The 230,686-nt window shown below is 64.4% G+C and carries 201 protein-coding genes, 1 other RNA gene and 1 pseudogene (1 of these 203 only partly in view); 89 read left to right on the top strand and 114 right to left on the bottom strand.

The window, feature by feature from the left end:
• Together EWM63_RS06045 and EWM63_RS06050 are read left to right on the top strand one after the other, a co-directional pair.
• Nucleotides 1-608: the 3' portion of a hypothetical protein gene (locus EWM63_RS06045; protein WP_130185720.1), read on the top strand. It extends 79 nt beyond the left edge of the window; only the last 608 of its 687 coding nucleotides appear in the window; the start codon falls outside the window, past its left edge; the stop codon is at nt 606-608.
• Between the two features lie 6 nt (nt 609-614).
• Complete coding sequence (locus EWM63_RS06050; RefSeq protein WP_130185721.1) at nt 615-1,187, top strand: nucleotidyltransferase family protein; 573 nt, start codon at nt 615-617, stop codon at nt 1,185-1,187.
• Nucleotides 1,188-1,192: 5 nt separating this feature from the next.
• Here the strand turns inward: EWM63_RS06050 and EWM63_RS06055 are convergent, their stop codons facing one another.
• Complete coding sequence (locus EWM63_RS06055; RefSeq protein ID WP_130185722.1) at nt 1,193-2,119, bottom strand: histone deacetylase family protein; 927 nt, start codon at nt 2,117-2,119, stop codon at nt 1,193-1,195.
• 106 nt (nt 2,120-2,225) lie between these two features.
• Between EWM63_RS06055 and EWM63_RS06060 the strand changes: the two genes are divergently transcribed.
• The 5 genes from EWM63_RS06060 (at nt 2,226) to EWM63_RS06080 (ending at nt 8,049) form a co-directional block, all read left to right on the top strand.
• Complete coding sequence (locus EWM63_RS06060; protein ID WP_130185723.1) at nt 2,226-3,146, top strand: AAA family ATPase; 921 nt, start codon at nt 2,226-2,228, stop codon at nt 3,144-3,146.
• Between the two features lie 2 nt (nt 3,147-3,148).
• Nucleotides 3,149-4,132, top strand: coding sequence for a DUF58 domain-containing protein (locus EWM63_RS06065; RefSeq protein WP_130185724.1), 984 nt, complete (start codon nt 3,149-3,151; stop codon nt 4,130-4,132).
• Entirely contained in the window at nt 4,129-6,105 is a 1,977-nt protein-coding gene (locus EWM63_RS06070) for a transglutaminase TgpA family protein (RefSeq protein WP_130185725.1), read from the top strand. Before EWM63_RS06065 ends, EWM63_RS06070 begins: the two co-directional genes overlap by 4 nt.
• Nucleotides 6,106-6,115: 10 nt before the next feature.
• Nucleotides 6,116-7,270: a lytic murein transglycosylase B gene (gene mltB / locus EWM63_RS06075; protein ID WP_130185726.1), complete on the top strand. Its 1,155-nt coding sequence runs from the start codon at nt 6,116-6,118 to the stop codon at nt 7,268-7,270.
• A gap of 422 nt (nt 7,271-7,692) precedes the next feature.
• Nucleotides 7,693-8,049, top strand: a complete 357-nt coding sequence (locus EWM63_RS06080; protein WP_130185727.1) for a hypothetical protein — start codon at nt 7,693-7,695, stop codon at nt 8,047-8,049.
• Between the two features lie 65 nt (nt 8,050-8,114).
• Here EWM63_RS06080 and cysM read toward each other — a convergent pair whose 3' ends face one another.
• The 11 genes from cysM to EWM63_RS06135 all read right to left on the bottom strand — a co-directional run bounded on the left by cysM (nt 8,115) and on the right by EWM63_RS06135 (nt 25,765).
• Nucleotides 8,115-9,017: a cysteine synthase CysM gene (gene cysM, locus EWM63_RS06085; protein WP_130185728.1), complete on the bottom strand. Its 903-nt coding sequence runs from the start codon at nt 9,015-9,017 to the stop codon at nt 8,115-8,117.
• A 111-nt stretch (nt 9,018-9,128) separates the two neighbouring features.
• Complete coding sequence (locus EWM63_RS06090) at nt 9,129-10,205, bottom strand: ABC transporter ATP-binding protein (RefSeq protein WP_130185729.1); 1,077 nt, start codon at nt 10,203-10,205, stop codon at nt 9,129-9,131.
• 3 nt (nt 10,206-10,208) lie between these two features.
• Complete coding sequence (locus EWM63_RS06095; protein WP_207221251.1) at nt 10,209-14,153, bottom strand: GH36-type glycosyl hydrolase domain-containing protein; 3,945 nt, start codon at nt 14,151-14,153, stop codon at nt 10,209-10,211.
• Between the two features lie 23 nt (nt 14,154-14,176).
• Nucleotides 14,177-14,362, bottom strand: coding sequence for a hypothetical protein (locus EWM63_RS06100; protein ID WP_130185730.1), 186 nt, complete (start codon nt 14,360-14,362; stop codon nt 14,177-14,179).
• Entirely contained in the window at nt 14,359-17,484 is a 3,126-nt protein-coding gene (locus EWM63_RS06105; protein WP_207221252.1) for a discoidin domain-containing protein, read from the bottom strand. The genes EWM63_RS06100 and EWM63_RS06105 overlap by 4 nt, the downstream gene beginning before the upstream one ends.
• Nucleotides 17,481-18,290, bottom strand: coding sequence for a carbohydrate ABC transporter permease (locus EWM63_RS06110; RefSeq protein WP_130185731.1), 810 nt, complete (start codon nt 18,288-18,290; stop codon nt 17,481-17,483). The genes EWM63_RS06105 and EWM63_RS06110 overlap by 4 nt, the downstream gene beginning before the upstream one ends.
• Nucleotides 18,287-19,183, bottom strand: coding sequence for a carbohydrate ABC transporter permease (locus tag EWM63_RS06115; RefSeq protein ID WP_130185732.1), 897 nt, complete (start codon nt 19,181-19,183; stop codon nt 18,287-18,289). Before EWM63_RS06115 ends, EWM63_RS06110 begins: the two co-directional genes overlap by 4 nt.
• Nucleotides 19,180-20,460 carry a sugar ABC transporter substrate-binding protein gene (locus EWM63_RS06120; RefSeq protein WP_130185733.1) on the bottom strand — a complete coding sequence of 427 codons (1,281 nt, stop codon included), beginning with the start codon at nt 20,458-20,460 and terminating at the stop codon, nt 19,180-19,182. Before EWM63_RS06120 ends, EWM63_RS06115 begins: the two co-directional genes overlap by 4 nt.
• On the bottom strand, nt 20,457-21,851 hold the full coding sequence (locus EWM63_RS06125; RefSeq protein WP_165390762.1) for a glucoamylase family protein: 1,395 nt from the start codon (nt 21,849-21,851) through the stop codon (nt 20,457-20,459). The genes EWM63_RS06120 and EWM63_RS06125 overlap by 4 nt, the downstream gene beginning before the upstream one ends.
• A 9-nt stretch (nt 21,852-21,860) precedes the next feature.
• A complete protein-coding gene (locus tag EWM63_RS06130; protein ID WP_130185735.1) occupies nt 21,861-24,719 on the bottom strand; it encodes a TonB-dependent receptor in 2,859 nt (952 codons plus the stop codon).
• Nucleotides 24,716-25,765, bottom strand: a complete 1,050-nt coding sequence (locus tag EWM63_RS06135) for a LacI family DNA-binding transcriptional regulator (RefSeq protein ID WP_130185736.1) — start codon at nt 25,763-25,765, stop codon at nt 24,716-24,718. Before EWM63_RS06135 ends, EWM63_RS06130 begins: the two co-directional genes overlap by 4 nt.
• A 358-nt stretch (nt 25,766-26,123) precedes the next feature.
• Between EWM63_RS06135 and EWM63_RS06140 the strand changes: the two are divergent.
• Nucleotides 26,124-27,787: pseudogene (locus EWM63_RS06140) on the top strand (FAD-dependent oxidoreductase).
• Between the two features lie 3 nt (nt 27,788-27,790).
• Here the strand turns inward: EWM63_RS06140 and EWM63_RS06145 are convergent.
• The 15 genes from EWM63_RS06145 to gyrA form a co-directional block, all read right to left on the bottom strand.
• Entirely contained in the window at nt 27,791-28,756 is a 966-nt protein-coding gene (locus EWM63_RS06145; protein WP_130185737.1) for a questin oxidase family protein, read from the bottom strand.
• Between the two features lie 131 nt (nt 28,757-28,887).
• Nucleotides 28,888-29,208 (bottom strand): ComEA family DNA-binding protein, encoded by a 321-nt coding sequence (locus EWM63_RS06150; protein WP_130185738.1) that lies wholly within the window; start codon nt 29,206-29,208, stop codon nt 28,888-28,890.
• Between the two features lie 159 nt (nt 29,209-29,367).
• The gene (gene rfaE1, locus EWM63_RS06155) at nt 29,368-30,306 is read right to left on the bottom strand and encodes a D-glycero-beta-D-manno-heptose-7-phosphate kinase (protein WP_130185739.1); all 939 of its coding nucleotides are present in this window, start codon (nt 30,304-30,306) and stop codon (nt 29,368-29,370) included.
• A gap of 12 nt (nt 30,307-30,318) precedes the next feature.
• Entirely contained in the window at nt 30,319-31,494 is a 1,176-nt protein-coding gene (lapB, locus tag EWM63_RS06160) for a lipopolysaccharide assembly protein LapB (RefSeq protein WP_130185740.1), read from the bottom strand.
• Nucleotides 31,495-31,513: 19 nt separating this feature from the next.
• Nucleotides 31,514-31,813, bottom strand: coding sequence for a LapA family protein (locus EWM63_RS06165; protein ID WP_130185741.1), 300 nt, complete (start codon nt 31,811-31,813; stop codon nt 31,514-31,516).
• Between the two features lie 120 nt (nt 31,814-31,933).
• Nucleotides 31,934-32,239, bottom strand: a complete 306-nt coding sequence (locus EWM63_RS06170; RefSeq protein ID WP_130185742.1) for an integration host factor subunit beta — start codon at nt 32,237-32,239, stop codon at nt 31,934-31,936.
• A gap of 38 nt (nt 32,240-32,277) precedes the next feature.
• Complete coding sequence (rpsA, locus tag EWM63_RS06175; RefSeq protein ID WP_130185743.1) at nt 32,278-33,954, bottom strand: 30S ribosomal protein S1; 1,677 nt, start codon at nt 33,952-33,954, stop codon at nt 32,278-32,280.
• Between the two features lie 161 nt (nt 33,955-34,115).
• A complete protein-coding gene (gene cmk / locus EWM63_RS06180; protein WP_130185744.1) occupies nt 34,116-34,784 on the bottom strand; it encodes a (d)CMP kinase in 669 nt (222 codons plus the stop codon).
• Between the two features lie 205 nt (nt 34,785-34,989).
• Entirely contained in the window at nt 34,990-36,342 is a 1,353-nt protein-coding gene (aroA, locus tag EWM63_RS06185) for a 3-phosphoshikimate 1-carboxyvinyltransferase (protein WP_130185745.1), read from the bottom strand.
• Nucleotides 36,343-36,355: 13 nt separating this feature from the next.
• Nucleotides 36,356-37,255: a prephenate dehydrogenase gene (locus EWM63_RS06190; protein ID WP_207221253.1), complete on the bottom strand. Its 900-nt coding sequence runs from the start codon at nt 37,253-37,255 to the stop codon at nt 36,356-36,358.
• A complete protein-coding gene (hisC, locus tag EWM63_RS06195) occupies nt 37,245-38,366 on the bottom strand; it encodes a histidinol-phosphate transaminase (RefSeq protein ID WP_130185746.1) in 1,122 nt (373 codons plus the stop codon). Before hisC ends, EWM63_RS06190 begins: the two co-directional genes overlap by 11 nt.
• Before the next feature lie 21 nt (nt 38,367-38,387).
• Nucleotides 38,388-39,461, bottom strand: a complete 1,074-nt coding sequence (pheA, locus tag EWM63_RS06200; RefSeq protein WP_130185747.1) for a prephenate dehydratase — start codon at nt 39,459-39,461, stop codon at nt 38,388-38,390.
• A gap of 213 nt (nt 39,462-39,674) precedes the next feature.
• A complete protein-coding gene (serC, locus tag EWM63_RS06205; RefSeq protein ID WP_130185748.1) occupies nt 39,675-40,760 on the bottom strand; it encodes a 3-phosphoserine/phosphohydroxythreonine transaminase in 1,086 nt (361 codons plus the stop codon).
• A gap of 5 nt (nt 40,761-40,765) precedes the next feature.
• On the bottom strand, nt 40,766-41,359 hold the full coding sequence (locus tag EWM63_RS06210) for a DUF2059 domain-containing protein (protein ID WP_130185749.1): 594 nt from the start codon (nt 41,357-41,359) through the stop codon (nt 40,766-40,768).
• A 73-nt stretch (nt 41,360-41,432) separates the two neighbouring features.
• On the bottom strand, nt 41,433-44,138 hold the full coding sequence (gyrA, locus tag EWM63_RS06215; protein ID WP_130185750.1) for a DNA gyrase subunit A: 2,706 nt from the start codon (nt 44,136-44,138) through the stop codon (nt 41,433-41,435).
• 450 nt (nt 44,139-44,588) lie between these two features.
• On the opposite strand from gyrA, the gene ompA reads away from it, so the two are divergent.
• The 6 genes from ompA (at nt 44,589) to EWM63_RS32280 (ending at nt 49,818) form a co-directional block, all read left to right on the top strand.
• Nucleotides 44,589-45,299 (top strand): outer membrane protein OmpA, encoded by a 711-nt coding sequence (ompA, locus tag EWM63_RS06220; RefSeq protein WP_130185751.1) that lies wholly within the window; start codon nt 44,589-44,591, stop codon nt 45,297-45,299.
• Between the two features lie 282 nt (nt 45,300-45,581).
• Nucleotides 45,582-46,283, top strand: a complete 702-nt coding sequence (gene ubiG, locus EWM63_RS06225) for a bifunctional 2-polyprenyl-6-hydroxyphenol methylase/3-demethylubiquinol 3-O-methyltransferase UbiG (RefSeq protein ID WP_130185752.1) — start codon at nt 45,582-45,584, stop codon at nt 46,281-46,283.
• Nucleotides 46,284-46,323: 40 nt separating this feature from the next.
• Entirely contained in the window at nt 46,324-47,013 is a 690-nt protein-coding gene (locus tag EWM63_RS06230; RefSeq protein ID WP_130185753.1) for an HAD family hydrolase, read from the top strand.
• A gap of 100 nt (nt 47,014-47,113) precedes the next feature.
• Nucleotides 47,114-48,085, top strand: coding sequence for a hypothetical protein (locus EWM63_RS06235; RefSeq protein ID WP_130185754.1), 972 nt, complete (start codon nt 47,114-47,116; stop codon nt 48,083-48,085).
• 91 nt (nt 48,086-48,176) lie between these two features.
• Nucleotides 48,177-48,537: a transfer-messenger RNA gene (gene ssrA / locus EWM63_RS06240) on the top strand.
• 525 nt (nt 48,538-49,062) lie between these two features.
• Nucleotides 49,063-49,818 carry a PEP-CTERM sorting domain-containing protein gene (locus tag EWM63_RS32280; protein ID WP_229487756.1) on the top strand — a complete coding sequence of 252 codons (756 nt, stop codon included), beginning with the start codon at nt 49,063-49,065 and terminating at the stop codon, nt 49,816-49,818.
• 249 nt (nt 49,819-50,067) lie between these two features.
• Here EWM63_RS32280 and EWM63_RS06250 read toward each other — a convergent pair whose 3' ends face one another.
• Nucleotides 50,068-50,790: a hypothetical protein gene (locus EWM63_RS06250; RefSeq protein ID WP_130185755.1), complete on the bottom strand. Its 723-nt coding sequence runs from the start codon at nt 50,788-50,790 to the stop codon at nt 50,068-50,070.
• A 276-nt stretch (nt 50,791-51,066) separates the two neighbouring features.
• On the opposite strand from EWM63_RS06250, the gene EWM63_RS06255 reads away from it, so the two are divergent.
• The 4 genes from EWM63_RS06255 to EWM63_RS06270 all read left to right on the top strand — a co-directional run bounded on the left by EWM63_RS06255 (nt 51,067) and on the right by EWM63_RS06270 (nt 53,693).
• Nucleotides 51,067-51,606 (top strand): PEP-CTERM sorting domain-containing protein, encoded by a 540-nt coding sequence (locus EWM63_RS06255; protein ID WP_130185756.1) that lies wholly within the window; start codon nt 51,067-51,069, stop codon nt 51,604-51,606.
• A gap of 394 nt (nt 51,607-52,000) precedes the next feature.
• Complete coding sequence (locus EWM63_RS06260; RefSeq protein WP_130185757.1) at nt 52,001-52,552, top strand: PEP-CTERM sorting domain-containing protein; 552 nt, start codon at nt 52,001-52,003, stop codon at nt 52,550-52,552.
• Nucleotides 52,553-52,592: 40 nt separating this feature from the next.
• Nucleotides 52,593-53,156: a PEP-CTERM sorting domain-containing protein gene (locus tag EWM63_RS32010; protein WP_207221254.1), complete on the top strand. Its 564-nt coding sequence runs from the start codon at nt 52,593-52,595 to the stop codon at nt 53,154-53,156.
• Between the two features lie 141 nt (nt 53,157-53,297).
• Entirely contained in the window at nt 53,298-53,693 is a 396-nt protein-coding gene (locus EWM63_RS06270) for a hypothetical protein (RefSeq protein WP_130185758.1), read from the top strand.
• 2 nt (nt 53,694-53,695) lie between these two features.
• On the opposite strand, the gene EWM63_RS06275 is transcribed toward EWM63_RS06270, so the two are convergent.
• A complete protein-coding gene (locus tag EWM63_RS06275) occupies nt 53,696-54,244 on the bottom strand; it encodes a GNAT family N-acetyltransferase (RefSeq protein ID WP_307720831.1) in 549 nt (182 codons plus the stop codon).
• A gap of 58 nt (nt 54,245-54,302) precedes the next feature.
• Here EWM63_RS06275 and EWM63_RS06280 point away from each other — a divergent pair, with 58 nt between their 5' ends.
• Nucleotides 54,303-54,602, top strand: a complete 300-nt coding sequence (locus EWM63_RS06280) for an antibiotic biosynthesis monooxygenase family protein (RefSeq protein WP_130185760.1) — start codon at nt 54,303-54,305, stop codon at nt 54,600-54,602.
• 90 nt (nt 54,603-54,692) lie between these two features.
• Complete coding sequence (locus EWM63_RS06285) at nt 54,693-54,992, top strand: hypothetical protein (RefSeq protein ID WP_130185761.1); 300 nt, start codon at nt 54,693-54,695, stop codon at nt 54,990-54,992.
• A 24-nt stretch (nt 54,993-55,016) separates the two neighbouring features.
• Here EWM63_RS06285 and pncB read toward each other — a convergent pair whose 3' ends face one another.
• From pncB to EWM63_RS06300, 3 genes are all read right to left on the bottom strand, one after another.
• Nucleotides 55,017-56,249 (bottom strand): nicotinate phosphoribosyltransferase, encoded by a 1,233-nt coding sequence (gene pncB / locus EWM63_RS06290; protein WP_229487758.1) that lies wholly within the window; start codon nt 56,247-56,249, stop codon nt 55,017-55,019.
• A 9-nt stretch (nt 56,250-56,258) separates the two neighbouring features.
• Nucleotides 56,259-57,125, bottom strand: a complete 867-nt coding sequence (locus EWM63_RS06295; protein WP_130185762.1) for a cysteine hydrolase family protein — start codon at nt 57,123-57,125, stop codon at nt 56,259-56,261.
• A 204-nt stretch (nt 57,126-57,329) separates the two neighbouring features.
• Nucleotides 57,330-57,944 (bottom strand): FMN-dependent NADH-azoreductase, encoded by a 615-nt coding sequence (locus tag EWM63_RS06300; protein WP_130185763.1) that lies wholly within the window; start codon nt 57,942-57,944, stop codon nt 57,330-57,332.
• Nucleotides 57,945-58,044: 100 nt separating this feature from the next.
• Here EWM63_RS06300 and EWM63_RS06305 point away from each other — a divergent pair, with 100 nt between their 5' ends.
• Both EWM63_RS06305 and EWM63_RS06310 read left to right on the top strand, forming a co-directional pair.
• Nucleotides 58,045-58,962 carry a LysR family transcriptional regulator gene (locus EWM63_RS06305; RefSeq protein ID WP_130185764.1) on the top strand — a complete coding sequence of 306 codons (918 nt, stop codon included), beginning with the start codon at nt 58,045-58,047 and terminating at the stop codon, nt 58,960-58,962.
• Nucleotides 58,963-59,140: 178 nt separating this feature from the next.
• Complete coding sequence (locus tag EWM63_RS06310) at nt 59,141-60,424, top strand: hypothetical protein (protein WP_130185765.1); 1,284 nt, start codon at nt 59,141-59,143, stop codon at nt 60,422-60,424.
• A 215-nt stretch (nt 60,425-60,639) separates the two neighbouring features.
• On the opposite strand, the gene EWM63_RS06315 is transcribed toward EWM63_RS06310, so the two are convergent.
• Both EWM63_RS06315 and EWM63_RS06320 read right to left on the bottom strand, forming a co-directional pair.
• The gene (locus EWM63_RS06315; RefSeq protein ID WP_130185766.1) at nt 60,640-60,951 is read right to left on the bottom strand and encodes a chaperone modulator CbpM; all 312 of its coding nucleotides are present in this window, start codon (nt 60,949-60,951) and stop codon (nt 60,640-60,642) included.
• A 12-nt stretch (nt 60,952-60,963) separates the two neighbouring features.
• Complete coding sequence (locus tag EWM63_RS06320) at nt 60,964-61,896, bottom strand: DnaJ C-terminal domain-containing protein (RefSeq protein ID WP_130190225.1); 933 nt, start codon at nt 61,894-61,896, stop codon at nt 60,964-60,966.
• A gap of 141 nt (nt 61,897-62,037) precedes the next feature.
• Between EWM63_RS06320 and EWM63_RS06325 the strand changes: the two genes are divergently transcribed.
• The 3 genes from EWM63_RS06325 to EWM63_RS06335 all read left to right on the top strand — a co-directional run bounded on the left by EWM63_RS06325 (nt 62,038) and on the right by EWM63_RS06335 (nt 67,203).
• Nucleotides 62,038-63,426 carry an MATE family efflux transporter gene (locus EWM63_RS06325; protein ID WP_130185767.1) on the top strand — a complete coding sequence of 463 codons (1,389 nt, stop codon included), beginning with the start codon at nt 62,038-62,040 and terminating at the stop codon, nt 63,424-63,426.
• 135 nt (nt 63,427-63,561) lie between these two features.
• Nucleotides 63,562-65,778 carry a S9 family peptidase gene (locus EWM63_RS06330; protein WP_130185768.1) on the top strand — a complete coding sequence of 739 codons (2,217 nt, stop codon included), beginning with the start codon at nt 63,562-63,564 and terminating at the stop codon, nt 65,776-65,778.
• A gap of 258 nt (nt 65,779-66,036) precedes the next feature.
• Complete coding sequence (locus tag EWM63_RS06335; protein ID WP_130185175.1) at nt 66,037-67,203, top strand: IS4 family transposase; 1,167 nt, start codon at nt 66,037-66,039, stop codon at nt 67,201-67,203.
• 340 nt (nt 67,204-67,543) lie between these two features.
• Here the strand turns inward: EWM63_RS06335 and EWM63_RS06340 are convergent, their stop codons facing one another.
• The gene (locus EWM63_RS06340; protein WP_130185769.1) at nt 67,544-67,762 is read right to left on the bottom strand and encodes a CsbD family protein; all 219 of its coding nucleotides are present in this window, start codon (nt 67,760-67,762) and stop codon (nt 67,544-67,546) included.
• A 189-nt stretch (nt 67,763-67,951) separates the two neighbouring features.
• A complete protein-coding gene (locus tag EWM63_RS06345; protein WP_229487759.1) occupies nt 67,952-69,955 on the bottom strand; it encodes a M13 family metallopeptidase in 2,004 nt (667 codons plus the stop codon).
• A 284-nt stretch (nt 69,956-70,239) separates the two neighbouring features.
• Between EWM63_RS06345 and EWM63_RS06350 the strand changes: the two genes are divergently transcribed.
• Nucleotides 70,240-71,055, top strand: coding sequence for an HDOD domain-containing protein (locus EWM63_RS06350; protein WP_130185771.1), 816 nt, complete (start codon nt 70,240-70,242; stop codon nt 71,053-71,055).
• A gap of 108 nt (nt 71,056-71,163) precedes the next feature.
• On the top strand, nt 71,164-71,430 hold the full coding sequence (locus EWM63_RS06355) for a flagellar protein FliT (protein ID WP_130185772.1): 267 nt from the start codon (nt 71,164-71,166) through the stop codon (nt 71,428-71,430).
• 75 nt (nt 71,431-71,505) lie between these two features.
• On the opposite strand, the gene EWM63_RS06360 is transcribed toward EWM63_RS06355, so the two are convergent.
• Nucleotides 71,506-73,167, bottom strand: coding sequence for a type IV pilus assembly protein FimV (locus EWM63_RS06360; protein WP_130185773.1), 1,662 nt, complete (start codon nt 73,165-73,167; stop codon nt 71,506-71,508).
• A gap of 130 nt (nt 73,168-73,297) precedes the next feature.
• Here EWM63_RS06360 and fumC point away from each other — a divergent pair, with 130 nt between their 5' ends.
• The 3 genes from fumC (at nt 73,298) to EWM63_RS06375 (ending at nt 75,493) form a co-directional block, all read left to right on the top strand.
• Nucleotides 73,298-74,695 (top strand): class II fumarate hydratase, encoded by a 1,398-nt coding sequence (fumC, locus tag EWM63_RS06365; RefSeq protein WP_130185774.1) that lies wholly within the window; start codon nt 73,298-73,300, stop codon nt 74,693-74,695.
• An 80-nt stretch (nt 74,696-74,775) separates the two neighbouring features.
• The gene (locus EWM63_RS06370) at nt 74,776-75,006 is read left to right on the top strand and encodes an RNA-binding S4 domain-containing protein (protein ID WP_130185775.1); all 231 of its coding nucleotides are present in this window, start codon (nt 74,776-74,778) and stop codon (nt 75,004-75,006) included.
• Nucleotides 75,007-75,121: 115 nt separating this feature from the next.
• Entirely contained in the window at nt 75,122-75,493 is a 372-nt protein-coding gene (locus EWM63_RS06375) for a DUF883 family protein (protein ID WP_229487760.1), read from the top strand.
• Here EWM63_RS06375 and bufB read toward each other — a convergent pair.
• The 9 genes from bufB to EWM63_RS06420 form a co-directional block, all read right to left on the bottom strand.
• Nucleotides 75,490-77,145: an MNIO family bufferin maturase gene (gene bufB, locus EWM63_RS06380; RefSeq protein WP_130185776.1), complete on the bottom strand. Its 1,656-nt coding sequence runs from the start codon at nt 77,143-77,145 to the stop codon at nt 75,490-75,492. The two genes, EWM63_RS06375 and bufB, sit on opposite strands and share 4 nt — an antisense overlap.
• Before the next feature lie 5 nt (nt 77,146-77,150).
• Nucleotides 77,151-77,426 (bottom strand): BufA1 family periplasmic bufferin-type metallophore, encoded by a 276-nt coding sequence (locus tag EWM63_RS06385; RefSeq protein ID WP_130185777.1) that lies wholly within the window; start codon nt 77,424-77,426, stop codon nt 77,151-77,153.
• A 262-nt stretch (nt 77,427-77,688) separates the two neighbouring features.
• Nucleotides 77,689-77,880 (bottom strand): YjfB family protein, encoded by a 192-nt coding sequence (locus EWM63_RS06390; RefSeq protein ID WP_307720832.1) that lies wholly within the window; start codon nt 77,878-77,880, stop codon nt 77,689-77,691.
• Nucleotides 77,881-77,943: 63 nt separating this feature from the next.
• Nucleotides 77,944-78,504 (bottom strand): molybdopterin-guanine dinucleotide biosynthesis protein B, encoded by a 561-nt coding sequence (mobB, locus tag EWM63_RS06395; protein ID WP_130185779.1) that lies wholly within the window; start codon nt 78,502-78,504, stop codon nt 77,944-77,946.
• 102 nt (nt 78,505-78,606) lie between these two features.
• Complete coding sequence (locus EWM63_RS06400) at nt 78,607-78,786, bottom strand: hypothetical protein (protein ID WP_130185780.1); 180 nt, start codon at nt 78,784-78,786, stop codon at nt 78,607-78,609.
• A gap of 106 nt (nt 78,787-78,892) precedes the next feature.
• Nucleotides 78,893-79,528 (bottom strand): general secretion pathway protein GspB, encoded by a 636-nt coding sequence (locus tag EWM63_RS06405; RefSeq protein ID WP_229487761.1) that lies wholly within the window; start codon nt 79,526-79,528, stop codon nt 78,893-78,895.
• Between the two features lie 111 nt (nt 79,529-79,639).
• On the bottom strand, nt 79,640-81,247 hold the full coding sequence (locus EWM63_RS06410) for an ExeA family protein (RefSeq protein ID WP_130185781.1): 1,608 nt from the start codon (nt 81,245-81,247) through the stop codon (nt 79,640-79,642).
• Between the two features lie 10 nt (nt 81,248-81,257).
• On the bottom strand, nt 81,258-81,761 hold the full coding sequence (locus tag EWM63_RS06415; RefSeq protein ID WP_130185782.1) for a hypothetical protein: 504 nt from the start codon (nt 81,759-81,761) through the stop codon (nt 81,258-81,260).
• A complete protein-coding gene (locus tag EWM63_RS06420) occupies nt 81,743-81,949 on the bottom strand; it encodes a hypothetical protein (protein ID WP_229487762.1) in 207 nt (68 codons plus the stop codon). Before EWM63_RS06420 ends, EWM63_RS06415 begins: the two co-directional genes overlap by 19 nt.
• A gap of 112 nt (nt 81,950-82,061) precedes the next feature.
• Between EWM63_RS06420 and EWM63_RS06425 the strand changes: the two genes are divergently transcribed.
• From EWM63_RS06425 to EWM63_RS06465, 9 genes are all read left to right on the top strand, one after another.
• The gene (locus EWM63_RS06425; RefSeq protein ID WP_130185783.1) at nt 82,062-82,448 is read left to right on the top strand and encodes a hypothetical protein; all 387 of its coding nucleotides are present in this window, start codon (nt 82,062-82,064) and stop codon (nt 82,446-82,448) included.
• A 173-nt stretch (nt 82,449-82,621) separates the two neighbouring features.
• Nucleotides 82,622-83,959, top strand: a complete 1,338-nt coding sequence (locus EWM63_RS06430) for a head GIN domain-containing protein (protein WP_130185784.1) — start codon at nt 82,622-82,624, stop codon at nt 83,957-83,959.
• 270 nt (nt 83,960-84,229) lie between these two features.
• A complete protein-coding gene (locus EWM63_RS06435) occupies nt 84,230-85,126 on the top strand; it encodes a glucosamine kinase nucleotide-binding domain-containing protein (protein ID WP_130185785.1) in 897 nt (298 codons plus the stop codon).
• Between the two features lie 2 nt (nt 85,127-85,128).
• A complete protein-coding gene (locus EWM63_RS06440; protein ID WP_130185786.1) occupies nt 85,129-85,863 on the top strand; it encodes a GntR family transcriptional regulator in 735 nt (244 codons plus the stop codon).
• Nucleotides 85,860-86,987 carry an N-acetylglucosamine-6-phosphate deacetylase gene (nagA, locus tag EWM63_RS06445; protein ID WP_130185787.1) on the top strand — a complete coding sequence of 376 codons (1,128 nt, stop codon included), beginning with the start codon at nt 85,860-85,862 and terminating at the stop codon, nt 86,985-86,987. The genes EWM63_RS06440 and nagA overlap by 4 nt, the downstream gene beginning before the upstream one ends.
• On the top strand, nt 86,977-87,990 hold the full coding sequence (locus EWM63_RS06450; RefSeq protein WP_130185788.1) for an SIS domain-containing protein: 1,014 nt from the start codon (nt 86,977-86,979) through the stop codon (nt 87,988-87,990). Before nagA ends, EWM63_RS06450 begins: the two co-directional genes overlap by 11 nt.
• A 119-nt stretch (nt 87,991-88,109) precedes the next feature.
• Nucleotides 88,110-89,615: a beta-N-acetylhexosaminidase gene (gene nagZ, locus EWM63_RS06455; protein WP_229487763.1), complete on the top strand. Its 1,506-nt coding sequence runs from the start codon at nt 88,110-88,112 to the stop codon at nt 89,613-89,615.
• Nucleotides 89,616-89,649: 34 nt separating this feature from the next.
• Entirely contained in the window at nt 89,650-91,002 is a 1,353-nt protein-coding gene (locus EWM63_RS06460) for an MFS transporter (protein ID WP_130185789.1), read from the top strand.
• 146 nt (nt 91,003-91,148) lie between these two features.
• Nucleotides 91,149-92,453: a tetratricopeptide repeat protein gene (locus EWM63_RS06465; RefSeq protein ID WP_130185790.1), complete on the top strand. Its 1,305-nt coding sequence runs from the start codon at nt 91,149-91,151 to the stop codon at nt 92,451-92,453.
• A 160-nt stretch (nt 92,454-92,613) separates the two neighbouring features.
• Here the strand turns inward: EWM63_RS06465 and EWM63_RS06470 are convergent, their stop codons facing one another.
• The 3 genes from EWM63_RS06470 to EWM63_RS06480 all read right to left on the bottom strand — a co-directional run bounded on the left by EWM63_RS06470 (nt 92,614) and on the right by EWM63_RS06480 (nt 97,335).
• Nucleotides 92,614-93,594, bottom strand: coding sequence for a glycoside hydrolase family 18 protein (locus EWM63_RS06470; RefSeq protein WP_130185791.1), 981 nt, complete (start codon nt 93,592-93,594; stop codon nt 92,614-92,616).
• Nucleotides 93,591-94,382: a cupin-like domain-containing protein gene (locus tag EWM63_RS06475; RefSeq protein ID WP_229487764.1), complete on the bottom strand. Its 792-nt coding sequence runs from the start codon at nt 94,380-94,382 to the stop codon at nt 93,591-93,593. Before EWM63_RS06475 ends, EWM63_RS06470 begins: the two co-directional genes overlap by 4 nt.
• Nucleotides 94,383-94,533: 151 nt before the next feature.
• Complete coding sequence (locus EWM63_RS06480; RefSeq protein WP_130185793.1) at nt 94,534-97,335, bottom strand: TonB-dependent receptor; 2,802 nt, start codon at nt 97,333-97,335, stop codon at nt 94,534-94,536.
• Between the two features lie 402 nt (nt 97,336-97,737).
• Between EWM63_RS06480 and EWM63_RS06485 the strand changes: the two genes are divergently transcribed.
• Nucleotides 97,738-98,475, top strand: a complete 738-nt coding sequence (locus EWM63_RS06485; RefSeq protein ID WP_130185794.1) for a GntR family transcriptional regulator — start codon at nt 97,738-97,740, stop codon at nt 98,473-98,475.
• 1 nt (nt 98,476) lies between these two features.
• Here EWM63_RS06485 and EWM63_RS06490 read toward each other — a convergent pair whose 3' ends face one another.
• The 9 genes from EWM63_RS06490 to rpsP all read right to left on the bottom strand — a co-directional run bounded on the left by EWM63_RS06490 (nt 98,477) and on the right by rpsP (nt 107,330).
• Complete coding sequence (locus EWM63_RS06490; protein ID WP_130185795.1) at nt 98,477-99,901, bottom strand: serine hydrolase domain-containing protein; 1,425 nt, start codon at nt 99,899-99,901, stop codon at nt 98,477-98,479.
• A 151-nt stretch (nt 99,902-100,052) separates the two neighbouring features.
• Nucleotides 100,053-102,788 carry a M16 family metallopeptidase gene (locus EWM63_RS06495; protein WP_130185796.1) on the bottom strand — a complete coding sequence of 912 codons (2,736 nt, stop codon included), beginning with the start codon at nt 102,786-102,788 and terminating at the stop codon, nt 100,053-100,055.
• A gap of 71 nt (nt 102,789-102,859) precedes the next feature.
• Nucleotides 102,860-103,171 carry a DUF3579 domain-containing protein gene (locus EWM63_RS06500; RefSeq protein ID WP_130185797.1) on the bottom strand — a complete coding sequence of 104 codons (312 nt, stop codon included), beginning with the start codon at nt 103,169-103,171 and terminating at the stop codon, nt 102,860-102,862.
• 247 nt (nt 103,172-103,418) lie between these two features.
• Nucleotides 103,419-104,378: a CobD/CbiB family protein gene (locus EWM63_RS06505; protein WP_130185798.1), complete on the bottom strand. Its 960-nt coding sequence runs from the start codon at nt 104,376-104,378 to the stop codon at nt 103,419-103,421.
• 36 nt (nt 104,379-104,414) lie between these two features.
• Nucleotides 104,415-105,086, bottom strand: coding sequence for a CoA pyrophosphatase (locus EWM63_RS06510; protein WP_130185799.1), 672 nt, complete (start codon nt 105,084-105,086; stop codon nt 104,415-104,417).
• Nucleotides 105,087-105,226: 140 nt separating this feature from the next.
• Nucleotides 105,227-105,619: a 50S ribosomal protein L19 gene (gene rplS, locus EWM63_RS06515; RefSeq protein WP_130185800.1), complete on the bottom strand. Its 393-nt coding sequence runs from the start codon at nt 105,617-105,619 to the stop codon at nt 105,227-105,229.
• A 106-nt stretch (nt 105,620-105,725) separates the two neighbouring features.
• Nucleotides 105,726-106,487, bottom strand: coding sequence for a tRNA (guanosine(37)-N1)-methyltransferase TrmD (trmD, locus tag EWM63_RS06520; protein ID WP_130185801.1), 762 nt, complete (start codon nt 106,485-106,487; stop codon nt 105,726-105,728).
• A gap of 39 nt (nt 106,488-106,526) precedes the next feature.
• The gene (gene rimM / locus EWM63_RS06525; RefSeq protein WP_229487765.1) at nt 106,527-107,045 is read right to left on the bottom strand and encodes a ribosome maturation factor RimM; all 519 of its coding nucleotides are present in this window, start codon (nt 107,043-107,045) and stop codon (nt 106,527-106,529) included.
• 36 nt (nt 107,046-107,081) lie between these two features.
• Complete coding sequence (gene rpsP, locus EWM63_RS06530) at nt 107,082-107,330, bottom strand: 30S ribosomal protein S16 (RefSeq protein ID WP_130185803.1); 249 nt, start codon at nt 107,328-107,330, stop codon at nt 107,082-107,084.
• 244 nt (nt 107,331-107,574) lie between these two features.
• Between rpsP and EWM63_RS06535 the strand changes: the two genes are divergently transcribed.
• Both EWM63_RS06535 and EWM63_RS06540 read left to right on the top strand, forming a co-directional pair.
• Nucleotides 107,575-107,985 carry an NINE protein gene (locus EWM63_RS06535; RefSeq protein ID WP_130185804.1) on the top strand — a complete coding sequence of 137 codons (411 nt, stop codon included), beginning with the start codon at nt 107,575-107,577 and terminating at the stop codon, nt 107,983-107,985.
• Nucleotides 107,986-108,086: 101 nt separating this feature from the next.
• The gene (locus EWM63_RS06540; RefSeq protein WP_229487766.1) at nt 108,087-108,515 is read left to right on the top strand and encodes a glycine zipper 2TM domain-containing protein; all 429 of its coding nucleotides are present in this window, start codon (nt 108,087-108,089) and stop codon (nt 108,513-108,515) included.
• 104 nt (nt 108,516-108,619) lie between these two features.
• Here EWM63_RS06540 and EWM63_RS06545 read toward each other — a convergent pair whose 3' ends face one another.
• The 8 genes from EWM63_RS06545 to EWM63_RS06580 form a co-directional block, all read right to left on the bottom strand.
• On the bottom strand, nt 108,620-110,410 hold the full coding sequence (locus EWM63_RS06545; RefSeq protein WP_130185806.1) for an acyl-CoA dehydrogenase: 1,791 nt from the start codon (nt 110,408-110,410) through the stop codon (nt 108,620-108,622).
• 85 nt (nt 110,411-110,495) lie between these two features.
• Nucleotides 110,496-111,428, bottom strand: a complete 933-nt coding sequence (locus EWM63_RS06550) for an electron transfer flavoprotein subunit alpha/FixB family protein (protein WP_130185807.1) — start codon at nt 111,426-111,428, stop codon at nt 110,496-110,498.
• 116 nt (nt 111,429-111,544) lie between these two features.
• Nucleotides 111,545-112,294 carry an electron transfer flavoprotein subunit beta/FixA family protein gene (locus EWM63_RS06555; RefSeq protein ID WP_130185808.1) on the bottom strand — a complete coding sequence of 250 codons (750 nt, stop codon included), beginning with the start codon at nt 112,292-112,294 and terminating at the stop codon, nt 111,545-111,547.
• A 251-nt stretch (nt 112,295-112,545) separates the two neighbouring features.
• Entirely contained in the window at nt 112,546-112,773 is a 228-nt protein-coding gene (locus tag EWM63_RS06560; protein ID WP_130190229.1) for a sulfurtransferase TusA family protein, read from the bottom strand.
• A gap of 453 nt (nt 112,774-113,226) precedes the next feature.
• Nucleotides 113,227-115,836 carry an alanine--tRNA ligase gene (gene alaS / locus EWM63_RS06565; protein ID WP_130185809.1) on the bottom strand — a complete coding sequence of 870 codons (2,610 nt, stop codon included), beginning with the start codon at nt 115,834-115,836 and terminating at the stop codon, nt 113,227-113,229.
• Nucleotides 115,837-115,923: 87 nt separating this feature from the next.
• Nucleotides 115,924-116,667 carry a glycerophosphodiester phosphodiesterase gene (gene ugpQ / locus EWM63_RS06570; protein ID WP_130185810.1) on the bottom strand — a complete coding sequence of 248 codons (744 nt, stop codon included), beginning with the start codon at nt 116,665-116,667 and terminating at the stop codon, nt 115,924-115,926.
• 185 nt (nt 116,668-116,852) lie between these two features.
• The gene (locus EWM63_RS06575; RefSeq protein ID WP_229487767.1) at nt 116,853-117,176 is read right to left on the bottom strand and encodes a hypothetical protein; all 324 of its coding nucleotides are present in this window, start codon (nt 117,174-117,176) and stop codon (nt 116,853-116,855) included.
• Between the two features lie 83 nt (nt 117,177-117,259).
• Nucleotides 117,260-118,486, bottom strand: a complete 1,227-nt coding sequence (locus EWM63_RS06580; protein ID WP_130185811.1) for an MFS transporter — start codon at nt 118,484-118,486, stop codon at nt 117,260-117,262.
• A 98-nt stretch (nt 118,487-118,584) separates the two neighbouring features.
• Here EWM63_RS06580 and EWM63_RS06585 point away from each other — a divergent pair, with 98 nt between their 5' ends.
• Nucleotides 118,585-119,478, top strand: a complete 894-nt coding sequence (locus EWM63_RS06585) for a LysR substrate-binding domain-containing protein (protein ID WP_130185812.1) — start codon at nt 118,585-118,587, stop codon at nt 119,476-119,478.
• A gap of 61 nt (nt 119,479-119,539) precedes the next feature.
• Here EWM63_RS06585 and EWM63_RS06590 read toward each other — a convergent pair whose 3' ends face one another.
• From EWM63_RS06590 to EWM63_RS06610, 5 genes are read right to left on the bottom strand one after another with little or no spacing between them, the layout of a single operon-like run.
• Complete coding sequence (locus EWM63_RS06590; RefSeq protein ID WP_130185813.1) at nt 119,540-120,085, bottom strand: hypothetical protein; 546 nt, start codon at nt 120,083-120,085, stop codon at nt 119,540-119,542.
• Nucleotides 120,086-120,093: 8 nt separating this feature from the next.
• Nucleotides 120,094-120,966, bottom strand: a complete 873-nt coding sequence (locus EWM63_RS06595) for a hypothetical protein (protein ID WP_130185814.1) — start codon at nt 120,964-120,966, stop codon at nt 120,094-120,096.
• Nucleotides 120,966-121,748: a hypothetical protein gene (locus tag EWM63_RS06600; RefSeq protein ID WP_130185815.1), complete on the bottom strand. Its 783-nt coding sequence runs from the start codon at nt 121,746-121,748 to the stop codon at nt 120,966-120,968. The genes EWM63_RS06595 and EWM63_RS06600 overlap by 1 nt, the downstream gene beginning before the upstream one ends.
• A complete protein-coding gene (locus EWM63_RS06605; protein ID WP_130185816.1) occupies nt 121,748-122,251 on the bottom strand; it encodes a hypothetical protein in 504 nt (167 codons plus the stop codon). Before EWM63_RS06605 ends, EWM63_RS06600 begins: the two co-directional genes overlap by 1 nt.
• 30 nt (nt 122,252-122,281) lie before the next feature.
• Nucleotides 122,282-122,575 (bottom strand): DnaJ domain-containing protein, encoded by a 294-nt coding sequence (locus EWM63_RS06610; RefSeq protein ID WP_130185817.1) that lies wholly within the window; start codon nt 122,573-122,575, stop codon nt 122,282-122,284.
• 142 nt (nt 122,576-122,717) lie between these two features.
• Between EWM63_RS06610 and EWM63_RS06615 the strand changes: the two genes are divergently transcribed.
• The 4 genes from EWM63_RS06615 (at nt 122,718) to EWM63_RS06630 (ending at nt 128,510) form a co-directional block, all read left to right on the top strand.
• A complete protein-coding gene (locus tag EWM63_RS06615) occupies nt 122,718-124,484 on the top strand; it encodes a glutamine--tRNA ligase/YqeY domain fusion protein (protein WP_130185818.1) in 1,767 nt (588 codons plus the stop codon).
• Nucleotides 124,485-124,736: 252 nt separating this feature from the next.
• Nucleotides 124,737-126,548 carry a CHASE domain-containing protein gene (locus tag EWM63_RS06620; RefSeq protein WP_229487768.1) on the top strand — a complete coding sequence of 604 codons (1,812 nt, stop codon included), beginning with the start codon at nt 124,737-124,739 and terminating at the stop codon, nt 126,546-126,548.
• 137 nt (nt 126,549-126,685) lie between these two features.
• The gene (locus EWM63_RS06625; RefSeq protein WP_229487769.1) at nt 126,686-127,546 is read left to right on the top strand and encodes a glycine-rich domain-containing protein; all 861 of its coding nucleotides are present in this window, start codon (nt 126,686-126,688) and stop codon (nt 127,544-127,546) included.
• Nucleotides 127,547-127,724: 178 nt separating this feature from the next.
• Complete coding sequence (locus tag EWM63_RS06630) at nt 127,725-128,510, top strand: glycine-rich domain-containing protein (protein WP_130185819.1); 786 nt, start codon at nt 127,725-127,727, stop codon at nt 128,508-128,510.
• Nucleotides 128,511-128,570: 60 nt separating this feature from the next.
• On the opposite strand, the gene EWM63_RS06635 is transcribed toward EWM63_RS06630, so the two are convergent.
• The 3 genes from EWM63_RS06635 to EWM63_RS06645 form a co-directional block, all read right to left on the bottom strand.
• The gene (locus tag EWM63_RS06635; protein WP_130185820.1) at nt 128,571-128,813 is read right to left on the bottom strand and encodes a hypothetical protein; all 243 of its coding nucleotides are present in this window, start codon (nt 128,811-128,813) and stop codon (nt 128,571-128,573) included.
• Nucleotides 128,814-129,010: 197 nt separating this feature from the next.
• Nucleotides 129,011-129,277: a hypothetical protein gene (locus EWM63_RS06640; protein ID WP_130185821.1), complete on the bottom strand. Its 267-nt coding sequence runs from the start codon at nt 129,275-129,277 to the stop codon at nt 129,011-129,013.
• A gap of 62 nt (nt 129,278-129,339) precedes the next feature.
• A complete protein-coding gene (locus tag EWM63_RS06645) occupies nt 129,340-130,170 on the bottom strand; it encodes a sugar nucleotide-binding protein (RefSeq protein ID WP_229487770.1) in 831 nt (276 codons plus the stop codon).
• A gap of 94 nt (nt 130,171-130,264) precedes the next feature.
• On the opposite strand from EWM63_RS06645, the gene EWM63_RS06650 reads away from it, so the two are divergent.
• The 3 genes from EWM63_RS06650 to EWM63_RS06660 all read left to right on the top strand — a co-directional run bounded on the left by EWM63_RS06650 (nt 130,265) and on the right by EWM63_RS06660 (nt 133,074).
• Nucleotides 130,265-131,290, top strand: coding sequence for a CDP-6-deoxy-delta-3,4-glucoseen reductase (locus EWM63_RS06650; protein ID WP_130185823.1), 1,026 nt, complete (start codon nt 130,265-130,267; stop codon nt 131,288-131,290).
• A gap of 74 nt (nt 131,291-131,364) precedes the next feature.
• Nucleotides 131,365-132,612, top strand: a complete 1,248-nt coding sequence (locus EWM63_RS06655) for an MFS transporter (RefSeq protein WP_130185824.1) — start codon at nt 131,365-131,367, stop codon at nt 132,610-132,612.
• A 90-nt stretch (nt 132,613-132,702) separates the two neighbouring features.
• Entirely contained in the window at nt 132,703-133,074 is a 372-nt protein-coding gene (locus EWM63_RS06660) for an HPF/RaiA family ribosome-associated protein (protein WP_130185825.1), read from the top strand.
• Between the two features lie 16 nt (nt 133,075-133,090).
• On the opposite strand, the gene EWM63_RS06665 is transcribed toward EWM63_RS06660, so the two are convergent.
• The gene (locus tag EWM63_RS06665; RefSeq protein ID WP_130185826.1) at nt 133,091-133,873 is read right to left on the bottom strand and encodes a helical backbone metal receptor; all 783 of its coding nucleotides are present in this window, start codon (nt 133,871-133,873) and stop codon (nt 133,091-133,093) included.
• Between the two features lie 98 nt (nt 133,874-133,971).
• Here EWM63_RS06665 and EWM63_RS06670 point away from each other — a divergent pair, with 98 nt between their 5' ends.
• Both EWM63_RS06670 and EWM63_RS06675 read left to right on the top strand, forming a co-directional pair.
• On the top strand, nt 133,972-134,955 hold the full coding sequence (locus EWM63_RS06670; protein WP_130185827.1) for a diguanylate cyclase: 984 nt from the start codon (nt 133,972-133,974) through the stop codon (nt 134,953-134,955).
• A 442-nt stretch (nt 134,956-135,397) separates the two neighbouring features.
• Nucleotides 135,398-136,519: a sensor histidine kinase gene (locus EWM63_RS06675; RefSeq protein WP_130185828.1), complete on the top strand. Its 1,122-nt coding sequence runs from the start codon at nt 135,398-135,400 to the stop codon at nt 136,517-136,519.
• Nucleotides 136,520-136,854: 335 nt separating this feature from the next.
• Here EWM63_RS06675 and EWM63_RS06680 read toward each other — a convergent pair whose 3' ends face one another.
• Entirely contained in the window at nt 136,855-137,403 is a 549-nt protein-coding gene (locus tag EWM63_RS06680; RefSeq protein ID WP_130185829.1) for a DUF5610 domain-containing protein, read from the bottom strand.
• A 34-nt stretch (nt 137,404-137,437) separates the two neighbouring features.
• Here EWM63_RS06680 and sbcB point away from each other — a divergent pair, with 34 nt between their 5' ends.
• Nucleotides 137,438-138,883, top strand: a complete 1,446-nt coding sequence (gene sbcB, locus EWM63_RS06685; protein WP_130185830.1) for an exodeoxyribonuclease I — start codon at nt 137,438-137,440, stop codon at nt 138,881-138,883.
• Nucleotides 138,884-138,967: 84 nt separating this feature from the next.
• On the opposite strand, the gene pyrF is transcribed toward sbcB, so the two are convergent.
• A complete protein-coding gene (gene pyrF / locus EWM63_RS06690; protein WP_130185831.1) occupies nt 138,968-139,786 on the bottom strand; it encodes an orotidine-5'-phosphate decarboxylase in 819 nt (272 codons plus the stop codon).
• 147 nt (nt 139,787-139,933) lie between these two features.
• On the opposite strand from pyrF, the gene EWM63_RS06695 reads away from it, so the two are divergent.
• The 4 genes from EWM63_RS06695 (at nt 139,934) to EWM63_RS06710 (ending at nt 143,114) form a co-directional block, all read left to right on the top strand.
• Complete coding sequence (locus EWM63_RS06695; RefSeq protein ID WP_130185832.1) at nt 139,934-140,536, top strand: LemA family protein; 603 nt, start codon at nt 139,934-139,936, stop codon at nt 140,534-140,536.
• Between the two features lie 242 nt (nt 140,537-140,778).
• Nucleotides 140,779-141,603, top strand: a complete 825-nt coding sequence (locus tag EWM63_RS06700; RefSeq protein ID WP_371861236.1) for a TPM domain-containing protein — start codon at nt 140,779-140,781, stop codon at nt 141,601-141,603.
• Nucleotides 141,603-142,112: a TPM domain-containing protein gene (locus EWM63_RS06705; protein ID WP_130185833.1), complete on the top strand. Its 510-nt coding sequence runs from the start codon at nt 141,603-141,605 to the stop codon at nt 142,110-142,112. The genes EWM63_RS06700 and EWM63_RS06705 overlap by 1 nt, the downstream gene beginning before the upstream one ends.
• Nucleotides 142,113-142,718: 606 nt before the next feature.
• The gene (locus EWM63_RS06710; RefSeq protein ID WP_229487771.1) at nt 142,719-143,114 is read left to right on the top strand and encodes a VanZ family protein; all 396 of its coding nucleotides are present in this window, start codon (nt 142,719-142,721) and stop codon (nt 143,112-143,114) included.
• A 46-nt stretch (nt 143,115-143,160) separates the two neighbouring features.
• Here the strand turns inward: EWM63_RS06710 and EWM63_RS06715 are convergent, their stop codons facing one another.
• From EWM63_RS06715 to EWM63_RS06725, 4 genes are all read right to left on the bottom strand, one after another.
• Nucleotides 143,161-143,538, bottom strand: a complete 378-nt coding sequence (locus EWM63_RS06715) for a hypothetical protein (protein ID WP_130185834.1) — start codon at nt 143,536-143,538, stop codon at nt 143,161-143,163.
• 223 nt (nt 143,539-143,761) lie between these two features.
• Entirely contained in the window at nt 143,762-144,637 is an 876-nt protein-coding gene (locus EWM63_RS06720; protein WP_130185835.1) for a TraB/GumN family protein, read from the bottom strand.
• A 134-nt stretch (nt 144,638-144,771) separates the two neighbouring features.
• Nucleotides 144,772-144,942, bottom strand: a complete 171-nt coding sequence (locus EWM63_RS31700) for a hypothetical protein (RefSeq protein ID WP_165390763.1) — start codon at nt 144,940-144,942, stop codon at nt 144,772-144,774.
• Between the two features lie 41 nt (nt 144,943-144,983).
• Nucleotides 144,984-146,495, bottom strand: a complete 1,512-nt coding sequence (locus EWM63_RS06725) for a dipeptidase (protein ID WP_130185836.1) — start codon at nt 146,493-146,495, stop codon at nt 144,984-144,986.
• 132 nt (nt 146,496-146,627) lie between these two features.
• Here EWM63_RS06725 and EWM63_RS06730 point away from each other — a divergent pair, with 132 nt between their 5' ends.
• The 3 genes from EWM63_RS06730 to EWM63_RS06740 all read left to right on the top strand — a co-directional run bounded on the left by EWM63_RS06730 (nt 146,628) and on the right by EWM63_RS06740 (nt 151,406).
• A complete protein-coding gene (locus tag EWM63_RS06730; protein ID WP_130185837.1) occupies nt 146,628-148,892 on the top strand; it encodes a hybrid sensor histidine kinase/response regulator in 2,265 nt (754 codons plus the stop codon).
• An 87-nt stretch (nt 148,893-148,979) separates the two neighbouring features.
• A complete protein-coding gene (locus EWM63_RS06735) occupies nt 148,980-149,963 on the top strand; it encodes an LLM class flavin-dependent oxidoreductase (protein ID WP_130185838.1) in 984 nt (327 codons plus the stop codon).
• Between the two features lie 264 nt (nt 149,964-150,227).
• A complete protein-coding gene (locus EWM63_RS06740) occupies nt 150,228-151,406 on the top strand; it encodes an MFS transporter (RefSeq protein ID WP_130190234.1) in 1,179 nt (392 codons plus the stop codon).
• On the opposite strand, the gene EWM63_RS06745 is transcribed toward EWM63_RS06740, so the two are convergent.
• Nucleotides 151,396-152,514, bottom strand: coding sequence for an acyltransferase family protein (locus EWM63_RS06745; RefSeq protein ID WP_130185839.1), 1,119 nt, complete (start codon nt 152,512-152,514; stop codon nt 151,396-151,398). The two genes, EWM63_RS06740 and EWM63_RS06745, sit on opposite strands and share 11 nt — an antisense overlap.
• A 128-nt stretch (nt 152,515-152,642) precedes the next feature.
• On the opposite strand from EWM63_RS06745, the gene gluQRS reads away from it, so the two are divergent.
• The 5 genes from gluQRS (at nt 152,643) to EWM63_RS06770 (ending at nt 156,793) form a co-directional block, all read left to right on the top strand.
• A complete protein-coding gene (gene gluQRS / locus EWM63_RS06750; protein ID WP_130185840.1) occupies nt 152,643-153,545 on the top strand; it encodes a tRNA glutamyl-Q(34) synthetase GluQRS in 903 nt (300 codons plus the stop codon).
• A 168-nt stretch (nt 153,546-153,713) separates the two neighbouring features.
• On the top strand, nt 153,714-154,130 hold the full coding sequence (locus tag EWM63_RS06755; RefSeq protein WP_130185841.1) for a DUF4124 domain-containing protein: 417 nt from the start codon (nt 153,714-153,716) through the stop codon (nt 154,128-154,130).
• A gap of 323 nt (nt 154,131-154,453) precedes the next feature.
• A complete protein-coding gene (locus EWM63_RS06760; protein WP_130185842.1) occupies nt 154,454-155,200 on the top strand; it encodes a PEPxxWA-CTERM sorting domain-containing protein in 747 nt (248 codons plus the stop codon).
• A 168-nt stretch (nt 155,201-155,368) separates the two neighbouring features.
• Nucleotides 155,369-156,142 carry an alpha/beta fold hydrolase gene (locus EWM63_RS06765; RefSeq protein WP_130185843.1) on the top strand — a complete coding sequence of 258 codons (774 nt, stop codon included), beginning with the start codon at nt 155,369-155,371 and terminating at the stop codon, nt 156,140-156,142.
• Nucleotides 156,143-156,220: 78 nt separating this feature from the next.
• Complete coding sequence (locus EWM63_RS06770; protein WP_130185844.1) at nt 156,221-156,793, top strand: Rhs element Vgr protein; 573 nt, start codon at nt 156,221-156,223, stop codon at nt 156,791-156,793.
• Here EWM63_RS06770 and EWM63_RS06775 read toward each other — a convergent pair.
• The 5 genes from EWM63_RS06775 to EWM63_RS06795 form a co-directional block, all read right to left on the bottom strand.
• Nucleotides 156,771-158,519 (bottom strand): putative bifunctional diguanylate cyclase/phosphodiesterase, encoded by a 1,749-nt coding sequence (locus EWM63_RS06775; RefSeq protein ID WP_229487772.1) that lies wholly within the window; start codon nt 158,517-158,519, stop codon nt 156,771-156,773. The genes EWM63_RS06770 and EWM63_RS06775 overlap by 23 nt on opposite strands.
• Nucleotides 158,516-159,838 carry a sensor domain-containing diguanylate cyclase gene (locus EWM63_RS06780; protein WP_229487773.1) on the bottom strand — a complete coding sequence of 441 codons (1,323 nt, stop codon included), beginning with the start codon at nt 159,836-159,838 and terminating at the stop codon, nt 158,516-158,518. The genes EWM63_RS06775 and EWM63_RS06780 overlap by 4 nt, the downstream gene beginning before the upstream one ends.
• Nucleotides 159,835-160,218 carry a phosphonate transporter gene (locus EWM63_RS06785; protein WP_130185845.1) on the bottom strand — a complete coding sequence of 128 codons (384 nt, stop codon included), beginning with the start codon at nt 160,216-160,218 and terminating at the stop codon, nt 159,835-159,837. The genes EWM63_RS06780 and EWM63_RS06785 overlap by 4 nt, the downstream gene beginning before the upstream one ends.
• Nucleotides 160,219-160,425: 207 nt before the next feature.
• Entirely contained in the window at nt 160,426-160,806 is a 381-nt protein-coding gene (locus EWM63_RS06790) for a hypothetical protein (RefSeq protein ID WP_130185846.1), read from the bottom strand.
• An 81-nt stretch (nt 160,807-160,887) separates the two neighbouring features.
• Nucleotides 160,888-161,361, bottom strand: coding sequence for a GNAT family N-acetyltransferase (locus EWM63_RS06795; RefSeq protein WP_165390764.1), 474 nt, complete (start codon nt 161,359-161,361; stop codon nt 160,888-160,890).
• A 173-nt stretch (nt 161,362-161,534) separates the two neighbouring features.
• Here EWM63_RS06795 and EWM63_RS06800 point away from each other — a divergent pair, with 173 nt between their 5' ends.
• Nucleotides 161,535-162,359, top strand: coding sequence for a CAP domain-containing protein (locus EWM63_RS06800; RefSeq protein ID WP_165390765.1), 825 nt, complete (start codon nt 161,535-161,537; stop codon nt 162,357-162,359).
• A gap of 14 nt (nt 162,360-162,373) precedes the next feature.
• On the opposite strand, the gene EWM63_RS06805 is transcribed toward EWM63_RS06800, so the two are convergent.
• The gene (locus EWM63_RS06805) at nt 162,374-162,802 is read right to left on the bottom strand and encodes a hypothetical protein (protein WP_130185849.1); all 429 of its coding nucleotides are present in this window, start codon (nt 162,800-162,802) and stop codon (nt 162,374-162,376) included.
• 164 nt (nt 162,803-162,966) lie between these two features.
• Here EWM63_RS06805 and EWM63_RS06810 point away from each other — a divergent pair, with 164 nt between their 5' ends.
• Both EWM63_RS06810 and EWM63_RS06815 read left to right on the top strand, forming a co-directional pair.
• Nucleotides 162,967-163,680 carry a S24 family peptidase gene (locus EWM63_RS06810; RefSeq protein WP_130185850.1) on the top strand — a complete coding sequence of 238 codons (714 nt, stop codon included), beginning with the start codon at nt 162,967-162,969 and terminating at the stop codon, nt 163,678-163,680.
• The gene (locus EWM63_RS06815) at nt 163,680-164,087 is read left to right on the top strand and encodes a hypothetical protein (protein WP_130185851.1); all 408 of its coding nucleotides are present in this window, start codon (nt 163,680-163,682) and stop codon (nt 164,085-164,087) included. Before EWM63_RS06810 ends, EWM63_RS06815 begins: the two co-directional genes overlap by 1 nt.
• Here the strand turns inward: EWM63_RS06815 and EWM63_RS06820 are convergent.
• Entirely contained in the window at nt 164,084-165,091 is a 1,008-nt protein-coding gene (locus tag EWM63_RS06820; protein ID WP_165390766.1) for an acyltransferase family protein, read from the bottom strand. The two genes, EWM63_RS06815 and EWM63_RS06820, sit on opposite strands and share 4 nt — an antisense overlap.
• Before the next feature lie 299 nt (nt 165,092-165,390).
• On the opposite strand from EWM63_RS06820, the gene EWM63_RS06825 reads away from it, so the two are divergent.
• From EWM63_RS06825 to EWM63_RS06860, 8 genes are all read left to right on the top strand, one after another.
• Complete coding sequence (locus EWM63_RS06825) at nt 165,391-168,756, top strand: DUF4450 domain-containing protein (RefSeq protein ID WP_130185853.1); 3,366 nt, start codon at nt 165,391-165,393, stop codon at nt 168,754-168,756.
• A 448-nt stretch (nt 168,757-169,204) separates the two neighbouring features.
• Nucleotides 169,205-169,702: a peptidase associated/transthyretin-like domain-containing protein gene (locus tag EWM63_RS06830; RefSeq protein WP_130185854.1), complete on the top strand. Its 498-nt coding sequence runs from the start codon at nt 169,205-169,207 to the stop codon at nt 169,700-169,702.
• 134 nt (nt 169,703-169,836) lie between these two features.
• Nucleotides 169,837-170,280, top strand: coding sequence for an aminoglycoside 6'-N-acetyltransferase (aac(6'), locus tag EWM63_RS06835; RefSeq protein ID WP_130185855.1), 444 nt, complete (start codon nt 169,837-169,839; stop codon nt 170,278-170,280).
• An 88-nt stretch (nt 170,281-170,368) separates the two neighbouring features.
• The gene (locus tag EWM63_RS06840; protein WP_130185856.1) at nt 170,369-171,121 is read left to right on the top strand and encodes a 4Fe-4S dicluster domain-containing protein; all 753 of its coding nucleotides are present in this window, start codon (nt 170,369-170,371) and stop codon (nt 171,119-171,121) included.
• A complete protein-coding gene (locus EWM63_RS06845) occupies nt 171,118-173,775 on the top strand; it encodes a molybdopterin-containing oxidoreductase family protein (protein ID WP_130185857.1) in 2,658 nt (885 codons plus the stop codon). Before EWM63_RS06840 ends, EWM63_RS06845 begins: the two co-directional genes overlap by 4 nt.
• Before the next feature lie 136 nt (nt 173,776-173,911).
• Complete coding sequence (locus EWM63_RS06850) at nt 173,912-174,472, top strand: sigma-70 family RNA polymerase sigma factor (protein ID WP_130185858.1); 561 nt, start codon at nt 173,912-173,914, stop codon at nt 174,470-174,472.
• Nucleotides 174,469-175,107, top strand: a complete 639-nt coding sequence (locus tag EWM63_RS06855; protein ID WP_229487774.1) for an NrsF family protein — start codon at nt 174,469-174,471, stop codon at nt 175,105-175,107. Before EWM63_RS06850 ends, EWM63_RS06855 begins: the two co-directional genes overlap by 4 nt.
• Nucleotides 175,108-175,280: 173 nt before the next feature.
• Nucleotides 175,281-176,132: a spondin domain-containing protein gene (locus EWM63_RS06860; RefSeq protein WP_165390767.1), complete on the top strand. Its 852-nt coding sequence runs from the start codon at nt 175,281-175,283 to the stop codon at nt 176,130-176,132.
• Nucleotides 176,133-176,339: 207 nt separating this feature from the next.
• On the opposite strand, the gene EWM63_RS06865 is transcribed toward EWM63_RS06860, so the two are convergent.
• Nucleotides 176,340-176,711, bottom strand: a complete 372-nt coding sequence (locus EWM63_RS06865; protein WP_130185860.1) for a DsrE family protein — start codon at nt 176,709-176,711, stop codon at nt 176,340-176,342.
• Between the two features lie 116 nt (nt 176,712-176,827).
• Nucleotides 176,828-177,727 (bottom strand): LysR family transcriptional regulator, encoded by a 900-nt coding sequence (locus tag EWM63_RS06870; protein ID WP_130185861.1) that lies wholly within the window; start codon nt 177,725-177,727, stop codon nt 176,828-176,830.
• A gap of 139 nt (nt 177,728-177,866) precedes the next feature.
• On the opposite strand from EWM63_RS06870, the gene EWM63_RS06875 reads away from it, so the two are divergent.
• Nucleotides 177,867-178,790, top strand: coding sequence for a pyridoxamine 5'-phosphate oxidase family protein (locus tag EWM63_RS06875; RefSeq protein ID WP_130185862.1), 924 nt, complete (start codon nt 177,867-177,869; stop codon nt 178,788-178,790).
• 58 nt (nt 178,791-178,848) lie between these two features.
• Nucleotides 178,849-179,328 (top strand): nuclear transport factor 2 family protein, encoded by a 480-nt coding sequence (locus tag EWM63_RS06880; protein ID WP_130185863.1) that lies wholly within the window; start codon nt 178,849-178,851, stop codon nt 179,326-179,328.
• 460 nt (nt 179,329-179,788) lie between these two features.
• Here EWM63_RS06880 and EWM63_RS06885 read toward each other — a convergent pair whose 3' ends face one another.
• Complete coding sequence (locus EWM63_RS06885; RefSeq protein WP_130190238.1) at nt 179,789-180,619, bottom strand: alpha/beta fold hydrolase; 831 nt, start codon at nt 180,617-180,619, stop codon at nt 179,789-179,791.
• A gap of 450 nt (nt 180,620-181,069) precedes the next feature.
• Between EWM63_RS06885 and EWM63_RS06890 the strand changes: the two genes are divergently transcribed.
• Together EWM63_RS06890 and EWM63_RS06895 are read left to right on the top strand one after the other, a co-directional pair.
• Nucleotides 181,070-182,998, top strand: a complete 1,929-nt coding sequence (locus EWM63_RS06890) for a DUF262 domain-containing protein (RefSeq protein WP_229487775.1) — start codon at nt 181,070-181,072, stop codon at nt 182,996-182,998.
• A 489-nt stretch (nt 182,999-183,487) separates the two neighbouring features.
• Entirely contained in the window at nt 183,488-185,839 is a 2,352-nt protein-coding gene (locus EWM63_RS06895; protein WP_130185864.1) for a TonB-dependent receptor, read from the top strand.
• Nucleotides 185,840-186,098: 259 nt separating this feature from the next.
• Here the strand turns inward: EWM63_RS06895 and EWM63_RS06900 are convergent, their stop codons facing one another.
• The 10 genes from EWM63_RS06900 to murQ all read right to left on the bottom strand — a co-directional run bounded on the left by EWM63_RS06900 (nt 186,099) and on the right by murQ (nt 199,492).
• Nucleotides 186,099-187,031, bottom strand: a complete 933-nt coding sequence (locus EWM63_RS06900) for a DUF6708 domain-containing protein (protein WP_130185865.1) — start codon at nt 187,029-187,031, stop codon at nt 186,099-186,101.
• 163 nt (nt 187,032-187,194) lie between these two features.
• Nucleotides 187,195-189,714, bottom strand: a complete 2,520-nt coding sequence (locus EWM63_RS06905) for a T6SS effector BTH_I2691 family protein (RefSeq protein WP_130185866.1) — start codon at nt 189,712-189,714, stop codon at nt 187,195-187,197.
• The gene (locus tag EWM63_RS06910) at nt 189,711-190,592 is read right to left on the bottom strand and encodes a DUF4123 domain-containing protein (RefSeq protein ID WP_130185867.1); all 882 of its coding nucleotides are present in this window, start codon (nt 190,590-190,592) and stop codon (nt 189,711-189,713) included. The genes EWM63_RS06905 and EWM63_RS06910 overlap by 4 nt, the downstream gene beginning before the upstream one ends.
• A 3-nt stretch (nt 190,593-190,595) precedes the next feature.
• Nucleotides 190,596-193,190, bottom strand: coding sequence for a type VI secretion system Vgr family protein (locus EWM63_RS06915; protein WP_130185868.1), 2,595 nt, complete (start codon nt 193,188-193,190; stop codon nt 190,596-190,598).
• Nucleotides 193,191-193,199: 9 nt separating this feature from the next.
• Nucleotides 193,200-194,981, bottom strand: a complete 1,782-nt coding sequence (gene tssF, locus EWM63_RS06920; RefSeq protein WP_130185869.1) for a type VI secretion system baseplate subunit TssF — start codon at nt 194,979-194,981, stop codon at nt 193,200-193,202.
• A gap of 247 nt (nt 194,982-195,228) precedes the next feature.
• A complete protein-coding gene (locus tag EWM63_RS06925) occupies nt 195,229-195,897 on the bottom strand; it encodes a hypothetical protein (RefSeq protein WP_130185870.1) in 669 nt (222 codons plus the stop codon).
• Nucleotides 195,894-196,961: a DUF2515 family protein gene (locus EWM63_RS06930; RefSeq protein WP_130185871.1), complete on the bottom strand. Its 1,068-nt coding sequence runs from the start codon at nt 196,959-196,961 to the stop codon at nt 195,894-195,896. The genes EWM63_RS06925 and EWM63_RS06930 overlap by 4 nt, the downstream gene beginning before the upstream one ends.
• 66 nt (nt 196,962-197,027) lie before the next feature.
• Nucleotides 197,028-197,576, bottom strand: a complete 549-nt coding sequence (locus EWM63_RS06935; protein WP_130185872.1) for a PAAR domain-containing protein — start codon at nt 197,574-197,576, stop codon at nt 197,028-197,030.
• A gap of 177 nt (nt 197,577-197,753) precedes the next feature.
• Complete coding sequence (locus EWM63_RS32920) at nt 197,754-198,527, bottom strand: GntR family transcriptional regulator (RefSeq protein ID WP_130185873.1); 774 nt, start codon at nt 198,525-198,527, stop codon at nt 197,754-197,756.
• Nucleotides 198,528-198,595: 68 nt separating this feature from the next.
• Nucleotides 198,596-199,492 (bottom strand): N-acetylmuramic acid 6-phosphate etherase, encoded by an 897-nt coding sequence (gene murQ / locus EWM63_RS06945; RefSeq protein WP_130185874.1) that lies wholly within the window; start codon nt 199,490-199,492, stop codon nt 198,596-198,598.
• A 249-nt stretch (nt 199,493-199,741) separates the two neighbouring features.
• Between murQ and EWM63_RS06950 the strand changes: the two genes are divergently transcribed.
• The 4 genes from EWM63_RS06950 (at nt 199,742) to EWM63_RS06965 (ending at nt 208,553) form a co-directional block, all read left to right on the top strand.
• On the top strand, nt 199,742-201,238 hold the full coding sequence (locus EWM63_RS06950) for a PTS transporter subunit EIIC (RefSeq protein WP_130185875.1): 1,497 nt from the start codon (nt 199,742-199,744) through the stop codon (nt 201,236-201,238).
• A complete protein-coding gene (locus EWM63_RS06955; protein WP_130185876.1) occupies nt 201,235-203,511 on the top strand; it encodes a TonB-dependent receptor in 2,277 nt (758 codons plus the stop codon). The genes EWM63_RS06950 and EWM63_RS06955 overlap by 4 nt, the downstream gene beginning before the upstream one ends.
• A gap of 46 nt (nt 203,512-203,557) precedes the next feature.
• Nucleotides 203,558-206,098 carry a phosphoenolpyruvate--protein phosphotransferase gene (ptsP, locus tag EWM63_RS06960; protein WP_130185877.1) on the top strand — a complete coding sequence of 847 codons (2,541 nt, stop codon included), beginning with the start codon at nt 203,558-203,560 and terminating at the stop codon, nt 206,096-206,098.
• 64 nt (nt 206,099-206,162) lie between these two features.
• Nucleotides 206,163-208,553: a polysaccharide lyase 8 family protein gene (locus EWM63_RS06965; protein WP_130185878.1), complete on the top strand. Its 2,391-nt coding sequence runs from the start codon at nt 206,163-206,165 to the stop codon at nt 208,551-208,553.
• Between the two features lie 277 nt (nt 208,554-208,830).
• On the opposite strand, the gene EWM63_RS31705 is transcribed toward EWM63_RS06965, so the two are convergent.
• Together EWM63_RS31705 and EWM63_RS06975 are read right to left on the bottom strand one after the other, a co-directional pair.
• Nucleotides 208,831-209,181 (bottom strand): response regulator, encoded by a 351-nt coding sequence (locus EWM63_RS31705; protein WP_165390768.1) that lies wholly within the window; start codon nt 209,179-209,181, stop codon nt 208,831-208,833.
• 366 nt (nt 209,182-209,547) lie between these two features.
• Nucleotides 209,548-210,678, bottom strand: coding sequence for a sensor histidine kinase (locus EWM63_RS06975; RefSeq protein ID WP_165390769.1), 1,131 nt, complete (start codon nt 210,676-210,678; stop codon nt 209,548-209,550).
• A 363-nt stretch (nt 210,679-211,041) separates the two neighbouring features.
• Here EWM63_RS06975 and EWM63_RS06980 point away from each other — a divergent pair, with 363 nt between their 5' ends.
• Complete coding sequence (locus EWM63_RS06980; protein ID WP_229487776.1) at nt 211,042-211,419, top strand: response regulator; 378 nt, start codon at nt 211,042-211,044, stop codon at nt 211,417-211,419.
• A gap of 13 nt (nt 211,420-211,432) precedes the next feature.
• Here EWM63_RS06980 and EWM63_RS06985 read toward each other — a convergent pair whose 3' ends face one another.
• The 3 genes from EWM63_RS06985 to EWM63_RS06995 form a co-directional block, all read right to left on the bottom strand.
• The gene (locus tag EWM63_RS06985) at nt 211,433-212,254 is read right to left on the bottom strand and encodes a transglutaminase domain-containing protein (RefSeq protein WP_229487777.1); all 822 of its coding nucleotides are present in this window, start codon (nt 212,252-212,254) and stop codon (nt 211,433-211,435) included.
• A 115-nt stretch (nt 212,255-212,369) separates the two neighbouring features.
• On the bottom strand, nt 212,370-213,329 hold the full coding sequence (locus EWM63_RS06990; RefSeq protein ID WP_130185882.1) for an alpha-E domain-containing protein: 960 nt from the start codon (nt 213,327-213,329) through the stop codon (nt 212,370-212,372).
• Nucleotide 213,330: 1 nt separating this feature from the next.
• Nucleotides 213,331-214,743 (bottom strand): circularly permuted type 2 ATP-grasp protein, encoded by a 1,413-nt coding sequence (locus EWM63_RS06995; protein WP_130185883.1) that lies wholly within the window; start codon nt 214,741-214,743, stop codon nt 213,331-213,333.
• Between the two features lie 378 nt (nt 214,744-215,121).
• Here EWM63_RS06995 and EWM63_RS07000 point away from each other — a divergent pair, with 378 nt between their 5' ends.
• Genes EWM63_RS07000 through EWM63_RS07010 form a run of 3 tightly spaced genes read left to right on the top strand, consistent with a single transcriptional unit; the run spans nt 215,122 to nt 222,028 of the window.
• A complete protein-coding gene (locus EWM63_RS07000) occupies nt 215,122-218,508 on the top strand; it encodes a transglutaminase family protein (protein ID WP_130185884.1) in 3,387 nt (1,128 codons plus the stop codon).
• Nucleotides 218,509-218,552: 44 nt separating this feature from the next.
• On the top strand, nt 218,553-221,141 hold the full coding sequence (locus EWM63_RS07005) for a circularly permuted type 2 ATP-grasp protein (RefSeq protein ID WP_130185885.1): 2,589 nt from the start codon (nt 218,553-218,555) through the stop codon (nt 221,139-221,141).
• Nucleotides 221,138-222,028 (top strand): transglutaminase family protein, encoded by an 891-nt coding sequence (locus EWM63_RS07010; RefSeq protein WP_229487778.1) that lies wholly within the window; start codon nt 221,138-221,140, stop codon nt 222,026-222,028. Before EWM63_RS07005 ends, EWM63_RS07010 begins: the two co-directional genes overlap by 4 nt.
• 178 nt (nt 222,029-222,206) lie before the next feature.
• On the opposite strand, the gene EWM63_RS07015 is transcribed toward EWM63_RS07010, so the two are convergent.
• The 6 genes from EWM63_RS07015 to EWM63_RS07040 all read right to left on the bottom strand — a co-directional run bounded on the left by EWM63_RS07015 (nt 222,207) and on the right by EWM63_RS07040 (nt 228,652).
• Nucleotides 222,207-223,970, bottom strand: a complete 1,764-nt coding sequence (locus EWM63_RS07015; RefSeq protein ID WP_130185886.1) for a sensor histidine kinase — start codon at nt 223,968-223,970, stop codon at nt 222,207-222,209.
• A 368-nt stretch (nt 223,971-224,338) separates the two neighbouring features.
• Nucleotides 224,339-224,755 (bottom strand): anti-sigma regulatory factor, encoded by a 417-nt coding sequence (locus EWM63_RS07020; protein WP_229487779.1) that lies wholly within the window; start codon nt 224,753-224,755, stop codon nt 224,339-224,341.
• 22 nt (nt 224,756-224,777) lie between these two features.
• Nucleotides 224,778-225,134 (bottom strand): STAS domain-containing protein, encoded by a 357-nt coding sequence (locus EWM63_RS07025; RefSeq protein ID WP_130185887.1) that lies wholly within the window; start codon nt 225,132-225,134, stop codon nt 224,778-224,780.
• A gap of 7 nt (nt 225,135-225,141) precedes the next feature.
• On the bottom strand, nt 225,142-226,008 hold the full coding sequence (locus tag EWM63_RS07030) for an STAS domain-containing protein (protein ID WP_130185888.1): 867 nt from the start codon (nt 226,006-226,008) through the stop codon (nt 225,142-225,144).
• Nucleotides 226,009-226,192: 184 nt separating this feature from the next.
• Nucleotides 226,193-227,473, bottom strand: coding sequence for a sensor histidine kinase (locus EWM63_RS07035; RefSeq protein ID WP_165390770.1), 1,281 nt, complete (start codon nt 227,471-227,473; stop codon nt 226,193-226,195).
• A 615-nt stretch (nt 227,474-228,088) separates the two neighbouring features.
• Complete coding sequence (locus EWM63_RS07040) at nt 228,089-228,652, bottom strand: PEP-CTERM sorting domain-containing protein (RefSeq protein WP_130185890.1); 564 nt, start codon at nt 228,650-228,652, stop codon at nt 228,089-228,091.
• Nucleotides 228,653-228,862: 210 nt separating this feature from the next.
• Between EWM63_RS07040 and EWM63_RS32290 the strand changes: the two genes are divergently transcribed.
• Nucleotides 228,863-229,546 carry a PEP-CTERM sorting domain-containing protein gene (locus tag EWM63_RS32290; RefSeq protein ID WP_229487780.1) on the top strand — a complete coding sequence of 228 codons (684 nt, stop codon included), beginning with the start codon at nt 228,863-228,865 and terminating at the stop codon, nt 229,544-229,546.
• A 183-nt stretch (nt 229,547-229,729) separates the two neighbouring features.
• On the opposite strand, the gene EWM63_RS32015 is transcribed toward EWM63_RS32290, so the two are convergent.
• On the bottom strand, nt 229,730-230,536 hold the full coding sequence (locus tag EWM63_RS32015) for a PEP-CTERM sorting domain-containing protein (protein ID WP_207221256.1): 807 nt from the start codon (nt 230,534-230,536) through the stop codon (nt 229,730-229,732).
• Between the last annotated feature and the right edge of the window lie 150 nt (nt 230,537-230,686).

Raw genomic sequence — 230,686 nt, forward strand, 5'->3', positions numbered from 1 at the left:
GCGACCCGGAACTGAAAGCCTATGCGACGATGGTCAAGGGCCTGGACGCGTTCGACGCCGCGCGCGCCCATGCGCCGCAGGCGGCGCTGCGTTTCCTGCTGCGCCCCGCCGGCCAGGAGGAGAGCCTGACCGGCGCGGAACTGAAGATCGTCGGCGAAGCGGTGAACGTGCCAGTGCGGCTCGAGGCCGACGGCGGCTTCACGTTGCCGCGCAACGACGCGGCACTGCGCGAAGGTGCGGCGCTCGTGCTGAACAAGAAGAAAAATACGGTGCGCTGGCGCCCCGACGTGCGCAGCCCCGGCGTGCCGGCCGATGCGCGGCGGCTGGGCGACCTGCGCGCGCAGTGCGCGGTGCAGTGGGCGATCGAACAGGAAGACCTGGCCCCGCCGGCGCGCGCCGCGCTGTCGGCCGGTGGCGGCCCCTGCCGCGCGATGACGATGCACATGGGCTTCGACGCGCCGGCACCGTTGCGGGCGGCATGGCTGCGCGATGGCGCCCGCCGCGAACAGATTCCCGTCAACCGCCATTACCGCCGTGTGTTCAACCCACCGCTGGCGGACCGCTCATGGAGCGACGACACGCTGGTCGAATTCGCGTACGCCCGCTGACGCCGCATGAGCGCTGCCGAGGCGCGGTGCCGCGCGATCATCCGCGCCTGCCCCTGGCTGATGGAAGCCCTGGCAACCGTGCGCTCGGCATTGCCGCTGCCTGCGTGCATCGGCGCCGGCGCGATCCGCTCGGCAGTGTGGGATGCGCTGCATGGCTTGCCGCCCGAAGCGCCCGCCACCGATATCGACGTCGTGTATTTTGACGCGGGCGATCCCGGCAGCGCTCGCGATGGCATTCTGCAAGCGACGCTGCGCCAGCGTGCACCGCAATTCAACTGGGAAGTGACGAACCAGGCCGGTGTGCACCTCTGGTACGAACAGGCATTTGGACGGGTAATTGCCGCCCATGACTCACTGGAGGCAGCCATCGCGACATGGCCGGAGACCGCCACCGCGATCGCCGCGCGCCTGGCATCGAACGGTGCGATCGAGTTCGTTGCGCCGCTGGGCTTCGACGATCTGATGGACATGGTCGTCCGCTGGAATCCGGCGCTGGCCACCCGCGAGCAATACCTGCAGAGAATCACGGCCAGGGACTTCCGGCGCCGCTGGCCCAAGGTCCGCGTACTGCGGCCCTGAACCGCTCAGATCTCGGCCAGCGCCTTCACGTGGGCGACGACGCTGCGGCCCAGCGCCGACAGGTTGTAGCCGCCCTCCAGGCAACTGACTATGCGGCCGTTGGCATGCAGCTTCGCCACCTCCATCATCTGCTGCGTCAGCCACGCGTAGTCGGCCTCGACCAGGCCCATGCCGGCAAGATCGTCCTCGCGGTGCGCGTCGAAGCCGGCCGAGATGAAGAGCATCTGCGGCTTGAACGCATGCAGCGCCGGCAGCCACTGGTCTAGCACCAGCTGGCGCACCACGTCGCCCCTGGTGCCGGCCGGTACCGGCACGTTGACCCGGTTCGGCGTGACCGGCAGCGGGTCCGTGTACGGATACAGCGGATGCTGGAAGAAGCTGGCCATCAGCACGCGCGGCTCGTTCCGGAATGCCTCTTCCGTGCCGTTGCCGTGGTGGACGTCGAAATCGATGATCGCCACCCGTTCCAGGCCGCGCGCATCGAGCGCGTGGCGTGCCGCGATGGCCACGTTGTTGAACAGGCAAAAACCCATCGGCACCGATGGACGCGCATGGTGGCCGGGCGGGCGCACCGCGCAGAACGCGTTGTCGATCTCGCCATCGATGACGGCATCGGTCGCTGCCACCGCCGCGCCGGCGGCACGCAGCGCGGCCTGGTAGCTGTGGCGGTTCATCGACGTGTCGCCGTCGATCGGGTAATAGTCGTCGCCTTCGTGCGGCTGGCTCTGCACGATGGCGATGGCGTTCGGCGTGTGGTTGCGCGCGATCGCTTCCAGCCCGGCAAGCGGCGCCTCGCGGTGGTCCAGCAGGTCGTCGATGTGGGCGCTGATCAGCTGGTCCGCGATGGCTTGCAGCCGCGCGGGGCATTCGGGATGCCATTCGCCCATTTCATGGCGCTGGCAATCGGGGTGGCTGTAGATGGCGGTGGTCACGGGTCTGGCAGCTTCCTATCCTGCAGGTTTCTTCACTGCATCATTCTTACGCATCGTAATTCATGCAGGGTAGAATGGCCTGCATCAAGGGCAACTATAACAGACCATGTATACGAATTTGCATGCCGTCGCGCGCCAGGTGGGCAGCGTCATCGTTGGCAAGGACCTGCAGATCCGGCAATCGCTGGCGTGCCTGCTGGCCGGCGGTCACCTGCTGCTGGAAGACGTGCCGGGCGTTGGGAAGACCACGCTGTCGCATGCGCTGGCACTGTCGCTCGGCCTGCAGTTCAACCGCGTGCAATTCACCAGCGACCTGTTGCCGGCCGACGTGGCCGGCATTTCCGTCTACGAGCGCGAAAAGAATGGTTTCGCCTTCCACCCGGGCCCCATCTTCACGCAGGTGCTGCTGGCCGACGAAATCAACCGCGCCACACCGAAGACGCAATCGGGCCTGCTGGAAGCGATGGAGGAGCGCCAGGTCACGGCCGACGGCGTCACGCGCGCGCTGCCCGAACCCTTCTTCGTGATCGCCACGCAGAACCCCACCCACCAGATCGGCACCTTCCCGCTGCCGGAATCGCAGCTGGACCGCTTTCTCATGTGCATCACGCTGGGCTATCCCGACCCGGCCGCCGAGCGCGCGCTGCTGATGGGCGAAGACCGCCGCAGCATGCTCAAGTCGCTCGGGGCGGCGATGACGCCGGCCGAACTGGCCGCAGCGCAGCGGGGCCTGCGCGCGATCCACACGTCGGCCGCGCTGATCGACTACGTGCATGCGCTGGTGCTCGCTTCGCGCAGCAATGGCTCGTTTGCCGAAGGCCTGAGCCCGCGGGCCGCCCTGGCGCTGGTGCAGGCCGCGCGCGCGTGGGCGGCGCTGGAAGGCCGCGACCACGTGGTGCCCGAAGACGTGCAGGCGGTGCTGGTGCCCGTGTGCGCGCACCGGCTGCGGCCCATGAAGTCGAGCCAGGGCGTGGCGCTGGCCAGCCGCGAACTGGTGCTCCAGTTGCAGAAGTCGGTACCGGTCTAGCGATGCTGGAAGCGTTCTGGCGCCGCGTGTTCCGCTTCGAGCGCCGCAAGGCGCGCGATGGCGACGTGGTGTTGACGCTGCGCCGCGTGTACATCCTGCCGGCCCGCGCCGGACTCGCGTTCACCGTGCTGCTCGTGCTGATGCTGATCGGCGCCACCAACTACACGCTGGGCCTGGGTTTCGCCCTGACCTTTCTCGCCGCCGCGTGCGCGGTGGCCGACATGGTGCTCACCGTGAAGAACCTGGCCGGCCTGCGCCTGGCCGGCGGCCGCGTCGCGCCGGTCTTCGCCGGCGATACCGCGCAGTTCGGCATCCATCTGCATAACGCCGGCAATACGGACCGCTACGCGATCCGCCTTCGCTTCGGCACCGTGGGCGAGGGCCCCCCGGAACACGCGGCTGACGTGCCGGCGCGCGGCAGCGCCACCGTGGTACTCGCCATTGCGGCGCCCGAGCGGGGCTGGCTGCGCGCACCGCGCGTCCACCTGGAAACGCGCTTTCCGCTCGGCCTGTTCCGTGCATGGAGCTGGTGGCAGCCGGACCTGCGCGTGCTGGTCTATCCGCACCCGGAAACGCCGGCCCAGCCACTGCCCATGCGTGGCGCGGCCAGAGAGGAAGGTCACGGCGAAGTCGGCCTGGACAATTTCGCCGGCATCCGCAGCTACCAGCCGGGGGACCCGCTGCGCCACCTGGCGTGGCGGCAGATCGCCCGCCTGGCGCCGGAAGATGGCGGCCAGCTCGTCACCAAGCATTTCGAGGGCGGCGCCGTGGCCGAACTGGCGCTCGATTTCGCCCAACTGCCGCCGCACATGGACGTGGAAGCAAGGCTGGCGCGCATGACACGCTGGGTGCTGGATGCGGAGCAGCGCGCGCTGCCCTACTCGTTCCGCCTTGGTCACCATCGCTACGCCGCCGGCCTGGGCGATGCGCACCGGGCCGCCTGCCTGCAGGCACTGGCTTTGTACGGCCGGGAGCCGCTGCCATGAAAGCGCTCGCGCCCCTCACGCGCGACAAGCAGGACACGCTGCTGCTCGTCGCCGCGGCGCTGCTGGTGCTCGCGCCGCACTTCATGCACCTGCCATGGTGGATCACCGGCACCGTGTGCGTCACGCTGTTGTGGCGCGTGCTGCTCACGCTGCGCGGCCGGCGCCTGCCGCCGGTCTGGCTGCTGTTGCCGGTCGCGCTGATTGCCATGGGCGGCGTGTTCCAGTCGTATGGCACGCTGCTGGGCCGCGATCCCGGCGTGGCGATGCTGACGCTGCTGCTGGTGTTCAAGCTGCTCGAGATGCATGCGAAGCGCGACCTGTACGTGGTGCTGTTCCTCAGCTTCTTCCTGATGCTGACGAGTTTCTTTTATTCGCAGGGCATCCTGACCGGGCTGGCGATGGCCGCCACCCTCGTTGCGCTGCTGACCGTGCAGATCACCTACCAGTACACGGGCAGCGTGCCCACGCTGGGGCGGCGCCTGCGGCTCGCCGCGAAGATGTTTGCACTGGCCGCGCCGCTGGCCGCCGCGCTGTTCGTGCTGTTCCCCCGTTTCGAAGGACCGCTGTGGGGCATGCCGGGTGACGCGCAGGGCCCGCGCAGCGGCATCTCCGACACGATGGCGCCCGGTACGATGACGAACCTGGCCCTGTCGGAAGAGTTGGCGTTCCGCGTGCGCTTCGATGGCGCGCCGCCGGCGCAGAACCGGCTGTACTGGCGCGGCGTGGTGCTCAGCCACTACGATGGCCGCACGTGGACCCGTATCGGCGGCCGCCTGTACCGCCGCGACGGCGATGCGATGACGCTGCGCGTGAACGGCACGCCGGCACCCTATGAAGTGACGCTGGAACCGAGCGAACGCCGCTGGCTGTTCACGCTGGAGCTGACGCCACCGGCGCTCGAGGTGCCGGGTGAGCGGGTCGGCGAATCCGACGAACTGGAAAGCTTCACCGTGCGCCCGATCCACCGGCGCGTGCGCTACCGGGCCGCCGCTTACGCCGACTACGCGGTGCAGCCGGAACTCGATCCGGCCCTCACCGGCAAGTGGTTGCAACTGCCGGCCGGCTTCAATCCCAAGACGCGCGAACTGGCCCGCACCCTGCGCGGCGATGGTGCCAGCGTCGACACCGCACGCGTGGTTGCGGAAACCCTGCTGCTGCTGCGTATGAAGGGCTTCGTCTACACGCTGCAGCCGCCGCTGCTGGGGCGCGATGCCATCGATGAATTCCTGTTCGTCACCCGGCAGGGCTTTTGCGAGCACTATGCCGGCGCATTCGTGTTCCTGATGCGGGCGGCCGGCATTCCCGCCCGGGTGGTGACGGGCTACCAGGGCGGCGAACTCAACCCGGTGGACGGCTACATGACCGTGCGGCAGTCCGATGCGCATGCATGGGCCGAAGTCTGGATCAAGGGCCATGGCTGGCTGCGCGTCGATCCGACGGCCGCCGTGGCGCCGGACCGGGTGCGCCTCGGCCTTGGCGGCGCGCTGCCGCGCGAGGCGCCGTACGGGATTACCGCTTTTCGGGGAGACAAGGATTCGTGGCTTGCGCGCCTCCGTTTCCACGTAAATGCGGGAAATAATGCCTGGAATCAATGGATACTGGATTACAATCCGGAACGACAGCGGAATTTCCTTGCGGAACTGTCGGCCCGGGCTGCCGACCGCCAGACCCTTGCCGCGCTGGCCATCTTGCTGGCGCTGGCCTGGCTGTGGCGCCTGCTTCGTGCGCGGCGCCGGCGCGATCCCGTGCAGACTGCGTGGGAACGGTTCGAGCTGTTGCTGGCCCGCCATGGCATCCGGCGGGCACCGGACGAAGGGCCGCACAGCCTGGCCCCCGGGTGGCGGCGCTGGCGCTGGCGGACGAAAAAAAGGCCGCGATGGCCGAATTCCTGCAACTGTACGCGGCGCTGCGTTACCGCGCGCTCGATGACGATGAACGACACCGGTCGGTCCGCCGTCTGGTCAAACTGCTGAGCTTGTCACGATGAAATTCAAGACCCTGGTCTCCCTGCTGCTGGCGGCAACCGTTGCCGCCACAAGTCTCCTGCCCGCACCATTGCTGGCCGCACCAAGCGACACCACGCAAGCCGCCAAGGCGAAAAAAGCCAAGGCCGCACGCAAGGCAAAGAAAAAACCCGTCAAGAAGGCTGTGCCGGCGCCGGCCAGCGACTACTACACGGGGGAATTCGTCAATTTCGGCCAGTGGAAGGAAGTACAGGCCTTCATGGACGAGATGGTCGCGAAGCATGGCTTCACGCGCCCGGAACTGGAAGCGCTGCTGGGCAACGTGCGCTACCTGGATTCGGTGGTACAGCTGGTGAAGCCCGCACCACCGGGCAAGCCGAAGAACTGGACCGTGTACAGCAGCCGGTTCATCGAACCGATCCGCATTGCCGCCGGCGTGCGCTTCTGGAACGAACATGCCGACACGCTGGCGCGCGCCGAGGCGCTGTATGGCGTGCCGGCCGAGATCCTGGCCGGCGTGATCGGCGTGGAAACCATCTACGGTCGCGACACGGGGCGCTTCCGTGTCGTCGACACACTGACGACGCTGGCCTTCGCCTACCCGCTGGCGCCGAACCGCGACGCCAGGATGGCGTTCTTCCGCGGCGAACTCGAAGCCACGCTGCTGTATGCGCGGCAGACCGGTATCGATCCGCTGTCGCTGCAGGGCTCGTTCGCGGGCGCTGTGGGCCTGCCCCAGTTCATGCCCAGCAACATCCTGAAATACGCGGTCGATTTCGACGGCGACGGCCATGTCGACCTGCGCAATTCCCCCGCCGATGCTATCGGCAGCGTGGCATCGTTCCTGGTCGGCCACGGCTGGAAGCGCGACCAGCCGGGGCCGATCGTGTTCCCGGCCACCGTGTCGCCGGCACGCGAGTGGGAGCGTTTTGCCGATGGCAGCCTGGAGGCGAAATTTTCGCCGGAAGACTTGACAGGGGCCGGTGTCGTCCCGACATCGACCTTACCGCCCGGCATGCTCTATGGCTTGGTGGATTTGCAAAACGGTTCAGAGCCAACACAATACTGGGTGGCGTCGAATAATTTCTACACGATCACGCAGTACAACCGCAGCTATTTCTATGCGATGTCCGTGGTGGAACTGGGCCGCGCCGTGAGCCTCGCCCGCCCTTGACGGGCCGTTGCATGGTGTAAAGATGGGTAATTCGGCTTGATGAGCTGGTTGCCCGAATGTAACGTATTACGAATATGCCTGCATTCACTGTTGCTTTGGTAGCAGCATTGATGATAAGTTTTATATTATGCTTAAAATTGTACGATTGACAAAGCCCCGCTCGCTGATTGGCTTTTAACTATCACACGAACTACGGTAGAATTCTCACCAATTGTTGCAATGCGACAACGGCGTCATCAAACAGTAATATTTTTTTATTGCTCTTGAGTATTAGATTGCCGGATGTTGTACAATTGTGTATATATTATGAAACTTGTTATCCCGGAATCGTGTGTCGATCGTTCCTCCGCGAAGAAGAACTTAGCATGAACTCCGAGTGATTCACTTTGCAGGACAAACTTTACAGAAGGAACAGACGCATCATGACAAACCAAGTCGGCATTGATATGAACAACGATTCGGACGGCGATGATCTGCTGCAGTACAACCCGAACCGTCTGCTGGACACGCTGATCGAAAACCTGCGCCTGAAAAACGACGCTGCGTTGTCCCGCGCACTCGAGGTCGCACCGCCGGTCATCAGCAAAATCCGTCACCACCGCCTGCCGGTCGGTGCTTCCCTGCTGATCCGCATGCACGAGGTGAGCGATCTGTCGATCCGCGACCTGCGTTACCTGATGGGCGACCGCCGCAACAAGTTCCGCATCAGCGACAAGCAGTTCAAGCCGAAAGAAGGCGAAACGCCGGCGGCAAACAACTCGAACAACGGCAATAGCTGATTGTAAAAAAGCCGGGGCAACCCGGCTTTTTTCATGGGCCGGCGCGATGCCGGCCATGTTGGCCGTCAGGCCGGGAAGACCCCGGTCGACAGGTAGCGGTCGCCCCGGTCGCAGACGATGAACACGATCGTTGCGTTCTCGACCGTTTGCGAGACGCGCAGCGCGATCTCGCAGGCGCCTGCCGCGGAAATGCCGCAGAAGATGCCCTCTTCCGCCGCCAGGCGGCGCGCCATGCGCTCGGCCGCGGCCTGCGACACGGATTCCACCTGGTCCACGCGGGCCTTGTCGAAGATCTTCGGCAGGTACGCTTCCGGCCATTTGCGGATGCCCGGGATCGACGAGCCGTCTTCCGGCTGGGCGCCGATGATGCGCACGCCCGGATTCTGTTCCTTCAGGTATTGCGACACGCCCATGATCGTGCCGGTCGTGCCCATGGCCGAGACGAAGTGCGTGACCCGGCCTTCGGTGTCGCGCCAGATTTCCGGCCCCGTCGATTCGTAATGCGCGCGGGGATTGTCGCCGTTGGCGAACTGGTCGAGGATGATGCCCTTGCCGTCGCGCTGCATCTGCTCGGCCAGGTCGCGGGCATATTCCATGCCGCCCGTCTTCGGCGTCAGCATGATCTGCGCGCCGTACGCGGCCATGCTCTGGCGGCGTTCCTCGGACAGGTTTTCCGGCATCAGCAGGATCATCTTGTAGCCGCGGATCGCCGCCGCCATCGCCAGTGCGATGCCGGTATTGCCGCTGGTGGCTTCGATCAGCGTATCGCCCGGCTTGATGTCGCCGCGCTCTTCGGCCCGGCGCAACATCGACATCGCCGCACGGTCTTTCACCGAACCGGCCGGGTTGTCGCCTTCCAGCTTGCCCAGGATGATGTTGTTGCGCGCCGCCGCTTCCGCGCCCGGCAGGCGCACCAGCTGGACCAGCGGCGTGTTGCCGATCGTGTCGGCAATAGTTTTGTATGCCATGCGTTAGCTTCTTATCTTCACCAAAACAGCCATTCTAGCCCGGTTGACGTCCGGCCGCTCGCCACCGCCCCCGGTTGGCGACGATGGCGGGTGGCGCAGGCGGTGGTGGGTTCAGCGGCGGGCCTTGCCGTCGCTGTCGAACAGGTGCCAGGACTGGGGGGCGGCGCCGATGGTGGCGCTCTGGCCGGGGTGCCACGTGCTGTTGCTGTCGGCGCGGGCGACGAGCGCTTCGCCGGAACTTTCCGTTTGCAGGTAGACGAAGCTGAAGTCGCCGAGCAGTTCCACGTTCTGCACCACGGCGACGAGGCTATCGCCGCCACCCTCGCCATCGCCCAGCACCACGTGTTCGGAACGCAGTCCCAGCGTGACGGGTGCCCCGGCGGCAAGGCCGGCGGCGGTCGGCAGCGCGATCGTGCCGCCGGCGGCCAACGTGACGGCGCCGTTGCCGTCGGCCGCGCCGCGCAGGAAGTTCATCGCCGGCGATCCCATGAAACCGGCGACGAACAGGTTGTCGGGCCGGTTGTACAGGTCGAGCGGCGCGCCCACCTGTTCGACCTTCCCGCCGCGCAGCACGACGATGCGGTCGGCCAGCGTCATCGCCTCGACCTGGTCGTGCGTCACGTAGACCATCGTGCTTTTCAGGGCACGGTGCAGGTTCTTCAGTTCGATGCGCATCTGCACGCGCAGCGACGCGTCCAGGTTCGACAGCGGTTCGTCGAACAGGAACACTTCAGGGTGACGCACGATGGCGCGGCCGATCGCCACGCGCTGCCGCTGGCCGCCGGACAATTCCTTCGGCTTGCGCTCGAGCAGCGCCTCGATGCGCAGGCTGGCGGCGGCGGCCAGCACCTTGTCGCGGATCGTGGCCGCCGGCGTGCCGGCCAGCTTCAGCGCAAACGCCATGTTGTCGTACACCGTCATGTGCGGATACAGCGCATAGCTCTGGAACACCATCGCGATGCCGCGCTGCGCCGGCGGCACGTTCGTCATGTCGCGGCCACCGATCGCGATCGTGCCTTCATCCGGCTCCTCCAGCCCGCAGATCGTGCGCAGCAGGGTCGACTTGCCGCAGCCGGACGGCCCGACGAAAACGATGAATTCACCATCGCCGATATCGAGGTCGATCCCGTGCAGGATCGTGGTTTCCGCGAAACGCTTGCGCACGCCGCGTATCTTCAGGTCCGCCATGTTCTACGCTCCTCCCAGCAGGATGTCGACGCCGTGCGGGCCGCCGTCTTTCACCAGCGGAATGCGAGCAACGCCGTCGACGATATTCAACGGTAATCCGTCCAGCGTAACATCGATCACCTTCGCCGCGGTCCCGTTTGGATTGCGCACCGCGATGTCGTACGAACCGCCGTCCGGCAGCGCGTAGTGCACGTGGAATTCCGGCCAGTCGTCGGGAATGCGCGGTGCGACCACCAGCGTGTCGCCGTTCTCGATCGTGCAGCCCAGCACGGATTCGAGGCCGACCCGGAACATCCACCCGGCCGATCCCGTGTACCAGGTCCAGCCGCCGCGGCCCACGTGCGGCGCGGCGCCGTAGACGTCCGCCGCCACCACGTAGGGCTCCACCTGGTAGACATCCGCCGCTGCCCTGTCGAGCGCATGACTGACGGGCGACAGCATGCGCAGCAGCCGCGCGGCGCGCCCGCGCCGCCCTGCCTCGGCCAGCGCCCGCACGGCCCAGCAGGCGGCGTGCGTGTACTGGCCGCCGTTCTCGCGGACACCCGCGACATAGCCCTTGATGTAGCCGGGATCGTGCGGCGTATCGACGAACGGCGGCGTGAGCAGCCGGATCAGCTTGTCGTCCTCGGCCACGAGCCGGGCCTCCATCGCATCGAGCGCCTGCCGCGCGCGGTCGGGCGGTGCCGCTTCCGAGATCACCGCCCAGGCCTGCGCCAGCGCATCGATGCGGCACTCGTCGCTCTCCTTCGAGCCCAGCGGCGTGCCGTCGTCATAGTAGGCGCGGCGATACCACTCGCCATCCCAGCCCGCTTCGTTGACGGCCCGCGCCAGGTGCGCCAGGTGGTCGGCATAGGCCCTCACCCGCGCGGTGTCGCGCCGCTGTTCGCAGAACGGGATGAAGTCACGCAGGATGCGCACCAGGAAAAAACCCATCCACACGCTTTCGCCTTTGCCCTCGCGGCCCACGCGGTTCATGCCGTCGTTCCAGTCGCCGGTTCCCATGAGCGGCAGGCCGTGCGCGCCCTGCGCCAGCGAGCGGTCCAGCGCGCGGCAGCAGTGTTCGTAGATGTCCGCTTCGGTGCCCGCGGGCGTTGGGGACAAGTAGGCTTCGTCCTCGCCGTCTTCCAGCTGGCGCGCGGTGAGGAACGGCGCCACCGCGTCCAGCACGTCCAGGTCGCCGGTCGTCTTCACGTAGAACGCGGTGATGTAGGGCAGCCAGCACAGGTCATCCGAGAAACGCGTGCGCAAGCCCTGCTCCATCGGCGCCGGATGCCACCAGTGCAGCACGTCGCCTTCCTCGAACTGGTGCGCAGCATGCAGGAGAATCTGCGCCTGCGCCAGGTCGGGCCGGGTGTAGACCAGCGCGGAGGCATCCTGCAACTGGTCGCGGAAGCCGAATGCCCCGCCGGACTGGTAGAACGCCGAGCGACCCCAGATCCGGCACGCCAGGTTCTGGTACATGAGCCAGCCGTTCATCATCACGTCCAGTTCCTTCACCGGCGTATCGATGCGTACCGCGCCCAGCGTGCGGCGCCAGAAATCGGCCACCTCCTCCAGCGCGGCCTGAACGGCCCCCGGCGCCCGGTAGCGCCGCACCAGTTCCAGGGCCATGTCGCGCGCCCCCATGTCGCGACCCTGTGTTTCACCCAGCAGGAAGACGCAGCTGACGGTCTCGCCAGGCGCCAGGTCGTGGACGGCCTGGAACGCGGCGCATGGATCGAGGCCGCTGCCGGTCGCATGGTCGAGTGCCGGCACGGCCAGCCCCGCGGGCCGGCTGGTCGTGCCATGCCGGCCAAGGAAAGCGGCGCGGTCGGCCGTGAAATGGGTCACCTGCGCGCCGGGCGCCACGATGGCCGCGAACGTGAGCCCGTCGGCAAATACGCCAGCCTGCGCATTCGTGGCCAGCAGGACCCCAGTAGCCGCATCGTGTTCGGTGACGACATGGCCGCTGCTGTCGGCCGGCGTGCCGCCCAGCACGAGGTGCTGGCACGAATACAGCGACACGCGCCGCGGCCGCGCATCGCCGTTGGTGACCGTCAGCCGCACGATCTTCACCGGGTCGTGGCGCGGTACGAAGACCAGCGTTTCCTGCCGCAGGCCATGGCTGGCATGGTCGAAGCGGCTGTAGCCGAAACCGTGCGCCGCCTCGTAGGGGGCGGCGGCCGGCACCGGGCCGGGCAGCGGCGACCAGAATTCGCCGGTATCCTCGTCGCGCACGTAGAGCGCTTCGCCGTGCGGATCGGCCACCGGATCGTTGTGCCACGGCGTCAGCCGGTGGACGCGGCTGTTGCGGCTCCATGTGTTACCGGCGCCGCCCTCGCTGACCAGGCAGCCGAAGCGTTCGTTCGAAAGCACGTTGGTCCATGCCAGCGGCGGGCGTTGCAATCCGTGAGCATGGCGGTCCCAGTCCATGCGGATCACATATTCGTCGCCGGCGGCGTTGAAGCCGCCGTAGCCATTGAAGAACTGCAGTGCCGGCCGTTGTTCGATCTCAGGCCGGACCGGCACATGCTCCGGGGCGGGTACCGACACGCGGTGCTGTGGCGGCACCGATGCGTGGCCATCGGGGTGCGATAGCGCGGGCAGCTTGCCACGCACGACGAGGTGGGCGGTGCGCTCGAACCGGGCCAGGTGATCCGCCTTGAAATCGGCCGTGCGCCGTACCAGCAAGCCCTGCTCGACGGCGGTACCGTTGCCGTATTCGTCCATCACGAGCATGTTCAGGTTCAGGCCCTTGGCCTGCCAGAGGCGCCGCGCGGAAAGCAGCGCCTGCAGCATCAGGTCGTCCGGGCCGGCGGTGTGCACGACGGCCAGCTGGCCCTCCGGCAGCCCGTACTGCGCCGTACTGGACGGTGCGGCATCGGCAGGTGCAGCCTCTCCCCTTTCGCCCGCTTCCCGCGCCCGCGCCGCCGACTGGCCATACAGCACGGCGGCGGCAAGCTGGTGGTAATACTCGGCCTGCGCGGCCGGCAAACCGACCTGCCCCAGCAACGCCGTTTCCCGCAGTTGCGCATCGCCGAGGATCGCCGGCACGTTCATGCCCGGCAGGGCCGCCGCGAGCGCCAGCGCCTCGGCGCGGGTGGGCGCGGTACCGAGCATGAACACGAGCCGGGCCTGTTCGCCGACGCCCAGCGCCAGCGTGCGGCGCTGGGCCATCGCCGGGTCCAGCACGTTACCGACGGTACCGGACAGCGCTTCCTGGTCGAGTCCCCGCGGATGCCACGGCCCCCGGCCACGGCCCAGGAAGCGCGCCCGGTCCGTCTCGAACTGTGGCTCGCTGCCGCCCAGCGCGGCATTCACCATCCACAGGCCCGGCTCGTTGGCGCCGCGCGGCCGCCGGTGCGCCAGCAAGGCGCCCGTTGCCGCATCGTGTTCGGTCTGCACGAACAGCTTGGAAAATGCCGGGTGCGCCGCTTCGTCGGCCTGCCGGGCCAGTACCACCTCCAGGTAGCCGGTCAGTTCGATCAGCCGCGAACGGCCGGACAGGTTCGTGACGACGATGGCGCGCAATTCCACGTCCCGGTCCGGGTGCACCACCACTTCCATGCGGGCGAGAATGCCGTGGGCCGATACTTCCAGCCACATGCTGGCCAGTCCGGCGCCGGCGGCGCGTTGCAGGTCGGGATCCTGCCCCGCGCATGGCTGGGCGCCGATCGACCACAGGTCGTGGGTTTCGGCGTCGCGCAGGTAGAAGTACCAGCCGTCGGCATCGGCCACGCGGTCGCCGTGCCAGCGCGTCAGCGCGATGTCGCCGGCGCGCGTGAAGCCGCTGCCCGATTCCGTTATCAGCGTGGTCAGGCGGCCGTTCGACAGCAGCCGAGAATTAGGCTGTAACTGCGTCGGCTGTAACTGCGCAGGCTGTAACTGCGTCGGCTGTAACCGCGTTGGCGGCTGCTCCGCATCCGCGCCGGTACCGGCGTTCATCGTGGTCGATGCAGGGGTTGTCATGATGTTCCCTCGCTTCCCTTGGTTCAGGCAGGCGCCCTCGTTGGCGTCGTCGTTGGTTCCACATTGACAGCGATGTTCGCGTGCCACCTTGCGCAGCCGGGTGACCGCTCGAACTTGTCCGGCTGCGACCTTACCATGTACCGATGCGTGCCGACGCGCCGCTCGGGCGTGGCGATGTGCATGACGGGCAGCCGGACGGCACCGCTCATCGTTTTTTCTCCCCGGCCGGCATGTCGATGGTCAGGGTGGCGGGCACGGCGCGGATCGTGACGGCGCCATCCTGGACCTGGACGGGCTTGCCGTCGAGCAGCGCCGCACCGGGCTGGCCCGTATACGGCCAGCGCAGCACGATGCCGCCCGGCGGTATCGCCAGCCCGGCGTCGACCCGCAGCGCCAGCCGGTCGCCGGTGCGGCGCAGGCTGTAGCCAAGCTCGCCGTAGGGGGTGCGCAGCCGGCGGATCGCGATGCCTTCGCCGTCCAGCCACGCGGGCGGAATGCCTTCGGCCAGCAGCAGCGCATGGTCCGGCTCGCGTTCATAGGCGAACGCATCGAGCGCGGCGCGCATGAAATCCGATGAAATCCAGCCATGCGGCATGTCGCCCAGGAAGCGCGGCGTGCGCGGCTCGCGGCCGACCACCTCGGCCCACTGATTCCAGGCGCGCGGGCGCTGGTCCGCATAGAACCAGTCGAGGAGTTCGTGTGCCTTGTCGCGCCACCCCAGCCGCACGAACGCGCTGACGTTGCGCAATTCGTAGGGCGTGTAATCGTCCCATGCTTTCTGGCCGTCGCGCCGGGCGGTGAAAAAGTCCCAGTACTTGCGATAGGTGTTCTCCAGCAGGCCGCGCGGCATATGCTGCTGCTCGCCGCCCGGCGTCAGCGCGATCGTCGTCGACGTGGGATCGAAGTCGCCCAGTTCGGCCGCGCCGGGCAGGTAATCGATGCCATGCCGCGCTGTCGCGGCGGCCAGCGACGCATACAGGTCATGGCGGAATTCATCGCGCTGGCGCGCCAGGCGGCGCGCATCGCCCCGACGCCCCAGCGCCGTGGCGATCGCCACCGCATCCTTGTAGCCACGCAGCGCCCAGAAGCCGTCCCAATAGGAATGCATCGGTTTTTCCGAATATCCTTCGTGACTGATCGAGGCGGGCATCAGCCCATACAGCGGCGTGCCCCGCTGCGCGGCGGTGCGTTCCGACTGGCGCAGCGTTTCCATGTAGCGGGCCGCCGCATCGATGCGCGGCCACAGGGCTTGCAGCGCGGCCTTGTCGCGCGTGTAGCGGTAAAGTTCCGCCGCCAGGAAAATGAACTCGCCATGGCTGTCGTTCTCCGGTACCGGGTCGGCGCCCCGGTGGTCGACGCAGCACGGCACCTTGCCATTGCCGAACTGGTAGGGCGCATACCATTGCAGGTAATCGGCGGCGATTTCCGGCATTCCCATGCGCAGCAGCGCCTCGGACATCATCGCGCCATCGCGGATCCACGAGCGCAGGTAGGAACGCGTGCCGGGCTGGATCGCGGCGCCGTCGCGCGTCATCAGGATGTGCGCCAGCGACGAGCGCAGCGTGTTCACCAGGTGCTGCCCCGCCGGCGGCACGTGCAGTGCCACGCCATTCAGGCGCGCCCGCCAGTCGTCCGCCACCTGCGCCAGCGCGCCGTCGAGCCCGGCGCTCTCCACGACGCCGGGAGAGCCCGTCAATGGGGCTACCACGCCGACGACGGCGCTGCCGCGTGCCGGCAGCGTGATTTTCCAGCGCAGCGTGCCGGATGCCATGCCGGTTTCGTCGCGCACGGCGCGGCCGGTGCCGCCGCCTTCGAACGGCAGCAGGCCGGCATCGAACGTCGACAGTGCCACGGTGTCCGGCGCGCGCAGCGGGATGAAGGTGCTGACGCCCACGGCGAGCGCACGGCCATCCCACGCGATGTCGCGGATTGGCGCGAAGCCGCCGGGCGTGTTCAGGAACTGGCGCGGCGCGTTGACCTGGAAGGGCCGCGCTGCCAGCACGAGCTCGAGTTCCTGCGGCGCATCGCGCAGGTTGCGCAGCTCATAGCGGGCCAGCAGTTGCGATGCCTCGCGCGTGCCGGCCGCCGCCGCGGTCGTCGTCAGCATCCAGCCGGGCGCACGCCAGTGCACCGACGGTATCGGCAGGTAGCCGTCTTCCAGCGACTGCGTGACGTCGACATCGGCCCAGCCGTGCAGGCGGCCGCCGGCCACCACGAACGGTTCCAGTGCCGGACCGCCGCGCGCCGGTTCGATGGCGCCATCCTCGGACAGCAGCGCGCCGTGGCGCGCTCCGCCATCGACGCCCACCAGCGTCCAGTAGGGCTGCTGGCCGGAAAACCCGCGCGGATACCGGCCTCTCGGCGCCGCGGCCGACAGCGCATCGATGAAGGCATTGGGCGTGGCACCGAACGCCAGGTCCTTCACCTCCACTTCCGCCAGCGCATAGCCCTGCGCCGGCCCCTCCTGCACCAGCAGGCGGATGTAGCGCGCCTCGGATTCCGTCAACAACAGCGCATCGCTGCTGCCGTTGCCATCGCGCACGGAGCGCACGACCTGCCATGCTTGCCCATCCATCGACAGCGCCACGTCATAGCCGCTGGCATGCCGCCCGGGCAGCCAGTGCAGCACGAGGCCGCCGAACTCGCGCAGGGTACCCAGGTCCACGGTCAACTGCCGCCGGCCCGCATCCGCGACCCAGGCCGTATCGTGCCGGCCATCGACCGCCAGCGAGGCCGGGGTAGCCGGCGTGTCCGATGCACCGGCCTGCGCCTGCAGGGCGGGCCACGTGGCGGGCGGCAGCGGCAAGGCACGCAGCACCAGTTCGTCCAGCCAGATGGAACCCTTGCCGCCGCTGCCGGCGCTGACGACGAACTCGATCCGGTCGGCCCGCCGCAAGGTGCGGTCCTTCGCCGGTCCCCATGCGAACGCCACCTGCCGCTTCTTGAACCGTACCTGGGTCCAGCCGCCCGGGAACACATAATCGGGCAGCCGGTACCACCAGACATTGTCGCCGGACGCATCCGTCAGCTTGAATTCAAAGTGGTTCGACGGTGCGTCGGCCTTCACCATGAACGAGATCTCGTAGTTGTCCGGCAGGTCGAGCGGCAGCGCGCGGCGCGCGAAGGCATAGCCGCCCTTGCCGCCGAAGTCGAAGTCGAGCCGCAGCGCCCGGCCCCGGAAGCCCGGCACGGAAGCTGCCTGCGCCGCGACGCCGTCGGAGGCCTGGGCCTGCCATGGCGCGAGGGTTTCAAAGCCGTCCAGGATAACCGGCCGGGATTGGGCGCCTGCCAGCGCGGGCGCCAGCAGCAGTGCGGCGAACGATGTCCTCATCCTTTCACGCTCCCCACCAGCAAACCCTGGATGTAATAGCGCTGCAGTCCTAGGAACAGCAGCAGCACGGGCGCGATGGTCAGCACGGCGCCGGCCATCATCAGTTCGTTGTCCTGCACGTGTTCGCGCGACAGCGAGGCCAGCGCCACGGGCAGCGTATACAGCTCGCTGTCGGTCAGCACGATCAGCGGCCACATGAAGTCGTTCCACGTGCCGAGGAAGGTGAAGATCGCCAGCGTCACGAGGATCGGTCCCAGCAGCGGCAGGACGATCGCCCGGAAGATGCGCCACTCCCCTGCCCCATCCATCCGCGCCGCTTCGAGCAGGGCATCGGGAATCGACAGCGCATACTGGCGCACGAGGAAGATGCCGAACACGGAGGCCAGCGCCGGCACCAGCACGGCGCCGTAGGTGTTGACGAGCCCGAGGTGCTTCAACAGCAGGAACAGGGGCAGCATCGCCACCTGCGCGGGCACCACGAGGGCGCCGAGCAGCGCGCGGAAGATGCGGTCGCGGCCACGGAAGCGCAGCTTGGCGAACGCATAACCGGCGGTCACGTTGAATGCCAGCGACAGCACGGTGGCGCCGGTGGACAGCAGCAGGCTGTTGAACAGGTAGCGCCCGATGCCGGCGTGGGCAAACAGTTCCCGGTAGTTGGCCAGCGTGGCCTCGGCCGGTACCAGCGGCGGCGGGAATGCGCTGGCCTCACCGGGCCGCATCAGCGACACGGCCACCATCCACACGAGCGGAAACACGGCCAGCAGGCCGGCCAGCGCCATCACGGCGTTGAGGAGGATCTTTTTCATGCGTCGATCCCTTTCGCCACTCGCAGCTGCAGCAGCGTGATGGCGAACATGATCGCGAACAGCACGAACGCCACGGCCGATGCCACGCCCAGGTTCCACCACTTGAAGCCCTGCTCGTACATGAAGTACAGCACGCTGACCGTGCTTTGCACGGGGCCGCCCTGCGTCATCACATACGGCTCCGCGAACAGCTGGAAGTAGCCCGACATCGACAGGATGCTGACCATCAGCAGCGTGGGCCCCAGCATCGGCCACGTCACCCAGCGAAACGCCGCCCAGGTGCCGGCGCCATCGAGGTCGGCCGCCTCGTACAGGTCGCGCGGAATGCTCTGCAGGCCGGCCAGCAGGATGATCATGTTGTAGCCGAAGTTCTTCCACACGGCGAACAGGATGATGGCGGGCATCGCCCAGTCCGGATCGCCCAGCCAGTCGATCGGCCCGATGCCGAACCACGACAGCGCGTAGTTCAGCATGCCGTAGCGCGTGTGCAGCACGTAGCGCCAGATGACGGCGACGGCGACGAGCGACGTGACGACCGGTGCGAAATACGCGGTGCGAAACAGCGCCTTCAAGCCGGTGACGCGCGCGTTCAGCAGCAACGCCGCGCCCAGCGACGCGGCGATCGACAGCGGCACGCCGACGATCACGAAATAGAACGTGTTGCCCAGCGCTTGCCAGAACAGCGGCGTTTGCAGCAGCTCGACGTAGTTGCGCAGGCCGACGAAGCGCAGGTTGCCGAGATCGGCCAGTGCATAGATGTCGAAATCCGTCAGGCTCATCGCCAGCGCGGCCAGCACGGGCAGGAAGAAGAACACGCCGATCGCCAGCAGCGCCGGTGCCACGAAGCACCATGCCGCGCCGTGCGGATTGATCTTCGTGCCGCCCGCCCTCATGGGCGGGCCTTCCGGTCGAGCATCCAGCGCCGCTTTTCCAGGATGCGGTCGGTCCTCGCATCCAGCTCGGCGGCGGCCGCATCCACGCCGATGCCGCCATGCGCCACCCGCTCGCCCATGGTGCGCAACTCGGCCAGGATGCTTTCCCATTCCGGCACGCGCGGCTCCGGGCGCACGTTTTCCAGCTGCAGTCGGAACGCCTGCACCGGCGGATCGCCCGCCAGGCGAGGATCGTTCCAGTTTGCGCGGCGCGGCGGCAGGTTGCCGGTCAGCGCATTGAACTTCGCCGCCGTGTCCACGCGCAACAGGAATTCGACGAGCTGCCACGCAGCTTCCTTGTGAGGCGAACTGCTGGCCACCGCCAGGCTGGAACCGCCGGCCAGCGATGCCGCCGGCCCCTGCGGCCCGGGCATCAGCGCCGTGGCCCATGTGTGCTGCCGCGCCGGCGCGACACGGCGCCGGAACTCGCCGATGTTCCATGGTCCGGAAATGTAGAACGACACATACTCCGTGCTGAACTCGTGGTAGATGTTCGACACCCGCTCCATCGGCGCCAGCCCTTCGCGGTACATGGCCGAATACATGGCGAGCGCGCGGCGGAACGACGCGCTGCGGAAGTTGCCATGGCGGCCGCCGTCGCGCAGCAGTTCTTCCGGCTGCTGCAGGGCCAGTACCAGCAGCGGCGCGAATTCCTCGTGCGGCAGCAGGATCGCGTATTTGTCCGGTCCCACGAGCTTCTTCACCGCCCGCATGGCCTGCATCCAGCCGTCCCACGTGGCGGGCATGGCCGGATAGCCGGCGCGTGCCAGCAGCTCGCGGTTGTAGAACATCACGCGCGTGTCGACATACCACGGCACGCCATACAGCCGGCCATCGATCACATTGGTGTTCCAGATGCCTCTGAAATAATCCTTCGGGTCCAGCACGGGCGATGCAGCCACGCGCGCGTCGAGCGGTTCGATCGCGCGCAGCGCGGCCATCTCCGCCACCCACGTGTTCCCGAGCTGGAACAGGTCCGGCATCGCATCGCCGGCGAACGCCGTCAGCAGCTTCTGGTGCGCGGCGGTCCACGGCAACTGCTGCACGGCCACCTTCACGCCCGGATGCAGCCGCTCGAATTCCGGGACCAGCGCCGTCACGACTTCGCCCTCGCGCCCCATGGCCCAGAATTTCAGGACGGTATCGCCATTGCCAGCATGGCGCGTGCAGGCCGGCAGGCTCGCCGCGATGCCGGCGGCGAGCACGCTGCGCAAGGTGGTGCGGCGCCCCTGCCTCACTTTTCGAGCCAGCCGCCGGTGAAGCCGGCACGGATCAGGCCCGTGCGAATGGCGGGGTTGGTGCGCATGATGCGCCACACGAAGTCGTTGCGGTGATTTTCCGTCATTGCCAGGATCGGTCCCTGGTCGATGCCCAGGTAGTCGCCCGCCACCCAGCCCTTGCCCGGCACGACCCTGCCGTGCTGGAGCTTCGTGTTAAACGCGAAGCTGGGATTGAACGCATCGAGGAAACCGTAGCGGCCGTAGAGGAAGTCGCCGTAGCGCTCCTTCATCGCCACCACGGCGGGAATCGTGATCTCCGGCGCGAACGGCAGCGCGCCCGCCGCGGCGGTGGGCGCCAGCGTGCAATCGTCGTAGTGCCGCAGGCCGCCCATGCCGCGCGCCGCATAGCTGCGGAACGGGATCTGCTGCCCTTGCCACTCGAAGGTCTTGTCGACCGGACCATCGCTGGCGGTCAGGCCCCACACATCTGCGCCATAGCCCTTGCATTTCAGGGGATTGGCGAGCGCGTAATCGCGCTGCGCATACGTGGCGCGGCGGCTGTTTTCAAAGTAATCGAAGCCCTTGCCCTGCATATAGCCGTCGCGGATGCCGCGGAAGTCGATCCACACATGGCTGTACTGATGCACGAACAGCGACGGGAACGCCAGGTGCGGCCTGTCGTATGGTGCGGCCCAGCTGCGTTCGTACGTGCTGGTCCACGCCTTCCACGCTTCGGGACCCAGCGCGTGCTCCAGCTTCGGCGAGCCCAGCGCCAGCACGTACAGCAGCATCGCTTCGTTGTAGCCCTTCCAGTCGTACTTGATGAAGCCTTCCTCCGGGCGCCAGCCCAGCGACACCGCGGGCGCATTGGCGGCGGCCCATTTCCAGTCGACCCGCGCATAGATCTCGGCAGCCAGGCGGCGGATTTCCACTTCGTCCGCCTCCTCCCGGTCGAAGTACGATTGCGCGAACAGGGCGCCAGCCAGGAACAGCGCCGTGTCGATCGTCGACAGTTCCACGTTGCCGTAGCGCTGCCCCGTCTTCATGTCGAGGAAGTGATAGAAGAAGCCCTTGTGGCCGGACATGCCCGTCCGTGCGTCGCCCTGCGGCGCGTTGCGGAAAAAGCGCAGCGTGGTGAGCGTGCGCTCCCTGGCCTGCGCCCGCGTGACGTAGCCGCGCTCGACACCGATCGGATAGGCCGTCAGGCCGAATCCGACCGCCGCCACGCTGGAGAACGACGGCGTGGGGTACCGGTCGGGCACCAGGCCGTTGGCCGGGTTCGCCGTCTCCCAGAAGTAGCGGAAGGTGCGCTCCTGCAGGTCGTCGAACATCGGCGGCAGGGTATTGGCCGCCATGGCGGGCGCGGACAGCGCACCCGCCAGCAGCAGGGCAAGGACGGTGCGGCGCATCGCCATCCCTCAGAACGCGTAGCGTGCCGACAGCTTGAGCGTACGCATCGGCCCGCCCATCGAGTTGGCCAGCGTGAGATTCGGATTGTCGCCACCGTAGCTGTTGGCCGAGCCCGGGCCGCCGATCCAGCCATCGTAGCCGCCGTAGTTGATGCTGTTGAACAGGTTCAGCACGTCGGCCCGCAACGTCAGCGCGCCGAAGCGGAACTGCACATCCTTCGCCAGGCCGATGTCGACCTGCTTGAAATTGTCGCCATCGCCCTTGACCGACATGCAGTTGTTGAAGCCCGTGTGGCAATCCGTCATCCGGTACGGCAGGCCGGAACCGATCGTGGCCTTGCCGGACAACATGATCCCCCATGGCAGCAGGTCGCCGGACGTGCCCGCGACCACGAGCCGGTGCTTTTCCACCACCGTCGACGGGAACCACTGGCCCGGGTAACGGCCATACGTCCAGTTGAAGATGTCGTTGGTCCACTCCTTGTTGGTCGTTTGCGCGTCGCTGTACGTGTACGTGGCGGAAAGGCTCCAGCGCGAAGCGCGCGAATACGGCTTGTCCACTTTCAGGTAGACGGTTTCGGTGCGCGCCTGACTGATGAAATCGCCCAGCACCAGTGTGCCGTACGGGTCGACCGAACCCCACAGCGGATCGATCGGGCTCTGGTTGCCCCAGCCGCCCCGCGGGTCGCGGTTGCCGCCGAACCAGTTGAACTGGTTGCGGCTGCGCGAGTTCGTGTAGCCGGCTTCGCCATTCCAGATGCCGAGCGCCTGGCGCAGGCCGAGGCTGAACTGGTCCGTGTACGGCGCCTTGTGATCGTTGCGGATCATCCAGACTTCGCCATTGACCTGGCGGTTCTTTTGCAGCTCGTCCAGGGCGTAGTTGGCGGCGGCGCGGTCGTAGGCGCGGCCCCAGCCGCCGAAAACCACGGTACTGCGGTCACCCGCCACGTCGAAGGAGAAGCCCACGCGCGGCTGCCACGCATCCTTGAATGCCTTGCGGCTACTGCCCGTGCTGATGTAGTCGCCGATCGTGATGCCGCCCTTGGACAGCGAGTCAGCATAGGTCTGGCCCGCCACGGCGCCGGCACGCGGATCCTGCCGGCCGAAGATCGCTACCCGGTCGGCCGGGGTGGCGTAGCTGTCGTTCAACATATTGTCTTCGTAGTCGTAGCGCAGACCCAGGTTCAGCTCCAGCTTCGGCGTGGCCTGCCAGTCGTCCTGCAGGTAGATGCCGTATTGCTTGTTGGTGAAGCGCACGCCGGCCGGGGCAATGGCCGGCTGGAAGCGGTTCACCGTGGTTTCGCCCGTCACGTTATGGATCAGCAGCTCATACATGTCCACGCTGTTGGCCGTACCGGACAGGTTGTATTCCATGCGCTTGACCTTGAGGCCGCCCTTGATCGTATGCCGGTCCAGGCCCGTGTAAGTCAGGTCGTCCTGGAACAGCAGGCCCTTTTGCTGACGGAACTGCGCGTTCGGCGATCCGCCGTCGATCAGCACATCCCTCACATTGTTGGCGGAATTGGTCGGCGAGATCAGGTACTTGAGGAAAGGTTCGGTGGCCGACGAATGAGGATTCCACGTGTACTTTTCATGGCCGATCCGGGCTTCGTTGACGAAGTTGTCCGTGGTCCACGTGTGCTTGATGTCGAAGCGGTCCTCGTCGTTGTCGCGCGCGACATCGTTGCCCGGCAGGCTAAGAAGCTTGTTCTCGGGCACCAGGTCCGTTTCACGCCGCACGCGCAGCGTGGCTTCCAGTTCGTGCTCGTCGGAGATGCGGGCATTGAGCTTGGCCAGGAACAGGTCTTCGTCGAACTTCGACATGGTGGCGCCTTGCCGCGCCAGCAGCGACGGCACGACACCCGCGTTCGGCAACAGGTTCGCGTTCTGCGCCAGCACCTGACGCGGATCGTCGATCTTCTTGCCTTCATAGGCAAGGAAGAAGTGCGCGACATCCTTCCTGATGGGGCCACCCAGCGTCATGCCGAACTGGTCCTGCTTGGAGTCCGGCCGGCCCACGCCCTGCGCCTCGGCCTTTTTCTGGAACGGGTCCATGGCCGTCACGTTCGTGCCGGTATGGTCCCAGAACACGTCGCCATGCAGTTCGTTGGTGCCCGACTTGGTGACGGCCGTGATGGCGGCGCTCGACACCTGGTCGAACTCGGCCTTGTAGTTCTGCGAGATGACCTTGTATTCGGCAATAGCCGATTGGGGGAACGGGTTGCCGCGGCTGGAGTCGAGGCCGGACACGCCGCCGCGCAGGATATTGTTCTTCTGGCTCACGCCATCGATGAAGACGTTGACGTTGTCCTGGTTCTGGGCGCCGCTGCGCAAGGTCACGTTGCCGGACTGGTCGACGTCGAAGCGCACGCCCGGCGCCAGGTCGGCGAACGACAGGAAATTGCGGGTCACCTGCGGCAGGCGCTCGATCTGCTCGCGCGAGACCGACGTGCCCACTTCGGACGTGGTCACGTCGCGCCGCTGCGCCGAGCCGGTGATGACGATGCGCTGCGGCTGGCTGCCGCTGGCCGCGACCGTGTTCAGGTCCAGGGTGCTGGTCTGGCCGACGGCCAGCGTGACCGTGTCGGTGGCCTGGCCGCCGACCTGCACCTGGTAGGCGCCGGGCGCCAGGCCGGTCAGCACGTAGCTGCCGTCGCCGCGCGTCGTGGTGCGGTACACATAGCCGTTGGCCTGGTTGGTGGCCGTCACGGGCGTGCCGGCGGGGCTGGCGGCACCGGCCGCGGTGACCTGCCCGCGCAGGGTGGCCGTGGACAACTGCGCCGATGCGGGCAGCGTCGCCAGCAGGGCCGACGCCAGCGCGCCGGCCATCACCGTGAGGCGCAGTGCGTGGTGTGACATGTTCTTCATTGCCGGTCTCCTGTTATGGGAATCCTGTTCGATGGGACTGGTGCCCGTTGGCCGCTGGAGGCGCGCACGACGAGGTGCGCGTCCAGCGTGTCGGCGGCCGCACCATGGCCGCCGTGCGCGCCGGCGGCGATCTGGGCGGCAAGCCGGCCCAGCGCCAGCGCGCCCATTTCCGCGATCGGCACGCGCACGGTGGTCAGCGCCGGCGTGACGTAGCGGGCCACGGGAATGTCGTCGAAGCCGGCCAGCGCGATATCGCCGGGTACGTCGACACCGGCAGCCTGCAGCGCGAGCTGGGCGCCGATCGCCATCATGTCGTTCGCGGCGAACACGGCGCCCGGTCGCCGTTTCCGGCGTGCCAGCGCGGTGCCGACGCGGGTGCCGGCTTCCTCCGTGAAATCGCCTTCGTACACTGCTTCACGGGCGCGCGGCAGGAAGGCGGCCAGCGCGGCGCGATAGCCGCGCAAGCGCTCCTGCGCTTCGAAATTGCCGGCCGGGCCGGTGATGAAGCCGATGCTGCGGTGGCCGCTGGCCGCCAGGTGGCCCACCATCGCATAGGCGGCGCTGAAATTGTCGATCGATACGGACGCATACGCGCCACCGCCGGCGCCGCTGTTCAGCAGCACGACCGGCAGCTGCCCGGGCAGGTTATCGGCCAGGAAGGCGGCATCCGCGTGGGGCGACATCACCAGCAGGCCGTCGACGCGGCCGCGCATCGTGCGCAGCGCGGTGGCCGCTTCGTCGGCGCCGCCATGCAGGCTGGCCACCAGCAGGTGCAGGCCACGGCGGCGCGCGGCACCGTCGATGCCGCGGATCATCTCGGAAAAATATTCGCCATACAGGTCGGGCAGCAGTACGCCCACCGTGTCGGTCAGGTTGGTGGACAGGCTGCGCGCGCCCACGTGCGGCACGTAGCGCAGCGCCTTCATCACGGCGAGGATGCGGGCACGGGTGTCGTCGGTGACCGTTGAATGGCCGTTGAGCACGCGCGACACGGATGCCACCGACACATTCGCCGCCTGCGCCACGTCCTTGATGGTGACTCCCATTGCCGTGCAGCCCTCGTTCTTTCCGGATGTAACCGATTACATTGCACCGTCAAAAAAACGGCCAGAAGGCCAGGATCGCTTGAAGAATGTAATCCGAATCTAACCGTTTACATTTGGTCATGCAAAGACTTTATTTGTCGTGTGGGGGTGGCGCGACATCTGCCGAACGGGATACCGGGCGCCCCGGCGGCCCTGCGGCGGAAGATGTTCGGCTACACTGGCGCAGCCTCCCCACATCACCGCGCAGGAACCCGCCATGGCGAACATGCAGCTGACCCCGAATCAATTCGTGCCCGAATCCAGCCGCGAGGAAGCGGTGACGCCGGTTTCGCAGAACCTCGAATCGCGGCGCTACCAGATGTTCCCCACGCTCTCCGAAGCGGAGATGAAGAAGCTGCAGCGCTTCGGCACCGTGCGCACCTACAACAATGGCGTGCGCATCCTGGAGGCGGGCCATACCACGTTTGGCCTGATCGTCACGCTGGCCGGCCACATCGCGATCAGCCGCTACGATGGCCTGGGCAATTCATGGCCGATCACGGAGCATGGCCGCGGCGAGTTCACCGGCGAGGTGTCGCAGCTGGCCGGCCGCCCCACCCTCGTCAATGCGATGGCCGTGGGCGACGTGGAAGCACTCGTGATTTCGCCGGAGAACCTGCGCGCGCTGGTGATCGCCGAGGCCGAACTGGGCGAGCGCATCGTGCGGGCACTGATCCTGCGCCGCGTGGGCCTGCTGGAAGCGAATACGGGCGGCCCGGTGCTGGTGGCCCGGCCGGCCATGGTCGCCTGCACCAGCTGCGCAGCTTCCTGGCCAGCAATGCCTATCCGCACACGGTGCTCGACCCGAAGGAAGACGAGCAGGCGCGCAGCCTGTGCGAGTACTACCAGCCGGGCCCGGACGACTGGCCGCTGGTCGTGTGCCCGGACGGCAGCGTGAAGAAGAACCCGACGAATGCCGACATGGGCCGCTGCCTCGGCCTGCTGCCCGACCTGGACGAGGAAAAGGTGTGGGACGTGATCGTCGTCGGCGCCGGCCCGGCCGGCCTGGCGACGGCCGTGTACGCCGGCTCGGAAGGCCTGTCCGTGCTGGCGCTCGAACAGCGTGCCTATGGCGGCCAGGCCGCGGCCAGCGCCCGCATCGAGAATTACCTTGGCTTCCCCACCGGGATCTCGGGCGGCGCGCTGGCTGGCCGCGCCTTTGTCCAGGCGCAAAAATTCGGCGTGGAAATGGCCATCCCCGCGCCCGCGGCACGGCTGGTCTGCGATACCTATCCGCTCGAGGTGCAGCTTGCCGAAGGCAAGCGCATCAAGGGGCGCACCGTGGTGCTGTCGTGCGGCGCGCGCTACCGCCGCCCGGCGCTGGACAACATCGCCCAGTTCGAAGGCCGCGGCATCTATTACTGGGCGTCGCGCATCGAGGCCAACCTGTGCCAGAACGAGGACGTGATCCTGGTGGGCGCCGGCAACTCGGCGGGCCAGGCGGCCGTGTTCCTGTCCAGCCACGCGAAGCGCGTCCACATGGTGATCCGCGGCGAAGGCCTGAAGGCGACGATGTCCACCTATCTGATCGAGCGTATCCACGCCACGCCCAACATCGAGCTGCATGCGCACACGGAGATCGTGAAGCTGGAAGGCGACGACGATGGATTGAAGGGCGTACGGCTGCGCAACAACCGCACGGGCGAGGAACACGATTCGACCGTGTGCCGCATCTTCCTGTTCATCGGCGCCGACCCGAACACGGACTGGCTGGGCGACTGCGGCGTGGACGTGGACCCGCAAGGCTTCATCCGCACCGGCCACGACGTGACGAAGGCGCAGTGCCGCGCCAACTTCGACCAGGGCATCTACCCGAAGGACTTGCCGCAGCGGGCGCCGCTGGAAACCAGCGTGCCGGGCGTGTTCGCGATCGGCGACGTGCGCGCCGGTTCCACGAAGCGGGTGGCGGCCGGCGTGGGCGAAGGCGCGCAGGTCGTGTCGCAGATCCACGCCTTCCTGGCCCACCTGCCGCTGGCGAAATAGCCGTCAGCGGGGCGTCACGGCGCGGGCGGCGATCTCCAGGTAGCGGGGGTCGCCGTACTGCTCGTCTTCCGCGCGCGCCGTGTGGCACAGCTTGATCACGTGGTCGTCCGTCGAGCGGGTGGCGCGTTCCTGTATTTCGCTCCAGCCAAGCCTGGTTGGCACCGCACGGCGCCCTTCGCGCTGCGCGGCCAGCCATGCGACCAGCACGGCCTGCCACAACTGGCGCAGCGTCGCTTCTTCATTGTCCAGGCAAGGAGCGACCGTCCGGAACGCGTGACACGCCGTCACGGTATGCAGCAGCATGAAATCCTCGCTGGCATGGAAGGCGGCCAGTGCGAACGTGGCCACGTCGCGCAATGCGATCGATGCGGGCTGCGCGCCGGCCAGCGCCGGGCTGCGTTCGACGGTGGCCATGCGCGCGCCGATGGTCTGCCCCGTCCCGCCACCTTCCCCTGTGGCGGCCGCGATGCGCGCCGCGATCCCGTCCAGCGTTTCATCCGTGCGGCCTGGCGGTACCGGCAACGGCTTGTAGGCCAGCACCCAGAACGCCAGCGCGGCGCACAATTCTCCGCGTTCTCCAGCTTCCAGTGCATAGGCGAGACGGATCATCGCGTGGAAGCCGGCCGCGGCCAGCCCCGGCCACAGCACCGGCAGCCAGCGGCGCAGCACGGCTTCCTCGCCATCGGCAGTTACGGCATCGTTGAAGAAGCGTTCCAGTCCCGCGTAGTGCACGCCTTGCCCCAGCAGCGGTAGTGGATCGGTAACGGGGTCGTCGGCGCCGGCCGGTTGCAGCCGCTGGCGATAGCTGTCGGCGAACCGTTCGAGCACGGCGGGTGGCGCGCGCATCCGGTCCAGCGCAATCAGCGCCATTGGCAGGTGGTTGGAAAAGCCGGGCCCGTACAGTGGACCGTGGCGGCGCGCGTCGGCCAGCAGGGCCGAGCACTCGGAAGAAATGGCAGCAGTAGGCATGGCAGTCTCCTTGGAAGGGATGACTGACTATACGCCCGTCACGCAGATAAATAAACTGATTTGTTTACTTAATCTAGTGTGCGCAAAAAAAAACCCGGGCAAGGCCCGGGCCGTCGGATGACCCGCTCGGGTCATTTCTTTGCGGTGTCCTTCGGTGCCGCCGCGACCTTGGCAGCCGCGCCGTCGCGCGACTTACCATTGATCTGCAATCCCGCTTCGGACAGCTTCATCGCGTTTTTCTCGCCGACGCCCTTGACCCGGCTCTCGAAATCGGACCAGTCCTTGAATTCGCCCTTTGCCCGCTCGTCCAGGATGGCTTTCGACTTGGCCGGGCCGATGCCCTTGACCGTGTCGAGCGCGGCCTGGTCGGCCTTGTTGACGTCGACCTGGGCAAACGCGATGCCCATCGTGGCGGCAATGGCGGCAATGGCGAGCAATAGTTTTTTCAGCATGGTGTCCTCCGTGAGGGTTGGTGTGACGCGGCTGCGTCCCGACACAGATTAGCGGACTGGAGTGGTTATCGCCGGCCTCTCGGGCATGCCGTTGCGGCCTGTCAGCGGGCTCGGCGATGAAGGGAACTTCGCGCGCGGCGAACATTCCCCGTCGGCGGATCAGCCGAACAGTTCCTCGCGCGTGACGGTGGCCGTGCCCAGCTTGCCGACGACGATACCGCCGGCGCGGTTCGCCGTCTGCACCGCATCCTGCCAGCTGGCCCCGGCGCCCAGCATCGCGGCCATCGTGGCGATCACCGTGTCGCCGGCGCCGGACACGTCGAACACTTCGCGCGCATCGGCCGGGATGTGGAAGCGCTGGTCCTTCGTGTACAGCGTCATGCCCTCTTCCGAGCGGGTCAGCAGCAGCGCCTCGAGCAGCAGCGACTCGCGCAGGTTCTGCGCCTTGTCGGTCAGCTGTTCCTCGCTGCTCCAGCTGCCGACGATGCGTTTCAGTTCGCCCTTGTTCGGCGTAAGCACCGTGGCGCCCGTATAGCGGGTGAAATCGTCGCCCTTCGGGTCGACCATCACGATCTTGTTCGCGGCACGCGCCGCCATGATCATGTCGGTCACGTTGACCAGGCTGCCCTTGGCATAGTCGGACAGCACGATGACGTCGTGATCCGGCAGCAGCGCGCGGTATTGCAGCAGCTTGTCGCGCAGGACCACGTCGCTGGGCGCTTCCTCGAAGTCGATGCGCAGCATCTGCTGCTGGCGGCCGATCACGCGCAGCTTGATGATCGTGGAAATCGCCTCGTCGCGCTTCAGGTAGCTGTGGATGCCACCGCCGGCCAGCAGCTGTTCGACTTCGGTGCCCGCCTCGTCGGCGCCGACGACGCCGAGCAGGCCGGCCCGCGCGCCCAGCGCGGCCGCGTTGCGGGCCACGTTGGCGGCGCCGCCCAGCCGGGCTTCACGCTTTTCCACGCGCACGATGGGAACCGGGGCTTCCGGCGAGATGCGGGCGACTTCGCCGAACCAGTAGCGGTCGAGCATGACGTCGCCGACAACCAGCAGGCGAACCTTGTCGAGGGAAGGGATTGGGGAGGGGTTAGTGGTCATCGATAGTTCAACTTAATTCATTACATTCAGTTCTTCGGTACGGCGCGGCGGGTAAGTCTCCCACCGGCTGCAGCCAGGGCAGTGCCAGTAGAACTGGCGCGCCTTGAAGCCGCAGTGGCTGCACTGGTAGCGCGCCAGCTTTTGCGTATAGCCGTGCACCAGGTTCTGCACCAGCGACAGCTCGGCCAGCACGGCCGGCGCGGCGTCGAGCATCCGCGCTTCGAGGAATTTGTCGAGGCCGAGCAGGGTCGGCGTGCGGCGCAATTCGTCGCCGACGAGGTTGCGCGCGGCTTCCACGCCTTCCAGGTCCAGCACGGCCTTGAACACCACTTCGAGCAGGTCGATCGACGATGCCTGCTGCAGGTAGGACTTGAGCAGGGACAGGCCCTCTGGCGCCCGGTCCACTTTCCGGTAGCCGTCCATGATGCGCTGGGCCACCAGCGCCACGTGCGGCACGCTCTGCTGCTCCACCCGGCGCCATACCGCCAGCGCGCCCTCCGCGTCGCCTTTCGCCAGGTGGACGTCGCCGCACAGGATGGTGGCGCGCACGCTGGTGCGGTCGGCATGGAGCGCCTTCTCGAGCAGCGGCATCGCGTCGTCGGGGTGCATGTGCACCAGCGCATCCTGCGCCAGCTCGCAGTAGAACTGCGCGATTTCCTTCTGGCGCGAGCCGGCGCCCGCTTCCTGCAGGGCGATCGCCGCCTCGATGGCGCGGTGCCATTCCTTTTCGCGCTGGTAGATTTCCAGCAGCGCGCGGCGGCCCTGCACGGCATACGACGTGTCCAGCAGGCGCGTATAGGTTTCCTCGGCGCGGTCCAGGAGGCCGGCCTTCAGGTAATCCTGGCCCAGTTCATATTCGGCATGCGCGCGCTCGTCGGCAGGCAGGTCGGGCCGTGCCAGCAGGTTCTGGTGGATGCGGATGGCCCGCTCGGTTTCGCCGCGGCGGCGGAACAGGTTGCCGAGCGCGAAGTGCAGCTCGGTCGATTCGGGATCCTGCTTGACGATGTCGATGAAGGAATCGACCGCCTTGTCCGGCTGGTCGTTCAGCAGGTAATTCAGGCCCTTGAAATAACCGCGCGGCAGCGTGCGCGATTCCGACACCAGTTGGCGGATGTCGACACGCGCGGCGATCCATCCCAGGCCGAAGAATGCCGGGATGCCCAGTAACCACCAGAGTTCAAATTCCATGTGTGCGTATTGTTTTTATTTACTGCTGCGCGTTGACGTTGTCCGGCGCCCGGTTCACTTGCAGCGCGGCGCTTTGCAGCGTGAGGATCATGGTCTGCTGGCGCATCGCTTCACGGCGCCGGCGGACGATGGAGGGAGTCAGGGCGAGCACGCCGAGGGCGGCGCCGGCCACGAAGAAGGCCAGCAGCAACAGCACCAGGGGGCCGCGCAATTGGTAATTCAGGAACAGGTGCAGGTCGACTTCCTGCGTGTTTTTCAGGGCGAAGCCGAAGAACAGGATAAACAGCACTATGCCAACAACCGTCGAAATGATCTTCATCGTTCAGCTATCCCTACATGCTCATGCCGGAAGCGACATGTTAGCAGCATCGAAAAAAAAGGAACAAAAAAAGGGCGGGCTTTTCGCCCGCCCCTTTCAGACTTTGACTTTCCCGCCGGATCAGTCCTCGATGATCGGTTGCCCGACCATCGCGTCCACGCGCTCGCGCAACTGCTTGCCCGGCTTGAAATGCGGTACCCGTTTTTCGGGCACCATCACCTTGTCGCCAGACTTCGGATTGCGGCCGATGCGCGGTGGCCGGCTGTTCAGGGCAAAGCTGCCGAAGCCCCGGATCTCGATGCGCTGGCCGGCCGACAGGGCACCGGTCATCGCGTCGAGAATGGTCTTCACGGCATACTCCGCATCCTTGGCCACCAGCTGCGAATAACGCTCAGCCAGGCGGTTGATCAGTTCGGACTTGGTCATCTGCGTTCCAGAAAAAGTCAGTGTTAATTACTTCTTGCTTAGTTCTTGTTATCGAACTTGGCCTTCAGCAGTGCGCCCAGGCTGGTGGTGCCCGATGCGGCGTTGCTGTCCGAAGCGATCTTCTGCATCTGCTCGGCGGTCTCGGCATTGTCCTTCGCCTTGATCGACAGCTGGATGCTGCGTGCCTTGCGGTCGATGTTGATGACCAGTGCTTCGACCTTGTCGCCAGCCTTCAGGTGCGTGCCGGCATCTTCCACGCGATCGCGGGAGATTTCGGAAGCGCGCAGGTAGCCTTCGACTTCTTCGTTCAGCTGGATCACGGCGCCTTTCGGCTCCACCGATTTCACGGTGCCGGTAACCAGCGAACCCTTGTCGTTCAGGGCTGCGAAGTTGTTGAACGGGTCGCCTTCCAGCTGCTTCACGCCCAGGGAGACACGCTCGCGCTCGACGTCGATCGCCAGGACCACGGCTTCCAGTTCGTCGCCCTTCTTGAACTTGCGCACGGCTTCTTCGCCGGACTCGGTCCAGGACAGGTCGGACAGGTGCACCAGGCCGTCGATGTTGCCAGCCAGGCCGATGAACACGCCGAAGTCGGTGATCGACTTGATGGCGCCGCGCACTTTGTCGCCCTTCTTGTGGGTGACGCCGAAGTCGTCCCAAGGATTGGCCTTGCACTGCTTCATGCCCAGCGAGATACGACGACGCTCTTCGTCGATCTCCAGAACCATGACTTCGACTTCGTCGCCCAGCTGCACGACCTTGTTCGGTGCCACGTTCTTGTTGGTCCAGTCCATTTCGGACACGTGGACCAGGCCTTCGATGCCCTGTTCCACTTCGACGAACGCGCCGTAGTCGGTCAGGTTCGTCACTTTACCGAACAGGCGGGTGCCTTGCGGGTAACGACGCGACAGACCGGTCCAAGGATCGTCGCCCAGCTGCTTCACGCCCAGCGAAACGCGGTTCTTTTCCTGATCGTACTTCAGCACTTTGGCGGTGATTTCCTGGCCAACCGTCAGCACTTCCGACGGGTGACGCACGCGACGCCATGCCAGGTCGGTGATGTGCAGCAGGCCGTCGATGCCGCCCAGGTCCACGAACGCGCCGTAGTCGGTGATGTTCTTCACGACGCCGGTCACGACCGTGCCTTCTTTCAGCGTTTCCATCAGCTTCTGGCGCTCTTCGCCCATCGATGCTTCGATGACGGCGCGGCGCGACAGGACGACGTTGTTACGCTTGCGGTCCAGCTTGATGACCTTGAATTCGAGGGTCTTGCCTTCGAACGGGGTGGTGTCCTTGACCGGACGGGTGTCGACCAGCGAACCCGGCAGGAAGGCGCGGATGCCGTTGGTCAGAACGGTCAGGCCGCCCTTGACTTTGCCATTCACGGTACCGGTGACGATCTCGCCCGATTCCATGGCTTTTTCCAGTGCCAGCCACGATGCCAGGCGCTTGGCCTTGTCGCGCGACAGGATGGTATCGCCGAAACCATTTTCCAGCGATTCAATGGCCACGGAAACGAAGTCACCTACTTTGACTTCCAGTTCGCCCTGGTCATTCTTGAATTCTTCAACGGGGATGAAAGCTTCCGATTTTAGGCCGGCGTTCACGATCACGAAGTTGTGATCCAGGCGCACGACTTCAGCGGAGATCACTTCGCCAGAGCGCATGTCTTGACGTGACAGGGACTCTTCGAAGAGGGCTGCGAAACTTTCCATTTAAATTTATTCCAGGTTATCCAGCAAGGCTCGCAAAATGCGACTTCAACTGGGTTAGGGGTTAAACACACTGCGCACGGACAGAGCACGCCGCAGCTCCTGCTCTACAACTCAGCTTTGGAGCGAAGCCTTACAGCGCCGCTTTATAGCTTTATTACTCCTTACTTCCCGATGGCCGCATACCATCCCAGCACCTGTTCTACGGCGGTTTCCACCGTCATGTTCGAGGTATCGAGAACATGCGCCCCCTCTGCGGGGACGAGAGGTGCGATGGCCCGGTGCATATCCCGGTCGTCGCGCGCTCGCAAATCCATCAGGAGGTCGTCCATATTAGCAGAAATTCCTTTGCCGATCAATTGCTTATACCGGCGCTCGGCGCGGGCTTCCGCACTTGCAGTCAGGAATACTTTTAATTGCGCATTTGGAAAGATTACCGTGCCCATGTCGCGGCCATCGGCCACCAGGCCCGGTGCCTTGCGAAAGCCCAGCTGCAGGCCATACAGCGCATGGCGCAGGGGCGGCAGCACGGCGATCTTCGATGCCGTATTGCCGACCTCTTCCGCACGGATCGCATCCGTCACGTTCTCGTTGGACAGGAAGATCGCGTCGCCGGAAAAGTGGATATGGAGGTGCTCGGCAAGTTTCGCAAGAGCATGTTCATCGTTCAACGGCGTACTGCGGCGCAGCGCCTGCAGTGCGGTCAGGCGGTATAGCGCACCCGAGTCGAGCAGGTGAAAGCCGAGCTTCTCGGCGACTTTGTGGGCAACGGTCCCCTTGCCGGAAGCGGTGGGGCCGTCGATCGTGATGACGGGAATGTGGGAGGTAGGCATGGGGCGGATTTTAACCCGGCCGCAGGTACAAGGAGCCCCGTTGGCGGCGAAGTGCCGGTGTCTGACACTTTTCCGGGTGCTTTGTCCGGAAAAGTGTCAGACACCGGTTTTCCAAGCCGGAGCTGGTGGCGCAAGCGAAAACCGGTGTCGCACACTTTTTCCCAAGAAACCGGGAAAAAATGTCCGACACCAGGCAAGCTCAAGCTTAGTACTTTGCGTCGTGGGCGATGCCGGCGAAGGCGGTGAAGTAGTCGGGGAAGGTCTTGGCCACGCACTTCGGGTCGTTGATGCGCACGTCGGCGCCGCGGCGGGCGGCGCCGTCCAGCGACGCCAGCGAGAAGCACATCGCCATGCGGTGATCGTCGTAGGTGTCGATCGTGGCGGCGGACAGCACCTTCGGCGGCGTGACCTTCAGGTAGTCTTCGCCCTCTTCCACTTCGGCGCCCAGCTTGCGCAGTTCGGTGGCCATCGCGGCGATGCGGTCGGTTTCCTTCACGCGCCAGCTGGCGATGTTGCGCAGCGTGCTCGTGCCCTCGGCATACAGGGCGGCGATGGCGATCGTCATCGCGGCATCCGGGATGTGGTTGAAGTCGGCGTCGATGGCCTTCAGGGGGCCGCTCGATTTTGCTTCGATCCAGTTGTCGCCCATCGTGATCTGCGCACCCATTTCCTGCAGCGCGTGCACGAAGCGCACGTCGCCCTGGATCGAGTCGCGGCCCACGCCTTCCACGCGCACCGGGCCGCCGGCGATCGCGCCGGCCGCCATGAAGTACGACGCGGACGATGCATCGCCTTCCACGTGGATGTTGCCCGGGCTCTGGTAGCGCTGGCCGGAGGCGATGGTGAACGACTGCCACTCATCCTGCTCCACGGTGATGCCGAAGCGGCGCATCAGGTTCAGCGTGATCTCGATGTACGGCTTCGAGATCAGCTCGCCCTCGACCTCGATCGTCACCGAGTGCGCATGCGCCATCAGCGGCGCGACCATCAGCAGTGCGGTCAGGAACTGGCTCGACACATTGCCGCGCACGGACAGCTTGTTCGTGTTGAACTGGCCATCGCGGATATGCAGCGGCGGGAAGCCGGCATTGCCTGTGTACTCGATGTTCGCGCCGACGGCGTTCAGCGCGTCCACGAGGTCGCCGATCGGGCGCTCGTGCATGCGCGGCACGCCGCTCACCTTGTAGTCGCCGCCGATCACGGCCAGTGCCGCCGTCAGCGGGCGGATCGCGGTGCCGGCATTGCCCATGAAGAGGTCGGCCTGGCGGTTCGGGAAGCTGCCGTTGGCGCCCTGCACGCGGTGGATCGTGCGGGCATTGCCGTTGACGGCTTCCCGCGGTTCCTCCTGCCACTCCACGCCCAGCGCGCGCAGCGCGGCCAGCATCACCTGGGTATCGTCGGAATCGAGCAGGTCGACGATCTTGGTTTCGCCTTCGGCCAGCGCGGCCAGCAGCAGGATGCGATTGGAAATGCTCTTGGAGCCCGGCAGGCGGACAACGCCTTCCACGTGCATCACCGGCTTCAGGTCGATGTACGGCGGGTGATTCAGTTCTGCCATGATGAAAATCCTTTTATTCTGCGTTGTCTTTCGGGGGCGGCGCTTCGGCCGCCTCGATCGCCTCGATCCAGCGCCGGCGCGCGCGCTGCGCGTTGCCGTACACGCCTTCGAGGGTGGCGCCGTCGCCCGCTGCCAGGCGTTCGCGCAGGTGTGCCAGTTGTGCCATGTAGGCGTCCAGTTCCGTCAGCAGCGCGGCCTGGTTGGCCAGGCTGATGTCGCGCCACATTTCCGGCGACGAGCCGGCGATGCGCGTGAAGTCGCGAAAGCCGCTGGCCGCATACTGGAACAGCAGGTCCGCGTGCGGCTTGCCGGCAATGTCGTCGACGAGCGCATAGGCCAGCAGGTGCGGCAAATGGCTGACGGAAGCGAACACCTTGTCGTGTTCCTCGGGCGCCAGGCAATGGATGATCGCGCCGCAGGCCTGCCACGCATCCGTCACCCGCGCGACGGCTTCCGGCGGGTTCTCCGCCAGCGCTGTCACGACGAATTTCTTGCCGATGTAAAGGTCGGGAATCGCCGCATCCGGGCCGTTGGTTTCGCGGCCGGCAATCGGGTGGCCCGGCACGAACTGGCCGATACGCTCGCCCAGCGCGGCGCGCGCCGCCGCGACGACATCGGCCTTCGTGCTGCCGCAATCGGTGACGACCGTGCGCGCATCGAGGTGCGGCAGCAGCGCCGCGAGGATGCGCCCTGTCTGCGCGACCGGCGTGGCCAGCACGACGAGATCGGCGCCCTGCACCACTTCCGGTCCCGCGCCGACCTCGTCGATGATGCCCAGCTCCAGTGCGCGCCGCATCGACGCCTCGGAGCGGTCGATGCCCACCACGTGGCGCACGCGGCCGGCGGCCTTCAGCGCCCGCGCGAACGAGCCGCCGATCAGGCCGACGCCAAAGATGACGACCTTATTCAGCAAGGCCTTCACCCAATGCCTTCTGCAACGCGGCGATCAACACGGCGTTCTCCTGCGGCAGGCCGATGGAGATGCGCAGCCATTCCGGCAAGCCGTAGTTGCCGACCGGCCGCACGATCACGCCTTGCTTGAGCAGCGCCAGGTTGATGCGCGCGCCGGCGCCCAGGTCGTTGCCCACCTTGACCAGCACGAAGTTGCCGTAGGAAGGCACGTACTGCAAGCCCATCTTTTCAAACGCCTCGACGAACTGCTGGTAGCCGGCCGCGTTGTTGCGCGCGCTGCGTTCCAGGAATTCGCTGTCGTTCAGCGCGGCGATCGCGGCGGCCTGCGCCAGCGAATTGACGTTGAACGGCTGGCGGATGCGGTTCATCAGGTCCGTCAGTTGCGGCTGGGCCAGCGCAAAGCCCACGCGCAGGCCGGCCAAGCCATAGGCCTTCGAGAAGGTGCGCGATACCAGCAGGTTCGGGTACTGGCGCACCCACGCGGCGGACTCGTACTGGTCTTCCTTGTCGAGGAATTCGTTGTAGGCCTCGTCCAGCACGACGACGACGTTCGCCGGCACTTTCTGCAGGAAGGCTTCGATCTCGCTGCCCGGGATGAACGTGCCGGTGGGGTTGTTCGGGTTGGCGATGAAGACGAGGCGCGTATCGTCCTCGATCGCGTCGAGCATGGCATCCAGGTCGTGGCCATGGTCCCTGGCCGGCACCACGATATGGCGTGCGCCGATGCCCTGGGTGGCCAGCGCATACACGGCGAATGAATACTGCGCATAGACGACGGACTGGCCTTTCTCGACGAAGGCGTGGGCGGCGATTTCCAGGATATCGTTGGAGCCGTTGCCGAGCGTGATCCATTCCATCGGCACGTCGTAACGCTGCGACAGCGCCTGCTTCAGTTCGAAGCCGTTGGCGTCGGGATAGCGGCCCAGGTCGGCGGCGGCACGCGCCATCGCCTGTTTCGCGGAGTCGGGCACGCCGAACGGGTTTTCATTGGACGCCAGCTTGACGATGTGTTCCTCGTCGAGGCCGAACTCGCGCGCCACTTCCGAAATGGGCTTGCCTGCCTGGTAGGGAGCGATGGCACGGACGTATTCAGGACCGAACTGCTTGGACATACAGGATCTCTCTTTCTTTTTTCAGTTCAGGCTGGTCGGGTAGGAGCCCAGCACTTTGAAGAAGGCGGCGTTGCTCTTGAGTTCGGCGAGCGCCTGCGTCACGGCCGGGTTCTGGACGTGGCCTTCGATATCGACATAAAAATAGTACTCCCACGTGCCCACGCGCGCGGGACGGGATTCGAAGCGCGTCATCGATACGCCGTGTTTCGCCAGCGGCGCGAGCAGCTGGTACACGGCGCCGGCCTTGTTCGGCACCGCCAGCACGAGCGAGGTGCGGTCGCTGCCGGACGGCCCCGGCTGCAGGTGGCCGACGATGACGAAACGGGTGCGATTGTGCGGATCGTCCTGGATGTGGCTGTTGACGACGCCCAGGTTGTACTGCGTGCCGGCGATCTCGCTGGCAATGGCAGCAACCGTGGGATCGAGGCTTGCCAGGCGCGCCGCCTCGGCATTGGAGGCGACGGCGCGCCGCTCCACATGCGGGAAGTGCTCGTTGAGCCAGACCTGGCACTGGGCCAGCGCCTGGGAATGCGCGCAGATCGCCGTCACCCCGTCCATCGTGCCGGTCTTGCTCATCAGGCTATGGTGGACGGCGATGGCCACTTCGCCGCTGATGATCAGCGGCGTCTGCAGCAGCAGGTCGAGCGTGCGGTTGATCGCGCCTTCCGACGAATTCTCGACGGGCACCACGCCGAATTCGGCGGTGCCGGCCTCGGTGGCGCGGAACACTTCATCGATGGAAGCGCATGGCATGCCTTCGACCGCGTGGCCGAACTGCTGGTACACGGCCTGTTCGCTGAACGTGCCGGCCGGGCCGAGATACGCAACGGTCACGCGCTTCTCCAATGCCCGGCAGGCCGACATGATCTCGCGGAAGATCGTCTGCGCTTCCGTGTCGCCCATCGGGCCCGGGTTGCGCTCGGCCACGCCGCGCAGCACCTGCGCCTCGCGCTCGGGGCGGAATACCGGCGCGTTGGTTTCGGCTTTCACGTGCCCCACTTCCTGCGCGACCTTGGCGCGCTGGTTCAGCAGGGACAGGATCTGCGCGTCGATCGCATCGATCTGGTCGCGCAGGGGTTTCAGTTTGTCTGTCATGGTGTGCTTGTGATGTGGTTTGCGTGGCGCAGCGGCGCATGTCTGGCCATCGGCGCTTGCCTGGTGTCTGACACCTTTTCCGGGGCTTCTTCCGGAAAAGGTGTCAGACACCGGTTTTCTTCAAGCGCTGCCGACTCCGGATGAGAAAACCGGTGTCAGACACTATTTTCTGGATGAAGCGCCCAGAAAATAGTGTCTGACACCTGGCCCAGCCTATCGCTTTGCAAACTCGTTCAAATAATCGACCAGCGCCTGTACGCCTTCGATCGGCATCGCATTGTAGATCGATGCGCGCAATCCACCGACGGACTTGTGGCCCTTCAGTTGCAGCAGCCCGCGCGCCTTGGCGCCGGCCAGGAATGCTTCATATTGCGATTCGTCGCGCAGATAGAACGGTACGTTCATCCGCGAACGGTAGGGGGGCGCGACACGGTTCTGATAGAAGTCGTCCGCGTCCAGTGCCGCGTACAGCAGCCTGGCTTTTTCGATATTGCGTTGTTCCATCGCCGCCACGCCGCCGTTCTTCTTCAGCCACTGGAACACGAGGCCGGCGATGTAGATGCCGTATGTGGGCGGCGTGTTGTACATGGATTCGTTGACGGCCACGTTCCTGAAATCGAACGCGGACGGGCACAGCGGCAGCGCATGGCCGATCAGGTCGTCGCGCACGATGACGACGGTCACCCCGGCCGGGCCGATGTTCTTTTGCGCGCCGCCGAAGATCAGGCCGTATTTCGATACGTCGACCTGGCGCGACAGGATATGCGACGACATGTCGGCCACGATCGGCACGCCGGCCGGCACGGTGGGCGCAAAGTCGATTTCCACGCCGTCGATCGTTTCGTTGGTGCACAGGTGCAGGTAGGCCGCGTCGGGCGTCAGCTGCCATTCGGCTTGCGGTGGCACCGTCGTGTAGCCGCTGGCCTCGGCGGATGCCGCCACGTTGACTTTGGCGTAGCGCGCCGCTTCCTTGATCGACTTGCCCGACCAGGAGCCCGTGTGGACGAAATCGATGACGGGATCGGCCTTCCGGCCCACCAGGTTCATGGGAATCACGGCGTTCTGCGACAGGCCGCCACCCTGCATGAACAGGATGCGGTAGTTGTCCGGCACGGCCAGCAGGTCGCGCAGGTCTTGCTCGGCGGCGCGGTAGATCGAGATGAACTCGGGGCCGCGGTGGCTCATTTCCATCACGGACATGCCGCTGCCGTGCCAGTCCAGCATTTCATCGGCGGCCTGCTGCAGCACTTCCTTCGGCAATACGGCCGGGCCGGCCGAGAAGTTGTAGATCGTGCTCACGTCGCTTATTTCCCCTGGCCCTGTTCCTGTTTCAGTTCCTGCATCAGCTTCTGCATGCGCGGCATGATGATCTGCTGGCCAACCTGCATGCCTTCGTTCATCAGTTGCGGCATCAGGCGCAGCGTCTTGGCGCCCACCGGCGTCTTGTAGAAAGCGGCCAGCTGGCGCATCTCGTCGGCCGTGTAGTGGCGCGCATAGATCGGCACCATCGCCTCGAGCATCTCGTCGACCAGCGTCGGGTCGCTGTACGTGCGGCTGATCGCGGCGGCGATCTTCGGCACGCTCTGCTCCACTTCCGCCATTTTCTTCGCGCGCTGCTCGTCGCTCAGGTTCGGATCGGCACGCACGGCGCCCTCGGCACCGGCCTTGATCGCGGACGGCAGCGAAGCCGTCATCTGCTTGAACGACTCGATCATCACGCTCTTGTAGTCCATCGCGGCCAGCAGTTCGCGCACGGCGGCGGCGGCGGCCGGGTCGACGGCGGCGGCGGCCGTGGTGGCGGCTGGCTGCGCAGCGGCGGTCTGGGCCAGCGCGGGTGCGCTGCTAACGGCAGTGACGGCGGCAAACGACATCAACAGGGCTGCGGCGATTTTCTTCATATGCTTATGCACTTTTCGTTGGCTTGAAAAACCGCGGGCCCGTTCGATCGCTCGGACGGGCCCGCGGGCTGGATTACTCGGCTGGAGAATCGTCTTCCGGCGCGTTGTCGGGTGCATTGTCGTCCGATTCCGGCGCAGGATCGGCCACGGCCACGGTACCGGCCGTGGTATCGGCCAACGGATCGACAAGATCGACCTCGTCCGCATCCGCCTCGACGATGCGCTGCAGGCCGGACAGGTGCGTGCCATCCTCGACGGCGATCAGCGTGACGCCCTGGGTGGCGCGGCCCATCTCGCGGATCTCCGATACGCGGGTGCGGATCAGCACACCGCCCGTGGTGATCAGCATGATCTCGTCGCTCGGCTCGACCAGCGTGGCGGCGACGACCTTGCCGTTACGCTCGGACGTCTGGATCGCGATCATGCCCTTCGTGCCGCGGCCATGGCGCGTGTACTCGGTGATCGGCGTGCGCTTGCCGAAGCCGTTCTCGGTGGCCGTCAGCACGGTCTGCTGTTCGTTCTCGGCCACCAGCAGCGCGATCACGTTCTGGCCTTCATCCAGGTTCATGCCACGCACACCGCGCGCCGTGCGGCCCATCGGGCGCACGTCGTTCTCGTCGAAGCGCACGGCCTTGCCGGCGTCCGAGAACAGCATCACGTCGTGCTTGCCGTCGGTGAGCGCGGCGCCGATCAGGAAGTCGCCCTCGTCCAGGTCGACGGCGATGATGCCGGCCTTGCGCGGGTTCGAGAAGTCGCGCAGCGGCGTCTTCTTCACGGTGCCCAGGCTGGTCGACATGAACACGTAGTGATCTTCCGGGAACGTGCGGTTCTCGCCCGACAGCGGCAGCACCACGGTGATCTTTTCATTGTCCTGCAGCGGGAACATGTTCACGATCGGCCGGCCGCGCGAATTGCGCGAACCCTGCGGCACTTCCCACACCTTCAGCCAGTACATGCGGCCGCGGTTGCTGAAGCACAGGATGTAGTCGTGCGTGTTGGCGATGAACAGCTGGTCGATCCAGTCCTCGTCCTTCGTGGCCATGGCCTGCTTGCCGCGGCCGCCGCGCTTCTGCGCACGGTACTCGGAGATCGGCTGGGCCTTCATGTAGCCCAGGTGCGACAGCGTGACCACCATGTCCTGCGGCGTGATCAGGTCTTCGGTGCCCAGGTCGGTGGCGTTGTGCTCGATCGTGGAACGGCGCACGTCCTTGGCGCCGTATTCGGTCACGGCGGCGGTCAGCTCGTTGCTGATGATCTCCGTCACGCGCGCCGGCTTGGCCAGGATGTCCAGCAGATCGGCGATCTGCGCCATCACGTCCTTGTATTCGTTGACGATCTTATCCTGTTCCAGGCCGGTCAGGCGCTGCAGGCGCATCTGCAGGATTTCCTGCGCCTGGTCGTCGGACAGCTTGTACATGCCATCGGCCTGGATACCGTAGTGCTTCGGCAGGTGCTCGGGGCGGAACGCGTTGATGTCCACCTCGCCGCCGTCGCCGGTGCGGGCCAGCATTTCGCGCACGAGGGACGAATCCCAGGCGCGCGCCATCAGTTCCGTCTTCGCCACCGGCGGCGTGGGCGCGGCCTTGATGATGGCGATGAAGTCGTCGATATTGGCCAGTGCCACGGCCAGGCCTTCCAGCACGTGGCCGCGCTCGCGCGCCTTGCGCAGCTCGAACACGGTGCGGCGCGTGACCACTTCGCGGCGGTGCGACAGGAACACCGACAGCAGGTCCTTCAGGTTCATCAGCTTGGGCTGGTTGTCCACCAGCGCCACCATGTTCATGCCGAACGTGTCCTGCAACTGGGTCTGCTTGTACAGGTTGTTCAGCACCACTTCCGGCACTTCGCCCCGCTTCAGCTCGATCACCACGCGCATGCCCGACTTGTCGGATTCGTCGCGGATGTCGGAAATGCCTTCGAGCTTCTTGTCGCGCACGTTCTCGGCGATACGCTCGAGCAGCGACTTCTTGTTCACCTGGTAGGGCAGCTCGTCGACGATGATCGCGATGCGGCCGCCGTCCTTGCCATATTCCTCGAAGTGGGTCTTGGCGCGCATGACCACGCGGCCACGGCCCGTGCGGTAGCCGTCGCGCACGCCCGACACGCCATAGATCGTGCCACCGGTCGGGAAGTCCGGCGCCGGGATCAGTTCGATCAGTTCATCGACCGTGCAATCCGGGTTGGCCAGCACGTGCAGTGCACCGCTGATCACTTCGCCCAGGTTGTGCGGCGGGATATTCGTGGCCATGCCGACCGCGATGCCCGAGGAACCGTTGATCAGCAGGTTCGGCACGCGCGTCGGCAGCACCGTCGGTTCCTTTTCCTTGCCGTCATAGTTCGGCTGGAAGTCGACGGTTTCCTTGTCGATGTCGGCCAGCAGTTCGCCGGCGATCTTGTCGAGGCGGCACTCCGTATAACGCATCGCCGCGGCGGCATCGCCATCGATCGAGCCGAAGTTGCCCTGGCCATCGACCAGTGTGTAGCGCAGCGAGAAATCCTGGGCCATGCGCACCAGCGTGTCGTAGATCGACGCGTCGCCGTGCGGATGGTATTTACCCATCGTGTCGCCCACCACGCGGGCGCACTTCACGTACGGCCGGTTGTAGTGGTAATTACTTTCGTGCATGGAGAACAACACACGGCGGTGCACCGGCTTCAGGCCATCGCGCGCATCCGGCAAGGCCCGGCCCACGATCACGCTCATGGCGTAATCGAGGTAGCTCTTGCGCATCTCTTCTTCGAGTGAAATGGGGATTGTTTCTTTTGCGAATTGATCCATTGGCGGGTCGATCTTCTCTGACGTTGGTTCAGGCTGCATGGGACCGCAGACAATCGTACGATTTTACCATGCGGGCCATTGCCCCGGCCGATCCGCTTCTTTCCTCCCGGCCACTGCGCGCCATGGTCGCGACGGACGGTGCAAAATCAACATGTAATCGTGCCGACATATTCACGCCTTATCATCGCCGCACGTCGGCATGGGCGTTGCAATAACACAACAATTTGGTTGAATGGGGCAATTGCCCATATCGGAGCGCGTTTCGTGCGACACAGGCGCATATGGCAAAATGACGGAAATACAAACTTGGCTGAATCGCAAATCGGCAGCAACCTGCCCCGCCCGGGGAACACAAGAGCCACACATGTTAGTATTCGCGCCGTTCGCACTTAGGCAACATATGTCGCGCGGCGCACGCTGCCGATATCACACCCGAAAGGAAACAAAAACATGAAAAAACTGATCTCCAGCATCTTCGCAGTGTCGGCCGTGTTCGCTGGCTCCGTGGCCGCGCAGGACAAGCCGACCGCGCCGCCTTTCGCGCCCGTGACCCAGGATATCCAGGCAGCAAAGCCTGTGAGCGCCTACGTTCAAGACCAGCGCGGCGTGATCGCCCGCAACCCGTTCGGCCTGTGCTGGCGCACCGGTTTCTGGACGCCGGCCGATGCCGTGCCGGGCTGCGACCTGCCGATCTGCGTGGAACCGGAGCGCCTGGAAAACGGCAAGTGCGTGGCCCCGCCGCCGCCAGTCGCTCCGGCACCGGCGCCTGCCCCGGCACCAGCACCCGCTGCAGCACCTGTGCCGACGTCTGAAAAAGTCAGCTACAACGCCGACGCGTTCTTCGACTTCGACAAGGCCGTGCTGAAGCCGGAAGGCAAGTCCGCGCTGGACGAGCTGGCGGGCAAGCTGGGCGGCATTAACACCGAAGTGGTGATCGCCGTGGGTCACACCGACTCCGTGGGCAGCGATGCCTACAACGAGAAGCTGGCCGTGCGCCGTGCCGAGTCCGTGAAGGCCTACCTGCTGTCGAAAGGTGTCGAATCGAACCGCGTGTACACCGAAGGCAAGGGCGAGAAGCAGCCAGTCGCCGACAACAAGACCGCCGAAGGCCGCGCGAAGAACCGCCGCGTGGAAATCGAAGTCGTGGGCACCCGCAAGTAATCCCGGCTCACGCCACAAGAATCCCGCTTCGGCGGGATTTTTTTTGCCTGCGTTTCCTGGAACCGGGGTCAGACCCCGAATTTTGGAAACATTGCAGTGGCGCATTTTCCTGGAAAGCGAGCAAGCCAGACCAATGCAGCCTGTGGCGACAAACTTGCATCGCGCAGCATCTCGAGAATCCATGGAAATTATTTCCCAAAAACGGGGTCTGACCCCGGTTTGAGGAAACACTGCAGTGAGCGTCGCTTTGGAACGCGACAAATACCGTTTATGATGCCGGTCATGAACGCAAACGCCGACCCACTTGAATTGCAAAAATTCAGCGAGCTGGCCCACCGCTGGTGGGACCCGACGTCTGAATTCCGTCCCCTGCACGACATCAATCCACTGCGCCTGGAATGGATCAACGCGCGCGCCCCGCTGGCGGGCATGAATGTGATCGACATCGGCTGCGGCGGCGGCATCCTGTCGGAATCGATGGCGAAAAAAGGCGCCACCGTGACCGGCATCGACCTGTCGAAGCGGGCCCTGAAAGTGGCCGACCTGCACAGCCTGGAATCGGGCGTGCCGGTGCGCTACAAGCTGATCGCCGCCGAAGAGATGGCAGCGGCCGAGCCGGGCCAGTATGACGTGGTGACCTGCATGGAAATGCTCGAGCACGTGCCGGACCCGGCTGCGATCGTGCGCGCCGCCGCCACCCTGGTGAAGCCGGGCGGCCACGTGTTCTTTTCCACGCTGAACCGCAACCCGAAGTCCTACCTGTTTGCCGTGATCGGCGCCGAGTACGTGTTGCGCATGCTGCCGAAGGGCACGCACACCTACGAGAAATTCATCACGCCGGCCGAGCTGTCGCAATACGTGCGCAGCGCCGGGCTGCAGGTGGAAAGCCTGAAGGGCCTGGGCTACAACCCGCTGACGAAGTTTTACTCCCTGAACAACGACACCAGTGTGAACTACATGATGTCGTGCACCCGCCCGGAATGACCCCAGGGCGGCCCGGCCGCCCTTTTTTGACGCCCCGACCATGAGCTTTTCGACCGCCCCGCGCGCCATCCTGTTCGACCTCGACGGCACGCTCGCCGATACCGCCCCCGACCTGGCCGCCGCCGTGAACCGGCAGCGCGCCGAGCGCGGCCTGGCGCCAACGCCTTATGAAATCCTGCGCCCGACGGCGTCGCACGGCGCCCGCGGCATGATCGGCGCCGCGTTCGGCCTGCAACCCGAAGATGACGGCTTCATCGCCCTGCGCGACGAATTCTTCATCTATTACGAAAACGCGATGATGGTGCACAGCTCGCTGTTCCCTGGCGTCGGCACGCTGCTCGACGGCCTGGCCGATGCGGGCGTGGCATGGGGCATCGTCACGAACAAGTCGGCCCGCTTCACCGATCCGCTGGTGCCGATGATCGGCCTCGATCACGCCGGCTGTGTGATCTCGGGCGATACGACGCCGCACGCGAAACCACACCCTGCCCCGCTGCTGGAAGCCGCGCGCCGCATCGGCGTGGCGCCGGAACAATGCTGGTACGTGGGTGACGACCTGCGCGACATCCAGGGCGGCCGCGCGGCCGGTATGACGACCGTTGCCTGCCAGTGGGGCTACAACGGTGCCACCGAGCCCGAAACATGGGGCGCGGACCATCTCGTCGCCACGCCGGAAGCGCTGCTGGCACTCGTGCTGGCCTCCGTCGACGGGATCACGCTGGCCGCCTGATCGTCCCTGCTGCATTCTCTTATTGCCGGAGATCAATAACTTGACGTACCATTGCGGTAATACACGTTAAATCCGAAGCAATTTCACCGGGGAGGCAGCGATGCCTGGCGAAGACGCGACCACGAAGCCCCTCATGCCGCGCAGCAGTGCGCCGCAAGTCTGGACAGCCACGGTAGCAGAAACAAAGTTCTACTGGTACGACTTGCTGGTCGAGGGCAGCCCGCTGCCGGACTTCCGTGACCCGGTCGGCCGTTACCTGCGCCGCATGCAATTCGCCATCGACGGCACGATGGAAAAACGCCTCCTGTACTTCCTCGTTGCCCGCCCGCGCGTGCGGTTTGACCTGCAGCGCAGCGTCAGCTGGGGCTTTTTCTCGCTGAAGCTGACCATTCCCGTGCTAATCGGCCCGGAAGAGCGCAAGAGTTCGATCACGATCGAGCTCGACGTGCCTTTTGAAGCCACGTACAAGAAGCCCGTCGTGCAAGTGCAGGACAAATTCCTGCTGCTGAACTGGGGCGCCCTGGTCGAAACCTTCAGCATCCACGACCTGATCCAGCGCTTCGACACCGGCCTGGCATTTCCAAGCACCGTGCTGTACGTAGGCCAGACGCACGACCCGGCCGGCAAGCTAGCCAAGGGCCAGCACTCCCCCGTCAACCGGGCACGCAACGCTGGCATGCTCGACAGCGACATGTTCCTGCTGATCCAGCGCTTTGACGTCGCCGTGGACACGACGGCGATCGACCTTTCCGAAGAAGCTTCGCTGCGTACCCACGTCGACATGCTCGAGGGCGCCCTGATCGGCTACTTCGAAGACCCCGCTTCCCGCCTGCGCAACGAGATCGAACGGGGCAACCGGCGCGACCACCTGGCCGAGCTGCACCATACGTACTTCCTGCAAAAGCTCACCGTGGACCTGGGCTTCCAGGGCGCCGACGCCTTCCACGAACTCGAATCCACCCAGGCCGGCCGTTCGCGACGCCACCTGTTCGACTGCACCTTCGACGCTGGCCGCCCGGTCATCCGCCGGCTCGGCGAGAACGACCGCTCCCTCCCCGCCCTTCGCGGCTGAACGTTGCTTAGACCGCCCTTAAGTTCGCCGTCGTGCACTGCATTCGCATGCACACTGCCCCGGTTTGGAGTACAATCTCCTTTCCTTCTGTGGGGACGACCTGGCTTCGACGTGGGTTGCAAAGCAGAGCAGGGCATACCGAGGGCTGGTCACCTCGTAAATACATCCAGAAACAAACTAACTGCAAACGATAACTCGTACGCACTGGCAGCTTAATCGCTGTTAGCTCCACAACACCTCGCCTCTGGGGTGGGCCGTTAAAAGCTGTGGAGTCATTTACAGAGGCTAGGAATCAACCGGGTTACTTGGTTGCTTCCGAAATTTAAGGTAACTCGCTTGAACAAAGGGTGCACGTCCCCGTTGTTCCGGTTAAATTAATTGATAGTGCTAAGTATGTAGAACTGTCTGTGGAGTGCTTGCGGACGCGGGTTCGATTCCCGCCGTCTCCACCACCGAACAAAAGAAAATGGCCCAAGCTTGCTTGGGCCATTTTCTTTTGTTCTTATGGTTCCGACTACAGGAATCCAATCCGCGTCCGTCTCCGACGGACGGCGGAACGGGGAATTCAGGCCGCATGCGGCCTGCCCGTGAAGCGACTCCCGCTTGCAAGCGGGAGGCTATGGGATTTGCGGGGTTTCGGCGAGCACTGCTCGCCGCCGGCAAAGCGACGTGCGCTTGCAAGCGCACGGCTCTCCGATTCGCCCATTCTCGACATCGCTTCGCGATGTCGCCACCGCCCGGCGGGCGTGCTGGTGCACCATTGAACTCCCCGCCGCATATGAGGGGCCCGTCAGTGTATGTGGCCCGCAGCATTCTGTTGCAATTCAGTAATAAAAAGCCTGTCGCGATCCACAAGCATATTTTTTCAATGTGATAATTTGTGAGATTATCTAAATATCATTAATGATATCTTCCCAGGCATGCACCCTCGCCGTCCTAAGCGGCTACTCGTGCCAACAATTTCATGGGAACAATGAATGACACAGCTATTTAAGAAAACTGCACTGGCCGGCGCCCTTGCTGCCTATATGGTGTCCAGTTCTGCTGCCATTTCGCTGGATACACCTTCGTTTTCGTTAGAACAGGTTTGGCTTGGCTCGTACGTTGACCTGGATCTGATTTCCAATCAGGACAATATCTACAAGATTTCCATACCCGACTTGAATGTGTCAGTATCGGAAAATCAGGCCAATGCCAGCGAAGCCTTGTTCCATACTGTGGTAAAAGCTGGCTACCGTATTACTTCTTTATCGACAACTGGGAATGTGACGGCTGGCGCTCGAATCGATGAAGTGCCGTCGGGACTGGGTGCCTGCAGTACCTGCCATATTGATTACGTTACCCCTGCCGCCGCATATTCCTCAGGGATGGCTCACATGGGCATCGATCTGGACAGCCACGAAACTATTTTGCAGTACACAAATAATAATACCAACCTGAATGAGAGCACCGTGGCATTCAAGCTCACATATGATTTGCCATTAACTGGCGATTTTGGTCTTTACCTTTGGAATTCAGCCACTGCGTTATCCCGTGATGGAGAAGTTGGTTATTCGGATGCCAGTGGATCAATGCTGCACCAGCTGCAAGAATATTCGTATTTCAACTTCACCGATTTTGCAGTAGAAGTGGAGGTAGCTCAAATTTCAGCTGTCCCCGAGCCAGCCGCCTATGGCATGCTGCTGGGCGGCTTGGGCATCATGGGATTCCTTGCTCGTCGCCGCAAGGCCTGATCCGGTGGGGCCATTAGCGTAGGCTAAGCACCCAGTAGGATCAACATTTTAATCTCATTGATGGCTGAGATTGCGGATTTAGCCGCCTCCACCTACAAACAAAAAAGGGTCAAGCTTGCTTGACCCTTTTTTGGTCTTGGTTTCAATCCAGGGAATTTGTTCCGCACCTGCATTTGGCTGGCATGACTGAATCAGCGATCCCGTAGTGGTGACGAGCGACGTATCGATTGGTACGAATGCCTGCTTACATCAAGCCTTTATCAGGTCACCGGGATGATTTATGACGCTTACTCTGAATTTGAGGGTCGTTCCTTTGACGTATGCCTTGTTATTTCTGTAGAACTCATTCATCAAGTCGCGCTGTGCATCTTGCTGCGAAACCAAGGCATGGCCAACCCACACACTACCTTCGTTCTCCAGGGTACTGGCAAAAGGATATTCGTCGCGACTATCGATTCGTGGAACGGCGCTCAGTGACTTTGCCCGGATCGACGCTTTCACTGACCTTGACCGATAAATGTAGGTTAGAACGCTTGGCCACCCTGCCGCCTGGGCATGCCAGATATTTTCCGCAATCTGCCTTATATTTTTATTCCGCCAATCATATTCCATTACCGGAAGCCCTTCGTCATCGTGCCTCATGCTGAAAGCCTCCTGAAAATGAAATGTCCGAACGAACGACAGATTGGGACTATGCATTAAAGATAGTCGAAGGCATCGGATCCCGCAAGCGGTTGAGTGACGATTTGGCAACGAAGTCTGCAAAGTCAGGAATTTAACAGTACTCTTCAATGCCGAGCCATTCAATGCGACCATCGATCGAGAATTGCTGTAAATAAATCTGTCCAGCATACCGCAGCGCGCCGGCACGATAAAACCAAGCACAGCGAAAGCCGACTGTTGCCAAACATTGCCTGCCACCCAACTGCGGCGGGCCGCATCGGCAGCCTGTTCCATCATAGCGACGACCACGGAGTTCCAGCAGTCGGTTTCTCCACGGCGGGAAATCGCGGCCGTGGCTTCCAGCCAACATCACCGGAAATGTGCACTAAAGGCATATTGCCGCGCTCTCCCCGCAGCATTCATACCACCTAGCAATCTGCAATTCCTCCAAGAATAACCTCCATAGCAATCTTGAAAAATTCTCAAGAAAACCTAGCAAATTGCAAGAGAGCAGCCGCATACTGACCTTCCTGTCGCCTTATTCACAGGTTCCTTCATCGAAATCCTTTTGAGAAAGCGAACACCATGAATATCCAGAAACTGTTCCGTGCCGTCCTCGCAACGAGCGCCCTCTTCCTCGGCCTGACCCAGGCGGCGCAAGCCGACATCGTCACGTTGACCGGTGACACCACCGGTGGCCCAACGTACAACCGAACGCTTGCCAACCTGGCGGCTTACTCGCCAAATGGCGAGGGCGTTTCGTATCGAACCCATACGCTCACAGTGGACACGAGTGGCGATTATTCATTCGTGGCAACAGGATTGGGATTCGATACTTTCGCTTTCCTGTATGAAAGCTCGTTCGACCCGGCATCCCCCCTCATCAACGGCCTCGTGGGGAATGACGATGCGATCAGCCTCAATACATCGGGTTTCGAAGCGACCCTGGACTCAGGCACAACCTATGTGTTCGTGATGACCGGATTCGATAGCGAACAGTTTGGTGCCTACAGCGTAACGATTGCGGGGCCTGGCATGATCTCGGCCATTCCCGAGCCAGCCACATGGGTAATGCTCGCACTGGGCATTGGGCTGCTTGGCTACACGCAACGCCGGAGGCGTTGAATCAAATACTCCCCTTCCGGGGGATGACATAATCATATAAAGCGGAGTCATTCTCCGCTTTTTTATTTGCCATTTACCTGCGACGCCAATTACCCGGGATGCGTTTTATCTGTGTCGTATAGATCCAACAGCACCTGAACACATATTATTCATCGACAATAAACCTTCTTCACTCTGGAAAAGGTAGACAACAGCCAACTTAAAATTCTATAAATAAATACTCATAAGTTAATTCTTAAATAAACCTTATGACACTGCGGCGCCGGGAAAAGTACATGCAATACTATTCTTGCCTGTTGAGGTATCTCTTCGGGTGCCGGTTGTTGCTCCTGGCTGGCACATTGATCAGCGGTGCCGGTTTTTACATCCATTATTCTCAAAAGGAAGCATAGCGATGAATCTCACCAAGTTTTTCCGTGCAGCGCTCGCCATCAGCGCGCTGTTCATCGGACTCACGAGCACTGCAAAAGCCGATTTCCACATCGAACGTGGCGATACCACGGGCGGAGCCACGCTGGACGTGGGCGCCATCTATATCGATGCCGGCAATGCCGTGCCTTACGATCAGCTGACATTCGAAGTGACGCAGGCCGGCACCTACCAGTTCCTGGAAATCGCCGAGTTTGATAGCGCTATCTTCCTGTATGCGACCGGTTTCGATCCGACAGCCCCCACGACAAACCTGATCGCCCACAACAACGACATCTTCACCCCGGACGATTCCGGCTTCGACACGTCCGGCTTTGTTGCCTTCCTGGTGCCGACCGTGCAGTACACCGTCGTACTGTCCGGTATCGCGGATGCCGAGTTCGGCAAATACAGCCTGACGATCGGCGGCCCGGGCAGTGTCGTTATTTCCTCCGTGCCGGAGCCGTCCACGTGGCTGATGCTGGGCCTCGGCCTCGCCGCTGTCGGCTACACGGCACGCCGTAAAGCTGACCGCTGATGCACCGCCAAGACCAACAACTAACTTCCAGGGAAACGCCATGAACATCACGAAACTGTTCCGTACCGCGCTGGCCGCCTGCGCGCTGTTCGCCGGAGTTGCCGGCACCGCCAATGCGGAATTCTTCAGCCACGTCGGCGACTCCACCGGCGCGCCCACGTGGGATGTCGACGCCGCCTTCGACGCGGTAGGCACCGCGGTGCCTTACCAGGCCTTTGATTTCCACGTCGACGAGGATGGCGTGTACAAGATCCTGCTTGCCGCCCGCTTCGACAGCATGGTCATCCTGTACGAAGGCGGCTTCGACGCGGCGGCACCGAACGAAAACCGCGTGCGGTTCAGCGACGACCTCCTGTCGCCCAATACGTCGGGCCTGCGTTGGGGCCTGACGGCCGGCACCCAATACACGTTCGTTGTGACCGGCTTCAACGATTCGGAATATGGTGCGTACTCGTTCACGATCGGCGGCCCGGGCAACATCATCCCTGGCCCAGTCTTCAACAACCCCGTCGCGGCCGTGCCGGAACCATCGACCTGGCTGATGCTGGGCCTGGGCCTGGCCGCCGTGGGCTTCACGGCGCGCCGCAAGGCAGCGCACGGCTGAGACTGCAGTGAAGAGCGGCGGAGCCACGGCTCCGCCGTTTGCACGCTGCCTTTCCTCCTACATCCAGTTCTCCCGCGCGCCTATTCCACGAAGCCGTGCTGGCCTCTACGATGGTCGCATTCAACCGACAAGGAGACCATCATGAAAGATCAGGACAAACCCGGCCGTACCTACGACCAGAAGACCCATGACGGCACCAGCAGCGCGGCAACGATGGGCACGGGCGGCACTGGCCGCACGGGCACGGACGAAGGCTACGACGAAGCGGCTAACACCCCGTGGACCGGCAACCAGCAGTCCGACACCCGTACGGACGACCTGTTGTCGGATGGCTCGGAAGCAGACCAGGATGGACAAGGTTTCGTCAGCGACGGCACCAGCGACCTGGGCACCCAGCGAGGCAGCGGCAACCGCCAGCAGGCGCGCGACGAAGACCACGAGCAAAGCCTGTCCGGCGGCGGCCGTCCCAGCGATCCGACCGGTCTGCAAGGCTCGGCCGGCAACCAGCAGTCGAGCGACGAGAACCGGCAGGGTTGATCCTAGCCCTCGGTGAACGCATCCCGCGGCAGGCGATACAGCACATGTCGCGACAAGGGATGGTCCGCCAGTAACGCAGGGTGCGCGAAATCCCCACCGGAATCGCGCACCATTCCCAGCCGTTCCATCACGCGGCGCGAGCGCACGTTCTCCGCCACGGTGAACGACACGATCTCTTCCAGGCCCAGCCGCTCGAAACCGAACCGCAGTGCGGCGCGTGCGCCTTCGCTGGCCAGGCCCTTCCCCCAATACCGCGACGCCAGCCGCCAGCCCACCTCGTGGCACGGCGCGAACGGCATCGCAAAATCCTGGTACTTCAATCCCACGAAGCCGGCCAACTCCCCACTCTCCTTCAACTCGGCGGCGAAGTAGCAGCAGCCATGTTGCGCGTACAGCGCATTCTGCGCCGCGAACAGTTGCGCGGCCTGCTCCGGCGTGACGGGCCCGGGCAGGTATTGCGTGACCGCCGGGTCGGCATTAAGCGCCACGAACGGCGCCACATCGTCGTCGCGCCACAGGCGCAGCACGAGCCTATCGGTAGTCAATACCACCCTGCTTTCCCGGCGATGTTGAGGCACAATGCCTGGATTACTCATCAGGAGACCTTTCATGATCTACGAAATCGCCGAACTCACGATCAAGCCTGGCACCCATGCCGCCTTTGAAGCCGCCGTGCGCGAAGCCGTGCCGCTGTTCCAGCGCGCCAAGGGTTGCGTGTCGATGCGCATCGAGCGCACGATCGAGCGCCCTGAAACCTACCGCCTCGTGGTCGGCTGGGAAACGCTCGAGCACCACACCGTGGATTTCCGCGGCAGCGAAGATTTCACGGCCTGGCGCGGCCTGGTGGGCGGCTATTTTGCCGAGCCGCCAAAGGTCGAGCACACGGAAACGGTCGTGGACGGGTTCTAACCCGCAGACGGCACGGCGGCGCCCATCGCGGCGCCGCCCTTGTTGTTTTTGCAGCACAATGGCGGCACGTCAACCCCTACAGGAACCGCCATGACAGACACGATTCACCGCAACTTCAAGACGGTCGAGGATGCCGAGGCCGCCCGCGCCGCGCTGCTCGACGCCGGCTTCCAGGGCTCGGCCGTGCAGTTGAACCTGCATGACACGCGCGCCGCCGACACCGCCACGCAAGCCGTCGACAACATCATGGAATCGCTGACGCCGGACGACGCGGACAATACCGATCATCCGGTGCAGCGCCCGGCCGCCCTGCTGTCGGTAGATGTTGACGCCGACCAGCGCGAGCAGGCCACCACCATCATGCTGCGCTACGGCGGCGCCGAGGCCTGAGCCCCGGCCCTCTTCGCTATCCCATCATGCGGCAGGGTGTTCGAACACCTGCCGCAGGTAGGCCAGGAAGGTCTCGTCCTTGCTCATGGTCTTGCCCGGCGAATCCGACAGCTTCGCCACCGACTGGCCATTGCAGCGCACCAGCTTCATCACGATGTTCAAGGGCTTTAGGCCCAGGTCGTTCGTGAGCCATGTGCCGATGCCGAAGCCGGTCATGATGCGGTCGGCGAAATGCCGATACAGGAAGATGGCCTTGTCGAGATCCAGGCCATCGGAAAACACCAGCCGCTTCGTGTTCGCGTCGATGCGCAGCCGCGCGTAGTGCGCGATCGCCTTCTCGCCCCACACGACCGGGTCGCCCGAATCGTGGCGCAGGCCGTCGAACAGCTTGGCGAAATACAGGTCGAAGTCGCGCAGGAAGGCATCCATGCCCACCACGTCCGTCAGCGCCGTGCCCAGGTCGCCGCGGAATTCCTGCACCCAGTCTTCCAGTGCCGCTTTCTGGAAATCGCGCAGGCGCACGCCGAAGGCCTGGAACGACTGCATGTATTCGTGGGCCATCGTGCCAAGCGGATGGATCTTGTAGCGCATCGCCAGGTACACGTTCGACGTGCCCTTGAAGTACTCCGGCACCTCGGCCGCCAGGCGGCCCACCACTTCGTCGTGCCAGGCGCTCGAGAAGCGGCGGCGCACGCCGAAATCAAAGAATTCAAAGGGATTGCGCCGCATCGGCTCCTGGCCGAACGCCTTCAGTGCGGCGATCTTCGCATCGAGGCGCCGGCGCCCTTCGGCCAGCGCCGCCTCCTGGTCGAAGCGGCGGAAGTACAGCTCGTTGACGATGTACAGCACGAAGATCTCGAAGCCCATCACGTGCACCTGCGGGCCGCGCGCGTGGATCAGCAGCTCGTCGCCGTTCGCCTCCACCGTGATGAACTTGCGCTGGAAGCGGAACACGGTCAGGAAGTCGACGAAGTCGCTCTTGATATAGCGGAGGGAGCGCAGGTATTCGAGCTCTTCTTCGCGGAACGTCATCGTGCACAGGTGATCGAGCTGGCGCTCGATCTCGTCCTTCAGTTCCGTGAGCGGAAAGGCGGGCTGGTTGCGGCACTTGAACTCGTATTCTGCCTGCGCACCCGGGTGCCAGTGCAGCAGTGCCTGCCACATCGAGAATTTGTACAGGTCGGTTTCCAGCAGGCTGCGGACGACGGGCCTGAAGTCGCCAATCACGTTGTCAGTCATATCGGTCTTGTTGGTCATGTCAGTCATTCAGCGGCCCGCGTTCACGAGCAGTTCCTGCACCACATCGGATGCCTGGGCAAAGCCGACGCCCGCCGCGCGCATGCGTTCGAAGAACGCCGCCTGCTGCGCCTCGAAGCCCTGCACGGGGCTCATGCAATCGGTGACCAGCACGAGCTTCGATGCATCGGCGCCGAAGCGCTCGGCGATATGCTCCACCGTGGATTTCACGCAGTGGCTGCCCGCTTCGCCGGCGATGTACACGCGGTCGGAATCCTTCAGGCTGTCGAGCAGCCGGCGGTTTTCCTGCGTATCCGGTTCGCCCGCATCGGGCACCTCGGCCATCACGGCCGAATAGTGCTCGGTCCAAGGGTTCGACCCCTTGGCGACCTTCGCCACCACGCCCAGCAACGCGTCTTCCCAGCGGTTGTAGGCGGTGCGCACGGCATCGTGCACGTTATGGCCCCAGGTGCCGATCTCGCAGTGGACCGGCCACACCATCAAGCGGTAGCGGCCTGCCGCTTCCAGCGCATCGAGGTAGGCCAGCGCGCGTTCCCTGGCGCGCGGGTCACGCGGCAGGAACCGGCTTGCGCGAACGTCGGCGGCGGTGATTTCGGTAAATGGCGTTACGGGGCCGCCGTCACCGGCCAGCCAGAACGTGGGATGCGCCACGTGGTAACGGTGATGCGAATCGAGTGTGATGGTGATCGCGGAGAGGCCATCGCGGCCCCGTTCGATCAGCTGCGCCAGGCGCAGCATGTCCTCGTGGGCGCCCGGCACCGGCAGCGCGGGCATGCGTGCCCGGCCGGTGGCCGTGTCGATCGGCAGGGATTCGGGAGGTAAATCGCAGAAGTCGTTCTGGGGGTCGATGACGAGCAGGTGCAGTCGGTCTTTCATTGATGGGCTCCTTGGACGGCAAACTCCATCATACCGGCTGGCACGGAAACCCACCAAACGCGCGCGGGAATCGCTGCCCGGCTGGCGTGCCTGCATGCAGGCGTGCAGCCCCCCTCCCCCCGGGCTGCACCGTGATGGCGGCGCGGCACATGCCTTCGCGCCGTCCCCCATCGCCACCGGACACAGCCCGGCCGCAAGACCGCCTTATGCGGCGGCCAGTTCGTCGATCGACTGGCGGCTTTTCGCCAGCGTGTCGGCCAGTGCCTGCTCGCCCAGGGCCACACCCTCGGCCTGGATGAAGCTGATGTCGGTAATGCCGAGGAAGCCCAGCACGGCGCGCAGATAGGTGGCCAGGAAGTCGTAGCCGGCAGCCGGCCCTTCGCTATAGACGCCACCGCTGGCCGTGAACACATACACCTTCTTGCCGCCAGCCAGCCCGACCGGGCCCGTTTCCGTGTACTTGAACGTGCGGCCGGCACGGGCGATGTGGTCGATGTAGGCCTTCAGGCCCGATGGCACCGAGAAGTTGTACATCGGCGCGCCGATCACGATCACGTCGGCGGCCAGCACTTCGTCGACCAGCTTGTCCGACAGCTTCACGGTGAATGCCTGTTCCGCGTTGCGTGCCTCGGGCGGCGTGAAGAACGCGCCCAGCATTTCCTCGGTCAGGTGCGGCACGGGGCTGGCCGCCAGGTCGCGTTCGACCACCGTGTCGGCGGGATGGTTCTGTTTCCACTTCGCGATGAACTCGGCGGACAACTGCCGCGACAGGGAACCGGAAGAACGCACGCTGCTGTTGATGTACAGGATGTTTGCCATGATGAACTCCTCGATGAATGATTGATTGCAGCCATCATAGGACAGGGTTAGCATCGACGAAATCCCCTTTATTTCAATCCGTTTGATCGATTTTATAGATATGAGAGACCCCGGCCTTCCCTCGCTCGACCAGTTGCGCGTGTTCATCGCCGTCATCGACCATGGCGGCTTTGCCCATGCCGCGCGGGCGCTGCACCGCACCCAATCCGTCATCAGCTACACGATCGCCAACCTCGAGGAACAGCTGAACATCGCCCTCATCGACCGCGGCCGGCGCAAGGTCACGTTGACGGAAGCGGGCAAGGCGCTGCTGGCGGACGCCCGCGCGGTGTCGGCCAGGGTGGACGGCATGCGCGCCCGCGCCAAGGCGCTCGGTTCCGGCCTGGAGGCCGAGGTATGCCTGGTCGTCGATGTGATGTTCCCGATGTGCCGCCTCGTCATGCTGCTGGAATCGTTCCAGCGCGAGTACCCGACCGTCGCGCTGAGACTTCACACGGAAGCCCTTGGCGGCGTGGCGCAGATGGTGCTGGATGGCCGCTGCCAGCTGGGCATCAGCGGCATGCCGGTGCACTTGCCGGACCATATCGAGCGCCAGCTGGCCGGCCATGTGACGATGATGCCCGTGTGCGCCCCAAGCCATCCGCTGGCGGTGATCGACGGCATCATTCCCGCGGCCACGCTGCGCGAGCATCTGCAACTGGTGGTAACGGACCGCAGCCCGTTGACGGCGGGCCAGGACTTCGGCGTGCGCGGCCTGCGCGACTGGCGCCTGGCCGACCTGCACTCCAAGCATGCGCTGCTGCGGGGCGGCCTCGGCTGGGGCAGCATGCCGGAAGCGATGATCGCCGAGGACCTGGCCAATGGCCGCCTCGTGCGCCTGCGCGTGCAGGATGGCGATGCGTTGCAGTATCCGCTGTTCGTCATTCATCGCGCGGACGACCAGCTGGGCCCCGCCGGCCGCTGGCTGAAGGACCAGTTCCTCGAGCTGGACTATTCGCTGCCGCACGGCGCCTACTGATGCGTAGATAAGTCCCCGTATCGAAGGCGTCGAGCAGTGCTTGGCGACGCCTAAATACTTCCTACATGGGCGCGGCGTGTGCGCTGACACCCTCCCCGCGCACACCGTCCTACGATAAACCTCTGCCGGGACCGTGCCACGAGCCGGTGCCGATCACGACTTCAAGAGGAGATCGCACATGACCAGGGAAAAGGACCAACTCACCAATACGCAGGACGCGGGCACCTTCACGCAGAGCGGCAACCACGCCGCGGGCGGGCCCGCGAACGACACCACGCAAGTCAACAGGGCACCTAATATCAACCCGGGGGCGAGCAGGCAAAGCGGCCCCGTCGGCAACTCGGGAGGAATGGACATGACACAGCAATCGATCGGCGGCAGTGGCGCACAGGACGGCATCAGCGGCACCCCATCGGGCACGCAGGGCGGCGACAGCGGCCAGGGCATCAACCAGGGCGGGCAGAGCCAGCAGAGCGCCCAAGGCCATTCCCAGGGCCAATCCGACTACCTGGGCGGCTCGCCCGGCGGCCAGGGCGGCCTGCGCAACGATCCGCGCACACAGCTCGACCCGCAGGAATCGAACCGCGACAGCTATGGCGCCCAGCAATCCGGCGCAACGTCGGGCGAAGTGGGCGATGGCCGCAGCCAGCAGCAGGTGGCCCATGGCGGCAGCCAGGCGTCGCAGCACAGCAAGGGGCGCGACGACGGCTCGGCACTCGGTGCCGGCACGGCCCAGCGCGGCACGGGCGGCAGCCAGCAACTCGGCAACCAGCAGTCGAGCAGCCCTGGCGGTTCGGGCGGCATGGCCGACAAGCTGCAGGGCGGCCCCGGCAACGAGCAATCCATGAACAGCAAGGGCGGCCCCGGGCAGAACGGCCTGGCGCAAATGAAGGAACAGCAGCAGCAAGGCGGCCCGGGTAGCGGTCAATCGCAGCAGATGGACCAGTCCAACCCGCGTGCCGGCGCCGGCGGCGGCCATAGCGGCCAGCACTCGGGCGGCATGGGGGGCGAACGGGGCGGCGACCTGCACAATGTGGGCGCGCAAAGCGGCCAGACAGGCCGCGGTGGCCTCGGCGGCAACAATGTGGAAATGCAGGGCTCCAGCCAGGGCAACCAGCAATCCGGCGACAACCTGATCGGCCAGACGACGCTGGGCAGCGGCGGCAGCCAGTCCGCCGACCGCGACAGCCTCGATACGCTGCCAGCCGATGCGATGGGCGGCGAGCGCGCTGGCATGGGCAGCCGTGGCAACAGCCAGCAGTCCGACAAGGCCGGCAACGCGCAATCGGGCACGTGGAAAAACCAAGCCGTGCCGAACAACCGCAGCGACAACGAACAGGCTGACCGCCAGCTCGGCATGCAGGGCTCGCCGGGCGAACCTGGGCACGATATCGATGACATCGGCAACAAGCAGTCCGGTGGCAGCGGCTCGCGCGGCGGCGGCTCGGAAGACCAGCGTTAAGCCCAGAGGCAGGGGCCGGGGTCAGACCCGCCGGGTCTGACCCCAGCTCTGGCTCTTGGGGTGTATGGATGCGGGTCGATTCGGAAAAGTGTCCGACACCGGTTTTCGGCTCAGAAAATCGGCAGCTCATGTGAAAACCGGTGTCCGACACCGAAAAGCCGGTGTCCGACACCAGACCGCCAACGCCGCTGGCAGCATCGAATAATCACCGGGACTTATCCCAGCCCGGCGGCGCGCAAGCGCCGGCGCAGCCGCCGCACCTCTTCCGTCAGATCCACCACCAGTGCCGCCACTTCCTCGTTCGCGTCGAAATCGCGTTCGATGCGCAGCAGGCTGCGCGCGCGCACCAGGTCGACGCTGGTGAAGCGCCATGCCTCGGGCGCCGCGTCGGTGCCGGCCAGCAGGATGCCGGTGCGCACGCGGTGCACCACCCAGCCCGGTTCCACGGCGCAGGCCTGCGCCAGTTCATCGAGCGTCAGTGCCGCCTCGTCGAGGGGCACGGCGCGGATCGGTTGTTCGCTTGCCATCGCTGTTCCTCCTTACAAGCCGCGGCGCGGGTCGAAGCCGAACTCCCGCGCCATCCGTTCATACAGCGCCTTTGCCTGCGGCGTATCGGCCGGCGGCAGCGCAATCTCCAGCAGCAGGTACAGGTCGCCGGCCGGGGCGGCGGCGGTGCCGGGAATGCCCCTGCCCTTCAGCCGCAGCTTGCGCCCGCCCTGCGAACCGGCCGGCACCGTGACCGACATGCGGCCCGACGGCGTGGCCACCTCGATGCCTGCGCCGAGCGCGGCTTCCCATGGCGCCACGGGCACGGTCTGAAACACGTCGCGCCCTTCGACGCGGTAGCGGCGCTCCTCGGCGAAGCGGATCTCCAGGTACAGGTCGCCCGCGGCGGCACCGCCGCTGCCCGGCTGGCCCTGCCCGGCCAGACGCAATTGCTGGCCTTCCGTCACGCCTTTCGGGATCGTCACATCGAGCGTGCGCTGGCGCGTGATCACGCGGCCATGTTCGTCCGCCTCGGGCACGCGCAGGTTGATGGTGCGGCTGGCGCCCTGGTAGGCATCGAGCAGCGCGATCTCGATGACGGCGTGACTGTCGTCGCCGCGCATCTGGAAACCGCGCCGGCGTGCGCCACCCACGTGGGCGAACAGGTCCTGGAAGAAATCGCTGTCGGCGCCGCCGTCGAACGACTCGAAGCCGGAACCCCAATCCGGCGGCGGGCGGAATCCGCCGCCCCCCTCCCCGTGTTGCCGGTATTGCGCGCTGCCCAGTTCATCATAGGCCGCGCGCTTTTCCGGGTCGCCGAGCACGCCGTAGGCTTCGTTCAGTTCCTTGGTCCTCGCGTCGGCATTGGCTTCCTTGCTGACGTCCGGGTGGTACTTGCGCACCAGCTTGCGATAGGCAGCCTTGATCTCGTCGGCGTTCGCCGTCTTCGGCACGCCCAGCGCCGCATAGTAATCCTTGTACTCCACGATATCGCTCTCCGTGTTCAAGTCATTGCCGGTTCAAAGGTTACAACAAAACCACGCCGGTTCCGCTCCCGCACCAGCACAGTGCACGCACCTCCCATCTGTGGGTAGAATCGCAAGTTCTCTCCATTTCAATCGCCATCGATGCCCTACACATTCACGCTGTCCAACATCCGCAAAGAAGCCTCGGCATTGTGGCAACTGGCCTGGCCGGTGCTGATCGGGCAACTGGCCACGGTGGGGATGGCCGTGGCAGACGTGGCGATGACGGGCCATACCAGCGCCGCCGAACTGGCCGCCGTGTCGCTCGGCGCTTCCGTGTGGTCGATCATCCTCGTCACCGTCAACGGCACGATGATGGCCGTGAACACGGTCGTCGCGCACCAGGTGGGCGCGGGCAGGTTCGACCAGATTCCCCATTCGGTGCGGCAGTCGCTGTGGAAGGCGGTGGGCGTGGGCATCGTGGCGGCGCTGGCCGCCAACCTTGCCACGCTGCTGTTCGACCACCTGCAGCTGGCGCCCGAAGTCAACGCGCGCGCCTCGATGTTCGTGCACATCGTCAGCATCGGGCTGCTGCCGTTCGCGGCCTACCGCGCGCTGTATGGCTACAGCGCCAGCATCAACCAGACCAAGCCCGTGATGGTCATCGCGATCATCGGCCTGCTCGTCAACATCGCCGTCAACTGGGTACTGGTGTTCGGCAATCTCGGCTTTCCTAAGATGGGCGCATTGGGCTGCGCGGTGGCCACCGGTACCGTGGTGTGGCTCGACCTGCTGGCGATCGTGCTGTGGATCCGCATCGCGCCCGCGTACAAGGCTTCGTACCCGTTCGACAAATGGGAATGGCCGCACTGGCCCGAAGTGTGGAACATGCTGCGCCTGGGCGTGCCGATCGGCGTCACCTACTTTGCCGAGGTCAGCGTGTTCGGCGCCGTCAGCCTGCTCGTGGCGCGCTTCGGCGTGGTCACAGTGTCGGCGCACCAGATCGCCCTGAACTTCGCCTCGCTCACGTTCATGGTGCCGCTGTCGTTCGGCATCGGCATGATCGCCCGCGTGGGCCAGGCGCTGGGCGAAGGCAACCCGCAGCGCGCCCGCTTCGCCTCGTTCGTGGGATTGTGGATGTCCACCGGCTTCGCCGTGCTGTCGGCGCTGTTCATCGCCATCTTCCGCCACCAGATCGCCGCCGCCTACACATCCGACGCCGCGGTGCAGGAGATGTGCGCGCACCTGCTGCTGTTCGCCGCGTTGTTCCAGCTGTCCGATGCCGCGCAGGTGGCGGCTTCGTGCGCGATCCGCGGCTACAAGGTCACGCGCGGGCCCATGGTGATCCAGCTGATCGCCTTCTGGGGACTGGCGCTGCCGGTCGGCTGCGTGCTCGGGCTGGCGCCGCAATGGCTGCCGTTCGCGCCGGCCGAGCCGATGTCGGCCACGGGCTTCTGGATCGGCCTCGTGCTGGGCCTGACGGTGGCGGCCGTGCTGCTGACGGCCTACCTGCAGCGGCTGTCGCGCCAGAGGGCACTTGCCATGGCTTAAGGGATGAGCGATGCGCCAAACGAAAATTGGCGCCAGGTCCTGTATTCCGAACTTTCGCGCCTCGCCAGTCGTAGCTGAGTCTGGTATCGTTTTGCGATTTCCATCCAATAACAAATCGTTCATTTCGGGACCCTCATGCGCACCGCTCTCAGTATCCTGGCCCTGCTGGCCGCCGGCACGGCATCCGCCGACCGCCTGACCCTCGACCGCCTGCACAGCGATCCCGCGCTGGCCGGCAATGGCGTGCGCGCGCTGAAAGTGTCGCCGGATGGCGCCCGCGTGACGTTCCTGCGCGGCCGCCCGGACAACCAGTTCCAGATGGACCTGTGGGAATTCAACCTGAAGGACAAGTCCACGCGCCGCCTCGTCGATTCGAAGGTGCTGGTGGCCGAGGAAAACCTGTCGGACGCCGAAAAGGCGCGCCGCGAGCGCGAGCGCACCGCCGCCCTGAAAGGCATCATCAACTACAGCTGGTCGCCGGACGGCAAGCGCCTGCTGGTGCCGATCGCCGGCAACCTGTACCTGATCGAGGTCGCCAAACCGGATGCGGCACGCCTGGTCGCCTCGGGCAACGTGACCGATCCGAAGATCTCGCCGAAGGGCAAGTACGTGTCGTTCGTGCGCGACCAGAACCTGTATGTGATCGACCTGGCCACCGGCAAGGAAAAGGCGCTGACGACGGATGGCAAGGGCACGCTGCACAATGGCGAGGCGGAGTTCGTGGCGCAGGAGGAAATGCACCAGTACACGGGCTACTACTGGGCGCCGGACGACTCGAGCATCGCCTACCGCCGCTATGACGAAGCGCAGGTGCCGGTGGCGCGCCGCTTCGAGATCTATGCCGACCGCACCGACGTGATCGAGCAGCGCTACCCGGCCGCCGGCGACAAGAACGCGATCGTGGAACTGCGCATCGTCGATCCGGTCACCGGCGCCACGAAGGAAGTGGACCTCGGCCCGGAAAAGGATATCTACCTGGTGCGCGCCGACTTCTCGGCCGACAGTAAAAAACTGCTGTTCCAGCGCCAGGCGCGCGACCAGAAGAAGCTTGAACTGATCGCCGTCGATACCGCCACGCTGACGCAGAAGGTGCTCGTCACCGAAACGGCGAAAACGTGGACCGACATCAATGACGACCTGCGCTTCCTGTCCGGCGGAAAAGGCTTCATCTGGTCGTCGCACCGCACCGGCCGCAATCACCTGTACCTGTTCGACATGGATGGCAACGTCAAGCACGCACTGACCAGGGGAGACTGGGGCATCGACAACCTGCTGGCCGTGGACGAAGGCGCGGGCAAGGTGTACTTCTCGTCCAACAAGGACGCGATCATCGACAAGCAGACCTATGCCGTGTCGCTCGATGGCCGCGATGCGGACAAGCCGAAGCGCGTGACGCAGGCCGACGGCTGGCACGACACCACGTTCGCGCGCAATGGCCAGCTGTTCGTCGACACGTGGTCCGATCCGGCGAACCCGCCACAGGTGTCCATCCGCAAGCCGGACGGCGCGATCCTCACGTGGCTGGAAAAGAATGAAATCAACGAGGCGCACCCGTACTACCGGTACAAGTCCGATCACCTGCCCGTGGAATACGGCACGATGCAGGCCAGCGACGGGCAGACGCTGTACTGGTCGATGATCAAGCCCTACCGCTTCGATCCGGCGAAGAAGTATCCGGTGTACCTGTCCACGTACGGCGGCCCGGGCCCGCAGTACGTGTCGCGCAAGTGGGGCGACCCGTTCGACATGTTCATGGCGCAGCAGGGCTACGTGGTGTTCCGCCTCGACAACCGCGGCTCCGGCCGCCGCGAGCGTGCCTTCACGGACGCGATCTACCGCAACCTGGGCAAGGTCGAAGTAGAAGACCAGCTGGCCGGCATCGACTTCCTCGGCAAGCAAAGCTTCGTAGACCCGAAGCGCATCGGCGTGTATGGCTGGAGCTACGGCGGCTTTATGACGCTGCGCCTGCTGTCCCAGGGGTCGGACAAGATCGCCGCCGGCGTTTCCGGCGCACCCGTCACCGACTGGGCGCTGTACGACACGCACTACACGGAACGTTTCATGGACAAGCCGTCCGACAACAAGGCCGGCTATGCCGACAGCACCGTGTTCGCGCACGTGGACGGGCTGAAGTCGAACCTGCTGCTGATCCACGGCATGGCCGACGATAACGTGCTGTTCACCAACACCACGAAGATGGTCGACGCCCTCGTCAATCGCGGCGTGCAGTTCGAACTGATGACCTACCCGGGCGCCAAGCACGGCGTATCGGATCGCAAGCAGAAGAAGCACGTGCAGACGATCATCGAGGCGTTCTTCCGCAAGCATTTGAAGCCGGACACGGTGCAGTAATCGCCGGGGCGAAAGCCGGTGACTGACGCAAAACCGTCTGGTTAGCGACAGTGGATGCGGTCAGCAGCCTTGGCGTATCGGTGTCGGACACCTTTTCCTTCAGGGAAAAGGTGTCCGACACCACTAGTGTCCGGACGTTGGTCCGGATGGCGTCTGTAAGCTACTGATTCCACGCGAGATTTCGACGGTTTGGTCTGGTCTCGATTTCAATTTTGAGCGCAGACTTGGGCCTTTTGCTGGCAACCGCGAAAGGCTCCCATGCATCAGGGCAAACTCGTCTTTGCGCAGATCATGACGCATCTGCCACTCACCACGTTTCGACGCTGCGTCGCAGCCCACCAAGGTCACTACAAGGTCAAGACGTTTTCATGTCTTGACCAGTTCTTGGCGATGGCATTCGCTCAGCTCACCTATCGCGAATCGCTGCGTGACATCGAGCTCAATCTCAGGGCTCAAGCAGCCCGGCTCTATCACATGGGCTTCCGCTGCAAGACGATCTCCCGTAGCACACTGGCCGATGCAAACGAGACGCGGCCATGGCAAATCTATGCCGATCTCGCAGCGCATCTTATCGGCATTGCCAGACCTTTGTACGTTGGTGAGGAACTGGACGTCGACCTCAAAAATACTGTGTATGCGTTCGACTCGACGACAATCGATCTATGCCTGTCGGTCTATCCGTGGGCACCATTCAAGTCGACCAAAGCAGCCATCAAACTTCATACACTGCTTGATCTACGGGGCTCTATACCAAGCTTCATCCATATCTCGGACGGCAAAATGAGTGACGTCCGAGGCTTCGACAGACTGACGATTGAACCAGGCGCTTTCTACTTGCTAGATCGCGGCTACCTCGATTTCGAACGTCTCTACAACCTCAATTTGATGGGCGCGTTCTTCGTCTCGAGGGCAAGAAGCAACACCAAGCTTAGGCGTCGTTACTCGCATTCAGTCGACTGCGCCAACACGAATGTGGAATGCGATCAGACCGTTGTGTTGGCGATCCCAGCGACCGCTTCGCGCTACCCAGACGCATTGCGACGCGTGGTCGTGAAGGACGAAACGGGCAAGCGCATCAGCTTTTTGACGAACAATTTTTCACTGAGCCCGGAGACGATCGCGGGCCTCTACAAGCAGCGGTGGCAGGTCGAACTGTTCTTCAAGTGGATCAAACAACATCTACGCATCAAGGCGTTTTATGGCACCAGCGAGAACGCCGTGAAGACCCAAATTTGGATCGCAATCGCGACCTACGTCCTGATCGCCATCGCAAAAAAACGCCTCCAACTACCCCAAAGTCTCTACGAAATTCTACAGATTCTCAATCTGGCAATGTTCGAAACTTCCCCATTAAATCAACTACTTAGCGGAGCAGACAACGATGATCTACAAAAAAGCGAGCAGATTCAGCTCGCTCTCCTATGAGAAACGTCCGGACACTAGTGGTCCGACACCGGTTTTCGCATGATGAAGCTGATTTCTGAGCGGAAAACCAGTGTCCGACACATTTTCCGGATGAAGCGCCCGGAAAATATGTCCGGAAGGAGAGAGGGCTTGCAGACCCTCTCCGTTACGCAGGCAAGGAGCGGTGCTCCTTGAAACCCCTGCTCCACCACCGGGCACGCTAGCGAAAACCGGTGACAGACACCAGTTCTTTTGGAATGTTTCCAAAAAATGGGTGTCTGTCACCGGTTTTGAAGTGACACCGTGAAGCAAAACAGCCGCCCTCGGGCGGCTGTTTCATTGTCGGCACTGGGCCGGGGAATTACAGACCCTGGCGGTTGCCACGGTTGATCGTGACGTCGTCGTCCAGCGCGTCTTCGACGGCTTCGCGGGCGTCGCCCACTTTTTTCTGGACCTTGCCTTCAGCCTGGTTTTTCAGGCCCTTGGCCTGTTGTTTCGAGCTGCCGACCAGTTCGCCGGCCTCTTCCTGGATCTTGCCGCCGACTTCTTTTGCCTTGCCTTTGATTTGATCGCTGTTCATGATCGAGCTCCTCTGCGTTACGGCTGGCGGTCCACAATGGGCCGCTGCCTTTGGTTCACACGCTGTAGTGCGTGTGGTTAGGGAAATCATACGATCAGGAACTGTTCCCCTCCGTACGTTCCCTAACATTGCAAAAATAATCAGCTACCTGGGGTTGGGTTTAAGTTTCGACTAAGCCTCGGTAAAACGCTACCAGACGCGCACGCGTGCTTCCGGCGGCAGGTACAGTTTCTGGCCCGGCTGCACGTCGAATGCCTTGTACCAGTTGTCCAGGTTGCGCACGGTATAGGTGCGCCACTGCGCCGGCGCATGCTCGTCCGTAGTGACCTGGTTGCGCAGCGAGGCCTCGCGTGGCTTCGTGCGCCACGCCTGCGCATAGCCGAGGAAGAACTGGCGATCCGTTTCCACGGTGGCCTTGCCGCCCTGCGCCGCATGGTAGGCATCGAGCGCCGCGGCCAGCCCGGCCAGGTCCGCGAGGTTTTCGGCCAGCGTGAGCTGGCCGTTGAGCTTCAGGTCCGGGAATGCTTCATAGCTCGAATATTGCGCCACCAGCGCCTGCGCCGCCCTGGCGAAATGCTCGCGGTCATCCTTCGTCCACCAGTCGCGCAGGCGGCCTTTCGAATCGAATTCGGCGCCGATATTGTCGAAGCTGTGGCTGATCTCGTGCCCTATCACGGAACCGATGGCGCCATAGTTCACGGCATCGCTGCCGTTCGGGTCGAAGAATGGCGGCTGCAGGATCGCGGCCGGGAAGTTCAGCGCATTCTGCATCGGCATGTTGACGGCATTGACGAGCTGCGGCGGCATCGACCATTCCTTCGGGTCGACCTTTGTACCCAGCTTGGCCAGCTGCTGCCGGTAGCGATACGCGCTGGCGCGCCAGGCGTTGCCGAACGCGTCGTCCGGCTTGACTTCCAGGGCGCCGTACGACGTCCATTTTTCCGGGTAGCCCACGCCCACGTACAGTGCCTTCAGCTTGGCCTGCGCTTCCCGTTTCGTGGCAGGCGCCATCCAGTCGAGCCGTTCGATGCGCTGGTGGAAGGCGTCGACGATGTTCGCCACCATCTTCTGCACCTTCACCTTCGCGGCCGGCGGGAAATGCTTGTCGACGTACATCTTGCCCACCGCTTCCGGCATGGCTTCGTTCAGCGAGGCCAGGCTGCGTTTCCAGCGCGCCGACAGTTGCGGCGTGCCGCTCAGCGTGCGGCCATAGAACTCGAAGCGCTGGTCCACGAAGGCCTTCGGCAGCGTGCTGCCGTACTGGTTGATGGCGTGGAACGCGAGCCAGTCCTGCCATGTCTGCACCGGCATCTCGGCCACGAGGGCGGCGGCGCCGGTGATCGCGGTCGGGTGATAGACGATGAATTTCTTTTGCTTGCCGAGACCGGCGCTGTGGAAGAACACCTTCCAGTCGAGGCCGGGAGCCTTGGCGGCGAAGTCCCTGTCGGTCCACACATTGTTGGCCTTCCTGACATCGGACGACTCTTCGCGCAAGCCATGCGACTGCGCCAGCCTGCGCTCCAGTTCGAACACGCGGGCGGCGCGCGCTTCCGGTTCCGTGAAGCCGGCCAGCTTCAGCATGGCGGCGATATGGGCCTGGTAGGCCGTGCGCAGCCGGCCCATCCGCTCGTTTTCTTCCAGGTAGAACGCCCGGTCCGGCATGCCGAGGCCGCCCTGCAGCAGATAAGGCATGTAATTGTCGGGGTCGGTAAAGCCCTGGGCGATCCACAGGCCAAACAGGTTCTCGGTACTGAAGTCGGTGGCGTTGAGCGGATCGACGTCGGCCCGCAGGCTGGCGCCGAGCGCTTGCACGAGGCCGGCCTTGTCGCGGATCGCGGCGATCTTGTCGAGCATCGGCTTGAGCGGGGCGATGCCGCGCGCTTCGATACCGGCTTCGTCCATGATGGCGCCGTAATACGTGGCCACCTTTCTGGCATCGGTCGATGCGCCCGGGCGGCTGGCGGCCTCGATCAATTGCAGGATGCGCCCGTTTGTTTCATCGACCACCGCGTTGGCGGCGCTCCAGCTGCCGCGGTCGGCGGGAATCTCCGTGGCGGCCAGCCACTGGCCGTTGGCGAACAGGTAAAAATCATCGCCCGGCGGCACGGCCGTGGCGGCTTGCTGCGGGGCAGCCAGGGGCGCGGTTTGCTGCGCGCCGGCGCTGGTCGAGGCCAGTACCGTACTCAGCGCCATGCTCAGCGCCAGGGCGAGGGTGCTCGTCCGCGGCGGACGGCGCAATACTCGGAATGCTTCCATAAAGTCCCTTGTTTTATCTGTGTGAACGGATTTTTCGGCGTGGTACGCCAGTCTCCACTGTAGTCCCGCAGCCGCGCCATGACGAGCGCCGTGCGACAGACTGCGCAAATCGCGGATAGCCTGCCGAAGTCGGGCCGGCATGCAAGGGTTCAGATAGTGCTTTTGCCAGGCCACCGACAGGGCTATAGTTCACTTACGGAAATTATTTCGGAGAAAGCACGATGACATTGGAAGATTTGTTCGACCAGCCCACCGCGCTGCCGACGGCACCGAAGGTGGTCCAGGAACTGGTGGCCAGCTTCGACAAGGCCTCCGTATCCACCGAAGAGATCGCCCGCAAGGTGTCGCTCGATCCGGTGTTGAGTGCCAAGCTGCTGCGCCTGGCAAACTCCGCCTACTACAACCTGTCGCGCAGTATCGCCACCGTCGAGGACGCGGTGCTGATGCTGGGTTTCGTGGCCGTGCGCACGCTCGTCATCAGCTCAGGGCTCGTCAACGGTTTCAAGTCGGTCACCGGGCTCGACCTGGGCGATTTCTGGCGCTACAGCATGCGCACGGCCGCATCCGCGAAGTGGCTGGCGAAGAAAACCCGCGACAACCAGGAGCTGGCCTTCACGATCGGCATGATGCATGCGATCGGCCAACTGGTGATCCATGCGGGCATGCCCGACAAGGCCGTGGCGCTGGACGCCATTGCGGCGCCGCTCGACGGGCGCCGCCTTGCCGTCGAGCGCGAAGCGCTGGGCTTTACCTATGCCGACGTGGGCGCCGAGCTGGCGCGGCGCTGGCAGTTTCCCGCCGTGTTCTCGGATGCCATCGCGGCGTTCCCCGCGCCACTGGAGCGCGGCGCCGTGGACCGGCTCGCGGCCGTCGTCCACGTGGCTGCCTGGCGCGCCCGCGCGCTGGAGGAAGCTCACCTGGCCGAAGACTTTCCGCAGGAGGTCGCCGCGATGCTGGGCCTCGACGCCGATACCGTCATCGACGAGATGCCATCGCCCGATGAACTGGCGGCAGGGCTCGACGAGATGATGAAGTGACAATGCCGAAAACTATTTTCAAATTTTTTTTCAAAAAGCCTAAAGTTCCCGCCGCGCCTGACGTAAATCATGACAAGCAGTAATCCGTTACGATTTACAAGGCGCGCCATGAACTCCACCGACGTTCTCTCGATGTATGAAAATATTGCCGGACTGACCAGCAAGATGGCCATGGCTGCCCAGGCCAGCGACTGGACGACGCTGGGCCGCCTGGAAACCCAGTGCGCCGTACAATCGGTGGCCGCCATCGGTGGCGTGCCGGCACTGGAAGGCAATGCCCGCCAGCGCAAGATCGACCTGCTCAAGCAGATCATGGCCAACGACCGCGCGATCCGCGACGTGACCGAACCATGGATGGGCCGCCTGAACGGCTGAGTTATCCGCCTGCCAATAAAAAAGCGCCCTTCGGGGCGCTTTTTTATTGGCGGTGGCCCACGGCGGGCCCCGCGATCAGGCCACCTTGCTCTCGGGCGGCGCCGCTGGTGCGATGGCCGGCTCGATGCGCACCGGCGCATCGTCCTCGTCGCGGCTCCAGGTTTGCCGCACGATCGGGCTGCGCCGCATCTTTTTCTTGCGGATGAAGTGCACGGCCACGCCAAACATCGCCACCAGCACGAGGAAGCCGGCGAACAGGAACATCAGCAGCTTAGGCCGGGAGATCTTGATGGGCTTCTTGGGTTCTGGCGGTGGCGGCGCGGCTTCCTTCTTTTCCTCGGGTTTCTTGACCTCGGGCTGGGCCTTTGCTTCCTCGACGGGGGGAACCGGCATGGTAGCGCCGGCTGCGGCATGTTCCGTCCCCGTCCCGGCTGGTGGCGGCTGTACCACATCGGCCTTTGCGGCGGGTGCCGGCTGCGCCGCGGCTGCGGCGGCAACGGTGGCGACGTCCGGTGTGCGTGTCGCCGGGACCGGGTTCGCGGGTTTCGGTGCCTCGGGCGCAAGGACAGGCTTGCCGTCCATCGGCTTGCCTTCGACCGGGGTGCCGGCAACCGGCGCCGTGACACGGGCGGCGCCCGCCTCGTTGGCGATTCCCAGCTGCGCTTGCAACGTTTTCAGCTTGCCTTCCAGTTCGGACAGCTTGTTCAACATCGCCATGTCGGGCTGCGCGGCGGCTGGCCGGACCGGGGCGGCCGCTTCCGGGGCTTTCGCGGTTTTTTGCGGAACGGCCGGCGCCGTGCCGCCCTCCACGCTGGCACGCGTGGCCCGGGCCGCCTCGGCCAGTTCAGCCTTCGACGACAGGAAGGACCGCTGCGGCGCCTTGTTTTCCGGCGCGGGCTCGGCTGCCTGTGCAGGCACGGGTTCCTGCGCCGGCGAAACCTTGCGCTCCGCCACCGCGGGCTTGGCCGGTTGCGTGGCCGGTTTGGCGCCACGCTTGAAATCGTCGGCGGTCGATGCGTATTTCAGCGCTTCCTTGCGTACATCCCTGGATTCGGCGCTGTGGTTTTCCTGCTTGCCGGACACGGCCTTGACCGGCTCGCGTTCCGCCACCTTGCCGCCATGCGCGCCGATTGCCCGGCCGATGGCGCCAAGCAGTTCCTGTTCCTTCGCGGTGGCTTCCCTGCCGGGCGAAACCGTGGCGACCAGCGCCCCGGGGCGTTCGCCGCCGGCGCGCCGGACCACGGGCTTGGCGGTGCGCTCGACAGCTGGCACCGGCGCGGCGGCCAGTGCGTCAGGGATGGCCGGGGTGGCTGGCGCCGGCATGGGCGCGGGAGTCGGGTCCGGCGACAGCCACAGCGACACACTGCGCACGCGTTCCTTGCCGCCCGAAACCAGCTGGAAATACAGGTGCAGCACGTCGCCCTGCACCGGGGCGCTCGTGGTCACGTGCAACACGCGGCGATCGTTGCGCCGCACGATCGAGACGCTGGCGCCGGCCAGTGCCGGACTCATCTTCACATTGGCCCCCCGGAACACATCCGGCCGGGCGAGGCGCACCTGCAAGTCAGCCAGTTCCTGCGCGGTCAGGTCGGTCAGTTCGATATCGGCCGACAGCGGCTGGCCGCTGAACGAGCGCACCGAGGCATCGCCGAATTCGGCGGCATGGGCACCGGTGGCGGCGGACGCGACGGCGAAAAACGCCAGCACGGCCAGGGGAGAACGAAGCAAGAGCGGCATGGTGATTGAAATGGTAAATGAAAATTTCCGTGACGTAAGTGTTTAACGGCGGAAATTCGCATTTTTTGAGTGCCCGGACCGAATTTCATGCGTGGGTTACACTTAATGCATCTTTTACACAGAGGACGCCATGGACAGCAGAACCGAACGCGACAGTTTTGGCCCGATCGATGTGCCGGCACACCAGCTATGGGGGGCGCAAACGCAGCGCTCGCTGCATCACTTCCACATTTCCACTGAAAAGATGGCGCCCGAGCTGATCGCTGCGCTGGCCAACGTGAAGCGGGCCGCGGCGCGCGTCAATGTCGACCTTGGCGTTCTCGATGCCACCAAGGCCGATGCGATCATGCGCGCCGCCGACGAAGTGCTGGAAGGCCGGCATGCCGGCGAGTTTCCCTTGTCGGTCTGGCAAACGGGTTCGGGCACGCAATCGAACATGAACATGAATGAAGTGCTGGCCAACCGCGGTTCCGAGCTGCTGGGCGGGGTGCGCGGCGAGGAGCGCACGCTGCACCCGAACGACGACGTCAACAAGGGCCAGTCGTCGAACGATATCTTCCCCACGGCGATGCATGTGGCGGCCGGTGTGGCGCTGGCAACCGACGTGCTGCCGGCGCTGCGCCAGCTGCGCGCCACGCTGGCCGGCAAGGCGCAGGCGTTTGCCGATATCGTCAAGATCGGCCGCACCCATCTGCAGGATGCCACCCCGCTGACGCTGGGCCAGGAATTCTCCGGCTACGTGGCCCAGCTCGACTACGTGGAGCGCGCGATCGAGCATACGCTGCCCGCCGTGCTGGAGCTGGCCGCGGGCGGCACCGCCGTCGGTACCGGGCTCAATTCCCACCCGGAATACGCGACGCGGATCGCCGCGGAACTGGCGCAGCGCCTGCAATTGCCGTTCCGCACCGCCGACAACAAGTTTGCCGCGCTGGCTGGCCACGAAGCACTCGTGGCGGCGCACGGGGCCCTGAAAACCCTGGCGGCGGCGCTGTTCAAGATCGCCAACGACGTGCGCTGGATGGCTTCCGGCCCGCGCTCCGGGCTGGGCGAAATTACCATTCCCGAGAACGAGCCGGGCAGCTCGATCATGCCGGGCAAGGTCAACCCGACCCAGTGCGAAGCCGTGACGATGCTGTGCGCCCAGGTGTTCGGCAACGACGTGGCCATTTCCTTCGGCGGCGCTTCCGGCAACTTCGAACTGAACGTCTACAAGCCGCTGATCGCCCACAACTTCCTGCAAAGCGCGCGCCTGCTGGCGGACGGCATGCGCAGCTTCGACGAGCACTGCGCGCGCGGCATCGAGCCGAACCGCGAACGGATCGGCGAGCTGATGGCGCGCTCGCTGATGCTGGTGACCGCGCTGGCGCCCCACATCGGGTATGATCGCGCCGCCCAGATTGCCAAGAAGGCGCAGCATGAAGGCACCACGCTGAAGGGAGCGGCGCTGGCCCTGGGCTTTGTCACGGCGGAGCAGTTCGATACCTGGATCGTGCCGCTGGACATGACACGACCGGGTGCGAAAGGCTGACCCGGCGGCACGGGCCGGATGCGAATAAAGTTAGTAACGGAACAATTAAATTTCTCCGGCCCCATCGAAACGAGGATAGAATGCAAAAAGTAGACTTTGAATTAACGTCGGAATTTATTGAACTGAACCAGTTGCTGAAGGTGGTCGGCCTGTGCGACAGCGGCGGCGCCGGCAAGCAGATCGTGGCCAGCGGCGATGTGCGCGTGGATGGCAAGCAGGAATTGCGCAAGACCGCCAAGATCCGCGCCGGCCAGCAGGTTGCCGTCGGCGACGTGCGCATCGCCGTCAAAGGCAACGTTCCGGGTCGATAAGGCAACGGCCCGGGTCAATAAGGTTCCGACGGGTCTTGATCTTCCGCAAATCCTGCGCCACCTCGGCGGCTATAGTGGACGGATTTGCGGAAGGAAATATCTATCCGGAGCACCCATGGACCACCTCGATCCCACCCGACACCCTGAACCGCCAAAAACCTCGTTGCAAAAGGCAGCACCAGCTGCAGCACCCGTTGCAGCACCCTCGCAGCCCCCTTCCCCGCATCCCATGCAGCAGCGCCTGATCGGCGATTTGCAGCAAGTGATCGACAATGCCGAAGATTTGCTCAACTGCACCAACAGCGCGCGTGACGGCGCCTACCGCGCCGCGCGCGAGCAGCTGGCGCAGGCACTGGCCTTCGCCAATGAGGAACTGCAACGGATCGAGGATGCACAGCTCGAGCGCATGATCGCCGCCACGCACGAAGCCAGCCTGCTCCATCGCGACAGCACCGGCGAAGCCCGGCTGTTGCGCGCTTTCCGCTAGTCTTCCTCCGCCATGCGCAGCGCCGCGAACGCGGCGTGCGCAATCCACTGCCCCAGCCGGGGCACCAGGTCGAATTCCGCATCCACCGCCAGTGCCGCGTCGAGCGCCTCGCCCACCGTCGCGCCCGCTGCCAGCGCTGCCAGTGCTTGCCACGCGGCGGCATCCTGCGCCAGCACCTCCGGCTGCCAGCCGCGCCGGACCACCAGGCCCCAGGAAGGCGCCGCGATGTCGTGCGGGAATGGTACCCCGCTGTCCGGCTGGTGGGCTTGCCACAGCGGTACCACGGCCCAGGCCGATGCAAACACGGCGGCCGCCGGATGCGGCACCAGCCGGCACTGCTCGAACGCCGCCGGCGCCACGTGCGCCAGCGCCCCCGGCGCCAGCGCTTCCCTGTCGGCGGCGGAATATGCACGGTGCAGCAGCCACTCGAGCCGCGCCATGTCCGGCAGGTAGGGCATGCCGGCCACGTGCGGGAACCCCTCGAGGAAGCCTGCAAAGCCGGTGCCGAACGCATTCAAGTCGGCGCTAGCGGGCGGATGGCACGTGCCATATTCGCGCGCCAGCGCGCCGAAGAACTCTTCGCCGACCAGTTGTGCAATGACGGGAAACGCAGCCGCCAGTGCCCGGGTCCAGCCGCCGGCAAGCGTGCCGCGGTAAACCGCCAGCCGCGATGCCAGGGGCGCCTCGCGCAGCAGGGCCGCCAATCCGCCCGCCTCGCCGCCCTCGCCGGCCGACAGCAATGCGTTGGCAAAACGGTGCTGCACGGCGCCCAGCGCGGTTGTGTCGGGCTCGGCCAGCAGCAGTGGCCGTGGCCGCGCGGGCGCTGCCGGCATCGGGCCCGCCTGCGACAGCAGTGCCGTGGCCTTGTCCGCTTCGGCCAGCAGCACGCCGAGCGGCGGCACCTCCGCGTCCCACTCGACCAGCGTGGGCACGGCGCCAAACTGCGCCAGCGCCGCCTCGTACAGGCGCCACACGGGTTCCGCGATCGCCGCGCCATGGTGGTCGATGACCACGTCCGGCGTGGCGAGATGGCCGCCGAGGTGGAGTTCCCCGACGAGCCCCGGCGCAATGGCCGCCAGCGCGGCCAACGCATCTTCGCCATGGTTGCAGGCGTTGACGTACAGATTGTTCAGGTCGAGCAGCAGGCCGCAGCCCGTGCGCCGCGCCAGCGCGGCAAGAAATTGCGCCTCGCTCATCGTATCGGCGGCAAACCGCACGTACGCGGACACGTTCTCGATGAGGATCTGCCGCTTCAGCACATCCTGCACCTGCGCCACGCGGGCGGCCACCAGGTCGAGCGTGGCCTCGTCCAGCACCAGCGGCAACAGGTCGTGCAGGTGCCGGCCCGGCACGGCACCCCAGCTCAGATGTTCGGAAACGAGGAAAGGTTCGATGCGTTCGGCCAGCGCGCGGATGCGTTGCAGGTGCTCCGGCACGATGCCGTGGGCGGAACCCAGGCCGAGGCCGACGCCGTGCAGGCTGACCGGGTAATCGCGCCGCAGCCGGTGCAGCACGTGCACGTCGCGGCCACCCTCGGCCAGGTAATTCTCGGTGTGCACCTCGAGCCAGCCGGCGCGCGGCCGGCTCTCGAGGAAATCGCGGTAGTGCGGCGCCCGCAGGCCGACGCCGGCAAGCGTGGCCGGGTCAGCCATCCCGCTCAGTTGCTGCCGGCGGGCTTGGCCGGGGGCGTGGTCTTGCCACCCAGTTTTTCGCAGCTGCCCTTGGCAACCCACTTCCACTCGGTGGGGGCGTTATCGGTTCGCGCCATCGACGCGCAGCCGTGCGCGCCATCCGACGATGCGCAATCGTTCTGGCCAGCCTTCGCCACGCCATAGCATTTTTCCTTGTCCGGCCCGCCACCCATCTGCGCATTCGCGGCACCCGCCGCACACGTGGCGGCCAGCGCCGCGGCAATCATTGCACTCTTGTTCATCGTTTCTCCAATGCCAGTCCAGTCGAACCAGCTGATTCTAACGGAAGTTGCCTGAAGAGGGTCCGGAAGAAGGAGTGACGGCATGCATGCCATCACCGCTTTGCAGGCGCAGAGCATACTCTGCGAAACCCCTGCAAAGCCCCTATTTTTCAGGCAATAAAAGAAAAGGGGACGTCCGGATCGCCGTACCGCCCTATTTTGCAGGCAATAAAAAAAGCCCGCTGTCCACGAAGAACAGCGGGCCAGCGCGCTCGGGGCGCGCTCAAGCGGTGGTGTTGATCCGGTTGCCCAGGTGCGACGGCAGGCTCGGCGCGGGCTGCCTAGCGGGCAGCGCGTCAAGCAGCGCGGCGGCGGAAGCAGCCTGCGAATCCATGGCCTTCTTCAGCACGGCCATGCTGACATCCTGCTTCGTACCGGTCTCGGCGATCGTTGTCGACAGGCGGGCGATGCTCATTACGTCCATACTTCCTCCACTGTGCCGCCCCGCATCGAGGCATATCCCTCATTTACGGAAGAGTCACGGCGAACTTGAGGTCGTTTCCCTGTTTTTCTTTGGCAACCATGTCTCGAGCAACCAGGCCAGCACGGTTTCCCGGTCGTCGAGGTCGAGCCAGGCGACATGGGGCGCCACGTCGGCCGGGCGCGGCAGTGTCGATGCGACGGCCACAATGTGCGGATCGTCCGGATAGAGCGGGCCCCTGTCACCAATGCCGCGATGGATTTCCAGCTTGTCGATCGGGAACGACTTGAACCCTTCCACCAGTGTCAGGTCGGCCGGTGCCAGCCGGGCCAGTTGCTCGTCCAGCCCGGGTTCCGGCGCGCCGCGCATTTCCCGGACGATGGCAAAACGGTATGGCGACGCGACCATGACTTCGGCCGCGCCGGCACGCCGCAGCCGGGCGCTGTCCTTGTGCGGCGGCTCCAGGTCCAGGTCGTGGTGGCTGTGCTTGATGACGTTGACCTTGCGGCCCTGCCCGGCCAACCGGCCGATCAGGTATTCCAGCAGCGTGGTCTTGCCGCTGCCTGACCGGCCGACGATGCCGATGACCGGCGCCGTGGCGGCGTGTATGTGCTCCATTCTTGCTCCTGTAGGAATGGAGGCATTATAAAGGCGCTGTTCGCGTTAAGTAGGCATTGCTCGGAGCCAGGGAAGCCGCGGTGCAAGGGTGATGGAAGCGGATTACTTGTCCGGACGGAACGGCCCATCGCCGCCCCCCTTGCTCATCAGGCACAGCAGGCCGACGCAGGCGAGCACGACGACCAGCACGCCCGGTTCGGACGCCGCGCCGTCGGGCAAGGCAGCGCGCACGGGGGCGGCGGCGGCCAGCAGGGGCAACGCATGCAAGATGGAGAGCTTCATGGTCAGTCCGTTGAGTTGTCGATAAAGCAAGTGTGACAATCGTTTGTGACGCCACGATGACGGTAGCAATCGTGCGCAACAGCCAATACCGTTGCGACACCTCCGGTCAGTACGGCATCCTGTAGCGATACCCACGGAACGTGAACACGGCTCCCTTTGACTCCAGCCGCTCCAGCACGAGCCCCGGCGCCACTTCATCGCCTTCGCGGCGCAGCACCTTGTCGATCAGCACGAGGCGATCGGACGGATTGGGCGAATACATGTAGCCGCTCATGGCCACGGGCGGGATCGCACGGCGGATCGGCTCGGGCAAGTCGCGCAGCGCCTGGACCGGTTCCTCGCGGGGAGGCACCTCGGCTTGCGGGGCCGATCCGGTGGCCGCGACGGGAGCCACCTCGGCGCGCGCGGTGGGTGCCGGCACCTTCGCCACCACGGCAGGTGGCGTTTCCCGCGCCGCCGGGGCCGGTGTCGGCGGGTCGACCGGGGCCGGTGCGACAGCTGGCGCCGGTGCTGGTGCAGGTGCCGCAGGCGCGGGCGTGTTCATGACGGGCGCCGGTGCGGGCGCCGCGACCATGGCCTGCGGCTGCGCCGGTTGCGCCGGTTGCGCGGGTTGTGCCGGCTGTGCCAGTCGTGCAGGTTGCGCAGCCGGTGCCTGCGAGCCGGCCTGCCGCCATACCACGACTGCAAGCCCGACGATGACGATGCCCATCGCAGCCATCACCGCCAGCAGCGGCTTGCGCAACGGCGCGGCGCCGGCGGCCGGCGCGTCCGGCAGCGGTGCATGGATGCTCGGCGCTTCCCCAGCTGGCGCTCGGCCTGGGCCTTCTTCAATGCTTCGAGAATATAGGACATATCATTTTTCTCCGGCAGTCAGTGCCAGCCGGGGCTCCGCGTGGGGCGTGCCGGCTTCGCCGAGAAGGCTCAGCCGGATGAACGTTTTCGGGCCGGCCACGCCGTCCGCCTTCAGTTGCTGGGCAGCCTGGAAATCGCGCAGCCGGCGCAGTGTTTCGCCGGCCAGCGGCGCATCGTCCTGCGGCCGCGCGGCGTTCGCCCACTGGGCCAGGCGCCGCGCCAGCCAGTCCACCTCCGGGCCGCGATCGCCGGCTGCCACCTGCTCGCGCCAGCCTGCTGGTGCGCGCCAGAACGTGGTGAAGGTGCCGTCATGGCGGTTGTCCAGCGCCGTGCGCGCCACCGTCTGCCGCCGGCCACCGATATCGAGCGTGCCTTCGCGTTCGCCCAGCGCCATCAGCAAGGCATGGGTCGGCGTGGCCGGATTGTCGTTCAGCGTCAGCATCGCCGGCCGGTCCAGCAGGCGCAGGTCGTCCAGCGTGCCGCGCAGGGACAGGCAGCGCAGGTTCCGTTGCGCCGCTTCGGCGCACACGTCTCCCGCGCCCTCCTTCAATGTCACACCCCACAGCGCGGCCAGGCGGCGCAACGTGGCGTCGCTGCCGGTCGCCATTGGCATGGCCGGCGGCGTGGCGGTCGATGCAGGCAACCTGGCGGTTGAAGACGGCGCGGCGGCCGAAGTCGGTGCGGCGGGCGGCACGGCCTGGCGCGGTGCCAGCTGCCATGCGGCGGCGGCCGTCAGCACGGCGCCGGCGAGCACGCCGCCGGCCACGAGAGGCCAGCGCGGGCGCGGGCGCGGCACGTCCGCGCCGAACACTTCCTGCGCGGCGCGGCGCGCGATCCGGCGCGTGACTTGCGCCTTGTTTTCCACATAGGCGCCCAGCAGCGCGCGGTCGCACAGCAGGTTGATCCGGCGCGGCACGCCCTTGGCCAGCGCGTGGATGGTGGCCGCTACGCTGGCCGGGAATGGCGAGGGCCCGGAGAGCCCCGCCACCGCGAGCCGGTGCGCGATGTAGTGCGCCGTTTCGGCGGCGCTCAGGGAACCGAGGTGATAGCGCGCGATGACGCGCTGCGCCAGTTGCTCGAGCTCGGGCCGCGCCAGTATCCCGCGCAGCTCGGGCTGGCCGATGAGGATGATCTGCAGCAGCTTGCGTTCGCTCGTTTCCAGGTTCGTCAGCAGGCGCAGCTGCTCCAGCACGGCGGCGGAGAGGTTCTGCGCCTCGTCGATGACGAGCACGCTGTTCTCGCCGCGCGCGTGGCTCTCCAGCAGGTGCCGGTTAATCGCATCCACATAGTGCTTGACGGTGCCCGCCCCCGCCGGCAGCGCGATGCGGAATTCGTCGCAGACGGCTTGCAGCAATTCCTCGACCGACAGCTTCGGGTTGAAGATATAGGCCAGCCTGCAGCCTTCGGGAACCTGTTCGATGAAGCAGCGGCACACGGTGGTCTTGCCGGCACCGATCTCGCCCGTCAGCAGCACGAAGCCACCCCCGCCGCCAATGCCATACAGCAGATGTGCCAGCGCTTCGCGATGGCGTTCGCTCATGAACAGGTAGCGCGGATCGGGCGCGATGGAAAACGGGCTGCGGGTCAGGTTGAAGAATCGCGTGTACATGGATTGTCGGTCAGCGCAGCGCGGGTGGCAGCGGCTTGAACTTGGCGCAGTAGATCTTGGAGCGGGTAGCCGCGTAGGCGATGCGCCCGCCGGTGGAGGTTTCGCGCACCGGTGTCGCGGAGCCCGTGATTGTCGCATAGCGCAGGCCGTCGCGCTGCGTGATCGCCGCCGCCAGCTTGTCGGGCGTGGTGTCGGCCACCGCGCCGATGAAACGATAGGGAAAGGTCTCGTCGCTGACGATCACTTCGCGCACGGCAAAGCCCCACAGCTTCGCCTCGGGCGTGCGGAACCAGTACGCGCCACCCTCGCGCTTGTAGGGCTGGCCGAACCAGCGCACCATGTAGTCGAAATAATAGCGGTTCGAAGTCTGGTCGCGGCACAGCAGGCCGTTCCCCATCACCACGCCGAAATGCGTGGGTACTTTTGCCTGCACCGGCGGGGAAATGACCGCGCCGAGGATGCAGCCCAGCAGCAGCGTCGCCTTTGCAACGCTGGCTACAGCTTTTGCAGCCATTTGCGGTTGGCGGCGATCCTGGCCTTGGCCGATTCCGGCAGCGCTTCGTAGCAACCCGGGTACTGTTTCAGCGCACTTTCCGGCACATGCTTTTCTTGCCCATTGATGAGGAAAACGTACAACGTCCCGCCCTGATCGGTTTTCCGGGTGCCTAAATACTTGATCATTTTGCGAAATTCCTCCGGCATGCATTATGACACCTCCTTGCAACGGCCGGCATGCGGGCGTCTGTTTTCCGCGAATCGTTATCATTTCGCTATGGACTATGTTTTAATAGACGGGCTCAAGTCGGACGGGACCATGATGAAAATCCTTCGCGCAGTTGCTTTTGCCACCGCAGCATCCGCCGCCACCGTCCACGCGGCGCCAGAACCCGCCGCCATTGCCACCTGGCACATGGCGGACGTGCACGACGTTACGCAAGCCTGGTACTTCACGGGTGAAGCACTGTCGGGCCCATCGCGCGACGGCGCGCCGTGGGCGGAGGGCCAGCCGTCGTTGCGCCCGGCCGCCAATACAACCTTGGCGCCGGCCCCGCCCGTGGTGCCAGCGGTGCCCTCACCGCCCGTGCCGGCCAGGGTCGAGGTGCCATCCACCCTTCCCGAACCGGACATGGCCTCCATGCTGCTGGTCGGGCTGGCACTGATCTTCCTGCGCATCAACCGCAAGGAAGACGTGTTTGGCTGACTCTGCCCCGATACCGTCCACCACCCTCACCCGTCCCTGCCCGCTCCCGCCTGTCGTGCAATTCTGCCGCCGGCACCGCATTTTCACCAGTCCATCCCGCGGCCCTCGCAGCGCGGCCGCCGCTGGCTTACCCTGTTGGCATTCCATCATGTTCCACCATCGAGGCCAACAATATGAACCGCCACGCGCTTCCCTTTGTCTTCACGCTTGCCCTGGCTACCGCCGCCCACGCCGCTCACGCTGCCCCGGCGGCGGACCGTGTCACCGAAACCCGCAACGTCGGCGCCTTCACCGCGATCGACCTTTCCGGTCCTTTCGACGTGCAAGTCGATGCGGAGGCGCCGCGATCGCTGCGGCTGGCCGGCCCCGCGAAGGAACTGGCCGGCATCGAGACCTTCATCGACCGCGACACGCTCGTGGTGCGCCGCAAGGGGCAGACCGGCTGGCACTTCAGCTTCGGCAAGCGCGACGAGCCCGTCACCGTGACGATCGGCGCGCCGCAACTGGCCAGCCTGCGCACCGCCGGCAGCGGCGACGTGCGGCTGGACCGCGCGCGCGGCGACAAGCTGCAACTGGCGGTGAACGGTCCTGGCGACCTGCAGGCCAACGGCAATGTGCGCGAGGTGTCCGTGCGTGGCAGCGGCAGCGGCGACATCGACCTGCGCGGCCTGCGCACGGCCACCCTGCGGGTAAAGATGAGCGGTCCTGGCGACGTGGAAGCCGCCGGTGTCAGCCAGGAACTGGCGGCCGACGTGACGGGTTCCGGCGACCTGGAAGTGGGTGACCTGCATGCCGACAAGGTCAGCACCGCGCTGACCGGCCCCGGCTCCGTGACGCTGCAGGGCCGCAGTCGCGAACTCCACGCCACGCTGGCCGGTTCCGGCGACCTCGATGCATGCGCCCTGGCGGTGGAAAGCGCCAGCGCGAACCTGTCCGGCCCGGGCAGCGCCTGCGTTGCCGGCACGATCCGCAAGATGGAGGCACGGGTGCGCGGCTCCGGCGACCTGGAGGTGCGCGGCCTGCAGACGCAAAGCCTGCGCGTGGAACTCGATGGTCCCGGCAGCATGAAGCTCGCCGGCACGACGGCGGTACTGGAAGCATCGGTGAACGGCTCGGGCGACTTCGATGGCGAAGCGCTTGCCGCCGGCCGCGCCGTACTGCGCGGCCATGGTCCCGGCAACATCCACCTGCAGCGCGTGACGGAATCACTGGATGCCGAACTGCGTGGCTCGGGCGACCTGACCGCGAGGGCCGAGGCGAAAAGCGTGCGGCTGACGCTGGGCGGCCCGGGCAGCGTCCACCTGCAGGGCCGCACGGCACGGCTGGCGGCCCAGTTGAGCGGCTCGGGCGGCATCGATGGCCGCGACCTCCTTGCCGACCAGGCCCAGATCGCCGTGCGCGGTTCCGGCAATGCCGTCGTCAATGTGCGCGGCAAGGTCGAAACCCATGGCAGGAACGGCCCCGACCGGCTTGTAACGATCGACCGCGACGGCACGCACGACGCACGCTGAGACTGCTCTACCCGCCAAGCCCGGCACACGGCCAGGGGACCCGGCCGTGTGCCGGGTTTTTCTTTTGGTATTAGCGGGACCGGTACTGGGCATACCAAACACCATACCATTTTACTGGATTAGATTTCCCTTAAAAAACAATAACTTACCCATCCAAGAGACGCACATCACCGTACGACACGACGCGCCCTGATAATACCAGTTAAATACCTGTTGACAAGCTGGTTGGCCCACCCTATAGTCACTTCGACTTCTTTACAGACCACTCCTATGATCGACTATCTGATCGGCGTCGACGGCGGCGGCACCGGTACTCGGGTGCGCCTCGCACGGCCAGACGGCACATTGCTGGCCGAAGGCAGCAGCGGCCCGTCCGCCCTGCTCCATGGCATCCCGAATGCATGGCAATCCGTCGAACAGGCCATGGCCAAGGCATTCGCCGAGGCCGGCATTCCCGTTCCACAACGCGAACGCATCGCGATCGGGCTGGGGCTGGCCGGTGTCCACAACAAGGGCTGGGCCGCGGACTTCATCGGCGCCAATCCCGGCTACGCGGCGGTGGCGCTGGAAACGGATGCCTATACCACGGTGCTTGGCGCGCACGAAGGCAAACCCGGCGCCATCATCGCGCTGGGCACCGGCAGCGTCGGCGAGGCGCTGTGCGAGGATGGCTCGCGGCGCGAAGTGGGCGGCTGGGGTTTCCCGTCCGGCGACGAAGCGGGAGGCGCCTGGATCGGCATGCACGCGGTGAATCACATCCAGCACGTGACCGACGGCCGCGCCGCCGCCAGCGCGTTTGCCGATGCCGTCATCGAGCACTGCGGCGGCAACCGCGACGCCATCCAGCAGTGGCTCGCCAGCGCCACGCAGACCGTGTATGCGCAAGTGGCGCGCATCGTGCTCGGCCATGCGGACAGCAACGACACGGCGCGCGAGATCATGATCGAAGCGGGCCGCCACGTGGCGCTGATCGCCGGCGCGCTGGACACGACGGCCAGGCTGCCGATCGCGCTGTGCGGCGGCCTGGCCGAACCGATGCGCGCCTTCCTGCCGGGCGACCTGCTGGCGCGCATCGTGCCGGCCAGCGGCGATTCCGCGGCCGGTGCGCTGCAACTGATCCGGCAAAGCCTGCCGGCGGATGCCGTGCATTCTTCCGTGAAGGAATAACCATGCCGGCCCGACTGCGCGATTTCCACCCCGATGCGGCAAGCGACACGCCGCTGTACATGCAACTGGCGAACCGCCTGTCCGACGGCATCGCCGGCGGCGACTGGCGCGCCAACGAGGCGCTGCCTTCCGAACGCGTGCTGTCGGACGCGCTGAACATCTCGCGCGTCACGGCGCGCAAGGCGATCGACCTGCTGTGCGACCGCGGCATGCTCACGCGCCGGCGCGGCTCCGGCACCTACATCACGCCGAAGCTGGAACAGCCGCTGTCACGCCTGACGAGTTTTTCCGAAGAGCTGCGCCAGCGCGGCTTTACGGCCGGCTCGCGCTGGCTGCAGCGCGAAATCGGCATCGCCGCGCCGCTGGAACTGCTGTCGCTGGGCCTGTCGCCGAACGTGCCGGTGGCACGCCTGAAACGGTTGCGCACCGCGGACGACGTGGTCATGGCGATCGAGACATCGACGATCCCGGCCGCCTACATTCCCGATCCGCAGCGGGTCACCGACTCGCTGTACGGCTACCTGGAAGCGCACGGCACGGTGCCGATGCGGGCGCTGCAGCACATCCGCGCGATCAACGCCACGGCCGAACAGGCCAGGCTGGCCGATATCGCGCCCGGCACGGCCATGCTGCACATCACGCGTGTGAGCTACCTGGAAAGCGGCGCCGCGGTGGAACTGACCCACTCGTGGTGCCGCAGTGATTATTACGAATTCGTAGCGGAGTCGCGTCGATGAACGATGCAAACAACCTCAATACCCTCAAGGGCAATATCCTGACCCCGAACGGCTGGATCACGGGCACCTTGACCTTCGGCGAACGCCTTGCCGGCATCGACGGCGATGCGGCCGACCCGGCAGGCAATACGGATGATTACATCCTGCCCGGCTTCGTCGACCTGCACGTGCATGGCGGCGCCGGGCGCGACGTGATGGAAGGCGGCGACGCCGTCCACGCGATCGCCGCGATCCACGCCCGCCATGGCACCACCAGCATCCTGGCCACGACGATGACGGCGCCGCCGGAAGACATCGACCTGGCATTGACGGCGATCGGCGCGGCGGTGCGCCAGCGTGGCAAGGGCGAAGCCCGCGTGCTGGGCGCGCACCTGGAAGGCCCGTACATCAATTCCGGCAAGCTGGGGGCGCAACCGAATTTCGCGCGCGCCGCCACGCTGGCCGAAGTCAAGCGGCTGGAAGCGCTGGCGCCATTGCGGGTGATCACGGTGGCGCCGGAAATCGCCGGGCACCTGCCGCTGGTGCGCGAGCTGGCCGACGAAGGCATGCGCGTGCAGATCGGCCACACCCTCGGTTCGTATGAGGACGGCGTGGCCGCCCTCGAACACGGCGCGGCCGGCTTCACGCACCTGTTCAACGCCATGAGCCCGTTGCACCACCGCGAACCCGGCATGGTGGGCGCGGCACTGGCGCATGCGCAGTTCGCCGAACTGATTCCCGACCTGCTGCACGTGCACCCCGGTGCCATCAAGACGGCGCTGCGCGCGATTCCGCGGCTGTACTGCGTGACCGATTCCACGTCCGCCACCGGCATGCCGGACGGCGAATACATGCTGGGGCGGCACACGGTGCAAAAATGCATGGGCGGCGTGCGCCTGCCGGACGGCACCCTGGCCGGCAGCACGCTGACGCTGGACCAGGCGCTGCGCAACCTCGTCGGGCTGGGGCTCGACCTGGCCGATGCGTCGGCCCGCGTCTCCACGCATGCCGCGGATTACCTTGGCCTGGAAGAGCGCGGCCGCCTGCAAACCGGCGCATGGGCCGACATCGTGGTGCTCGACCGCGACCTCAAACTGAAAGCCGTCTACATCGAAGGAGAACGCGTTGACCTCAATGATGCTTAAGGAAGCGCTGTCCGCGGCCGATTGCGTGGCCGGACAGCTGGCCCACGATATCGACCGCTATGCGGAACTGGGCCGCAAGCTCGCGGGCACGCCATTTTCCACGGCGCTCACCGTGGCGCGCGGCAGCTCCGACCATGCATCGAACTACATCGCCTACCTGATCATGGCGCGCCTCGGCCGCGTGGTCGCATCGCTGCCGATGTCGCTCGTCACGCTGCACAAGTCGCCGCTCGTCACGCGCGACACGCTGACGATCGCCGTGTCGCAATCGGGCCAGAGCCCGGACGTGGTCGAGCCGATCCGCTACTTCCGCGACGGCGGCGCAACGACCGTCGCGCTCGTCAACGACATCGACTCGCCGCTGGCCCAGGCCGCCGAGTGGGCGATGCCGCTGCGCGCCGGCAAGGAGCAAAGCGTGGCGGCCACGAAGAGCTTCATCACGTCGCTGGTGGCCGGCGCCCGGATGGTGGCCAACTGGCAGGACGACCAGGAACTGAAGGATGGCCTGGCGGCCCTCCCCGACGCGCTGCGCGCGGCCACGCAGGCCGACTGGCAGCAGGCGGTGGACGTGCTGGCGCCGGCCCGCAACATCATGGTGGTGGGCCGCGGCATCAGCTTCCCGGTGGCGCTGGAAGCGTCGCTGAAATTCAAGGAAACGTCGGCATTGCAGGCCGAGGCGTTTTCCGGCGCCGAGATCAAGCACGGCCCGATGGCGCTGATCGACGAAGGTTATCCGCTGCTGATCTTCGCCACACGCGGCCCCACCCAGGCCGGCCTGCTGGCGCTGGCGGACGAGATGCGCGGGCGCGGCGCCCGCGTGCTGCTGGCCGCCCCCGTCGACGTGGCGCAACGCGACCTCACGCTGCCGGTGGCCACCACGCCGGACCTCGATCCGATCGTGGCGATCCAGGCGTTCTACGTGATGGCGGCGAAGCTGTCGGCCGCGCGCGGGCTCGATCCGGACAAGCCGCGGCACCTGTCCAAGGTCACAAAGACCAACTGAGCCAATCGGGCCGACCGGGCCAGCCGGGCCGACCCGCGCAGCGCCGTGCCCCGGCAGCCGCGCGCATGCGCGGCGACGCCCTCCCTTCAACGTAACTGCACCGGTCACGTGAACGAACTATGAACGAACAACAGCGCGCACAACGTGCCGAACACCGAAAGCTGGCGGGCCAGCTGATCATGATCCGCTTTCCCGGCACCGAGCTCGACGCGGCCACGGCGGATTTCCTGAAGGCGAACGGCATCCGCGCCGTCTGCCTGTTCCGCGGCAACATGACGGATCACGCGCAACTGTCGAAGCTCACGGCCGACCTGCGCGCAGCGCTCGGCCCCGAGGCACTGATCGCGATCGACCAGGAAGGCGGCGCCGTGGTGCGCTCCACGTGGGTGCCGGCACCGCCGGCGGCAATGGGCCTCGGCGCGGCGGACGACACCGGCCTGGCGCGCCGCACCGGCGCCGCCGTGGCCCGCGCCGTGAAGGCGCTGGGTTTCAACTGGAACTTCGCGCCCGTTCTCGACCTGAACAACAACCCGCACAACCCCGTGATCGCCGAGCGCTCGTTCGGCGCCGAGCCGCATCGTGCGGCGGAACTGGCGATGGCGTGGATGGCCGGCAGCGAGGAAGAAGGCGTGGCCTGCTGCGTCAAGCACTTTCCCGGCCATGGCGACACGAGCGTGGATTCGCACCGCGACCTGCCCACCGTCGACAAGCCGCGCAGCGAACTGGAAGCATTCGAGTTCGCGCCGTTCCGCTTCGCCGCGCCCGTGGCGCCGGCCGTGATGACGGCGCACATCGTCTATCCCGCCATCGATGCCGACAATCCGGCCACGATGTCGCCGGCGATCCTGGACGGCATCCTGCGCCGCGAATGGCACTACGACGGCGTGATCATCACCGATGGCATGGACATGCATGCGATCGCCGGCCGCTATGGCGTGGGCAACGCGGCCGTGCGCGCGCTGGCCGCCGGCGCCGACATGGTGATGGCCCTCGGCACCCCGCAAACGCAGGATGAAACGCTGGAGGCCATCGCGCAAGCCATCGCCGACGGCACGATCACCCGTGCGCAGGTCGACGAGCGCCTTGCCCGCCTTGCCGCGCTGGCCGCGAAGTATCCGTGCGCGCCGCGCGACTATGCCGAAGACACCGCCGACCGCGCCATCATGGCCGAAGGCTGGCGCCGCGCGCTCACAAGCCGCGGCAATCCGCAACGCCCTGCGGCAGGCAGCAAGGTGCGGCTCGTGGTGCGCCAGGATGTCGTCAGCGATGGCGTGTCGGAAGCCGGCGTACCCGCGGCCGCCGTGGCCGCTTCGCTGGGCCGCTTGTACGACGTGGAGCTGCTCACGTTCGCCGATGCCGAAAGCTTCGACTGGTCGGCCCTGCCCGCCGATGGTCGCTACACGATCCTCGCTTCCACGTCGCGCCTGCGCTATGGCCCGCATGCCCGCGCCACATGGCGGCCGGATCTGCACATGGCGTTGTGGAACCCGTACCAGGCGCTCGACATCGATGCGCCGGCGCTGATGACCTACGGCTTTGCCGCGCCGGCGCTCGATGCGGTCAACGCCTGGCTGGCCGGCGACCTGGAGGCAGAGGGCAAGTGCCCGGTGCCGGGCTTCGCCTGAAGAACACATCACGACAATAATACGGAACGAGACGATGCCGAACGCCGCCCCTCCAGTCAAACCGGCATCCAGCCAGGGCCGCAACCCGCCGTTCTGGGTGCCCTCGCTGTATTTCGCCCAGGGCCTGCCCTACTTCGCCGTGGCGCTGATCGCGGGGCTGATGTTCAAGAGCCTGGGCGTGGCAAACGAGGATATCGCGCACTGGACGGCCTACATCGGCGCGGCCTGGGTCTTCAAGCCGCTGTGGAGCCCGTTCCTGGAACTGGCGCCCAGCAAGAAGGCGGTGGTCGTCACGTTCCAGCTGCTGGGCGGCGCCTGCCTCGGCCTCGTGGCGCTGGCGCTGCACCTGCCCATGTGGCTGGCGGCCAGCGTGGCCATGCTGGGCCTGGTGGCGATCAGTTCGGCCACGCACGACATCGCGTGCGACGGCCTGTACATCGCCAGCCTCACGAAAAAGCAGCAGGCGCAATACGCCGGCTGGACCGGCACGTTCTTCAACGCGGGCCGCTTCATTTCACTGGGCGGCCTCGTGATCCTGGCCGGGCAGCTGGAAAAGTCGCAAGGCGTGACGGCCGCATGGACGATCATCTTCCTCATCCTGGCCGGCACGATGATCTCGCTGGGGCTTTACCACGCCTGGTCGCTGCCGACGGCGCCCAACGCGGTGGCGACGGATGGCACGGGCGCCGACCGCACGGCGGCCGGCATCGCCCGCACGCTGCGCGAGGTGATCGTCGATTACCTGAACAAGCCCGGCATCTGGGTCTCGATCCTGTTCATCATCCTGTTCCGCGCGGGCGAGGCGCAGGTGCAGACGATCGGGCCGCTGTTCCTGCGCGATGCGATCGACAAGGGCGGCCTGGGGCTGTCCACCGCGGAAGTGGGCATCGTGTACGGTACCTCGGGCACGGTGGCCTTCATCATCGGTTCCATCGCCGGCGGCTATTTCACGTCCTGGCTCGGGCTGCGTCGCGCCATCCTGCCGCTGATCCTGGCCGTCAACCTGCCGAACCTGGTGTTCTGGTACCTGTCCACCTGGCATCCGCACGACCTGGTGATCGTGGGCGCCGCGCTGTCGGCCGAGATGTTCGGCTATGGCTTCGGCTTCGTCGGCATCATCCTGTACATGATGCAGGTGGTCGCTCCCGGTAAATATACGACCGCGCATTACGCGTTCTCGACCGGCATCATGCAGCTGGGCTTCGTGCTGTTCAAGTGGGTCAGCGGCGATATCCAGGCGGCGCTCGGCTACCAGCGCTTCTTCGTGTGGGTGCTGGTGGCGGCGATCCCCGTGGCCATCCTGTCGCAGTTCATTCCAATGGAATCGCGGGTGGCGGAAGACGCCGAACAGCCGGCCGGCGAAGCGCCGGCGACCGCGGCGCAGTGACGCGATTTGATTGCGGTACCAATGGCGCTGAGAAAGCTTCCGTAGTATCTTTACGCGTCGCGATCATTGCGTAAACTGAAACCCTATTCTTATTGAAATTTATGGGACAATAAGTGTTTGTCCCTTGATTGAAGGATTTTTTCATCATGCCCCAGTTCCGTCTCGCCCGCATCAGCCTGCTGCTGGCTGCCATCGGCCTGAACGCCGCTTTCGCGCTGCCCGCCGCGGCATTCGCCCAAGACAAGCCCGCAGCCCAGGCCGAGGCACCGAAGGACACCGTGCGCCCTGAGATCTTCAAGCTGGTCGATCCGGCCCAGATCAAGCCGCTGATGGATGCCAAGAATTATGCCGAAGTGAAGAGCCGCCTGGCGCAGGCCGATGCGCTGCCGAACCGGACCGTGTACGAGGATTTCGTGCTGAACCGCATGCGTATCTCGGTGGCCTCGGCCACCAACGACACGGCGACGCTGACCACCGCGCTGGAAGCCGTGATCAACTCCGGCAAGCTGCAACCGACCGAGCAGCGCGACTTCGTGCAGGCGCTGGCCACGCAGTACTACAACAACAAGGATTACCCGAAGGCGATCACCTGGTTCAACCGCTACCAGACCGAAACCGGCGACACCAAGGTACGCCCGTACATCATCCGCGCCCATTACTTCAACAACGACTTCGCCACCGCGAAGACCGAACTGCTGAAGGACCTGGACGTGCACCAGAAAGCCGGCACCGCGCCGAAGCTGGAAGAGCTGCAACTGCTGGCCAACTCCGGCGCGAAGACCAAGGACCAGGCGACCTATCTCGTCGCGCTGGAAAACCTGGTGCGCTACTACCCGAACGACGACTACTGGCTCGACCTGCTGAGCCGCACCCAGGGCAAGGCCAGCTACTCGAACCGCTTCGCGCTGGACGTGCTGCGGCTTGAAAAAGTGGCCGTGTCGAAGATGGCCGCCGAAGAGTACACGGCGCTGGCCGAACTGGCGCTGCTGGCGGGCCAGCCGATCGAGGCGAAGCAGGCGCTGGACGCCGGCTTCTCGAACGGCGTGCTGGGCACCGGCAACAAGGCGGGCGAGCACAAGAAGCTGCGCGCGCAGGCCGACAAGCAGGCCGCGGACGACCAGAAGAATATCGGCACCGGCGAAGCCTCGGCCCGCAAGTCCAAGAACGGCACCGGCCTGATCAACCTCGGCTACGCGTACGTGACCCTGGGCCAGCACGACAAGGGCATCGCCCTGATCCAGGAAGGCATCGCCAAGGGCGGCCTGCAGAACGCGGAAGACGCCAAGCTGCGCCTGGGTTACTCGTACGCGCTGGCCGGCCGCAAGGACGACGCGATCAAGACGCTGCAGACCGTGACCGGCACCGATGGTCGCGGCGACCTGGCACGCTACTGGATCATGTGGGTGAACCGCCCTGCCGGCGGCAACGCCCAGGCGCAGGCTGCCCAGTAATCAGCGCCACTTCGGCGCAAAAAAAAGCGGGAATGGCCGATGGCCTTCCCGCTTTTTTTATTGTTGGCTTCAATGCGCTGGTGTCTGACACCTTTTTCGGGCGCCTCATCCGAAAAAGGTGTCAGACACCGGTTCGTTTTGACACCGGTTTCGGTTTGCCCTAGCGCTTATCCCCCAACCCTTCGCGAAACGCCGCATCGAACGCGCCCGCGGCGCCCGTCATGCCGCTGCACCGGTCGCTGGCCCCCTGCACCGCCACCTTGCACGGCTGGTCCCGGTCCAGCGACCACCAGTGCAGCCCGGCCAGGCCCATCTGCTTCACCGCCGCGCCCAGCATGCGCGCGTCGTCCAGCGTGAAATCGTTCAGCGGCATGTCGTTCACGCCGATCATCGGCGTCACCTCGATCTGCGCGAGCGGGATGCCGTATTTTTCATGCACGTTGCGCACCGCCTGCACGGCCGACTTGCCCATGTCGCACGCGTCGCCGCGCAGCACGCAGGCGTCCGGCGCCGGCGGGCCGTAATCCATCACCATCAGGTTGAACGTCCAGTCGCGCAGGCCGCCGGCGCGCACGGCGGCGAGGATCGTTTCGCCCAGCGCGTTCAGGCTGCGCCTGCTGCCGTCGGACGCCGCATGCGTGGCCACGGTGAACGAGAAACGCAGGTCCGGGCGCTTCTTCTGCGCCGTGGCGGCGCGCTGCACGATCGAGGCGATCTGCTCTTTCGTCTGGCCCGCCTCGATGTCGAAGTCGATGCCGGCCAGGTGCCGGGAATCGTAGCGGGCGATGAAGCGCTCCATGCCCTCGTCGGTCGCGCAGGTGAACACGCCGCCCTGCCCGCCCGTGGAGACCACGTAGTCGACGCCGGCTTTCGCGAAGGCTGCCACGTTCGCCTTCGCGACCTGGGCGCCCGTCTGTTCGCGCCACGTCTCGCTGCCGCATTCGCCGGTGGCAAACGCCCACGTCAGCGCCGCCGGCTTGCCGGCCAGGTAGGGCGTGGCGTCGCGCGCACCGATCACATGATCCGGCGCACGGTTCAGCGGCAGGAATTTATATGCACTGACGACGACGCGCGGCGCTGCCAGTGCGGCCGATCCGCACAGCGCCAGCAGTGCGGCGACCAGGAGCTTGTTGGTTTTCATCGGGTTTCCAAGGACTGCGCCAGCACGTCGGCCTTCGTGAGGCCACCGGCCGCCGGCGCGGTCCACCAGTAGTTGACCATGGTGTTCAGCACGCCGATCGATTCGACGTGATGCCACCACAGCGAGGGAATGTACAGCGCGTCGCCCGGCTCGAGTTCGGCGACGATCGCGTGCCTTTCAGCTTCCCTGAACCGCGGGAAGCGCCGGTAGTCGGGCGAGCGAAAGTCCACGAGGCTGATCGGCGTGGGCGTCGGCGCAAAGTCCAGCGGCCCGAGGTACAGGTTCGCCACCTGGTCGGGCGGGAACAGCGTGAAGCGGCGCCTGCCACTGACGACGCAGGCGAGATTGTGCGACTCGTCGAAATGCGCCGGCGTGACCACCTCGTTGCCGAGCCACAGACGCGGCATCACGGCCGGATCTTTCAATGGATCGATCGGGGGGGTGCGGTTCTTGTCCGCGAAGCCAGGCAATACGTCGTCGAGCAATGCGCTCTGCATCGCCACCGCCGGCGCCACGGGGAACTGCGAATAGCGCGCGATCTGCTCGATCACGGCCGCCACCGTGCGCTTGCTGCGCACGAAGTTGAAGCCCTTCATGTCCGGCGCATAAAACAGCCGGCCCTTTGCCTCCGGCGGCATCAGCACGGCGTCGGCCGTCGCCGCCGCCGCACCGCGGTCGAAGCGCAGCAGATAGCGGCACAACGCTTCCGGCGACCGTCGCGCTTCCATCACGGCAGGCCACTGATTCACGTAGCCGCGCAACACCAGGGGCTGCTGTCGGGTCTGCATGGCCGTCCAACCACTGTCGGGCATGCCACTGATTTCACTGCAAAAAATCATGCTCTCAGCATCTCCACAGCAGTGTTGTAAAGATCCTGGGGACTGTCCCTCCGGGAGGGACAGTCCCCGACGTTTTTACAACAGGTTACCAGGGAGCTGGTCAGTACTTGAACCGCAGGCCGGCGTAGTACTGGGCGCCGTTGGCGTAGAAGCGGCCCGGCTGGTCCTTGTTGTACACGTAGTTCTTCAGGACCGGCTCGTTCAGGTTCTGGCCGCTGATGGTCAGGATCACGTTCTTCGTGATGTTCCAGTTCAGCGAGGCGGAGAGCTGCCCCACCGCGTCCTGGTACAGCGGCGTGCCGCGGTCCTGCGCGGCCAGGTAGGACGAGCGCCATGCGTAGCCGATGCGCGCGTTGAACTGTTCGTTCTCGAAGTAGGCGCCGACGTTGGCGGTGGTCTTCGAGGCGCCCAGCATGTCGCACGGGCTCGATGACGTCGTCGTCTGCGTGGCCGGGCAGCTGCCGAAGTCCTGCTTCGAGTCGGACAGCGTGACGTTGCCGTCCACGCCGAAGCCCGCGCCCAGCGGCATCTGCAGCGCCAGCTCGATGCCCTTCACGCTGGCATCCACGTTGATCGGCGAGGTGATCGTGTAGGTGGCGAACGTTGGCTGGCCCGATTGCTGCGACGCGCGGCTGTCGATGAACGTGCCCGTGCTGGTGCCGTAGCCCACGTAGTTGTGCAGGTCCATGTAGAACACGCCGATGGAGGCCAGGGCCCGCGGTGCGAAGTACCACTGCACGGTCGCATCGAGGTTGTTCGACAGCGTGGGCTTGAGCGCCGCGTTGCCGCCGTTGCCGGTATGGGTTTCATCCGTCAGCGACACGGTGCCGCCCAGCGCGCCGAAGTCCGGCCGCGTCATCGTGCGCGAGGCGCCGAAGCGGGCCACGACATCGCTGCGCACGTCGAAGCGCAGGTTCAGGCTTGGCAGGATTTCCGTGTGGTTGTTCTCGATGCGCGTCTGCTGCACGAAGCCGCCCCAAGGGAATGCCGGCAGGTTCCCGCCCGGCAGCTGGTTCGGCAGGATCTGGTAGCCGTTCGACTCGCCCTCGGTGCGCACCACGCGCACGCCCAGGTTGCCGCTCCAGCCATCGCCTTCCATTTCCGTGGACACGTAGGCAGCCTTGGTCTTCTCCGTCAGGTTGAACATGTCCGGATAGTAGATCCGCTCGGCGCTGCGGTTCGAGTGCAGGTTGCCCCACTCCTGCAGGATGGCCGGATCCAGTTCCCACACGTTCTTCGGGAAATCGCCGCCCAGGTCCTTGCCGAAATCGCCCGGATACGTGTTGCCGTTCCAGGCCGGGTTCGTGTTGGCGGTGCCCGGTTCCGTGTTCGCCCAGTTCGGGCCTTGCGAGATCGCGAAGTTGCTGCGCTTGTGGTCGGTGCCACGCAGGCCGAACTTGATTTCCTTGAACGTGTCGTTATCGAGGCGGAACGCGGCGTCGATCTGGCCGTAGGTCTCTTCATCGGACGTGGTGGCCGGGCTGTAGCCAAACACCCAGTCCAGCACCGTGCCGGTGAAGACGGACGTGTCGATGCTCGGGAACTTCACGGTGGCCGGCGAACCCAGGCCATTGAGCTGGTAGCTGACGCCCGAGTTGTTCACGTCGCCTTCGTACACGCCCTGCGATGGCGTGGCACCGGTACCCTTCGTCTTGCCGATCAGGGCCGACAGCGTGAGCTGGTCGTTGACGCGCCACTTGCTGTTCAGGTCGAGGAACTCGGACTTGGCGTACGCCCCTTCGCGCACGATGTCGTCGACGATGCCATAACGCAGCGGGTTGGCCGCGGTGCCCTTGTTGGCAAAGCTCACCGACGTGAGCGTGCCGTTGCGCACCGTGTACGAATCCGGGATCACGTTGCCGCCGATGGCACCGCTGCCGTTCATGTCCGTCATGTAGTTGCGGTTGTAGTTCGACGCTTCCAGCTTCGAGGTGAAGTACGTGGCTTCCAGCGAGATCTCGCGCGACGGCTTGAGCTGGGCGGCAACCAGGCCGCCCTTGCGGTGGCGCTCCTGCGTGAACAGCGAAGAGCCGATCAGGCGCGGATACCACACGTTGGCGAGCTCCGGCCGGGCTTGCGCCAGCGCGCTGCCGGGGGCGATCTGCGTGTATTGCAGCAGTTCCTGGCCATCGCGGCGCAGGCTGCGTTTTTCCGAGAACCCCTGCAGCATCACGCCGAAGGTATTGGTGGCGTTCTTCCAGTTCACCAGGCCGGAGAATTGCGGGTCCGTCTTCTCGGCCAGCGTGGAATACACGGCCTGCACGGAACCTTCCAGCGTCAGCGGCTGCTTGAAGTCCAGCGGGCGGCGGGTGATCACGTCGATCGAGCCGGCGGCGCCGCCTTCGACCATGTCGGCGGTCGGCGCCTTGCGCACGATGACCTGGCCGACGATCTCCGAGGGCAGCAGCGAGTACGACGTGGTGCGGCCCACCGCGCCGCCGACCTGGTCGAGCACGAACCAGTCGCCGGACGATACCGAGTGGCCGTTGATCGTGGTCTGCGTCAGCGAAGGCGCGGTACCGCGCAGGCTGACACGGTCGTTCTCGTCGAAGCCGCCGGAACCGGCGGCGGACGAGCTGATGTTCACGCCGGGCAGGCGCTGCAGCGAGTCGGCCACGTTCTTGTCCGGCATCTTGCCGACGTCTTCGGCGGTGATGACTTCGACGTTGGCGGCGGCATTGCGCTTGGCCGACAGCGACTGCTGCAGGGCCGCGCGGATGCCGGTGACGATCACCACTTCCGGTTCGGCCTGCGCGCCGGTGCTTTGCTGCGCCGCGGCCTGCTGCGCCATGGCCGGCGCGGAAATGCCCAGCACCAGGATCGCGGCGGCGGCGGCCGCCGGCGTCAGGCGGTTGATGGCCGGGCGGTGCGTGGATGGTTGTGCTGCCTGGATGCGCTTCATGTACTCCCCCTTGATGTGCGCCCGTCTGACCGGGCCGTCCGTTCACTGATCCGTGTGCCTTGCCGTGCCGCTGGTACGCCGCCGGTGGCGCGGCAAGGCTGTTGTTGTTGCTATTGCTCTTGCCATTCATTGCAAAACCAATTGAGCGCCAATATACCGCCAACCAATACCACAACACTACCAATTTCCTTCTTTTTTTCTAATGTTGTATTCGGAATACATACCACTTGGTGACAAAACCCCGTCAGATAGCGCTAACCTCCTCTAACGGGCCGCCAAGACCAGTGCGGACCGCTTTATGTATGGTCTTTTTTTGGTATTATCGACGCCGCCATTCCACGCCACCTTGCGGCCCGCGCCGGCAAGGCCACACGATGCAGACGGACCATTGGGGAGAACACATTGACTTCGCTGGCGGACATCATGCGCGGCATGGGGCAGACCAGTCTGCCCCTGTACCAGCAATTGCAGCGGGCGCTGCGGGAAGCAATCGACAAGCGGGTATTCGGCCCCGAAGAGGCCCTGCCGGCGGAACGGCAACTGGCGGTCGACCTGGCGATTTCCCGGATCACGGTGCGCAAGGCCATCGACGGCCTCGTCGAGGAAGGACTGCTCGTGCGCCGGCCCGGCTCGGGCAACTTCATCAATACCCGCATCGAAAAGAATTTCGCCAAGCTCACATCGTTCTCGGAAGACATCCGGGCCCGCGGCCGCACGCCCCGCAGCGTGTGGCTGAAGCGCTCGGAGGGCACGGTGACGCCGGAAGAAGCGTTACGCCTGCGGCTGTCGCCCGGCGCGCCGGTCTACCGGTTCAACCGCATCCGCTTTGCCGACGACGTGCCGATGTGCGTCGAGTACGCGACGATCGTCGCTACCGCCCTGCCCTCGCTCGACGCCGTGGACGTGTCGATGTACGAAGCGCTGGAAGAGACGGGACACCGGCCCGTGCGCGCACTGCAGCGCCTGTCCGCGCTGCTGCTCAATGCCGAGCAGGCGGAATTGCTGCACACGCGCGTGGGCGATGCGGGGCTGGCCGTGGAGCGCCTCGGCTTCCTGCGCGACGGGCGCGCGGTGGAGTTCTGCCGCTCGATCTTCCGCGGCGACATGTACGACTTCGTCGCGGAGCTGAGCACACCCTGAGTCAGGGTGCGGCCGTGCGCTGGTGGGTGCTCACGCCCCGCTCGCTGTCGATCGCCATGCCGGTGACGACGCCCCGGGCGTCGCGTGAAAAGTTCACCGTCGTCAGGCTGTCGCCGATCAGGAAGCCGTCGGGCCGGTAATTCACCAGGGGCGCGCGCGGCTTGCCCGCCGCCCCGATCGACAGGCCATCCCCCTCTTGCCGCACGGTGTGGCTGGCCTTGTCGTCGATCGGATAGACACCCACATAACTGCCCAGCGTGGCGGCGTCCAGTTTCACGGCGGATGGCACCGGCAACGGCTTGCCGGCGATGCGCATCGCCACCTGGCGGGTCAGCTTTTGCAGCGGCGCGGCGCCGGGGCCGCCTTCCCTGTTGCCCAGCACGGCCACGTAGATGCGCTCGTCGGGCAGCCATACCGCATCGGTGGCGAAACCGTTGATGTTCCCGCCGTGGAAAACAAGCGGCGTGCCGTGCAGCTTGCCGACGAACCAGCCGTGACCATACGGGCCCGCCTTGCCGTCGGCCAGCGTGTAAGGCGTGAACGCGCGGCGCAGCGTGTCCGGGCGCACCAGCTTGCCGTCGACCAGCGCAGCCTGCCAGCGCGCCAGGTCGTCCACCGTCGAGACCAGCGCGCCGGCCGCATAGGGCCAGGCCATGCTGAGCGGCCGGCTCAACGTGGCCTGGCCGTCTTGCACGCTATACCCCGGTACGGGTTTCAATGCGGCACCCGTGCCTTCGTATCCCGTATGCGCCATGCCGAGCGGCTTGAAGATGCGTTCGTCCATGAAACGGGCGTATGACAGCCCCGACACCTTTTCGATGATCGCACCGAGCAGGAAGTAACCGGAGTTGTTGTACTTGAACTTGCTGCCGGGGGCGAACTCCGGTGCTTCGTTCTTGAAGAAATCGATGGCCTGTTCGACGCTGACGTCCTTGCCCATCACGTCACCGAAATCCTTCTTGCTGGTGTAGCTGACGATGCCCGACGTATGGGTCAGCAGGTGTTCGATGGTAACGTGCCGCCCGCCTGCCGGGTAATCGGGCAGGAAGCGCGTGATGTCGTCGGTCAGCGCCAGCTTGCCCTCGTCGGCCAGCATGAGGATGCCGATCGCGGTGAACTGCTTGGTGATCGAACCGAGGCGCAGCACCGCCTCCGGTGCCAGCGCCTGCTTCGCGTCGACGTCGGACAGGCCATAGGCCTTGCGGAACACTGTTTTTCCATCCTTCGTGGCGATGACGGTAATGCCCGGCGCATCGGCCTTGAAATGGGGCGCGAGCAGTGCATCGATGCCGGAAACAAGCGGGTCTTGCGCAGCCTGTACCGGCACGGCCTTCGTGGCTGCCGGCTGGGCGGTGGCGAACGGCGCCTGCAGCAGCAGCGCGGAAAGGGCGACGACAGCGGTGGCGATGGCGGAACGCTGGAACATGGGTTTTCCTCGACGTTAAGAAAAACACATCGTAGCGCCTGCCGTTACGAGCGGGTGCGCCATGCGACGAACGGTCGCATGGGCAGGACGAATTGAAGAAACGAGGGTGCTGCCGCAGGCCGATGCGGCGACGGCAGCGCCCTGCCCGCGCTTACTTCGCCTTCGACGCGTCGCCCGCCACCACCACGGCCAGCTTGGCCGGATCCACGTGCTTGCGGAAGGCGGCATTGACCTGCTCCACCGTCAGGGCCTGCAGCTTCGCTTCATGCTGCTTGCTCCACATGAACGTGCGGTCCAGGTACAGGTAGTTGGTCCAGGCGCTCGCCACCACGCCATCCTTGGTGCGGTTCTGCACGCGCTGCTGCAGCAGGCCGGACTTCGCACCGGCCACTTCGGCGGCCGTGAAGCCGGTCTTCAGCGCCAGCGCCAGTTCCTCGCGCACCGCCGCTTCCAGCTTCTTCAGGTTCTGCGGCGCGGCGATCGCGTTGATCGTGAAGTAGGACGCGCGGTCCAGGTCGCCCACGAACAGGCCCGAACCGCCGCCATACGACAGCCCGTCCTTCTGGCGGATGCGGTCCATCAGGCGCGACTTCAGGCCGCCGTCGCCGAAGATGAAGTTGGCCAGCTCCAGCGCAGGATAATCCGGGTCGTCGCTGCGCAGGTCGAGGTTGACCCGTGCGGCATAGAAGCCGTTCTCCTTGTCCGGCGTGTCGATCGCCTTGCGCATGGCGGCGCGCTCCTCGTTGGCGTCGAGGATGCGCGCATAGGGCATCCTGCTTTCCCATCCGGCGAGCGTGGCCGCAACGGTCTTCGCCGCCGCTTCCTTGTCGAAGTCGCCCACGATCGCCAGCTCGCCGTGCGACGCGCCGTAGAAGTCGCGGTGATAGGCCTTCACGTCGTCCAGCTTCATTGCCTTCAGTTCCGCCAGCTGCTCCTCGACCGTCATCACGTCGCGCGGGTCGCCCTTCGGCCAGTGGTCGAAGTATTCCGCGATCGCCTGGCTGGCCAGGGCTTGCGGCTCGTTGCGGCCCGCCTCGATGCCGACGATCCACTGCTGGCGCAGCTGCTCGAATTCGGCCTCGGGGAACGCCGGCTCCTTCAGCACGTGCGTCATCAGGCGCAGCGCTTCATCGAGGTATTCGCGGGTGGTGTCGAAGTGGTACACACTGCCCCCGCTCATCTTCAGCTTCGACATCGCGTCGGCCAGCTGCGCGCGCGTGTACTTGCCCGTGCCGCGCGTGAGCATTTCGCCGGTGACGGCGGCCACCATCGATTTGGCGAACTGGTTCTTTTCGTCGCCCCAGTGCAGGCGCAGGTTCACGGACACGGTCTCGCCACGGTTCTTCTTCGGCAGCAGCGCCACTTCGAGGCCGCCGATCTTGCGGATCTCCGTGCGCGCCATGATGTTGTCCTGGCTCGGGTCGAAGTTCTCGGACGTGAGCACGCTTTCCCTGGCCTTGTAGTCCTTCATCACGTCCTGCGCGGACGGGGCGGTGCCGATGACAGCGCGCTGCGGCGCGTCTTCCGGCAGGAACAGGCCCACGACGCGGTTGTCGCGCCGGAAGTAGCGCCCCGAGGCTTCGGCCACCTGCTGCGCGGTGATCGACGGCAGGCTGTCGCGGCCCTGGAACAGCAGGCGCCAGTCGCCCAGCGCGATCTGCTCGGACAACGCCACGCCCACCTGCTGCGGGTCGTTCAGCGCCTTCTCGATGCCGTTGGCGAAGTTGCGGCGCGTGCGCTCCATCTCTTCCTCGCTCGGCGGCGTCCTGGCAAAGCTCTCCACGGCATCGACCAGCGCGTCGCGCACCGGCTCGACCGGCTGCCCGGCCTTGACGACGGCACCGAACAATTGCAGCCCCGGCGCATAGCCGGTCTGACCGAAACTGAACACCTGCGCCGCCTTGCCCGTTTCCACGAGCAGCTTGTGCAGGCGGCCGTTCGGCGTATCGCCCTGGATCTGGCTCATGAACTGCAGCGGATCGGCATCCGGGTGCAGGCCGGCCGGTACCTTGTAGCCCACCAGCACCAGTTGCACGTCGCCCTTGCGACGCACGGCGAACTGGCGCTCACCATCCTGCGTCGGCTCCACGGTCCAGAACGGCGGCAGCTTGCGCTTCGGCTTCGGAATCACGCCGAACGACTTGCTGATCCACGACAGGGTCTGCGCAGGATCGAACTTGCCGGCCACGAGCAGCACGGCGTTGTCCGGCTGGTAGTACGTGCGGTAGAAGCCCTGCAGGTTCTCGATCTTCACGTTCTCGATGTCGCTGCGGTTGCCGATCGTCGAGCGGCCATAGCTGTGCCAGTCGTAGGCCACGCTTTCCATCCGCTTCATCAGCACGCCGAACGGGCTGTTCTCGCCCGACTCGTACTCGTTGCGCACCACCGTCATCTCGGAGTCGAGGTCTTTCTTCGCAATGAACGACTTCGTCATGCGCTCCGCTTCCATCTCCAGCGCCCATTTCAGGTTGCCGGAACTGGCCGGGAACACTTCGTAGTAGTTGGTGCGGTCCTGCGATGTGGTGCCGTTGAAATCCATGCCGCGTTCGGCGAACTGCTGCGGGATGTTGCGGTTCTTCGGCGCGCCCTTGAACAGCAGGTGTTCGAGCAGGTGCGCCATGCCGGTTTCACCGTAGTTCTCGTGGCGCGAGCCGACCAGGTAGGTGACGTTGACGGTGACGGTGGGCTTCGACGCATCGGGGAACAGCAGCACTTTCAGGCCGTTCGGCAGGCGGTATTCGGTGATGCCTTCGACAGATGGCCCCTTGACCACGCCGGGCGGCAGGGCCTGGCCATGGACGGCGGGGGCGACAAAGGTCAACGTGAAGCAGGACAGCAGCGCTGCGGGAAGGGAGGCACGGCTGGGGAAGGCACGGCGTAGGGTCATGTGGCTTTGCTCGGGTCGTTGGCAAAACCGTATCCTACGCTGTCAATGCATGGCGCGGAAGGCGCAGCGACTTAAGCTTTGTCGCCGGGGCCCGGAACATAGCAGGCATCGACAACCTGCAGCTTGTTATCGAGGGCGAACTGCTTGACGAAGTGATAGGCCATCGGCTCGATCTCCTTCAGGCCCTCGTCGACGACAACGGCTTTCACACCATTGATCATGGTCGGCCGCACCAGCGGCGAGTACTGCAGGTGGGCATTGCGGCCACCGGTACCCGCGGGCCGGAAGCATGACATCACACCGCACAGGCGATCGGCCCAGTCGCTGGGTCGAAACTGCTTGCCGTCGGTGGTAAGCCCAAGAATGAAGAACTCGCTGGCCATAGGCTAAGAAACTGGGTATGTGGCAGAGATACGTGGCAGGGATATAACGCGCTGAGTATTATATCTTATAGAAGACTTGGACACGCAGTACCCGACTGCTGCGGGGTGGATTAGTGAATAATGATCGTTCATGCGCATGCTCGTCAATGCGCCCACCCGCGCGGCCGGCTTGCGAACCGCAAGCGCGCCCCGCATTGTAAGCCGGTTCGCGCGATCGCGGTTTTCCGCAGTGCCGAGCACCGGCGTATCAGCCCAGGGCCATGGCGCCCGACATCAGCAGCAGCAGCAGCATCCACAACAGCAGCGCGCGCCAGACCAGGCCGACCGTGCTCTGCAAGGCGCGCACGCTGGGCTCGTCGCCAGGCAGCGTTTCCACTTCGACGTCGCTGATGTCGACGGTGGCGGCATCGGCCGGCACCACCTTGGCGGCGTTTTCCTGCGGCGTGCCGAGGCGCACGCCCATCGCGCCGCCACCGGCGGCAAGGATGATGCCGATCGCTTCGTCGCGCCAGCGGTGGGCGAAGTTGCGCCATGCGTAGATCGCATCTTCGAAATTGCCGACCACGGCGAAGGCCACGGCCGTGAGTCGCGCCGGGATCCAGTCGATCCAGTAGAACGCCTTTGCGGCGAACTGGCCGAATGCTTCGTTCTTCATGTGATCCGGTTCGTTCCAGGCGCGCGCCAGGTATTCGGACACGCGGTACATCACCGCAGCGGCCGGGCCGAGCGGCAGCAGGAACCAGAAGAACACACCGAACACATTGCGGTGCGTGGTGATCAATGCCTTTTCGACGGCGATGCGGGCGATCTCGTTCGATTCCAGGCCGATGGTATCCTGCCTAGTCCATTCGGCCAGCAGGCCGCGCGCGGTGGCTTCGTCGCCGGCGTTCAGCGCTAGCTGGATCGAAGTGAAGTAATGGCTGTAGTGGCGAAAGCCCAGGGTGAGGTAGACGATCAGCACGTTCCACGCGAACGCGCCCAGGATCAGGTTATAGCGCAGCAGTACCCAGTAGATGAGCGCGGTGGGCACCATCAGGGCCGCCATCACCAGGAACCAGCCCATGCGGCCGTGGCTTGCCTGCCCCGCGTTGAACCAGGTTTCCATGCGCACCGCGAACATTTTGATGTTGGCGTAGATCGGGTTATCCGCGCGCAGCGGCTTCATTTGCTCGAGCAGCAGCGCGCAGAGAATCGAAAGAAAAGTCATCTAAATCCCTTGGGGTGCAATGTGCGCTACGATAGCTCAAGCGCGCAAGAAATGAAACAGATTGCGCAGCATGCCGGCCGTGGCGCCCCAGATGAAATGCCCCCCGTGGGGCATCGTGTAGAACGTGCGTTTTTCGCCGGGCGCGCCTTCCGGAACAGCGGCCGAACGCACCTCGTGATGGGCACCGTCCATCAGGAATCGCAGCGGCACTTCGAAGATCTCGGCCACCTCGAACGGGTCGGCCTTCAGGTCGAACGGCGGCCGGACAAGGCCCACCACCGGCGTCACCGCATACCCGGTGCCCGTGTAGTACAGCGGCAGCGTGCCCAGGATATCGATGTGGCGGCGGTGCAGGCCGATCTCCTCTTCCGTTTCGCGCAATGCGGTGTCGATGGCATCGACATCATCGTGTTCGGCGCGACCGCCGGGAAAGGCGACCTGGCCGGCGTGGTCGTGCAGGTGCGCGGTGCGTTGCGTCAGCAGTACCGTGAGACCGCCTTCGCGCTCGACCAGCGGCACCAGCACCGAAGCCGGCGTCGGGTGCGGTTTCGCGGCGCGCGATTCGTCGGCCGTTTCCGGAAACCAGTCGGGCGGAGCGGCAAAGCGCTCGCGCAGCCAGCCCGCCACCAGGCGCTCATGCGGCACCGGCGGCTCGCCGGCAATGGCATCGATGGGCAGTTGGGCGGGGTCGAATGAAGGCTTGGCCAAGGTGGTCTCCAGGTGGCGATGCGGGAAGTCATGACTGCGCAGCAATACCCGCAGGTATGGGCAGAAGGGCAATAAAAAAAGGGGCGCCGAGGCACCCCTTTTCGAATCGCCGCGAATGACTTCGCGGCGAAAACCGGCAATTACTCGCCCTGCTTCGCAGCGACGGTAGCGGCGCGGCGGTTCGGCAGTTTTTCCTTGATACGTGCGGATTTGCCCGAACGCTCGCGCAGGTAGTACAGCTTGGCGCGACGGACGTCACCACGACGCTTCACTTCGATCGAAGCGATCAGCGGGGAGTACAGCTGGAAGGTACGCTCGACGCCTTCGCCGGACGAGATCTTGCGAACGATGAAGTTCGAGTTCAGGCCACGGTTGCGACGGGCGATCACCACGCCTTCGTAAGCCTGGGCGCGCTTGCGCGTGCCTTCGACCACGTTCACGTTCACCACCACGGTATCGCCAGGGGCGAAATCGGGGATGTTCTTGCCCAGGCGGGCGATTTCTTCTTGCTCGAGTTGCTGGATCAGATCCATTTTATGACTCCTGTTGCCATCTTGCCGGCGCGATGTTTTCGATTGCCCGGTAGAGGATGGGGTTATACAAGCGAACCGGTATCGGTTCGCACGGTTACTGCTTTGCTTACTGCACAGGTTTTGCTAAACCTGCCAAAAACTTTTCATCCTGCTTGCCCAGCAGGCCCTCGGCACGGGCCTTCTCGAGCAGATCGGGACGCTTCTGCGCGGTCGCCTCGAGCATCCGCTCGCGGCGCCACCTGTTGATCTCGGCGTGGTTCCCGCCCATCAGCACCGGCGGCACGGCCACGCCTTCGTACACCTCGGGCCGCGTGTAATGCGGCGAATCCAGCAGGCCATTGACGAAGCTGTCTTCGACGGCCGATGCATCGGTGTTCAACACACCGGGCAACTGCCGCACCACGGCATCCATCAGCGCCATCGCCGGCAATTCGCCGCCGGACAGCACGAAGTCGCCGAGGCTGATTTCCTCGTCAACGCAGCGGTCCAGCAGGCGCTGGTCGACCGCTTCGTAGCGGCCGCACAGGATCACGAGACCGGGCTCGCTTTTCAGGTCCATGACCTTTGCATGCGTCAGCTGCCGGCCTTGCGGCGACATGTACACCACGCGCGGTGCCGGCAGGCCGGCCACGACCTGGCGCCGCTTCGCGGCGGCAATCGTGGCTTCCAGCGGCTTGGCCAGCATGACCATGCCGGGGCCGCCGCCATAAGGCCGGTCGTCCACGGTACGGTGGTTGTCGGTCGTGAAATCACGCGGATTCCACAGGTTCAATGCCCACCTGCCCTGCTCGTGGGCACGGCGCGTGACGCCGGACTGCGTGAGCGCGGCGAACATTTCAGGGAACAGCGTGACGACGTCGAACTGCATGATCGATCGAAAAATGGAATCGGAATCGGGATCGGGGGCTCAGTAATCGAGGCCCCAGTCCACGACGACCTTCTTCGCTTCCCGGTCGACCTTCTTCACGAACTGGTCCACGAACGGAATCAGGCGCTCTTCCGAATCTGGCTGGGCCGGGTCCTTGATGCGCAAGATCGATTGCGGTCCGTTGCTCATCATGTCGTGCACCGTGCCCAGGCGTTCGCCCTGCAGGTTCTCGACGTCCAGGCCGATCAGGTCGGCCCAATAAAATTCATCTTCATCGTCCAGCTGCGGAAACTGGCTGCGCGGGATGAAGACCGCGGCGCCCTTCAGCGCTTCCGCCATGTTCCGGTCGGTGATTTCGACAAGCGTCGCCACCACGTCGCCGGAATGCATCCTGGCCCGCTTGACTTCGACGTCGCGCAGGCCCGGCTTGTCCAGCCACCAGGTTGTCGCGTGCAGCAAGGCATCGGCATCCGTGGAGAATGGACGAATCCGCACTCCACCCACCAGACCATAGGCACCGGCGATGAAGCCTACCTGCACCAGATCGTCGGGAACCACGCCCTTGCCGCTCAAACCGCTCAAACCCGTGAAAACTTAAGCTGCTGCTTTTTGCGAGTTGACCAGACGCTCGACAGCTGGGGACAGCTGTGCGCCCACGCCTTGCCAGTACGACAGGCGGTCAGCGGCGATACGCAGAGGCTCTTCCTGGCCCGACGCCATCGGGTTGTAGAAACCGATACGCTCGACGAAGCGACCGTCACGACGATTGCGGGAATCGGTTGCAACGATGTTGTAGAAAGGGCGCTTCTTGGCACCACCACGAGCTAAACGAATAACGACCATAATATTTCCAAAAAGTGTGCTGAGACGGAAAAAGCCGCCGATTATAGCGTGCCTCTCAATTGCCCAGCAAGAATTATTGACAATAGTGAGAGTTGGGGCAATCCATGATTATCGCTTATATGGCCGTGATGGGCAATCTCAAATTGCTGTCGCCGCGGTATCGGCTGTCGCTCCGGCCGACACAGCTCGCGGATTTTGCCCGATACTGCACAGTTCCCGGACTTTCACCACTTGCCATTCAAGCATGTCGCACAAAAACAAAACGCTGGCCACGCTGCTCGCCTCCGTCACGGGCGGGCTGGGCATCCACCGCTTCTACCTGAAAGGCCTCTCTGACCGCTGGGGCTGGCTTCATGCGGCTGCCCTGCCCGCGTGCGGCATCGTGATGGGCGCCGCGCCGCAGGCCGACTGGTATTTCTGGTACTTGCCGCTGATCCTGTCGATGCTGGCCGGCTTCCTCGAAGCCCTCGTGCTGGGCCTGATGTCGGACGAGAAATGGGATGCCGCCTACAATGCCGACTCCGGGCGCCGCAGCGAGTCGCGCTGGCCGCTGGCGGTCATCATCGTGGCCACCGTGATGGTGGGCGCCGGCATGCTGATCGCCACGATCGCCCGCCTGTTCGACCTGCTGTACACGGGCGGCGCCTACGGCTGATGGGCAAGGCATGGCAGATTTACATCAGATTACAATTTGCCCGGTCATGCAGCGGCCGCATAAGCCTATACTGCGGGCATCTATCGTTATCTGGAGCAAACATGCAATCCCGCATCCTTCGCACTGCCCTCACCGCCCTCGCCCTGTCCTCGCTGATGGCCGGCGCCCACGCCGACCCGCATCACAAGAAACGTATCTGCAATGACTGCGGCAAGGTCACCGGCGTGCGGGTCGTGGAAAAGGATGGCAAGGGTGGCGCCGCGGGTGTCATCGTCGGCGGCGTAGCGGGCGGCCTGCTGGGCAACCAGATCGGCAGTGGCAGCGGCCGCGATATCGCCACCGTGGCCGGCGCCGTCGGCGGTGCCTACGCGGGCAAGCACATCGAGGGCAAGATGAAGAAGGTGAAGACGTGGTCCGTCAACGTGCGCTACCAGAACGGCCGCACCGCCTCGTACAGCTTCGCCAACGATCCGCACATGCGCAAGGGCGACCGCGTGCGCAAGTCAGGCGGCTCGATCGTGCGAAGCTGATCAGGCACGCCGCGCCGGGCATCTGACGGCAAGCCCTGCGGACATACGCCGCAGGGCTCTCGAAAAATGCGGCGGAGTGCCGCATTTTTGCTTTCAGCAACCGCTCAGAACATTGCTTCCGGCAGCGCCAGCACGCCGGCGGCACCGTCGACGATGGCAGTGCGCATGGCGGAAGACTGCGCCACGAAATGGTCGGCGAAGAAGCGGGCGGTGGCGATCTTGGCCTGGTAGAACGCGGTGTCGCCGTCGCCGGCGGACAGCTTCTGCTGCGCGATCAGCGCGGCGCGCGCCATCTGCCAGCCACCCAGCACGATGCCGGCCAGCTTCAGGTAGGGCACGCTGCCGGCGAACACGGCTTTCACGTCGGTCTTGGCGTTGGCCAGCACGAAGTCGACCACGGCTTCCAGGTCGGCGGCGCCCTGCTCCAGGCGCGCACGGATGACAGCGAGATCGCCGCTTTCCAGTTCGCCCAGTTGGGTTGCCGTGGCACGCGCCTGCGCCAGCAGGTGCTTCGCCACCTTGCCGCCGTCGCGCAGTGTCTTGCGGCCGACCAGGTCGTTGGCCTGGATCGCCGTGGTGCCTTCGTAAATGGTGAGGATCTTGGCATCGCGGTAGTGCTGCGCGGCGCCCGTCTCCTCGATGAAGCCCATGCCGCCATGCACCTGCACGCCGTCGCGTGCCACGTTCTCGCTCATCTCCGTCGACCAGCCCTTGATGACCGGGACCAGGTATTCGTACACGGCCTGGTGCGCGGCGCGCGTTTCCTCGTCTTCGTGGTGATGGGCGATGTCGTGGAAGCCCGCGCCCACGTAGGCCAGCGCACGCGCCGCCTCGGTCTGCGCGCGCATCGACATCAGCATGCGACGCACGTCCGGGTGGTGGATGATCGCCACCGGGCCGCTGGAGCCGGCCAGGTCGCGCGACTGCACGCGGTCACGGGCAAACGCCACGGCCTTCTGGTACGCGTTTTCGGCCAGGCCGATGCCCTGCATGCCCACGCCGAAGCGCGCGGCGTTCATCATGATGAACATGTATTCGAGGCCGCGATTCTCCTCGCCCACCAGCGTGCCGATCGCGCCGCCGTTGTCGCCGAACTGCAGCACCGCCGTGGGGCTGGCCTTGATGCCCAGCTTGTGCTCGATGGAGACGCAATGCGCGTCGTTGCGCGCGCCCAGCGAACCGTCGGCATTCACGAGGAACTTCGGCACGATGAACAGCGAAATGCCCTTCACGCCCGGTGGCGCGTCCGGCGTGCGCGCCAGCACCAGGTGCACGATGTTTTCCGTCATGTCGTGCTCGCCGTATGTGATGAAGATCTTCGTGCCGAAGATCTTGTACGTGCCGTCGCCCTGCGGCTCGGCGCGCGTGCGCACGGCGGCGAGATCCGAGCCGGCCTGCGGCTCCGTCAGGTTCATCGTGCCGGTCCACTTGCCCGTCACGAGCGGCTCCAGGTAGGTGGCCTTCTGTTCGTCGCTGCCGGCCGTCATCAGCGCCTCGATGGCGCCGTCGGACAGCAGCGCCACCAGTGCGAACGACAGGTTCGCCCCGTGCAGCATTTCCACGCATGGCGTGCCGACCAGCTTGGGCAGGCCCTGGCCGCCGAAATCCTGCGGGTGCTGCAAGCCTTGCCAGCCGGCGTCGGCGAACTGGCGGAACGCTTCCTTGAAGCCTTTCGTCGTCGTCACGTTACCGTCGTGCCAGTAGCTGGGCTCCTTGTCGCCGGCGTGGTTCAGCGGCTCGATCACGCCGCTGACGAACTTCGCGTTTTCCTCCAGCACGGCTTCGGCCGTGTCGCGCGTGGCATCTTCGCAGCCGGGCAGCGCGCTCACGGCATCCAGGTTGGCCAGTTCGCTCATCACGAACAGCATGTCTTTGATCGGGGCGGTATAGCTCATTGTCGTCTCCAAAAAAAAAGCCACGGTGGCCGGGCGGTGGTGCCTGGCCAGCGTGGCTCGTTGTGGGGTTATTCCCTCGTGAGGATCAGCCCAGTTCCTTGACCAGCGCCGGGACGATCTCGAACAGGTCGCCCACGATGCCGTAATCGGCCACCGAGAAGATCGGTGCTTCCGGATCCTTGTTGATCGCAACGATCGTCTTCGAATCCTTCATGCCGGCCAGGTGCTGGATCGCGCCGGAGATGCCGACGGCGATGTACAGCGACGGCGCGACGATCTTGCCGGTCTGGCCAACCTGCCAGTCGTTCGGCACGTAGCCCGCGTCGACGGCGGCACGCGACGCGCCCATGGCGGCGTTCAGCTTGTCGGCCAGCGGTTCCAGGACCTTGAAGTTGTCGGCCGAGCCGATGCCGCGGCCGCCGGACACGATGACCTTGGCGGCCGTCAGTTCCGGACGGTCCGACTTGGCCACTTCGCGGCCGACAAAGCTCGACTTGCCGGAATCGGCGATGGCCGACAGGTTTTCAACGGCGGCCGAACCGCCGGTGGACGCGGCGGAATCGAAACCGGTGGTACGCACGGTGATGACCTTGACCTTGTCCGACGATTGCACGGTGGCGATCGCGTTGCCGGCATAGATCGGGCGCTCGAACGTGTCGGGCGAATCGACTTTCGTGATCTCGGAGATCTGCGCCACGTCCAGCTTGGCGGCAACGCGCGGCAGGATGTTCTTGCCGTAAGCGGTGGCCGGGGCCAGGATGTGCGAATAGCTGTCCGCGACAGCCAGGATCTGCTCGGCCACGTTCTCGGCCAGGCCGTCGGCGAAGTGCGGCGCGTCGGCCAGCAGCACCTTCGTGACGCCGGCGATCTGCGCGGCCTGCTGCGCGGCGGCCGCGGCGTTCGAGCCGGCGACCAGGACGTGGACTTCACCGCCGGCTTGCGCCGCGGCGGTCACGGTGTGGTGGGTGCTGCCTTTGATGCTGGCGTTGTCGTGTTCTGCAATGACGAGTGCGACCATGATTTTTCCTTGTCTGTTTCAACCCCAGAGGCAACTGCCGGGGTCAGACCCCTTGCGGGGGTCTGACCCCAGGTTTTGCATCTGGGGTAAATGTATTCGTTACGGACTCGCCGCTTTTAGATGACTTTGGCTTCGGTGCGCAGCTTCGACACCAGCGTGGCAACGTCCGGCACCATGACGCCAGCCGAGCGCTTGGCCGGCTCGGTCACTTTCAGCGTCTTCAGGCGCGGCGTCACGTCCACGCCCAGGTCTTCCGGCTTGACGGTTTCCAGCGGCTTTTTCTTGGCCTTCATGATGTTCGGCAGCGTCACGTAGCGCGGCTCGTTCAGGCGCAGGTCGGTGGTGACGATCGCCGGCAGGGTCAATGCCAGGGTTTCCAGGCCGCCGTCCACTTCGCGGGTCACGGTGACCTTGCCATCCGCCAGTTCGACCTTCGAGGCGAACGTGGCTTGCGGCCAGCCCAGCAGCGCGGCCAGCATCTGGCCGGTCTGGTTCGAGTCGTCGTCGATCGCCTGCTTGCCCAGGATGATCAGTTGCGGCTGTTCCTTGTCGGCCAGCGCCTTGAGCAGCTTGGCCACGGCCAGCGGCTCCAGTTCCGCCGTGGTTTCGATCAGCACGCCGCGATCGGCACCGATCGCCATGCCCGTGCGCAGCGTTTCCTGGCACTGGGCGACACCAGCCGACACCGCCACGATTTCGGTAACCTTGCCAGCTTCCTTCAGGCGCGTGGCTTCTTCCAGGGCGATCTCGTCGAACGGGTTCATCGACATTTTGACGTTGGCGATATCGACGCCAGTGCCGTCGGACTTCACGCGCACCTTGACGTTGTAGTCGACCACGCGCTTGACAGGTACCAGGACTTTCATGGGATGCCTTTGGGAAAATTAGGGTGAAATGGGCTAGATTATAAAAGTTTTTCTAGGCCGGTACGGAATTAAAGCACGACCGTACGATTTTAGGTTAGAAGTGCGCCTCTAAAACGCAGATTGTTCGCGCAATCGCATCGACGGCACGCAAAAATTTTGTTGGCGAATAAAACAAGGGGACAGTCCTGCTGGCAGGAAACTGTCCCCTTGTTCGCCGATGAAGGCGGGATAGTGCGATGGGTTGTTTTGGACTACTTGCGCTGCATCAGGAACGTAAACTCGGCGCCCTGCTGCACATGCGACAGCAGCGGGTTGCCGGTCTGCTTGGCGAACGCCTGGAAGTCACGCACGGAACCGGGATCGGTTGCCACGATGCGCAACACCTGACCGCTCTCCAGTTCGGCCAGTGCCTTCTTCGCCTTCAGGATCGGCAGCGGGCAGTTCAAGCCGCGTGCATCGATTTCCTTATGAAATTCCATGATTTCGGTATCGAGTAAAGTATCGCTCATCAAGATTCTCGCCAAATATTGTGCAGAGTCATGACAGTCTACTCCAAAAAGTGCTGCTTGACGCGGTGCACCAAAAGAGTTCGCGTGGCGTTGCAAAACTGCAACGTATGATTCAACAAAGTAAAGATCCACTGGAGACAACGGGTGGCAATCCCAGTATAGACCTAAATCAGGCTTTGACGCAGTGCGTCACGAGCTGCACTACAAGCCGCGTACGCACTGCGTCATTTGTGTGCGCGGTGCGCACCTTTACAGCGCATCGACAGGCCAAAAGGCCGGAAGGCGCGCCGACTCATGGTCACCGTGCCTGCGTACCACCCTTCCGATAACGAGCCTGCCCGCATTCCAGTTGACGTTGCACAGGTAACATGGTGCTTCACGAAAAAAGGCGGCTCGCGCCGCCTTTCCACAGTGCTACACCGTTCAGATCCGCTGCTCGACCCAGCCCTGCACGCCTGCCAGGGCTTCCGGCAGCGCTGCCGGGTTGGTGCCGCCAGCCTGCGCCATGTCCGGCCGGCCGCCGCCCTTGCCGCCCACCTGCTGGGCAACGAAATTCACCAGTTCGCCGGCCTTCACCTTGCCGATCGAATCAGCGGTCACGCCGGCGATCAGGCTGACCTTGTCGCCATTGACGGAGGCCAGTACGATCGCGGCCGTTTTCAGCTTGTCCTTCAGCTTGTCCATCGTTTCACGCAGCGCGTTCACGTCGGCGCCTTCCAGCGTGGCCGCGAGCACCTTGATGCCCTTGATGTCGATCGCCTTCGTGGCCAGCTCGTCGCCCTGGCCGGACGCCAGCTTCGACTTCAGCGCATTGAGTTCCTTTTCCAATGCCTTGACCTGGTCCTGCACCTGGCCGATGCGCGACGTGATCTCTTCCGGCGTCGACTTCAGCGCGGCGGCGGCTTCGTTCAGGCGACGGTTCATGGCCTGCACCAGCGCCAGCGCGCCCTCGCCCGTCACGGCTTCCACGCGGCGGATACCGGCCGCCACGCCGCCTTCGGACACGATCTTGAACAGGCCGATGTCGCCGGTGCGGGTGACGTGCACGCCGCCGCAAAGCTCTTTCGACGTGCCGATGTCCAGCACGCGCACTTCGTCGCCATACTTCTCGCCGAACAGCGCCATTGCGCCATGCTTGACGGCGTCGTCGAACGACATGTGCTGCGCCTTGACCGGATGGTTTTCCAGGATCTCCGCGTTGACGATCGCTTCCACCCTGGCGATCTGCTCCGCGGTCATCGGGGCGTTGTGGCTGAAGTCGAAGCGGGTCTTGTCGGGATCGACCAGCGAGCCCTTTTGCTGCACGTGGCCGCCCAGCACTTCGCGCAGCGCCTTGTGCATCAGGTGCGTGGCCGAGTGGTTGCGGATCGTGCGGGCGCGCTTCACGGTATCGACTTGCGCCGACACCTTGTCGCCCACCTTCAGGCTGCCGTTTTCCAGCACGCCGTGCTGGCCGAACACGTCGGCCTGGATCTTCAGCGTGTCATCCACGGTGAATTTCGCGCTCGTGCTCTGGATGAGGCCCTGGTCGCCCACCTGGCCGCCGGATTCGGCGTAGAACGGCGTGGTGTCCAGCACCACGATGCCTGCTTCGCCGGCCTTCAGTTCCTGCACCGGCGCGCCGTTCGCGTACAGCGCGATCACGGACGAATCGAACACCAGCTGCTCGTAGCCGACAAAGCTCGTCTTTGCGCCCGTGTATTCCACGTTGGCGGCCATCTTGAACTTGCCGGCGGCGCGCGCGGTGCGCTTCTGGTTTTCCATCGCCTCGGCGAAGCCCGCCTCGTCCAGCGTCACGCCGCGCTCGCGGCAGATGTCGGCCGTCAGGTCCAGCGGGAAGCCGTAGGTGTCGTACAGCGTGAAGGCGGTGCCGCCATCGAGCTTGTGCGGATCCTTGACCAGTTGGGCTTCCAGGATCTTCATGCCGTTTTCCAGCGTTTCGCCGAAACGCTCTTCCTCGGTCTTCAGCACCTGCTGCACGTAGGCCAGCTTTTCGGACAGTTCCGGATAGGCGGTGCCCATTTCCTTGTCCAGGTCCGCGGCCAGCTTGTAGAAGAACGGCTTCGTCTGGCCCAGCTTGTGGCCGTGGCGCAGCGCGCGGCGGATGATCCGGCGCAGCACGTAGCCGTGGCCTTCCGAACTCGGGATGATGCCGTCGACGATCAGGAACGACGCGGCGCGGATATGGTCGGCGATCACGCGCAGCGACTTGCTTTCCAGGTCTTCCGTGTGCGTTTCGCGGGCGGCGGCCTTGATCAGGGCCTGGAACAGGTCGATCTCGTAGTTGCTGTGCACGTGCTGCAGCACGGCGGCCAGGCGCTCCATGCCCATGCCGGTGTCCACGCACGGCTTTGGCAGCTTCGTCATGTTGCCCGCTTCATCGCGGTTGAACTGCATGAACACGAGGTTCCAGATCTCGATGAAGCGATCGCCGTCTTCCTCAGGCGAACCCGGAGGGCCGCCCCAGATGTCGGCGCCGTGGTCGTAGAACACCTCGGTGCACGGGCCGCACGGGCCGGTATCGGCCATCTGCCAGAAGTTGTCCGACGCGTAGCGGGCACCCTTGTTGTCGCCGATGCGGATGATGCGCTCTTTCGGCACACCGATCTCGTTCGCCCAGATGTCGTAGGCCTCGTCGTCTTCCTGGTAGACGGTGACGGTCAGCTTCTCGGCCGGCAGGCCATACACCTTGGTCAGCAGTTCCCACGCGTACGCGATCGCGTCGCGCTTGAAGTAATCGCCGAAGCTGAAGTTGCCCAGCATCTCGAAGAACGTGTGGTGGCGCGCCGTGTAGCCCACGTTTTCCAGGTCGTTGTGCTTGCCGCCGGCGCGCACGCAGCGCTGCACGGTGGTGGCGCGCGAATACGGGCGGCTATCCAGGCCCAGGAACACGTCCTTGAACTGCACCATGCCGGAGTTCGTCAGCAGCATGGTCGGATCGTTGCCTGGCACCAGCGGGCTGGAACGGACGATCGTGTGACCCTTGGACTCGAAGAATTTGAGGAACTTCTCGCGGATTTCGGATGATTTCATGTGGTTGGTGCAGGTTATGAGAGACAGGCTGAAGGCGAGCGGGCGCCCTGGCTGAAATACAAAACGACGATTATATAACGCTTATCGTTACTTGAAGTCGGGCGGCAGGAGGTCGATCCGGTCCGTGCAGATCGCGTCCACGCCCCAGGACAGCAGCACGCGGGCGCGCGCGGGATCGTTGACGGTATAGCAAAACAGGCCGAAGCCGGCGGCTTTCACGGCTGCCGCCAGCGCGGGCGTGAGCTTCGCATGATCGACGTGGACGGACAATACGCCCAGTTCGCGCGCCTGCCCTTCCCAGTCGGCGGGCAAGCCTTCGAAGGCGATCGCCCGGGGCAGTTCGGGCGCCGCGGCGCGGGCGGCACGCAGCGCGGCGGCGCTGAACGAGGACAGCAGCGGCAGCCTGGCTGCGTCGCTTTCACCCGGAAACAGCTTGCGCACGGTTTCCGCCACCCAGCGGCCGGTGGCTTCGTCATGGCCCGGCGCGGGCTTGATTTCCACGTTCATCCAGATGCCGTGGCCCTTGCAATATTCGGCGAACGGCACGAACAGCGGTACCGGCTCGCCGGCAAAGCCGGGACCGAACCACGTGCCGGCGTCGAGCCTGGCGATATCGGCGGCGGCGGTGTCCGCGATGCAGCCCGTGCCAGCCACGGTGCGACCGAAGTCGGGATCGTGCATGACAACGCCGATGCCGTCTTGCGACAGCATCACGTCGAATTCGACGGCATGGTAGCCGTGGCGCAGGCCGGCGGCCAGCGCCGCAATGGTGTTTTCCGGGGCGGTCGTGCCGCCGCCGCGATGCGCGATCATGGTTGGATAGGGCCACATGGCTGCGACACTAGCATGCTTTGACGCATTCAGGGCAAAAGGCGCGGGCAAAAGCCGGGGGCAAAAAAAGGCCGCTTCACCATCGAAGCGGCCCTGTAAGGCGCCGGTTGCCACCACGGTTCGGGGTTCACCGCGGGGCTGGCCCGTGGAGGCCGCGCAGCGGGTCCCGGCGCCGTCGCCCCAACTCAATGCAGTTTCACCTTGAAGTCGATCAGTTCGTTGTGCATGTGGTTCACCGCCGATTTCATCTGGGCCGACAACGGCAAGCCGCTGCCACAGACGCGGCGCGCGCGTGAGCCCAGCAATTCCATGTCGTGGACCAGCTTGACGATGCGCGTGCGGTCGCGCAGTGCGAGGATTTCGGTAATGCGGTCGGATTGCCGGTCCAGCTTCTGGATATAGTCGCGCAGTTCGCCTGGCAGGTTGCGCTCGGCGGACAGCGCCTGCGCGGCCTGGCCGACGGCAAGCTGGACACTGCTGAGGCGGCTTCGAATTTCCTGTTCTCCCATGATCACCTCCGTGGGTTGTGCGGCAGCGGATGCGCCACTGAAGCTTGGAGGGCCATGCGGCCGAAAGGTTGCCTGAGTCCGCCTCAGGCTTGAGCGGGTTCAAGTTTCCGCAGCGTTTTCGCAGGCTCCAGCGGCGCCAGGTTGCGCAGCCGCAGCGCGACCAGCAGCCCGGTAGCCAGCAACCCTGCCAGCAGTGCCACCACGCCCGGCCAGCCACCATGCGCCCACAGCACGCCGCACAGCCAGCCAACCACGCTCGATCCCAGGTAATAGAAGAACAGGTACAGTGCCGACGCCAGCGCCTGCGGCGCGCGGGCACGCCGCCCCACCCAGCTGCTGGCCATCGAATGCGAGGCAAAGAACGAGAACGTGAACAGGGCCATGCCGGCAACGATCGCCGCGACGTTGTCCGCCAGCGTCAGCAGCAAACCAGCCAGCATGGCCGACATCGTGGCCCACAGCACCTTGCGGCGGCCCAGCCGGTCCGCCAGCCGGCCAGCCCAGACGGAACTGTAGATGCCCAGCAGGTACAGGAACGAGATGCCGCCGACGAGCCCCTGGCGCAGCGAGAACGGCTCGCCCAGCAGCCGGAAGCCGATGAAATTGTAGGCGCTGACGAAGCAGCCCATCAGCAGGAACGCCAGCGCAAACAGCCATGGCAGGCCATCGTCGGACAGGTGGCGGCGCAGTCCGGCAGCCATGCCCGCCAGCCCGCCCTGCGCCGGCCTGAAATTGCGCGACGCGGGCAGGCTGCGCCAGAATTCCCATGCGGCATACAGGCCGGCCATGCCCACCGCCGCCAGCGCCACGCGCCAGGAAAACACGTCGGACAGCGTGGACGTGACGACCCGCCCCAGCATGCCGCCGAACGCGCTGCCGCTGATGTACAGCCCCATCGACAGGCCCAGCGATTCCGGCTCGATTTCCTCGCTCAGGTAAGCCATCGCCACGGCGGGCATGCCGCCCAGCCCCAGCCCCAGCAGCGCACGCGCCACCAGCAGTTGCGGATAGTTGCGGGCCAGCGCGCAGACGAGCGTCATGATGGCGGCCAGGAACAGCGCGGTGATCATCAGGCCCTTGCGGCCGATGCGGTCCGACACGATCGACGACAGCAGCAGCGACACGGCCAGCGCCCCCGTCGACACCGACAGCGACAGGCTGCTTTGCGCCGGCGTCAGCGCGAACTGGTGCGCCAGCAGCGGCATCAGCGGCTGCACGCAGTACAGCAGCGCAAAGCAGGAAAATCCGCCGAAGAACAGCGCACGGTTGGTGCGCCGGAAGGCGGGGCTGGCGGGTGAGATGCGTTCCATATCGGTGAGCTTCCAAAGGCGATGGCACGATGGTAGGGTTGCCCGGTAATACAGTCCAATATATATTTGAGGCGTCATTAATACTTCAAAGCGATTACATGGAGCTTCGTCATCTGCGTTACTTCGTGGCCGTGGCCGAGGAACTGAGCTTCACGCGGGCGGCGGAACGGCTGCACATCGGCCAGCCGCCGCTGTCCCAGCAAATCCAGGCGCTGGAACACGAGGTGGGCGCGCGGCTGTTCGAGCGCAGCAAGCGCTGGGTGCGGCTGACGGAGGCGGGCAAGCTGTTCCTGGTGGATGCGCGGCGCGTGCTGGCGCTGTCGGAACAGGCCAAGGAAACCGCGCGCAGGGCCCAGCGCGGCGAGGCGGGCGAACTGCGGGTGGGATTCACGTTCTCGACGCCGTTCACGCCGCTGTTCGCCGCCGTGGTGCGGCGCTACCGCCAGCAATATCCCGGCGTGCTGCTGACGTTCCATGAAATGGCGACGCTGCCGCAGCTGGCGAAACTGGAAGCGCGCGAGCTGGACCTGGGCTTCGTGCGCACCGTCAGCGTGCCGATCCCGGAAACGATCACGCTCACTACTTTGCGCCACGACCCGCTGCGCCTCGTGCTGCCGGCGGACTGGCCCATCGCGGCAATGGACACCATCACGGTGAAGGACCTGGAGGGGCTGCCGTTCGTGATCTTCCCGAAGGATGCCGGCACCGGCATCCACCCGCAACTGTTCCGCATGTGCCGCGCCGCCGGCTTCACGCCGCAGATCGCGATGGAAGCGGGCGAAGCGTCGACGATCATCGGGCTCGTGGCCGCCGGCTGCGGCATCTCCGTACTACCGAGTTCATTCGAGGGCATCCACATGGAAGGCGTCGTGTACCGGCCGCTGGATGATTCGCAGGCAACCACGGCGCTGATGCTGGCGCAGCGCAGCGACGATGGCGGGCCGCTGGTGGCGGCGTTCGTGGCGCTGGCGAAGGCGGCGGCCGAGGAATAATTTCCCGAAAAATGGGGACGTACCCCATTTTTCAGGCAATATTTGAACGGACTGGTGCCGGCTAGCGCTTTTCGATTGCGGTCTGCATCGCCTGCAACCGGGCACGCCGGGCCTGCCACTCCGCCGCCTGGGCCTTGTCCAGCTCGATCGTAAATTCCGTCCACGAGCCGGTGAAGTTGCACACGTGGTTCCACACGCGCCGCACGTGCAGGGTCGCGCCCTGCAGGTCCGAATCGAGCAGGCTGACTTCCAGGGAGCCGTCCTTGCGGAACACGTGCCGCGCATGCAGGTCCGGTGTGAGCGCATCTTCCCATTCGCGCTGCTGCCGGGGCGATGCGGGCACGAGCTTCATCTGGAAATAGGCATCGATGCGCGCGACGTGACGGCGGATGGCTTCGCAAAGCTCGTGCACCCGCTCGTCATCGGTATCCCTGAGCTCCTTCGAGCCGGCGGCGTAACGCAAGGCCAGCACGGCGTCGTACCACTCGGCTGCCGTGCCGGCCTTCTTCACCATCGCATGAAACCGGTTCGGCGACACCTGGTGCAGCGCCTCCACCAGTTTCGTCAGGTCGGCGAGGATCGCCGCGGTGTCGGCCTGCGGGTTCATCGACGCCCTCAGTCGTAGTCGGGGTCCAGCTCCGAACCGGCGTAATTCTCCAGCTCGGCAAACAGCGTCTTCATCGCCGTGCGGCCGGGAATGTGCTGCAGCACCGTGCAGCCCTTGCGGTACACGTCGATGCGGTTCAGCAGCACCGGGTGGTGCTGGGCTGGCACGGCGGCGACCAGCGCGGCCCAGCCGGCTTCGAAGTCGGGCTTGTTCGCCCGCACCGCCTTCACGAAGCGCTCGAAGTCCTTCTGGCCGGTGCGAGCCACGATGCGCCCGCCTCCTTCGACGGCAAAGATGATCGCCAGCGCGATCACGCCTTCCGCGTTCAGGTCGGTGTCCTTGATGGCGCCGCCGCTGTTGTGCCGCCGCAGCCAGCTCGCGAAGCGGACGACGGCCTGCGCTTCCTGGCGCTGCCTGAACTGTTCCTGGTAGCGTGCCGGGCCATCCCAGTTCGCGTTCGGGTCGGTCAGGCAGAGGTCGAAGAAGATGTCGCGCAGGCGCCGCTGGGCATACACCGGGTCCTGGTCGTATTCGCCCACCAGCGTATCCTCGGGCATCGCGGCCAAATCCTTCAGCTGGCGAAAGCCCGCCTGGAATGCCGCCTCGGCGCCGTTCTCGACGAGGAAGTCCAGCGCGGCCGCGTCGCTGTCCACCGACAGCAACTGCTCTAGACCGAGCGACACGCCGCCCACGGTGAGGTTGACGGCCTTCTGGATGCCTTCGGACGTGCGGTGGTTCGTGAACTTCTCGGCGACCATCGCCGTGATGCCGGCCAGTTCATCGGCCAGCATCACGGCCGCGTCCGGGCGGTCGTCGCCCGGCAGCAGCTTGATCGCGCGCGTCAGTCTCGGCAGGTTTTCGCGTACGAGTGCCGGCAGCATCAGGAGAAGATCCCCGTGCCCAGGTTGCGGCGGCCGCCGCGTGTGCTGGCGCTGCGGGTACTCGGCACCTGCTTGCGCAGGCGGTACAGCAGCTCCTTCGTGGAACGCTGCAGCACTGACGGTTCTTCCTCATCCGGATCGTCGGAGTATTCGGCATCGGCCAGGTCCGCGCTGTGGCGGAATTCCGGGAACAGCTCGAACAGGGCGCGGTCCCAGCCATCCTCGCTGGCCTGCGCCAGCGCCACGGCCAGCGGCACCACGTCGCTGTCGGAGGACGACTGCGCCGTGATGTACGAACCCTTCGAGATCACTTCGCCGGCCACTTCCAGCATTTCCTTCGGTGCCAGCGAGAACACGATGGCGAACACGGTCGCGCCATGGTCGGAAGCCGATGCTTCCTGCAGCAGTTCGCGGCGGCGTTCCTCGTCCTCGGTGCCGAACACCACACCGTGGATGTGGTTGAACAAGCCTTCGGCGATGCGCTCGGGATCATCCTCGATCATGTCCTCGTTCCACGTGGCGGCGATGTAGGCGAGGCTGTCGGCCCAGGCCTTCGGCGGCACCAGCAGCGTGGCCAGCGACAGCTTGCCGCCATCGAAGCCGGCCATGTGCAGCGCCGTCACGTGCGGCGGAATGTTCTGCAGCACTTCCACGACAGCGAGGTCGCCATGCTGCTCGGCCGCATCCGCGAACGCCTGCTCGGCGTGGGCCAGCGAGCCGGCCAGCACCAGTTCCGTCACCTGCTTGCTGATGGCGGGCAGATTGGACTTTTCGTCGGACATCAACGCTCTCCTTCCTGGTCGAACATCTGGGTGAATTCCTCGCTGGCGCCGCCCTCTTCCTCGTCGTCGTCGCCCTCGTCGCCTTCGGCCAGCTGGTCGAGCGACGTGTCGTCGTCGTCCCACATGCGCGGGTGCTTGTGCAGGAACGCGGTAACGATGGCCTGGCGGCCCAGTTCCAAATGGTTTTCCTCGATGGCCGCGAGCATGCGGGCGGGTTCGCCCTCGGGGCACGACACGGCCGCGAACACGCGTGCCGGGTCGCCGAACTCGAAGTCCTCGGCATCGGCCAGCAGCGTTTTCGGTTCGGCGATGTCGATCACGTCGACAAGCGCGAACGCCATCATGTTCAGGTCTTCGATGCCGCCGCCATTGGCGTACTCGGTCACCAGCGCCTGCGTCATCGCCTTGTAGTTCTTGCGGTCCGGCGGATCGCCGAGGATGCCCTCGATCTGCTCGGCCAGTTCGCGCGCCTGGAAGGCGAACTCGGGGTGTACTCTTCTCATTGCTGACTCTTTTCTTGAATGCTGGTTGGCTCAGGCGGCGGGTAACGCAACGCCATGCAGACTGAAGACGGAACGCCACAACTGGTAGGCTTCCTCTTCCGGATCGATGATGATCCGGTGGTTCAGGCTCTGGTTGTATTCGTCCCGCTTGGCCGGGTCGGACAGTACCTCGTAGGCCTTGACGATGGCCTTGAAGCGGGCATCGGCACCGGGCTCGGGGTTGCGGTCCGGGTGGAAGCGCATTGCCAGCGACCGGTAGACCTTCTTGATCTCGTCTTCCGTCGCGTTCGGCGCGATACCGAGCACGTTGTACAAATTATCCATGGTTTTCCTTTGCCTCGACACTCTGGTCGAAAAACGTGGGCGTAAGGGCGAATTATCCTATAGAAAACGTTCCGCCGTCCCGCCGCACGAGGCGACGTACGGTAAAATGGCCGTCAATCGACTCCAATTCCCGCCTTCGTACATGAGCAACGACAAAAAGACAGCCGCAGCGGCTCCAGCACCGAATTTCCTTCGCAACATCGTTGAACACGACCTGGCCACCGGCGCGCACCAGCGCGAAGGGCTGCCTCCCGTCATCACCCGCTTCCCGCCCGAACCGAACGGCTACCTGCACATCGGCCATGCCAAGTCGATCTGCCTGAACTTCGGCCTGGCGCGCGACTACCAGGGGCGCTGCCACCTGCGCTTCGACGACACCAATCCGGCCAAGGAAGAGCAGGAATACGTCGACTCCATCATGGACAGCGTGAAATGGCTGGGCTTTTCCTGGGAAAGCCAGGACCCCGCCGGCGGCGACGGCTACCTGCACTATGCCAGCGATTATTTCGACCGGCTGTACGACATGGCGGAATATCTGATCATGGCAGGCTATGCCTACGTGGACAGCCAGAGCGCCGAGGAAATGGCGGCCAACCGGGGTAATTTCAATACGCCGGGCGTGAACTCGCGCTTCCGCAACCGCCCCGCCGAGGAATCCCTGCAGCTGTTCCGCGACATGAAGGCCGGCAAGTATGCCGATGGCGAGCACATCCTGCGCGCGAAGATGAGCGAAGACGCGATGGCGTCGCCGAACATGAACCTGCGCGACCCGGCGATCTACCGCATCCGCCATGCGCATCACCACCGCACGGGCGACAAGTGGTGCATCTACCCGATGTACGACTACACGCACCCGATTTCGGATGCGCTGGAAAACATCACGCATTCCGTGTGCACGCTGGAGTTCCAGGATCACCGGCCATTCTATGACTGGCTGCTGGAAACGCTGGCCGAAGGCGGCTTCTTCAAGAAGCCGCTGCCGAAGCAGTACGAATTCTCGCGGCTGAACCTGACATACATCGTCACGTCCAAGCGCAAGCTGCGCCAGCTCGTCGAGGAAGGCATCGTCGATGGCTGGGACGATCCACGCCTGTCCACGCTGGTGGGCATGCGCCGCCGCGGCTTCACGCCCGAAGGCATCCAGCTCATGGCCGAACGCACGGGCGTGACGAAGTCCGACGGCTGGATCGACTTCGGCGTGCTGGAAGGCGCCGTGCGCGAAGACCTGGACCCGAAGGCGCCGCGCGCGATCGCCGTGCTCAAGCCCCTGAAGCTGATCGTCGACAATTTCGACGCCGCCGAGAGCGTGGAGTGCAGCTCGCCGGTGCACCCGCACCATCCGGAACTGGGCAACCGCACGTTCCCGTTCACCCGCGAACTGTGGATCGAGGAAGAGGATTTCATGGAAGTACCGTCGAAAGGCTACTTCCGTTTCTATCCGCCGATCGGCGACCAGCCGGGTGCGCGCGTGCGCCTGAAATACGGCTTCGTGGCCGAATGCACGGGCTACGACAAGGACGAGAACGGCAAAGTGACCGCCGTGCACGTCAACTACTTCCCCGACAGCAAATCCGGCACCGATGGCGCCAACAACTACAAGGTCAAGGGCAATATCCACTGGGTCAGCGCCAGCGGCGCGCTGGAAGCGGAAGTGCGGCTGTATGACCGCCTGTTCACGGACCCGCAACCGGATGCCGGCGGCAAGGACTTCAAGGAATTCCTGAACCCGAAGGCCAAGGAAGTGGTGACCGCGTACCTGGAACCGGGCCTGAAGGATGCACAAGCCGAGCAGCGCTTCCAGTTCGAGCGCCACGGCTACTTCATTGCCGACCGGGTCGATTCCCGGCCGGGCAAACCAGTGTTCAATCGCATCGTCACGCTGAAAGACAGCTGGGGCAGCGCGAAGTAACCCGGGAAAAACCGGGGACGTACCCCTGTTTTGAAGCAAAATTGGGGACGTACCCCTGTTTCACGGCAATTTTTCCCGGAAACAGGGGTACGTCCCCAGTTTTCTTGTAGGGCAAGGGTTATGCATGACGGCGACGGACGAGGGCTGCGTCCGCCGCAACGGTTCATGTCCGGTAGTCGCTTTGTTCTTGACGCAGCTCACTTCGACTGCCTATATTTTGACCACGAACCCAGCCCTCTCACCGCCCCGCCCATGAAACAACCTCTGTCAGGAAAACTGCACGAAGCCAAACCCTCCTGGTGGAGCGGCGTGCTGCTGTCGACGCTGGTCGGTGCCGGATTTTACGCATGGATGGCCAACTCGCTGGAAAGCGAGGCCCTGGACCGGTTCCGCAATCAGGCCCGCAGCATCCAGTACAACATCGCCGGCGGCATCAAGGCATGCACCGACGTGCTGCGTGGTGCTGCGAGTCATTTCCAGGCCAGCGAGGAAATGTCGCCCCAGAGTTTCCACCGCTATGTGCGGGGCCTGGACATTCCACACAATTTCCCGTCGATCGCCACGATCAATTTCGCGCAGTATGTGCCGGACGAGCGCCGCGCCACGTTCGAATACCAGATGCGCAGTGCGACGGTACGCGAGCTGGGATACCCCGAATTTCGTATCTCGCCTTCCGGCCAGCGGCCCGATTACACCGTCATCACCCTGCTTGAACCGATGTACGGCGCCAAAGGCAAGTTCGGGTACGACCTGGCGTCCCGTCCCGCCGTTGCCCGTGCCCTGGAGCTGGCGCGCGACACGGGCGCGATCTCCACCTCCGGCCTGCCGGTGCAATTGCCCGAAGCGCCCACGCAGTTCGGCATGCCGTTGCGCCTGCCCGTGTACCGGGCGGACATGCCGGTCGACACCGTGGCCGATCGCCGCGCCGCTTATATGGGCTCGGTTGGCATCGGCTTTTCCGTACCGCGCCTGGTGGAGGCGGCCATGGTCGATACGCCGGTGCGCGAAGTGCGCGTGCGGCTGTACAGTACCGTGGCTGGCACGCCGCCGAATGGCACGCAGCCCAATGGCCACCTGTTGTTCGACAGTACCGAATCCGCCGCCGGCCAGGCGCCGCCGGACGATCACGTTCAGTTGAGCCTGCCTGTGAACTACAACGGCAGGCTGTGGCAAGTCTATTTCGATGCACCCCGAGGGGCGCTGTTCTCGAGCTTCGACGCCTACCTGCCGTGGCTGGCCGCGCTGGTCGGCTTTGTCAGCACGCTGCTGATGTACGCGCTGTTCCATGCCCAGGTATCGTCGCGGCGGCGTGCGCTGCAGATGGCGCGCGACATGACGCGCGAACTGCGCGACAGCCAGGCAAAGCTGCAACTGTCGCACCAGCGGCTGCGCCGCCTGGCCGCGCATGCCGAGCAGATCAAGGAAGAAGAACGCAAGCGCATCGCCCGCGAAATCCATGACGACCTGGGCCAGAACCTGCTGGCGCTGCGCATCGAGGCCGATATCCTGGCCAGCCGCACCGCGCTGCGCCACCCGCGCCTGCACTCCCGCGCGACCGCCACGCTGAAGCAGATCGACGAAACAATCCGCAGCGTGCGCAACATCATCAACGACCTGCGGCCGAACGTGCTCGATCTCGGCCTGTCCGCCGCGGTGGAATGGCAGATCACCCAGTTCCGCAAGCGCTCCGGGATCGAATGCGACGTGCTCGACCCCGATGGCACGCCGGATGTGGACGACCGCTGCGCCGTGGCACTGTTCCGCGTACTGCAGGAATCGCTCAGCAACATCCAGCAGCATGCGCGGGCCACGCATGTGCGCGTGGAATTGCGCCAGCTCGGCGGCACCTTGCGCATGGTCATTGCCGACAATGGCATTGGCCTGCATGACGGCAGCCGCAACAAGAATGGCTCGTTTGGCCTCGTGGGCATCGAGGAACGCATGAGCTTGCTGGGCGGCGATTGCTCCATCGTCAGCCGCCCTCATGGCGGCACGACGGTCACCGTGACGGTGCCGGTGGCGTGGCGTGCCGCGCAGCCGGCAGTCGGTGTATTCGCCAATTAAAGTAATCATTCATATCAGCAAATAGTTGCATAGAAGTCTTCTATAGTTTGAGCCAGATCAATAGCTCCTTTGAACCAAGGGCAACAATAAGCCCTGGTTTAAATGCCTTGACCCATCTCAACAATAGGAGACTTGAAATGACCGACTACATCGCAATCGAAGAGCTGGACCTGGAACCCATCAAGGTCAAGCTGATGCACAGGGAATCAGGCGAAGGGTGGAGCCTGGCCCGCGCCAATGCGGTGGAAAAGGAATACCGGCGCTTCTTGATCCTCATGAAGAAATATCCTGAAGAGCAGGCTGCCCCGTTGATGGACGTGGACACGTTCTGGCATTACCACATCCTCGATACGTTGAAGTACGCGGTCGATTGCCAGGCGGTGTTCGGCTATTTCCTCCACCACTTCCCTTATATCGGCCTGCGCGGCGAGGAAGACGAGGAAGTCCACCAGAGCATGGGCGAACGCATGAAGGAACTGTACGAGGAAACGTTCGGCGAGGATTACATCCGCGCAGGCGCCACCGCCTGGTCGGGTCGCGCGCCCGCATCGCAGGAAGCGCAAACCGCCTGGTCGGGCCGTGCACCGGCATCCCTTGAAGCGCAGACCGCCTGGTCGGGTCGCGCACCGGCATCCCTCGAAGCGCAGACCGCCTGGTCGGGCGCGGCAACGGCACTGGCTGCAAAGACCGCCTGGTCCGGTGCGGCAACGGCACCGTCGGCAAAGACCGCCTGGTCGGGTGCGGCAACGGCACCGTCTGCAAAGATTGCCTGGTCGGGTGCGGCAACGGCACTGGCTGCAAAAACGGCCTGGTCCGGTGCGGCAACGGCACCGGCTGCAAAGACCGCCTGGTCGGGTGCGGCAACGGCACTGGCCGGCCAAACTGCCTGGTCGGGTCGCGCACCGGACGCGCAGGCAGCGACAATCGATAGTGCGCCAACTCCGGCGGTCATCCCGATCTATACCGTGCGGCCGCGACTGCCCCAAGCAGCGGTCTGACGCACTGTCGCGGAACCGCCACAGCGGTTCCGCCTCCCTCGCCCCTCACATGCGCACACGATTGAATCGTTGCTTGCAATCCATAAAGAACGTCCTATACTAGGGTCTATTGATGTTTCCTTGAATCAATATCAATTCAAATACGGCATCGCCGTCGCCCCCCTTGGAGAGGATGTACATGGTTTCTACCGAACATTTCAAACAAATTGCCGAACTCGACCTTGAACCCATCAAGGTCAAGCTGATGCACGAGGAATCGGGCGAAGGCTGGTCGCTGGAAAAGGCTGACGCCGTCGAGTTCGAATACCGCCGTTTCCTGTACCTGATGAAGATGTTCCCGAACGAGCAGACCGCGCCGTTGATGGACGTGGACACGTTCTGGCATTACCACATCCTCGATACGATGAAATACGCGGTCGACTGTGACAAGGTGTTCGGTTACTTCCTGCACCACTTCCCGTACATCGGATTGCGCGGTGAAGATGACGAGGAAGCGCACCGCCGCGTGGGCGACCGGATGAAGGAGCTGTACGAGGAAACCTTCGGTGATGCCTACCTGCGCAATGCCGAGCCGGCCTACTCCGGCCGTATCAGCGCGAACTCGGCATATTCCGGCCGTATCGGCACCGATGTCGCCTATTCGGGCCGCATCGGCACCGACACGGCATACTCGGGGCGCATCAGCGCGCAAACCGCTTATTCCGGCCGCATCGGCACCGATGTGGCCTATTCCGGACGCATCAGCACGGACACCGCCTATTCCGGCCGTGTTGCCTATTCCGGCCGTGCCACCGCACCGACCGTCGCCGCGCAAACGGCTTATTCGGGTCGTATCAGCGACGCGAACGTCAGCCCGAAAACGGCTTACTCCGGCCGGATCGGTACCGAAACGGCCTATTCCGGCCGGATCGACGCAGCACCGGCGCAGACCGCGTTCTACACGGAACGCCCGCGCCTGGCCTGATCGCCCTTCCCAAAAAAAGGCCGGCCCCATTCAGGGGCCGGCCTTTTTTTTGCACGATGCTCAGTGCGTCATCAGGTCGCGCAGCTCGCGGATCGAATAATCGCTGATCTCGTGCATGCGGATCAGGATGGTGGCACCGATCGGCAGCGTGTTGTGACGGATCTTGCTGATGACCGGTGGCGCTACCTCGAGGGCGCGCGACAGCGCCGCGTCGTTCTTCAGGTCCAGCTTGGCGATGATGGCGTCGAGGACGCGGTTCGGGTTGTATGACGGCGATGCGGTCAGGTCTTTCAGGAATGACATATTCAAACTTTCTCGGACAGTGCTCTCTTGAAGCAATAGCAGGGTTACCAATATTTCGCCGGTTCGTTACCGGTCTTTTGGTGACAAACGATCGCGCACGGCGAATTAGTTTGTATGCGGACAATATGGTACACCGATTTGCTTAATTTTTGGCAACTTGCGTGAGAATCCGAGAGATTTCGACAGCATATTCTGTGCTAGGAAACCGGTTGCGAAGGCGCCCGAGGCAGCAACAGCAGCAGCCAGCACCATGTGATGATGGTCAAGGCCGCGAATTCGGCCAGGGGCAGGCACACCGGCGGCGCCTCCTGCCGGGCCACCGGCAACTGGTGCCAGCCCAGTTCGCGCCGGAGTTCATCCGGCGAGGGCAGCGGCAGCGGCAACCCGGCGCGGGAAGAAACCCGGCGCCGGGCCATCCATGCCCGTACTTCTTCCTTGCTGGGATGCCGGCGGTTCGCGTCCATACGACCTCCTGGTGATGTCTGCCTACGGTAGTCGCAAGCACGGAAATCACGTTTGCGGCACGTCAATCCTGCCGGATGGCCGTTATGTTTTGTAGCCCGTCGGCAACGGTTGGATAACGCAGGCGAATGCCCAGTTCGCGCTTGGCCCGGCCGTTGGCCAGGCGGCGCGACTCGGACATGAAGGACAGCAGCGTTGGCGACACCACCTGCGCCAGCTGGGCACGCGGCAGGCGCGGTGGATGGGGCAGCCCGACGGCATCGGCGACGGCATCGAAATACTCGGCCATCCGCATCGCGCTGTCGTCGACTGCGTGGTACACCCGCTGCGGCCGGCCGCGATACAGCGCCGCCCGCAACAGTGCCGCCAGGTCATCCGCATGGATGTGGTTCGTATAGACATCGTCCGCAGGATCGAGGGCGGGGGTGCCCTGGCGCAGCCGCTCGAGCGGCAGCCGGTCCGCCGCGTAGATGCCCGGCACGCGCAGGATGGCCAGGTGGCCATGCGCACGGCGGGCCCAGCCACGCAACTGGCGTTCCGCGTCGACCCGCCGGCGAGCACGGATATTGCGGGGTGCCACCGGCTGCGTTTCATCGACGAGCCGCCCCGCCAGGTCCCCATAGACACCGGTCGTGCTGACATAAACGACCTTTGCCGCCTCGGGTAGAATGGCGGTCACATTGCGCGTGCGGGTATCGCGTTCGCCGGTACCCGGCGGCGGCGCCAGGTGGATCACGGTGTGGGCGAGGCCGGCCAGCCGGCGCAGCGTGCCTGGCTGGTCGAGGTCGGCCAGCACCGGCACCGCGCCCGCAGCCCGCAGAACGCCGACATCCGCCGTATCGCGGGTCACGGCGAAGACGCGGTAGCGTGCGCACAGCAGTGGCAACAGCCGCATGCCGACATCGCCGCAGCCAAGGATCAAGAGGCGCGGCTTCCCGAGGGTCCGGCCGGATTTTTGTTTGCTTGAGGTTTTCATTTCGAAAGATTGTATGACGTTTCAGATTACTGTTCAGCCCAGCGGCCACCAGTTTGCATGCGATGAAGACGAAACCGTGCTGGCGGCGGCCATGCGGGCGGGTGTCGGTCTGCCGTACGGCTGCAAGAACGGCGCGTGCAGCTCCTGCAAGGGCAAGGTGGTTGCCGGCGAGATCACGCACAAGCCGCATCAGCGCCGCGCGCTGTCCGAGGAAGAGGAAGTCCAGGGCATCTCGCTGTTCTGTTGCGCGATTCCCCATTCCGACCTCGTGATCTCCGCCCGCGAAGTGGCCGGCAGCGGCGACTTCCCCGTCAAGAAGATGCCGTCGCGCGTGACCACGCTGGAAAAGGTGGCGCCGGATGTGATCGTGATGACCCTGCAACTGCCCGCCAATGAAGTGCTGGAATACCGTGCCGGCCAGTACATCGAATTCCTGCTGCGCGACGGCAAGCGCCGCAGCTACAGCATGGCCAGCGCGCCGGGCGCCGGTCCCATCTCGCTGCATATCCGGCACATGCCGGGCGGGCTGTTTACCGACCAGGTGTTCAGCACCCTGAAGGAGCGCGACATCCTGCGCTTCGAAGGCCCGCTGGGCACGTTCTTCGTGCGCGAGGAATCGGACAAGCCGATGGTGCTGCTGGCGTCCGGCACCGGCTTTGCACCGATCAAGGCGATCGTCGAGCAGATGCAGGCTTCCCGCTCGCAGCGCAAGATGGTGCTGTACTGGGGTGGCCGCCGGCCGCGCGACCTGTACATGCATGCACTGTGCGAGCAATGGGCACGCGAGCTGCCGAACTTCAGCTACGTTCCCGTGGTGTCCGATGCGCTGGACGAAGACGGCTGGACGGGCCGCACCGGTTACGTGCACCAGGCCGCCGTGGCCGACCTGCCGGACTTGCGCGACTGGCAGGTGTATGCGTGCGGCGCGCCGATCGTCGTCGAATCGGCAAAGCGCGATTTCGTCGCCACCTGCGGCTTGCCGGAAGACGAGTTCTACGCGGACGCCTTCACCACCGAAGCCGACCTGGCCCAACCTTAATCACCATCGCGATCCCGGTTCCCGCCGGCCCTCCCGGCCGGACCGCGGGGCCGCGTAACACCACTGATCGCTTCATGTCCTCATCCAACGGCTTCGCCGTCCTGCGTCACCGTAACTTCGCGTTTTACCTGTCCGCCCGCATCCTTGGCACGCTTGCCGTGCAGATGCAGAACGTTGCCGTGGGCTGGCAGGTCTATTCGATGACCCACAACCTGTTTTACCTCGGCATGATCGGGCTGGCCCAGTTCGCGCCCTTCCTGCTGCTGATCCTGCCGGCCGGCCATGTGGCCGACCGCTACAACCGCCGCAACATCGTGACGGCCTGCCTGGCCACGCAATGGCTCGTGGGCGTGCTGCTGCTGGCGTTTGCCCACAGCGGCATGGCGATCGTGTGGCCGGTGTTCGCCGTGCTCGTGCTGTTCGGCAGCGCACGCGCCTTCATGGGGCCGGCCACGCAGGCAATGCTGGTGAACCTCGTACCCCAGCAAGACCTCAGCAAGGCGGTAGCGCTATCCTCCTCGAGCTTCCACGTGGCGGTGATTCTCGGCCCCACGCTGGGCGGCCTGCTGTACATCCACGGCCCGATTGCCGTGTATGCGATCGCCGCCGCGCTGCTGCTCGTGGCGACCGTGCTGATGGCGATCACCAAGGCCCCGCCGCAGGCCAGCAACCGCGAGCCGGCCACATGGCACAGCGTGCTGGAAGGCTTGCGCTTCGTGATGTCGCGCCCGATCGTGCTGGGCGCGATCTCGCTGGACCTGTTTGCCGTGCTGTTCGGCGGCGCCACGGCATTGCTGCCGGCGCTGGCCCACGACGTGCTGCACGTGGGCCCGACGGGCCTGGGCCTGCTGCGCACGGCGCCCGGGGCCGGCGCGGCATTGTGTTCCATCGCGCTGGCCTTCTTCCCGATCACGCGCCGGGTCGGCGCCTGGATGTTCGGCGGCGTGGCCGTGTTCGGCGTGGGCACGGTCGTGCTCGGCACCACCACCACGTTCACCATCGCCCTCGCCTGCCTGCTGCTGATGGGCGCGGGCGACATGATCAGCGTGTATGTGCGCCACCTGCTGGTGCAGTTTGAAACGCCGGACGCGATCCGCGGCCGGGTCAGCGCCGTGAATTCCGTGTTCATCGGCGCATCGAACGAGCTGGGCGAATTCGAATCCGGCGTCACGGCTGGCTGGATGGGCCTGTCGCGCGCGATCGTGTTCGGCGGCGCGGCCACCCTGGTCGTCACCGGGGCCTGGATCAAGCTGTTCCCTGTGCTCGCGAAGATGGACCGGTTCCCGCACCATGAGAAAGAGTTGGCGCAGCAGGCGAAGTAGGGCCTTGAAAACACGGCAATGTGCTGCACTTAACAACAGAAGGGCCCCGTAAGACGTAACATCAAGCCATACACAACGAGGAGAACAACAATGCAAGTTCAAGTGAATACCGACAAGGCCATTACCCATGATGCCAACCTGGACAACCACGTCGAAAGTGTCGTTCGCTCGGCGCTGGAACGCTTCGGCGAAGCCATTACCCGCGTCGAGGTTCACCTCGGTGACAATAACGGTCACAAGACCGGTCCGAACGACAAGCGCTGCATGATGGAAGCCCGCGTGGCCGGCATTCCACCGATCGCCGTGACCGACCAGGCCGGCGACCTGCACCAGGCGATCACCGGCGCCTCCGGCAAGCTGGTGCGCGCACTGGATACGGCCATCGGCAAGCGCAGCGACGTCAAGCACAACACGCCTGTCGCCGACCTCGTGCAACCGGACGCCGTCGAGACCGACGACTGACCGGCACGGTCGACGATTATCCCGCCGCGGCCAGGCCGCGCAGGTACGCCAGCCCGGCCAGTGCCCGGCTGCCGTACCACGACATCATTTCCCCATCCACGAGCTGCACCGGCTTGCCGACTTGCTTTTCCAGCGCTTCGGCATGCGCTTCCGTGAACCGGTACGGCTCCGTGGACAGCAGCACCTGGTCGATACCCGCCACCAGCGTATCGTTCCAGTCGAAACGGGGATACCGGTCGGGCCCGAGTTCAGGCACGCTCCAGCCGATTTCCGCCAGCATGGCCGCGATATACGTGCCGCGCGACACGGTCATCCAGGGGTCCTGCCAGATGCAGTACAGCACGCGCTGCGGCGGCCCTTTCGGCATGGCGCGCAGCACGGCCAGTTCGGCGGCAAACGCATCGCACCAGCGGCGCGCCGCGTCATCCGCGCAGAATATGCCGCCCAGCAGGCGGGCAAGCTCCAGGTTGTCTTCCGGCCGCTGCGGGTGCGTGACGATTACGTGCGGCACGAACGTGGCCAGCAGGTCGGCCACCGGCTTCGTGTTCTCATCGATGTTGACCACGACGTGCGTGGGCGCCAGCGCGCGCACCCGGTCGACGTTGACATCCTTCGTGCCGCCCACCTTCGGGATATCGCGCAGCACGTCTGAGGGATGGATGCAGAAACCCGTCCGGCCCACCAGTTGGCCAGCCAGCCCCAGCGTGCACAGCAGTTCAGTGATCGAAGGCACCAGCGACACGATGCGGGCATTCGGATCGGGCAAGTGCGCGTGGCCAAGGGCATCGATGAAGTTCATGTTGCTAAAGAAAGTAAAAGTAGTGGATTGAAACAAGTTCAGCCGCGTTCGACCGACTTTCATGCGCTATCATGGCATGACTTCCTGGAAACCCCGCCGTGAAACTACTTAGCACTTTCGCCGCTTCCCCCTACGACATCGCCGACTTGCACCTGTTTCGCGATGTCGATATCGCCAGCGCCGCAGCGCTGCTGGCGAACTGCCCCGTGATGCTGACGGCGGCGGGGGAAGCGGTATCCGATCCGGCACGGCCGCGCCTCGTGATCGTGCTGCGCGGCGCGCTGGCCGATGCCACGGGCGATGGCGCCACGACACGGATACTGCCCGGCGAAAGCGCCGGCGAACAATCCGTGCTCGACGGCGAGGCCGACCTGTCCGGCCTGAAGGCGCTGGAAGCAAGCGAACTGCTGCTGATCGACGCCGACCTGGCCTGGCGCCTCATCGAGGAAGCCGACGGCGTCGCCCGCAACCTGCTGCGGCTGCTGTCATTCCGCATCCGCGCCGCCAGCATGCAACTGCGCCGGCGGCAAAAGCTGGGCGAATTCTACCGCCAGCTGTCGCTGAACGATGGCCTGACGGGCCTGTACAACCGCGCCTGGCTGAACGACGTGCTGCCGCGGCTCGTCTCGACGGCGCACGCGACACGCGCGCCGCTGTCGCTGATCATGCTCGACATCGACCATTTTAAAAAGTTCAACGACCGGCACGGCCACCAGTTGGGGGACAGCGCGTTGCGCATCGCCGCGCAACTGCTGGCGGGCGCATTGCGGCCAACGGATTTCGCCGCGCGCTATGGTGGCGAGGAATTCATGGTGATCCTGCCCGATACGCCGGGCGCGGTCGCGGCCGGCGTGGCCGAGCGGCTGTGCGAACGGATGCGCGAGACGATGGTGTTCGACGACATGCGGCTGCCGCTGCCGCACGTTACGGCGTCATTCGGCGTCGCTTGCCTGGCCGATGGGCAGGACGATCATGCGCTGGTCGCCGCCGCCGACGGGGCGCTGTACCGCGCGAAGGCGGCCGGGCGCGATCGGGTCATCGTGGCTGTCGAGGTAGCCGTGACTGCGCAGCCCGCTGCTTAGAGCGCCTGGCAAAATCGTCATTTCACCTTAGAACAACAACATCGAATACAAGCTGTTGCGGCAGACCGCTCTCAGCCAAAGGCGGATATGCGCTCGTTTAACTTCCTTGTCCTGCGATCGCCGAGGCATCGAGCTATTTTTCTTCACCCATCGTGCGCAAGGACTTTGCTCGATGGTTATGTCTTCCATCGTCAAAGGGCTGTGCACGCGAATTAACGTAAGTTAAATGTAGTTGCTCGATATCCTATAGCAAATCTCGGTCCAGCATTGCTAATCCGCAATCATCGAAATGGCAACCGTAATTGACCTTAGGTGCGTTCAGAGGTGCCTGACGAACGAAAATTCCTCATCTGGAGGCACATCGTATCGATATAAGGTACGATTACCAGCGTGATCCTCTTCCTTATAGCAATTATTCCACCGGCTTTGCCAGCCTATTTCCATGACCATAGCTGAATACATTAGAGCAAACAGTGAAAAAATACTTGCTGAATGGGATGTATTTGCGCTGACTTTGGGAGCGGTTACCGAAAATATGTCAAGCGCGGATTTGCGGGATCACGCCAAGCAGATATTGGAGTTTGTTGCGGCTGATATCGATGACCTGAAGCAAGATCCTGCTGGAGACAGTCCACGTAGCCCAGCAGCGCCCGCCGATTCCAAGGACAGTGCTTCATATATCCATGGCCGATTGCGATATGCCAGTGGTTTTACACAACTACAGCTTATTGCCGAGTATCGGGCGCTTCGTGCCAGCGTACTGCGGCTTTGGGAACAAGACAGCGTATCGATCTCGCGGGACAGTCTCCGCGACGTTATTCGCTTCGACGAAGCGATAGATGAGTCGATATCTGAAGCGGCGATGGCATTTTCCGAGAAAGTCAACGAAACCCGTGACCTGTTTTTAGCGATTCTCGGGCACGACCTACGTAGCCCCTTGGCAGCGACTTCGACTGCGGGAACCTATCTATCGACACCTGGTGTGTTCAACGAGCAAGTGAGGCAGATAGGCGGCCGAATTAAGAGAAGTGCGGTGACGATGTCGGGTATGGTGGACGATCTTCTAGCTCTCGCCAGGACCCAGCTCGGCGATGGCATTGCAATCGAACGAGAGGCTTGTGATCTCCTCCAGATGTGTGAATGGGCAATAGAGGATGCGCGTTCCGCACATCCACGTGCGTTATATGAACTGCGTGCCATTGGCAATCTTACCGGTAGCTTTGACCGCCCGCGACTCCAACAATTGCTGACGAATTTGGCAAACAATGCTGCACAGTATGGATCGCCAGGTATGCCTATTCTGATCAGCGTATCCGGTGAGGCAGAGCGCATAGTCTTAATGGTGCGCAATCAGGGACCGACGATCCCGAAAGACGCTTTACCCAAATTGTTCAGTTCGCTAGTTCAGCTACCAGAACAGAATGGCGACGAGAGGCCACGGAGCAGCCTTGGGTTAGGGCTCTTTATTGCAAAGCAAATTGCAGTGGCACATGGAGGCAGCATTGATGTGACGTCGGACGAGGTAAATGGCACCGCATTTACAGTGACTATCCCTCGAACATAAAACTGGGGATGGTGGATTTTTCAAATCGAAAGCAGCTGCCCAACGCCCAAATCCAGTTGAGGCTTCGCGGACGTCCACTACGGAACGGTAGCGATCATGTGCGACCACGGGACCAGGCGAGGATGAGGGCCGTATTTGCAGACGGACTGATGTCATGGCCCGCGCACTTCCCTCCAACGACCTTTGGTCTCTTGTAGAAGCCCATCTTCCAACCCACCATCGATCACCGGGAGGTGGGCGAGCACGCATCAGTGATCGTGCAGACCTGACGGGAACCCCTTTCATACTCAGGACCCGGATACCTGTACCTGGTTCTCTTCAACCCGGTACTGTGTTCACGCCGCTTCTTTCTCTTCCTTCGGCTGCGCCGCCCGGGCGGCGAAATCGTCGAAACCCTTCATCACGAATTCATACGTCTTGTCGATGCTGGCGGCCACGTCACCGTCCAGCACCTTCAAGCCCTTCAGGATGTCGCGCGCTTCCTTGAAGCCCTGTTCGACGCCGCCCTTGACGGCACCCATAAATTTTTCCAGTGCCGCGCCGTCTTCCATCTGCGGGTTCTGGCGCTTGAACACCTCGAAGAACCCGCTGGCCAGCGAGACGATGCGGTCGGCCGTCGCCTGCGGCGAATTGTCGTGCCGGGCCGCGTTCTGCACGGCGTTCTCGCCGAGCTCTGCTTTCAGCGCTTCATTGATGCTGGTGATCGCCGACTTGTACAGCAGCGCCTGCGGATTGCTGCCGACGCCGATCGAGATCGACGCGGAAGCTTCCATGATCGATACGTTCAACTGCATTTTCGCCCGGGCCGCGGTGACTTCGCCCTGGTTGGCCACCTTCGAATCGGTCGAGATGGTCTTTGAATTGAGGGAAATGCTGTTTGCCACGATAATCTCCGGTTATGACACGACTAAGCTACTCATGAGCAACCACACCTTTCTCTGGCACGACTACGAAACGTTCGGCGCCGTGCCGCGCCGCGATCGTCCCGCGCAGTTTGCCGCCATCCGCACCGATGCCGACCTGAACGAGATCGGCGATCCAGTGATGCTTTACTGCAAGCCAGCCGACGATTACTTGCCCGACCCGCAGTCCTGCCTGATCACCGGCATCACGCCCCAGCACGCCTTGCGCGAAGGCGTGCCCGAGTACCAGTTCGCTGCCACGATCCTCGAACTCTTCGCCGAGCCCGGCACGATCGGCGTGGGCTACAACACGATCCGGTTCGACGACGAATTCACGCGATTCCTGTTCTGGCGCAACCTGATCGATCCCTATGCACGCGAATGGCAAAACGGCTGCGGCCGCTGGGATCTGCTCGACGTGGTGCGCATGTGCCACGCCTTGCGGCCCGACGGCATCGAGTGGCCTAAAGGTGATAACGGCAAGACCAGCTTCAAACTTGAATTATTGACATCAGTCAACAATTTGACCCACGACGCGGCGCACGACGCACTGTCCGACGTGCGAGCCACGATCGCGCTGGCACGGCTGATCCGCCAGAAGCAACCACGGCTGTGGGACTTTTGCCTGGCCCTGCGCGACAAGGGCCGCGCCGCGGACGAGATGGGCCTGCACCTGACGCGCGAACTGCGCAAGCCTTTCCTGCACGTGTCCGGCATGTTCCCCGCCGAACGGGGCTGCCTGGCACTCGTGTGGCCGCTGGGCGTGCACCCGACGAACAAGAACGAAGTGCTGGTGTGGGATTGCAGCCACGACCCACGCGAACTGTTCACGCTGGACCCGGAAACCATCCGCACCCGGCTGTTCAGCCGTGCCGGCGACCTGCCCGAAGGCGTCAGCCGGCTGCCCATCAAGAGCGTGCACCTGAACAAGTCGCCCATGTTGGTCGGCAACCTGAAAACGCTGAGCGCGGAAATGGCCCAGCGTTGGGGCCTCGACCTCGAACTGGCGCTCACGCATGCGCAATACGCGGCAAGCGGCCCCGACCTGTCGGCGCTGTGGGAACAGGTATTCCACCGGCCACCGGCCGAATCCGCCGACGTCGACGAAGACCTGTACGGCGGCTTCATCGGCAAGGATGACCGGCGGGTCCTCGACTCGCTGCGCCGCGAACCGCCGGGCAAGCTGGCGACGGCGTCGCCGCATTTCCAGGACGACCGGCTGGCCGAACTGCTGTTCCGCTACCGCGCCCGCAATTTCCCCGACACGCTGTCGGAACAGGAACACGAGCATTGGGAACAGCACCGCGCGGCGCGGCTGCTGGAAGGCGCCGGCGGTGCACGCAGCGTCGACCAGCTGTTCGGCGAGATCGACACGCTGTCGCAAACGGCCGACGAACGCGCCGAGCAGATCCTGGGCGAACTGTACGAGTATGCGGAGATGATCGTGCCGCAGTCGTACTAACAAGCAAAACTGGGGACAGACCCCTGTTTAGAGGAAATTTCCTTAAAACCAGGCGGTCCGGCGATCTGGTCTGTCCCCGGTTTTTCAGCGGTGCGCGTTGATTGCGTGCCGCGTTTCATCCGCCACCCGGCGTGCGGCCTGGGCGAAGTCTTCGCCGGCTTGCGGCGTTGCATACAGGATGGCGCGCGAGGAGTTGATCATCATGCCGGCACCGGCATCCGTGCGGCCGGCACGCACCGTTGCCTCGATGTCGCCGCCCTGCGCGCCGATGCCGGGAATCAGCAGCGGCATTTCGCCGACGATCGCGCGTACCGCACGGATTTCTTCCGGGAAGGTGGCGCCGACGACGAGCGCGCACTGGCCGTTGCTGTTCCACTTGTCCGCCACCAGCTGCGCCACGTGCTGGTACAGCGGCTTGCCATTCACCTCGAGGAACTGCAGGTCGGACCCGCCCTGGTTCGACGTGCGGCACAGCACGATCACGCCGCGGTCGCGCCATTCCATGTACGGCTCCACCGAATCGGCACCCATGTAGGGGCTGACCGTGACCGCGTCGGCGCCGTAGCGGTCGTAGGCTTCGCGCGCATACTGCTTTGCCGTGGCGCCGATGTCGCCTCGCTTGGAGTCGAGAATCAGCGGAATGTGCGGATGCCTGTCGCGCAGGTAGGCGCCGATGCGCTCGAGCTGCCCTTCCGCGCCCAGCGCCGCGAAGTAGGCGATCTGCGGCTTGAAGGCGCACGCCAGGTCGGCCGTGGCATCGATGATCTCCTTGCAGAAGTGGTAGATGCCATCCGGCGTGCCGCGGAACTGCGCCGGCAGGCGGTCCATGTCTGGGTCCAGGCCCACGCACAGCAGGGAGTCGTTGGCGGCCCATGCGGCGTTCAGTTTATTGATGAAATTCACGGCGGCCCCTTATCTGATAGCTTGCAAACCCTGCATTATAAGCGGCCGCCCCGCGGCGCCTCGCTATGTGCTGCACCGAACACAGCGCAGGCTGCCGGGCATGTATAGTGCCTTCAATACCGGAACGTGTCATTTCAAGGAGGAAGCATGCGCAAGACTTTCGTACGCTGGATCGCCCTGGGCCTGCTGACGGCCACGCTGTCCGGCTGCGGCTACAACGATTTCCAGACCAAGGATGAGGCAACGAAGGCCGCCTGGGGCGAAGTCGTCAACCAGTACCAGCGCCGGGCCGACCTGATCCCCAACCTCGTCAACACGGTCAAGGGTTATGCATCGCACGAGCGCGAGACGCTCGAAGCGGTGACCGCCGCGCGGTCCCGGGCCACGAGCATCCAGGTCACGCCCGAAGTACTGAACGATCCAGCTGCATTCCAGAAATTCCAGCAGGCGCAGGGCGAGCTGTCGTCGGCGCTGTCGCGGCTGATGGCGGTGTCCGAGCGCTATCCCGACCTGAAGGCCGACACCAGCTTCCGCGACCTGCAGTCGCAGCTGGAAGGCACGGAAAACCGGATCACGGTTGCAAGGCAGCGTTACATCACCTCGGTGCAGGACTACAATGTGCTCGCACGGCGCTTTCCCACGAACCTGACGGCGATGATGTTCGGCTATGACGTCAAGCCGAGCTTCACCGTGGAGAACGAGAAAGCCATCTCGACCGCGCCGACCGTCGACTTTGGCGGGAAGAAATAAGCTTGCAGGAGGTGATTACCACCATGCCGCTGGGCCCGCACGGACCGCACGACCAGGCCGCCCCACCCGCTGCCCCGCGGCGGCGCATGCGCGAACACCCGTCCGAAGGCAAATGGCTGGGTACCGCCGAGACCACCAACGAGCGCGACGTCCGTGACGCACGGGCTGGCCGGCGCGGCTTGCGTCGCCTGGTACCGCGCCCGTCGAAGCGCTGGCTCGACCATTGGCTCGTGCGCTACACGGTGCTGGTGCTGCTGTTGTGCTTTGCCTTGCTGTTCGTCGAGGCGGCCCGGGCGCAGGACGGTGCTGCGCAGGATGGCTTCGTTCCCGTGCCGGCGCTGACCGCCCGCGTAACGGACGGTGCCGGCATGCTGACGGCGCAACAGCGTGGCGCCCTCGAATCCGTGCTGGCCGACTATGAAACCCGCACCGGCAGCCAGATCGCCATCCTCACGGTGAAAAGCACGGCGCCTGAACCGATCGAGCAATACAGCATCCGCGTGACGGATGCATGGAAGCTGGGCCGCAAGGGCGTCGACGATGGCGTGCTGCTGGTGGTGGCCAAGGACAATCCTTCGTCGCTGCGCCGCCTGCGCATCGAGGCCGGCCGCGGCGTGCAGGGCGTGCTGACGGATGCGCAATCCAAGCGCGTGCTGCAGGACGTGATCGCCCCCCATTTCCGCAACAACGATTATTACGGTGGCCTGAGCGCCGGCGTGTCCGCGATCGCCACGCTGCTGGACAAGGAACAGTTCCCTGCCCCGCAGCAGCAACCGGCGCCGCGGCAGGCGCAGGCCGACGGCGGCGGTTCATGGCTGTGGCCGGCGATCCTGTTCGGCGTCTTCGTGCTGCTGCCAATGTTTCGCGGTCGCGGGCGGCGCAGCAGCGCGCACCGTTCGGGCTGGGGTTCGGGTGCGGCCGGCGTGCTGATCGGCAGTGCCCTCGGTAGCGCCCTGGGCAATGCCCACCGCGGTGGCGGATTTGGCGGCGGCGGCTTCGGTGGCGGCGGCTTCGGCGGCGGTGGCGGCGGCACATTCGATGGCGGCGGCGCCTCGGGAGACTGGTAATGGATGCGATTGCACGCTGGCGCCGCGCGTTGCGCCACCTGATGACAGGCTCGGGCGAAGGGCGCCGGTGCTTCCCTGAAAAGACGCTGGCGGCGATTGCCGCCGCGATCGCCGATGGCGAACAGCGCCACCGGGCCGAAGTGCGGCTGGTGGTCGAACCCGCGCTGCCGTTCGGCGCCGCGCTCGACGGCATGTCGAACCGGGAGCGGGCCCGTGCCCTGTTCGCGCAATATGGCGTGTGGGATACGGAAGAAAACTGCGGCGTGCTGATCTATGTGAACCTGGCCGACCACGCGGTGGACATCGTTGCCGACCGCAACGTTGGGCGGCGCATCGCCGACACCGAGTGGCAGGCGGTCTGCGGCACGATGACAGCCGCGTACAAACGCGGCGAATTCGCCGAAGGGACCGTGGCGGCACTGAACCAGCTGGCCGACCTGCTGCAGCGGCATTTCCCGTCGGATGGCTCGCGCCCGAACCAGTTGCCGGACGAAGCCGTCATCCTGTGATGCCCGTGCGATGGCGGGTCCTGCACGGATGAGTTATTCGATACTCGTATATCTATTATCGAAATTCAAAATTGGACTTATATGTGGCAGCGCAGCATAATTACACCTGTCTCCACTATTCTCCTCCAAGATAATAGTTTGAAGCCCGCCAACCAGCGGGCTTTTTTTTTTGCTGCAGCAATCCGATGACCGGGTATTGCGCCGGGTATGCCGAGTGCGCCAGGTTTGCGCACTGTCATGGCAGCGTCACATAGAAACCCTATACTCAAATCCATCTGCCACACATGCAACCGATATGCGTGGTGGCAGACCTGGTGTGCTTCGGCACACCGCTCCGAATTCGTCATTCCGCAGTGTGTGACCATGTGTTTTCGAGGAGCCGGATTTTATCGACCGACGATTGATATCGACCGATGCATCGATATCGACCGGCGATCCGGATCTGCTTTCGAATGCATCGATCACACTGCACCGCGATTCATTGCCACTTGCATCGCTATGTGATTCATCGTCTCTTGGCCCGGACAGGGTTTGAGCCCGCCTTCATGGCGGGCTCTTTTTTCTGGTACGTGCTATCGTTACGCTTTTGCCAATTCAATCTACGTCGTGCTGAAACTTCTCCACCTCTTGCTGCTTACCCCTGTATATGCGCGCCTGCGCTATTGGGGAGCAATGGCGCTGTTCGCGCTGATCGTGATCATCGGGTCGATTCCCGGCGCCCGGGCGGATGCCGGCGAAGTCGCGTCCGGCGTTGTACTGCATTCGTGCGCCTATGCGGTGCTGACGTTCCTTGTTTTCACCGGCAGCAGCGGCACGCCGGCGCAACGCGCCACGAAAGCCGTGCTCACCATCGCCGCAATGGGTATCTGCGATGAAGTGGTGCAGAGCTTCCTGCCCTACCGCCACGGGGCCATTGGTGACTGGCTGGTCGATTGCACGGCGGCCATCGTCACGTCCACGCTGCTGTGGGCACTGTGGACGAACCGCAAGGTATCCACCTGACATGCTCGTCGGGAAGCGCTGATCTGTTGGCGGCGCCGTTCGGGATCTAGCTGTTGCCGCAATCGTTTTCAATATCGGCACAGGGCTGGCCTTTCGGTACAGCCGCAGCCTCCCCGGCCACTCTGGTGGCCCGCGCCGCCGCCCAGTCTTGTTCAAGGCGCGCCTGGTCGGCATGCACGTCCATGCCGATCTTGCGCAACAGTGCCTTTGTATGGCGGCGCTGCGCAACGCTGACCATACCGCCCGTCGCACGCTCCGCATCGAGCCGCATTTCCAACAACTGTTCCACTTTCGCCAGCCGTACCAGCGCATACAGTGCATGGCGCAGCACGTGGCGCTTGCGCCGGCCGCTGTGCCCGGCCTGGCCGCCATAAGCGGCGTCCACCAGATCCGAGATCACCGCTTCCGTCCGATGCTTGAGCATATCCAACCCTTATAGTTTTCCGATGTCCAATAGCTGATTATCAAGCTGCATGGAATCGGGAGTTTGATTTGCATCAAGGGGTGACTTGCCGGCATGAACGCTGGCGCGATGGGTGTCCACATCCAGCAGGGAATACGGGGCGGTTACGGGATGGCGTGGGCACCCTGGCCGATGGCGATGCAAGGCGGGCACGGCAGCGAGCCGCGCCATGGGCGCCCGATGGTCAGTACATCTGCTCGACAGCGTAGCCGCGGCGCCGCAGCAGTTCGGGGATGCTGTCTTCGCCAACGAGGTGCAGCAAGCCGATGCCCACGAACGCCACCTCGTCGCTGCGCATGATCGCTTCGATGTGGGCGGTCATCTGCGGATTGCGCTGGCGCAGCAGCGTGCGGTCCATGAAGGTGGCGGAGACGGTATCGCCACTGGTCAGCTCGCGTGCCAGTACGGCGATGCGCGCCGCGTCGGCCGTGCTCCAGGCGTCGATCAGCCCGGCCGACTTTTGCACGGCCTTGCCGTTGTCCAGGTCGTCCAGGTTTTCAAGCAGGTATTGCTCTTGCTGGGCATCGTCCAGCGAAGCAAACAGGCTGAGCTGGTAGTCGGCCGTTTCCAGCTCGCGCACCCGCTTCTTCTGCTTTTCCGCGGCGGACAGCAGGAATCCCTCCACACCATTGTTGCGGTGATAGCCATGCTTCTCGATTTCGCCGCCGACGAGGATATTCGCGACCAGCCATGGCCGGTAGCCTTCCACATTGCTCAGCGGGATGCCGGCCTTTGCCAGCGCCCGTTCCAGCCGGGCCAGCGCATGCGGCGACAGGTGACGCGTGATCGATTCACCGGCCGGATAGCTGCCATATTTGGCCAGCGCCCGCTGGAACGGTTCGTGCACGCGGGTATCGAGTTCCAGCACGAGCGAGCTGGCATGGGCCAGCGCGCTGGTCACTTCGGGCTCGAGCGGGAAAAAGGCCTGCTTGCCTACGTGGATCGTGCCGAACAGGTAACTGGTCTTGCCCTCGTGCTGCACGCGGTACAGGGCGCCACGCCGGGGTACCGGCTTCAGCTCGATCGGCTCCGCGGTGGCAACCGCGTTGGGGACATTCATTTCCATACTATTGACGGACCAGGAGATCAATAAGGCAACGGTGAAAGTCAGATAGCGCAGCATGCAAATCTCCAACCGGCCTTTCGATAAAAGGCTGGCATGATCCGAAAACAATGAACGGTAATGCCCTGGAGTCAGCCGGGCACTGGCTGGTGGCCGCGTGAAAGCGGCTCTGTTGCTGATGGTAAAGGAATTTGCGTTGGGAGGAAATTTATTTGTGGCAGGCGAAGAAAATCGGCCGGATAGAAACAACAATATGTTTCCGTTCCGGCCGCGATGGTTGGATCGATAATATTGGTCTTCATGCCAGCGCCGCTGGCATTTTGTCTCCGCGCCGTGGCGGTATTTACTGTGCCAGTTCGACCAGCACGGCGGTATACATCTGCAGATTCAATGACAACTGTTTTTCGGTGATGAATTCATGTTCCGAATGCCCCGTGTAGACGGCGCCCGGCATGCCCGGCCCGAAGCTGACCGCATTCGGGAACAGGCGTGAATTGGTACCGCCGCCGATCGATACCGGTTTTGCATCGCGCACGCCGGTGTAATGCGCGAACACGTCGAGCAGCACCGGCACCTGGGGCGCATCCTCGCGCACCCATGGTTCGCCGATCTGCGCCTTCAGCGTGGCGCCGGGCGCATGTGCGCGCTTCCAGCCATCGAACGCGGTGTGGAACTGGCGCTCCAGTTCGGCGCCGGTCTTGCCGCGCGGGCGCCGCAGGTTCAGATTCAGTTCCAGCGCCCCGCCACTCGCCTTGAGCACCACGGGCGCCACCGTCATCGGCCCCATGAACGCATCGCGATAGGCCACGTCGCCGAATTTCTCGCCATACAGGCCGGTTCCCACCAAGTCGTTTACGAACGACACCATCGCCCCGGCCGTCGTGCCCGCCCAGGGTTGCACCGCCAGCGCATCGGCCAGCATCGCGATGGCGTTGACGCCATCCTCGGGTTTCGACGAGTGGGCCGACACGCCTTTCGCCGTGACCGTCAACCGCTGCGCGGCGCGCGAGAAACCGTAGCGCATGCCCTTCTGCCCGGCGGCGCGGGCACGGATGCGTTGCTCCAGTTCCGCCGTGGCGCCATCGATCGTGGCCGACGCATCTTCCGGGATCTGGCTGTTGAAGAAGCCACCCGTGAACGATGCCAGCGCCGGCCCGGCGACCGCCGTGCCCTTCAGCGCCGGCATCGTCACGGTCACCAGCCCCCAGCCCTTTTCCGCCGTCACCGCCGGGTACTCGGCATCGAGCGTGATGCTCACCTGCGGCGGCACATGCGTTTTCAGATAAGTTTCGAGTGGCCCCCAGTCCGACTCCTCGGCCATGTACACATACAGCTCGATGCGCTTCGTCAGCGGCACCTTGCGGTCGCTGATCGCCTTCATCGCATACAGGGCCGTGGCGATCGGGCCCTTGTCGTCCTCCGTGCCGCGGCCGAGCAGCAGGCCCGGCTCGCTCGTGCGGTCCAGCGTGAACGGCGACTGTCGCCACTTCGCGGGATCGACCGGCTGCACGTCGCCATGCGTGACGATGCCCACGCGCTCGCTCCCCTTGCCGTAGCCGATGACCAGCACGCAGCCGGCATCGTCGACGTCGAAGCCGAGGCGCTCCGCTTCCCCGCGCAGGTAATGCTTGAAGGCGATGTGCTGCGCATTGCGCTCGCACGGCACGCCTTCCTGGGCGACCGTATTGAAGCTCACCATGCGCGCCAGGGTATCGATGACCTTCTCGTGATAAGCCGTGCGGGCATGCTCGGCGGCTGCCAGCGCGACGGGGCCGGGCGCGGCCGGTGCGGCCGTGTGAAAGCATAGGGAGCACAGCGGGGCAAGCAGGGTAACGAGGGCGGCTTTTTTCAGCATGGTCGTGTGGGAAAAGATTCGTGGCGCCTCGCGCACAAGGCATTGCTTTTCCGCATTGCCTGCTGTCATCGGGCTCTAGCTTATGGTAACTTCGTACCACCAATTTTCGAGTGTACACGCACCCAACGTTTCGTGCAGACAACTCCTGGCCAGCTGCCACCCCACGTTCACCCTCGCCTGCCCACCATCCGTTTCCGGCTGGCGCTGCTGGTGCTCAGCTGCGTGCTGCCCGCCGCCATCGTGTCGGCATTCCTGATCTACGACCACTACCGCGTGGAACGCGCCAGCCTGCTGGGCGAGGCGATGGCCACCGCGCGCTCGATGGTCGCGGTGGTGGACCGCGATTTCGATACCGTCGTCACCGCGCTGTCGGCCTTGTCCGTGTCCGACGATGTCGATGCGGCGGATATCGCCGAATTCCGCCGGCAAGCCACCAACGTGCACGCAATCCTGCCGATCACGGAAATCGTGCTGTATGACGCGCCGACACGGCGCCAGCTGATGAACACCGCGACGGGGCCGGTGTCCGTCGCGCCCGGCAATGCGGCCCTGCTGCGCGACGTGATGCGCACCGGGCAGCCGGTCGTCACGGGCCTGACGCGCGACGGCGCGGGCGGGCAGACCATCACGGTTGGCGTGCCGGTCGTGCGCGAAGGCGCCGTGCGCTACGTGCTGGCGGCGCAGGTACTGCCGGCGGCGCTGGGCGCGATCCTGCGCGACCAGCAGGTGCCCGCGAGCTGGCGCGCGTCGATCCTGGACGGCGACCTGCGCATCGTCGCCCGCAACGTCGACATCGAGCGCTACCGCGGCACCCTGCCCGCTCCCGACCTGGTCGAGCGCATGCGCCGCCAGCTCGAAGATACGTTCGACGGCTCCACCGTGGACGGCAACCGGGTCGTCATGCTGTACAGCCGGTCGAGCAAGTCCGGCTGGAGCGTCACGCTGGGCATTCCCCACGCGAACCTGGCGGCGGGCCTGATGCGCACGCTGGAATCGCTGATCATCGCCACCGTGGTGATCCTGGCACTGGGTCTCGGCATGGCGTGGCTGGTCGGTGGGCGCATCGCCCATTCCGTGCAGGCGCTGATCGAACCCGCGACGGCGCTCGGTACCGGCCAGCATGTGCAACCCGCCGTGGTGGACTTCCAGGAAGCCCGGCAAGTGGCCGATTCGCTGGTGCGTGCCGCCGCCGCGCTGGACGATGCGCGCGGCCGCGCCGACAGCGAACTGCGCGAACGCCGCGCGGCCCAGGAAGCGCTGCAGGCGGCCGACCTGCGCAAGGACGAGTTCCTGGCCACGCTGGCGCACGAGCTGCGCAACCCCATGGCGCCGCTCGTCAACGCGCTCGAGATCATGCGGCTGGGCGGCCCGGGCAAGCCGCCGCCGCCCAATGTGCTGGACATCATCGAGCGCCAGCTCAAGCAGATGGTGCGCCTCGTCGACGACCTGCTCGACGTATCGCGCATCACCACCGGCAAGCTGGGCATCCGCGAAGAGACGATCGTGCTGCAGGACGTCATCAACCATTCGCTGGAGACGGCCGGCCCGCTGGTCGCGCAGCGGCGGCACGCGCTGTCGGTCAACGTGCCGGACGAACCGGTGGTACTGCAGGGCGACGCCACGCGCCTGGCGCAGGTGCTGTCGAACCTGCTGAACAATGCCGCCAAGTACACGCCGAACGGCGGGCGCCTGGCCCTGAACGCCGTGCGGCTGCACGCGCCCGACCGGGTGCGCATCGACATCAGCGACAACGGCATCGGCATCGCCGCCGAGATGCTGCCGCAGGTCTTCGACATCTTCTTCCAGGCCGACCGTTCGCTGGGCCGCGCGCAGGCCGGGCTCGGCATCGGCCTGTCGCTGGCGCGCCGGCTGGTCGAACTGCACGGCGGCACGCTCACCGCGGCCAGCCCGGGCAAGGACCTGGGCAGCACGTTCGCCATCGAACTGCCCGTCACCACCGGCGATGCGACGCCCGCCCCGGCCGGCGATGTGCGCTCGGCACCCCTGCCGCAGTTGCGCGTGCTGGTGGCGGACGACAACATCGACCACGCCAACACGCTGCGCACGCTGCTGATCGCCGCCGGGCAATCGGTCACCGTGTGCTACGACGGCCTTTCCGCGCTGCGCTGCGCCGAAAGCTTCGAGCCGCAGATCGCCTTCCTCGACATCGGCATGCCGCGCATGGATGGCTACGAACTGGCGCGGCGGCTGCGCGCCGACCCGCGCCAGCAAGACTGCATGCTGGTGGCCGTGACCGGCTGGGGCCAGGAAAAGGACCAGCAAAGCTCGCGGGCCGCTGGCTTCCACCGCCACATCGTCAAGCCGCTGGCCCCGGCCCAGCTGCGCGCCCTCCTGCAGGAACGCGCCAGCCGTGCCACAATGCACGACACTGTTTGAGCAACGCCACCCGGCCTTGCTGCAAGCGGGACTTTGCATGAAAGGCAGGGCCGCGCCACGAGCGTCGGCGCGCCCTCGTACATATCGATGATTCCACTTTCAATTCTTGATCTTTCCCCCATCGCCGAAGGCAGCCACGCCGGCGAATCGCTGCGCAACACGCTGGAACTGGCCCAGCACGGCGAACGCTGGGGCTTCAACCGCTACTGGCTGGCCGAGCACCATGGCATGCCGGGCATCGCCAGCGCCGCCACCGCCGTCGTCATTGCCCATGTGGCCGGCGGCACGAAAACGATCCGCGTGGGCGCCGGCGGCATCATGCTGCCAAACCACTCGCCGCTGGTGATCGCCGAGCAGTTCGGCACGCTGGAAGCGCTGTTCCCGGGCCGCATCGACCTGGGCCTGGGCCGCGCGCCCGGCTCGGACCAGACCACGGCCCGCGCGCTGCGCCGCAACCTCGCATCGGACGCCGACGAGTTCCCGCAGGACGTGCTGGAACTTCAGGACTACATGAGCGACTCGCCGCGCCAGCGCGTGCTGGCCGTGCCGGGCCAGGGCGCCAAGGTGCCGCTATGGATCCTGGGATCGAGCCTGTTCGGCGCCCAGCTCGCCGCGCACCTCGGCCTGCCCTATGCGTTCGCCTCGCACTTCGCGCCGCAGATGATGATGCAGGCCGTGGCCTTCTACCGGAACAACTTCAAGCCATCGGCGAACCTCGCCAGGCCCTACGTCATGCTGGGCTATAACGTGTTTGCCGCAGATACCGACGAGGAGGCGCAACTGCTCGCCACGTCGATGCAGCAAGCCTTCGTCAACCTGCGCACCGGCCATCCATCGAAACTGCCGCCGCCGGTCGCCGGTTACCGCGCCACGCTCGGCCATGCGGAAAACGCCATGCTCGACTCTGTGCTGTCCTGCTCGGCGATCGGCTCACCGGCCACCGTGGCCGCCCAGCTGAACGCCTTCATCGCCAGCACGCAGCCCGACGAATTGATGGTTACCTCGCAGATCCACGACCACCGCGCCCGGCTGCGCTCGTACGAAATCCTCGGCGACATCCTGCGCGGCTGACACCCGGCAAGCTGTAAAACCAGGCCCAGGCCCCGTTCCGGCATTTTGTCGGAATCGGCCGGGCGGCATACGCTCGCGCTATCGGGCACCTCTATTTAGTACCGTCTGAATATATTTCCTTAAAACAGGGGTCAGACCCCTGTTTTAAGGAAATCTTTCTAGAATCGGCAGACAGGCGCCCTGGCAGTGGCCGGGCGGATTCAGCAACAAAAGGAATTTGCAGTGCACACTCAACAACAAGAACAACCGGACATCTCCGCCGCCATGGTCTGGCTGATGGCCACGGCGACGGGGCTCATCGTCGCGAACCTGTACTACGCGCAGCCGCTGGTCGGGCCGATCAGCCGGGCGACGGGGCTCGATGCGGGCGCCGCCGGCCTCATCGTCACGCTGACGCAGCTCGGCTACTGCCTCGGCATGATCTTCATCGTGCCGCTCGGCGACCTGGTCGAGAACCGCAAGCTGATCGTGACGGCGCTGGCGGGCACCGCGTGCGCGCTCGGCGTGGCCGCGTTCAGCACCAGCGCGGCGCTGTTCCTGGCCGCGATGTTCGGCATCGGCCTCGGCTCGGTGGCGGCGCAGGTCATCGTGCCGTTCGCGTCGCACCTGGCGCGGCCGGAAACGCGCGGGCAGACGGTGGGCACGGTCGTCAGCGGCCTGATGCTGGGGATCATGCTGGCGCGGCCCGTGGCGGGCCTCGTCACCGACGCGCTGGGCTGGCATGCGATCTTCGTGCTGTCGGCGCTCGTCATGGCCGGCCTGGCGCTCGTGCTGAAACAGCGCCTGCCGCTGCGCGACCCGGTACAGCCGGGCGGGCAGCAACACACGTACCCCGCGCTGCTGGCGTCGCTGTGGACGCTGCTGAAGACCACGCCGATCCTGCGCCGCCGTTCCGCCTACCAGTTCTGCATGTTCGGCGCCTTCAGCCTGTTCTGGACCACCGTCCCGCTGATCCTCGCCAGCCCGGTGTTCGGCCTGTCGCAGACCGGCATCGCGATCTTCGCGCTGGTGGGCGTGGCGGGGGCCCTCGCCTCGCCGATCGCCGGCCGGCGCGCCGACCAGGGCAAATCCCGTTCGACGACGGCGATCGCGCTCGTGGCCGCCGCCCTGTCCCTCGTTGCCCCGCTGGCGTTCCACGGTGGCCGCACGTTCGAACTGGGCCTGCTGGCGGCAGCCGCGATCGTGCTGGACGGCGCCGTCTCCGCCAGCCTCGTCACCGGCCAGCGGGCGCTCTACGCGCTGAGCGCCGACGTGCGCTCGCGCCTGAACGGCCTGTACATGGCGATCTTCTTCATGGGTGGCGCACTGGGCTCGTCGGTGGGCGGTTGGATGTACGCGCACCACGGCTGGCAGGGCGTGCTGATGACGGGCCTGCTGTTCCCGGCGGCCGGCATGATGGTCTTCGCCACCGAGCAACGGCAGCCGCGCGCCGTCACACCTTGACGAACCAGCGCCGCCGCCACATGCCCCAGGCGACGGCGTACATGGCCAGCACGAAGGCCACCGCGTAGGCCAGCGACGCGGCCTTCGGCACCAGCGGCAGCGCCGCGATCGGCGCATACAGCGCGCCGTGCCAGCCGAGGTGACCGATCATGTTCACGACCACGCCAGACAGCGCATAGAGGAACAGCGCGTTCATGCCGAAGATGACGAACGGCCGCGCCAGCGCCGCCATGCGCTCGCGCAACGCGGCGGACGGCGCGGCATCGAGCAGCCAGTAGAACGCACCGAACACCAGCAGCGCCCAGCCGGTGGTCATCACGCAGAACGACGTCGTCCACAGGCTCTTGTTGACCGGCATGAGCACGACATCGAGCATCGCGCCGGCCAGCACGAACGCCAGCCCGGCCAGCAGCAGCCACACGGTGCGTTCGACGGCATCCACGCGCGCGGCCAGCCAGCGCCCCGCCAGCACGCCGAAGAGCTGGCTGCACAGCGCGGGAATGGTCGAGAACAGCCCTTCCGGGTCCCAAGTCCTCGACACCGGCCACAGATGTCCGGACAGCACCAAGCGATCGATCCACGACGCGGCATCGCGCCCCTTTTCCAGCACGCCCGCCGCGACGACGCCGTCGACACCCGGCACCGGCAACAGCAGCATCACGGCGCTATAGAACGCCAGCAGCGCCACGATCCACGCCACCTGCCCGCGCCAGCCGTAGTACACGACGATGGGCGCGGCCAGCGCCGTGCACAGCGCGATCCGCTGCAGTACGCCGGGAATGCGCACGGTGGAGAAATCGAACGCAGGGAACAGGTTGAGGAACAGGCCGATTGCGAAGATCAGCGCGGCGCGCCGCCACAGTTTCGCCAGCAGCGCCCCTTTGTCCGCACCGGCTTCCGCCTGGCGCCCCAGCGACAGCGTCATCGACACGCCGCCGATGAACAGGAAAAACGGAAAGATCCAGTCGGTGAACGTCCAGCCATGCCAGTCGGCGTGCGCCAGCTGCGAATACAGGTTGCCCCAGTCACCCGGGTTATTCACCAGCAGCATCGCGGCGATCGTGAAACCGCGGAAGGCGTCGAGGGAGAGCAAGCGTTGTGAAGTCATCCGGCACCGGGCGTTATGGACGAGCGACGACTATAGAACACGCGAGCCGCCGCTGTCCATCGCCACGCCGTGCTCCACGCGCGGGCGGCCGGTTGACGCCCCGCCGCCGGTTCCCCGATACTGCGCGCATGACTTCCTACATCGGCCGCTTCGCCCCTTCCCCCACCGGTCCCCTGCACCTCGGTTCGCTCGTCGCCGCCATGGCCAGCTACCTCGACGCGAAGGTGCACGGTGGCCAGTGGCTGGTGCGCATCGAAGACCTCGACCGCGACCGCAACGTGGCCGGCGCGGACGAGCATATCCTTGCATCGCTGCGCCGCTGCGGCATGGCGTGGGATGGCGAAGTGACGTGGCAAACGCGCCGCCAGCACCTGTACGAAGCGGCACTGGCGCAGCTGGCGGAGCACGTGTACCCGTGCGGCTGCTCGCGCCGGGAAATCGCCGATTCCCAGGTCAACCTGCAGGCACTGCAGCCCAACGCCACGCTCGTTTACCCGGGCACGTGCCGCGCCGGCCTGGCGCCGGGCAAGGCAGCGCGCGCGCTGCGCCTGCGCACCCCGCAGCAGCCGCGCCGCGTGATCGGCTTCCAGGACCGCTGGCACGGACACGTCGAGCAGGACATCACGGCCGAGGTGGGCGATTTCGTGATCCGCCGGGCGGACGGCTTCTGGGCCTATCAACTGGCCGTCGTCGTCGACGATGCCGCGCAGGGCATCACCGACATCGTCCGCGGCGCCGACCTGCTCGATTCCACGCCGCGCCAGCTCTACCTGCAGGAACTGCTGGGCGTGCCGCATCCGCGCTACCTGCATGTGCCGGTCGTCGCCAATGCCGACGGCGAGAAGCTGTCGAAGCAGACCGGCGCGGCGGCGTTCGACAACGGTGCGCCCCCCGCGCAACTGCTGACCCAAAGCCTGCTGCCCGCCGCCCGCTTCCTTGGCCTGCACGTCGAGGCGGCCACCATTCCCGATTTCTGGGCCGCCGCCGTGCCGGCCTGGGCCAGCCTCCTGCGTACGCGCCACACGCAATGATCCCCCATTCGCCATGCGCCGCGGCGCCGGCGCCGGCGCCGGCAGCGTTATCGGGACATTGACGCATCGCCCTGTAGGACTGGTCCTCCGGCCGATCGTGGGTTGGCGAACAGACCCGCGCATCCCCGGCACGCATACTTCACCCATCGCTTTCACAGGAGGTGAACCATGCGACGCTTCATTCTTCCCTTCGCCCTCGGCCTGGCCACCTTGGCCACCGCGGGCGTTGGCGCCAACGATCAGATCTACAAGTGCATCGATCCGAATGGCGCCACGATGTTGTCCGACAAGCCCTGCGCCATCGTGCAGTCCGTGCCCGCCTCCGACACGGCCCCCGCAACCGGCGATGTGACGCCGGGCGTGACTGCAGGCGTGGCCGAAATGCCGGCCATCGACGAAGGCCGGCCGCAGGTCGTCAAGGAATACTTCAAGCTGCCCGCGGCGGAAATCGACCAGCAGAACCGGCCCAAGCCGCTGCTCGTCAGCACGCCGCCCAAGGTGGACGTGGCGACGCTCAAGGCTGCCCGGCTGAAGCTCGAGCTGGAAGACAAGACGGCATCGCTGCGCCAGGCCAGCCTCGATTGATCGTGGCGCCGGAGACACACTCCGGCTTGCACGAATAAAGTCACTGCGCGTGCCGGCATTGGCATGCGCGTAAAGGCTGCGTTGCAGAGCCAAATGCCGTAAAGTCTTAGCTAGCGCTACCAAAGTTTATTTCCTCACCTCCCTTCCCTCCCAGAAATTGCCGTATAGCCACGGCACTTTGTTACAAATAATTCATCTTTCTCCTTTGACACTTGGTAGCCGCACTGCCGAGAATGGCTTGCCGCATTGACCACAAATCAACGTGCCGGAGATCCCGGCCGCGGCGCCACTTGGTGATCCATCAACGACTACAAGGAATGCACATGAAGATGAAGCAGGCTTACATGGTGTTGGCACTGGCATGTGCCGCGGGCAGTGCCGCCGCGGCCACGACGGACTTTTCTTCCGGCGCACAAGGCTGGGAAGGAACGCAACCGGCAAGCGGGATCGGCGGCTCCGGCATCGACGAGACGCTTGGCAATGGCGCACCAGCCTATCGCACGATCATCAACAACTTCGGCATCACTTTCGCCAACAGCACGAACGCCGAGTTCGTGCGCGACTACACAGCCACGTCGTCCGTCACGTTCGGCATCGACGTGCTGGCGCAGCAGGTCAGCTTCTTTGGCCAGGACGTGACGCGCGACCTGGTACTGGAACTGCGCGACTACGACAACGCCAGCGCGGGCCTGCCCTACACGAGCGTGTGGTACACGGTGGGCACGCTCGACGCGTCGAACGAAGGCTGGAAGCACTTCTCCGTCACCATCGACGACACGTCGGCCATCGGCCTGCCATCGGGCTGGGGCGGCTATGGTGCCGAGGAAGCGGACGGCACGCCCTACCTGCCGGCGGACCGCACGTTCGCCAGCGTGCTGGCTGGCGTGGACGAGATCGCGTTCACTACCTACAAGCCGGGCTATATGTACGGCTTCACGGACTTCGACGTGGCAGTCGACAACATCACCGTCAGCGCCGTGCCGGAACCGGGGACGTACGCGATGATGCTGGCCGGCCTGGGCCTGGTGGGCGTCGTGGCCCGCCGCCGCAAAGCGGGCCGCAACGCCTGATGCGCCGTTGATGCGTTACTGATGCGTTACTAAGTTCGCAGTGGCGCTTGCCTGGACGCAGCGCACGCGCCGGCGCATGATGCAAGCCGAACGACGATCGCCTGCCGGCATCGTCGTTTTTCATCCACGGTCCTATAATGCGCGCTCTGCCGATACCGCGAGAACGCCATGACCAGTCCTGATCCCCGCCCCGCCGTCGTGCTGCTGCACAGTTCGATGAGCTCGCGCAGCCAGTGGGCCGCGCTGATGGCCGCGCACGAAGCGGACTACCGTTTCATCGCGCTCGACCTGCTGGGCTATGGCAAGGCGCCGTTCCCCGATGCGGCCATGCAGGCCGGTTTCTCGCTGGTGCACGAAGCCGATGCCGTCCAGGCCGCCCTCGCGGCCCACCTGGCGGACGACGAACCGTTCCATCTCGTCGGCCACTCGTACGGCGGCGCCACGGCATTGCGCCTGGCCCGCACCGCCCCCGGCCGCATCCGCTCGCTGGCCGTGTTCGAACCCGTCGCCTTCCACCTGCTCGACGAAAGCGACCAGGCCCGCGCCGAGGTGTGCGCCGTCATCGCCGCGATCGAAGCCGCCCCGACCGCAGAAGAAGCCACGCGCAGCTTCATCGATTACTGGAACGGCCCCGGCGCCTTCGATGGCATGCCCGCCCCCATGCGCGAGCGCTTTACCGGGCAAGTGGCGAAAGTGAAGCTCGACTTCGTGGCCCTGCTCGGCGAGCCCGCCACGTTGCGCGACATGGCCGCGATCGGCATCCCCTCCCTCGTGCTCACCGGCCGCGCCGGCCCGGCGTCCACACACGCTGTCGCCACGCGCCTCGCCACCGCCCTGCCCCGCGTCACCACCGCGCAAACGCCGGGCGGCCACATGGCCCCGATCACGCACGCCGCCGACGTCAACCGTGAAATCGTCGCTTTCCTGCAAAGTGTTGCCTGAAACCGGGGTCAGACCCCAATTCCAGGAAATATTTCCCAAATTCGGGGTCTGACCCCGGTTTTTAGCAACACTACTCTGATGAAACACCGATCCCGTCCACTCACCGATGGCGAAATCGCCTGCTGCCGCAAGCTGTTCGGCGCGGCGCTGGACTGTGCGCGCGTGCGCATCCATGCGCGTGGCTGGTTTTTCGGCTGGCAGTGGCGCCACACGGCGATGGCGCCAGATGGGCATGTCTGGTTCCGGCCCGAGGATTTCCGCGACGATTTTTCGCGCGAGCCGGCGTGGCGGCTGCTCTGGTTCATGCACGAGATGGTGCACGTGTGGCAGTGGCAGCTGGGCTACCCGGTGATGTGCCGCGGCGCCCTGCGCATCGGCCTTTCCTATCGCTACCAGCTCGCGCCGGGCCGGCGGCTGGCGGACTACAACATGGAAGCGCAGGGCGACCTGCTGGCCGACTGGTTCGCGCTGCGCTGGCTCGGCGAACCCGGCGCCATGCACCAGAAGCAGTATGCGGCCGACGCCTGGCTGTTCGAGGACGTGCTGGCCGGGTTCCTGGCCGATCCGGCGGATGCCGCCAGCCTGCCGCGCGCCAGCCTGCCGTTCGCGGCGCCGGCCATGGCCTGGCTCAGGCGCCGTCGGGCTGCATGAGCCAGGCCGCCAGGTCCTCGCGCGGCAGCGGCCGCGCATACAGGTAGCCCTGCGCCTTGTCGCATTGCAGCGTGCGCACCACGTTGGCCTGTTCGGCCGTCTCGATGCCTTCGGCCACCGTGTTCATGCCCAGGCTCTGCGCCACCTTCACGGTGGCTTCGATGAGCACGCGATGATGGTGGCTCGTTTCGCTCTGGCTGACGAACGAGCGGTCGATCTTCACCGTGTCCACCGGCAGCAGGTGCAGGCTGGCCAGCGACGAATAACCGGTGCCGAAATCATCGAGCGCGAGCGTGATGCCGAGCGCCTTCAGTTCGTGCAGGCGCTGCTGCACGTCGGTATCCTGCGCCGCCAGGCTTTCCGTCACTTCGAGCTGAAGGCGCTGCGCATCCATGCCCGTGTCGGCAAGGATGCGCGCCACGGTGTCCACCCATTCGCGGTGCCCCAGCTGGGCGCGCGACAGGTTGACGGCCAGCAGCCGCGGCGCCAGCGCGCCAAGCTCGTGCTGCCAGCGCATGAAATCGCGGCAGGCCTGTTCGAGCACGAAATCGCCGAGCGGGCCAATCAGGCCGCTCTCCTCGGCCACGCCGATGAATTCGAACGGCGGCACGATGCCGCGCACCGGGTGCCGCCAGCGCACCAGCGCCTCCACGCCGGCGGAGCGGTCGGTGCCGCCGGCGGCGCCCAGCCCCACCACCGGCTGGTAGACCACGAACAACTGGTCGGACTGCAGCGCCTGGCGCAGGTCGGTCTCGATATCGGTGCGGCGCGCGGCCCGTTCGCGCATCGCGGACTCGAAGCGCACGAAGCGCGCACCGCCGCTGCGCTTGGCTTCCACCATCGCGATGCCGGCATCGCGCAGCAGCGCGTCGGGATCGTTGCCGTCGCCCCAGGCAATGCCCACGCTGACATTGCAGATGACTTCATGCGCCTGCAGGTGGAAGACGCGGCCGATCGCGCCGATCAGCCGCGCGGCCACGCTTTCCGCATCCTCCACACGGCGCAGGCCATCGAGCACGACGACGAATTCGTCGCCGCCGACCCGGGCCGCGAGTTGCCCGGCGCGCTGGCCCAGCGCGATGTGGTCGGTGGGCGGGCGCAGCACGTTGCGGATGCGCTCGGCCACGAGGACCAGCAGCTGGTCGCCCATTGCCTGGCCGAGCGTGTCGTTCACCTGGCGGAAGCGGTCGCAGTTCATGAACAGCACCGCAAAGCCGGTATCCTTCCCGCCGCCGGCAGCGTCGTGCTCCAGGATCCTGCGCAATTCCTCATGCACCGCGCTGCGGTTCGGCATGCGCGTGAGCGCATCGGTGCGGGCCGCCGACGACAGCCGGCTGGCCAGCCGCTCCTGCTCGCGCCGCGCCTCCAGCGTGATGTCGTTCACGGCCACCATCAGCCTTTGCGGGTCGATCTTCATCACCGACAGCGACAGCACCAGCGGGCCATCCCGCCCGTCCGGGCCTTCGATCCGCATGCCCTCGACCACCACGCCGGACGGGGTGTCGCAGCGCGCCACGTCATCGCGCAGGCCGGGCGCTGCGCGCGCGAAGATCGCGTACAGGTTGTCGAGCGCACCCTGCGGTGCCAGGGGCATCAGCAGCTGCGAAGCCATCGGATTGAGCATGTCGATGGCGCCGTCGATATCGGCCTGCAGCAGGCCGATCGGCGTGCGATACATGAACTGGACCAGGGCCTCGTAGGCAAGTTTGTCGTCGTGCTTCATCATGCGGCGGTATCGGTCGATTGGGAACTCCAGCATTCCACGCGATTGCGCCCGGCAGCCTTCGCGGCATACAGTGCGGCGTCGGCGCGCTTGACCAGGTCGTCGATACCGGCCATCTGCGCATCCCATGCGGCCACGCCGGCGCTGACGGTGAACGTTACGGCGACCCCGTCGACCCGCACCGTCAGCCCTTCCACGGCAGCCAGCAGGCGCTTTGCCACAGAGCACGCCTGTGCCAATTCGGTCGATGGCAGCAGCACGGCGAACTCCTCGCCGCCCAGGCGGGATACCACGTCCACGGCGCGGAACGTGGTGCGCAGCGCCTCCGCGAATGCGCGCAGCACGGCATCGCCGACCGGGTGGCCATGCGTGTCGTTGACGCGCTTGAAGTGATCGAGATCGAACAGCGCCAGCGCGACAGGCCGCGGAAAGCGGCGCGCGCGGCCCAGTTCCAGCTCGGCCGCGTGGAAGAAGCCGCGCCGGTTGGCCACGCCGGTCAGGTGATCGGAAAACACGGCCTGGCGCCAGCCTTCGCTGGCCGCGCGCCGGTCGGTGATATCGCGCAGCACCAGGCAGTAGGCCGGCTCGGTGTCCGGCGCCCCGGGGTCGCCGTCGGGCAGCGGCGTGATCATCGCGCTGGCCCAGAACGGCGTGCCGTCGGCGCGCATGCGCAAGCCTTCGTCCACGCTCCAGCCACTGGCATCGGCCTCGCGCAGCAGGTCGCGCGCCCGTTCCGGCGTGGTCGTGTCTTCGGGCTCGAACACGGCATAGGGCTGGCCCACGATCGCTTCCGTGTACCCGGTCACCCGGCCGATGCTGTCGTTCCACTGCTCGACCCGGCCCTCACGATCCAGGCTCACCAGCGCATAGTCGGCAACGCTGGCCAGCAGCGCGTTCAGCCAGGCGTCGCTTTGCCGCAGCTGGCGGTCGCGCTGCACCTGCAGCGTCACGTCCTGCAGCACGGCCATCAGCCGCGCGGGATCGAGCTTGACGATCGACAGCGACAGGATGGCGGGCTCGTTGCGCCGGCCGCCGCCATGCAGGTGGATGTGCAGGCCATCGCAGATCCGGCCACGCGGCGCCGTGAATTCGCTGCACAGCATGCGCACTTCCGGCGCCACGTCCTGCAGCGCGGTGAACAGGTTGTCCAGGCAGCCATCGCGCGACAACGGCATCAGCAGTTGCGCCGAGATGGGATTGCTCAGCGTGATGGCGCCATCGGCCTGCGCCTGCACCAGCCCCACCGGCGCCAGGTACAGGAACTGCATCAGTGCTTCGTGCTCGGCCCCGATGTCGGGGTCGGCCGCGGGCGCGGTACTCACGGCTGGCGCTGCACGAGCACGTAACGGGTGGCGGCGCCGGGCGACGACAGCAGCCGCAGCCGCACCTTCGTGGGGCGCATCCGCAACGTCAGCACATAGGGAATGGTTTCATCGAGCGCGACGCCATCGGCCTGCGCATCGTCGAAACGCTGGGCCACCATGAAGTTGTTCATGCACGGCGCCACGCTGGTGAAGAAATGCTGCCCCACCACGCTGTGCGGCGACAGGCCGGCCGCCTGCGATTCGAAGCGGTTGTAGCGCTGCACGACGGTCGTGTCGTCGAAACCGATGATGCCGAACGTTGCCTCATCGAGCTGTTCGTCGGTAAGCGTGGCGAGGCGCTGGCCCAGGTCGGGGTGGTCGAAAGCAAGGTCAGTCATCGTTAACTCCCGGAAACAGAATGCAAACAGACATCATCGCACGAATAGGTTGATGTGTGGCAATAGATGCTGACATGGTCACAATTGGCTGTCAATGCACGCACGATTGAAACCAGCAGTTTCGCTCTATAGCAACAGGGTTTTTCGAAAGGTAATGGAACGCGGTCCTGTTGCATCCAATGCTACGATCAAAGCTCGAGTCACCAATCAACTCTGGAAAAAAGGAATCATCATGACCATGACCAAAGCTATCTTCGCAGCAGCCCTGTGCTTCGGCCTGGCCGCTTGCAGCACGACCGACACCTCGAATTCCAGCGGCGCCACCGACAGCTCGGCAACCGGCTCGAGCACCACGTCGGGCAGCAGCTCGATGGATTCGGGCACCGCGGGCTCCAGCACTTCGGGTACCAGCTCGTCCGGTTCGACCAATTCGAGCCAGTGGAACCAGAACGGCACCACGTCGCCGACGGCAACGCCGGGCACTTCGCCCAGCAACCCGAGCAACGCGGACGACAACTCGGTGAAAAAGTAAGCACCCCTGCAATGAAAAATGGCCTGCGCATGCAGGCCATTTTTTTTGGTGCCCACCCGCCGGCAAGACCCTTGGCAAACGACGCTATGCCGCGTGCACCAGCCCGTGAAGCCAATGCCGCACCAACCCAACGACGGTCACGTCCCATGCACCCGTTCGCCGTCCACCGCCAGCCGGTAGCGCAGCTTGGTGCGCTCGCCTTTCGCATACGTGGCGTACCACGGCGGGATCGGCACCTCTTCCACGAACGTGCAGCCGATCCGCTCCAGCGCGCGCCGACAGCCGGCGTTGTCCGGCGTGGTGGTGATCCACACGGCGCTCAGGCCGAGATGCGCCGCTTCCGGCAGAAGCGCCCGCACGGCCTGCCCGGCAAATCCCCGCCCGCGAAACGCCGCGTCGACGGCAAAGCCGATGTGCCCGAGCAGGTGCGTGTACACGTGCGAGTGACCATCGCGCAGGCTGATCGTGCCGACAGGCTCGCCGTCGGCCATGATGTGCCAGCGCCAGGCCCGCACGCCCCAGGGCGAACTGGCGGCGGTGTAGGCGGCATGCAGCAAGAGCGTCACCTCGGTGGCGCATGCTTGCGGGGTTGCTTCGGCGGTGTGTGACAAGATCGGACAGGATCGGACAGGATCGGCGGCAGAACGTAACGAGCCGCCAGCTTACCACCGGCATCGGCATTGCACTCTTGTCGCACGCCCCCATTTGCGGCAAGATCGCTCTTTGTGCCGCAAATCCATCGATGTTTACATCATCTTTCAACAATATTAACAAACAGCTGCTTTTGCTGCAGCTCGCGCTCGCGCCTGCGGCAGCCATTGCGCTGCCGTCACAAAAGCCGCTCGGTGCACCGCTGGCCACGTTGATCAACGCATATCGCGCCGCGCCCGGCACCTGCGCCGGCACGCCGGCCGCTCCCATGCCACCGCTTGCCGTGGAAGCCGCGTTGTCGCAGATCCGCATCGTTTCCGGGACATTCCTCGAACCGGCGCTGGAACAGGCCGGATACCCGGTCGAGCATGCCGAAGCACTGTTCATTTCCGGCGCCGCCGACGCGGCCGAGGCCATGCAGGCGCTGCGCGAGAAATACTGCACGCGCCTCCTGGGCACGGAAGTTTCCGCCGTCGGCACGATCCGCGTGGCCGACGGCTGGCACGTGGTGCTGGCGCGCCCCGAGCGGCGCGAACTGCCGGCACCGGAAGGCATCGGCGAGGAAACGCTGGCGGCCGTGAATGCCGCTCGCGCCACGCCGCGCCAGTGCGGCGATGAACGATTCGGTCCCGCGCCGCCGCTGCGCCTGAACCGCGCCCTCGATGTGGCCGCCCGGTCGCACAGCGAATACATGGCGCAGGTGCGCTGGTTCCAGCACCAGCAAAAGAACGGCAGCGTGGTGGGCGACCGGGCGCTGCGCGCCGGTTACCGCTGGCGCACGATCGGCGAGAACATCGCCTCCGGCCAGCGCACCGCGCAGGAAGCCGTGCAGGGCTGGCTCGACAGCCCGGGCCACTGCGCCAACATCATGAACGCCGCGTTCGTGGAAATGGGCGTCGGCTATGCCGTCAACCCGGCGCGCGGCACGCTGTACTGGACCCAGGTACTCGCGCGCTGACGGATCGGTCGTCATCACAGCGAATTGCGCACATCCTTCACGGCCTGCGCCGCCGCGCGGGCAATCTCGGCGATGTCCTGGTCGCGCCGCCGGTCGAGCCAGCGCACCACGCCCCCCAGCAGCCACCACGCGGGCAGCGCCGCGACCACCAGCATGGGCACGCCCACGATGGCCACGCCGAGCGACGCATCGATGCCGCACAGCGCCATCACCGACCCGGCGGAAACAAACAGCGTGGGCCACCACGAATGCACCGCAGCCAGCAGGAATGGCCCGGCAATGGCGGCCATGGCGATCGCGCAGGTGAAACGCACCCACCCCTCGCGGCGCGTGCGGGGCCACATGAACAGGAACGTCAACGCACACGCGAGGGCGCCGGCCAGCAACGGCGCCGCAAAGATTGTGAGAAGCGCGCTGCCGGCTGCGCCGAGTTCGATGGTCATGGTGCCTGGTCTCCTGGTGTGTTTCGCCGGCCCGGTGTTGTTTTTGATTGCTTGAGTGAACGCAAATAAACATCAGGCCGCTTGCAACCGACTTTAGCAAATGCTATATTCCGAGTCAAGCGTTTGCTAATCTATCGAAACCACCCATCGATTCAACAGATTTCATGAACATCTATCAACACCGACGAGAGCGGCTCAATGCCCTGATCCGCGACCAATATGACGGCATCCGCAAGGTGCTGGCCGATGCCAGCGGCTGGAGCGAGGCGCGCCTGTCCCAGATCCTGTCTTCCACCTACCGCGAAGGCCGGGCCTTCAGCGAAAAGATCGCCCGCAAGCTGGAAAGCGACCTGGCGTTGCCGGCCATGTTCTTCGATCACGGCGCGATCGCACCGGCCGAGGATGCATCGCTGGCGCCGGTATTCCTGCGCGTGCGCCCGATCGATGCGCACAGTCATGGCATCGTGCAGATCCGGCGCGTGCGACTGCGGCTTTCCGCCGGCATCGTCGGTTTCGCGGTCGAGCCCGACGAAGAAGCGGGCGGCTCCTTCAGCGTGGAAACCGAATGGCTGGCGCGCAACCGCTTCGCCCCGGAAGACCTGATCGCCCTCGAAGTAACGGGAGAAAGCATGGAGCCGCGCCTGCATCGCGGCGACCTCGTGGTGGTGAACACGGCCGACAAGTCGCCGGCCGACGGCCAGGTATTCGCCGTCAACTACGAAGGCGAGGCGGTGGTGAAGCGGCTCCTGCGCGATGCGGGCCACTGGTGGCTCACCTCCGACAACCCCGACCAGCGACGCTTTCCCCGCAAGCTGTGCGATGGCGTCACGTGCCTGCTGATCGGCCGCGTGGTGATGAAGAAAAGCGAGAACATCTGATGGCGGAACGCCGCCTCGCCTGCGCGTTCGTCGATGGCGTGGACAACGCCGGCACGCAGTCGCTGCACTTCATTGGCGGCGCGCCCGACCGTATCCGGCTGGAAGGGCCCGGCGCCGTCGGCGAACTGTGCATCTGGGTGGTGGTCGAAGCCCGCATGGCGGCGCCGCTGCGCAAGCTGGCGCTGTCGCTGCGGGCGCACGGCCAGGAAATCGACTGGATCACCTACGAAGACGCAGCCGTGGCGGCCCCCGCCGGTCGCCCCGAGGCCACGTATGTCGTCGACCACATCTTTACCATTCCCCACTGGCTCACGTTCCGCGATTGCGTCTTCGAAGTGCGCGCCGCCGGCGACAACGCCCCGATCGGCAGCGCCACGCTCACATTGGAGCTGCCCCCGCCGTTCTAAGCCGCCTTGCGCTCCTGCAGCGGCATTTCATCACGCCCCCATCGCTGGTTCAGCCAGCGCCGCGCCGGCCTTTCCACGAGGTGGAATGACAGCATGCCCAGACATAGCGACAGCAGGAGACCGGCGATGCGCTGGTGCCACGCATCGCCGCCGAAGAGGTAGGCCGGCTGCTGCCACAGATACAATGAATACGACCACAGGCCCAGCATCCGCAGTGGCTGCCAAGACAGCACGCGCTGCACGATCGGGGCCGTCGAAGGCAACAGGTTCACGGCCAGTGCGAACAGCAGGCCACCCGCGTAGGTCTGCACCAGCACTGGCACCGACCACCATTGCGTGAGCAGCGCCGCACCGAAGATTGCGCACCACGCCGGCGCAGGCACCGCGATCCGGCGCGCGCCGATGGCCAGGTACAGGAACGCAGACGCGCACAGGGTGAATGCCGCCACCTCGGTATGCAGCAGCATGCCGGTCAGCGCCCGCCCGTCGTAATGGCGCACATACCAGATACCCGCCGCGATGCTGGCCCCCAGGCACAGCGCAACGGCCAGCAGCATCCGCCTGCCGGACCGCCCCACGGCGACCGCCAGTGCCGCCAGCAGCAGGTAGCTGTGCTCTTCCACGCACAGGGACCAGAAATGCCCTACCGGCAGCACCGCGCGTCCCAGCTCGCCGGGAAAATAATTGAACGTGAAGGTGGCGGCGGCCAGCAGTTCGGCCCACGACACTGGCATGCCCAGCATCGCGCAGACCAGCACCACGGTCACGAGAAACACGTACGCGGCGGGGAAGATGCGGGCGATGCGCCGGCGCAGGAACTGACCGGCCGGCACGCGCTGCGTGATCAGTAGCCGCACCATCAGGAAACCGGACAGCGCGAAAAACAGCCGCACGCCGACGGCTCCCATGTTCATCCCTGGCACCGGCAGGAAGTGGCCGACCAGCAGCAACAGGATCGCCAGCCCGCGCCAACCGTCGAGATATGTAAGCTGTTCCGCGCGCATGCACTCTCCAGAAGAATTGAACATCGGTGTTGTTGCGCGTGGCGAGGAAGATGGCACCGGCCCTAGCCGCCCTGGCAGCACGCCGTGCCGGCCGGCCCCCTTTAATGTCCAATCGCATTGCAAGTCGCACAGCAAGACAATTGTCATTTTTTATTTGATTATTGGCAAGTTCCTGGACTTCCGGTGTTGTATCCAAAGCGCCTGGCATGACACGAGTTTTGAAAAACACATCCGATCAACCACGTGACTAATGCAGGCACGCCAGCCAACGATCGGAAATTTTCCGCTACCGTTGCCCGATGAGCATACGATTCGCAATCTCCCTGGCCTGCCTGCTCGCGGGCGTGCATTGGGCACCTGACGCGGCGCACGCGGCGCAACCCTACAAGCCCGAGGCCCCGTCCCTCGCGCCGAATTTGCAGGGGCGGCTCGAGCGCCCGTTGCGCTACCGGCCCGAAGGCGCGGACTTCGTGATCGACGATGGCCGCGAATTCTTCAACCGCCCGCTTTATGGCGGCAACACGGCGTTCCGCGTCGACGGCGGCGACCGGCCGGAATTCGCGCTGTACCTGCCGGGCCGCGGTGGCAACCTGAGGCTGGGCGTGCGCACCGCGGCCAGCACCTTGTGGCTGCACGAGGCACGCAGCGTGCAGGCGCGCTACCGCCCCGGCGAGCTGCATTACGAGATCGCCGATGCCGCGCTGGGCGCAACCGGGCGGCTGAAAGTGGCGGCGGTAGCCTATGCCGCCACCGAGGGTCTGGCGGTGGAAGTGCGTGGCGAGGGCCTGCCGGCGGATGCGGAACTGGTATTCGCCTTCGGCCCCGGCAACGGCCAGCGTGGGCGCCGTGACGGCGACATCGGCACCGAGCGCGTGCCCATCGGCGAATACTTCCAGTTCACGCCGGCCTTTGCGCGCGGCGCGAAGTTCGATATGACGGGCAATGGCTTCACGGTCGTCACGCCGAAGGCCACGATCAGCGCCACCGCCAGCCTGCCGGCGCAAATGGGCAAGGCCGATGCCAGCCAGTGGAACGCCCTGCCCGCCCTGCTGTCGTCACGCGCGGCAAGCGATGAACACGTGGCTGTCGGCCGCGTGCCGCTGGGCACGCAACCCGTGCACCTGGCCCTGCAGGTCACCGCGCGCGAACAGCCGAAGGAAGGGGCGCGCGAACTTTCCGTGTATCGCGAAGCGGGCGCCAGCGCGGAGACGAAAAGACCGCAAGCGCTGCTGCCCCGCTTCGCGCCAGCCGAGCTGCCGCAACGCTTTGCCGACGCCACGCGCCACTTCGCGCAGCTGCGCAACCAAGTGCGCATCGACACGCCCGACCCTTACCTGAACGCGGCGATGGGCGCGTTGAACGTGGCCGCGGACGCCGTGTGGGACGATACCCAGCAAGCCATCATGCACGGCGCCGTGGCATGGCGCAGCAGGCTGCTGGGCTGGCGCGGCCCGTATGCGCTCGATGCGCTGGGCTGGCACGACCGCTTCCGCCGCAATGCCGACGGGTGGACCGTGCAGCAGAACACGACGCCCGTCTCCACCAAGGTGCCGCCGCCCGAACAGGCCACGAACCTGGCCCGCAACCGCGCGGGCATGCACACGAACGGCAACCTCACGCAGTCGCACTACGACATGAACATCGGTTTCGTCGATGCGGTAATGCGCCACCTTCTGTGGACCGGCGACATGGATTACGCCCGCGCCGTGTGGCCCGTGCTGGAGCGCCACCTGGCGTGGGAACGCCGCCTGTTCCGCCGCGAGTTCGGCCCGTCGAAACTGCCGCTGTACGATGCCTACGCCGCCATCTGGGCCAGCGACGACCTGTTCTACAACGGCGGCGGCGCCACCCACACCACCGCCTACAACGCCTGGCACAACGCGATGGCCGCGCGCATCACGACAATGATCGGCAAGGACCCGGCACCGTACGAAGCGGAAGCGCAGGCGATCCACCATGCGATGCGCGAGCAGCTGTGGATGCCGGAGCGCGGCGCGTTCGCCGAATACCGCGACGCGCTCGGCCAGCAACTGCTGCACCCCAGCTACGCCGTATGGAGCTTCTACCACACGCTCGATTCGCGGGTGCCCACACGCTTCGAAGCGGCGCGCATGGCGGCCGACCTGGACCGCCACCTGCGCCCCATCCCCGTGCGCGGCCCCGGCGTGCCGGCCGACCGGCCCTACGCGGTGCTGCCCACGTCGGACTGGATGCCCTACACGTGGTCGATCAACAACGTGGTCATGTCCGAGAACCTGCACACGGCGCTCGCCTACTGGCAGGCCGGCCGCGCCGAAACCGCGTTCACGCTGGCGAAAGGCGCGCTGCTGGCCAGCCTGTACATGGGCATCAGCCCGGGCAATATCGGCAGCATGAATTACCTCGACGTGTACCGCCGCGAATCGCAGCGCGACTTCGCCGATGGTTCGGGCGTGATGTCGCGCGCGCTCGTCGAAGGCCTGTTCGGCGTGCAGCCCGACGCGCTGGCCGGCGTGCTCACCGTGCGCCCCGGCCTGCCGCGCGCCTGGCACCATGCGCGCCTCGACCACCCGGACGTGGGCGTTGCCTACCGCCGCGACGGCAACCGCGAAACATGGCAGATCAGCCAGAACGGCAAGCGCTTCAGGCAGTTGTCGCTGCAGGTGCCGGCACGCGCCGGCAAGGTGGCCGGCGTGACGGTGGACGGCAAGCCGGCGCGCTGGCAAGCCGAGGCCGACGCGGTCGACACGCCACGCCTGCTCGTCGACGTGCCGCTGGGCGCCGCCGCGAAGATCGACATCGCCTGGCGCGGCGAAACCATCCACGGCGACCGTGCCGCGCCGGCCGGCCCCGAACCGCGCGAAGGGTTCACCCAGGTGCGCCAGGGTGACTTCACCTGGTGGCGCCCTGCTGCACGACCGGCTCCGGAAACCGCGTGCACGCTCGAAGGCCCGGGGTGGACAGCCGGGCCGCCCGTGCGCCCGCGCCACGTCGACCTGGCGGGCGCCTTCAACGACCGCGTGACGGAACTGTTCAAGCCCTTCAAGTACCTGTCGCCCCGCTCGCCGCACGTGACGCTGGCCCTGCCCGCGCAAGGCGCCGGCGCCTGGGCCGGCCACGTCAACGACCTGCCCCGGCTCGACGACGCCGGCCTGCGCGCGCTCGGCGGCACGCTGCGCCTGCCGAACGGGCTGACGTTCGCCACGCCCGCCAGCGGCGCCAACGTCGTCTTTACTTCGCAGTGGGACAACTACCCGCGCGCCGTTACCGTGCCGCTGTCCGGCCGGGCCCCGCGCGCCTTCCTGCTGATGGCCGGCTCCACGAACCACATGCAAAGCCGCATCGACAATGGCGAGATCGTGGTGACCTACACGGACGGCACCGCGGCCCGCACGCCGCTGCGCAACCCGGACAACTGGTGGCCGATCGAGCGCGACTACTTCCTGGACGATTACCAGTTCCGGCTGTGCGGGACACTGCCCGTGCGCGTGGACCTGCAATCGGCCCGGGTGCACGTGCCCGACCCGGCCACCTTCAAGGGCACGGCCCGCGAAGCCATCGACGGCGGCGCGGCCACCGTGCTGACAGTGCCGCTCGATGCCGGCAAGACGCTGCAAAGCGTGACGGTGCGCGCGCTGGCCAACGACGTGGTCATCGGCCTGATGGGCCTGACGCTGGACAAGTGATGCCCGCCCGCCTGGTACGCCTGCCCGCTTGATACGCCCGCCCGGCTGGTGTCTGACACTATTTTTCGGACGCTTCACCCGGAAAATAGTGTCAGACACCGGTTTTCGCCTGCTCTTGCCGACACATCAGCCGAAAACCGGAGTCCGGCACCGAAAAGCCGGTGTCCGACACCAGGCTGCCTGCGCCGCTGGCACCGCCACCGCCACAATCCCATTCACTTTCCCTGATCCCGCCCCCTGTCCCGCCAGCGCCCTGCCCCTCCCGGCACGGCCCAAGCCGTGGGAATAACAAGTCCCTCGTTACAAATCGCGCCGCAGACCACACTTGGCACGCCGGCTTGATGCGAATTATCAACAAATATATTTCTTCTATATATTTTTGATTGCCGCCCATCCATATCGGTCGCTATGATCTTTTTTTTATTTTCTTAAAGAAAGAATCATTATCATGAAGAACGCAATCATTGGCGGTTTTGTGGCCGTGGCACTGTCCGGCTGCGCCAGCATCATGGCGGGCAGCACCCAGCCGATCAGCATCCAGAGCGTTCCCGAAGGCGCCACCGTTTCGGTCACCAACCGCGCCGGCCAGAAAATCCACACGGGCGTCACACCGGTCACGCTCACACTCAATCGTGGCGCGGGCTATTTCAAATCGGAAGTCTATAAAGTGGTCGTCAAAAAAGATGGTTTCCGCGACCGCGAGCTCACGCTCAACAGCAATGTCAATGGCTGGTATATCGCCAATATCGTATTTGGCGGCCTGATCGGCATGGTGGCCGTGGATCCAGCCACCGGGGCAATGTATTCGTTCCCTGAATCGGTGACCGCGACCCTGGACGCGGGCGAGGAAAAAGTGGCGGGCGCGGCACCGTTGAAGATCGTGTCCACGACCGAACTGTCCGCCGAAGTGATGCAGCAGGCCCGCCTCGTTGGCGGCCTTCAGTAACAGCATCGCCAGCAGCAACGCCATGTGTGCGTTCCCTGCGACACCCATACAACGGGGTATCGCACCACCAAGGTGCATGGTGTAAGCTGACCGCGGTAAACGCTGAGATATCCGCGCGAAAGGTCGGCACCCGCATGAAGATCGTTCCCTGTAGCTCCACCGCGCAGGAAGGCTGGCTGGCCCTCCGGCAGGCCCTGTGGCCCGTCGGTCCGCCGGCCGAGCACCTGCTTGAAATGCAGGCCCTGCTCGACGAGCCGGGCCGATTTGTGCAGTACATGGCCTACGAGGCGGACGGCACGCCGGCCGGCTTCGTGGAAGCGGCGCTGCGCACCGACTACGTGAACGGCACGGATAAATCGCCGGTCGCCTTCCTGGAAGGCCTCTACGTGGCGCCCCAGTCCCGCCGCAACGGGGTGGCTACCTTGCTGGTGGCCACCATCGTCGCGTGGGCGCAGGCGGTGGGCTGCGAGGAACTGGCCGCCGATGCCCTGCTGGACAACGAAGCCAGCCAGGCGATGCATCGCGCGCTGGGTTTCGAGGAAACCGAGCGGGTGGTGTTCTTCCGCAAGCTGATCTGACGGCCCAGTCCGCCGCGCTGTCCGCCGCACCACCCGCGGGTGTATCCTCCCGTCCTGTTTTCAGCAACCATGGACGAAAGCCATCCGCATGAGTAGCCCAATCTCCGCTTCCCCCGCTCCCGTTTCCCCTGCATCTCCCACCTCCGCCGCCGCCACGGAGGTCCGCTGGGGCCTGGCGATCGACACCGAACGCTGCATCGGCTGCCATGCCTGTTCCGTGGCCTGCAAGGTCGAGAATTCCGTGTACCTTGGCGCGTTCCGCACGAAAGTGTATTACCACGACTACCGCGGCAAGGATGCCGTGGGAAAGAGCACGATGCGGCGCGCCTTCCTGCCCACGCTGTGCATGCAGTGCGAGGACGCGCCCTGCCTCACCGCCTGCCCCACCGAATCGATCCGGCGCGACGCAGACGGCGTGGTGCGCATCGACACGGAAAGCTGCGACCGCTCGCGCGACTGCATCAGCGCCTGCCCGTATGGCGCGATCCACATCGACCCGGTGGCCCAGGTGGCCGACAAGTGCGACCTGTGCAGCCACCGCCTGGAGGCGGGCATGCAGCCGGCCTGCGTGGAGGCCTGCCCTACCGAGGTCCTCGTGTTCGGCAACGAGAACGATCCGGCCAGCGCCATCAGCCGCTTCCGCGCGCGCCACCAGGCCGAGCTCACGGTGCTGAAGGCCGAGGAAAAGACGCGCCCCGCCGTGCACTACCGCGGCATCGGCAGCGTGGTGCCGCGCGCCATGGAACGCAAGCTCCCCAAGGGCCGTAACCATGATCCGTTCACGTACGAGGTCGACACCTGGTCCGAACTGCGCGCCGATTACGGCACGGGGAGCAAATGATGGAACGCCGCCAGTTCATCAAGTCGGGCATGGGTGCTCTCGCCACCCTCGCCGTCGGCGAAACCATCCTGCTCACCGCCACCGAGGCTTCCGCGGCGGTCACCGAGCCGTTGAACTACGCGCCCGCCGCTGACGGCACGCTGCAGAAGGTGCGCCCGGACTACAGCAAGGCGAAGTCCGTCAAGAGCGTGTGCCTGAACTGCTCCACCGTGTGCGGCATCGAAGGCTTCGTGCAGGACGGCCGCGTGGTCAAGATCCGCGGCAACCCGCTCGACCCGAACCTGGGCAGCTTCATGACGTGCGCGAAAGGCCAGAGCGGCCCCACGATCAACAGTTATCCGGAGCGCCTAATATATCCGATGAAGCGCGTGGGCAAGCGCGGCGAAGGGCTGTGGAAGCGCATCACGTGGGACGAGGCCTATGCCGAGATGGCCACGCGCATCCAGCGCTGCATCGACGACGGCCATCCGGAACGCGTGGCGATCCACCAGGGCCGCTCGCGCTATGAATCGGAAACGTCGCGCTTCCTGAACGCGATCGGCTCGCCCGTGCTGCTGAACCACCGCGCGCTGTGCTCGTCGAACAAGCGCGCCGCCAACTACGTGAGCCTGGGCGAAACGGACTGGGAATCGATCGATGCGGAACGCTGCCGCTACTTCCTCAACTTCGGCGCCAATTTCTTCGAGGCGCACCAGGGTGGCCTGCACCTGGTCAAGCGGGTGACGAAGGCGCGCTTCGACCATGGCGCCAAGCTGGTCACGTTCGACGTGCGCCTGTCCAACACGGCGGGCCGCAGCGACGAATGGTTCCAGCCCTTCCCCGGCACCGAGGGGGCGATCGCGCTGGCGATGGCGCACGTGATCCTGCGCGACAACCTGCACGACCGCGATTTCATGGCCGATTTCGTGCAGCCGGGGGAAAAGCAGCTGCGCACCTGGCTTGCCGGCTACACGCCCGCCTGGGCACAGAAGCTTTCCGGCGTGCCCGCCAGGGACATCGAACGGCTCGCCACCGAATTCGCCGCCGCGAAGCCGGCGGTGGCGGCCTTCACGAACCGCGGCACGGGCGCCCACTACAACGGCTTCAATGCCGAGCGCGCGGTCGTCATGCTGAACGCGCTCGTCGGTGCCATCGGCGTGCCGGGCGGTTATTGCTATGGCCTGGACGAGAAGCTGTCGCCGGGCCGCTATCCGGCGCCGCAGCCGGCGCCGCCGAAGGTCACGATCCGCACCGACCTGGAAGACCCGCCCGAATGGCCGCTGGCGAACCGCTGGCAAAAGATGAAGGTGGGCCAGGTGGTCTATGACTACCTGAAGCAGGGCCGCGCGCGCCTGGACGTGTACATCAGCTACACGATCGTTTCGCCGATGACGTGGCCCGAAGGCCGCGCCACCGCCACCGAGGTGCTGTGCGACGAAAAGCTCATTCCGTTCCATGCCTGCTCGGACATCATCTATTCCGAGATGGCGCACTACGCCGACCTGATCCTGCCGGATGCCACGTACCTGGAACGGTGGGGCATGGACATCCGCAATAACCTCGAACTGCAGCACTACGTGATGCTGCGCCAGCCGATGGTGCCGCCGCCGGGCGAAACGGTGTCGTTCCCGGACGTGCTGTTCAACATCGGCAAGCGCCTCGGCCCCGCGCAGGCGAAATACTTCGCCTTCGGCACGCACGAGGACTACGTGCGCGAACAGTGTTCGAAGCTGCCCCGCACGGGCCCGGACGGCAAGCAGTTCGCCAGCGGCTTCGACTACATGAAGCACTACGGCGTGCACGTGGACACGAGCCAGCCCAAGGCTTACCACGTCTACCGCCGCCAGCTCGATGCCGCGCAGCTGGCCGGCACCCGCGTGGACGAAGCGACGGGCTGCATCATGAAGGCCGACAAACCGGGCGGCAAGGAACGCGCCATCGGCCTGGTGGTGCGCGGCCAGCCGCTGCGCGGGTTCGCCACGCCATCGCGCCGCTTCGAGATCCACGCGCCGGAAGTGGCGCAGGTGGCCGCCACCGCCGGCATGAAGGATGATGGCATGCCCGCCTTCCACCCCGTGCCCGGCCTGGAGAGGCTGCCGCGCGACCGCTTCGTGCTCACGTCGTTCAAGTGGAACGTTCACACGCAAGGGCGCACCGCATCGCAGAAATACCTGGCCGAGATCGTGCACGACAACCCCATGTGGATCCACCCGTCGGTCGCCGCGCGCATCGGCGCGAAGTCGGGCGACATGGTGGAGCTGACGACCTACCGGCCCCGCTCGGGCACTGTCGGGGACCAGGCGTTCAAGGCTTCGGCCACGGGCAAGGAAGAGGTGGTCGGGCGCGCCCGCATCCGCGTGTTCGTGACCGAGGGCATTCACCCGAAGGTGCTGGCCGTGTCGAATTCACTGGGCTGGAAGTTCGGCGGCCGTTCTACGCAGGGCCGCTCCGGCGATCGCGATGCCTTGCTGGATGCGTCCGGCCAGGGCGGCGTGCGCCCTGCCCTGTCGACCGCACCGGCCACCGACGATCTGCGCAACGGCGTATGGTGGGACGAGCGGCGCGGCGGGCGCGGCAACGGCGTGAACATCAATGCCATCCTGCCCGTGAATCCGGGGCCGCTGGTGGGGATGCAGGCGTGGTTCGATACGGTGTGCAGCGTGCGCAAGGTGTGATGGACGGGGCGCCACCCTGTGGCGCCCCGGCGAAGGCCCCCTCCCGTGGCTATTGCAAATAAGATATCATCCTCCCGCAGCGTTACGGCGGCGCATTCCGCCGCCTTCCATTCCCAGCCACGCCAGCCGTCACCGAATGTCCCTCCAAACGGCCCTGCAATCGACGGAAACAAAGCTGAACACCCTGATCGTGAAGGGCATGGCAGGCGATGAGGGCGCGTACCGGGCCTTCCTGCAGCTGGCCGCCACGCACCTGCGCGCGTTCCTCCGGCGCCGCATGCAGAAATGGCCGGACGAGGTGGAAGACCTCGTCCAGGAATCGCTGCTCGCGATCCACAACCAGCGCCACACGTATGACCCGGCGGCACCGCTAACATCCTGGATGTATGCGATCACGAAGTACAAGCTGATAGACTGGATGCGCCGGCATGCCCGCCAGGAAGCGCTCAACGATCCGCTCGGCGACGAGCATGAACTGTTTTCCAGCGCGGCAGCGGATGCGGCGGATGCGGGCCGCGACCTGGACAAGGTGCTGACGCTGCTGCCCGAACAGCAGCGCGCGGCCATCCTGCACACGAAGGTGGACGGGTGGTCGGTGCGGGAAACGGCCACCGCACTGCGTATCTCGGAAGCGAGCGTGAAGGTGGCGGTGCACCGGGGCTTGAAGGCGCTCGCGGAAAAACTACGGATGAAATGATGAAAACCGACGATTTCATTACGATGCTGGCCAAGGATGGCACGGTGCGCCGGCGCCCATTCCTCGTCACCTGGTCGCCCGTGGCCGTGGCCATGGTGCTGAGCGCGGTGCTGATGGCAGTCACGCTGGGTGTGCGCCCGCACCTGGAACAGTGGGCCGGCGCACCGCTCTTCTGGCTCAAGTGCGGCTTCGTTGCCGCGCTCGCCGCCGCCGGCCTGCGCGCGGTGCGCATCGCGGCCATTCCCGGAGCGCGCTTCGGCACCCTGCCCTGGCTGCTGGCGGCCCCCGTGGTGCTGATGGCGATCGCCGCCGTGGCCACGCTGCTCGCCACCGATACCGGCGCCCGCGCACAGCAGTTCTGGGGCAGCACGTGGCGCACGTGCCCCCTGCTGATCGCGCTGCTGGCGCTGCCGATCTTCGCGGCCCTGCTGCACGTGATGCGCGGGCTCGCGCCCACCCGGCCCAGGCTTGCCGGCGCCATGGCCGGGTTCGCGGCCGGCGCCACGGCGGCCCTGCTGTACTGCCTGCACTGCCCGGAACTGGCGCCAAGCTTCGTGGCATTCTGGTACCTGCTCGGCATGCTGATTCCCACCGCGGCAGGCGCGCTGGCCGGCCGCGCGGTGCTGGCCTGGTAGGCGCTTTTTTCGTTTTCTCCCGCTTCAAACAAATTTATTTGCATTCCCTTGTAACCAATCGGTGCGTGCCGGCGAATTCACTTGCGTCGGCAGCGTTCCCGTATCCGGGTGCGGCCGGCAGCAACAGCTCCGTCAACCCGCCGATACCCGGCACCGCCATGCAAAGGAATGTCATGAACAAGTTTTCCGCTTTCGCTGAAACCGTCGCGCCCGCTCCTTCGACGAATATCCTACCCGGCCATGCCGCGCGCCGGCCTGCGCTGCGCGCCGCCATCGTCCTCGGGTGCGCACTCGCGGCATCGGGTGCGGCAACGACCGTGCACGCCGACGAAGCGGAATCGGACAGGTTCGCTGCAAGCCGCCCATCCAGCGTGACCGTCAGCGTTACCAACCTCACGCATGCCACCTGGTTCGCGCCGATCCTGGTGGCCGCGCATCACGCGGGTTTCACCGGCTTCAGCGAAGGCAAGCCGGCATCGCCGGCATTGCAGGCCCTGGCGGAAATCGGCGATATCGCGCCGCTCGCCGAAACGCTGCCGGCCGGATCGGCCGCCGTGCTCAATCCCGCCGGCGGCCCGCTCAAGCCGGGCGGCACCACCACGGTGGCCCTGCCCAACCGCAAGGGCGCAAGCAATACCCACTTGTCCATCCTCGCGATGCTGGTGCCCACCAACGATGGCTTTACCGCCTTGAACAGCATCGCGATCCCGACCATGCCGGGCAAGTACGTGTACACGCTCGGCGCCTATGACGCCGGCACGGAAGCCAACGACGAAGCGCGGGCAAGCGCCGCCGGTGTCGGCCAGCCAGGCATGGGCCTGCCGCCGTTCCTCAACGATGCCGATGGCAACCTCGCACCGGACATCTACCCCGACGCGCCCGGCTTTGCCCACGCCAGGCCGGAAGGCTATGTGCATGGGCACCGCGGCATCGTGGGTGGCCCGGCCGGCGGCGACAGCGCGCTGGACCACGTCAGTTACCGGTGGATGAACCCGGTGGCACGCGTGACGCTCACCGTGAAATAAGCCAGGAGGCAAAGCGGGTACCCGGATGACCGGGTACCCGCACAGGCAGACATCGGGTGGAAAACAGGAGGCGGAGCGGGGAGGTTCGCCGCACTTGCGACATCGCGGGAGCGCAATGCGCTGCGGCCCGACCGTGGTGGCGCGAGCCGCACACGTTCAGGCCGGGCGCGGCCAGTCAGCCGCGCCCTGGTCATGCAATGGCTGGACTCAGAAGGTGAACACGGCGTACCCATCCGACACGGCCCGCGCGATGCTCGGCAAGCCGGAAGTCCCCGGCACGCCGTTATCGGTCAACAGATCGAGCCCGGTTTTCTCCACTTCCCCACGCGCGCCGAACACGTCGGCGCAACCGCACGAAACACTCACCACCCTGCCCTCGACCGCCTTGTACAGTGCGTGGACGGGGTGCGCGGGATTGGCCAGCACGCCCGGCCAGCGGGTGCCCGTACCCTGGAAATAAATGCCCACTTCGGTGTCCTGCTGCTGGAAATCGTACGCGGCGGCCAGGCCGTTGAACATGCGGCCCAGCGCTTCTTCGCCAGCGTTCGGGTCGGACAGGATGATGACGACAGCTTTCATGGTGGCTCCTTTCGATGTCCGCCGCAGGATGCAGCGGATGAGGCATTCTAGGAACCAGCGCGTCGTGGAAAAAGCGTGCGGCCGTCAATACAGCATTGCGCCGGGAGAAACGCCGCTCATTGCAGGTATTGGTGCCCCCGCAAATGCTCCGCCAGCACGTCGATGAACTTGCGCACCTTCGATGAACCGAACTTGCTTTCCCGGTGCACGAGGTGCACGGGCCACGGCGCTTCTTCGTGCTCGTCGAGGATAATCCGCAAACGCCCTGCGGCGACTTCTTCGGCCACCTGGTACGACAGCAGCCGGCAGATGCCCAGCCCGGCGATGGCCGCGTCGATGGCCGCGTCGTTGCTCGATACCGTAAGGCGGGGCCGCAGGCGCACGAGCGTGGGGTCTTCGGCGGCGCCGAACTTCCACTCCACGCGCGGCGAGATGCCGGTGGCGGCGATGACCGTGTGACGCTGGAGGTCCGCCGGATGCGACGGCATGCCGTGGCGCGCCAGATAATTCGGCGCGGCGCACAGCACGCGGCGCACCTGGCCCACGCGCAGCGCCTTCAGGCTGGAATCGGGCAAATGGCCGATGCGCACCGCCACGTCGATGCCTTCGTCCACCAGGTTGACGATGCGGTCCAGGAACAGGGCCGACACGTCCACCCCGGGGTACTCGTCCAGGTAGCGCACGATGCAGGGCATCACGAACTTCTTGCCGAACAATACGGGCGCCGTCACCGACAGGTTGCCCTTCGGCGCGGCATTCACGCCGGCCGCCGCCTCGTTCGCCTCCTCGATGCTGGCCAGGATGGCGCGCGTGTCGTCCAGGTAGCGCTGGCCCGCCTCCGTGAGCCGCACGTTGCGGGTGGTGCGCAGCAGCAGCCGCACGCCCAACTGCTCCTCCAGCCCGGCAATAGCGCGCGTGACGGCGGCTGGCGACAGATTGAGGCGACGCGCGGCCGCGGCAAAGCCCTCCTCCTCGCCGACCGCCACGAACACGTTCATCAGGTGAATCTGGTCCACGCATTTCTCCCCGCGAAATGATGTCTTGCGCCGGATGGCGATTCCACCGTTGCTGATTATTTCGCAGAATGACGTCATCGGCAATTCAATCGCCGCATTCCTGCATACGCCGGAATGCCGGCACCACCGGGAGAACAAGATGAGCGACATGGCCTTCCATGATGGCGAGCGCAAGGTGCAGGCGCTGGCCGGCGAGACCGCCATCGCCAACCGCAACGTCGCGATGCTGTCGGACACCGTCATCGGCGGCGCCCGGCCCTTCATCGCGAAGCAGTCCATGGCGGTGCTGGCGAGCACCGATGCCGAAGGCGCCATGTGGGCGTCGGTGGTGTTCGGCGAACCCGGCTTCCTGCACACGCACGATGGCCGGTCGATCACGATCGACGTGGCGCGGGAGGACCGCGATGCCGCCGATCCAATCTGGCACAACATGACCGCCGGCGCCGACGTGGGCATGCTGTTCATCGAACTGAGCTCGCGCCGGCGCTACCGCGTGAACGGCACCGTGCTGCGCATCGATGCGCGCGGCGCCGAAGTGGCGATCCACGAGGCTTATCCGAACTGCCCGAAATACATCCAGCGCCGGCAACTGCACCAGTTGGAGGAGCCAAGGCGGCCCGCGCGCGAGGTGGCCGAGGGCACGGTGCTGCGCGGCGGCGTGACGGACATCGTGGCGCGTGCCGACACGCTCTTCGTGGCCAGCCGCCATGCCGAAGCGGGCGCCGATGCGTCGCACCGGGGCGGCCGGCCCGGCTTCGTGAAGCTGGTGGACGAGCGCACGCTACGCATTCCCGACTACCCCGGCAACAGCATGTTCAACACCCTTGGCAACATCGAGGCGGACGGCCGCGCCGGCATCTGCATCCTCGATTTCAACGGCGGCCAGGTGCTGCAGCTGACTGGCACGGCGGCCGTGTTGACGGACCAGGATGATCCGCGCGGCGAAACAGGCGGCACGCGGCGCTTCTGGGAATTTACGGTGAACCGCTGGATCCTGCGCGCCCTGCCCTGTACGATGGAATGGCAATACGTGGATGCTTCGCCCTTCAATCCCGTCGCCTGACCACCATGCCGCGGGGCGGCTGGCGCCGTAACCTTTTTCTTTGAACAGGAGATTGTCGATGACGACTGAAATCGAACCCCGCCCGCCACTGCCGCCCTTTACGCGGGAGAGTGCGATCCGGAAGGTGCGGCTGGCCGAGGATGGCTGGAATGCGCGCGATCCCGCGAAGGTCAGCCTGGCCTATACGCCGGAGAGCCGATGGCGCAACCGCTCGGAATTCGTCAATGGCAGGGAGGAGATCGTGCAGATGCTGTCCCGCAAATGGGCGAAGGAGCTGGAGTACCGGCTGATCAAGGAGCTGTGGGCGTTCGACGGGAACCGGATCGCCGTGCGCTATGCCTACGAGTGGCACGACGATTCGGGCAACTGGTTCCGGTCATACGGCAACGAGAACTGGGAATTCGACGAGCACGGCCTGATGGCACGGCGGTATGCCTGCATCAACGACCTGCCGATCAGGGAAACCGACCGGCTGTTCCGCTGGCCGCAGGGGCGGCGCCCTGATGACCATCCCGGGTTGAGCGAGCTGGGGCTTTGAAGAGCGCGGCAAAAACCGGGGCAAAAGTCGGGGCAAAAAAATGGCCGGTGCGTGGCACCGGCCGAAGTCCAATTCTGTGAAGAGTTGGAGGAGACAGGAGCATCTTCGCATCTGCAACGAACGCACGCCAATTGATTGTTCGGATAGCTTTCATCACCGTTGTGAATAGTTGAAAGCGATTCATCTGCTTGCCTGTTACGCGCGAATCGCGGCTGGCGGGATGACGGCTTTAGGTTGTCTGGCGGGCGGAAGAGATCACTTCCAGGCAGGTGCACCTGGCGGGCGCACCCAAAAAAAAAGCCGGCTTGGAGCCGGCCTGAATTCCAATTCAGTAGAGAGTTGGAGGAGACGGAAGCATCATCCCATGCCAGGGCTCATTACGCCAATTGACAATCGGGATAGTGCTTATTAGCGCGGTGAATGATGCCATCCACGGAGCGGCCCCCTCCCTCCAGTGCGATCAGCCCTTGATGAACGCGAGGATATCCGCGTTGATCACGTCCGCATGCGTGGTCGGCATGCCATGCGGGTAGCCCTTGTAGGTCTTGAGGGTGCCATTCTTCAGCAGCTTGGCCGACAGCGGGCCGGAATCGGCATAGGGCACGATCTGGTCATCGTCGCCATGCTGCACCAGCACGGGCAGCGAGATCTTCTTCAGGTCTTCGGTGAAGTCGGTCTGCGAGAACGCCACCACGCCGTCGTAATGCGCCTTGGCCCCGCCCATCATGCCCTGGCGCCACCAGTTCTGGATCACGCCTTCCTGCGGCTTCACGCCCGGGCGGTTGAAGCCATAGAACGGGCCGGATGGCAGGTCACGGTAGAACTGGGCGCGGTTCGTGGCGACCTGCTGCTGGATGCCGTCGAACACGTCCTTCGGCAGGCCGCCGGGGTTGGAGGCCGACTTGACCATCAGCGGCGGCACTGCGGCGATCAGCACCGCCTTCGCGGCGCGCGACTCGCCATGGCGCGCCAGGTAGCGCACCACCTCGCCACCGCCGGTGGAGTGGCCAACGTGGATCGCGCCCTTCAGGTCCAGGTGCTTTACCACGGCTGCCAGGTCGTCGGCATAGTGGTCCATGTCGTGGCCGGTCGCCACCTGGCTCGAGCGACCATGGCCGCGGCGGTCGTGGGCGATCACGCGGAAGCCCTGCGCCACGAAGAACATCATCTGCGCATCCCAGTCGTCGGAACTGAGCGGCCAGCCGTGCGAAAACACGATCGGCGTGCCACTGCCCCAATCCTTGTAGAAGATCTCGACGCCGTCCTTGGTGGTGACCGTGCTCGTTGCCATGTGCGATTTCCCTTTCTTGGTTTGCTGTGCGCCCGCCGCGGCATGGGCGGGTGCGATTGAACTCATCCAGGCCAGCGGCAAGGCTGCCGCGCTGCCGCTGGCGAGGAGGATTTGCCGCCGTTTCTGGTCGATGTCCTTGTTCTGGTCTGTCATGGTGTGGTGCTCCCTGTTCTGGTTGGTCCATTGGCGTGCGCCGCGGTTGCCAATGCACTCATTGTCCGGGCGAAGGTTCAGCAAGGGTAGCCACCAAAGGTATAGGTTGGAACGCATCGAAGGGAGTGGTGGGCGCTGAACTGCAACGGGTCTTCTGTGATTTTCCATTAGCAATTATTTTTGCTAACATGAACAAAAAATCTGTACCCGCGTCCCGCGTCGTTGAATAGATGCGGCCCAGCTCGAGTGCCAAGGCTTTCAGCGAAAACACCCCCGGCCTCGGCATCCCTTTCACTAATGCAGAACGACCATATGCCCGGCTCGACATTCCAGACCAATCCCCATCGCCTCAAGACCTTATTGGAAGACTGCCACCGCGGCGCCATCCAGCTTCCTGATTTCCAGCGCAGCTGGGTGTGGGACGAGGATCGGATCAGGAGCCTGATTGCATCGATATCGCGAGCGTTCCCGGTTGGCGCCCTGATGACGCTGGATACGGGTGGCGATGTGAATTTTAAGCCGCGGCCGGTGGAAGGCGCAGCCACGGAGGGACGGATCGTTTCTCCCCACTCGCTGCTCCTGGACGGCCAGCAACGCATGACCTCCCTGTACCAGGTAACGCTGCGCGGCAAGGTGGTCGAGACCGTGACACCAAAGAACAAGAAGGTGAAGCGCTGGTTCTACATCGACATCCGCAAGGCGCTGGATGTCATGTGCGACCGCGAGGAAGCCATCATCGGCGTGCCTGAAGACCGGGTGCTTCGAACGGATTTCGGGCGGGAGGTCGTTCTCGACTTGTCCACGCCGGAAAAGGAATATGCAGCGTGGATGTATCCGGTGTCGCAAGTGTTCGAGTGGGACGACTGGCAGGATGGCTTCGGCGATTACTGGTCGGGCGAGATCCATGCCGAAGCACGCAGCACGTTCCGTGAATTCAGGAGAACCGTGCTGGAAAACTTCAAGGATTACCAGGTGCCGGTGATTGCCCTGGACCGGAATACGACGAAGGAAGCGGTTTGCGTTGTATTCGAAAAGGTGAACACGGGCGGCAAGCCACTTGATGCGTTCGAGCTGGTGACCGCGATGTATGCGGCGGACGGCCATGAGCTGCGCAAGGACTGGTATGGAGACAATGCGCACAAAGGGCGGCATCAACGCTTCATCGACACGCTTCGGCTTGCCGACGCGAGTCCGGGAATCATCGCAAATGTCAGCAATACTGACTTCCTTCAGGCGGTTTCCCTTTTCTACACGCTCGATCGCCGGCTCGACGCTGAACGTGCGGGAAAAACAGGCAAGGAACTACCCGCGGTAACTGGCAATCGCCAGGCCTTGTTGAACCTGCCGCTGGAGGCTTACAAGAAATACGAAAAGCAAGTGGAGAAGGGTTTCCTGCAGGCGGCCAAATTCCTGCACATGCAGCACATCTACCGCATTTTCGATCTTCCCTATCAGTCGCAGGTCGTGCCGCTCGCGGCCATCCTCGCGAAAATCGGCGACGCCTGGGAACATGATACGCACCGCGCCAAACTGGTACGGTGGTACTGGAATGGCGTATTCGGTGAACTTTACGGTTCCGCTGTGGAATCGCGTATCGCGCGCGATTTCGTCGAAGTGCCGCGTTGGCTGCAAGGCGGCCCCGAACCTTCCACGGTCAGCGAAACCATCTTCCGCTCCGACCGGTTGAAGACCATGCGAATGCGACTTTCGGCTGCCTATAAAGGCGTGAACGCCCTGCTGATGAAAGAAGGTGCGCAGGATTTCCGTTCCGGGCAGGCATTCGACCATACGGTATTCTTCGGAGAGAACGTCGACATCCACCATATTTTCCCGCAAGACTGGTGCAAGAAGAACGGGATCGAACCCGCGGTCTTCGATTCCATCATCAACAAGACGCCATTGTCTTTCCGGACCAACCGCATCATTGGCGGCGCCGCACCCTCCGGGTACATCGCCAGGCTCGAGACCGGGGATGATCAGACACCGCCGATCGACGCCAAGCGGCTTGATGGCTACTTGCGCTCCCATCTCATCGACCCCGCGCTGATTCGCAGGGACGACTTCGAAGGCTTCATGGAAGACCGGCAGCAACGCCTTCTCGGTTTGATCGAACAGGCGATGGGGAAGAACGCCTATGCCGGCGAGGAGCGCGAGGAAGGAATCGACGCCGGCGAAGACGCCGATGCGATCGAAACCGGGATGGTTATGGCGGGCCCGGCATCGTAGCAGCCTGGTTCGGGCGTGACCGAGGGTGCGCTGTGCTTCGTCGAACCGGAGTACCACCCTGTAGCGGGCGGCCTTTCTCTGCAACGCGCCTTCGTCGCCGCCCGGGCATTGGCAGAGAACATTCTCGAAAAGCGGCAGAGCGATTGCCGGTGCCCGGCTGTTGAGTTCGGCCCAGGCCCGGTCGATGGCGGTGTGATCGGCGCACGGGCCGGCTCCAGGTCCGGCTTCCCGGTCAGCGAATTCCCCCCCATCAGAAGGAACAGTCGAAGACACCGCGCTCTCTCAGTCTCGGCCCCTTATGCGTCAGGGCAGACACGCGGCGAAGGGCCCAGCGGACTTCGCGAAAATGGCGCACTGCCCGACTGTCGCGCCGATCCGACAATGTTTCAAAACTTGAATCGTTCCCGGGCTGATTGCTTACAATGGCCCGGCGGCTGCCGCACCGCCGCAACCGCCCCGCCCTCTCTCCGACCAGTAAAAAAAACGCCCATGAAAATCCGCCCGCCTGTCGTGTTGCGCCGTTCACTCGTTGCCGTCTGCATCCAGGCAGCCGTGTCTCCCCAGGTGGTATCGGCACAGGAAACGAGCCAGGACAGCCAGATCGAAGTGGTGACGGTGACGGCGCAAAAGCGCAAGGAAGATCCGGCCAAGGTGGCCATGAGTATTTCGGCCGTGAGCGGCACGCAGCTGCAATCGCAGCATGTGAACGACATCACCGACCTTACGCGCATCGTGCCCAACATCTCGTTCACCGCCGCCACCGGCAATGGCGGCGCAGGGCCCGGCACGTCGAACATCGAGGTGCGCGGCATCAGCTCGGGCGCCGGCGCGGCCACGGTCGGCATCTACCTGGGCGACGTGTCGCTCACGGTGGGCAATGTATACACGATGGGCGCGGTGGAGCCGAAGTTCTTCGACATCGACCGCGTGGAAGTGCTGCGCGGCCCGCAAGCCACGCTGTATGGCGCCAGCTCGATGGGCGGCACCATCAAGTTCGTGCCGAACGAGCCGGACCTGCGCGACCGCGAATTCGACACCTATGCCGAAACCTCGTCGCTGCGCGGCGGCGGCATCAACTATTCGGCATCGGCCGTGGCCAACCTGCCGCTGGTCGCCAACGAGCTGGCGCTGCGCATCGGCGTGCAGTCGCAGCGCGCGGGCGGTTTCATCGACCAGGTGGACGGCGCAGGCGCCGTGCTGGCGAAGGACATCAACCGCGTGGACGACGAGGAAGTGCGCGTGGCGCTCAAGTGGAAGCCCACCGCCGCGCTGACGATATCGCCATCGGTGTACTACCAGAAGGTGGATGCCAAGGATATCGCGGCGTTCAACATCGAATTGCCGGAATGGCAGGCGCAAAAGCAGGTGCGCGAACCCTCGAAGGACATCCTGCAGACAGCCACGGTGCTGGTCAACTGGGACATGGGCTGGGCCGACCTCACGTCGAGCACGAGCTACTTCAAGCGCAAGTTCGACCGCACCCAGAACGGCTCGGCCTACAACAGCTATTCGCTGTCGACATTCCTCACATCGACGGAAGATGGCGGCACGGCACCACCCGAACTGATCGAGGCCATCGCCGGCCTGCCCTCCGCCGTCTACCTGAACAACCGGGTGCGGCAGGTATCGCAGGAGCTGCGCCTGGCATCGCGGCCCTACGATGCCGCCGTGTCGCCGTGGACGTGGCTGGCGGGCCTGTATGTCTCCAACCAGCACACGAACATCAACGAGAACGACCCGATCTTCGGCGTGAACGACACGTTCGCCCGGTTCGGCTTCAGCAGCGCCGACCCGGACCTGCTGCCGGACGCGCGGCCCAACGCCTTCCCGAACGACAATGCCTTCATGGGCATCTTCCACTACCACGAGAAGCAAAGCTCCGTGTTCGGCGAAGCGAATTACTACTTCACGCCGACGCTGCATGTGACGGTGGGCGCGCGCTACCTGAAGGGCACGTCCACGCTCGACCAGCAGAATGGCCTGTACCTGGCCGGCGCCGGCAACACGGGCAGCGCGCGCCTGTCGTCGCACGCATTCATGCCGAAGTATGCGGTGACGTGGGAAGTGGACCCGGCACATACCGTCTACAGCACCGTGGCCAAGGGCTTCCGCCTGGGTGGCTCGAACGTGTTCGTGCCGCCCACCACCTGCGGGCCTGACCTGGAAGCGAACGGGCTCTCCGAAGGCCCCGCGACCTACGCGCCGGACAGCTTGTGGAACTACGAGGTGGGCAGCAAGTCGCGGTTCCTGAACAACCGGCTCTCCGTGAATACGGCGCTGTTCTATGCGAAGTGGAAGAACATCCAGCAAGGCGTGTACCTGCCGACCTGCACGTACACCTACAACGCCAATGCCGGCAATGCCGTCAGCAAGGGCATCGAGATCGACATCAAGGCCAAGCCGCTGCCGGGGCTGACGTTGAGCGCGGCCGGTGGGTATGTGAATGCTGAGCTGTCAAACGACGAGGGTATCCGGAACGGCGTGATCGGCGCGGTGCGCGGGGCAAAGGTGCAGGGTGTGCCCAAATACAATGCCTCGGTCCGCGCCCAGTACAACTTTGCGGTTGGGGAAAACATGAGCGGGTTTGTGGCCGGTGGCGTGCAGTGGGTGGGCTCCAGCAACGGCTCGTTGAACCCGGAATTGCTCGATTATGAGCGCCCGTCGTATCACACTGCCGATCTCAGCGCCGGGTTGGCGTTCTCGCGGTACAAGCTGAGTGTGTTCGTCAAGAATCTACTGGATGACGATACGGTGATTCAGCATCCGCAGGTGGCGTCGATCGTGCAGGGGTATCGGGTGGCGCCGCGGAGTATCGGGGTGAGTTTGGGGGCGAAGTTCTAATGTAGCCGACCGAGATGCGGAACTACACTAAGTCTAAGTCCAATGCGAAAAAGCGCAATATGCCACCTTGCCAAAATTAAGACGGGTGATTACGGTATTGTAACCGCTCGTCGCAACTAACGCGAAATGCGGTTACTTTGGCACAACTACCTATCAAGATAAACGGGAATTTGGTAGATCTCGCCGTTTTAGACGGCTATCCAGAATAGATCAAATTCATTTATCCGTCACCTTTCTCATTTAGTAAGGAAATTTTTTCCTAATTTCCTACAGGATATTTTGGTTCGTAGACATCTCGCGCCCACAACTGAGCATTTCGTTTAGCATCACACTCGCCTTGCCACTGGAAAATTTTTACAGGTTTGACAACCGGATACTTTCCCTTGGAAATTGCTGTACTGGTGTCATACCACCCGACTGGAGTAGGTCCTCTTGGCTCATTATAGGGATCATTAGGCTCAATCTTACATGCATCGGCAATAACAGAGGGCCACCTCGGCGCAGAACACGTCCATAAAGCAATTACACGGTAGGCAGCTAATAATAAAAATACTGGCATCCCCGCAATCCTAAATGCTGGACTCGCATTGAAATCAATCTCATAAACGCAATAAAGAAACGATTCCATTATAGTTTCCTTTTCAGTAAGATAAAGGCAAGGCTTAGGAAGCTCATCAGGCCCAAACTTCATAAACCAACACCAGTAGTTCCATTGCGCAAGAAGTTCTTGAAGGCCCTCTTCGCCCTCCCAATCCCGCCCAATCGTAACGGTCTTTTCGATTAACCCTTTGGAATCGATCTTGTAATATTGTATCCAATAATGGAATCCGTCATCTGAAGCACGGTGAACACAAAAAAATGAATTCTCACTCCAATCTATTTCTTCCACAGTACTAGCATTTTTTCCGGCAGCATTTCTTGTCGAAGGCCGTACCAGTGCATATATCTTGAGGGCTCTACGGTTAAATCTGATAGGATAATGCGTCCAACCAAAAAATTCTTTCCTTCCAAAAACAAAAACAAATGCCAGGAAACCAAGTACCCCCAGAAGTGGGATGGAGAGCACAATCATTCCGCCTAACGGCCAACCTTTTTCGGCGCACATTTTCAGCATTAACAACGTTGCCCAAGTTAGACCTGCAGCCATGAGAAGTGCTGTCAGCACACCTCCGGCATACCATTGCCTAATCATATGACACTGCTCAGTAGTTTCCAAAAAAGTTGAGTTGCATCTAAAGGTTGTAGCGCTATCCTTACATTCTGGGCCAGCCCAGCTGGAAATTGAAAGTCTATGAGCGTAATCCCATTTTGGAACTGGTTGGCCAACTTTAGGCCCGAGAATTCGAGAGTCCATGTCAACCTGCCAGTGCGCCATTATAGGCAATCAGTTCCTCATCAAGGCTACTATATCGCTTATGCTCCCCGCTAGAGCGCTGGCTGCTAAAGTAGCATCGTCCGATCCACTTTTTTACAGGAGCAGGGCGAAAAACTCCGACGAGCAGCCCTAATATAAGTGTCAGAGCAAATAGCGGCCAGAATATTGCTGAAGCCAGGAAATATCCTGCGACAGCCAGTGCTGCGGACAAAACCCCACTTGCCGCATAAATACTTCCCAATACCCAATCACCTTCATTGTAAGCGTCTGCAGCATTCATAATATCAAACGCTGCATTCGCTACTCCTGCCAAAGCACCAAAAATCTTCGCACACTTTACTGCTTTTTTAGCAGCACCTTCTGTGATTGCCCAATGAGCGAAAATCGCTTTTGATAACGGATGCTCCGGGAATTTTTGTAATGTACCTGCTACGGTTTCCAGCAGCGCCGAACTTAACGCCACCGATGCAACAGCGACCTTTAGACTCTGCTTCGTCCTATCTAACTCATCGATTCGTTTAAGATCTTCGTTCGTAAAAAATAGAGCGCCGAGTTGAAGAATTACTCCGACAACGCCAGTATTAAAGTCACTATTTGCCCCAAACCATTTCTTCAAAAGTTCATGACCTGGAATGCCTATGGGCTTTAATGAGCCAGATTGAATTCTTCCATCGGACTCCAACATTTCAATATCTAACTCAAACGCACAAATAGTAGGCGAAGCTGGATACTTCGGCAAAGCCCGTTTAGCTTCTTTTCGCGCAGAAGAACGGACGCCCCGTCGGTTCTCAAGAAATTTGACGCCTTGACTCTCAGCGCTTTTTATAATCCACTTAGACAAATCAGATTTGGATAGGTTACTGGGCTTAATAAATGTTCTCGCCTGAAGCGTCAACCCAGCGATTGCCAAGTTCCGCATGATGAAATTGCTCCCCTGTCCTAATGCGCGCGCTAAAATCTTAGCTGTTGTCAAAGCAAGACTATCTACTAGTCGCGCAGCCTCGTCCGCAGCAACACGTCCGAGAACGCCCTTGTATATACTTAACAAATACTTCGGCTTGAAGTCCGAACCGCGTATTTCCATCTCCGCAGCCGCCAATATTTCTTTTTGATTATAAAGTAAGGCACGTCCATATAGATTTCTCGTATCAACCAAACTCCCCGACGCCATCCAGTTTTCCAATATTGATTGGCACCGTTCAACAGAAACAGCTTTACCAATGCATTGCGATAAGGACTCTCTGAAGGCATAACCGCTTCGAAGATCAGTCTCATCGTGCGTACCTGCCATCCACTCACTCAATTGTGTACTTGTCAGCCATGAACAGTGCAGATTCGAAATCCTCGACCCTATAGGCTCATACTTTTTGACTGCATTGTGATAACGCTCCGGAAACGATTTTATAAGTGCGTCATCAAGTAAGCTTCCACCCTCGGGATGGGTTAAAATATCTTTCCAAGCTTCTTCCTGCGCCGCGAGTATTCGCCCCTCTTTGGAATTCCCATATTTCTTCCTTTCTGCTTTTTGCTGTTCAGCATACTTACTTATTCCACCAGCTCTCATCATTTTCCACATTTTACTCATGGCGCCTCCATGCGCTACTTCGGGGCTAAGTTCGCCAGCTCGTTCCAAGAGGATTTCCCCCTCTGTACTAATACGAGCGTCTTCGCGAACCGTATTCTCCAGGGAATAAATCAGTTGAGTGCAGATTTGACCGCGGTACATTTCCTCGTCAAAGCCCGCATGATGAGTTGGAGATGTAAGTTCACTTAAATCATTGGTTATGCCAACGGGATCATTCAATGCAATAATGAAGCCGCCATAGGGACATTGCTCCTGGAGCACATTCTTTAAGTTCTGACCTCGATCATGCAGCGAAGCTTCTCTATCTGGCGATGAGTTACTGTATGCAAATGCCTTTTTCTGCGCTGAGTTATCGCAGGTAAAATGTGGAATGACGCTATAATTCTCTTGAAATTTGGCAGAATGCGGTGCCTTACCAGCAAGCATCATTTGCCCATCTATACATTGCATGTGTTTTTTTCGCCAACCGGCGTTTTGGATATTGGCGACAGTAGTTTTCGTCCATAGCACATTTGACCATCCCAACCATATATTTCCGAGTATTTCACAGTCTGCCGGCCCGACATCTATACAATAGGAAAGTGCGACCTTGACGCGATCCATACAGCAGCGTATCGAAGAATCCGGATCGAAAACTGGGGCATATTCAACAGGAAACTCCCAGAGAGCACCTGTCGAAAGTACCATATAAGCTTTTAGCCGCTTTTGTTTTTCCTCGTAAGTGTAAAGATAACCAGTCCGCAACTTTCTAAGTGTGTATTTGGCAGGAGTTATATCCTCTGGCCCGCCAATGATTTTAAAATTTCCTGAGATTCCCGGAACTTCAGACTGTCCATTTGGGCAGGCGACAGCATATCGCACAGGGTATAGGAGGATCCCTTTTCGATCGCAGTAGCTACAGTAAGAATTTTTCATTTCAATACTCCCGTTTCATTAAACTTTACGTTCATATTTTCGATATCTTCGTGCGTAATACTGCGCAACATTTGGCCCAACGTTATTTCTCGATTTCGCAACTTTTCCCACCTTGAAAGAAGCTCATGATGTGTTCGAAATATCTTCTGATAACGCGTAGAAAAATACGCAAACTCTACACAATCTTCGTTGCTATCAAGATGGACATAGCGGACAACTTCAGAGATTGCCTCGATAGAGTGACGAAGCTCGTCGAGGCAGTGGGCTGAGGTCGCATCCCTGGTGTGCAACCGTTCGTGAACCTGACTGAATAATCTGCTTCTTTTCAGTATTTCCCACTGTGAGTTAGTTGGCCATCCATCGCATAAGTCAGCAATTGACGGCTGAAAAGATCGAGTGCGCTTGGCGCACCACCATTGCCTGCGCCAGACAAATGTCCAGCTTTCGACTTCCCCAAGAAGCGCATTACCTTGTTCATCATTAAAAAGATGGGCGGCGAGGACAAATACTCGAGGATCGTAATAACGCCAAATTACTTGACCACCATCCGGTGCGTGGCCAAGAATGAGTCTCGCTATGGAGTTCGCAAGCTCTTCACTATCGCTATCACTTTGCAGCCAACCGCAAACGACTGGTGGATGCTCTTCAGATACCGCCTGTGTCACCATTTCCGACACGACTTTCTGTTTGGAAGCTGTAAGCTGATCAAGCTTCAATAACCGTGGCATTGAAGCTTCTGATGCCCATAAAAACGGTGGCACGCAGGGATACGTTTCTGGCAGTAGCTCCCGCATGTCGTCTGGCAAGTTCGCTGGCTCGATCAACAGATATCCATGGTCGGGAGCAGGCGATGGAATTTGAGTTGGGGTAATCAACATGGCTCACTCCTCGCTCACAGGAATAGTTGCTGCTCCCATTCCAGCCGCGCCCTTGGCCTGCATTGCACAGGTTTCCGAACCAGGGAACGTCGCCTTCCTTTCCTGCCCCTTCAGCGTCTGGTGATCTGCAGCATGCATTTCGCTGTTGCCGCTGGTATAGCCCTTTATCCCTTCCGCGCTCAGGACGAGTTCACTGCCGCCACCATTGATGCGTATTCCCTGCTTTGCCTTGAGATTGATCCAGTCGGTCGCGCTGATGATTTCAATAACCTTTTTTGCGAGCACTTCCAGCTCAGCGTTCTGCGCCTGGACCTGTACCTTTCCACCTACGGCGATGATCTTCGCGCCGCCTTGGTTGGTGAATATGCTGACGCCAGCGGCGGCACGCACATAAGCGCTTCCCCCTGCCGAAAGGCGCATCCTTTTGCTGCTGACGAGGTCGAGATCGATCGCTGCGCCCATGGCCAGCGATTGACCACTCGTCGCGATCAGTCCATCCGGACCATAGATCGCAACAGTTCGACTTTTCCTTTCGTCGAGTTTTTCCGCATTCTGTATCAAGGTGTTCAGCTCGGCGCTGATTGGCTCATCCTTTGCGAACCGTTCAGCGAGCTTTGACAGCTGCGCCGCCAATTTTTCTATTCCGCCTGCGACCTTGAGCAAGCCCTTCCGGTCCAGTTGCATGCCTTCTGTTCCGCCGCCATTCTCTGCGGTGATGAGGACTCCCTCGATGCCCCTTATAGCGACAGCAAGCTCACTGAACAGCTCAGCCCCGGTTCCCCGCCTTTCCGCGTATCCGTTCTTCCTTGGGTACGTTAAAAAGCCTAGGTTCAGTTGGGACTCTCCATGATCACTGCTCAACTGCGCACTGACCTGCCCTTTGGTATCGTCGAAACGCAACTGATTGCCCTGTCGTCCGCCGCCCACCTCCCGGCTGCAAATTCCGGATAAGTACCGGTTTCCAGGCAAGCCACTCCCCTTGCTCAACTCCGGCGGCATAGCCTGCTGATTGAACATCTGCCCAACGATCACGGGCTTGTCGGGATCGCCTCCCATGAACGCGACTAACACCTCGCTTCCCACGCGCGGCAGGAACAGCGCACCGCACTGATCGGATCCGGCCCCATTCCCCGCCCAGTTGCTGGCCACCCGTACCCAGGCTGAATCACAATCGGTGCCTGCGGCACCAGCACCGCCGGCATGCATATGGTCCTGCTCGCGTGTGGCGGGAAAGCGGATCTTCACCCGCCCCATGTCGTCGCAATGCACCTCTTCCTTCGCCGGCCCCACAACCAGCGCGCTCTGCATGTGCACAGGCGGCAGGTCGATACGCGGGTCATACGCGGGAACGATGGGCACGCCGCGGCGTACGGCCGTGAAGCGCATCTTGACGGGGCGCTTGCCCATGTCCTCGTTAGCCCAGCCACTGCGCGAAAACAGTTTTGCAACGCGGTTGGCAAGATCGCGCGGCAGGTTGTTTTGCATGGCCAGGTGCAGGTCGGTGATGACGAATTCCCGATCTTCAGGCTGGTGGCGATCGATCTCCGGGTGGCCCGCCAGCGCGAAGTATTCGCCGACGCGAAAGTCGCGCACGGCACCTTCGCCCATGAGGCACTTGGTCTCGAAGTCATGGCGGTTCATTGCCAGCTCGCCAAGCGCCCGGAAATCGTCGCGGTCGTCTCCCGCGTGCGGAGACCAGACCTGGTAATCATCGAGCGTGGCGGCGAGGGTGCGTTCGACGGGGCCCTGCTGCAGCCGGCCTTTCGATTCCGCCTGCATGGCGTCCAGCGGCCATGGCGTCTTGTAGTTCCAACTATGCCGCGTTGTCGTCATCGGCTGCAGCGTGCGCACGGCGGTCAAGGTCGTGATGCTGTCGCGTTCTTCGGTGGCCGCGTCGCGGTGATAGCGCACGGTGCCTGCGGCGTTCTCGCGCACGCTTTCGTAGCGGTTCAGCAGGCGCATGCTGTGGGATGGGTAGTGTTTGTCCACATCGGGTTCGAAGATCCACGAGATGCCGCGCCGCCGCAGGATGCGCCGGATGAAGGCGGCATCCGATTCGTTGTGCTGCATCGTGAATTCGCGCTTGGGATACTTCATGTCCTTGAAGATGTTGTCCGTGCTGACATCGAAGCACGGCCCCACCACAGGGTTACTGCGCTGCCATTCGCTGCACAATGTGTTCAGGATCTCCACTTCATCGAGGTTGCGGAACACACGCGTGTTGGTGCGCTTTTCCATCACTGCCAGCATGTCGCGGATCACGAGCTGGTAGCTGGCCAGGCCACCGTCGCTGTCGCCGGCCCTCGCTTCGGTGACCACGCCGCACACGGTGCGCAGCTTGCCGCGGTCGGTCACGATGTCGATCGCGGCAGGCAGCGCGATGAATTCCTTCAGCGGCAGGTTGGCATCGAGCGCCACGCACAGCACGCGGTATTCGAAGCCGCCGCAGAACCATTCATGCCCTTCCACGCGCTGCGGCAGCAGCACGTCTTCCATCATCATTTCGGGGTGATCGAGACGCAGCCGCACGGGGCGGTCGCTGGTGACCAGGTCGCGGTGCGATACGAGTAGATTGACGAATGCATTGAGGAGTTCCATGCGAGTCTCCTAGGCCGGTGTTTCGACGCAATGGATGAGCGAGCCCCTGAGCAGTACCGTGCCGTCCTTGCCGAGGATGTCGACGCGGATGAAGTTGGAGAGGAGCATGTAGTACGCGAGCACGCTTTCCATTACGCGCGCAAAGACGGCGATGCTGCGGTCAGTGAACGCCTCTTCGTCGATGGTGATGGAAATGGCGTAGCCGTTTCGCAGCGCAGAGCCTTTCGTATACTTGATCCATGCATCGACAACGTAGCGCGATATGCCCAGGATGCCGGCGAGCTGCCGCTCCGTTACCGCACATTCGGGCCGGGCATGCATGCGCAGCAGGTGCAGCAACGACTTCAGGTTTTGTTGCGCTTCATTGCGATGGTTGGCGTGGCCGATTCTGATCAGGTCCCAGTGCCCATCCGGGTGGTCCGCCAGTTGCAGAGGCGCGGTGGGTTTGCGCAGCATGCGGATCGCACCGCCACCGATATCCTGCCTGGCTGCCAGGTCGCCATTGGCGCGGCCGATCGGCAGGTTAGGCGGGGCTGCGCCGTTGGTGCAGGTGACCCGGGCGTTCACGGTGCCTTCACCCAGCTGGAGCGGTTTCTGCTCCCTGTCGACGAACGACACCGTGTCCGGCGTGCCCATAGTGGGATGGGCCAGCTCGAACAGCCAGCGATGCTGGCTGCTGAAACTGCCCCCATAAAACATTTGCATGTCGACCGCGGTGCCGCCGTTCCCCGCCTGCACCAGCTTCATGGCATCCAGGCTGTACACGGTTGCCTGCGAGTCCGCGGTGCGGGGCAAGGCCAACGTATAGATGGTGTGCCGCTTGCGCAACCGGATCGGTTCCGCGCTCTGCGTGAACATGTTGATGACCGGTGTGCAGCCAAGGCGCAGCACGGTCGCCGGCATGGTGCGCAACAGGTTGGGCGTGCGCGTGTGGTGAAGATCTGGCAGCAGCACGTGCAGTGTGAGCTGTCGAGTGCCGGACGGGCAGCCTGCGAGTACCGCTTTCAGATCGATATCGAAGAAGTCGAACTTGTCGGGGAAGGCAAAGTATTCCGCCAGCAGGCGCAGGCTCTCTTCCTGGTCGAATGGCGTCGGCAGCAGCGCTTCGCCCTTCGACAAGCCCACCGCTGCGAACGGCAGCGCGAGCAGCTTGCGCCACTGCTGCCCGGCCTCGACATACGTGCCCAGCGCGCGCATGAACAGCGCATCGTAAAGAGCCACGCGCACCGGGCTATCGGCGTCGATGTGCACGCGCACGGGAACGCTCGCCGCTTCTTCGAGCGTGGAGGATGGTTGAGTCGTGTCGATCGTGATCGCTATTGCGCAGCCCACATCCTTTGGCAAGCCAAGGTTGGCCGGGACTTCGGCGCGTGGCAGGAAACGGGCACTGACCGTGATGGGGGCGAGGGTGACATCGTATGCCGTGCGGAAGCCGCAAGCCGGCGATGCCTTCATATGCAGCTCCGTACCACGGGCGATAGTCCTGCCCTTGGTGTTTTCCGTGCGTTCGACCTGAACTATCGAGCAGGAGGGAATGGGCCGCAGGTAGAACGGCGCCTGGACGCCGAGCAGGTCGTTGGTGAAGCGCTCATGGGCGTGATCCAGTTTCCAGGAGATGCGGGCGCACAGGAATGCCGTGGTCTGGATCAGGCGTTCGACGCTGGTATCGGCGTTCACTTCGCCGTTCAGGCCGAAGAGTGCGGCCAGCCTGGGGAAGCGCTGGGCAAACTCGCGCACATAGCCGCGGATGATGGCCAGTTCGCGGATGTAGTAAGGGAGAAGTTTTTCCATGATGAACTCTATTTCCTAAGGGAAATTCATCATGGCATGGAGGTTTTGGTGGCTTGTTGATCTTGCGCAGCTCGGACTATTACCAGGCAGAACAGTACCAACTTTGAGACAGGCTACAACAGTTGTAAAACACGTGAATCGCCAATGCCTTATGGGTATTGTTTTCCTTGCACTACCCATAAAGAGAAAATCCAACATACTCTTGGCATCGAATTTTAGAACAAGCGTTCATCTTATTCAGGTGCAACTATTGTCGCTTCGCTCTCGATTGAATCCTGCCTTCGATATCGTCACTTATCCCAATATCGATCATGAAGAGATACGGATGTTGACCTGTAGAACAGCCTTTGGCGCACCAAAGGCGGAATGTCATGCCATATTTGTTGGGGACCCGTAACGTGGCTTCTTGCGAAAATCCCGGCTGGAACATTCGGGCATAAAGCTGCTTCTTCCCCTCGATCGTGAGATCAAACCATGTGCTTCCATCTTCGCGCCATGGTTCCCATCCACTGGATTTGAACTGATTTTGCAGATTTTCCACCACAGCTACTGCTCGGTCAAAGGACACCTTTTCCAGCAAGGGCGTGGTGGCGACTGTATCCACCCTGTTATGTGTGTAACCAACGAGCGCGAACTTGGTGGGCGGAAGTCTGAAGCCGTACTTTGGGTCGTTAAATACGAGAACAACTGCTGATTCAGTTACGAAGGTTTCGCCTGCCTGCAAATAGGTATGGGTGGGAACGTTTGACCGTTCCACGACAGGATAAGTGGAAGCACTTACGACCTCCTCAAACGTTTGTCCTATCCTGAAAGAGAGAACGGCTGGAACAGAAGAAACAGGCGACTGTCGCAACATCGATAACGAAAGTACTGATAGGCCAAATATAACTGCGACGATAAAGTAGCGGGACCTCATACCACGCCTCCACCTGACGAAATGATTTGCAACGATTTTTCAACAAGTGGCCGCTCCTTTCCTCTTAATAACTCACTGAATCTGGCCGCTGCACGGTTCACGAATTTAATTCTTTCTTCAACCATCCACAGCCTAGCCTTGCTGGAGCCAGGAAAATATGATGTCAAGCCTTCTTTCGCTTTACATTGTGCTGAAAGCGTTAACTGGATTTCCATATAGAAACCTGAAGGGAAGCCATTTGCCCATGCAAATTGGTTTGCGGAAAGTGCCTTCTGCATGTAGGGATCGTTATAAAGTATTGCTTGCAGTATATTGATCTGCTCATGGCGCGCTAAAATCTGAACGCTTTCATCGATGTTTTTGGCCTCAATCAAATCGAATCCCCTGCGAATTTCCCGGAATGGCTTGCCAAAATCGAGCAATCCCCCCGCATCCCATGCCACCCGCGTTTTAATTTTTTCTCTGGCAAACAGATATTTGGTTAACTCATCAATGCCTCTCTCCATATAAAACCGGTGTAAAGGATAAATATCCAAAAACAGGCACTTGTTGCCAAAACCCAGACGCTCGTACATGAATTCAGCCTCATTGCGGATCACGGCAGGCCCAACACCCATACCCGCTGCCTCAGTGTTATTTCCCGCTACTTGGATCACACTCCTGAGCTCTTTTTTACTTTGCTCCGATAGACCATGTGCATGCAGCAAGCCGCAGCCTACCTGCTTGGATGCAAACGCTGCCAGTCCTGCCCATTGAAAGCGGTTATCGGCCAACCACAGCTTGGCATAAGCAGCATTGATTCGCCGGTTTCGCTCGATATCGTTCTCGATGAACTTGCCGTTCACCTTGATCAAATCCTCTGCCTCTTTTTGAAACGTCTCCCAAAGATGCTCAGCGGTCAACAACTCAACTGTAACCCCTCGATATGCTTTCCCATTCATTGCTACATATCCCTTGGTTTTCCATTCCTCAGGCTGCCGAATGTTCCGGTTCACGGGAATTCCGTGATATTTATGAATGGAAAAATATGGATTGGTCGTTCCAGGCACGTATCGGGCAAGCATCGAATTCTCCTCTGAGCAATAGCCCGCTGACAGCCGCTGGCAGCGAGCTTCCACATTGCGTTCAAATCAGTCGGCGACGTGCCAGGCAACCAGCGATTTGCGCTCGTCGGCAGTAAGCGGCCGCGTGGCACCATCCTCATCGGTCGTGCCTTGAATCGTGCGATCGTCAGTCAGTTCCAGGCGGTAGGCCCGATAGTTGAATGGCTCTTCGGTACCGGGGTGAACAAGTAGAAGCGGAAGCGCATCGTCGGACACCTGCTCGATGGCACTTTGATCGTCTGCCACCAGGGCCGCTTTGAGCGCCATCCCGGCAGCATGCCCCTCGCCATCGATTCGCTGGGATTTCAACGTTTGATTGGCGATCAAGCGCGGCGGCGGCGCGCATTTGCAGATGCAAAGATCGTCCTGCAGTGCGACCTGCTTCCCATCGCAAGTCTCGGGAATCCGTGGACCGCCTGGCTTGATAACGCCCGTTGACTTGCATGCCGGGCAGGCGATCTTGTCGTCCTCGACGGCGACTTTGACACCGTTGATGAATCTGGCCGAACTGGCCGAAATGACGGCGCCGCCCGCAGTCGTCCTGGCGCCAAGCGTAATGTGATATCGGATAACCATGGAGTCCCTGACTAAATTGTCTGAGTGGAACGGCTATCTAATCAGAGGACGACGAATATTGCCTTGAGGAAAATCATCGGCGCACGCACAGGTACTGCAGCATGCGGACAAGTGGGTGATGTTGCGGGACGCGGCGCTGACGGTTTCGTTCGCGGCCTGCGGCCACCATGCCCAGAATTAGTTGCCCACGCCCCCCTTCGCAGATCTGGTCATGGCCACGACATAGTCATAGCGGTCCCCCCGATAGAGCGACTCGGTCAGCTCCAGCGGCCTGCCCTCGGCGGAAAACGACCGGCGTTCGATATGCAGGATAGGGTCGCCGACATGAAGGCCCAGCAGTTCATTGTCCGGCGCGGCGACGACCGATGCACGCAGGCGCTGGACGGCCTTGACAGGGCCCAGGCCGGCCGCATCGAGCGCCTGGTACAGCGAGTCGCCGAACTCGATATTGCCCCCCAGGAGTTGCGCAGCCAGCACGCTGCGTTCGATCGCCATGGGCACGGAGTCGGCGGTCCGCACGCGCTCGAGATGCATGACGAGGCAATCGGGGGCCAGGCCCAGCGCAAACGACTCCGATGGCGTGGGGCGGCGCAGTTCGCGCTTGAGCCAGTGGGAGCCGGGGCGCAGTCCGCGCAGCTGCATGTCGTCCGAAAAACTGCTCATCTCGGTCAGCGGCTGCTCCACGCGTGCCGCCACGAAGGTGCCGGCGCCCTGGCGGGATTCCACCAGCCCCTGGCGAACCAGGGTATCGATGGCGCGGCGCACCGTATCCCGCGAGACGCCGAAGCAGGTAGCCATGTCGCGCTCGGGCGGGAAGCTATCGCCGGTCTTCATGCCTTCGGCAATGGCCGTGCCGAGGATCTGGGCCAGCCGCGCCGCCATCGACATGCGCACGCCGTTCGCCGGTGGCGCATGCAGCTGGGCGATCAGTGCGGGATTGAAGAGGTCCATGAGGAAGAAGCTGCCTTGCTGTAAGTGTTCATTGAAAAAATTATCCGTTCAAATGGCATGCCTGCCGCTTACGATTGTCCGGCGCCCTGCAAGGCCCGGTGGATCGAACCTGCATGGTTGGCGGCAAGCGCTTCGGCCTGCGTCGCATCCAGGCCGGCGAGCAGCATGAGGATCGCGATCCTCGGCCGCAGGCCCGCCTCCGCCAGCGCGCGGTCGGCCACCTCCGCCGCCTTGCCGGTCGCCTGCATCACGATCGACTGCGCACGCAGCCGCAGCTTGTGGTTACGCACCTGCACATCGACCATCAGGTTACCGTAGGTTTTGCCCAGCGCAACCATGCTCAAGGTCGACAGCATATTGCAAATCATCTTCTGGGCCGTGCCGGCTTTGAGGCGCGTCGAGCCGGCCAGGATCTCGGGTCCGCAATCGACCTCGATCGCGATATCGGCCAGCGCACTTACTTCGCTGCCGGTATTGCACGCCACGGACACCGTCGCACACCCCACGCCGCGCGCATACTGCAGCGCGCCGGTCACATAGGGCGTGCGCCCGCTGGCTGTCAGCCCCACGACCACGTCCTTCGGCCCGAGCCCCTGCCCCTCCAGGTCCGCCTGTCCGTACTCCGGGAAATCCTCGGCCGATTCCACTTCACCACCAAAGCCGCCCGCCACGATGCCGATGACGATGCCGGGTGCCATGCCGAACGTCGGCTGGCACTCCAGCGCGTCCAGGTAGCCGAGGCGCCCGCTGTTGCCGGCACCTACATACAGCAGGCGCCCACCTGCCGCCAGTGCGGCTGCGATGACGTCGACCGCCGCGGCGATCGCTGGCAGCGCGTTGCCGACACGGGCAGCGACCAGCGCATCTTCCCGGTTCATTAGCGCCGCGGCGGCTTGCGTGCCCAGTCGATCGAGATAGGTGCTGAAGGCGTTGGGCTGTTCGGTTTTCAGTTGGGTGATGTCCATGATCGCTCGTTCTGGAGAAAATTTTTCATGATTGGTATGAACCAATTTGACGCATTCTAGCACCCACTTTAGCCACGGCGCGAACGTATTTTTAGCGCTCATGACCGGCTCGTCAATGTGGATGCCACATATCTGAAAAAGTAATTTCCTTCCTCAGAATCATTCCAATGCCATACCAATTTAAAATGGTACAGTCCAATTTTCAGCGGACATGCGACTGGTCCGCTGCGCATTCAACAGGAACACAGCATGACGACAGTGCCGGCAACATCCTTCATCGACCTGGCCCAAGGCATTCTTGCCGCCGTGGGCGGCACGCCGAACGTGGATCGCCACGTGCATTGCATGACGCGGCTGCGTGTAACGGTAGTGCGGCCCGATCCGGTGGATTACGCGGCGCTGCGGCAGCTGCCCGGCGTGCTCGGCGTCGTCGAGGGCAATCCGCTGCAGGTCGTGATCGGACCGGGCGCGGTCAAGCAGGTGGCCAGTGCGTTCGTCACCGCACTCGCGCAGGAAGCAACGGCAGTCCCTCCCGCAGCCTTGACGCCCGCTGCCAGTGCATCGGCCGCCATCGAGTCCAATGCGCCACCCGCCAAGCGTGGCAACGCGGCCGTACGCCGGTTCCTGCGCCGCATCGCCGCGATCTGCACGCCGCTGATTCCCGCCCTCATCGGCGCCGGCCTCGTGAAGGCGCTGGCCGGCGTGCTGCTGCTCTGGTCGGCCCACGCGGGTGCCGGCCTCGCGCCCGCCCTCGCCACCGCGGCAAGTGTCGCCTCCCTCATCGGTTCCGCCTTCTTTGCCTTCCTGCTGATCCAGGTGGGCATGAACGCGGCCCGGGAGTTCGACGGCACGGCGAGCCTGGGCGGCGCCACGGCCAGCGTGATGCTGCTGCCATCGGTCGCTACGCTGCAGGGCATATCGCTGCCCTGGCTGGGAGCCGTTGCCCTGCAGCCGGGCCAGGGTGGCCTGATGGGCGCACTGGCGGCCGGTGCGCTGGTGGCCTGGATCGAACGGCAGCTGCGCACGCGCATTCCGCCCGCGATCGAAACACTCGTCACGCCCACGGTGGCGCTGCTCGCCGCGGGCACGGCCACGCTGTTCGTGCTGATGCCGGTGGCGGGGGTGCTGACCGACGAAATCGGCAGGCTCACGCAGGTGCTGCTGAAAGAAGGCGGCATGCCCGCTGCCTTCCTGCTGGCCGCGTCGTTCATCGGCTTGCTCATGTTCGGCCTGCACCAGGCGCTGATCCCGATCCACGCGCAACTGATCGCCCAATATGGCTACACGGCCCTGTTCCCGATCCTGGCCATGTCCGGCTGCGGCCAGGCCGGCTCCGCGATCGCCATCTATTTCCGCACGAGGGATCCGGTGCTCAAGCGCCGTATCCTCGACACGCTGCCCACCTGCATGCTGGGCATCGGCGAACCGCTGCTCTACAGCGTGACATTGCCGCTCGGCCGCCCGCTGGTCACCTGCTCCATCGGCGGGGGCGTCGGCGCCATGGTGCTGGGCTATTTCGCCAGCCATGGCGACTACGTGGGTGCCACCACGATCGGCCCGGCCAACCTGCTGCTGATTCCCCTCGTGACAGGCCCGCTGGGCGTCGGTGGCAGCATCGCCGTGTACTGCCTTGCCGCCCTCACCGCCTATGCGTCGGCTTTCGTGCTGACATGGTTCTTCGGCCTGCCGAACGAACATCGCCATCCGCAGTCCCTGAACACTTCCACCGCAAAGACCGCACCATGAACACAACTCCGCAGCAGCACTGCCTGACGGCACTCGTCGCCTCCCTCTTTTCCATGACAGCCGTTCCGGCGCATGCACAGGATGGCGCCACCACGCCGGTGCCAGCGACGGACACTCCTGCCGCGGCCAACGGCGCCGAGCGCCTGGAAGCGGTCACGGTCACCGCACGCCGCCGCAGCGAGAGCTCGCAGAATGTACCGGCGCCAATTTCCACGGTCAGCGGCGCGGACCTGGAGCGCAACCGCGAATACCGCCTGCAGGACCTGCAGCAGTCCTTTGCCAGCTTCAATGTCTCCATCCTGCACCCGCGCCAGTCGAGCGTGGCCATTCGGGGCCTCGGCAACAATCCGGCCAGCGACAATCTGGAGCCCAGCGTGGGCATCTACCTGGATAACGTCTATCTGGGCCGCCCCGGCATGGCCGTGTTCGACCTGTTCGACATCCAGCAGGTCGACCTGCTGCGCGGCCCGCAGGGCACGCTGTTCGGCAAGAACGCCACCGCGGGTGTGCTCAACATCACCACGCGCCAGCCGCGCTTCAATCCCGGCGGCTATCTCGAACAATCCATCGGCAACAACGGCTACCGCCAGACCAATGCACAGGTGACAGGGCCATTGTCGGAAACGCTGGCCGGCAGCATTGGCCTGGTCCATACGCGCAGCGACGGGTTCGTGACCAACGGCCACACGGGCAAGAAACTCAATGGCGCCGGTGCGGATGGTGTGCGCGGCCAATTGCTGTGGAAGCCGAATGACAACCTGAGTGCACGCGTGATCGCCGACTACAGCATGCTGGATGCCCACACGGGTGCGGCAGTGGTCTACGGCATTCCGAGCTACCCGGGCTATACGAGCCCCTACCGGACCAGTGCCGCCAGCTACGGCATCACGCCGCTGAACGATCCTTACGGCTACACCGTCAAGACCGATACGAATCCGCACATGGGCGTGAACCAGGGCGGCATCTCGGCCGAAATCAATTACCTGCTGCCGGGAGGGTACAACCTCACCGCCATTTCGGCCGCACGCTTCTGGAACTTCACGCCGGCCAACGATGGCGACGGCCTGCCGCTGCCCATCATCGTCAATGCCGGCGCCTCCGTGAAGGACCACCAGTACTCGCAGGAAGTGCGCGTTGCGTCGCCATCCGGCGGCCCGGTGGACTGGGTGGCCGGCGCCTTCTATTTCTACCAGCAGACCACGAACGACGTCTTCTCGCTGACCGGCCCCGTTCCCTACAACACGGCGGCCAGGGCCAATGCGTGGACCCATTCGCCCTCGCGCGTGTTCACCAACAGCGCGGCACTGTTCGGGCAAGGCACCTACCACCTGAGCGAGCGCACCGACATCACGGCGGGCATCCGCGCCACCCATGAAGACAAGTCCGGCAGGGTGCTGCGCTATGCCAGCCCCACCGCGCCGGCATACGATTCGGGGCCGCTCGGCCAGAACAGCGTGAGCCCTTCCGGCCTGCTCAGCATCAGCCACAAAGTCACGCCCGACCTGCTCGCGTATGGTCTTGTGTCGCACAGCGAAAAATCCGGCGGCATCACGATGGCGGTGGCTTCCGGCCCGACACTGGGCGCGCAATCGCTGCTGTTCGGCGCGGAGCGCACCAACGACGCCGAACTCGGATTCAAGAGCGACTGGTTCGGCCACCGGCTCACCGTGAACGGCAACCTGTTCTGGACCCAGGTGCACGGCTACCAGGCCACGTTCCTCAAGCCGAACGATGCCGGCACCATGAGCACGGTGCTGGCCAATGCGGCCGACGTCGACACGCGTGGCGTCGAACTCGAACTGCGTGCCAGGCCAGTGCGCGGCCTCACGCTGGCCCTGAATGCCTCGTACAACGTCGCCACCTACAGCGATTTCCGCAACGCCCCATGCCCGATCGGTGTAGCGCAGCCTTCCTGCGACCTGAGTGACCAGGGGGTGGCGGGTGCGCCGCGCTGGACTGGCAACGTGTCGGCGCAGTACGACTTCAAGGTGCGCGGCATCGACCAGTACGTGGCGGCCGGCTATGCGGCGCGATCGGACCAGAACGGCACCCTCGACAATTCGCCCTATTCGCGAATCCCCGGCTATGGCCTGGCCAATCTCGCAACGGGCTGGCGCTTCCAGAGCGGCCAGCAGCGCTGGGATGTCTCGCTGTGGGCAAACAACCTGTTCGACAAAAAATACTTCCTCACCGTGCTGTCGCAGAACGGCTACTACGCGGCCAACACCGGCGACCGCCGCAAGTTCGGCGCCACGGTGCGCTATACCTATTGAGCCATTGTTCCAGAGCCATCTCGTTCAACTTCATCCCGATACACCGATGACGACCCAGCCCCGATTGCGTACCTCCCCCATCGTCCTGCTCGCGCCGCTGACAGGCCGCGTCGTGCCCCTCCCCGACGTTCCCGACCCGGTCTTTTCCGGCGGCATGCTGGGCGACGGCATCGGCATCGATCCTGCCGAAGGCCGCCTGCTTGCTCCCTGCGACGGCGTCGTTTCGCAGCTGGCCGGCACGGGCCACGCGCTCACCATCACCAGCGAGGAAGGAGCGGAGGTCCTGCTGCATATCGGTATCGACACGGTCGAACTGGGTGGCGAAGGTTTTCATGCACTGGTGGCGGAAGGCGCGCGCGTGCATGCGGGCGACCTCCTCGTCGAGTTCGATCTCGCTACGGTCAGGCGCAAGGCACGCAGTGCGGTATCCGTGGTAGCGATTGCGAACGGCGATGCCTACCATATCGACCAGCGGGCCGACGGCGATGTCACGGCCGGGCAGGCGCCTCTGCTGACGGTGCGATGGGCTTCGGGCACGGAACAGTCGGCGGCAGCGCCTCCTCTTCCTGGCGAAGGCCCGGCGCTGCGCCGGAGCGTGCGGCTCACGGCACCAGGCGGATTGCATGCGCGCCCGGCAGCACGTGCTCGTCACGCGGCGCGCGGACTGGATGCGCGCGTGGAGGTGCTGTTCGGTGACAGGCGCGCACCGGTCGACAGCGTGGTGGCGCTGCTCGGTCTCGGCGCCGGAGAGGGAACCATCGTCGAACTGCTCGCCACCGGCTCCCAGGCGGCGCTGGCGGTGGACGCCGTGGCGCGGGAACTGGTTCGTGCGATCGACGCCGAAACCGCCGATGCGCCGCCGGCCGCCCTGCCCCGCAGCGGGGATGCCGCCGCGCTGCCCCCGCATGTGCTGGCTGGCGTGTGCGCCGCGCCGGGCATCGCCATCGGCCCGCTCGTGCATGCCGGCGTCGGCGTGATCGACGTGCCGGAATTTGCCACTGGCACAGCGGCCGACGAAGACCATCGGCTCGACCTGGCGCTCGCGGCGGCCGATGCCGGTCTCACTGCGCTGGTCCGCAATGCACCCGCGGCGGCGGACATCTTCGCCGTGCACCGTGTGCTGCTCGAAGACCCGGTCCTGCTCGACGCCGCACGCGAACACGTCTCGTTCGGCAAGAGCGCGGGATATGCCTGGCGCAGCGCGATCCGCGCGCAGGCAGGCGTCCTGGCGCGTCTCGACGACCCGTTGCTGGCCGGCCGCGCAGCCGACCTGCGCGACGTCGAACAGCGTGTGCTGCATGCACTCGGTCATGCACCATCCCCACGCGGCACCTTGCCCGACGGCGCGGTGCTGGCAGCTGACGACTTCACCCCATCCGACCTTGCCGCGCTCGATCGCGAACGTGTCGCCGCACTCGTGATGGCGCGTGGCGGCGCCACGTCGCATGCGGCGATCATCGCGCGCCACCTCGGCATTCCCGCACTCGTGGCCGTGGGGGATGCTCTGCATGCGATCCGGAATGAAACGCAGGTGGTGGTCGACGCCACGGCCGGCCGCATCGACTTCGCACCGGCCGCGCTGGAAATCGAACGCGCCCGCACCGAGCGCCAGCGCCTCGCCAACGTGCGCTCGACGAATCGCCAAGCTGCCGGCGAGGCAACGGCAACGCGCGACGGCCGGCACATCGAAGTGGCGGCCAATATCGCCACCAACGGGGATGCCCGCGACGCCGTCGACCATGGCGCCGATGCGGTGGGCCTGCTGCGCACCGAACTACTGTTCATGCACCGCCAGGCCGCACCCGGCATCGCGGAACACCGCGCGGCTTACCAGGAAATCGTCGACACGCTGCAAGGCCGTAGCGCCATCATCCGCACGCTCGACGTGGGCGCCGACAAGAGCGTGGGTTACCTGGCCCTGCCGCCCGAACAGAACCCGGCGCTGGGGCTGCGCGGCATCCGCCTGGCGCAGGTGCGGCCTGACCTGCTCGACGACCAGCTGCGGGGCCTGCTGGCAGTCCAGCCGTTCGGCCGGGTGCGCATCATGCTGCCAATGGTGACAGACGTTCCGGAGCTGCTGCGCATCCGTGCCCGTATCGACGAACTCGCCGAGGCGATCGGGCGCACCGCCAGGATCGAGGTGGGCGTGATGATCGAGGTACCCGCTGCCGCGCTGCTGGCCGACCAGCTGGCGCGCCACGCGGATTTCCTGTCGATCGGCACCAACGACCTCACGCAGTACACGCTCGCCATGGATCGCGGCCACCCCGCCCTCGCGGCGCAGGCCGACAGCCTGCACCCGGCCGTGCTGCGGCTGGTCGATGCCACGGTGCGGGGTGCGGCGCAGCATGGCAAGTGGGTCGGCGTGTGCGGCGCCATGGCGGCCGATCCCGATGCGGTGCCCGTACTGGTTGGCCTGGGCGTGTCGGAACTGTCGGTCGCTCCGCTTGCCGTGCCCGACGTGAAGGCGCGCGTGCGCGGTCTCGACTACACCCAGTGCCGCCGGGTTGCGGCGGAACTGCTGTCGCTCGCCTCGGCAACAGAGGTGCGCGCGGCCAGCCGGGTAGCCTGGCCGCATCGCGGCTGATCCGTCATCCAGTGCGCGCCCTGGTGTCGAACACGGGTCGTCGCACAATCCACAGGATATTTCCATGAACACCGGTACCAGGACCCTGCTCTACGCAACGCTGCTGGCCTGCCGTGCAGCCACCGGCAGCGAAGCCGCCACCATCGGCGACCCATACCAGCACATGCGCCTGCACTGGCAATCGCGCCTGGTCGGCGATGGCGGCACCGCCGCCGACGCGGCCATCGTCAACACCGCACGGCGCCACCTGGACAGCATGGCCACCGCCCCCGACGCCCGGGCATTGTGGGCCGATGCCGCCGGCTGGCACCAGCCGAACGGCACGGCCGCTTCGGCTGTCATCACCGCCAACTACACCCGGCTGGAGTCGATGGCGCTCGCCCACGCCCAGCCAGGCAGCGCCCTGCACGGCGACGTGCGCCTGCGCGACGCGATCCTGCACGGCCTGGCCTGGATGGAACGCCATCACTACCGCGCCGGGGCGCACGCCTACGGCAACTGGTGGGACTGGCAGATCGGCACGCCCCACAGGCTGGCCAACTCGCTGACACTGATGTATGCCGACCTGCCCGCCGATCTGCTGGCACGGTGTCTGGCAGCGATCGACCACTTCAGTCCAGATCCCACGCGCCGCACGCTGCCCGACGGCACGCCGGGACCGGACGCCGAAACAGGCGCCAACCGCCTGGACAAGGCCCTGATCGCCAGCCTGCGCGGTGTTCTCGGCCGCTCCGCCCCCCACATCGCCGCCGGGCGCGACGCCGTTGCCGGGACCCTGGCATCGGTCACCCGGGGCGACGGCTTCTACGCCGACGGCTCCTTTGTCCAGCACGACCATGTGGCCTATACCGGCAGCTACGGGCGGGTGGCGCTGGACAACTACGCCAAGCTGGTCTACCTGCACAACGGCTCGCAATGGCCGCTGCCGGCCACCACGCTGGACGGCATCCTGCACTGGGTGCGCGAAGCCTACGTGCCGTGGCTGTTCGACGGCGCCATGGCCGACGCGGTGCGCGGTCGGCGCATCTCGACCGAATCACAGGACGATCGCCACACGGGACGCCGCATCCTGGCCTCACTGGCCGCGCTGGCACAATCGGCGCCGGCCGGCCGGGCCGACGACATCAAGGCCTTCGTCAAGAGCAGCGTGCACCGCGGCCTGCTCGAGGGCGCCAGTGCACCCGGCTCCGCGCTGGGCAGCCACGACCTGCGCCAGTTGCGCGACGTGGCCGCGGATGCTTCCATTCCCGCGGCGGGCAGCAAGCCCGGCGCACGCGTCTACGCCAGCATGGACCGCGCGCTGCTGCATGGCGAGGATTTCGGCTTCGCGGTCAGCATGTATTCCGACCGCATTTCCGCTTTCGAGTACGGCAATGGCGAACATGCGCGCGGCTGGTGGACGGGCATCGGCATGACCACGCTGTACACCGCCGACCGCGCGCAATACGGCGGCCATTACTGGCCCACCGTGGATGCATGGCGCCTGCCGGGCACCACGACCGACCATAGCGGCAAGGGCCTGCCGCCCGCCTGGGCAATGCTCGGCAACCGTGATGGATGGAGCGGCGGCGCGCAGCTGGATGGCTACGCGGCCGTGGCCCTGCGCTTCGACATGCGCGACGTGACAGGCAGCGACCTGCGCGGCAACAAATCCTGGTTCCTGCTGGGCCGGCGCATCGTTGCAACGGGCACCGGTATCACCGGCAGCGGCGCGGTCGAAACCATCGTCGACAACCGCAAGCTGTCCGCGCCGGGCTCCGGCGTGCTTACCGTCGACGGGCACGTCCGCGTTCCTTCCATCGGGGCGTCCGACAGCGTGGCACGCGCCGGCTGGGCGCACCTTGCCGGCAGCGAACCTGGCGGCGGCATTGGCTATGCGTTCCCCGACGGGACTCCCCTGCAACTGCTGCGCGAAACACGCATTGGCAGCTGGCGCGACATCAATGCAGCAGAGAGCTCGACGCCCGTCCGGAACACCTTCGTCAGCCTGGCGATAGGACATGGCACGCACCCTCGCGATGCAGCCTACAGCTATGTGCTGCTGCCCGGCGCCGATGCGTCGACCACGGCCGCCTATGCCGCGCGACCCGCGGTCACGCTGCTGGAAAACAGCAACACCGCCAGCGCCGTGCGCGACGCATCGATTGGCGTAATCGCCGCCAATTTCTGGCAGCCGGGCGTCATCCGGCTGGACGGGCGGGATTATCTGTCTGCAAACAGCCCGGCCTCGATCTTGCTGCACGAGGAACCAGGCACGCTGGCGCTCGGCATAGCGGAACCCACGCAGCATCGGGCAGAAGACGTGCTGGTCACCGTGCACCGGCCCGTATCGGCCCTGCTGGAAGCCGACCCGCGCGTAAAGGTGATCAGCCTGCGGCCCGTGCTGCGGCTCAGGATCGCACCCGCAGGCAGTGCTGGCCGGTCGTTGATTGTGCGGTTTTCGGTACAACCCTGAACCCGGGCGCGGGTTCAGATCGCGCATCCCCGGTGGAGATGGAAGGCCCGCTCGCAGCCTCGCCGGATGCCACGGTGCCGGATGCCACAGGCCAAGGCATGGCTGCAGCGCCTGGTCAACGAAGGCGTGATCGAGAAGCGCAAGAAGCCGGGGGGTATGTCGTCAGGCAGTCGACGCTGTTCGAGTAACCATCGCGGCTGTTCACGATCTTCGGTGCGTTGGAACATCACCCGATGCAAACCGCTTCCAGCGCAACCGACTGTCCAGCGCCGATTCCCTAACCCTCGCAATGCACCATGGTCGCCCGTATCAGCTCCATGCTGATCGGTTTCCCCATATGCAGGTCGATCCCCGCCTCCAGCGCCAGCGCCTTGGTTCCCGCATCGTTCCACCCCGACACCGAAACGAGAAAAGCCCCGGCATTCGCCGCGTCGGCCCGGATCCGCCGGGCCAGCTCGAAGCCGTTCATGCCCGGCATGCCGATATCGAGAAACACGATCCGTGGATGGAACGCCTGCATGGTTGCAAGCGCCTGCAGCCCGTCATAGGCCACTTCCACCGTGGCCCCCATGCATCGCACCAGCTCGGAAAGCATGGTGGCGGCATCGAGGTTGTCGTCGACGACCATTACTTCGCATGGCTGGCCCATATCGTCCTCGCTTGGTCGGGTAGTTGGAAGGAAGGCGCGTTCCATGGTCGGAAAGCGCCACTTATGATCCGAGTATAGGTGGGCAAGGCGCCACGGACCACGGTCCGGAGTGGGACGGCCGCGCGACAACGCGTAGGAGAAAGCCCGGCCGCAAGCCGGCAGGCGATGTGCCATCAAAAACGGTGCGGATAAAAAAACGGCCAGCGCTGAGGCTGGCCAGAATTCCAATTCAGTAGAGAGTTGGAGGAGACAGGTGCATCATCGCACTTTGCTGCGATGCTGACCAATTGACTGTTCACATAGCCATCATTACTCCCATGAATGATGGGTGTGCGCCGCGTGCCTTCAGGTGGTTGCCGGGCCGGCGAAAGGCCGGCAGTCGATCGGCACGTCGATCAGGAACGTGGTGCCGGTTTCCTGGGAACTGTCCACCGCAACGCTGCCGCCATGGCTTTCCGCCACCTGCTTCACGAATGGCAGGCCGATGCCCCAGCCGCCCTTCGCATGCGAGCCGCCTTCCCGCGAGGACTGCTCGAAAAGGCTGCCGAGCCGGTCTTTGCCGATCGGGTTGCCGGTATTGCGCACCGACAGCAGCACGCGGCCGTGGGCGGCCTTCGCCGACAGGCCGACCCCTTGCCCGTCGCCGTAGGTAGCGGCGTTGTTGACCAGGTTCTCGAGCGCGCGGCGCATCGCGTTGCGGCTCCAGTGGCCGATGACCGACTCGCTCGTCGACTCCACCAGCGTGCTGCTGGCGTGCGCATAGCCGGCGCAGACTTCACGCACCAGGTCGCGGATGTCGAAACGGCTCAGTTCGAGCATCATTGCGTCGCCGGCATTCCCGGTCAGTGCGTCGAGCAGCTCGCCCATCATTTCGCCGAGCCGCAGCGCGCTCGATTCGATCTTGGTCGCGGCGCGGCGGGCCATGTCCATGTCCGGCGCGATCTGGATCAGCTGGGCGCCGTTGGCCACCACGGCCAGCGGCGTGCGCATGTCGTGCGACAGGGCCGCGGCGACCTTGCGGCGCAGGTCGTCCTGGATGGCGGCGAACTCGCGCACCGCCTCGCGCATGGCATGGTTGAGCGAGCGGTCGATGACGGCCCAGTCCACCGCCGTCAGCTCCACCGTGGCCGCCGCTTCGGCGGCGATGCACTCGCGCAGGATCTGGTATTCGTGGATGATCTGTTCGGGCCCGAAGGGCGTCATCCTCGCGCGCTCGCCGCCATGCACCGCGGCCGCATTGGTGTTGCTCGTGCCGTCGCGGCGCGGGTGGCCGGGGCTGAGCGCTTCGGCGATGTTGTCGTAGAACGCGGGCAGCATGTTCGTCAGCGCGGGGGTGAGCAGGTCGTTCGCGCCCTCGACGCGGGCGCGCACTTCCCGCTCCCAGCGCGTCATGACGGCGCTGCGCATCGCCAGGAAGCTCCCGGCCTTCGCCGACAGCGGGTGGCCATCGGCATTCTGGTCTGTTGCAAGAATCATGGAAATCCCGTCGGAGGCAGGTCGGTGCCGGCAGTTGTGAGGCCGTTTCGACCGGGCCATGCGCCAGTGGGCGCCAATAAGCCATTGCAGGGATTGGGCGATGGCGGTGGTTGTTGACCGAATTTTACAGGAAGAAACTTTGCACAGGCATGTAGCGGTGGCGGAAGCCGGCCAGGCGTGCCCTCTTCACCACGCCGCACCATGTTGGTCGCGAATCCGAAATTTCAAGAGCCGGGTACGGGAGCCTGTCGTGTTGTTATCCGTCATTGCAAGCTATTGACATATAATCAATCCCCCGGGCACGTGTCGACCTGCCGCCACGAGCGCCAGCAAAGGCTGCCGGGAAGTGGACAAGGGGCGAGCGTGGCATCATCGAAAAAAATACTGATCGTCGACGACAATGTCGACGCCGCCGACCTCACGGCCGACGTGCTGCGCATGCACGGGCTCGATGTGACCGTCGCCTACGGCGGTCTCGAAGGCCTGGCGGCGGCGAAAACGTCCGGGGCGGGCGTGATCTTCCTCGATCTCGGCATGCCCGGGATGGATGGCTACGAAGTGGCGAGAAGGCTGCGCGCGGATGGCGCGTTCGGTGCAACGACGATCGTGGCGCTGACCGCCTGGGGCGATAGCGCCGCCCGGGAACGCACCGCCGCCGCCGGCTTCGACCTGCACTTGACGAAGCCGGCGTCGCTGGCCATGCTGGTCGACGTGGCATCGGGCAACGCCCCGGTGCACTAAGTCCCTTCGCGCTTCAGGGCGCCCCGTCCAGCAGTTCCACCGTCACCTGCATCTCGTTGCCCACCAATGGCGGCCCGAACTGGCTGAAGATCGCCACGTTCGCGGCATCGTGGCCCACGGCCACCGTCACGCGGCCACCGCGCGGGGCGTCCTGCGTGGGATCGAACGTGTACCAGCGCCCGCCCACGAAGGCCTCGAACCATGCGTGCAGGTCCATCGGCACGAGGCCATGCAGGTAGCCGGCCACCATGCGGGTTGGAATGGAGAGGCTGCGGCACAGGGCGATGCCCAGGTGCGCCAGGTCGCGGCACACGCCTTCGCGGCGTTCGTTCACGTCGGTCGCCGCCATGTGGCTGTAGGGCGATGCCGGATTGAAGCGCACCTCGCGCCGGATCCAGTCGGTGATGCAGGCCACCTGGTCATACCCCGGCGCGACGCCGGCGACGATCTCGGTAGCCATTTCGTTGAACAGCTCGGATTCGCAGTAGCGGCTGGGCAGCAGGTACGTCAGCACATCGTCCGGCAGGTGCTGCACTTCGATAAACGGGGCGCCGGGCGCCACGTCGATCATGGCGGGAGTCGTCACGTCGGCCGAGGTGTAGACCGAGAATGGGCCGGGCGGCGCGACCAGGCGCTGGCACAGGTTGCCGTAGGAATCCGTGAATTCCGCCGCCGGCACGCCGGGGGCCAGGTTATAGCTCTGGTGCGCCACCCATTGCCTGGCGTCGCTGCGCGGGCGCAGCATCAAGATGAACGGCGTCGCGTCGGCGACGATGAAACTCAGGTTGCATCGGGTGCGCAGCAACATCGAACGCCTGCTTTCTGCTTCACGCATGAACGCACCAAGTTGGCGCGATAGTTGTAATTATTGCCATATTGGTGCGCTGCGCCATTTTGCGGTGCATGATGGTGTCATGCGCCGGCATGGCGCCCCGCTGCCTCGCGTCGCTTCACGCATCGTCCTCGGCCGCCGCCGGCACGAGGAAATCGCTGCTGATGCCATTGCCCACCTGTTCGATCGACGCCAGGAAGACCGTCAGGAAGTCATGCAGCCCTTCTTCCAGGATGTCGTCGATCACGGCATGGCGCAGCTGGTCGTACAGGTTCCCGGCCAGCTCCTCGGTATCATACGACACGTCGTTGCGGATCTCCCGCAGGTTCGACACCACGGCGGCCATGCAGGCCACCAGTGAGCGCGGCATCTTCTCTTCCAGGATCAGCAGCGCGGCCACGCGCGCCGGCGTGATCGCATCGCGGTACACCTTGCGGTAGGTCTCGAACGCGGACACGGAGCGCAGCAGCGCCGCCAGGTAATAGAACTCGCCCTGCGGGCCCGCCTTGATCGCGTCGGAATCAAGGAAGCGGAATTTCACGTCGAGGATGCGCGCCGTGTTGTCGGCCCGCTCCAGGAACGTGCCGAGGCGGATGAAGTTGAACGCGCCATCCTGGAACATGGTGCCGAGCGTGACACCGCGCGACAGGTGCGAGCGGTGCTTGACCCACTCGAGGAACTGGCCGGGCTGGTGCTCGAATGTGCGGTTGCGCAGGTGCTGCTGCAGCTCGATCCACGTGGTGTTTTCCGTCTCCCACACTTCGGTGGTGAGCGTGCCGCGCACGGCCCGGGCATTCTCGCGCGCGCCCGCCAGGCAGCTGGCGATCGACGAGGGATTGTCCGGATCGCGCACCATGAAGTCGATGACTTCCTTTTGCGTCAGCGCGCTGTACTTGGCGTCGAACTGCCGTTCCAGCTCCGACACGCCGAGCATCGTGCGCCAGCCCTGCTGGGCGGCAAGCGCCGATTGCGGCATCAGCGAATACTGCACGCGCACGTCGAGCATGCGGGCCGTGTTTTCCGCCCGTTCGGTATAACGGGCCATCCAGAACAGATGATCTGCGGTGCGGCTCAGCATATTAGTTCTCCAGTATCCACGTGTCCTTGGTGCCGCCGCCCTGCGACGAATTGACCACCAGTGAGCCTTCCTGCAGCGCCACGCGGGTGAGCCCGCCCGGCACCATCGTCACCGTCTTGCCCGACAAGACGAACGGGCGCAGGTCGATGTGGCGCGGCGCGATGCCCGAGTCGACATAGGTCGGGCAGGCCGACAGCGCCAGCGTGGGCTGGGCGATGTAGCCTGCCGGGTTGGCCACCAGGCGCTCGCGGAATGCCTCGATCTCGGTATGCGTCGATGCCGGGCCTACCAGCATGCCGTAGCCGCCGGCGCCGTGCACTTCCTTCACCACCAGCTCGGGCAGGTTCGCCAGCGTGTAGGCCAGGTCGTCCTTCTTCCGGCACTGGTAAGTCGGCACATTGTTGAGGATCGGCTTTTCGCCCAGATAGAACTCGATCATGTCGGGCACGAACGGGTAGATCGACTTGTCGTCGGCCACGCCGGTGCCGATGGCATTGGCCAGCCCCACCCTGCCGGCACGCACCGCATCGAGCAGGCCGGGCACGCCCAGCTTCGACTCGGCGCGGAACGCGCGCGGATCGAGGTAGTCGTCGTCGATGCGGCGGTAGATGACATCGACCCGCCGCGCGCCTTGCGTGGTGCGCATGTACACGGTCTCGTTCTTCACGAACAGGTCCTGCCCCTGCACCAGCGACACGCCCATCTGCTGGGCCAGGAACGCATGCTCGAAATAGGCCGAATTGTGCTGGCCGGGCGTGAGCACGACCACGGTGGGATTGGCGCTATCGTGCGGCGCCACGGTGCGCAGGTTATCGAGCAGCAGGTCGGGATAGTGGTCTACCGGCGCCACCTGGTTGCTGGCGAAGAGCGCGGGGAACAGCCGCATCATCATCTTGCGGTTTTCCAGCATGTAGGAAACGCCCGACGGCACCCGCAGGTTATCTTCAAGCACATAGAACTCGCCCTCGCCGGCCCGCACGATGTCGACACCGGCGATATGCGCATAGATATTGGCCGGCACGTCCACGCCCTGCATGGCCGGCCGGTATTGGGCATTGTTCATGACCTGTTCGGCCGGGATGATGCCCGCCTTGAGGATCTCCTGGCCGTGGTACACGTCGTGCAGGAAACGGTTCAGCGCCGTGACCCGCTGCACCAGGCCCGCCTGCAACTGCGCCCATTCAGCGGCGTGAATGACTCGCGGGATGATATCGAACGGGATCAGCCGTTCCTTGCCGGCCGTGTCGCCATAGACGGCGAACGTGATGCCCACGCGCTGGAAGATCAGTTCGGCCTCCAGCCGTTTCTGCTCGATCAGGCCGGCCGGCTGCTGCGCCAGCCACTCCGCGAACGCGTGGTAGTGCGGGCGCACGGTGGCTTCGGTGGAATACATTTCGTCGTAAAAGTTCGGCATCGAATTCCTCCTCGTAGCACAAGTGCTAACAAGAAACGTGCCAGGACTAGGACGGTCGCAAAGCATGTAAGGAAGATGTCGCAAATGGCGGTCGAGCCGCTGGGGTCTGTCCCCGGTAAGTGTCAACTCGCGCGCTTGCCACCGGCGTACCGAGGGGACTGACCCCGGTTTTTGCCAGCGTTCTGGGCACTCGGCCAAAAAACCGGGGTCAGTCCCCTTGAACCGTCAACAACCACACTAATGGCCAACACTTACCGGGGACAGACCCCTGAACTCTGCTGCCAACGATTACCTCTCGCCTGATTCGATTGCATTTATTGCAGGTACGAATCATGCTTCATCACCTCATATCGCGCCCATTTCGAAAGGCAGTCCCGCATGGCTATCCGTATCGCGCTGCACCACAAGACCAGTTACCGCTATGACCGACCCGTCGGCCTGTCGCCGCACGAAGTGCGCCTGCGCCCCGCGCCGCACGCCCGCACCCCGATCCTGTCGTACTCGCTGACGGTGGCGCCGCAGGAGCACTTCATCAACTGGCAGCAGGACCCCTACGGCAACTACATCGGCCGCTTTGTCTTCCCCGAAAAATCGGACACGCTGGAATTCACGGTCGACCTGGTGGCCGACATGACGGTCATTAACCCGTTCGATTTCTTCGTCGAGAAGTACGCTGAAACTTTCCCCTTCGCCTACCCGCCGCAATTGACGGCCGAACTGAGCGCCTACCTGCAAACGGAACCGGCCAGTCCGCTGGTGCTCGAATGGGTAACGGCGGCGCGGCGCGACCTGCTGGCGCACCCGATGGGCACCAACGATTTCCTGGTGGCCGTCAACCAGCGCCTGCAGCGCGATATCGCCTACCTGCTGCGCATGGAACCCGGCGTGCAGGCGCCCGACGAAACGCTGCAGAAGCGCTCCGGGTCGTGCCGCGACACCGGCTGGCTGCTTGTGCAGATCCTGCGCGAGATGGGCCTGGCGGCAAGGTTCGTGTCCGGCTACCTGATCCAGCTGCGCGCCGACCAGGAAGCGCTCGATGGCCCCAGCGGTACCGACGTGGACTTCACCGACCTCCACGCGTGGACGGAAGTGTATGTGCCCGGCGCCGGCTGGATCGGCCTCGATCCCACATCCGGCATGCTGGCCAGCGAAGGCCACATCCCGCTGGCCTGCACGGCGCTGCCCTCGTCCGCCGCGCCGGTCTCGGGTTATACGGACAAGGCCGAGGTCACGTTCTTCCACGAGATGACGGTCACGCGCATCCACGAAGACCCGCGCGTAACAAAACCCTACAGCGAAGCGGACTGGCACAAGATCGACCGCCTCGGACAGCAGGTCGATGCCGACCTGAAAAGCCAGGACGTGCGCCTGACCCAGGGCGGCGAACCCACGTTCGTGTCGATCGACGACATGGACGGCCCCGAATGGAACACCCTGGCCCACGGGGATAAAAAGCGTGAGCTGGCCGGCAACCTGATGCACCGGCTGAAAAACCACTTTGCGCCGGGCGGCATGCTGCACTACGGCCAGGGCAAGTGGTACCCGGGCGAACCGCTGCCGCGCTGGGCCCTGAACATCTACTGGCGCATCGACGGCCAGCCGATGTGGCTCGACGCCACGCTGTTCTCGGACGAACACCTCGACGACGGCTATGGCCCTGACGATGCCGGCCGCTTCACCGCCGAACTCGTGAAATCGCTCGCCCTGCCCGCCAACAGCGCCATCCCGGCCTACGAAGACGTGCTGGTGCAGGCCCGCCGCGAAGAAGCGCTGCCCCGCAACATCGACCCGCTGGATGCCGACCTCGCAGCGCCGGAAGAACGTCGCCGCCTGGCGCGCCTGCTCGAACGGGGCCTGGGCGAGGTGGCCGGCTATGTGCTGCCGCTGAAGCCCAAGGATTATGATCCAGCCACGATCGGCACCGTCTGGCAAACGTCGCCGTGGCCGATCCGCCGCGAGCACCTGTACCTGATCGAGGGCGACTCGCCGATCGGCCTGCGCCTGCCGCTGGCCACGCTGCCGTGGGTGATGCCGGAAGAACGCGAGACGGAATACGATGTCGACCCGTTCGCGCCGCGCGGCGCGCTGCCGGTGGAAGAACGCAAGAAGGAAAAGGAAAAGCGGCCAATCCTCGGGCTGGCCGCCGGTAAAGCCTCATCGGACAAGGCGGCGGAGAAGCCGCGCAGGCCGGTCGTGGAACCGATCCGGCCACTGCAACCGGCCGAGCCGGCACCGCGCGACGTAATCCACACGGCGCTGTGTGTGGAAGTGCGCGCCGGCCGCCTGTACGTGTTCATGCCCCCGATCAAGCGCATCGAGGATTACCTGGCGCTGGTGACCGCCGTCGAACGCACGGCGGGCAAGCTGGCGATGAAACTGCGCATCGAAGGCTACGCGCCGCCACGTGACCCGCGCATCAAGCTGCTCAGCGTGACGCCCGACCCCGGCGTGATCGAGGTGAACATCCACCCGGCGGCCAGCTGGAATGAGCTGGTGTACAACGTGTCGACCCTGTACCAGGAGGCCCGGCTGACGCGGCTGGGCACCGAGAAATTCATGCTCGACGGCCGCCACACAGGCACCGGCGGCGGCAACCACGCCACGCTGGGCGGCGCCACGGCCGAAGACAGCCCGATGCTGCGCCGGCCGGACCTGCTGAAAAGCCTGATCACCTACTGGCAGAACCACCCTGCCCTGTCGTACCTGTTCTCGGGCACCTTCATCGGGCCCACGAGCCAGGCGCCGCGCGTGGACGAAGCGCGCGACGACAACCTGTATGAACTGGCGATCGCGTTCCAGCAGATGGACCAGGTGCTGCCCACGCTGCACGAAGGCGACAAGCCGTGGATCGTCGACCGCCTGCTGCGCAACCTGCTGGTGGACCTGACGGGCAACACGCACCGCTCCGAATTCTCCATCGACAAGCTGTATTCGCCGGACGGCCCCACCGGCCGCCTGGGTCTCGTGGAATTCCGCGCCTTCGAGATGCCGCCGCACGAGCGCATGAGCCTTTTGCAGATGCTGCTCCTGCGCGCCCTGGTGGCACGCTTCTGGCGCCAGCCCTACCAGGCGAAACTCGTGAACTGGGGCGTGGCGCTGCACGACCGGTGGATGCTGCCGCACTTCGTCGCGCAGGATATCCGCGACGTGGCCCGCGACCTGCGCGCGCACGGCTACGAATTCGAGGACCACTGGTTCGAGCCCTTCATCGAATTCCGCTTCCCCCGCTTCGGCACCGTGGTTTACGAAGGCGTGGAAATGGAGCTGCGCCAGGCGATCGAGCCGTGGAACGTGCTGGGCGAGGAAGTGAGCGCCGGCGGCACCGCGCGCTATGTGGATTCGTCCGTGGAGCGCATGCAGCTGCTGGTGCGCGGGCTGACGAACGGCCGCCACGTGATTGCCTGCAACGGCCGCATGCTGCCCTTGCACCCCACCGGCATTCCGGGCGAGTATGTGGCGGGGGTGCGCTTCCGCGCGTGGAGCCCGTGGTCGGCGCTGCACCCGACCATCCGCGTACAGGCGCCATTGACCTTCGACCTCGTCGACACGTGGAGCGGCCGCGCGATCGGCGGCTGCACGTACCACGTGGTGCACCCGGGCGGGCGCAACGAAGTGGGCTCGCCGGTCAACGCCAACGCGGCCGAGGCACGCCGTTTCGCCAGGTTCTGGCCCCATGGCCACACGCCGGGCCCCATGACTGTGCGAAAAGAGGAACGGAATCCGAGCTTCCCGATGACACTGGATTTGCGCTGGCAGGCAGATTGATTTACTGTTTAAGTTCCTGATGGAAAGTATAGCTGCCGTGCGACATGTCCAATAATCTTCTTGAGTCCTACCTCGCCGCGCCCGCCGGTTTCGATGAAATGCTCGACGCGGCCGGCGTGCCGCGCGCGCACTGGCGCGCCATGCTCGACAGCCTGGAGCACGAACCGCCCGACATGATGCGCCAGCGCCACGAAATGGTGCAGCGGCAGGTACGCGAAAACGGCGTGACCTACAACGTGCGCGCCGACGCCGACGGCATGCAGCGCCCGTGGGATTTGAACGTGCTGCCGCTGATCCTGCCGCACGAGGAATGGAGCGGCATCGAGGCGGCGGTGATCCAGCGCGCCCGGCTCCTCAATAAAATCCTCGGCGACGTCTACGGCCCGCAGGACATGCTGCGCGAAGGCCTATTGCCGCCAGCGCTGGTGCACGGCCACGCCGGCTTCCTGCGCCCCTGCCACGGCATGAGTCACCACGACGATATCGCCCTGCACTTCTACGCGGTGGACCTGGCAAGGGCGCCGGACGGCCGCTGGTGGGTGCTGGCCGACCGCACGCAGGCGCCATCTGGCGCCGGCTATGCGCTCGAAAACCGCGCCATCATTTCGCCCACTTTCCCCGATCTGCTGCGCGAACTGAAGGTGCAGCCGCTGGCAGGCTTCTTCCGCACGATGCACGACAGCCTGGTGCACTGGGGCCGCCTGTCCGCGGCCAAGGGCGATTCCCCGGCACCGCTGCGCGAGAGCGAGATGCCGCTGATCGTGCTGCTCACGCCCGGCCCGCGCACGGAGAGCTACTACGAGCAGGCCTATCTCGCGCGCCATCTCGGCCTGCCGCTGGTCGAAGGCAGCGACCTCACCGTGCGCGACGGCGTGGTGTACCTGAAAACATTGGCGGGCCTGCACCGGGTGCACGTGATCATCCGCCGCGTGGACGACGAATCGTGCGACCCGCTCGAACTGCGCAGCTCCATGCTGGGCGTGGCGGGCCTGACGCAGGCGGCCCGCCGCGGCAATGTGCTGGTGTCGAACAGCCTGGGTTCCAGCCTGCTCGAATCGGGTGCCCTGCTCGGCTTTTTACCGGCCCTCTCTCGCCGGCTGCTGGGTGAACCGCTCAAGATGCCATCGGTGGCCACGTGGTGGTGCGGCGAACCCGCCGCGCTGGAAGCGGTGATTGGCAAACTGGACCGGCTCGTCATCAAGCCGAGCTTTTCCCAGCTGCCGCCGACCACGGTGTTCGGCCAGGACCTGACCGGCGACGCGCGCGAAGCTCTTATCGCCAAACTGCGCGCCAATCCAAACAACTACATCGCCCAGGAAGTGGTGCAGTTTTCGCGGGCGCCCGTCTGGAAGGCCGGCACGGGGCCCGGCCTGCAACCGCGCGCCATCGGCCTGCGCGTGTTCGCCTGCGCCACGCCGAACGGCTATGTGGTGATGCCGGGCGGCCTGACCCGCGTGGCCACCGGCCCCGATGCGCGGGTGCTGACGATGAAGATGGGCGGCGCCAGCAAGGACACGTGGGTGCAGGCACGCGCCCGGGTGGCTGTGCCGCGCCTGCAACAGCGCAGCATCACCGGCGCTGACCTCGTGCGCGAAGACAGCAACCTGTCGAGCCGCGTGGCGGAAAACCTGCTGTGGTTCGGCCGCTATGCGGAACGCTGCGACAACATCGCCCGCCTGCTGCGCGTGGCCCTGAACTTCCTGTTCAACGTGCGCTTCGACCAGCGCGGCGCCGAATGGCCGACCGTCGAGGCACTGTGCATCTGGTTCCAGCTGATCGATGGCGAAAAACGGCCGGTGGCCGGACAAGCAGTGCAGATGCAAAGCCAGACTTCCGGCCAAGGTGCTCAATCGCAAAGCCAGAGCCAGGCGGTTGCCATCTTCACAGATGCCGAACTGGAGTCGGCCCTGCTGCTGGCCGTGGTGTCACCGAATGTGCCCGGCCTGGCCCGTCAGCAGCAGCAACTGGTGCGCCTCGCCGGCCAGTTGCACGAGCGCTTCTCGATCGACAACTGGCGCGCGTTGAACCGCATGGCGCAGCCGGCCACCCCGCCCGGCGAGCGGCCGTCGCAATCGGAAGCGATGACGATCCTCGACGACGCCGCCTCCGCGCTGATGACGCTCGCCGGCTTCGCCCTCGACGGCATGACGCGCGACCTCGGCTGGCGATTCATGTCGATCGGCCGCCGCCTGGAGCGGCTGCAGTTCCAGAGCGTGGTGCTGCAGCGCGCGCTGGCGATGGATGAAAACGGCAACCTGGAATGGCTGCTCGAACTGTCGGACAGCATCATTACCTACCGCTCCCGCTACCGCGCCCAGCCCGAGTGGCTGCCGGTGCTCGACCTGCTGCTGCGCGACGGCACCAACCCGCGCTCGATCCTGTTCCAGATGGATGGCATTCTCGGAGCGCTTCGCAAGATCGCTTTGACCCATGGAGCCTGTGGCGTCGAGTTGCTGGCGCCGTTGCGGGAGGAAGTGCTGGCGCTCGAGCCGGATGCCGACCTTAATTACGCCAATGCGCATTTGAGCGATCTTCTGAGCCGCATCCAGCTTGCCAGTGCCGCCTTGTCGGAGCAGATCAGCGTGCAGTTCTTCAGTTATACGGATGGGCAGCAGAGGAGCCGGAGATCATGAGTGACTTGCTCCCTTCGAGTGAGGTGCGCGCGCGGTATCGGGTGGTGCATGAGACGCGGTATCGGTATCAGAGCACGGTGACCTTGTCGCAGCAGTACCTGCATCTGACGCCGCGGTCGTTTGCTCTCCAGCAGACCGAGTCGCATCAGATCTGGGTCGATCGTTCGGTGGACGATACGCGCGATGGCACCGACTATTTTGGGAACTGTACGCGGCATGTTTCGCTGACGGTGCCGCATGACAGTTTGCTGGTGCATGCGGAATCGACTGTTGCGCTATTTGCGCGCCCTACCCTGGTGGATATCGGTGGCACGCTGCCCTGGGAGGGGACGCGGGACATGATGACCAAGGAGAAGAGTGCCGCCACCCTGGAGGCTTGCCGGTATCTTTATGGGTCGCCGCATGTGTATATGTTCCCGGAATTGGAAGCCTATGCGCGGGTCAGCTATACGCCTTGTCGGCCGCAGCTCGATGCCGCGCTGGAGCTGACACATCGGATTTTCGAAGATTTCGAGTTCGATGCCAGGGCGACGGAGATTTCGACGCCGTTGGAGCAGGTGCTAAGGGGCCGGCGTGGAGTTTGCCAGGATTTTGCTCAGCTCATGATCGGCTGCTTGCGCAGCCTCGGGCTGCCGGCTCGTTACGTCAGTGGGTACATCCTAACGCATCCGCCGGCGGGGAAGCCGCGGTTGGTGGGGGCGGATGCTTCGCATGCCTGGGTGTCGGTGTTTTGTCCCGAGATGGGGTGGGTGGATTTTGATCCGACCAACCGCTGCCTCGTGGGGCATGAACACATTACGCTCGGGTGGGGACGGGATTTCAGTGATGTGACGCCGATGCGGGGGATTGTGTTGGGAGGTGGGGGCAGGTGCTGGATGTGGAGGTGACGGTGACGCCGTTGTGAGGCGAAGGTCAAATAAAACGTCCTTGATCCGAGGCCAGCACCAATCCCGGCAGAGATAGGAGATCTCCTATCTCATCCCTATGCTTCCCAACCTGCGGGTCAGCTGAGTGGTATCACACAGCCCTGCCACCTCAAAACTTACCCTGTTAGTCGACGTTAGCTCAGCCACTGCAAGCTGCCGCCCCAACCCGCGGCAACGTCACCTCCAACTGACACCCCATCCCCGCCCCGTCGCTTTTCGCACTGACCGCCCCGCCATGCAGGTGCACAAGACTCCTGGCCAGCGCCAGCCCGATCCCCAGCCCACCCTGGCTACGATCCAGCCCCTGCGCGCCCTGTGAAAACAGGTCAAACGCACTATCGATCAGCTCCGCGGACATCCCGATCCCGTTATCCCGGATCGAGATCGTCAACGTCCTGGCCTGCGCCTCGAGAAGCAGTTCGATACGTCCGCCATCCGGTGTGTATTTCGCCGCATTCCCAAGCAGGTTCGCGAACACTTGCACCAGGCGCTTGCGGTCGCCTTTGACCATCACCTGCACCGGTGCAAGCAGCACATCCAGGTGATGCTGGTGGCGTGTGACGAGTGGCCGGACTTGTTCGATGGCGTCGGCGATCACGTCCTTGATGTTCAGTTCCGCGGTGTCCAATTCCACCTTGCCGCGCGTAACTCGTGAAACGTCCAGCAGGTCGTTGATCAGCGAGGTCATATGCGCGGCCTGCCGGGCGATGATCGCACCGGTACGCCGCACGACGCCTTCGTCGAAGTGGAAGTTGGACAGGATGGCGGACGCCGACATGATCGGTGCGAGCGGGTTGCGCAGCTCGTGCGCGAGCATGGCAAGGAACTCATCCTTCTTCTGGTCCGCCGTGCGCAGTGCGCTCTCGGCGTCGACGCGGTCCGTGATATCCATCTGCGCGATGACGGCGCCGGTGATGGCGCCAGTCTCGTCGCGCACCGGGCGGGCCGAATTGAGCACGGTGCGACGGGGCCCGGCCGCATCGAATGGCGCGATCTCGATCACCTGGCGCGGCGTTTCCTCGCCGAGCAGGGCCCGCGCCAGCGACCATTCGTGTGGCGCAAGCAGCTGTCCGTGTTGTGCCGAGCCATCGGCCCACCATCCCCGCCGTGGTTGCCCCGGCCCGAGGTCGGTGGCGTCGGGGTGCAGTCCCAGCATCCTGCGATTTTCGGCATTCATCGTGACGATTGCGCCGTTGGCATCGGCGATGACAATGCCGACAGGCGCGGCCTCCAGCAGCGCATCGGTGCGCCGGCGCTCGGCTTCGGCTTGGCGGGACACTTCCAGGGCAAGCCGCTGGCTCTCGCGCAGCTCACCCTGCACCTGTGCCTGCCGGGCGATCAGCAACGCCTGGTCCTTCACGACCTTGCGCAACTCGATCTGGCTCATGATCTGCTGGGCGAGCGTGGCCAGCACGAACTGCTGCTGCTGCGTCAAGCCATGCGGCCGCGGTTTCACGTCAAGTACGCACAAGGTTCCCAACGGGATACCCGCCTTTGTTTTCAACAGCTGGCCTGCGTAGAACCGCAAGCCCGGCTGTCCGGTCACCAGTGGATTGCAGGCGAACCGCGCATCTTCCCGTGTATCGGGCACGATCATCAGCTGGTCTTCCAGCAATGCGAACTTGCAGATCGAATCGCCGAGCGGCATCTCGCGGGTGCCGAGGCCCACTTCCGACTTGAACCATTGCCGATCCTTGGCAATCAGGTTGACGGCGGCAATCGGCGCATCGAGCAGCTGGCTGGCGAGCTTGACGACGTCGTCGAAGGCCTGCTCCGCAGGCGTGTCGAGGATGCCGTAGGAATCGAGTATGGCAAGACGCTCGGTTTCGTCGTGCCGGTCAGCGTCCACAATGGACCAGTGTCGAACCAGGCTGCAATCGCGCAAGCGCCTGCAAGCCATCATGGGCCACCTCTACCTTGCAGCCCGGCCATCGCACCAGCGCGGAAAGCATGGCGGCGGTGTGGCATGGTTTGTTCATATGTCCCCCGTGTTATCGATCGATCACCGGCGCGGTGCATCGCAATTCCCGGGCTGTGTCACTTTTAACCAGTATAGACAACGGCCGAGCAGCAGGATGCCGTCCGGCGTGGGACAGGGACACCACGCTTCGTAGGACGAGCGCCCTGTGTCACTTCAGGTATTACAAATGTGGGAAGTGCTGCCCGATGGCCGATGGCCTGGCGTTGTAGCGGTCGGCGCACATGGGCGGCGCGACCTTGTCATGCAATCCACGCAAACCGCCGGCGGCGTTGGCGCCGCCAACCGATTCGCTAGAAGGACTTCCATTTGCTGATCTGCACTGTGGTTCCCTGGCCAGGGGCCGATTCGATATCGAATTCGTCCGCCAGCCGCTTCGCGCCGGACAGTCCCACGCCCATGCCGCCACCGGTGGTGTAGCCATCGGTCAAGGCGAGATCGATATCGGCGATGCCTGGTCCCTGGTCGATGAACGCGAGGCCGATTCCTTTGCGCGAACCGGTGAGGAGCCTGCGTACATGAGCTTCCCCGCCGCCGCCATAGCGCAGCGTATTGCGCGCCAGTTCGCTGGCGGCGGTGATCATCCTGGTCTGCTCAAGGAGCGAAAAACCCGCGGCGATCATCAGTTCGCGAACGCACTGGCGCAAGCGCACTACGTCCTCGTCGGAACGGATTGACAGGTGTTGCGTATCGACGTCCGTATAGCTCAAAGATCGCCTGTCTCGAAAGGGGTCAAGTGGCGTTTCGCTGCAGCAGCGAGATGCCTTTTTCAACGTTCAGCGCGGTCTGCACGCCGTGCAGCGTGAGGCCCAGCTCGACGAGGGTGATGGCCACGGCGGGCTGCATGCCGACCAGCACCGTGCGCGCATCGAGGATACGCGCCATTGCCGCGGTATTGCTGATCATCCTGCCGATGAAGGAATCGACGATGTCCAGCGCCGAGATGTCGATCAGCACCCCGCTCGCGTGGTCCTTGACGATGCGCGTGGTCAAGTCGTCCTGCAGTGTCATCGCGAGCCGGTCGTGCATGTCGACCTGGATCGTGACCAGCAGCAGGTTGCCCATTTTCAGGATGGGGATATGCTCCATCGCCACCTCAGAAAGTCTGTTCGGCGCGCGTCACGTTTGCGCCCACGCGTTTCAGGGCAACCAGGAACGCATCGGCCAGCGTGGCTTTCGTGGTCACGTCTTCCAGGTTCACGCCCAGGTGCACGATGGTCTGCGCGATCTGGGGGCGAATGCCGCTGATGATGCAGTCCGCGCCCATCAGGCGCGCCGCGGCCACCGTCTTCAGCAGGTGCTGCGCCACCAGCGTGTCGACTGTCGGCACGCCGGTAATGTCGATGATCGCAATCGATGCGCCGGTCTCGATGATCTTCTGCAGCAGGTTCTCCATCACCACCTGGGTGCGGGCACTGTCCAGCGTGCCGATCAGCGGCAGCGCCAGCACGTCCTTCCACAGCTGCACGACTGGCGTGGACAGTTCCAGCAGCTCCTGCTGCTGGCGCATGATCACGCTTTCGCGACCGCGCTGGTACTCTTCGATCGTGAACAGGCCCATGCGGTCAAACAGCGTGCCCGCTTCCGTCATCACGGTGGTGATCGTGTCCGGCTCATGCGCCATCGTCTGGCGTACCAGCTCGAACAGCGGTTCTTTCAACGAGAAGATGAACGCGGCCGTGTCGGTCGATGAATAACCCTGGCGCAAGCGCCCCATGGAAATCTCGGCCAATGTCTGCCGCACGTCCGCCCATGCGGGCGAGTTGAATTCATAATTCTGGCTCCGCTCCAGGGTGGCCGCTACCTCTGGCAGGAATCGCGTGGCTTGCTGGCGGATCTCCCCCTCGGCCACCTTGTCCCGGCGGACCATGCGGGACAGCATGCCGCCCAGCCACACCTCCAGCAAGGTTGCCTGATGTTCGTTGAGGGTTTTGGCCAAAAGGCCTGTCGTTGCCATGCTCATGCATTCTCCTGGGTTATTGCCGAACTACTTGGTGAGTGGCTTACCCAGTATCACACAGAAATAAGTTATCAATGCATTAATCGGAGAATGGGCCGGGATGACCGGCCGGCTGGTGTACGAAGGAGCATCCTGGGCGCGGAATACGTGTCAATGCCCGGCAGGATGGCAGTAAGGAGGGCGAAACCTACGGTCCGCGATGACGGAGAAGCCGCACCGAGAAGGTGCTGCCGGCATCCTTTCCATCGCTGCGCGCGGATACCGTGCCGGCATGGGCCTCGACCAGCCGTTTGACAAGTGCCAGTCCAAGGCCCAGGCCACTGTCGCGAGCGGCCACCGTCAGGTCAGCCTGGACATACAAGTCGAACATGGTGGGAATCAGCTGCGGATCGATGCCAATGCCATCGTCGGCGACTTCGACGACCGCGTGCTCCCCGTCGATGGCCAGGCGGATGCGGATCTCGCTGCCGGAAGGCGAGTATCGGCTGGCGTTGGACAACAGATTGCTCATCACCTGGGTCAGTCGGGTGCGGTCGCCGACGACAACCGCGTCAGCGCATGCGACCATTCGAACGGCCTGGACCTTCGCGGCGATCAGCGCCCCCACCTGCTCGATGGCGGACTCCGTCACCTGCCCCAGGTCGACGACTTCGCGCCCGAGCGCGATCGTCCCGCGTTCGAAACGGGACACATCGAGCAGGTCTTCCGCAAGCCGGCTCATATACCCTACCTGGCGCTTGATCAGCCTGCCGATGTTGGCGATTTGCGCGGCGTCGAGGTGGCTTGCGTTGATCAGCAGTTCGGCGGCACCGTTTGCCGCTGAAAGCGGGCTTCTCAGTTCGTGGGCCAGGACGGCGAGGAACTCCCCCTTCTGCGCATCGGCCTTCACGGCAGCGGCATAGCGCACCTCGTTGCTCCATTGACGCTCTGCGAACTGGCGCGCCTGGCGTTCGAGGATATCGGCGCGTGCCGTCAAGACCGAATTGTCCGCCGTCAGGCCGGCGATCTTTTGATGCAAGGTGTCCTGGCGAAGGCTGGATCCCCGGCGAATATCGGCCGACGATGCATCGACCTTGGCGAGCCCGGTCGCGAAAGAATCCTTGGTCAGCGAACTGCTGGCAGGACACTGCCGCCACATGACGATGGCGCCGTCCGCTTGGTCGTAATCGATCGTATCGGCCCAATCGTTGGCCAGGCGCAGCGGCTCGGCCAAGGCGCTGCGATCGAGAGGGTTCGAGGCCCCGGTGGCGATGGAGATACCCAGGCGTGTCGATGGCATCGCGCCCCCCAGGCTGAATTGCAGGGTACCAGCGGCGCCGGATGACACCACGCTGCGAACGATATCGGAAACGATGGTGCCGAGCCTCACCTGATTCAATGAACTGAAGCCGCAGATCGCAGCGACTTGCAAGGCGCGCTGGCGTGCGGAAAAGACATCAAATTCATTGATAAGTTGAACGGTTAACATAAGTAGGGAGGCTGGCTTGGCGACGGCAAGTCGCAGAAATGATGTAGATCGCTGCATTCTAACGTGAGGATGCTGACAGATGTCGACAACTTCACTGCCTTAGGTCGATGGCGGTGAGCTGACTGCAGTGCCGTTTTGGCGCTTGGATGCTTACTTGAGGGCGTTTCACTGGGGGACAGGGATCTCTACGAGTCGCTGCATGTAGATTCGTTTCCGGAGTTGGAAGCGCATGTGCGGGAGAGTTATACGCCTTGCCGTCCGCAGCTGGATGGCGCGCTGGAGTTGACGCATCGGATTGTTGAACATTGCGAGTTTGATGCCTGGGCGATGGAGATTTCGACGCCGTTGCTGCCTGGTTGGCGATAGGCACATTACGCTTGGGTGGGACGGGATTTTAGTGATGTGATGCCGATGCGGGGAATTGTGTTGCGGAGTGGTGCAGGTGTTGGACGTGGAGGTTACTGTGACGCCGTTGGGGGTGATGGGCGAAAGTTAATGGCCGGAGGAGACGGCGGTCGTACGCTGCACAAGCTGGCCGTGTCGGCCCCAGACTTTGACCGCCACCCTCAGGATATGGCCCATGGTAGGTGCATCCTCACCACGGGCCTACGGGAGTTACCGTGCGGAGCCTTTCGACCGCCGACGGCTCAGGCCGATAACTGACAAACCAATCCCGAGCATGGCGATGGTCGTTGGCTCAGGGACGGAGGAGACCACGCTGGCCACTGTTTCGTTCGTGCTTGTCCACCTCTCTGAGCCTCCACCATCGTTGCCCCAGCCCCAGGTCTGCTCAGTGGGACTCCAAGAGGCGTCGCGTCCACCCGCCCAGCCCGACTGACCGTCATTTGGGTCATAGTATGCTGTGAACCCTACAGCGATTGAATAATCGTCGACGTTGCGATAGCTGAAACTCAGATGGTAGTCCCTGGTCGGGCTGTCGGATGCCAAGTAATCGACGCCTTCGGCATACAAGCTTGTCAGCTCGTCCGCGGTGATGACGTTATCGCCGTTTACATCTTCGCCAGTGAAACTGGCTACGAGCTTAGCGGACGGCATCCACTCTACAGGGTAGTCCCTGAACTGATAGTTCGCGCCTTCATACGTGAAGGTCACGGAAATCGGCGCAGCATGCACTGAGGCCATTGCCGTCAGCAGCAAAGCAAGCAGGGCTTTCTTCATTCTGACTCCTGAGAAAAGTTGAGATTGCCATCATATCCGACACCCGGTCTTTATTGCACAAATTGCAATTTGATAGTCAGTGATTTCTCTCTGGGTTAAACATCCGCATACCTGACTTCCGTGGGAATTGGAGAGAATCATATGTTGGCAAAATGCTAGACTTAAATCCTTTACACCTAACGTAGAGGGGAAGCATAAATGAAATCTTTCATGGCAGCACTGATCTTGGCATCGAGCGCTTTTCAGGCCCATGCAGCTCTTATCACGATGGAATACACCGCAGTCATTACACAAATGTTTGAGACAGAGAGTATATGGCCGTACACCGATGTGCCGGTGCAAAGTAATGACTTCACTGGGTTCAGCATTTCAGTCGGTCAAACGGTTACGGGTACGTTCTCATATGACACGGAAACCGGGCTCGGTCGGGATGGCAATTGGGAAATGGGTTACAACTATTACTTGTCTGGTGCGAAGTTTCAGCAAACGTTGAAGTTTGAAAACTCCTCCAAGGTATTTTCCTTTGAAACGAGCGACAACTTGATCACAACCGCGTATGACGACCCATACATGATTCGCACAGAAGGCTGGAGCGATGAAACCTATATGGCCAGCCTACGCGGCCGTTTCAACCATCCAGCCGCGGATAGCATTGCAGAGGGATACCTGCCAGCAGCAAATCAATGGAACGGCTTTGCCGACGATAGCTTTGTTGAGTTTCGGCAAAGTTCATACCTGGATTTCACGACCATGATGCTGAGAGCCGACATTACGGATATTCGCGTCATATCGGCGGTACCTGAGCCATCCACTTATCTGATGCTCGGAGCGGGCCTCTGCATGGTTGCGTTGGCCCGCCGTAGCCGCCGTGCGCCGCCCACCGCGCACGCCTGATGAACCGGACGTGATGCCTAAGTGAGCGGACTACACAGACGAGCGACAGCATCCATGGTCGGTGCTATCGCAAGTTCCAACTATCGGTAGCGCTCAGTGCCTGTTACGGGTGCCGAAGAGTGTAGTCTGCAGTTCACAACAATGACTGTTCAGATGCATAGCATTCGGCATTCAGAGGGCGCTTCACTTCCCAGGCTGATGGGATAGCCCTTTGGCTTGGGCAACGTAACGGCGTCGCGTCGCACCAATGAGGAGCAGGCCGGCGCCCATCATTGTCCATATACCAGGCTCGGGTACCGGCAGAGCAGCCGTATATACAGTCAGCAAGGGGTCGACGTAGTAGACCTCAGTAGTGCCATAAGCCTTATGCCAGGTCCCAAACTCCTCGTCTGGCATTACGTAGTAAGTTGCGAAGCTTCGGGCGCTGCTCCACACCTCCATCGTGAGATCGAAGTTGCTCAAGCCAGCCGGATTCGACAGATTCCACCCCACTGGTATCGGGGTCGTAAAGTTCGAGACGAAATACTGCTCGGTCAGCGGTTCCGAGGCGCCGACATCAGAAATGGCCGCACTAGACCATGCATAGGTTGCGAATCCGCCATAGCCATCGATGATAGCGTTACTTGGTAACGTTGGCGGTTTTCGGATCGCATAGGTCGAGGCGGAAAATTCAATGCCCGTGATTTGGTATCCGAGAGCAGCCTGCAGAGTCATTGTAGCCCAAACATACGCTAACATATGGGAACCACCTGCCCGCACATCAAGCGCGCCCTCAAAACTATCCAGACTGATTACTGTCGAAGTCTGACTGGTTGACAGGATGCTAATCGAGGCAGTTGGCACTTCTACTGACACTGGTAACTGGCTATAGCTCTCGTACGAAGATATATCGAGCGCGAATGCTGGAACTGAAACTGAAGTTTCCGCGAGCGCTACAGAGTGCAACAGTATCGCTGGAACCGCTAGAAGGGGCGTAAAAATAGAGCGCATGCTTTCTCCAGCCGTTATAAATAAGACATGTATATTAGCGTGTTACGTAGCGAATGTATGCCTCATGTGGTAACGGCACGACAATAGCGAATGGCTAGTAAGGCCTGCATCGATGGCCTGCTGCTGACTGACCAGCACACCTTCCGTCTG

This window comes from Pseudoduganella lutea, assembly GCF_004209755.1.
Classification (GTDB): Bacteria; Pseudomonadota; Gammaproteobacteria; order Burkholderiales; family Burkholderiaceae_D; genus Rugamonas; species Rugamonas lutea.

What these genes read in the sequence shown, in the direction of transcription:
- EWM63_RS06050 (WP_130185721.1), top strand. Translation starts at nt 615, where the DNA reads ATGAGCGCTGCCGAGGCGCGGTGCCGCGCGATCATCCGCGCCTGCCCC.
- EWM63_RS06060 (WP_130185723.1), top strand. Translation starts at nt 2,226, where the DNA reads ATGTATACGAATTTGCATGCCGTCGCGCGCCAGGTGGGCAGCGTCATC.
- EWM63_RS06065 (WP_130185724.1), top strand. Translation starts at nt 3,149, where the DNA reads ATGCTGGAAGCGTTCTGGCGCCGCGTGTTCCGCTTCGAGCGCCGCAAG.
- EWM63_RS06070 (WP_130185725.1), top strand. Translation starts at nt 4,129, where the DNA reads ATGAAAGCGCTCGCGCCCCTCACGCGCGACAAGCAGGACACGCTGCTG.
- mltB (WP_130185726.1), top strand. Translation starts at nt 6,116, where the DNA reads ATGAAATTCAAGACCCTGGTCTCCCTGCTGCTGGCGGCAACCGTTGCC.
- EWM63_RS06080 (WP_130185727.1), top strand. Translation starts at nt 7,693, where the DNA reads ATGACAAACCAAGTCGGCATTGATATGAACAACGATTCGGACGGCGAT.
- cysM (WP_130185728.1), bottom strand. Translation starts at nt 9,017, where the DNA reads ATGGCATACAAAACTATTGCCGACACGATCGGCAACACGCCGCTGGTC.
- EWM63_RS06090 (WP_130185729.1), bottom strand. Translation starts at nt 10,205, where the DNA reads ATGGCGGACCTGAAGATACGCGGCGTGCGCAAGCGTTTCGCGGAAACC.
- EWM63_RS06095 (WP_207221251.1), bottom strand. Translation starts at nt 14,153, where the DNA reads ATGACAACCCCTGCATCGACCACGATGAACGCCGGTACCGGCGCGGAT.
- EWM63_RS06100 (WP_130185730.1), bottom strand. Translation starts at nt 14,362, where the DNA reads ATGAGCGGTGCCGTCCGGCTGCCCGTCATGCACATCGCCACGCCCGAG.
- EWM63_RS06105 (WP_207221252.1), bottom strand. Translation starts at nt 17,484, where the DNA reads ATGAGGACATCGTTCGCCGCACTGCTGCTGGCGCCCGCGCTGGCAGGC.
- EWM63_RS06110 (WP_130185731.1), bottom strand. Translation starts at nt 18,290, where the DNA reads ATGAAAAAGATCCTCCTCAACGCCGTGATGGCGCTGGCCGGCCTGCTG.
- EWM63_RS06115 (WP_130185732.1), bottom strand. Translation starts at nt 19,183, where the DNA reads ATGAGGGCGGGCGGCACGAAGATCAATCCGCACGGCGCGGCATGGTGC.
- EWM63_RS06125 (WP_165390762.1), bottom strand. Translation starts at nt 21,851, where the DNA reads ATGCGCCGCACCGTCCTTGCCCTGCTGCTGGCGGGTGCGCTGTCCGCG.
- EWM63_RS06130 (WP_130185735.1), bottom strand. Translation starts at nt 24,719, where the DNA reads ATGAAGAACATGTCACACCACGCACTGCGCCTCACGGTGATGGCCGGC.
- EWM63_RS06135 (WP_130185736.1), bottom strand. Translation starts at nt 25,765, where the DNA reads ATGGGAGTCACCATCAAGGACGTGGCGCAGGCGGCGAATGTGTCGGTG.
- EWM63_RS06145 (WP_130185737.1), bottom strand. Translation starts at nt 28,756, where the DNA reads ATGCCTACTGCTGCCATTTCTTCCGAGTGCTCGGCCCTGCTGGCCGAC.
- EWM63_RS06150 (WP_130185738.1), bottom strand. Translation starts at nt 29,208, where the DNA reads ATGCTGAAAAAACTATTGCTCGCCATTGCCGCCATTGCCGCCACGATG.
- rfaE1 (WP_130185739.1), bottom strand. Translation starts at nt 30,306, where the DNA reads ATGACCACTAACCCCTCCCCAATCCCTTCCCTCGACAAGGTTCGCCTG.
- lapB (WP_130185740.1), bottom strand. Translation starts at nt 31,494, where the DNA reads ATGGAATTTGAACTCTGGTGGTTACTGGGCATCCCGGCATTCTTCGGC.
- EWM63_RS06165 (WP_130185741.1), bottom strand. Translation starts at nt 31,813, where the DNA reads ATGAAGATCATTTCGACGGTTGTTGGCATAGTGCTGTTTATCCTGTTC.
- EWM63_RS06170 (WP_130185742.1), bottom strand. Translation starts at nt 32,239, where the DNA reads ATGACCAAGTCCGAACTGATCAACCGCCTGGCTGAGCGTTATTCGCAG.
- rpsA (WP_130185743.1), bottom strand. Translation starts at nt 33,954, where the DNA reads ATGGAAAGTTTCGCAGCCCTCTTCGAAGAGTCCCTGTCACGTCAAGAC.
- cmk (WP_130185744.1), bottom strand. Translation starts at nt 34,784, where the DNA reads ATGCCTACCTCCCACATTCCCGTCATCACGATCGACGGCCCCACCGCT.
- aroA (WP_130185745.1), bottom strand. Translation starts at nt 36,342, where the DNA reads ATGGCAGAACTGAATCACCCGCCGTACATCGACCTGAAGCCGGTGATG.
- hisC (WP_130185746.1), bottom strand. Translation starts at nt 38,366, where the DNA reads ATGTCCAAGCAGTTCGGTCCTGAATACGTCCGTGCCATCGCTCCCTAC.
- pheA (WP_130185747.1), bottom strand. Translation starts at nt 39,461, where the DNA reads ATGACAGACAAACTGAAACCCCTGCGCGACCAGATCGATGCGATCGAC.
- EWM63_RS06210 (WP_130185749.1), bottom strand. Translation starts at nt 41,359, where the DNA reads ATGAAGAAAATCGCCGCAGCCCTGTTGATGTCGTTTGCCGCCGTCACT.
- gyrA (WP_130185750.1), bottom strand. Translation starts at nt 44,138, where the DNA reads ATGGATCAATTCGCAAAAGAAACAATCCCCATTTCACTCGAAGAAGAG.
- ompA (WP_130185751.1), top strand. Translation starts at nt 44,589, where the DNA reads ATGAAAAAACTGATCTCCAGCATCTTCGCAGTGTCGGCCGTGTTCGCT.
- ubiG (WP_130185752.1), top strand. Translation starts at nt 45,582, where the DNA reads ATGAACGCAAACGCCGACCCACTTGAATTGCAAAAATTCAGCGAGCTG.
- EWM63_RS06230 (WP_130185753.1), top strand. Translation starts at nt 46,324, where the DNA reads ATGAGCTTTTCGACCGCCCCGCGCGCCATCCTGTTCGACCTCGACGGC.
- EWM63_RS06235 (WP_130185754.1), top strand. Translation starts at nt 47,114, where the DNA reads ATGCCTGGCGAAGACGCGACCACGAAGCCCCTCATGCCGCGCAGCAGT.
- EWM63_RS32280 (WP_229487756.1), top strand. Translation starts at nt 49,063, where the DNA reads ATGACACAGCTATTTAAGAAAACTGCACTGGCCGGCGCCCTTGCTGCC.
- EWM63_RS06255 (WP_130185756.1), top strand. Translation starts at nt 51,067, where the DNA reads ATGAATATCCAGAAACTGTTCCGTGCCGTCCTCGCAACGAGCGCCCTC.
- EWM63_RS06260 (WP_130185757.1), top strand. Translation starts at nt 52,001, where the DNA reads ATGAATCTCACCAAGTTTTTCCGTGCAGCGCTCGCCATCAGCGCGCTG.
- EWM63_RS32010 (WP_207221254.1), top strand. Translation starts at nt 52,593, where the DNA reads ATGAACATCACGAAACTGTTCCGTACCGCGCTGGCCGCCTGCGCGCTG.
- EWM63_RS06270 (WP_130185758.1), top strand. Translation starts at nt 53,298, where the DNA reads ATGAAAGATCAGGACAAACCCGGCCGTACCTACGACCAGAAGACCCAT.
- EWM63_RS06280 (WP_130185760.1), top strand. Translation starts at nt 54,303, where the DNA reads ATGATCTACGAAATCGCCGAACTCACGATCAAGCCTGGCACCCATGCC.
- EWM63_RS06285 (WP_130185761.1), top strand. Translation starts at nt 54,693, where the DNA reads ATGACAGACACGATTCACCGCAACTTCAAGACGGTCGAGGATGCCGAG.
- pncB (WP_229487758.1), bottom strand. Translation starts at nt 56,249, where the DNA reads ATGACCAACAAGACCGATATGACTGACAACGTGATTGGCGACTTCAGG.
- EWM63_RS06295 (WP_130185762.1), bottom strand. Translation starts at nt 57,125, where the DNA reads ATGAAAGACCGACTGCACCTGCTCGTCATCGACCCCCAGAACGACTTC.
- EWM63_RS06300 (WP_130185763.1), bottom strand. Translation starts at nt 57,944, where the DNA reads ATGGCAAACATCCTGTACATCAACAGCAGCGTGCGTTCTTCCGGTTCC.
- EWM63_RS06305 (WP_130185764.1), top strand. Translation starts at nt 58,045, where the DNA reads ATGAGAGACCCCGGCCTTCCCTCGCTCGACCAGTTGCGCGTGTTCATC.
- EWM63_RS06310 (WP_130185765.1), top strand. Translation starts at nt 59,141, where the DNA reads ATGACCAGGGAAAAGGACCAACTCACCAATACGCAGGACGCGGGCACC.
- EWM63_RS06315 (WP_130185766.1), bottom strand. Translation starts at nt 60,951, where the DNA reads ATGGCAAGCGAACAACCGATCCGCGCCGTGCCCCTCGACGAGGCGGCA.
- EWM63_RS06325 (WP_130185767.1), top strand. Translation starts at nt 62,038, where the DNA reads ATGCCCTACACATTCACGCTGTCCAACATCCGCAAAGAAGCCTCGGCA.
- EWM63_RS06330 (WP_130185768.1), top strand. Translation starts at nt 63,562, where the DNA reads ATGCGCACCGCTCTCAGTATCCTGGCCCTGCTGGCCGCCGGCACGGCA.
- EWM63_RS06335 (WP_130185175.1), top strand. Translation starts at nt 66,037, where the DNA reads ATGCATCAGGGCAAACTCGTCTTTGCGCAGATCATGACGCATCTGCCA.
- EWM63_RS06340 (WP_130185769.1), bottom strand. Translation starts at nt 67,762, where the DNA reads ATGAACAGCGATCAAATCAAAGGCAAGGCAAAAGAAGTCGGCGGCAAG.
- EWM63_RS06345 (WP_229487759.1), bottom strand. Translation starts at nt 69,955, where the DNA reads ATGGCGCTGAGTACGGTACTGGCCTCGACCAGCGCCGGCGCGCAGCAA.
- EWM63_RS06350 (WP_130185771.1), top strand. Translation starts at nt 70,240, where the DNA reads ATGACATTGGAAGATTTGTTCGACCAGCCCACCGCGCTGCCGACGGCA.
- EWM63_RS06355 (WP_130185772.1), top strand. Translation starts at nt 71,164, where the DNA reads ATGAACTCCACCGACGTTCTCTCGATGTATGAAAATATTGCCGGACTG.
- EWM63_RS06360 (WP_130185773.1), bottom strand. Translation starts at nt 73,167, where the DNA reads ATGCCGCTCTTGCTTCGTTCTCCCCTGGCCGTGCTGGCGTTTTTCGCC.
- fumC (WP_130185774.1), top strand. Translation starts at nt 73,298, where the DNA reads ATGGACAGCAGAACCGAACGCGACAGTTTTGGCCCGATCGATGTGCCG.
- EWM63_RS06370 (WP_130185775.1), top strand. Translation starts at nt 74,776, where the DNA reads ATGCAAAAAGTAGACTTTGAATTAACGTCGGAATTTATTGAACTGAAC.
- EWM63_RS06375 (WP_229487760.1), top strand. Translation starts at nt 75,122, where the DNA reads ATGGACCACCTCGATCCCACCCGACACCCTGAACCGCCAAAAACCTCG.
- bufB (WP_130185776.1), bottom strand. Translation starts at nt 77,145, where the DNA reads ATGGCTGACCCGGCCACGCTTGCCGGCGTCGGCCTGCGGGCGCCGCAC.
- EWM63_RS06385 (WP_130185777.1), bottom strand. Translation starts at nt 77,426, where the DNA reads ATGAACAAGAGTGCAATGATTGCCGCGGCGCTGGCCGCCACGTGTGCG.
- EWM63_RS06390 (WP_307720832.1), bottom strand. Translation starts at nt 77,880, where the DNA reads ATGAGCATCGCCCGCCTGTCGACAACGATCGCCGAGACCGGTACGAAG.
- mobB (WP_130185779.1), bottom strand. Translation starts at nt 78,504, where the DNA reads ATGGAGCACATACACGCCGCCACGGCGCCGGTCATCGGCATCGTCGGC.
- EWM63_RS06400 (WP_130185780.1), bottom strand. Translation starts at nt 78,786, where the DNA reads ATGAAGCTCTCCATCTTGCATGCGTTGCCCCTGCTGGCCGCCGCCGCC.
- EWM63_RS06410 (WP_130185781.1), bottom strand. Translation starts at nt 81,247, where the DNA reads ATGTACACGCGATTCTTCAACCTGACCCGCAGCCCGTTTTCCATCGCG.
- EWM63_RS06415 (WP_130185782.1), bottom strand. Translation starts at nt 81,761, where the DNA reads ATGGCTGCAAAAGCTGTAGCCAGCGTTGCAAAGGCGACGCTGCTGCTG.
- EWM63_RS06420 (WP_229487762.1), bottom strand. Translation starts at nt 81,949, where the DNA reads ATGCCGGAGGAATTTCGCAAAATGATCAAGTATTTAGGCACCCGGAAA.
- EWM63_RS06425 (WP_130185783.1), top strand. Translation starts at nt 82,062, where the DNA reads ATGATGAAAATCCTTCGCGCAGTTGCTTTTGCCACCGCAGCATCCGCC.
- EWM63_RS06430 (WP_130185784.1), top strand. Translation starts at nt 82,622, where the DNA reads ATGAACCGCCACGCGCTTCCCTTTGTCTTCACGCTTGCCCTGGCTACC.
- EWM63_RS06435 (WP_130185785.1), top strand. Translation starts at nt 84,230, where the DNA reads ATGATCGACTATCTGATCGGCGTCGACGGCGGCGGCACCGGTACTCGG.
- EWM63_RS06440 (WP_130185786.1), top strand. Translation starts at nt 85,129, where the DNA reads ATGCCGGCCCGACTGCGCGATTTCCACCCCGATGCGGCAAGCGACACG.
- nagA (WP_130185787.1), top strand. Translation starts at nt 85,860, where the DNA reads ATGAACGATGCAAACAACCTCAATACCCTCAAGGGCAATATCCTGACC.
- EWM63_RS06450 (WP_130185788.1), top strand. Translation starts at nt 86,977, where the DNA reads ATGATGCTTAAGGAAGCGCTGTCCGCGGCCGATTGCGTGGCCGGACAG.
- nagZ (WP_229487763.1), top strand. Translation starts at nt 88,110, where the DNA reads ATGAACGAACAACAGCGCGCACAACGTGCCGAACACCGAAAGCTGGCG.
- EWM63_RS06460 (WP_130185789.1), top strand. Translation starts at nt 89,650, where the DNA reads ATGCCGAACGCCGCCCCTCCAGTCAAACCGGCATCCAGCCAGGGCCGC.
- EWM63_RS06465 (WP_130185790.1), top strand. Translation starts at nt 91,149, where the DNA reads ATGCCCCAGTTCCGTCTCGCCCGCATCAGCCTGCTGCTGGCTGCCATC.
- EWM63_RS06470 (WP_130185791.1), bottom strand. Translation starts at nt 93,594, where the DNA reads ATGAAAACCAACAAGCTCCTGGTCGCCGCACTGCTGGCGCTGTGCGGA.
- EWM63_RS06475 (WP_229487764.1), bottom strand. Translation starts at nt 94,382, where the DNA reads ATGCAGACCCGACAGCAGCCCCTGGTGTTGCGCGGCTACGTGAATCAG.
- EWM63_RS06480 (WP_130185793.1), bottom strand. Translation starts at nt 97,335, where the DNA reads ATGAAGCGCATCCAGGCAGCACAACCATCCACGCACCGCCCGGCCATC.
- EWM63_RS06490 (WP_130185795.1), bottom strand. Translation starts at nt 99,901, where the DNA reads ATGTTCCAGCGTTCCGCCATCGCCACCGCTGTCGTCGCCCTTTCCGCG.
- EWM63_RS06495 (WP_130185796.1), bottom strand. Translation starts at nt 102,788, where the DNA reads ATGACCCTACGCCGTGCCTTCCCCAGCCGTGCCTCCCTTCCCGCAGCG.
- EWM63_RS06500 (WP_130185797.1), bottom strand. Translation starts at nt 103,171, where the DNA reads ATGGCCAGCGAGTTCTTCATTCTTGGGCTTACCACCGACGGCAAGCAG.
- EWM63_RS06505 (WP_130185798.1), bottom strand. Translation starts at nt 104,378, where the DNA reads ATGACTTTTCTTTCGATTCTCTGCGCGCTGCTGCTCGAGCAAATGAAG.
- rplS (WP_130185800.1), bottom strand. Translation starts at nt 105,619, where the DNA reads ATGGATCTGATCCAGCAACTCGAGCAAGAAGAAATCGCCCGCCTGGGC.
- trmD (WP_130185801.1), bottom strand. Translation starts at nt 106,487, where the DNA reads ATGCAGTTCGACGTCGTCACGCTGTTCCCTGAAATGTTCGCCGCGCTC.
- rpsP (WP_130185803.1), bottom strand. Translation starts at nt 107,330, where the DNA reads ATGGTCGTTATTCGTTTAGCTCGTGGTGGTGCCAAGAAGCGCCCTTTC.
- EWM63_RS06535 (WP_130185804.1), top strand. Translation starts at nt 107,575, where the DNA reads ATGTCGCACAAAAACAAAACGCTGGCCACGCTGCTCGCCTCCGTCACG.
- EWM63_RS06540 (WP_229487766.1), top strand. Translation starts at nt 108,087, where the DNA reads ATGCAATCCCGCATCCTTCGCACTGCCCTCACCGCCCTCGCCCTGTCC.
- EWM63_RS06545 (WP_130185806.1), bottom strand. Translation starts at nt 110,410, where the DNA reads ATGAGCTATACCGCCCCGATCAAAGACATGCTGTTCGTGATGAGCGAA.
- EWM63_RS06550 (WP_130185807.1), bottom strand. Translation starts at nt 111,428, where the DNA reads ATGGTCGCACTCGTCATTGCAGAACACGACAACGCCAGCATCAAAGGC.
- EWM63_RS06555 (WP_130185808.1), bottom strand. Translation starts at nt 112,294, where the DNA reads ATGAAAGTCCTGGTACCTGTCAAGCGCGTGGTCGACTACAACGTCAAG.
- EWM63_RS06560 (WP_130190229.1), bottom strand. Translation starts at nt 112,773, where the DNA reads ATGGAATTTCATAAGGAAATCGATGCACGCGGCTTGAACTGCCCGCTG.
- alaS (WP_130185809.1), bottom strand. Translation starts at nt 115,836, where the DNA reads ATGAAATCATCCGAAATCCGCGAGAAGTTCCTCAAATTCTTCGAGTCC.
- ugpQ (WP_130185810.1), bottom strand. Translation starts at nt 116,667, where the DNA reads ATGTGGCCCTATCCAACCATGATCGCGCATCGCGGCGGCGGCACGACC.
- EWM63_RS06575 (WP_229487767.1), bottom strand. Translation starts at nt 117,176, where the DNA reads ATGGGAGAACAGGAAATTCGAAGCCGCCTCAGCAGTGTCCAGCTTGCC.
- EWM63_RS06580 (WP_130185811.1), bottom strand. Translation starts at nt 118,486, where the DNA reads ATGGAACGCATCTCACCCGCCAGCCCCGCCTTCCGGCGCACCAACCGT.
- EWM63_RS06585 (WP_130185812.1), top strand. Translation starts at nt 118,585, where the DNA reads ATGGAGCTTCGTCATCTGCGTTACTTCGTGGCCGTGGCCGAGGAACTG.
- EWM63_RS06590 (WP_130185813.1), bottom strand. Translation starts at nt 120,085, where the DNA reads ATGAACCCGCAGGCCGACACCGCGGCGATCCTCGCCGACCTGACGAAA.
- EWM63_RS06595 (WP_130185814.1), bottom strand. Translation starts at nt 120,966, where the DNA reads ATGCTGCCGGCACTCGTACGCGAAAACCTGCCGAGACTGACGCGCGCG.
- EWM63_RS06600 (WP_130185815.1), bottom strand. Translation starts at nt 121,748, where the DNA reads ATGTCCGACGAAAAGTCCAATCTGCCCGCCATCAGCAAGCAGGTGACG.
- EWM63_RS06605 (WP_130185816.1), bottom strand. Translation starts at nt 122,251, where the DNA reads ATGAGAAGAGTACACCCCGAGTTCGCCTTCCAGGCGCGCGAACTGGCC.
- EWM63_RS06610 (WP_130185817.1), bottom strand. Translation starts at nt 122,575, where the DNA reads ATGGATAATTTGTACAACGTGCTCGGTATCGCGCCGAACGCGACGGAA.
- EWM63_RS06615 (WP_130185818.1), top strand. Translation starts at nt 122,718, where the DNA reads ATGAGCAACGACAAAAAGACAGCCGCAGCGGCTCCAGCACCGAATTTC.
- EWM63_RS06620 (WP_229487768.1), top strand. Translation starts at nt 124,737, where the DNA reads ATGAAACAACCTCTGTCAGGAAAACTGCACGAAGCCAAACCCTCCTGG.
- EWM63_RS06625 (WP_229487769.1), top strand. Translation starts at nt 126,686, where the DNA reads ATGACCGACTACATCGCAATCGAAGAGCTGGACCTGGAACCCATCAAG.
- EWM63_RS06630 (WP_130185819.1), top strand. Translation starts at nt 127,725, where the DNA reads ATGGTTTCTACCGAACATTTCAAACAAATTGCCGAACTCGACCTTGAA.
- EWM63_RS06635 (WP_130185820.1), bottom strand. Translation starts at nt 128,813, where the DNA reads ATGTCATTCCTGAAAGACCTGACCGCATCGCCGTCATACAACCCGAAC.
- EWM63_RS06640 (WP_130185821.1), bottom strand. Translation starts at nt 129,277, where the DNA reads ATGGACGCGAACCGCCGGCATCCCAGCAAGGAAGAAGTACGGGCATGG.
- EWM63_RS06645 (WP_229487770.1), bottom strand. Translation starts at nt 130,170, where the DNA reads ATGCGGCTGTTGCCACTGCTGTGCGCACGCTACCGCGTCTTCGCCGTG.
- EWM63_RS06650 (WP_130185823.1), top strand. Translation starts at nt 130,265, where the DNA reads ATGACGTTTCAGATTACTGTTCAGCCCAGCGGCCACCAGTTTGCATGC.
- EWM63_RS06655 (WP_130185824.1), top strand. Translation starts at nt 131,365, where the DNA reads ATGTCCTCATCCAACGGCTTCGCCGTCCTGCGTCACCGTAACTTCGCG.
- EWM63_RS06660 (WP_130185825.1), top strand. Translation starts at nt 132,703, where the DNA reads ATGCAAGTTCAAGTGAATACCGACAAGGCCATTACCCATGATGCCAAC.
- EWM63_RS06665 (WP_130185826.1), bottom strand. Translation starts at nt 133,873, where the DNA reads ATGAACTTCATCGATGCCCTTGGCCACGCGCACTTGCCCGATCCGAAT.
- EWM63_RS06675 (WP_130185828.1), top strand. Translation starts at nt 135,398, where the DNA reads ATGACCATAGCTGAATACATTAGAGCAAACAGTGAAAAAATACTTGCT.
- sbcB (WP_130185830.1), top strand. Translation starts at nt 137,438, where the DNA reads ATGAGCAACCACACCTTTCTCTGGCACGACTACGAAACGTTCGGCGCC.
- EWM63_RS06695 (WP_130185832.1), top strand. Translation starts at nt 139,934, where the DNA reads ATGCGCAAGACTTTCGTACGCTGGATCGCCCTGGGCCTGCTGACGGCC.
- EWM63_RS06705 (WP_130185833.1), top strand. Translation starts at nt 141,603, where the DNA reads ATGGATGCGATTGCACGCTGGCGCCGCGCGTTGCGCCACCTGATGACA.
- EWM63_RS06715 (WP_130185834.1), bottom strand. Translation starts at nt 143,538, where the DNA reads ATGCTCAAGCATCGGACGGAAGCGGTGATCTCGGATCTGGTGGACGCC.
- EWM63_RS06720 (WP_130185835.1), bottom strand. Translation starts at nt 144,637, where the DNA reads ATGAATGTCCCCAACGCGGTTGCCACCGCGGAGCCGATCGAGCTGAAG.
- EWM63_RS31700 (WP_165390763.1), bottom strand. Translation starts at nt 144,942, where the DNA reads ATGAAGACCAATATTATCGATCCAACCATCGCGGCCGGAACGGAAACA.
- EWM63_RS06725 (WP_130185836.1), bottom strand. Translation starts at nt 146,495, where the DNA reads ATGCTGAAAAAAGCCGCCCTCGTTACCCTGCTTGCCCCGCTGTGCTCC.
- EWM63_RS06735 (WP_130185838.1), top strand. Translation starts at nt 148,980, where the DNA reads ATGATTCCACTTTCAATTCTTGATCTTTCCCCCATCGCCGAAGGCAGC.
- EWM63_RS06740 (WP_130190234.1), top strand. Translation starts at nt 150,228, where the DNA reads ATGGTCTGGCTGATGGCCACGGCGACGGGGCTCATCGTCGCGAACCTG.
- EWM63_RS06745 (WP_130185839.1), bottom strand. Translation starts at nt 152,514, where the DNA reads ATGACTTCACAACGCTTGCTCTCCCTCGACGCCTTCCGCGGTTTCACG.
- gluQRS (WP_130185840.1), top strand. Translation starts at nt 152,643, where the DNA reads ATGACTTCCTACATCGGCCGCTTCGCCCCTTCCCCCACCGGTCCCCTG.
- EWM63_RS06755 (WP_130185841.1), top strand. Translation starts at nt 153,714, where the DNA reads ATGCGACGCTTCATTCTTCCCTTCGCCCTCGGCCTGGCCACCTTGGCC.
- EWM63_RS06760 (WP_130185842.1), top strand. Translation starts at nt 154,454, where the DNA reads ATGAAGATGAAGCAGGCTTACATGGTGTTGGCACTGGCATGTGCCGCG.
- EWM63_RS06765 (WP_130185843.1), top strand. Translation starts at nt 155,369, where the DNA reads ATGACCAGTCCTGATCCCCGCCCCGCCGTCGTGCTGCTGCACAGTTCG.
- EWM63_RS06770 (WP_130185844.1), top strand. Translation starts at nt 156,221, where the DNA reads ATGAAACACCGATCCCGTCCACTCACCGATGGCGAAATCGCCTGCTGC.
- EWM63_RS06775 (WP_229487772.1), bottom strand. Translation starts at nt 158,519, where the DNA reads ATGATGAAGCACGACGACAAACTTGCCTACGAGGCCCTGGTCCAGTTC.
- EWM63_RS06785 (WP_130185845.1), bottom strand. Translation starts at nt 160,218, where the DNA reads ATGACTGACCTTGCTTTCGACCACCCCGACCTGGGCCAGCGCCTCGCC.
- EWM63_RS06805 (WP_130185849.1), bottom strand. Translation starts at nt 162,802, where the DNA reads ATGACCATCGAACTCGGCGCAGCCGGCAGCGCGCTTCTCACAATCTTT.
- EWM63_RS06810 (WP_130185850.1), top strand. Translation starts at nt 162,967, where the DNA reads ATGAACATCTATCAACACCGACGAGAGCGGCTCAATGCCCTGATCCGC.
- EWM63_RS06815 (WP_130185851.1), top strand. Translation starts at nt 163,680, where the DNA reads ATGGCGGAACGCCGCCTCGCCTGCGCGTTCGTCGATGGCGTGGACAAC.
- EWM63_RS06820 (WP_165390766.1), bottom strand. Translation starts at nt 165,091, where the DNA reads ATGCGCGCGGAACAGCTTACATATCTCGACGGTTGGCGCGGGCTGGCG.
- EWM63_RS06825 (WP_130185853.1), top strand. Translation starts at nt 165,391, where the DNA reads ATGAGCATACGATTCGCAATCTCCCTGGCCTGCCTGCTCGCGGGCGTG.
- EWM63_RS06830 (WP_130185854.1), top strand. Translation starts at nt 169,205, where the DNA reads ATGAAGAACGCAATCATTGGCGGTTTTGTGGCCGTGGCACTGTCCGGC.
- EWM63_RS06840 (WP_130185856.1), top strand. Translation starts at nt 170,369, where the DNA reads ATGAGTAGCCCAATCTCCGCTTCCCCCGCTCCCGTTTCCCCTGCATCT.
- EWM63_RS06845 (WP_130185857.1), top strand. Translation starts at nt 171,118, where the DNA reads ATGATGGAACGCCGCCAGTTCATCAAGTCGGGCATGGGTGCTCTCGCC.
- EWM63_RS06850 (WP_130185858.1), top strand. Translation starts at nt 173,912, where the DNA reads ATGTCCCTCCAAACGGCCCTGCAATCGACGGAAACAAAGCTGAACACC.
- EWM63_RS06855 (WP_229487774.1), top strand. Translation starts at nt 174,469, where the DNA reads ATGATGAAAACCGACGATTTCATTACGATGCTGGCCAAGGATGGCACG.
- EWM63_RS06860 (WP_165390767.1), top strand. Translation starts at nt 175,281, where the DNA reads ATGAACAAGTTTTCCGCTTTCGCTGAAACCGTCGCGCCCGCTCCTTCG.
- EWM63_RS06865 (WP_130185860.1), bottom strand. Translation starts at nt 176,711, where the DNA reads ATGAAAGCTGTCGTCATCATCCTGTCCGACCCGAACGCTGGCGAAGAA.
- EWM63_RS06875 (WP_130185862.1), top strand. Translation starts at nt 177,867, where the DNA reads ATGAGCGACATGGCCTTCCATGATGGCGAGCGCAAGGTGCAGGCGCTG.
- EWM63_RS06880 (WP_130185863.1), top strand. Translation starts at nt 178,849, where the DNA reads ATGACGACTGAAATCGAACCCCGCCCGCCACTGCCGCCCTTTACGCGG.
- EWM63_RS06885 (WP_130190238.1), bottom strand. Translation starts at nt 180,619, where the DNA reads ATGGCAACGAGCACGGTCACCACCAAGGACGGCGTCGAGATCTTCTAC.
- EWM63_RS06890 (WP_229487775.1), top strand. Translation starts at nt 181,070, where the DNA reads ATGCAGAACGACCATATGCCCGGCTCGACATTCCAGACCAATCCCCAT.
- EWM63_RS06895 (WP_130185864.1), top strand. Translation starts at nt 183,488, where the DNA reads ATGAAAATCCGCCCGCCTGTCGTGTTGCGCCGTTCACTCGTTGCCGTC.
- EWM63_RS06900 (WP_130185865.1), bottom strand. Translation starts at nt 187,031, where the DNA reads ATGATTAGGCAATGGTATGCCGGAGGTGTGCTGACAGCACTTCTCATG.
- EWM63_RS06905 (WP_130185866.1), bottom strand. Translation starts at nt 189,714, where the DNA reads ATGAAAAATTCTTACTGTAGCTACTGCGATCGAAAAGGGATCCTCCTA.
- EWM63_RS06910 (WP_130185867.1), bottom strand. Translation starts at nt 190,592, where the DNA reads ATGTTGATTACCCCAACTCAAATTCCATCGCCTGCTCCCGACCATGGA.
- EWM63_RS06915 (WP_130185868.1), bottom strand. Translation starts at nt 193,190, where the DNA reads ATGGAACTCCTCAATGCATTCGTCAATCTACTCGTATCGCACCGCGAC.
- tssF (WP_130185869.1), bottom strand. Translation starts at nt 194,981, where the DNA reads ATGGAAAAACTTCTCCCTTACTACATCCGCGAACTGGCCATCATCCGC.
- EWM63_RS06925 (WP_130185870.1), bottom strand. Translation starts at nt 195,897, where the DNA reads ATGAGGTCCCGCTACTTTATCGTCGCAGTTATATTTGGCCTATCAGTA.
- EWM63_RS06930 (WP_130185871.1), bottom strand. Translation starts at nt 196,961, where the DNA reads ATGCTTGCCCGATACGTGCCTGGAACGACCAATCCATATTTTTCCATT.
- EWM63_RS06935 (WP_130185872.1), bottom strand. Translation starts at nt 197,576, where the DNA reads ATGGTTATCCGATATCACATTACGCTTGGCGCCAGGACGACTGCGGGC.
- EWM63_RS32920 (WP_130185873.1), bottom strand. Translation starts at nt 198,527, where the DNA reads ATGGACCTCTTCAATCCCGCACTGATCGCCCAGCTGCATGCGCCACCG.
- murQ (WP_130185874.1), bottom strand. Translation starts at nt 199,492, where the DNA reads ATGGACATCACCCAACTGAAAACCGAACAGCCCAACGCCTTCAGCACC.
- EWM63_RS06950 (WP_130185875.1), top strand. Translation starts at nt 199,742, where the DNA reads ATGACGACAGTGCCGGCAACATCCTTCATCGACCTGGCCCAAGGCATT.
- EWM63_RS06955 (WP_130185876.1), top strand. Translation starts at nt 201,235, where the DNA reads ATGAACACAACTCCGCAGCAGCACTGCCTGACGGCACTCGTCGCCTCC.
- ptsP (WP_130185877.1), top strand. Translation starts at nt 203,558, where the DNA reads ATGACGACCCAGCCCCGATTGCGTACCTCCCCCATCGTCCTGCTCGCG.
- EWM63_RS06965 (WP_130185878.1), top strand. Translation starts at nt 206,163, where the DNA reads ATGAACACCGGTACCAGGACCCTGCTCTACGCAACGCTGCTGGCCTGC.
- EWM63_RS31705 (WP_165390768.1), bottom strand. Translation starts at nt 209,181, where the DNA reads ATGGTCGTCGACGACAACCTCGATGCCGCCACCATGCTTTCCGAGCTG.
- EWM63_RS06975 (WP_165390769.1), bottom strand. Translation starts at nt 210,678, where the DNA reads ATGATTCTTGCAACAGACCAGAATGCCGATGGCCACCCGCTGTCGGCG.
- EWM63_RS06985 (WP_229487777.1), bottom strand. Translation starts at nt 212,254, where the DNA reads ATGCGTGAAGCAGAAAGCAGGCGTTCGATGTTGCTGCGCACCCGATGC.
- EWM63_RS06990 (WP_130185882.1), bottom strand. Translation starts at nt 213,329, where the DNA reads ATGCTGAGCCGCACCGCAGATCATCTGTTCTGGATGGCCCGTTATACC.
- EWM63_RS06995 (WP_130185883.1), bottom strand. Translation starts at nt 214,743, where the DNA reads ATGCCGAACTTTTACGACGAAATGTATTCCACCGAAGCCACCGTGCGC.
- EWM63_RS07000 (WP_130185884.1), top strand. Translation starts at nt 215,122, where the DNA reads ATGGCTATCCGTATCGCGCTGCACCACAAGACCAGTTACCGCTATGAC.
- EWM63_RS07005 (WP_130185885.1), top strand. Translation starts at nt 218,553, where the DNA reads ATGTCCAATAATCTTCTTGAGTCCTACCTCGCCGCGCCCGCCGGTTTC.
- EWM63_RS07010 (WP_229487778.1), top strand. Translation starts at nt 221,138, where the DNA reads ATGAGTGACTTGCTCCCTTCGAGTGAGGTGCGCGCGCGGTATCGGGTG.
- EWM63_RS07015 (WP_130185886.1), bottom strand. Translation starts at nt 223,970, where the DNA reads ATGATGGCTTGCAGGCGCTTGCGCGATTGCAGCCTGGTTCGACACTGG.
- EWM63_RS07025 (WP_130185887.1), bottom strand. Translation starts at nt 225,134, where the DNA reads ATGGAGCATATCCCCATCCTGAAAATGGGCAACCTGCTGCTGGTCACG.
- EWM63_RS07030 (WP_130185888.1), bottom strand. Translation starts at nt 226,008, where the DNA reads ATGAGCATGGCAACGACAGGCCTTTTGGCCAAAACCCTCAACGAACAT.
- EWM63_RS07035 (WP_165390770.1), bottom strand. Translation starts at nt 227,473, where the DNA reads ATGTTAACCGTTCAACTTATCAATGAATTTGATGTCTTTTCCGCACGC.
- EWM63_RS07040 (WP_130185890.1), bottom strand. Translation starts at nt 228,652, where the DNA reads ATGAAGAAAGCCCTGCTTGCTTTGCTGCTGACGGCAATGGCCTCAGTG.
- EWM63_RS32290 (WP_229487780.1), top strand. Translation starts at nt 228,863, where the DNA reads ATGGCAGCACTGATCTTGGCATCGAGCGCTTTTCAGGCCCATGCAGCT.
- EWM63_RS32015 (WP_207221256.1), bottom strand. Translation starts at nt 230,536, where the DNA reads ATGCGCTCTATTTTTACGCCCCTTCTAGCGGTTCCAGCGATACTGTTG.